Annotated in this window: 230 protein-coding genes, 3 tRNA genes and 4 pseudogenes (2 of these 237 only partly in view); 116 read left to right on the forward strand and 121 right to left on the reverse strand. The window is 67.4% G+C overall.

The features are described 5' to 3' along the window. Together G9C83_RS06805 and G9C83_RS06810 are read right to left on the reverse strand one after the other, a co-directional pair. Positions 1-431, reverse strand: partial view of a DMT family transporter gene (locus tag G9C83_RS06805; protein ID WP_167245343.1) — the 5' end (the start) only. It extends 499 nt beyond the left edge of the window; 431 of the gene's 930 nt are visible here — the first part of the coding sequence; it begins with the start codon at positions 429-431; its stop codon lies off the left edge, out of view. 98 nt (positions 432-529) lie between these two features. Then, positions 530-3763 (reverse strand): methyl-accepting chemotaxis protein, encoded by a 3234-nt coding sequence (locus G9C83_RS06810; RefSeq protein ID WP_167245344.1) that lies wholly within the window; start codon positions 3761-3763, stop codon positions 530-532. Positions 3764-4047: 284 nt separating this feature from the next. Between G9C83_RS06810 and kynU the strand changes: the two genes are divergently transcribed. Further along, complete coding sequence (gene kynU / locus G9C83_RS06815; RefSeq protein WP_167245345.1) at positions 4048-5319, forward strand: kynureninase; 1272 nt, start codon at positions 4048-4050, stop codon at positions 5317-5319. 3 nt (positions 5320-5322) lie between these two features. On the opposite strand, the gene G9C83_RS06820 is transcribed toward kynU, so the two are convergent. Together G9C83_RS06820 and G9C83_RS06825 are read right to left on the reverse strand one after the other, a co-directional pair. Continuing rightward, positions 5323-7716 carry a GAF domain-containing protein gene (locus G9C83_RS06820; RefSeq protein WP_167245346.1) on the reverse strand — a complete coding sequence of 798 codons (2394 nt, stop codon included), beginning with the start codon at positions 7714-7716 and terminating at the stop codon, positions 5323-5325. Beyond that, positions 7706-8311, reverse strand: coding sequence for a response regulator (locus tag G9C83_RS06825; RefSeq protein ID WP_167245347.1), 606 nt, complete (start codon positions 8309-8311; stop codon positions 7706-7708). Before G9C83_RS06825 ends, G9C83_RS06820 begins: the two co-directional genes overlap by 11 nt. A gap of 113 nt (positions 8312-8424) precedes the next feature. Between G9C83_RS06825 and G9C83_RS06830 the strand changes: the two genes are divergently transcribed. Both G9C83_RS06830 and G9C83_RS06835 read left to right on the forward strand, forming a co-directional pair. Next, entirely contained in the window at positions 8425-9132 is a 708-nt protein-coding gene (locus G9C83_RS06830) for a dolichyl-phosphate hexose transferase (protein WP_167245348.1), read from the forward strand. A gap of 74 nt (positions 9133-9206) precedes the next feature. Then, the gene (locus G9C83_RS06835; protein WP_167245349.1) at positions 9207-9524 is read left to right on the forward strand and encodes a hypothetical protein; all 318 of its coding nucleotides are present in this window, start codon (positions 9207-9209) and stop codon (positions 9522-9524) included. Here G9C83_RS06835 and G9C83_RS06840 read toward each other — a convergent pair. The 7 genes from G9C83_RS06840 to G9C83_RS06870 form a co-directional block, all read right to left on the reverse strand. After that, the gene (locus tag G9C83_RS06840) at positions 9521-11584 is read right to left on the reverse strand and encodes a glycosyltransferase family 39 protein (protein WP_347877781.1); all 2064 of its coding nucleotides are present in this window, start codon (positions 11582-11584) and stop codon (positions 9521-9523) included. The two genes, G9C83_RS06835 and G9C83_RS06840, sit on opposite strands and share 4 nt — an antisense overlap. Then, a complete protein-coding gene (locus G9C83_RS06845; protein WP_167245350.1) occupies positions 11563-12690 on the reverse strand; it encodes an ABC transporter ATP-binding protein in 1128 nt (375 codons plus the stop codon). The genes G9C83_RS06840 and G9C83_RS06845 overlap by 22 nt, the downstream gene beginning before the upstream one ends. Further along, on the reverse strand, positions 12683-14293 hold the full coding sequence (locus tag G9C83_RS06850; protein ID WP_167245351.1) for an iron ABC transporter permease: 1611 nt from the start codon (positions 14291-14293) through the stop codon (positions 12683-12685). The genes G9C83_RS06845 and G9C83_RS06850 overlap by 8 nt, the downstream gene beginning before the upstream one ends. Further along, a complete protein-coding gene (locus G9C83_RS06855; protein ID WP_167245352.1) occupies positions 14294-15451 on the reverse strand; it encodes an extracellular solute-binding protein in 1158 nt (385 codons plus the stop codon). A 50-nt stretch (positions 15452-15501) separates the two neighbouring features. Next, positions 15502-16650 carry an alpha-1 4-glucan-protein synthase gene (locus G9C83_RS06860; protein ID WP_167245353.1) on the reverse strand — a complete coding sequence of 383 codons (1149 nt, stop codon included), beginning with the start codon at positions 16648-16650 and terminating at the stop codon, positions 15502-15504. A 61-nt stretch (positions 16651-16711) separates the two neighbouring features. Further along, on the reverse strand, positions 16712-17419 hold the full coding sequence (locus G9C83_RS06865; RefSeq protein ID WP_167245354.1) for a hypothetical protein: 708 nt from the start codon (positions 17417-17419) through the stop codon (positions 16712-16714). Further along, positions 17416-18924, reverse strand: a complete 1509-nt coding sequence (locus G9C83_RS06870) for a protein kinase (protein ID WP_167245355.1) — start codon at positions 18922-18924, stop codon at positions 17416-17418. Before G9C83_RS06870 ends, G9C83_RS06865 begins: the two co-directional genes overlap by 4 nt. 170 nt (positions 18925-19094) lie before the next feature. Between G9C83_RS06870 and G9C83_RS06875 the strand changes: the two genes are divergently transcribed. Next, the gene (locus G9C83_RS06875; protein ID WP_167245356.1) at positions 19095-19367 is read left to right on the forward strand and encodes an MOFRL family protein; all 273 of its coding nucleotides are present in this window, start codon (positions 19095-19097) and stop codon (positions 19365-19367) included. On the opposite strand, the gene G9C83_RS06880 is transcribed toward G9C83_RS06875, so the two are convergent. After that, positions 19368-19706: a hypothetical protein gene (locus G9C83_RS06880; protein WP_208288432.1), complete on the reverse strand. Its 339-nt coding sequence runs from the start codon at positions 19704-19706 to the stop codon at positions 19368-19370. 295 nt (positions 19707-20001) lie between these two features. Here G9C83_RS06880 and G9C83_RS06885 point away from each other — a divergent pair, with 295 nt between their 5' ends. From G9C83_RS06885 to G9C83_RS06895, 3 genes are read left to right on the forward strand one after another with little or no spacing between them, the layout of a single operon-like run. Further along, a complete protein-coding gene (locus tag G9C83_RS06885) occupies positions 20002-21048 on the forward strand; it encodes an ATP-binding protein (RefSeq protein WP_167245357.1) in 1047 nt (348 codons plus the stop codon). Positions 21049-21082: 34 nt separating this feature from the next. After that, a complete protein-coding gene (locus G9C83_RS06890) occupies positions 21083-22234 on the forward strand; it encodes a thiolase family protein (protein WP_167245358.1) in 1152 nt (383 codons plus the stop codon). Continuing rightward, a complete protein-coding gene (locus G9C83_RS06895; RefSeq protein ID WP_167245359.1) occupies positions 22231-22596 on the forward strand; it encodes an OB-fold domain-containing protein in 366 nt (121 codons plus the stop codon). Before G9C83_RS06890 ends, G9C83_RS06895 begins: the two co-directional genes overlap by 4 nt. Here the strand turns inward: G9C83_RS06895 and G9C83_RS06900 are convergent. The 3 genes from G9C83_RS06900 to G9C83_RS06910 all read right to left on the reverse strand — a co-directional run bounded on the left by G9C83_RS06900 (position 22593) and on the right by G9C83_RS06910 (position 25251). Next, positions 22593-22793 (reverse strand): hypothetical protein, encoded by a 201-nt coding sequence (locus G9C83_RS06900; RefSeq protein ID WP_167245360.1) that lies wholly within the window; start codon positions 22791-22793, stop codon positions 22593-22595. The two genes, G9C83_RS06895 and G9C83_RS06900, sit on opposite strands and share 4 nt — an antisense overlap. A 114-nt stretch (positions 22794-22907) precedes the next feature. Further along, entirely contained in the window at positions 22908-24101 is a 1194-nt protein-coding gene (locus tag G9C83_RS06905; RefSeq protein WP_167245361.1) for a GNAT family N-acetyltransferase, read from the reverse strand. Between the two features lie 49 nt (positions 24102-24150). After that, positions 24151-25251, reverse strand: coding sequence for an NADH:flavin oxidoreductase/NADH oxidase (locus G9C83_RS06910; protein WP_167245362.1), 1101 nt, complete (start codon positions 25249-25251; stop codon positions 24151-24153). A gap of 132 nt (positions 25252-25383) precedes the next feature. On the opposite strand from G9C83_RS06910, the gene G9C83_RS06915 reads away from it, so the two are divergent. Further along, on the forward strand, positions 25384-26055 hold the full coding sequence (locus tag G9C83_RS06915) for a hypothetical protein (RefSeq protein WP_167245363.1): 672 nt from the start codon (positions 25384-25386) through the stop codon (positions 26053-26055). On the opposite strand, the gene G9C83_RS16030 is transcribed toward G9C83_RS06915, so the two are convergent. The 4 genes from G9C83_RS16030 to G9C83_RS06935 all read right to left on the reverse strand — a co-directional run bounded on the left by G9C83_RS16030 (position 26052) and on the right by G9C83_RS06935 (position 29051). Beyond that, positions 26052-26336, reverse strand: coding sequence for a hypothetical protein (locus G9C83_RS16030; protein WP_243837912.1), 285 nt, complete (start codon positions 26334-26336; stop codon positions 26052-26054). The two genes, G9C83_RS06915 and G9C83_RS16030, sit on opposite strands and share 4 nt — an antisense overlap. A 49-nt stretch (positions 26337-26385) precedes the next feature. After that, positions 26386-27027 carry a nitroreductase family protein gene (locus G9C83_RS06925; RefSeq protein WP_167245364.1) on the reverse strand — a complete coding sequence of 214 codons (642 nt, stop codon included), beginning with the start codon at positions 27025-27027 and terminating at the stop codon, positions 26386-26388. Between the two features lie 149 nt (positions 27028-27176). Next, entirely contained in the window at positions 27177-27533 is a 357-nt protein-coding gene (locus tag G9C83_RS06930) for a DsrE family protein (RefSeq protein WP_167245365.1), read from the reverse strand. 81 nt (positions 27534-27614) lie between these two features. Continuing rightward, positions 27615-29051: a dihydrolipoyl dehydrogenase gene (locus G9C83_RS06935; protein WP_167245366.1), complete on the reverse strand. Its 1437-nt coding sequence runs from the start codon at positions 29049-29051 to the stop codon at positions 27615-27617. Between the two features lie 99 nt (positions 29052-29150). Between G9C83_RS06935 and G9C83_RS06940 the strand changes: the two genes are divergently transcribed. Beyond that, the gene (locus G9C83_RS06940; RefSeq protein WP_167245367.1) at positions 29151-29834 is read left to right on the forward strand and encodes a haloacid dehalogenase type II; all 684 of its coding nucleotides are present in this window, start codon (positions 29151-29153) and stop codon (positions 29832-29834) included. 79 nt (positions 29835-29913) lie between these two features. Continuing rightward, positions 29914-30780, forward strand: coding sequence for a transcription initiation factor IIB family protein (locus G9C83_RS06945; RefSeq protein WP_167245368.1), 867 nt, complete (start codon positions 29914-29916; stop codon positions 30778-30780). 51 nt (positions 30781-30831) lie between these two features. Here G9C83_RS06945 and G9C83_RS06950 read toward each other — a convergent pair whose 3' ends face one another. After that, the gene (locus G9C83_RS06950; protein ID WP_167245369.1) at positions 30832-31608 is read right to left on the reverse strand and encodes a nitrilase-related carbon-nitrogen hydrolase; all 777 of its coding nucleotides are present in this window, start codon (positions 31606-31608) and stop codon (positions 30832-30834) included. Between the two features lie 96 nt (positions 31609-31704). On the opposite strand from G9C83_RS06950, the gene G9C83_RS06955 reads away from it, so the two are divergent. Further along, on the forward strand, positions 31705-33150 hold the full coding sequence (locus tag G9C83_RS06955; protein ID WP_167245370.1) for an aldehyde dehydrogenase family protein: 1446 nt from the start codon (positions 31705-31707) through the stop codon (positions 33148-33150). Positions 33151-33174: 24 nt separating this feature from the next. Here G9C83_RS06955 and G9C83_RS06960 read toward each other — a convergent pair. Beyond that, a pseudogene (locus G9C83_RS06960) lies at positions 33175-33438 on the reverse strand (ZIP family metal transporter); the annotation flags it as partial. 221 nt (positions 33439-33659) lie between these two features. Here G9C83_RS06960 and G9C83_RS06965 point away from each other — a divergent pair. The 3 genes from G9C83_RS06965 to G9C83_RS06975 all read left to right on the forward strand — a co-directional run bounded on the left by G9C83_RS06965 (position 33660) and on the right by G9C83_RS06975 (position 37186). Beyond that, the gene (locus G9C83_RS06965) at positions 33660-33965 is read left to right on the forward strand and encodes a MazG-like family protein (protein ID WP_167245699.1); all 306 of its coding nucleotides are present in this window, start codon (positions 33660-33662) and stop codon (positions 33963-33965) included. A 66-nt stretch (positions 33966-34031) separates the two neighbouring features. Further along, on the forward strand, positions 34032-36128 hold the full coding sequence (locus G9C83_RS06970) for an acetate--CoA ligase (protein ID WP_167245371.1): 2097 nt from the start codon (positions 34032-34034) through the stop codon (positions 36126-36128). Beyond that, positions 36125-37186: a phosphotransacetylase family protein gene (locus tag G9C83_RS06975; protein ID WP_167245372.1), complete on the forward strand. Its 1062-nt coding sequence runs from the start codon at positions 36125-36127 to the stop codon at positions 37184-37186. The genes G9C83_RS06970 and G9C83_RS06975 overlap by 4 nt, the downstream gene beginning before the upstream one ends. Here the strand turns inward: G9C83_RS06975 and G9C83_RS06980 are convergent. Next, on the reverse strand, positions 37183-37578 hold the full coding sequence (locus G9C83_RS06980; protein WP_167245373.1) for a chemotaxis protein CheW: 396 nt from the start codon (positions 37576-37578) through the stop codon (positions 37183-37185). The genes G9C83_RS06975 and G9C83_RS06980 overlap by 4 nt on opposite strands. A gap of 158 nt (positions 37579-37736) precedes the next feature. Between G9C83_RS06980 and G9C83_RS06985 the strand changes: the two genes are divergently transcribed. Both G9C83_RS06985 and G9C83_RS06990 read left to right on the forward strand, forming a co-directional pair. Further along, a complete protein-coding gene (locus G9C83_RS06985; protein WP_167245374.1) occupies positions 37737-38078 on the forward strand; it encodes a helix-turn-helix domain-containing protein in 342 nt (113 codons plus the stop codon). Positions 38079-38169: 91 nt separating this feature from the next. Then, positions 38170-38469 carry a hypothetical protein gene (locus G9C83_RS06990; protein WP_167245375.1) on the forward strand — a complete coding sequence of 100 codons (300 nt, stop codon included), beginning with the start codon at positions 38170-38172 and terminating at the stop codon, positions 38467-38469. Positions 38470-38497: 28 nt separating this feature from the next. On the opposite strand, the gene G9C83_RS06995 is transcribed toward G9C83_RS06990, so the two are convergent. The 10 genes from G9C83_RS06995 to G9C83_RS07040 form a co-directional block, all read right to left on the reverse strand. Beyond that, positions 38498-39442 (reverse strand): MinD/ParA family protein, encoded by a 945-nt coding sequence (locus G9C83_RS06995; RefSeq protein ID WP_167245376.1) that lies wholly within the window; start codon positions 39440-39442, stop codon positions 38498-38500. Positions 39443-39487: 45 nt separating this feature from the next. After that, positions 39488-41227 carry an archaellar assembly protein FlaJ gene (flaJ, locus tag G9C83_RS07000; RefSeq protein ID WP_167245377.1) on the reverse strand — a complete coding sequence of 580 codons (1740 nt, stop codon included), beginning with the start codon at positions 41225-41227 and terminating at the stop codon, positions 39488-39490. Between the two features lies 1 nt (position 41228). Further along, positions 41229-43118: a type II/IV secretion system ATPase subunit gene (locus G9C83_RS07005; RefSeq protein WP_167245378.1), complete on the reverse strand. Its 1890-nt coding sequence runs from the start codon at positions 43116-43118 to the stop codon at positions 41229-41231. 15 nt (positions 43119-43133) lie between these two features. Continuing rightward, the gene (locus G9C83_RS07010) at positions 43134-43892 is read right to left on the reverse strand and encodes an ATPase domain-containing protein (protein WP_167245379.1); all 759 of its coding nucleotides are present in this window, start codon (positions 43890-43892) and stop codon (positions 43134-43136) included. Further along, positions 43889-44341 (reverse strand): flagellar protein G, encoded by a 453-nt coding sequence (locus G9C83_RS07015; RefSeq protein ID WP_167245380.1) that lies wholly within the window; start codon positions 44339-44341, stop codon positions 43889-43891. The genes G9C83_RS07010 and G9C83_RS07015 overlap by 4 nt, the downstream gene beginning before the upstream one ends. Continuing rightward, the gene (locus tag G9C83_RS07020; RefSeq protein ID WP_167245381.1) at positions 44342-44791 is read right to left on the reverse strand and encodes a fla cluster protein FlaF; all 450 of its coding nucleotides are present in this window, start codon (positions 44789-44791) and stop codon (positions 44342-44344) included. Continuing rightward, on the reverse strand, positions 44775-46235 hold the full coding sequence (locus tag G9C83_RS07025) for a FlaD/FlaE family flagellar protein (protein ID WP_167245382.1): 1461 nt from the start codon (positions 46233-46235) through the stop codon (positions 44775-44777). The genes G9C83_RS07020 and G9C83_RS07025 overlap by 17 nt, the downstream gene beginning before the upstream one ends. Positions 46236-46406: 171 nt before the next feature. Then, positions 46407-46877, reverse strand: a complete 471-nt coding sequence (locus G9C83_RS07030) for a FlaD/FlaE family flagellar protein (RefSeq protein WP_167245383.1) — start codon at positions 46875-46877, stop codon at positions 46407-46409. Continuing rightward, complete coding sequence (locus G9C83_RS07035; RefSeq protein ID WP_167245384.1) at positions 46874-48766, reverse strand: methyl-accepting chemotaxis protein; 1893 nt, start codon at positions 48764-48766, stop codon at positions 46874-46876. The genes G9C83_RS07030 and G9C83_RS07035 overlap by 4 nt, the downstream gene beginning before the upstream one ends. A gap of 88 nt (positions 48767-48854) precedes the next feature. Then, positions 48855-49088, reverse strand: coding sequence for a flagella cluster protein (locus tag G9C83_RS07040; protein WP_167245385.1), 234 nt, complete (start codon positions 49086-49088; stop codon positions 48855-48857). Between the two features lie 156 nt (positions 49089-49244). Between G9C83_RS07040 and G9C83_RS16140 the strand changes: the two genes are divergently transcribed. Further along, positions 49245-50003 (forward strand): archaellin/type IV pilin N-terminal domain-containing protein, encoded by a 759-nt coding sequence (locus G9C83_RS16140; protein WP_167245386.1) that lies wholly within the window; start codon positions 49245-49247, stop codon positions 50001-50003. Between the two features lie 9 nt (positions 50004-50012). Beyond that, entirely contained in the window at positions 50013-50837 is an 825-nt protein-coding gene (locus G9C83_RS07050; protein ID WP_167245387.1) for an archaellin/type IV pilin N-terminal domain-containing protein, read from the forward strand. 78 nt (positions 50838-50915) lie between these two features. Here G9C83_RS07050 and G9C83_RS07055 read toward each other — a convergent pair whose 3' ends face one another. Continuing rightward, entirely contained in the window at positions 50916-51581 is a 666-nt protein-coding gene (locus tag G9C83_RS07055; protein WP_167245388.1) for a hypothetical protein, read from the reverse strand. Positions 51582-51720: 139 nt separating this feature from the next. Between G9C83_RS07055 and G9C83_RS07060 the strand changes: the two genes are divergently transcribed. After that, positions 51721-52941 (forward strand): HEAT repeat domain-containing protein, encoded by a 1221-nt coding sequence (locus G9C83_RS07060; RefSeq protein WP_347877782.1) that lies wholly within the window; start codon positions 51721-51723, stop codon positions 52939-52941. Between the two features lie 176 nt (positions 52942-53117). After that, complete coding sequence (gene cheF1, locus G9C83_RS07065) at positions 53118-53987, forward strand: chemotaxis protein CheF1 (protein WP_167245390.1); 870 nt, start codon at positions 53118-53120, stop codon at positions 53985-53987. A gap of 39 nt (positions 53988-54026) precedes the next feature. On the opposite strand, the gene G9C83_RS07070 is transcribed toward cheF1, so the two are convergent. The 10 genes from G9C83_RS07070 to G9C83_RS07115 all read right to left on the reverse strand — a co-directional run bounded on the left by G9C83_RS07070 (position 54027) and on the right by G9C83_RS07115 (position 62744). Then, on the reverse strand, positions 54027-54890 hold the full coding sequence (locus G9C83_RS07070; protein ID WP_167245391.1) for a CheF family chemotaxis protein: 864 nt from the start codon (positions 54888-54890) through the stop codon (positions 54027-54029). A gap of 63 nt (positions 54891-54953) precedes the next feature. Continuing rightward, the gene (locus G9C83_RS07075; RefSeq protein WP_167245392.1) at positions 54954-55757 is read right to left on the reverse strand and encodes a protein-glutamate O-methyltransferase CheR; all 804 of its coding nucleotides are present in this window, start codon (positions 55755-55757) and stop codon (positions 54954-54956) included. After that, positions 55754-56230, reverse strand: a complete 477-nt coding sequence (locus G9C83_RS07080) for a chemotaxis protein CheD (RefSeq protein WP_167245393.1) — start codon at positions 56228-56230, stop codon at positions 55754-55756. The genes G9C83_RS07075 and G9C83_RS07080 overlap by 4 nt, the downstream gene beginning before the upstream one ends. After that, positions 56227-57399, reverse strand: coding sequence for a chemotaxis protein CheC (locus G9C83_RS07085; RefSeq protein WP_167245394.1), 1173 nt, complete (start codon positions 57397-57399; stop codon positions 56227-56229). The genes G9C83_RS07080 and G9C83_RS07085 overlap by 4 nt, the downstream gene beginning before the upstream one ends. After that, positions 57399-57986: a chemotaxis protein CheC gene (locus G9C83_RS07090; protein WP_167245395.1), complete on the reverse strand. Its 588-nt coding sequence runs from the start codon at positions 57984-57986 to the stop codon at positions 57399-57401. The genes G9C83_RS07085 and G9C83_RS07090 overlap by 1 nt, the downstream gene beginning before the upstream one ends. Before the next feature lie 2 nt (positions 57987-57988). Next, entirely contained in the window at positions 57989-60070 is a 2082-nt protein-coding gene (gene cheA / locus G9C83_RS07095) for a chemotaxis protein CheA (RefSeq protein ID WP_167245396.1), read from the reverse strand. After that, complete coding sequence (locus tag G9C83_RS07100; RefSeq protein WP_167245397.1) at positions 60071-61114, reverse strand: chemotaxis protein CheB; 1044 nt, start codon at positions 61112-61114, stop codon at positions 60071-60073. It abuts the gene before it with no gap. Beyond that, complete coding sequence (gene cheY / locus G9C83_RS07105) at positions 61111-61473, reverse strand: chemotaxis protein CheY (protein WP_167245398.1); 363 nt, start codon at positions 61471-61473, stop codon at positions 61111-61113. Before cheY ends, G9C83_RS07100 begins: the two co-directional genes overlap by 4 nt. A gap of 47 nt (positions 61474-61520) precedes the next feature. Beyond that, positions 61521-62063, reverse strand: coding sequence for a chemotaxis protein CheW (locus G9C83_RS07110; protein ID WP_243837913.1), 543 nt, complete (start codon positions 62061-62063; stop codon positions 61521-61523). Positions 62064-62129: 66 nt separating this feature from the next. After that, on the reverse strand, positions 62130-62744 hold the full coding sequence (locus tag G9C83_RS07115) for a hypothetical protein (protein WP_167245399.1): 615 nt from the start codon (positions 62742-62744) through the stop codon (positions 62130-62132). Positions 62745-62840: 96 nt separating this feature from the next. Between G9C83_RS07115 and G9C83_RS07120 the strand changes: the two genes are divergently transcribed. After that, positions 62841-63743, forward strand: a complete 903-nt coding sequence (locus G9C83_RS07120) for a hypothetical protein (RefSeq protein ID WP_167245400.1) — start codon at positions 62841-62843, stop codon at positions 63741-63743. Here G9C83_RS07120 and G9C83_RS07125 read toward each other — a convergent pair. Next, positions 63730-66030: a DEAD/DEAH box helicase gene (locus tag G9C83_RS07125; protein ID WP_167245401.1), complete on the reverse strand. Its 2301-nt coding sequence runs from the start codon at positions 66028-66030 to the stop codon at positions 63730-63732. The two genes, G9C83_RS07120 and G9C83_RS07125, sit on opposite strands and share 14 nt — an antisense overlap. A 105-nt stretch (positions 66031-66135) precedes the next feature. Between G9C83_RS07125 and G9C83_RS07130 the strand changes: the two genes are divergently transcribed. From G9C83_RS07130 to G9C83_RS07140, 3 genes and pseudogenes are all read left to right on the forward strand, one after another. Continuing rightward, positions 66136-67233 (forward strand): pyridoxal phosphate-dependent aminotransferase, encoded by a 1098-nt coding sequence (locus G9C83_RS07130; RefSeq protein WP_167245402.1) that lies wholly within the window; start codon positions 66136-66138, stop codon positions 67231-67233. 66 nt (positions 67234-67299) lie between these two features. Beyond that, entirely contained in the window at positions 67300-67590 is a 291-nt protein-coding gene (locus G9C83_RS07135; protein ID WP_167245403.1) for a PRC-barrel domain-containing protein, read from the forward strand. A gap of 87 nt (positions 67591-67677) precedes the next feature. Continuing rightward, positions 67678-68019, forward strand: a pseudogene (locus G9C83_RS07140) (AEC family transporter); the annotation flags it as partial. 12 nt (positions 68020-68031) lie between these two features. Here the strand turns inward: G9C83_RS07140 and G9C83_RS07145 are convergent. After that, complete coding sequence (locus G9C83_RS07145; RefSeq protein WP_167245404.1) at positions 68032-69489, reverse strand: DHH family phosphoesterase; 1458 nt, start codon at positions 69487-69489, stop codon at positions 68032-68034. Between the two features lie 211 nt (positions 69490-69700). Between G9C83_RS07145 and G9C83_RS07150 the strand changes: the two genes are divergently transcribed. Together G9C83_RS07150 and G9C83_RS07155 are read left to right on the forward strand one after the other, a co-directional pair. Further along, positions 69701-69774: transfer RNA gene (locus G9C83_RS07150), tRNA-Lys, on the forward strand. A gap of 242 nt (positions 69775-70016) precedes the next feature. Continuing rightward, on the forward strand, positions 70017-70550 hold the full coding sequence (locus G9C83_RS07155; protein WP_167245405.1) for a hypothetical protein: 534 nt from the start codon (positions 70017-70019) through the stop codon (positions 70548-70550). Between the two features lie 218 nt (positions 70551-70768). On the opposite strand, the gene G9C83_RS07160 is transcribed toward G9C83_RS07155, so the two are convergent. Continuing rightward, positions 70769-71788 (reverse strand): site-specific integrase, encoded by a 1020-nt coding sequence (locus tag G9C83_RS07160; RefSeq protein ID WP_167245406.1) that lies wholly within the window; start codon positions 71786-71788, stop codon positions 70769-70771. A 356-nt stretch (positions 71789-72144) separates the two neighbouring features. Here G9C83_RS07160 and G9C83_RS07165 point away from each other — a divergent pair, with 356 nt between their 5' ends. From G9C83_RS07165 to G9C83_RS16145, 3 genes are all read left to right on the forward strand, one after another. Then, complete coding sequence (locus G9C83_RS07165) at positions 72145-72735, forward strand: response regulator (protein ID WP_167245407.1); 591 nt, start codon at positions 72145-72147, stop codon at positions 72733-72735. Positions 72736-72819: 84 nt separating this feature from the next. Beyond that, the gene (locus G9C83_RS07170) at positions 72820-73239 is read left to right on the forward strand and encodes a universal stress protein (protein ID WP_167245408.1); all 420 of its coding nucleotides are present in this window, start codon (positions 72820-72822) and stop codon (positions 73237-73239) included. Positions 73240-73293: 54 nt separating this feature from the next. Continuing rightward, entirely contained in the window at positions 73294-73416 is a 123-nt protein-coding gene (locus tag G9C83_RS16145) for a hypothetical protein (protein ID WP_279587137.1), read from the forward strand. A gap of 16 nt (positions 73417-73432) precedes the next feature. Here the strand turns inward: G9C83_RS16145 and guaB are convergent, their stop codons facing one another. After that, positions 73433-74932 carry an IMP dehydrogenase gene (gene guaB / locus G9C83_RS07175; RefSeq protein ID WP_167245409.1) on the reverse strand — a complete coding sequence of 500 codons (1500 nt, stop codon included), beginning with the start codon at positions 74930-74932 and terminating at the stop codon, positions 73433-73435. 308 nt (positions 74933-75240) lie between these two features. On the opposite strand from guaB, the gene G9C83_RS07180 reads away from it, so the two are divergent. The 3 genes from G9C83_RS07180 to G9C83_RS07190 are packed head-to-tail and all read left to right on the forward strand — an operon-like array spanning position 75241 to position 76587. Next, on the forward strand, positions 75241-75432 hold the full coding sequence (locus G9C83_RS07180) for a hypothetical protein (protein ID WP_167245410.1): 192 nt from the start codon (positions 75241-75243) through the stop codon (positions 75430-75432). A 3-nt stretch (positions 75433-75435) separates the two neighbouring features. Next, entirely contained in the window at positions 75436-76317 is an 882-nt protein-coding gene (locus G9C83_RS07185; protein ID WP_167245411.1) for a DUF5794 domain-containing protein, read from the forward strand. Between the two features lie 45 nt (positions 76318-76362). Further along, complete coding sequence (locus tag G9C83_RS07190; RefSeq protein ID WP_167245412.1) at positions 76363-76587, forward strand: DUF5795 family protein; 225 nt, start codon at positions 76363-76365, stop codon at positions 76585-76587. Here G9C83_RS07190 and G9C83_RS07195 read toward each other — a convergent pair. After that, positions 76584-76790 (reverse strand): hypothetical protein, encoded by a 207-nt coding sequence (locus tag G9C83_RS07195; RefSeq protein WP_167245413.1) that lies wholly within the window; start codon positions 76788-76790, stop codon positions 76584-76586. The genes G9C83_RS07190 and G9C83_RS07195 overlap by 4 nt on opposite strands. A gap of 146 nt (positions 76791-76936) precedes the next feature. On the opposite strand from G9C83_RS07195, the gene G9C83_RS07200 reads away from it, so the two are divergent. From G9C83_RS07200 to G9C83_RS15930, 11 genes are all read left to right on the forward strand, one after another. Further along, a tRNA-Trp gene (locus tag G9C83_RS07200) sits at positions 76937-77113 on the forward strand. Between the two features lie 93 nt (positions 77114-77206). After that, a complete protein-coding gene (locus G9C83_RS07205) occupies positions 77207-77446 on the forward strand; it encodes a hypothetical protein (protein WP_167245414.1) in 240 nt (79 codons plus the stop codon). A 331-nt stretch (positions 77447-77777) separates the two neighbouring features. Then, on the forward strand, positions 77778-78092 hold the full coding sequence (locus G9C83_RS07210) for a hypothetical protein (protein ID WP_167245415.1): 315 nt from the start codon (positions 77778-77780) through the stop codon (positions 78090-78092). After that, positions 78089-80008, forward strand: a complete 1920-nt coding sequence (locus G9C83_RS07215; RefSeq protein ID WP_167245416.1) for a hypothetical protein — start codon at positions 78089-78091, stop codon at positions 80006-80008. The genes G9C83_RS07210 and G9C83_RS07215 overlap by 4 nt, the downstream gene beginning before the upstream one ends. A 642-nt stretch (positions 80009-80650) precedes the next feature. Further along, the gene (locus tag G9C83_RS07220; RefSeq protein WP_167245417.1) at positions 80651-81826 is read left to right on the forward strand and encodes a Fic family protein; all 1176 of its coding nucleotides are present in this window, start codon (positions 80651-80653) and stop codon (positions 81824-81826) included. A 451-nt stretch (positions 81827-82277) separates the two neighbouring features. Then, positions 82278-83021 carry a hypothetical protein gene (locus G9C83_RS07225; protein ID WP_167245418.1) on the forward strand — a complete coding sequence of 248 codons (744 nt, stop codon included), beginning with the start codon at positions 82278-82280 and terminating at the stop codon, positions 83019-83021. Beyond that, complete coding sequence (locus G9C83_RS07230; RefSeq protein WP_167245419.1) at positions 83021-83872, forward strand: metallophosphoesterase; 852 nt, start codon at positions 83021-83023, stop codon at positions 83870-83872. Before G9C83_RS07225 ends, G9C83_RS07230 begins: the two co-directional genes overlap by 1 nt. 1223 nt (positions 83873-85095) lie before the next feature. After that, a complete protein-coding gene (locus tag G9C83_RS07235) occupies positions 85096-85932 on the forward strand; it encodes a hypothetical protein (RefSeq protein ID WP_167245420.1) in 837 nt (278 codons plus the stop codon). Positions 85933-86358: 426 nt separating this feature from the next. Next, positions 86359-87411, forward strand: coding sequence for a S66 peptidase family protein (locus tag G9C83_RS07240; protein ID WP_167245701.1), 1053 nt, complete (start codon positions 86359-86361; stop codon positions 87409-87411). A gap of 723 nt (positions 87412-88134) precedes the next feature. Further along, positions 88135-88380: a hypothetical protein gene (locus tag G9C83_RS07245; RefSeq protein WP_243837915.1), complete on the forward strand. Its 246-nt coding sequence runs from the start codon at positions 88135-88137 to the stop codon at positions 88378-88380. Between the two features lie 176 nt (positions 88381-88556). Next, complete coding sequence (locus G9C83_RS15930) at positions 88557-89171, forward strand: hypothetical protein (RefSeq protein ID WP_208288439.1); 615 nt, start codon at positions 88557-88559, stop codon at positions 89169-89171. A gap of 76 nt (positions 89172-89247) precedes the next feature. Here G9C83_RS15930 and G9C83_RS07255 read toward each other — a convergent pair whose 3' ends face one another. Beyond that, on the reverse strand, positions 89248-89478 hold the full coding sequence (locus G9C83_RS07255) for a hypothetical protein (protein ID WP_167244082.1): 231 nt from the start codon (positions 89476-89478) through the stop codon (positions 89248-89250). A 248-nt stretch (positions 89479-89726) separates the two neighbouring features. On the opposite strand from G9C83_RS07255, the gene G9C83_RS07260 reads away from it, so the two are divergent. The 3 genes from G9C83_RS07260 (at position 89727) to G9C83_RS07270 (ending at position 91609) form a co-directional block, all read left to right on the forward strand. Beyond that, a complete protein-coding gene (locus tag G9C83_RS07260; protein WP_167245421.1) occupies positions 89727-90113 on the forward strand; it encodes a hypothetical protein in 387 nt (128 codons plus the stop codon). Between the two features lie 53 nt (positions 90114-90166). Continuing rightward, the gene (locus G9C83_RS07265) at positions 90167-91240 is read left to right on the forward strand and encodes a site-specific integrase (protein ID WP_167245422.1); all 1074 of its coding nucleotides are present in this window, start codon (positions 90167-90169) and stop codon (positions 91238-91240) included. A 159-nt stretch (positions 91241-91399) separates the two neighbouring features. Beyond that, positions 91400-91609 (forward strand): hypothetical protein, encoded by a 210-nt coding sequence (locus G9C83_RS07270; RefSeq protein ID WP_167245423.1) that lies wholly within the window; start codon positions 91400-91402, stop codon positions 91607-91609. Between the two features lie 59 nt (positions 91610-91668). Here the strand turns inward: G9C83_RS07270 and G9C83_RS07275 are convergent, their stop codons facing one another. Next, on the reverse strand, positions 91669-94812 hold the full coding sequence (locus G9C83_RS07275; protein WP_167245424.1) for a hypothetical protein: 3144 nt from the start codon (positions 94810-94812) through the stop codon (positions 91669-91671). A 325-nt stretch (positions 94813-95137) separates the two neighbouring features. Here G9C83_RS07275 and G9C83_RS07280 point away from each other — a divergent pair, with 325 nt between their 5' ends. Then, on the forward strand, positions 95138-96622 hold the full coding sequence (locus G9C83_RS07280; protein WP_167245425.1) for a lamin tail domain-containing protein: 1485 nt from the start codon (positions 95138-95140) through the stop codon (positions 96620-96622). Continuing rightward, positions 96622-96918 (forward strand): DUF3006 domain-containing protein, encoded by a 297-nt coding sequence (locus G9C83_RS07285; RefSeq protein WP_167245426.1) that lies wholly within the window; start codon positions 96622-96624, stop codon positions 96916-96918. Before G9C83_RS07280 ends, G9C83_RS07285 begins: the two co-directional genes overlap by 1 nt. Before the next feature lie 34 nt (positions 96919-96952). Here the strand turns inward: G9C83_RS07285 and G9C83_RS07290 are convergent, their stop codons facing one another. Continuing rightward, positions 96953-97495 carry a SprT-like domain-containing protein gene (locus G9C83_RS07290; protein ID WP_167245427.1) on the reverse strand — a complete coding sequence of 181 codons (543 nt, stop codon included), beginning with the start codon at positions 97493-97495 and terminating at the stop codon, positions 96953-96955. Between the two features lie 189 nt (positions 97496-97684). Here G9C83_RS07290 and G9C83_RS07295 point away from each other — a divergent pair, with 189 nt between their 5' ends. The 4 genes from G9C83_RS07295 (at position 97685) to dinB (ending at position 100821) form a co-directional block, all read left to right on the forward strand. Continuing rightward, positions 97685-98098, forward strand: coding sequence for a hypothetical protein (locus G9C83_RS07295; RefSeq protein WP_167245428.1), 414 nt, complete (start codon positions 97685-97687; stop codon positions 98096-98098). Continuing rightward, positions 98091-98687 (forward strand): hypothetical protein, encoded by a 597-nt coding sequence (locus tag G9C83_RS07300; protein ID WP_167245429.1) that lies wholly within the window; start codon positions 98091-98093, stop codon positions 98685-98687. The genes G9C83_RS07295 and G9C83_RS07300 overlap by 8 nt, the downstream gene beginning before the upstream one ends. 82 nt (positions 98688-98769) lie before the next feature. Further along, positions 98770-99537, forward strand: a complete 768-nt coding sequence (locus G9C83_RS07305) for a GTP cyclohydrolase III (RefSeq protein ID WP_167245430.1) — start codon at positions 98770-98772, stop codon at positions 99535-99537. A 45-nt stretch (positions 99538-99582) separates the two neighbouring features. Further along, complete coding sequence (dinB, locus tag G9C83_RS07310) at positions 99583-100821, forward strand: DNA polymerase IV (protein WP_167245431.1); 1239 nt, start codon at positions 99583-99585, stop codon at positions 100819-100821. A 22-nt stretch (positions 100822-100843) separates the two neighbouring features. On the opposite strand, the gene tpiA is transcribed toward dinB, so the two are convergent. Genes tpiA through hisC form a run of 5 tightly spaced genes read right to left on the reverse strand, consistent with a single transcriptional unit; the run spans position 100844 to position 104316 of the window. Next, positions 100844-101491 carry a triose-phosphate isomerase gene (gene tpiA, locus G9C83_RS07315; RefSeq protein WP_167245432.1) on the reverse strand — a complete coding sequence of 216 codons (648 nt, stop codon included), beginning with the start codon at positions 101489-101491 and terminating at the stop codon, positions 100844-100846. A gap of 39 nt (positions 101492-101530) precedes the next feature. Beyond that, entirely contained in the window at positions 101531-102073 is a 543-nt protein-coding gene (locus G9C83_RS07320; RefSeq protein ID WP_167245433.1) for a multiprotein bridging factor aMBF1, read from the reverse strand. 44 nt (positions 102074-102117) lie between these two features. Next, entirely contained in the window at positions 102118-102717 is a 600-nt protein-coding gene (locus G9C83_RS07325) for a CDP-alcohol phosphatidyltransferase family protein (RefSeq protein ID WP_167245434.1), read from the reverse strand. Further along, positions 102714-103220 (reverse strand): adenylate kinase family protein, encoded by a 507-nt coding sequence (locus tag G9C83_RS07330; RefSeq protein ID WP_167245435.1) that lies wholly within the window; start codon positions 103218-103220, stop codon positions 102714-102716. The genes G9C83_RS07325 and G9C83_RS07330 overlap by 4 nt, the downstream gene beginning before the upstream one ends. 22 nt (positions 103221-103242) lie before the next feature. Then, positions 103243-104316, reverse strand: coding sequence for a histidinol-phosphate transaminase (hisC, locus tag G9C83_RS07335; protein WP_167245436.1), 1074 nt, complete (start codon positions 104314-104316; stop codon positions 103243-103245). Positions 104317-104413: 97 nt separating this feature from the next. On the opposite strand from hisC, the gene G9C83_RS07340 reads away from it, so the two are divergent. Further along, entirely contained in the window at positions 104414-104839 is a 426-nt protein-coding gene (locus G9C83_RS07340; protein ID WP_167245437.1) for a hypothetical protein, read from the forward strand. Between the two features lie 82 nt (positions 104840-104921). After that, the gene (locus tag G9C83_RS07345) at positions 104922-105344 is read left to right on the forward strand and encodes a Rieske 2Fe-2S domain-containing protein (protein ID WP_167245438.1); all 423 of its coding nucleotides are present in this window, start codon (positions 104922-104924) and stop codon (positions 105342-105344) included. Positions 105345-105350: 6 nt separating this feature from the next. Here the strand turns inward: G9C83_RS07345 and G9C83_RS07350 are convergent, their stop codons facing one another. Beyond that, positions 105351-105746 (reverse strand): DoxX family protein, encoded by a 396-nt coding sequence (locus G9C83_RS07350; RefSeq protein WP_167245439.1) that lies wholly within the window; start codon positions 105744-105746, stop codon positions 105351-105353. Between the two features lie 115 nt (positions 105747-105861). Here G9C83_RS07350 and proC point away from each other — a divergent pair, with 115 nt between their 5' ends. From proC to G9C83_RS07365, 3 genes are read left to right on the forward strand one after another with little or no spacing between them, the layout of a single operon-like run. After that, positions 105862-106638, forward strand: coding sequence for a pyrroline-5-carboxylate reductase (proC, locus tag G9C83_RS07355; protein ID WP_167245440.1), 777 nt, complete (start codon positions 105862-105864; stop codon positions 106636-106638). Beyond that, entirely contained in the window at positions 106631-107479 is an 849-nt protein-coding gene (gene proB, locus G9C83_RS07360) for a glutamate 5-kinase (protein WP_167245441.1), read from the forward strand. Before proC ends, proB begins: the two co-directional genes overlap by 8 nt. Continuing rightward, positions 107472-108806, forward strand: a complete 1335-nt coding sequence (locus G9C83_RS07365; protein ID WP_167245442.1) for a glutamate-5-semialdehyde dehydrogenase — start codon at positions 107472-107474, stop codon at positions 108804-108806. Before proB ends, G9C83_RS07365 begins: the two co-directional genes overlap by 8 nt. Positions 108807-109016: 210 nt before the next feature. On the opposite strand, the gene G9C83_RS07370 is transcribed toward G9C83_RS07365, so the two are convergent. Continuing rightward, a complete protein-coding gene (locus G9C83_RS07370; RefSeq protein WP_167245443.1) occupies positions 109017-110441 on the reverse strand; it encodes an FAD-binding oxidoreductase in 1425 nt (474 codons plus the stop codon). A 213-nt stretch (positions 110442-110654) separates the two neighbouring features. Between G9C83_RS07370 and G9C83_RS07375 the strand changes: the two genes are divergently transcribed. After that, positions 110655-111545 carry a hypothetical protein gene (locus tag G9C83_RS07375; protein WP_167245444.1) on the forward strand — a complete coding sequence of 297 codons (891 nt, stop codon included), beginning with the start codon at positions 110655-110657 and terminating at the stop codon, positions 111543-111545. Between the two features lie 125 nt (positions 111546-111670). On the opposite strand, the gene G9C83_RS07380 is transcribed toward G9C83_RS07375, so the two are convergent. The 8 genes from G9C83_RS07380 to G9C83_RS07415 all read right to left on the reverse strand — a co-directional run bounded on the left by G9C83_RS07380 (position 111671) and on the right by G9C83_RS07415 (position 117509). Next, positions 111671-111910, reverse strand: coding sequence for a hypothetical protein (locus G9C83_RS07380; protein ID WP_167245445.1), 240 nt, complete (start codon positions 111908-111910; stop codon positions 111671-111673). Between the two features lie 95 nt (positions 111911-112005). Then, positions 112006-113601 (reverse strand): GMC family oxidoreductase, encoded by a 1596-nt coding sequence (locus G9C83_RS07385; protein ID WP_167245446.1) that lies wholly within the window; start codon positions 113599-113601, stop codon positions 112006-112008. Continuing rightward, a complete protein-coding gene (locus G9C83_RS07390; RefSeq protein ID WP_167245447.1) occupies positions 113601-114131 on the reverse strand; it encodes a gluconate 2-dehydrogenase subunit 3 family protein in 531 nt (176 codons plus the stop codon). Before G9C83_RS07390 ends, G9C83_RS07385 begins: the two co-directional genes overlap by 1 nt. Before the next feature lie 44 nt (positions 114132-114175). After that, a complete protein-coding gene (locus tag G9C83_RS07395; protein WP_167245448.1) occupies positions 114176-114904 on the reverse strand; it encodes a fumarylacetoacetate hydrolase family protein in 729 nt (242 codons plus the stop codon). A 59-nt stretch (positions 114905-114963) separates the two neighbouring features. Beyond that, positions 114964-115692, reverse strand: coding sequence for a DICT sensory domain-containing protein (locus tag G9C83_RS07400; RefSeq protein ID WP_167245449.1), 729 nt, complete (start codon positions 115690-115692; stop codon positions 114964-114966). A 7-nt stretch (positions 115693-115699) separates the two neighbouring features. After that, on the reverse strand, positions 115700-116068 hold the full coding sequence (locus G9C83_RS07405; protein WP_167245450.1) for a hypothetical protein: 369 nt from the start codon (positions 116066-116068) through the stop codon (positions 115700-115702). A 175-nt stretch (positions 116069-116243) separates the two neighbouring features. Further along, the gene (locus G9C83_RS07410) at positions 116244-117227 is read right to left on the reverse strand and encodes an aldo/keto reductase (protein WP_167245451.1); all 984 of its coding nucleotides are present in this window, start codon (positions 117225-117227) and stop codon (positions 116244-116246) included. 57 nt (positions 117228-117284) lie between these two features. Next, positions 117285-117509, reverse strand: a complete 225-nt coding sequence (locus tag G9C83_RS07415; RefSeq protein ID WP_167245452.1) for a hypothetical protein — start codon at positions 117507-117509, stop codon at positions 117285-117287. Positions 117510-117590: 81 nt separating this feature from the next. Here G9C83_RS07415 and G9C83_RS07420 point away from each other — a divergent pair, with 81 nt between their 5' ends. The 3 genes from G9C83_RS07420 (at position 117591) to G9C83_RS07430 (ending at position 119364) form a co-directional block, all read left to right on the forward strand. Continuing rightward, entirely contained in the window at positions 117591-118313 is a 723-nt protein-coding gene (locus G9C83_RS07420; RefSeq protein WP_167245453.1) for a metal-dependent hydrolase, read from the forward strand. Positions 118314-118436: 123 nt separating this feature from the next. Next, the gene (locus G9C83_RS07425) at positions 118437-118832 is read left to right on the forward strand and encodes an OsmC family protein (RefSeq protein WP_167245454.1); all 396 of its coding nucleotides are present in this window, start codon (positions 118437-118439) and stop codon (positions 118830-118832) included. Between the two features lie 85 nt (positions 118833-118917). Further along, complete coding sequence (locus G9C83_RS07430) at positions 118918-119364, forward strand: DUF5799 family protein (RefSeq protein WP_167245455.1); 447 nt, start codon at positions 118918-118920, stop codon at positions 119362-119364. On the opposite strand, the gene G9C83_RS07435 is transcribed toward G9C83_RS07430, so the two are convergent. Then, entirely contained in the window at positions 119361-119507 is a 147-nt protein-coding gene (locus tag G9C83_RS07435; RefSeq protein WP_167245456.1) for a hypothetical protein, read from the reverse strand. The genes G9C83_RS07430 and G9C83_RS07435 overlap by 4 nt on opposite strands. Positions 119508-119583: 76 nt before the next feature. Here G9C83_RS07435 and G9C83_RS07440 point away from each other — a divergent pair, with 76 nt between their 5' ends. After that, positions 119584-119877 (forward strand): DUF5779 family protein, encoded by a 294-nt coding sequence (locus G9C83_RS07440; protein WP_167245457.1) that lies wholly within the window; start codon positions 119584-119586, stop codon positions 119875-119877. A 157-nt stretch (positions 119878-120034) separates the two neighbouring features. Here G9C83_RS07440 and G9C83_RS07445 read toward each other — a convergent pair whose 3' ends face one another. Continuing rightward, complete coding sequence (locus G9C83_RS07445) at positions 120035-120385, reverse strand: hypothetical protein (RefSeq protein WP_167245458.1); 351 nt, start codon at positions 120383-120385, stop codon at positions 120035-120037. Between the two features lie 55 nt (positions 120386-120440). After that, positions 120441-121124, reverse strand: a complete 684-nt coding sequence (locus tag G9C83_RS07450; RefSeq protein WP_167245459.1) for a VOC family protein — start codon at positions 121122-121124, stop codon at positions 120441-120443. A gap of 69 nt (positions 121125-121193) precedes the next feature. Here G9C83_RS07450 and G9C83_RS07455 point away from each other — a divergent pair, with 69 nt between their 5' ends. Continuing rightward, on the forward strand, positions 121194-121856 hold the full coding sequence (locus G9C83_RS07455) for a hypothetical protein (protein ID WP_167245460.1): 663 nt from the start codon (positions 121194-121196) through the stop codon (positions 121854-121856). A gap of 1 nt (position 121857) precedes the next feature. Here the strand turns inward: G9C83_RS07455 and aglJ are convergent, their stop codons facing one another. Further along, a complete protein-coding gene (aglJ, locus tag G9C83_RS07460; RefSeq protein ID WP_167245461.1) occupies positions 121858-122775 on the reverse strand; it encodes an S-layer glycoprotein N-glycosyltransferase AglJ in 918 nt (305 codons plus the stop codon). 89 nt (positions 122776-122864) lie between these two features. On the opposite strand from aglJ, the gene G9C83_RS07465 reads away from it, so the two are divergent. Further along, positions 122865-124007 (forward strand): glycosyltransferase, encoded by a 1143-nt coding sequence (locus G9C83_RS07465; protein WP_167245462.1) that lies wholly within the window; start codon positions 122865-122867, stop codon positions 124005-124007. Between the two features lie 163 nt (positions 124008-124170). Here G9C83_RS07465 and rfbB read toward each other — a convergent pair whose 3' ends face one another. Beyond that, a complete protein-coding gene (gene rfbB / locus G9C83_RS07470) occupies positions 124171-125094 on the reverse strand; it encodes a dTDP-glucose 4,6-dehydratase (protein ID WP_167245463.1) in 924 nt (307 codons plus the stop codon). Positions 125095-125148: 54 nt separating this feature from the next. Here rfbB and rfbD point away from each other — a divergent pair, with 54 nt between their 5' ends. Further along, complete coding sequence (rfbD, locus tag G9C83_RS07475; RefSeq protein WP_167245464.1) at positions 125149-126051, forward strand: dTDP-4-dehydrorhamnose reductase; 903 nt, start codon at positions 125149-125151, stop codon at positions 126049-126051. Positions 126052-126057: 6 nt separating this feature from the next. Here rfbD and G9C83_RS07480 read toward each other — a convergent pair whose 3' ends face one another. Genes G9C83_RS07480 through G9C83_RS07495 form a run of 4 tightly spaced genes read right to left on the reverse strand, consistent with a single transcriptional unit; the run spans position 126058 to position 128834 of the window. Continuing rightward, positions 126058-126240, reverse strand: a complete 183-nt coding sequence (locus tag G9C83_RS07480; protein WP_167245465.1) for a hypothetical protein — start codon at positions 126238-126240, stop codon at positions 126058-126060. A 2-nt stretch (positions 126241-126242) separates the two neighbouring features. Next, positions 126243-127316, reverse strand: coding sequence for a glucose-1-phosphate thymidylyltransferase (locus G9C83_RS07485; protein ID WP_167245466.1), 1074 nt, complete (start codon positions 127314-127316; stop codon positions 126243-126245). 3 nt (positions 127317-127319) lie between these two features. Continuing rightward, positions 127320-127784: a dTDP-4-dehydrorhamnose 3,5-epimerase family protein gene (locus G9C83_RS07490; protein WP_167245467.1), complete on the reverse strand. Its 465-nt coding sequence runs from the start codon at positions 127782-127784 to the stop codon at positions 127320-127322. A 39-nt stretch (positions 127785-127823) separates the two neighbouring features. Next, on the reverse strand, positions 127824-128834 hold the full coding sequence (locus G9C83_RS07495) for a glycosyltransferase (protein ID WP_167245468.1): 1011 nt from the start codon (positions 128832-128834) through the stop codon (positions 127824-127826). 84 nt (positions 128835-128918) lie between these two features. Here G9C83_RS07495 and G9C83_RS07500 point away from each other — a divergent pair, with 84 nt between their 5' ends. From G9C83_RS07500 to G9C83_RS07515, 4 genes are read left to right on the forward strand one after another with little or no spacing between them, the layout of a single operon-like run. Then, complete coding sequence (locus G9C83_RS07500; protein WP_167245469.1) at positions 128919-129722, forward strand: hypothetical protein; 804 nt, start codon at positions 128919-128921, stop codon at positions 129720-129722. 14 nt (positions 129723-129736) lie between these two features. Then, positions 129737-130690 carry a glycosyltransferase gene (locus G9C83_RS07505; RefSeq protein ID WP_167245470.1) on the forward strand — a complete coding sequence of 318 codons (954 nt, stop codon included), beginning with the start codon at positions 129737-129739 and terminating at the stop codon, positions 130688-130690. Continuing rightward, a complete protein-coding gene (locus tag G9C83_RS07510) occupies positions 130680-131663 on the forward strand; it encodes a hypothetical protein (protein ID WP_167245471.1) in 984 nt (327 codons plus the stop codon). The genes G9C83_RS07505 and G9C83_RS07510 overlap by 11 nt, the downstream gene beginning before the upstream one ends. Continuing rightward, a complete protein-coding gene (locus G9C83_RS07515; RefSeq protein WP_167245472.1) occupies positions 131660-133093 on the forward strand; it encodes an oligosaccharide flippase family protein in 1434 nt (477 codons plus the stop codon). Before G9C83_RS07510 ends, G9C83_RS07515 begins: the two co-directional genes overlap by 4 nt. A gap of 39 nt (positions 133094-133132) precedes the next feature. Here G9C83_RS07515 and G9C83_RS07520 read toward each other — a convergent pair whose 3' ends face one another. Genes G9C83_RS07520 through G9C83_RS07530 form a run of 3 tightly spaced genes read right to left on the reverse strand, consistent with a single transcriptional unit; the run spans position 133133 to position 136551 of the window. Next, complete coding sequence (locus G9C83_RS07520; RefSeq protein ID WP_167245473.1) at positions 133133-134488, reverse strand: sulfatase-like hydrolase/transferase; 1356 nt, start codon at positions 134486-134488, stop codon at positions 133133-133135. Continuing rightward, positions 134481-135497 (reverse strand): glycosyltransferase family 4 protein, encoded by a 1017-nt coding sequence (locus G9C83_RS07525; RefSeq protein ID WP_167245474.1) that lies wholly within the window; start codon positions 135495-135497, stop codon positions 134481-134483. Before G9C83_RS07525 ends, G9C83_RS07520 begins: the two co-directional genes overlap by 8 nt. 28 nt (positions 135498-135525) lie before the next feature. Then, positions 135526-136551 carry a glycosyltransferase gene (locus tag G9C83_RS07530; protein ID WP_167245475.1) on the reverse strand — a complete coding sequence of 342 codons (1026 nt, stop codon included), beginning with the start codon at positions 136549-136551 and terminating at the stop codon, positions 135526-135528. A gap of 106 nt (positions 136552-136657) precedes the next feature. On the opposite strand from G9C83_RS07530, the gene G9C83_RS07535 reads away from it, so the two are divergent. The 3 genes from G9C83_RS07535 to G9C83_RS07545 are packed head-to-tail and all read left to right on the forward strand — an operon-like array spanning position 136658 to position 141188. Then, entirely contained in the window at positions 136658-139849 is a 3192-nt protein-coding gene (locus G9C83_RS07535; RefSeq protein ID WP_167245476.1) for an oligosaccharyl transferase, archaeosortase A system-associated, read from the forward strand. Beyond that, positions 139849-140784, forward strand: a complete 936-nt coding sequence (locus tag G9C83_RS07540) for a DUF368 domain-containing protein (protein ID WP_167245477.1) — start codon at positions 139849-139851, stop codon at positions 140782-140784. Before G9C83_RS07535 ends, G9C83_RS07540 begins: the two co-directional genes overlap by 1 nt. Positions 140785-140843: 59 nt before the next feature. Beyond that, on the forward strand, positions 140844-141188 hold the full coding sequence (locus tag G9C83_RS07545; protein ID WP_167245478.1) for a hypothetical protein: 345 nt from the start codon (positions 140844-140846) through the stop codon (positions 141186-141188). A gap of 103 nt (positions 141189-141291) precedes the next feature. Here the strand turns inward: G9C83_RS07545 and G9C83_RS07550 are convergent. From G9C83_RS07550 to G9C83_RS07570, 5 genes and pseudogenes are all read right to left on the reverse strand, one after another. Beyond that, positions 141292-141645, reverse strand: a pseudogene (locus tag G9C83_RS07550) (MarR family transcriptional regulator); the annotation flags it as partial. A 25-nt stretch (positions 141646-141670) separates the two neighbouring features. Then, positions 141671-142393: an NRDE family protein gene (locus tag G9C83_RS07555; protein ID WP_167245480.1), complete on the reverse strand. Its 723-nt coding sequence runs from the start codon at positions 142391-142393 to the stop codon at positions 141671-141673. Positions 142394-142418: 25 nt separating this feature from the next. After that, entirely contained in the window at positions 142419-143885 is a 1467-nt protein-coding gene (gene menE / locus G9C83_RS07560) for an o-succinylbenzoate--CoA ligase (RefSeq protein WP_167245481.1), read from the reverse strand. Beyond that, positions 143878-144879: an enolase C-terminal domain-like protein gene (locus tag G9C83_RS07565; protein ID WP_167245482.1), complete on the reverse strand. Its 1002-nt coding sequence runs from the start codon at positions 144877-144879 to the stop codon at positions 143878-143880. The genes menE and G9C83_RS07565 overlap by 8 nt, the downstream gene beginning before the upstream one ends. Further along, positions 144876-145808, reverse strand: a complete 933-nt coding sequence (locus G9C83_RS07570) for a 1,4-dihydroxy-2-naphthoate polyprenyltransferase (protein WP_167245483.1) — start codon at positions 145806-145808, stop codon at positions 144876-144878. Before G9C83_RS07570 ends, G9C83_RS07565 begins: the two co-directional genes overlap by 4 nt. 127 nt (positions 145809-145935) lie before the next feature. Here G9C83_RS07570 and G9C83_RS07575 point away from each other — a divergent pair, with 127 nt between their 5' ends. Next, on the forward strand, positions 145936-147600 hold the full coding sequence (locus G9C83_RS07575) for a histidine kinase N-terminal 7TM domain-containing protein (protein WP_167245484.1): 1665 nt from the start codon (positions 145936-145938) through the stop codon (positions 147598-147600). Here the strand turns inward: G9C83_RS07575 and G9C83_RS07580 are convergent, their stop codons facing one another. Next, the gene (locus G9C83_RS07580) at positions 147601-149205 is read right to left on the reverse strand and encodes a BCCT family transporter (protein ID WP_167245485.1); all 1605 of its coding nucleotides are present in this window, start codon (positions 149203-149205) and stop codon (positions 147601-147603) included. 241 nt (positions 149206-149446) lie between these two features. Here G9C83_RS07580 and G9C83_RS07585 point away from each other — a divergent pair, with 241 nt between their 5' ends. Then, the gene (locus tag G9C83_RS07585; protein WP_167245486.1) at positions 149447-150658 is read left to right on the forward strand and encodes a HAMP domain-containing sensor histidine kinase; all 1212 of its coding nucleotides are present in this window, start codon (positions 149447-149449) and stop codon (positions 150656-150658) included. Between the two features lie 282 nt (positions 150659-150940). After that, positions 150941-151759: a hypothetical protein gene (locus G9C83_RS07590; protein WP_167245487.1), complete on the forward strand. Its 819-nt coding sequence runs from the start codon at positions 150941-150943 to the stop codon at positions 151757-151759. A gap of 104 nt (positions 151760-151863) precedes the next feature. Here the strand turns inward: G9C83_RS07590 and G9C83_RS07595 are convergent, their stop codons facing one another. From G9C83_RS07595 to G9C83_RS07615, 5 genes are read right to left on the reverse strand one after another with little or no spacing between them, the layout of a single operon-like run. Continuing rightward, positions 151864-152778, reverse strand: coding sequence for a 1,4-dihydroxy-2-naphthoyl-CoA synthase (locus G9C83_RS07595; protein WP_167245488.1), 915 nt, complete (start codon positions 152776-152778; stop codon positions 151864-151866). 36 nt (positions 152779-152814) lie between these two features. Then, complete coding sequence (locus G9C83_RS07600) at positions 152815-153195, reverse strand: hypothetical protein (protein ID WP_167245489.1); 381 nt, start codon at positions 153193-153195, stop codon at positions 152815-152817. Between the two features lie 26 nt (positions 153196-153221). Continuing rightward, positions 153222-154970 carry a 2-succinyl-5-enolpyruvyl-6-hydroxy-3-cyclohexene-1-carboxylic-acid synthase gene (gene menD, locus G9C83_RS07605; protein ID WP_167245490.1) on the reverse strand — a complete coding sequence of 583 codons (1749 nt, stop codon included), beginning with the start codon at positions 154968-154970 and terminating at the stop codon, positions 153222-153224. Then, positions 154967-156295 carry an isochorismate synthase gene (locus tag G9C83_RS07610; RefSeq protein ID WP_167245491.1) on the reverse strand — a complete coding sequence of 443 codons (1329 nt, stop codon included), beginning with the start codon at positions 156293-156295 and terminating at the stop codon, positions 154967-154969. The genes menD and G9C83_RS07610 overlap by 4 nt, the downstream gene beginning before the upstream one ends. 56 nt (positions 156296-156351) lie before the next feature. Further along, on the reverse strand, positions 156352-156948 hold the full coding sequence (locus G9C83_RS07615) for a sulfite oxidase-like oxidoreductase (RefSeq protein WP_167245492.1): 597 nt from the start codon (positions 156946-156948) through the stop codon (positions 156352-156354). Between the two features lie 159 nt (positions 156949-157107). Here G9C83_RS07615 and G9C83_RS07620 point away from each other — a divergent pair, with 159 nt between their 5' ends. The 3 genes from G9C83_RS07620 to G9C83_RS07630 all read left to right on the forward strand — a co-directional run bounded on the left by G9C83_RS07620 (position 157108) and on the right by G9C83_RS07630 (position 159922). Next, on the forward strand, positions 157108-157326 hold the full coding sequence (locus G9C83_RS07620; protein ID WP_167245493.1) for a cell surface protein: 219 nt from the start codon (positions 157108-157110) through the stop codon (positions 157324-157326). A 120-nt stretch (positions 157327-157446) separates the two neighbouring features. Further along, positions 157447-157725: a UPF0058 family protein gene (locus tag G9C83_RS07625; protein ID WP_167245494.1), complete on the forward strand. Its 279-nt coding sequence runs from the start codon at positions 157447-157449 to the stop codon at positions 157723-157725. Positions 157726-157825: 100 nt separating this feature from the next. Continuing rightward, the gene (locus G9C83_RS07630) at positions 157826-159922 is read left to right on the forward strand and encodes a hypothetical protein (RefSeq protein ID WP_167245495.1); all 2097 of its coding nucleotides are present in this window, start codon (positions 157826-157828) and stop codon (positions 159920-159922) included. Positions 159923-159940: 18 nt separating this feature from the next. Here the strand turns inward: G9C83_RS07630 and G9C83_RS07635 are convergent, their stop codons facing one another. Beyond that, entirely contained in the window at positions 159941-160243 is a 303-nt protein-coding gene (locus tag G9C83_RS07635; protein WP_167245496.1) for a hypothetical protein, read from the reverse strand. A 237-nt stretch (positions 160244-160480) separates the two neighbouring features. Here G9C83_RS07635 and G9C83_RS07640 point away from each other — a divergent pair, with 237 nt between their 5' ends. From G9C83_RS07640 to G9C83_RS07650, 3 genes are read left to right on the forward strand one after another with little or no spacing between them, the layout of a single operon-like run. Beyond that, a complete protein-coding gene (locus G9C83_RS07640; protein WP_167245497.1) occupies positions 160481-161806 on the forward strand; it encodes an adenylosuccinate synthase in 1326 nt (441 codons plus the stop codon). A 48-nt stretch (positions 161807-161854) separates the two neighbouring features. Beyond that, a complete protein-coding gene (locus G9C83_RS07645) occupies positions 161855-162049 on the forward strand; it encodes a methytransferase partner Trm112 (protein WP_167245498.1) in 195 nt (64 codons plus the stop codon). A gap of 41 nt (positions 162050-162090) precedes the next feature. Then, positions 162091-162651, forward strand: coding sequence for a hypothetical protein (locus G9C83_RS07650; RefSeq protein ID WP_167245499.1), 561 nt, complete (start codon positions 162091-162093; stop codon positions 162649-162651). Positions 162652-162657: 6 nt separating this feature from the next. Here G9C83_RS07650 and G9C83_RS07655 read toward each other — a convergent pair whose 3' ends face one another. Continuing rightward, entirely contained in the window at positions 162658-163737 is a 1080-nt protein-coding gene (locus tag G9C83_RS07655; RefSeq protein WP_167245500.1) for a DR2241 family protein, read from the reverse strand. Next, on the reverse strand, positions 163737-164618 hold the full coding sequence (locus G9C83_RS07660) for a CbiX/SirB N-terminal domain-containing protein (RefSeq protein ID WP_167245501.1): 882 nt from the start codon (positions 164616-164618) through the stop codon (positions 163737-163739). Before G9C83_RS07660 ends, G9C83_RS07655 begins: the two co-directional genes overlap by 1 nt. A gap of 114 nt (positions 164619-164732) precedes the next feature. Here G9C83_RS07660 and G9C83_RS07665 point away from each other — a divergent pair, with 114 nt between their 5' ends. Next, positions 164733-165899, forward strand: a complete 1167-nt coding sequence (locus G9C83_RS07665) for a DUF4367 domain-containing protein (protein ID WP_167245502.1) — start codon at positions 164733-164735, stop codon at positions 165897-165899. Here G9C83_RS07665 and G9C83_RS07670 read toward each other — a convergent pair whose 3' ends face one another. Together G9C83_RS07670 and G9C83_RS07675 are read right to left on the reverse strand one after the other, a co-directional pair. After that, positions 165900-166202 (reverse strand): hypothetical protein, encoded by a 303-nt coding sequence (locus tag G9C83_RS07670; protein WP_167245503.1) that lies wholly within the window; start codon positions 166200-166202, stop codon positions 165900-165902. Next, the gene (locus G9C83_RS07675; protein WP_167245504.1) at positions 166202-166546 is read right to left on the reverse strand and encodes a winged helix-turn-helix domain-containing protein; all 345 of its coding nucleotides are present in this window, start codon (positions 166544-166546) and stop codon (positions 166202-166204) included. Before G9C83_RS07675 ends, G9C83_RS07670 begins: the two co-directional genes overlap by 1 nt. An 87-nt stretch (positions 166547-166633) precedes the next feature. Between G9C83_RS07675 and G9C83_RS07680 the strand changes: the two genes are divergently transcribed. The 6 genes from G9C83_RS07680 to G9C83_RS07705 all read left to right on the forward strand — a co-directional run bounded on the left by G9C83_RS07680 (position 166634) and on the right by G9C83_RS07705 (position 171696). Further along, positions 166634-167110, forward strand: a complete 477-nt coding sequence (locus G9C83_RS07680) for a hypothetical protein (RefSeq protein WP_167245505.1) — start codon at positions 166634-166636, stop codon at positions 167108-167110. A gap of 60 nt (positions 167111-167170) precedes the next feature. Then, on the forward strand, positions 167171-168652 hold the full coding sequence (gene cysS / locus G9C83_RS07685) for a cysteine--tRNA ligase (RefSeq protein WP_167245506.1): 1482 nt from the start codon (positions 167171-167173) through the stop codon (positions 168650-168652). A 78-nt stretch (positions 168653-168730) separates the two neighbouring features. Next, the gene (locus tag G9C83_RS07690) at positions 168731-169363 is read left to right on the forward strand and encodes a DUF6517 family protein (protein ID WP_167245507.1); all 633 of its coding nucleotides are present in this window, start codon (positions 168731-168733) and stop codon (positions 169361-169363) included. A 217-nt stretch (positions 169364-169580) separates the two neighbouring features. Beyond that, positions 169581-169727, forward strand: a complete 147-nt coding sequence (locus G9C83_RS07695; protein WP_167245508.1) for a rubrerythrin-like domain-containing protein — start codon at positions 169581-169583, stop codon at positions 169725-169727. Between the two features lie 72 nt (positions 169728-169799). Continuing rightward, entirely contained in the window at positions 169800-171302 is a 1503-nt protein-coding gene (locus G9C83_RS07700) for an HVO_2922 family protein (protein ID WP_167245509.1), read from the forward strand. Positions 171303-171378: 76 nt separating this feature from the next. After that, a complete protein-coding gene (locus tag G9C83_RS07705; protein WP_167245510.1) occupies positions 171379-171696 on the forward strand; it encodes a cupin domain-containing protein in 318 nt (105 codons plus the stop codon). Here the strand turns inward: G9C83_RS07705 and G9C83_RS07710 are convergent. From G9C83_RS07710 to G9C83_RS07735, 6 genes are all read right to left on the reverse strand, one after another. Further along, positions 171693-172928, reverse strand: a complete 1236-nt coding sequence (locus G9C83_RS07710) for a tripartite tricarboxylate transporter permease (RefSeq protein WP_167245511.1) — start codon at positions 172926-172928, stop codon at positions 171693-171695. The two genes, G9C83_RS07705 and G9C83_RS07710, sit on opposite strands and share 4 nt — an antisense overlap. A gap of 119 nt (positions 172929-173047) precedes the next feature. After that, positions 173048-173389: a 50S ribosomal protein P1 gene (gene rpl12p, locus G9C83_RS07715; protein WP_167245512.1), complete on the reverse strand. Its 342-nt coding sequence runs from the start codon at positions 173387-173389 to the stop codon at positions 173048-173050. Between the two features lie 2 nt (positions 173390-173391). Beyond that, positions 173392-174438: a 50S ribosomal protein L10 gene (locus G9C83_RS07720; protein ID WP_167245513.1), complete on the reverse strand. Its 1047-nt coding sequence runs from the start codon at positions 174436-174438 to the stop codon at positions 173392-173394. Position 174439: 1 nt separating this feature from the next. Continuing rightward, on the reverse strand, positions 174440-175078 hold the full coding sequence (locus G9C83_RS07725; RefSeq protein ID WP_167245514.1) for a 50S ribosomal protein L1: 639 nt from the start codon (positions 175076-175078) through the stop codon (positions 174440-174442). Between the two features lie 216 nt (positions 175079-175294). Further along, positions 175295-175786, reverse strand: a complete 492-nt coding sequence (locus G9C83_RS07730; RefSeq protein ID WP_167245515.1) for a 50S ribosomal protein L11 — start codon at positions 175784-175786, stop codon at positions 175295-175297. Between the two features lie 95 nt (positions 175787-175881). Further along, positions 175882-177447: an AarF/UbiB family protein gene (locus G9C83_RS07735; RefSeq protein ID WP_167245516.1), complete on the reverse strand. Its 1566-nt coding sequence runs from the start codon at positions 177445-177447 to the stop codon at positions 175882-175884. Between the two features lie 160 nt (positions 177448-177607). Here G9C83_RS07735 and G9C83_RS07740 point away from each other — a divergent pair, with 160 nt between their 5' ends. Further along, positions 177608-178294, forward strand: a complete 687-nt coding sequence (locus G9C83_RS07740; protein WP_167245517.1) for a hypothetical protein — start codon at positions 177608-177610, stop codon at positions 178292-178294. Positions 178295-178376: 82 nt separating this feature from the next. Here the strand turns inward: G9C83_RS07740 and G9C83_RS07745 are convergent, their stop codons facing one another. Further along, the gene (locus G9C83_RS07745) at positions 178377-178577 is read right to left on the reverse strand and encodes a hypothetical protein (RefSeq protein ID WP_167245518.1); all 201 of its coding nucleotides are present in this window, start codon (positions 178575-178577) and stop codon (positions 178377-178379) included. A 101-nt stretch (positions 178578-178678) separates the two neighbouring features. Here G9C83_RS07745 and G9C83_RS07750 point away from each other — a divergent pair, with 101 nt between their 5' ends. Genes G9C83_RS07750 through G9C83_RS07765 form a run of 4 tightly spaced genes read left to right on the forward strand, consistent with a single transcriptional unit; the run spans position 178679 to position 181520 of the window. Then, entirely contained in the window at positions 178679-179791 is a 1113-nt protein-coding gene (locus G9C83_RS07750) for a GTP-binding protein (RefSeq protein ID WP_167245519.1), read from the forward strand. Between the two features lies 1 nt (position 179792). Continuing rightward, entirely contained in the window at positions 179793-180215 is a 423-nt protein-coding gene (locus G9C83_RS07755) for a TIGR04206 family protein (protein ID WP_167245520.1), read from the forward strand. Positions 180216-180269: 54 nt separating this feature from the next. Continuing rightward, entirely contained in the window at positions 180270-181055 is a 786-nt protein-coding gene (locus G9C83_RS07760; RefSeq protein ID WP_167245521.1) for a VOC family protein, read from the forward strand. A gap of 60 nt (positions 181056-181115) precedes the next feature. Continuing rightward, a complete protein-coding gene (locus G9C83_RS07765) occupies positions 181116-181520 on the forward strand; it encodes a TrmO family methyltransferase (RefSeq protein WP_167245522.1) in 405 nt (134 codons plus the stop codon). Here the strand turns inward: G9C83_RS07765 and dph5 are convergent. Next, the gene (gene dph5, locus G9C83_RS07770) at positions 181517-182314 is read right to left on the reverse strand and encodes a diphthine synthase (RefSeq protein ID WP_167245523.1); all 798 of its coding nucleotides are present in this window, start codon (positions 182312-182314) and stop codon (positions 181517-181519) included. The two genes, G9C83_RS07765 and dph5, sit on opposite strands and share 4 nt — an antisense overlap. 82 nt (positions 182315-182396) lie before the next feature. On the opposite strand from dph5, the gene G9C83_RS07775 reads away from it, so the two are divergent. Continuing rightward, positions 182397-183380 carry a class I SAM-dependent methyltransferase family protein gene (locus G9C83_RS07775; protein ID WP_167245524.1) on the forward strand — a complete coding sequence of 328 codons (984 nt, stop codon included), beginning with the start codon at positions 182397-182399 and terminating at the stop codon, positions 183378-183380. 108 nt (positions 183381-183488) lie between these two features. Next, positions 183489-183562, forward strand: a tRNA-Thr gene (locus tag G9C83_RS07780). An 84-nt stretch (positions 183563-183646) separates the two neighbouring features. On the opposite strand, the gene G9C83_RS07785 is transcribed toward G9C83_RS07780, so the two are convergent. The 7 genes and pseudogenes from G9C83_RS07785 to btuC form a co-directional block, all read right to left on the reverse strand. Continuing rightward, positions 183647-184666: a hypothetical protein gene (locus G9C83_RS07785; protein ID WP_167245525.1), complete on the reverse strand. Its 1020-nt coding sequence runs from the start codon at positions 184664-184666 to the stop codon at positions 183647-183649. A gap of 301 nt (positions 184667-184967) precedes the next feature. Next, positions 184968-185081 (reverse strand): annotated as a pseudogene (locus G9C83_RS16265) (molybdenum cofactor biosysynthesis protein); the annotation flags it as partial. 59 nt (positions 185082-185140) lie between these two features. Next, positions 185141-186604 carry an HTTM domain-containing protein gene (locus tag G9C83_RS07790; protein WP_347877783.1) on the reverse strand — a complete coding sequence of 488 codons (1464 nt, stop codon included), beginning with the start codon at positions 186602-186604 and terminating at the stop codon, positions 185141-185143. Between the two features lie 46 nt (positions 186605-186650). After that, on the reverse strand, positions 186651-187196 hold the full coding sequence (locus G9C83_RS07795; RefSeq protein WP_167245526.1) for a thermonuclease family protein: 546 nt from the start codon (positions 187194-187196) through the stop codon (positions 186651-186653). Positions 187197-187229: 33 nt separating this feature from the next. Further along, entirely contained in the window at positions 187230-189239 is a 2010-nt protein-coding gene (locus tag G9C83_RS07800; RefSeq protein WP_167245527.1) for a PGF-CTERM sorting domain-containing protein, read from the reverse strand. Positions 189240-189297: 58 nt separating this feature from the next. Then, complete coding sequence (locus G9C83_RS07805; RefSeq protein WP_167245528.1) at positions 189298-190497, reverse strand: heme ABC transporter ATP-binding protein; 1200 nt, start codon at positions 190495-190497, stop codon at positions 189298-189300. Next, positions 190494-191597: a vitamin B12 ABC transporter permease BtuC gene (gene btuC, locus G9C83_RS07810; RefSeq protein ID WP_167245529.1), complete on the reverse strand. Its 1104-nt coding sequence runs from the start codon at positions 191595-191597 to the stop codon at positions 190494-190496. The genes G9C83_RS07805 and btuC overlap by 4 nt, the downstream gene beginning before the upstream one ends. A gap of 58 nt (positions 191598-191655) precedes the next feature. Between btuC and G9C83_RS07815 the strand changes: the two genes are divergently transcribed. The 4 genes from G9C83_RS07815 to G9C83_RS07830 all read left to right on the forward strand — a co-directional run bounded on the left by G9C83_RS07815 (position 191656) and on the right by G9C83_RS07830 (position 194502). Beyond that, positions 191656-192795: a PGF-CTERM-anchored ABC transporter substrate-binding protein gene (locus G9C83_RS07815; RefSeq protein WP_167245530.1), complete on the forward strand. Its 1140-nt coding sequence runs from the start codon at positions 191656-191658 to the stop codon at positions 192793-192795. Between the two features lie 195 nt (positions 192796-192990). Then, positions 192991-193272 (forward strand): signal recognition particle subunit SRP19, encoded by a 282-nt coding sequence (gene srp19 / locus G9C83_RS07820; RefSeq protein ID WP_167245531.1) that lies wholly within the window; start codon positions 192991-192993, stop codon positions 193270-193272. Further along, positions 193272-193499, forward strand: a complete 228-nt coding sequence (locus G9C83_RS07825) for a Gar1/Naf1 family protein (RefSeq protein WP_167245532.1) — start codon at positions 193272-193274, stop codon at positions 193497-193499. Before srp19 ends, G9C83_RS07825 begins: the two co-directional genes overlap by 1 nt. Positions 193500-193542: 43 nt before the next feature. Next, positions 193543-194502 carry a presenilin family intramembrane aspartyl protease PSH gene (locus G9C83_RS07830; RefSeq protein ID WP_167245533.1) on the forward strand — a complete coding sequence of 320 codons (960 nt, stop codon included), beginning with the start codon at positions 193543-193545 and terminating at the stop codon, positions 194500-194502. Positions 194503-194620: 118 nt separating this feature from the next. Here G9C83_RS07830 and G9C83_RS07835 read toward each other — a convergent pair whose 3' ends face one another. Next, a complete protein-coding gene (locus tag G9C83_RS07835; RefSeq protein WP_167245534.1) occupies positions 194621-195619 on the reverse strand; it encodes an ornithine cyclodeaminase family protein in 999 nt (332 codons plus the stop codon). 40 nt (positions 195620-195659) lie between these two features. Then, the gene (locus G9C83_RS07840; protein ID WP_167245535.1) at positions 195660-195872 is read right to left on the reverse strand and encodes a hypothetical protein; all 213 of its coding nucleotides are present in this window, start codon (positions 195870-195872) and stop codon (positions 195660-195662) included. Between the two features lie 144 nt (positions 195873-196016). Here G9C83_RS07840 and G9C83_RS07845 point away from each other — a divergent pair, with 144 nt between their 5' ends. After that, the gene (locus G9C83_RS07845) at positions 196017-197246 is read left to right on the forward strand and encodes an MFS transporter (protein WP_167245704.1); all 1230 of its coding nucleotides are present in this window, start codon (positions 196017-196019) and stop codon (positions 197244-197246) included. Here the strand turns inward: G9C83_RS07845 and G9C83_RS07850 are convergent. Further along, complete coding sequence (locus tag G9C83_RS07850) at positions 197236-197634, reverse strand: DUF3054 domain-containing protein (RefSeq protein WP_167245536.1); 399 nt, start codon at positions 197632-197634, stop codon at positions 197236-197238. The genes G9C83_RS07845 and G9C83_RS07850 overlap by 11 nt on opposite strands. A gap of 24 nt (positions 197635-197658) precedes the next feature. Next, positions 197659-198252 carry a methyltransferase domain-containing protein gene (locus G9C83_RS07855; RefSeq protein ID WP_167245537.1) on the reverse strand — a complete coding sequence of 198 codons (594 nt, stop codon included), beginning with the start codon at positions 198250-198252 and terminating at the stop codon, positions 197659-197661. A gap of 59 nt (positions 198253-198311) precedes the next feature. On the opposite strand from G9C83_RS07855, the gene G9C83_RS07860 reads away from it, so the two are divergent. From G9C83_RS07860 to G9C83_RS07875, 4 genes are read left to right on the forward strand one after another with little or no spacing between them, the layout of a single operon-like run. Continuing rightward, a complete protein-coding gene (locus G9C83_RS07860; RefSeq protein WP_167245538.1) occupies positions 198312-198899 on the forward strand; it encodes a GNAT family N-acetyltransferase in 588 nt (195 codons plus the stop codon). A 34-nt stretch (positions 198900-198933) separates the two neighbouring features. Continuing rightward, on the forward strand, positions 198934-199917 hold the full coding sequence (gene fen / locus G9C83_RS07865; RefSeq protein ID WP_167245539.1) for a flap endonuclease-1: 984 nt from the start codon (positions 198934-198936) through the stop codon (positions 199915-199917). Between the two features lie 45 nt (positions 199918-199962). Next, entirely contained in the window at positions 199963-200217 is a 255-nt protein-coding gene (locus tag G9C83_RS07870; RefSeq protein ID WP_347877789.1) for a BolA family protein, read from the forward strand. 52 nt (positions 200218-200269) lie between these two features. Beyond that, positions 200270-201538, forward strand: a complete 1269-nt coding sequence (locus tag G9C83_RS07875) for an AGE family epimerase/isomerase (RefSeq protein WP_167245541.1) — start codon at positions 200270-200272, stop codon at positions 201536-201538. Here G9C83_RS07875 and G9C83_RS07880 read toward each other — a convergent pair. The 5 genes from G9C83_RS07880 to G9C83_RS07900 are packed head-to-tail and all read right to left on the reverse strand — an operon-like array spanning position 201533 to position 206686. After that, a complete protein-coding gene (locus G9C83_RS07880) occupies positions 201533-202210 on the reverse strand; it encodes a DUF4013 domain-containing protein (RefSeq protein ID WP_167245542.1) in 678 nt (225 codons plus the stop codon). The two genes, G9C83_RS07875 and G9C83_RS07880, sit on opposite strands and share 6 nt — an antisense overlap. A 48-nt stretch (positions 202211-202258) precedes the next feature. Beyond that, positions 202259-203404, reverse strand: coding sequence for an ABC transporter ATP-binding protein (locus G9C83_RS07885; protein ID WP_167245543.1), 1146 nt, complete (start codon positions 203402-203404; stop codon positions 202259-202261). A gap of 1 nt (position 203405) precedes the next feature. Next, entirely contained in the window at positions 203406-204281 is an 876-nt protein-coding gene (locus G9C83_RS07890) for a carbohydrate ABC transporter permease (protein ID WP_167245544.1), read from the reverse strand. Continuing rightward, positions 204281-205324, reverse strand: a complete 1044-nt coding sequence (locus G9C83_RS07895; RefSeq protein ID WP_167245545.1) for a sugar ABC transporter permease — start codon at positions 205322-205324, stop codon at positions 204281-204283. The genes G9C83_RS07890 and G9C83_RS07895 overlap by 1 nt, the downstream gene beginning before the upstream one ends. Before the next feature lie 9 nt (positions 205325-205333). After that, positions 205334-206686 (reverse strand): ABC transporter substrate-binding protein, encoded by a 1353-nt coding sequence (locus G9C83_RS07900; protein ID WP_167245546.1) that lies wholly within the window; start codon positions 206684-206686, stop codon positions 205334-205336. 165 nt (positions 206687-206851) lie between these two features. Between G9C83_RS07900 and G9C83_RS07905 the strand changes: the two genes are divergently transcribed. From G9C83_RS07905 to gatE, 4 genes are all read left to right on the forward strand, one after another. Next, entirely contained in the window at positions 206852-208261 is a 1410-nt protein-coding gene (locus G9C83_RS07905; protein ID WP_167245547.1) for a class II fumarate hydratase, read from the forward strand. 61 nt (positions 208262-208322) lie between these two features. After that, positions 208323-208808, forward strand: a complete 486-nt coding sequence (locus G9C83_RS07910) for a PH domain-containing protein (RefSeq protein ID WP_167245548.1) — start codon at positions 208323-208325, stop codon at positions 208806-208808. After that, on the forward strand, positions 208805-210280 hold the full coding sequence (locus G9C83_RS07915) for a PH domain-containing protein (RefSeq protein ID WP_167245549.1): 1476 nt from the start codon (positions 208805-208807) through the stop codon (positions 210278-210280). Before G9C83_RS07910 ends, G9C83_RS07915 begins: the two co-directional genes overlap by 4 nt. A gap of 36 nt (positions 210281-210316) precedes the next feature. After that, positions 210317-212185 carry a Glu-tRNA(Gln) amidotransferase subunit GatE gene (gene gatE, locus G9C83_RS07920; RefSeq protein ID WP_167245550.1) on the forward strand — a complete coding sequence of 623 codons (1869 nt, stop codon included), beginning with the start codon at positions 210317-210319 and terminating at the stop codon, positions 212183-212185. Here gatE and G9C83_RS07925 read toward each other — a convergent pair whose 3' ends face one another. Beyond that, the gene (locus tag G9C83_RS07925) at positions 212186-212671 is read right to left on the reverse strand and encodes an Lrp/AsnC family transcriptional regulator (RefSeq protein ID WP_167245551.1); all 486 of its coding nucleotides are present in this window, start codon (positions 212669-212671) and stop codon (positions 212186-212188) included. A 169-nt stretch (positions 212672-212840) separates the two neighbouring features. On the opposite strand from G9C83_RS07925, the gene G9C83_RS07930 reads away from it, so the two are divergent. The 4 genes from G9C83_RS07930 to G9C83_RS07945 all read left to right on the forward strand — a co-directional run bounded on the left by G9C83_RS07930 (position 212841) and on the right by G9C83_RS07945 (position 215693). Further along, complete coding sequence (locus G9C83_RS07930) at positions 212841-213773, forward strand: DMT family transporter (protein WP_167245552.1); 933 nt, start codon at positions 212841-212843, stop codon at positions 213771-213773. Between the two features lie 48 nt (positions 213774-213821). Beyond that, on the forward strand, positions 213822-214274 hold the full coding sequence (locus G9C83_RS07935; protein ID WP_167245553.1) for a MaoC family dehydratase: 453 nt from the start codon (positions 213822-213824) through the stop codon (positions 214272-214274). A 156-nt stretch (positions 214275-214430) separates the two neighbouring features. Beyond that, on the forward strand, positions 214431-215039 hold the full coding sequence (locus tag G9C83_RS07940; RefSeq protein WP_167245554.1) for an AAA family ATPase: 609 nt from the start codon (positions 214431-214433) through the stop codon (positions 215037-215039). A 27-nt stretch (positions 215040-215066) separates the two neighbouring features. Beyond that, positions 215067-215693 carry a transcriptional regulator gene (locus G9C83_RS07945; RefSeq protein WP_167245555.1) on the forward strand — a complete coding sequence of 209 codons (627 nt, stop codon included), beginning with the start codon at positions 215067-215069 and terminating at the stop codon, positions 215691-215693. Positions 215694-215741: 48 nt separating this feature from the next. Here the strand turns inward: G9C83_RS07945 and G9C83_RS07950 are convergent, their stop codons facing one another. Next, positions 215742-216665, reverse strand: coding sequence for a peptidylprolyl isomerase (locus tag G9C83_RS07950; RefSeq protein ID WP_167245556.1), 924 nt, complete (start codon positions 216663-216665; stop codon positions 215742-215744). Between the two features lie 210 nt (positions 216666-216875). On the opposite strand from G9C83_RS07950, the gene cyaB reads away from it, so the two are divergent. From cyaB to G9C83_RS07970, 4 genes are all read left to right on the forward strand, one after another. Next, the gene (gene cyaB / locus G9C83_RS07955) at positions 216876-217493 is read left to right on the forward strand and encodes a class IV adenylate cyclase (protein WP_167245557.1); all 618 of its coding nucleotides are present in this window, start codon (positions 216876-216878) and stop codon (positions 217491-217493) included. A 78-nt stretch (positions 217494-217571) separates the two neighbouring features. After that, complete coding sequence (locus G9C83_RS07960) at positions 217572-218792, forward strand: methionine adenosyltransferase (protein ID WP_167245558.1); 1221 nt, start codon at positions 217572-217574, stop codon at positions 218790-218792. A gap of 385 nt (positions 218793-219177) precedes the next feature. Continuing rightward, positions 219178-220356, forward strand: a complete 1179-nt coding sequence (locus tag G9C83_RS07965; protein ID WP_167245559.1) for a tRNA sulfurtransferase — start codon at positions 219178-219180, stop codon at positions 220354-220356. Then, complete coding sequence (locus tag G9C83_RS07970; RefSeq protein WP_167245560.1) at positions 220353-220805, forward strand: DUF5804 family protein; 453 nt, start codon at positions 220353-220355, stop codon at positions 220803-220805. Before G9C83_RS07965 ends, G9C83_RS07970 begins: the two co-directional genes overlap by 4 nt. Here G9C83_RS07970 and G9C83_RS07975 read toward each other — a convergent pair whose 3' ends face one another. Continuing rightward, positions 220806-221048, reverse strand: partial view of a PLP-dependent cysteine synthase family protein gene (locus G9C83_RS07975; protein WP_167245561.1) — the end only. 759 nt of this gene lie beyond the right edge of the window; the window shows 243 of its 1002 coding nt (coding positions 760-1002); its start codon lies beyond the right edge, outside the window; the stop codon is at positions 220806-220808.

Genomic DNA, 221048 nt, shown 5'->3' on the forward strand with positions numbered 1-221048 from the left:
GGGTCGGGATCGGCGATGACGACGACGCCCGCGAACCCGAGCGCGACCCCGAGCGCGGTCGCGGCGGTGAACTCCTCGTCGGTGGAGACCAGACGCGTGAGCGCGGGCGTCACGACGGGGACGAGCCCCAGGAGAACGGCCGCGACGCCGCCCGTGACGTAGCGCTGGCCGGCGAAGAGGAGCGCGTGGTGGGCGCCGATGATGAGCGCGCCGCCGACGAGCACGTAGACGTAGTCGTCGCGGGTGTGCGGTCGGAACTCGGTTCCCGAGGCGAGGACGGCGGCGAACAGCAGCGCGGCGGCGACGTCGAAGCGCACCGCGGCGAACGGCACCGCGGGGAGGTCCGCGAGGCCGACGTCCGTCGCCATGAACGCCGTCCCCCAGACCGCGCACAGCAGCAGGAAGCGGCCGGCCGTCCGGTAGCGACTCATTCACGATAGGGTCGCCGCCCGACCGTGAAATGTGCGTCGAACCGGCTCGGTTCTCCGCGCGGCTCGCCGCGCTCGCGGAAAAACAGGAGACGGCGCGGTCAGTCGTCGGCCGGGTCGGGGCCCGCGTTCCCGCCGTCGGTCGCCGCCCCGCGGTCGCCCGCGTCGAAATCGAACTCCTGCTCGGACGGCTCGTAGCTCTGGCCCGCCGTCCCGGCGTCGTCGGCGACGTCGAACTGCGCGACGAGCGACTGCAGGGCCTTCGCGGACTGGGAGACGTCCTGGATGTTCGTCGTCACCTCGTCGATGGCGGCGGTCTGTTCCTCGGTCGCCGCGGAGACGTTGCTCGCCTCGGCGGCGGACTCCTCGCTCACGCTGGAGACCTCGTCGACCATCGCGACGACCTCCTCCGTGGAGACCGCCTGGTCCTCGGTCGCGTCCGAGATCTCCTCGACGCCGCGACCGGCGTCGGTGACCGCCTCGGCGATGTCGTCGAACATCTCGATGGCCTCGGCGATGGTATCCGAGCCGGTCTCGACGCGGTGTTGCATCGACTGCATGTCTTCGACGGTCTCGTCGGTGCTGGACTGGACGTCCTCGATGAGCGCCTCCACCTCGTCGGTGGCGTCGCCGGCCTCCGCGGCCAGCGTCTTGATCTCGTCCGCGACGACCGCGAAGCCCTCACCGGCTTCGCCGGCGCGCGCCGCCTCGATGGACGCGTTCAACGCGAGCAGGTTCGTCTGCTCGGCGATGTCCGTGATGAGCCCGACGATCTCGTTGATCTCCTCGATGCGTGAGTCGAGGCGCTCGACCTGCTCGACGGCCTCGTCGGCCTCGGACTCGATGGCGGAAATCTCGTCGGTGGCGTCCGCGGCGTGGTCGCGGCCGCGGTCCGCAAGCTCGACGGCCTCGTTGGCCGTCGCGACGACGTCCTCCGAGGAGGAGGCGACCTCCTCGATGGTCGCCGAGAGGTCGTTCATCTCGTGGGAGACCGACTGCAGCTGTTCGGTCTGCTGGTCGGCGCCGCTGGCGATCTGCTCGACGGCCTGGGCGGTCTCCTGGCTCGCCGTCTTGATCTCCTCGGCGCTCGCGGCGGTCTCGTCGCTCAGCTCCGCGAACTTCCCGGCGACCTCGCGGACCTCGGCGAGGCTGGCTTCGAGCTCCTCGACGCCGGCCTCGAGGTCGGTCATCACGTCGCCGTACTGGCCGGGCAAGTCGGTGTCGATGTCCTGGTCGAGGTCGCCGTCGCGGAGCTGGCGGCTGACCTCGCCGAGCTGGTCGAAGCTCCCGGAGAGCTGCTGGACGCCCGCGTCGAGGTCCGCGAGCACCGCGCCGTACTCGCCGGGGAGGTCGGTGTCGACGTCGCTGTCGAGGTCGCCCTCGCGAATCCGTCGGCTGGTCCCGCGAATCTCGTCGAAGCCGACCTGCAGGCGGCTGATGCCGCCGTCGAGCTCGGTCATGATGGCGCCGAACTCGCCGGGGAGGTCGGTGTCGACGTCCTGGTCGAGGTCGCCCCGTTCGAGGCCCGTACTGACGTCCCGCAGCTCGGCGACCTGTTGGCGGAGGTTCCGCCGCATGTCGTCGAACGCGTCGACGAGTTCGCCGATCTCGTCGTCCGGCGCGTCGATGTCCGTGCCGCCGTCGAACTGCCCCTGCGACAGCGACGTGGCCTCGTCGCGAACCGCTTCGATGGGCCGCGAGAAGTACCGCGAGGCGTAGTACCCGAGCGCCACGACGCCGACGATGACCACGCCGAAGAGCAACAGCAGGAGGTTGCGTGCGTCCGTGGTGCGGTCGTTCAGCGCCTGTGCGAGGGCGTCCGCCGGCCCCGTCACGTCGGTCTCCGGGACGGTCCCGACGAGCGCGAACTGCTTGTCCCCGAACTGCAGGGGTGCGTACGCGGCGTAGTAGCGCTCGGTCCCGTCCCCGGTCGTGCGCTCGAACGTCCGCATGCCGGACTCTCCGGCGAGAATCGTGTCCGCGGCGTCGCCGGCGAGCGTGCCGCCGTACGACTCGCTCGTGATGGACGCGCCGGACTCGACGACCGACTCGTCGGGATGGCTGAGGACGGTGCCGTCCCCGTCGACGATGCTCAGGTGGCCGGAGTCGCCGACCGTGATGCCGGTCGCGATGTCCGAGATGATGCCGTAGTCGAAGCGCAGCGACACCACGCCCGCGAACTCGCCGTCGTAGAACACCGGCGTGGCGACGTACACCACCTGCTCGCCGTCGACGGTCTGCACGTCGCTGACGTGGATTTCGCCGTTCCCGAGGGACTCGGTGTCCGCGTACCAGTCGGTGTCCGCGTAGGACGTGTCCCCGACCGTCTCCGTGGCGACCGTCCCGTCGGCGGTCCGGTGGGCGCGCACGACGCCGCCGCCGGTGTCGTCGGTCAGCACGACCTCGTCGTACGCGGGTCGCTCCTCGTCGCCCACGGTGACGGTGCGGCTCTCCATGTAGCTCTTGAACGAGTCCCGGATGCCGTCGCGGGCGTCCTCGACGGCGCTGGTCTGGAGCTCGTAGTAGTAGACGTTCGGCGCGAGCACCCAGTCGAAGTCCTCGTGGTACGTGTACGCGATGAACTTCTGCTCGACGGGGTTGCCCTCCTGTGTCGTGTCCTCCCAGCCGTACTCCGCGATGCCCCACTCCTCGCCGTGCCGGACGGCGTCGTCGGACTCGACGGTCGACTCGATGTCGTCGAACACCGTCAGGCCAGCGTCCTCGCGGAGGCTGTAGCCGTCTTCGAGGCTGTGGTGGGCGACGATGCGCGAGTCGAGGTCGGTCACGTACGCGTAGCCGGTGTCGCCGATGTACCCCGGCTGCAGCGACTCCGACAGCGTCCCGCTGGGCTGCGTGAAGTCACCGTCCGTGCCGAACAGCCGCTGTTCGACCTGGTCCTTGACGGCCCGCTGTTCGGTCGCGCTGAGGTCGCTCCACGCCTGCCCGCCGTGCTCCTGGTCGAGAATTTGCTGTTTGGTGGTCTCGACGGTGGCGTGCATCTGGAGGGCGACGTGGCCGACCTGCCGCTGGCTCTGCTCCCTGATGAGCTCCATCTCCCCGGCGTTGGCGGCCTCGTAGTTCTGGACGGGCGTCGACTCCGACAGCGACCGGGCGTCGACTTTCCGCACGCTCAGGATGTTCTGGAACTCGCTCTGCCGGGATTGGATCGTCCCGTTGAGCTCCCCCGTGATCTGGTCTTCGAGCTGCGCCGTGCTCTCGTCCTGGGCGTACGAGCCGACTGACTCCATGTTCTGGAGGCCGGCGACCCCGACGACCGACACGGGGATCAGCGAGATCGCCAGGCAGAGCGCGATGAGCTTCGTCCGAATCTTCATGGCGATCCACGCTCGCCGGTCGTCGAGAGTACCGTGTCCACCGCCGCCGGCCGTCTCCCGGCCCTCCTCGCAGTATCTGCGCTCTCTGTACCGAATCGACCTCTGACGCTAGCCATGCCCCCCGCGACACTAGACCCGGTAGTTAAACCTTCCGTGGGGTTCTTACCTACGATAATCACGAGGTTACATTTTCGACACGAACGGCGTCGAAGTGGGCGCTACACCGTCGAACCACCGCCGCGCGCCGACAGAACGTACATGGGCCTCCGCGCGGATGGCGAGACATGGACGAGTTCGACGCGTCGCGGTCCGCCGCCCGGATGCGCGACGCCGAATCCCCGCTGACGGGACTCCGCGAGCGCTTCTCCGTGCCCGAGGACACCGTCTACATGGACGGGAACAGCCTCGGCGTCCACGGTCAGGACGCCGCGGCCGCGCTGGAGCGAGCCGTCGACCAGTGGAAGGAGTACGGCGTCGAGGGGTGGACGGAGGCGGACCCGCCGTGGTTCGACTACGGCGAGCGCCTCGGCGACAGGCTCGCGGACGTCGTCGGCGCGAAGCCCGCGGAGTGCGTCGCCGCGAACGCCACGACGGTGAACATCCACGCGCTCGTCGGCGCGTTCCTCGACGCCGCCGACGGCACCCGGGTGGTCGTCAACGAACTCGACTTCCCGACCGACCACTACGCGATTCGCTCCCGGCTTCGAGTGCGGGGCCTCGACCCCGACGAGCACCTCGTCGTCGTCGAGAGCGACGACGGACGAACCATCGAGGCGGACGCCGTCGCCGAAGCGGTCGACGACGACACCGCCGTCGTGTTCATGCCCTCGGTGCTCTACCGGAGCGGCCAACTGCTCGACGTCGAAGCGATCACGGAGATCGCCCACGAGTACGACGCCTACGCGGGGTTCGACCTCGCGCACTCCGTCGGCGTCGTCGACCACGACCTCCACTTCGACGGCGTCGACTTCGCGGTGTGGTGCAGCTACAAGTACCTCAACGCCGGCCCGGGCGCGATCGGCGGGCTCTACGTCCGCGAGGACCACTTCGACCTCCCGCCCGCGATGGCGGGCTGGTGGGGGAACGCCGACGACACGCAGTTCGACCTCGCGCCGGAGTTCGAGCCCGCCCGGGGCGCCGCCGCGTTCCAGATCGGGACCGTGCCCGTGTTCGCCGCGGCGCCGCTGTTCGGCGCGCTCGACGTCACCGAGGCCGCGGGCGTCGGCGAACTCCGCGCCCACTCGCTGGCCCTCACGCGCTACCTCGTCAGCCTCGTGGACGAACGCCTCCCCGAGTGTACGATCGGGACGCCCCGGGAGGGCGAACGCCGCGGCGGCTACGTCGCCGTCGAGCACCCCGACGCCGGAAAACTCAGCCGCGCGCTCCGCGACCGCGGCGTCGTCGTCGACTTCCGCCCGCCGAACGTCGTCCGCGTCGCGCCCTCCCCGTACTACGTCGGCTTCGAGGACGTCTGGCTCGCCGTCGACGAGATTCGCGAGATCCTCGACGCGAACGCCCACCTCGCGTACGGCGAGGACGGCGAACAGGTGACGTGACGACTACGTCCGGAACTCGAAGCGCGCGCCGCCGTCCGCGCTCTCCGTGACGCCAGCCGTCCAGCCGTGCGCTTCCGCGATGCTCTTGACGATCGCGAGCCCGAACCCGGTGCCGTCATCGTTCCGCGTCTCGCCGTACTCGAAGACGTGCTCGCGGCGGTCCTCGGGGATGCCGCGGCCGTCGTCCTCGACGTAGAACCCCGTGCCGTCGTCGAGGCGGCCGACCGTGACGGTCACGTCGCGGCCTCCGTGCTCGACTGCGTCCCCGGAACGCTGCGCGTTCCGGCCGGCTGTCGAACCGTGTTCGACAGCATCCCGCCTCGAAGGCTCGGCAAGGTCCGTGGAGCCGTGCTCCACGGCGTTCCGGAAGAGGTTCTCCAGCAGCGAACCGAAGCGCGCGGGGTCGGCGTCGAGCGTGACGTCGCCGGCGACGTCGAGGTCCGCGCCCGCAGTGTCGACGTTCCGCCACGCGTCCTCGGCGGCCTCCGACAGCGCGAACTCGCGGACGTCTTCGATGCTGCGGCCGTGGCGCGCGAGCGCGAGCACGCTCTCGATGATCTCGTGCATGCGGTCCAGGGACTCGTCCATGCGCTCGAAGTACTCGTCGTCGCCGGTCTGTTCGGCGAGTTCGAGGTAGCCGCGCGCGACGTTCAGCGGGTTGCGGAGGTCGTGGCTGACGATGCTCGCGAACTCCTCCAGGCGGTCGTTCTGGCGTTCGAGCTCGCGCTCGTGTTCCTTCCGGTCGGTGATGTCCGTGTACATCGCGTAGCCGTGGATGTTCGGCTCGTCGAGGCGGAAGGGGACGACGTCCAGCAGGAAGTCCCGCGGGCCGTCCGCGGTCTCGCGGCGCACCTCGACGTTGATGTTCTGGCCGTCGACGAGCTTCTGGTTGTACTCGTCGGCCTCGTCCTGCTGGCCGGGCGACGTGATGTAGTCGTCGATGTTCTCGCCGACGAGTTCGTCCTCGCTGTACCCGAACACCTCCTCGAAGGCGGGGTTGACGGCCCGCACGATCGGTTCCTCGTCCTGCAGGGAGAAGCTCGCCGTGGGGCTCGGGACGTTCTCGAACAGCGCCGCGAGGCGGCTGTGCTCGCGGCGCAGGTCCGCCTCGCGGCGGCGCAGCTGGCGGACGCGCTCGGCGCGGTCGAGGGCGGCCTCGGCGTTCGTCGCGAGCACGCGAACGAGGTCGTGGTCGGTCTGGTCGAGGCGCCCGGGCTCGGTCGCCGCGACGAGCAGGACGCCGTGGTCGCCGAGCGGGTGGATTATCTCCTCGCGGATGGCCGTCTCGGTGTTGTGGACGTTCGGCTCGCCGGGGACGTCCGTGTACATCCGCGTCTCGCCGGACTCGTAGGCCTCCCAGGCGAGACTCGACCCGGGTTCGAAGACCGGCGGGTCGTCGCCGGAGACGGGGTCGGAGATCGACGCCGGACGGAGCTCGTCGGCGTCGTCGGCGGCGTAGAACACGCCGACGTACGGGAGCCCGAGGCGGTCGCTGGCGGCTTCCGCGATGACTGCGGCGATGTCGTCCGGGTCGTCCTCGACGAGCATGCGCCGCGTGGCGTCGTGGAGCCCGGTGAGCGTGTGCTCGCGGTGGCGTTGCTCGGTGACGTCGCTGACAACCGCGAACGCGTCCGGGCCGTCGTTGCGGAGGAACTCCTTGACGGTGATCTCGAAGACGCGGTCGTCGTCCGGGAACCGGGTCTCGAAGGTCTTCGCGCCGGTCGACGGCGAGAACTGCTCGGCGTCCGCCTCGAAGCAGTCGCTCAGGGACTCGCCGCGCAGCGCGTCTTCGGCGGCGCCGACGACGTCTTCGGCGGCGTCGTTGACGAGCCGCACTTCGCTGTCGCCGTCGACGGTGACGTCGTAGAGGACGAGCGCGTCGTCGTTCTGCTCGAACAGCTCCCGGAAGCGGGCTTCGCTCTCGCGGACCTCGCGCTCCGAGCGGATCCGTTGGACCGCCTGGAACGCGTGGGACGCGAGCAGCTCCGCGAGTTCGACGTCGTCGTCGTCGAAGCCGCCGGGCTCGTCTATCCCCGCCTGGAAGACGCCGATGTCGCCGATGGGGACGCTGACGACCGACCGCGGCGCTCCCGGCGGGGGGTCCTCGACGCGCGGGTCGGCCTCGACGTCCTCGACGAGCTTGGGTTCGCCCGTGTGGTAGGTGTCGCCGGCAATTCCCTCGTCGATGGGGATGCCGTCGACGCTCGGCGGGCGGCCGCTCCACGAGCGCACGGAGAGCACGCCGTCCGTCTCGGTCTCGACGACCGCCGACGAGAAGTCGAAGGCGACCTCGGCGGCGCCGGCCATCGCGTCGTAGACGTCGTCGACGTCGTCCGCGCGCGCCACCTCGGTGGCGTACGAGAGGAGTTCGCTGCGGTGGTCGCGCTCACCCGTCATCGGGATCCTCGGCGGAGAACTGGCGGAACAGCACCTCGTAGTCGTCCTCGTCGAAGTCCTCGACGACGTCGTCGAGGCGGCCGCGGAGGGCCGCGAGCCGGGCTTCGAGCGCTTCGAATTCCTCGGCGTCCGTGACCGACGGGTCGTTGGACTCCGAGAGCAGCGCGTGCTTGCGCGCGGCGGCGAAGTACGCCTGGACGGCCTCGTCGTACGCCGAGCGCCGCAGCAGCCGGTCGACGGTTTCGCGGAGGGTCTCGCGGTCGACGGGCTTGCGGAGGTAGTCGTCGAACCCGAGGTCGACGATGTCGAGTTCGGGCTCGACCGCGGTCACCATCGCGACGCGGCAGTCGAGTTCGCGGTCGCGGATCGCTTCGAGGACGTCGTCGCCGGAGACGCCGGGCATCTGGCGGTCGAGCAACACGACGTCGACGGTCTCGTCGAGGGCGTCGAGAGCGGCGTCCCCGTCGTAAGCGGTCTCGACGGCGTACCTGTCGCGGAGCCAGATGGCGTAGAGGTCGGCCAGCCCTTCCTCGTCGTCGACGACGAGCACCGTCGCTTCGCCGTCCCCCTCCTCGTCCGTGGCTTCACCTGTCATTGTTTCCGCGCACCAGCGGGTCTGGCGGACGTTCGGAGTGTACCTATTTATCACTTGTTGGTGGTCCGCGTTTTTGGTAAGCCTAAAATAGGGCGGCGGCGTAGCCGACAGCGATGACCGACACGGACGCGCCGTACACGCTCGACGACGTCACCGTCGTCATGGGCACGTACAACGAGGAGACCGCGATCGGCACAGTCCTCGACGACATCGACGACGTCACGGACGGCCGCGCGGACGTCGTCTGCGTCGACAGCTCCGACGACCGCACGCCGGAAATCGCGCGCGAGCACGGGGCTCGCGTGGTCAGGCAGGAGCCGCTCGGCTACGGGGTCGCCGTCCGCTCGGCGCTGTACGAGGCCGACACGGACGTCGTCGTCACGACCGACTGCGACGACACGTACCCGATGGAGCGCATCCCGGACTTCCTCGAGTACGTCAACGAGGGGTACGACGTCGTCAGCGGCGACCGCCTCTACTGGGGCGCCGACGAGATGCCCGCCGTCAACCGCTTCGGGAACGCCGCGTTCGCCGCCGTCGCGTCCCTGCTCGTCGGCGAGCGCCTCCACGACACCACCACCGGGATGCGAGCGTACCGCCGGGACGTCATCGAGGCCATCGACTGGACGCGCAACACCGGCCTCTCCGCGGAGCTCCTGATTCGCCCGGTCTGCCGGGACTACGACGTCGTCGAGGTCCCCATCGAGTACGACGACCGCCTCGGCGAGACGAAACTCGACCCCCTGGAGGGCGGCGCCGAAATACTGGGCTCGATTCTGACGGTCTGCGCGGAGGAGCGACTCCGTCGCGTGCTCCCCTGACTGTACCGATTTCAGCAGTGAACGTTCGACGCGCTGGGGCGAGAGTATAAGACAGCTGGCTGCGTAGCCGTATCATGGCTCGGATTTCTGAAACTATCGGGGCGGCGGGGAGCGAGCGGGGCGGCGCGGAGCGGGCGTACGCGGTCGTCGACCGCCACGTCGGTACGTGGCTGCCGGTGGCGTGGAAGATCGCCGTCTTCTACGCCGCGTGGATCGGGTCCGCGCTCGTCGCGCGCTCGCTGGTGGCTTCCCCGGAAGCGCTCGCGCTCGTCGCCGTCGCCTACTGGTTCGGCCTGCTGTTCGCCGGCGTCACGGTCGTCGCTGGCGGTCTCATCGTACTGACGGGCCTCCTCGACCAGCACCGACTCACCGCGCGGCAGGCGAAGTACTAGCTCTCCGTTCTCACCGACGCGTTCAGGGCGGCGCCCTCCGGCCCCACGCCGGGCACGTACGCGGCGCCGCCGCCGCACGTCCGCAGGTCCGTGCAGAGCTCTCGGTACGGCGTCAGCGTCCGGTACTCGCCGTCCGCTCGCTCGACGGGGAACCGGACGCGGTAGGCGAACCCCGCGCCGTAGCCGCCGTCGACGTGCGCGTCGAGCGCGACGCTCGCCCCGTCTTCGACGGGGACCGACGCGTTCTCCCCGCCGGCGGAGAGTCGCGCGCGGCCGTCGGAGACTGCGAGGTCGACGTCCGCGCGGGTCGCGTTCCCCGGCGCGAGCGTGACGTATGCCTCCTCGCCGTCCGCCGAGAGCGTGAGCGTCACCGTCTGCGTCCACGACGGGAGGCCCAGTTGCGCGTTCACCGCTACGGACTCGCCGGACGCGACGCGCACGCGCTGGAGGTGGGGGTCGACGGGGTCGCCGCCGTACGGCGACCACGACCCGCGGTAGACGTACCGGTAGTGGTCGCGGTCCGGGTACTCGGCGGCGACGTCGAGCGGCCGCTCGTCGAGCGCGTAGACGGTGCGGCCGTCGAATCCCGGGTCGTTGCGCAGCGGCTGGAACGGGTGGTTCAGCCAGTCGCCGTACGGGTCCGGGAGGAAGACCACGGCGTTCGCGGGGGGCGCGGGCTCGAACGGCTCGTAGGCGGCCTCGTAGTGCTCGGTGAGCGCTGCGTTGTCCCGCACCTGCTCGCTGGTCGCCGAGGCTGCGGCGCCGCCGAGGACGGCGCTCGCGACGAGCGCGACGGCGAGCACGACCGGGACCGCCCGACTCGCCGTGAGCCGGCTGGCTGCGGCGTCCCGGAGCCAGTCGAAGGCGGCGAGGAGGCCCGCGGCGGCGAACGCGCTCGCGGGCACGAGTAGGTCGAAGTGGTAGTACGGGCCGAGCGTCGTAATCAGGCCGTTCGGGTCTTCGACGTCCCCGAGGACGTTGAAGTTCCCCCAGAAGTAGACGTTCCCCGCGACGACGGCGACGGCGACGCCCGCGAGCACGGCCTGCTGCCACGTCCAGCCGCGGCGCTGGGTCGCGAGCGCGCCGACCGCCGCCACGGGGACGCCGAGCGCGCCGAACGGCGCCCACTCGGACACGAACTGTTCGACGACGGCCGCGTTCGCGCGCAGCGCGAGCTCCGGCGTGTACCGGATTTCGTGGTTCAGTATCCGCCGCCGGCCGAACCCGAGGCCGTCCAGCGGCGCGAACGCCTCGTAGGGGAACAGCAGCGGGTCGCCCGTGACGACGGCGTTGTACGCGAGCGTGACGCCGACGCCGCAGAGTCCGAGCGCGGCGGTCGCGGTGCGTCGCCGGAAGACCGAACCGAGGCGGCGCTCCTCGAGCGGCTCCCGGAGCGTCCAGACGGCGTGGAGGATGAACGGCGTCGCGAACAGGACCGCGGTGTACGGCCGCGAGAAGAACGCGAGACCGACGGCGACACCGGCGACGGCCGCCCAGCGGGCGCTCCCGGTGCGCTCCGCGCGGAAGTACGCGAGCGCGAACGCGAGGTTCAGCATCGTCGTGGGCGCGTACGGGAGGAAGACCGCGGACTGCACGAGGAACAGCGGCGAGCACAGCAGCGCGACCCCCGCGAGCACGCCCGTTCGGTGGTCGAAGGCCTCGCGGACGACGCCGTACAGCAGCGCGACGTTGGCGGCGGCGACCGCCGGAAGCGCGTACCGGTAGGCGCCCGCGACCTCGCCGAGCGCGTAGATCGCGGCCGTGACGGGCGCGTACTTCGGATAGAGGCCGCGCTCGGAGTCGACGAAGAACCACGGGCGGAACGAGCCTTCGACGGGCGGGTGCAGGAACAGTCGGCCGTCGAGGAGCATTGCGGCCTGCTGGAGGTAGACGGCCTCGTCGTGGTTCGTGGAGTGGTACGGGAACACCGTCACCGAGAGCGCGTACGCGAGCGCCGCCGCGGCGACCGCGAGCAGCGCGGGCGCGAGAAGCCGCCTGTCGCGAGCGGCAGCGACCAGTCGGGGCGCGCGGCCGCCGGTCATCCCTGTTTGGGGTACCACGCCAGCGAGTGGTCGGAGACGAGGTCGACGGTGACCGGTTCGCCGACGGCCATGTCCTCGGCGTGGTTGTGCAGGCAGCGCACGACGTCGCCGTTGTCCAGTTCGACGTGGTAGATGAACGACGGGCCGGTGTACTGGCGGCGGACGATGGTGCCGTTGGCGCCGGCCTCGTTGGCGGGGACCGCGCGGAGGTCGTCCGGGCGCACGAGCACGTCCACCATCGCGCCAGCGTAGCCGTCCGAGAGCCCCTTCAGGAGCGTGCGGTCGTAGCTCCCGATGGACGTGTCCACGGTGTCGCTGCCGACGCGCGCGGAGAGGAACCCGGCCTGCCCGAGGAAGGAGGCGACGAACCGCGACTCGGGGTGCTCGAACACCGCCTCGGGGTCGCCGACCTGTTCGAGGCGGCCGTCGTTCAGCACCGCGACGCGGTCCGAGATGGACAGCGCCTCCTCCTGGTCGTGGGTGACGGAGACGGCGGTGACGCCGGCCTCCTTGAGGATGCGCCGGACCTCCTCGCGCATCTCCACGCGCAGGCGGACGTCCAGATTCGAGAACGGCTCGTCGAGCAGCAGGATATCGGGCTCGGGCGCGAGGCTGCGCGCGAGCGCGACGCGCTGCTGCTGGCCGCCCGAGAGCTGGTCGGGCGCGCGGTCGCCCATCCCCGGCATGTCCACGAGTTCGAGGAGTTCGTCGACGCGAGCGTCGGTCGCGTCCTCGTCGCGGTCGGTGAGTCCGAACGCGACGTTCTCCCGGACGGAGAGGTGGGGAAACAGCGCGAAGTCCTGGAAGACGATGCCGACGCCGCGGTCCTCCGCTTCCACGAACGTCGACGGCCCGGCGACCTCGTCGCCGGCCAGCGTGATGACGCCCTCGCTGGGGCGTTCGAGCCCGGCGAGCATCCGCAGCGTCGTGGTCTTCCCGCAGCCCGACGGTCCCAGGAGCGTGAGGAGTTCGCCGTCGCGGACGGACAGCGAGAGGTCGGTCACCGCAGTCTCGGCGCCGTAGCGCTTGGTCACGCCGTCGAGTTCGAGGACGGCGTCGGCCGGGCTGTCGGGGTCGGCGTCGGGCCCGGCCGCGGCGTCCGAAGTGAGTTCGCTGTCAGCCATTGTATCGTTCCTGTGCGAGGATGACGACCATCGAGAGCGCTGACACGCCCACGAGCACGAGCGCGGGGATCGCGGCCGCGCCGTACGAGCCGGCTCCTCTGACGAGCCAGATGTAGGACACCAGGGTTTCAAAGCCTATCGGACTCAGCAGCAGCGTCGCCGGCAGCTCCTTCATCGACGTGAGGAACACGAGCGCGGCGCCCGCGGCGACGCCGGGCGCGATGAGCGGCAGCGTCACCTTCCGGAACGCGCCGAACGGCGACCGGCCGAGCGTGCGCGCGGCCTCCGTGAGCTTCGGGTCGACCTGGAGGACCGACGACCGCACGGTGCCGACCGCTTGCGGGAGGAAGCGCACGACGTACGCGAACACGAGCAGCGGCACGGTCTTGTACAGCGACTGGGCGAACTCCGTGGAGAGGTACAGCAGCGCGATCCCGATGACGACGCCCGGCACGGCGTACCCGACGTACGTGAGGCGGTCGGTGAGCGTCGAGAACAGGGACGTCGAGCGCGCGGCGTACCCCGCGACGGGCAGCGCCATCAGTGTGGCGGCGACCGCGGCGGCGACGGCGACCTTCAGGGAGTTCCACGCCACGCCGGGGTCGAACTCGAAGACGGCCTCGCCGGCGTCCGCGAACCACCACGCGAGCACGCCCAGGGGCACGCCCAGCGAGAGCACGGCGACGGCCGCGCAGAACGCGAGCGCGGGCACCTTCCACGCGCCGAGGGTGATGCGGCCGGGCTGGCGGGAGCCCCGGGAGACGTACGACGCGCTGGTGTTGCCGCCGATGCGGGACTCCAGGGCGAGCACGACTGCGACGACGGCGAGCAGCTGCAGGGAGAGCAAGGCGGGGTAGCCCTCTGGGACGCCGAGACTGCGCTGGGCGACGTAGATCTGCTGGGTGAACACCTGGTAGCGCATGATGGAGGGCGTCCCGAAGTCCGAGAGCGCGTACAGCGCGGCGAGCAGCGCGCCAGCGGTGACGCCGGGCAGAATCTGGGGGACGGTGACGCGCTTGAACGCCGCCCACCGCGAGTGGTTGAGCGTGCGCGCGGCCTCCACCAGCGTGCCGTCGAACGACAGCAGCGCGGCCCGCGTCGTGAGGAAGACGTACGGGTAGGTGAACAGAACGAGGACGAGCGCGGTGCCGTGGAGTCCGTAGATGGCGGGGATGCGTTCGACGCCGACGACGGCGAGCGCGTCCGCGAGGTCGCCCTGCGGGCCGAACGCGGAGACGAACGTGAACGCGCCGATGTAGCTCGGGACGACCAGCGGGAGCGCCGCGACGACCGTCCAGAAGCGCCGCCCCGGGAGGTCCGTCTGGACGGTGAGCACGGCCAGCGGCACGCCGACGAGCACGCAGCCGAGCGTCACCCAGAACACGAGCACGAGGCTGTTGACGAGCACGTCGACGCTGCTTGTCTGCGTGACCAGCCCCACGAGGTGGCCGAGCCCGTAGTTGGAGGCGCGGACGAGCAGCGCGACGAGCGGCAGGGAGACGAGCGCCGCGACTGCGGCCGCGAGTACGGCGAGCGAGAACCCCGGCTCCTCGTCGCCGACGACTGCGTCGCGGAGGCGGGCGAGTCGCTCGCTCGCGGCCATCTACGAGAGGATGCCGACGTCGCGGAGGAGTTCCAGCGTGGGCTGGACGTCCGACAGCGCCTGGAGGTCCAGGTCCGGCGGGGAGAGCTCTTCGATGGTCGGGAGCGGGCCGACCGGCTCGACGCCCTCGATCATCGGGAACGCGAACCCGCGCGTGGCGAGGAACTCCTGGGCCTCCGCGGAGAGCAGGTGGCGGACGAACGACTCCGCGAGGTCCGGATTCTCGGCCCCGTCGAGGACGCTCGCGCCCGCGGTGTTGACGAGCGCGGCGGCGTCGTTCTCCGTGAACGCGAGGTCGATGGGCGCGTCGGGGCTGTCGGCGACCATCAGCATCGCGTAGTAGTGGTTACCGAAGCCGGCGCCGATCTCGCCGTTCGTGACGCTCTGCGCGACGCGGTACTCGCTGTCGTAGCGCGCGGGGTTCTGGTCGAGCATCGAGTTCAGCCACTCGCGGGTGCCGTCGTCGCCGCGGAGCTGGCGCATCGCGGTGACGAACCCGTGGAACGCGCCGTACGTGGGCGCCCAGCCCATATTGTCCGCGAACCGAGACTCGCTCGCGAACGCGTCGACGCTGGTGGGGAGGTCGGACTCGCCGAACTCGTTCGTGTTGTACGGAATCGCGCGCGAGCGACCGGCGAGGCCGACCCACTGGTCGGTCGCGAAGCGGTCGTCGGCGACCGCGGAGACGGTGTCGTCGGAGAGGTCGACGGTCGCGCCGTTCTCCGTGACGTACGCCAGCGAGCCGGCGTCGACCGACCAGAAGACGTCGGCCTGCGTGGTGCCGCTCTCGTACTCCTGGACGATGGAGTTCGCGAGCTGGGAGGACGGCTGGGTGTCCGTGGTCGGCTCGAAGTCCGGGTAGTACCGGGCGAGGAGGTCGACGAGGGTGGTGTAGCGGCCGCCCTCGCCGCCGCCGAGGTAGATAGAGAGCTCGCCTTCGAGGTCGGGGAGTTCTTCGATGGAGGTGCCGCCGGGCGCGGGCCGCCCGGAGACGAGCTCGCCGGAGCCGCGGAAGTCCGCGAGCGTCGGCTCGTCGTCGTCGCCGCTGCCGCTACCCCCGTCGCCGAGGATGCCCGTACAGCCGGCGAGAGCGGTCGTCGAAGCGACGCCAGCGGCCGCGAGGAACCGCCGGCGCGTCTGGCTGTGTCGCTGAGTCATATGTTGGATTAGGTTGGCCTAAATCACTTGTACCTACCGGTTCGGTCGCGTCAGTCGTCCGCGGGTGCGGCCGCCCGATGGGCCGCCAGCTCTCCGCAGCAGTCCACCCAGTCGAGCAGATACTCGCCGCACTCCGCGAGGAACGCGCCGTTGTTGTACTCCTCGTAGTCGCCGTCGACGAGGCGCTCGCCGACCGCGCGCGCGACCGCCGCGTACGACGCCGCCTCGGGGTCGACGGCGGCCACTTCCTCCCAGAAGTGCTCGTTCAGTTCGAGGCCCGCGACCTCGTTCGCGAGGTCGTCGAACGTCGACCGCGGCGCCTTGTTGTGCTCGCACAGCGGCGCGCCGTTGTAGATCTGGCCGCCCACCACGTCCGCCGCGCGCTTCAGGAGCACGCCGCTCCAGATGTCGTCGAAGCGGCCGACCTCCCACGCGTTGTCGTCCATCGGGAACTGGTAGAACGCGGGCACGACCTCGCGCCGGAACGCGAGGTTCATCGAGCACACCGTGAGGTAGTCGCCCTCCGCGGCGACGAAGTCCCGGTCGAAGTCCTCGAAGCCCGTGCGCGTCTGGGCCTGCCCCTGCAGGTCGCCGTCCATCAGGATGCGCACCGCGTCGAGGTCCGGGACGTTCGTCCAGAGCCCCTGCGAGGCGACCACGTGGTCGGTCTCTGTCGTCCCGGTCTCGATTTCCTCGTCCATCGCGGAGTACGGGTACCCGCGCGGGTAGAGGTCCGAGTCGGACTGGTAGAGGACGTTCACCCAGCGCTCGTCCGAGGACACTTCCTCGACTTCGCCCTCGTGGGCGAGGTTGTCGAGGTGCGTGCCGAAGAAGTCCCACTCGTCGTGGGGGAGCGTGTCGTCGTCGATGAACACGCCGTACTCGAAGTCGTTCGCCCACAGGTACAGCAGCCCGAACGACGTCTGCGCGTGACTGGCGGCGGGAATCAGGTGGTCGTACTCCTCGACGCCCTGCTCGGCGAACCACGCCTCGCGGTCGTCGCCGTCGAAGACGGCGCCGGCGACGCCCTCCTCGTCGAGCATCTCGCGCATCCCGTCGGTGTCACAGAAGTCCTCGGTGACGAGGACGACGAACAGCCGGTCGAGGTCGAAGCCGTGCTCGCGGGCGTTCTGGAAGTACGAGCGCATGCACTCGTACTCCCGGATCGTCGGGACGATCACGCAGACGTCTCGGGTCATGGGTTGCCCCACTCTATTTAGGGCGCCCTAAAAGGTGTGTCGATGTTTAGGCACTCCTAAACTACGAGAGGCCCGCGACCGACTGCTGGAGGCGCACGGTCGGCGGGACGAGCAGGCCGCCCAGCAGCACGAGGAACACGTGGAAGATGCCGTCCGCGACGGCGGCCGGCGCCACCAGCGCCAGCGCCTCCGCGACGGCCACCCCGGTCGCGCACACCAGCACGAGCAGGAGGTGGCGGCGCAGCGTGTCCAGCGCCGTGCCGTGAGCCAGCGACTCCAGGCGCTCGCTGAACGCCACGCCGTACGCCGCGAACGCGAGCGCGCCCAGTCCCTTCACCGTCGCCGCGACCGCCGGCTGGTCGATGAGCAACACGACCAGCCACTCCACGGCGACGACCGCCACGAACCCGAACTCGATGCGGCGCACGCGGGCCAGCGAGAGCGCGCGTTCCTCCTGGGAGGGCGCGAGCGCGCTGTTGTAGTACACCTCCCGCAGCGCGAACGTCAGGAACGCGATGGCCACCAGCAGTGAGACGTCCGCGAACGCCCGCACCACGGTGCCGCCGCCCGCGACCAGTGCGAGGCCGAGCGCGCCGAACGCCGCGAACGCCACCCCGAGGTACGTCAGGTACCCCCAGAAGTCGTCGTACCCCTCCAGGCGGTCGAACGCGAAGTTCCGGACCGCGTAGTACGTGAACGCCAGCGCGGTGACGACGACGGTGCCGTAGCCCGCGAACGCCACCGCCGACAGCGCGTCCGCCGAGGTCATCCGCTCACCCCGTCGAGGTCCGCCGCGAAGTCGTCGAACGCGCGCTGGAAGTCCAGCACCGTCGCGAACCGCACGCGCTTCTCCGGGGCCATCGCGCGCCGGAACAGCGCGTCCGCGGCTTCCGGGAGCGCGGGGTTCTGCTCGGACGCCGGAACCCGGGAGTCGCCGTCGCCGGGTGGCTCGCCCGTGAGCAGGAAGTACGCGAGCGCGCCCAATCCGTAGACGTCCGTCGCCTGGTCGAACCGGCCGTACGTCTCGGGGTCGCGGTGCTCGGGCGCCGCGAACCCCTCGGGAATCGGGGGCGTCTGGCGCGCGCTCGCGGCGTGCGCGAACCCCCAGTCGCCGAGCACGGGCGCGGCCCACGTCCGCGGGCCGGTCTCCACGAACCGCACCGCGTCCGGATAGATGCCGCCGTGCACGACACCCCGGGAGTGAGTGTAACTCACCGCGCGCGTGAGGCGGTCCACGTCCCAGACGGCCTCCGCGAGCGTCGGCGGCGCGCCGCGGCGGTCGAGCGTGTCGCCGTCGTCGTAGCGGGTCGCCAGCCAGCGCGCGCCGTACCCGAGCACGGTCACCACGTGGTCGTGGTCGTCCACGCTCGCCCACTGCTCGACGGCGTCCGCGAACGCCGCCGCGACCGCGCTCTCCTCGGCGTGTAGCCGCCGCACCGTCGCCAGCCCGTGTTCGAGGACGTCCTCGTCGACGTCCGCGCGGTAGTCCGTCGTGAGCAGGCCCTCGCGGAGCTTCAGGTCCGGCGCGAGGTCGCCCTCCGCGAGCGTCACGCCCGGCGGCTTCGGAACCTCCTCGGGCGGGCCGGCGTCCGGTTCGTCGTTCTCGACGTCGTCGGTCCTGACGGGCGCGTCCTCCCCGAAGGAGACGTAGACGGGCCGCGTGCGGTCGTCGTCGCCGTTCACCTCGACCACGCTGACGCCGTCCGGGAACAGCCCCGCGTACTCGGGGTGGGCGCGCACCACCATCGGGTAGCCGGCGTCCTCCGCGCGCTCCGCGATGGCCGCGGTCACCTCTCGGACGGCCTGCTTCGCGTACCGCTGGACGAGCGCGTCCCCGGACTGCGTGAGCGGCGCGATGGCGGACAGTCCGGAGGTCGCGCGCGCCGGGAAGGACTTCGTGACGCCCGCCACCGCGACGACGCCGTTCTGCTGGACGAGCGAGTCCTCCGCCCGCGTCAGGTCCACGAGCTCCGAGAACTGCACGGAGAGCGCGTCGGGCTGGCGCTCGGCGAGCTCCGCGAGCGCCCACGTCGCGCCCCGCCGCACCCAGAGGTCCGGGTCCTCGGTCGCGTCGAGCACGTCGTCGAGGACCGCGCGGACGCGCGTCGGCTCCGTGGTCGCGGCCTCCACGAGCCGCCACGCCGCGCCCGCCCGCTCGTCGGGGTCGTCGCTGTCGAGGCGCTCGGCGAGCTCGTCGACGCCGTCGGCGTCCACGGACTGCCGGAGCGCGGCGACCCGCTCCCCGTCGACCGGACCGTCGGTGTCCCGTTCCATGTCAGTCGTTACCCGCACACCTTCGCCGGCATGCGCTTGAAGGTTCGGCTTTCCCCAGCGGTTTTGGCGGCTCGCGCTCTCCGCGTCCGTATGGTGGACGTACGGGACCGCGACGCGCTCGCGAGCACGCCGGCCCGGGAGACGGCGCGTTCGAGGACGTCGATACGTACGTGCTCGCGGACGGCTCGACCGCGCTCGCCGCCGCCGGTCGCCTCCCCGACGGCGCGGCGTTCGCGTGCGTCGACACGGACGGCGTGAACGTCGCCAGCGAGTACGCCGGCGCAGTCGTGGATAGCGAGACGGTCGCCGACCCGGCCGCTGCCCGTGCGGCGCTCCGCGAGAACGACTCCGGTGGCTTCCTCGCCGGTCGGAACGCGTCGATTCGCGCCGGCGCGACGGGCACGAACGTCAACGACCTGCGCGTGCTGGTCGTCGAGGCGTAGCTACTGGTCGGCGAGCCACGACAGCGCTTCGTCGTTGCTCGCGAAAATCCGGTACTCGTAGTCGGGGTCGATGGCGTTCAACTGTTCCTCGATGCGTTCGTTGTCCATCTTCGCGATGGCGGAGTCGGCGTAGACGCCGGCCGCTGCGCGGACGCCGTTCTCGACGAGGTTCGGGACCCACGTCTCAGCGAGCCACCGCTTGTCCTCCTCGTCGTGCGCGGAGATTGCTTGGGTGTTCACGACGTACCGCTCGGCGCCGCGTTCGAGGACGGTGTCCGCCCACTCGCGGGCGATCTCCCGGAGGTCGTCCCCGGAGACGTACTCCTCGTACGTGAACACCGGAATGCCGTGTTCGTCGTCGACTTCGACAGTGTGCTCGTCGGTCTGCTGGAGTGTCTACATCGCTACCGGAACAGCTCAAATCGGTCACTTAAGAGTTGCCCGCCAGTTATTGCTCGCGATACCGCCGCGGTCTGAACGAACCCGCTTCCCGAATAGAGAACGGACAGGAAGAATCGATTTTGGCTGACGGAAGGACTCTTTCAATCTCGTACAGAAAACGTGCATACTGTAATAGGGAATTTTACCTGACAAGTGGAAAGTATGAAACGCCGTCGATTCGAACGGACGCCCGATGGAAGGACACGACTCGGACGCCCTCGAACGCGGCGGGGACGCCGCCCGGTTCCGGTACCTCTTCGAGAACGTGCAGGACGCGATCGTGGAGTTCGAGCTCCGAGACGAGGAGCCGTTCGTCGCGACGGTCAACGACTCGTTCTGCGAGCTGTTCGGCGCGGACCGCCAGGAAGTCCTGGGCGAGTCGCTGAACGACCTCATCGTCCCGAGCGAGTACGGCAGCGAGAGCAGCCGCTTCGACCAGCGCACGGCCGCCGGGAAGCCGAACTACGCCATCGTGGACCGCCGCACCGAAGACGGCCTGAAGACGCTGCTCTACCGCGGCATCCCGTACGACGGCGGCGACGGCGGGTTCGCGCTGTACACGGACCTCACGGACGAAATCCGCCAGGAGCGGGAGCTCGCCGTGCTCAACCGCGTGCTCCGGTACAACCTCTCCGAGGAGGTGGACGCGCTGCTCGAACACGCCGAGCGGCTCGCGGACGGCGTCGACGACCCCGCGCTCGCCGACGACGCCGCGGCGGTCCGGGAGCGGGCGCTCGCGCTCTACCGCACGAGCGAGGAGGCCAGGGACGTCGAGCGCGTGCTAGACGCCGACCCCGCCCTCGAACCCACAGACCTCGGCGACGTCGTAGACGGCGCGCTCGGCGACCTCCAGCTCGCCGAGTACGCGGACGTGCGCGTCGACGTCGGGGACGTCCCGCAGGTGCTCTCGGGAGGGCACCTCGACCGCGCCGTCGCGGCGCTCGTCGACAACGCGATTCGGTACGCGGACGCGCAGACGCCGGAAGTCAGGATAACCGCCGAGCGCACGGGCGAGACGGTCGCGCTGACGGTGAGCGACGACGGCCCGGGGCTCCCGGACGACGAGCGCCGCCTGCTCACGGGCGAGGTCGACGTGACGCCGCTGGACCACGGGAGCGGTCTCGGCCTCTGGCTGGTGCGCTGGATCGTCACCGCCTACGACGGCGCCGTCTCGTACACCGAGAACGACGGCGGCGGCAGCGACGTGACGCTGGCGCTCGCGGCGGCGCGGCGAACCTGAAAGCGTAAAGACCCCGCTCCGAGTTGGACGGGGTATGGACCGCGTAGCGATTATCGGTGCGTCGATGACGGAGTTCGGCGACCGCGACGCCTGGGTGCGGGAGTTGCTGGCGGAGGCCGGCGACGCCGCGCTGCGGGACGCGGGCGTCGACGGCGGCGACCTCGACCACCTCTACGTCTCGAACATGGCCAGCGGCGAGTTCGAGGGGCAGACCGGCGTCCCGAACGCGCTCGCCCACGACCTCGGCGCGCTCGGCGCGTACACCCAGCGCGTCGACCAGACGAGCGCCTCGGGCGGCGCGGGCATCTACGCCGCGTGGCAGTCTATCGCCTCGGGCGCGAGCGAGATGACGCTGCTCGTCGGCGGCGAGAAGATGACCCACAAGACAACGGGCGAAGCCACCGACGTCATCGCCAGCCTCACCCACCCCGTCGAGTACAAGCACGGCGTCACGCTCCCGAGTTTCGCCGGCCTCACGGCGCGCAAGTACCTCGACCAGTACGACGCGCCCCGGGAGAGCCTCGGGAAGGTCGCCGTGAAGAACCACCGCAACGGCGTCGACAACCCCCACGCGCAGTTCCGCAAGGAGGTCGACCTGGAGACGGTTCTCGACTCGCCGATCGTCGCGGACCCGCTGCGGCTGTACGACTTCTGCCCGATCACGGACGGCAGCGCTGCCCTCCTCTTCTGCCCGGAGTCCGTCGCCGAGCAGTACACCGACGACTACGTCGTCGTCTCCGGCATCGGCGGCGCGACGGACACTCACGTCGTCCACGAGCGCGAGGACCCGACGACGATGAACGGCGTCGTCGAATCCTCCGACATCGCCTACGAGATGGCCGACCGCGGCCCCGAGGACGTCGACTTCGCGGAGCTCCACGACATGTTCACCATCCTGGAGTTCCTCCAGAGCGAGGACCTCGGCTTCTTCGAGAAGGGCGAGGGCTGGAAGGCCGTCGAGGACGGCGTCACCGACCGCGACGGCGACCTCCCCGTCAACACGTCTGGGGGACTCAAGTCGAAGGGCCACCCGCTCGGCGCGAGCGGCGTCGCACAGGCGTACGAACTGTACGTGCAGTTGCTCGGTGACGCCGGCGACCGGCAGGTCGATGGGAGCGTCGGCCTCGCCTGCAACGTCGGCGGGTTCGGCAACTGCGTGACCACCACCATCCTCGAACAGCCATGAGCTTCGACGCACACCGCTGCCCGAACGGCCACGTCACGTACCCCGGACACACGCGCTGTCCGGAGTGCGGGGAGGAACAGACCGAGACCGTCGACCTCACCGACCGCACCGGAGCGGTCGTCACCTGGACGACCTCGCAGGCGACGCCGCCGGGCGTCCGGGAGCCGAACCACCTCGCCATCGTCGAGTTCGAAGTCGAGGGCGAGTCCGTGCGCGCGCTCGGCCAGCTCGCGACCGCCGACGGCGTCGAAATCGGCTCCGAGGTCGAACCCGTCTACGAGGAGGAGCTCCGGGACCCCGAGGCGGGCATCCGCGAGCCCGCGAGCCACGAGTGGGACGGCTACCGGTTCGAGCCGGTTTAGCTCCCGCCGGGCGTCACGTCGCTGACGACCGCGCCGAGCTTCTCGACGCCGCCGTCGACGAACGACCGCACGGAGCCCAGGATTTCGCCCACGAAGTCCGGCACGGGTTCGGGCAGGTCCGTCGGCGGACCGGCCTGCGCGACGTTGTTCGCGAAGTCGATACCGGCCGTCGACAGCACGTTTGCGAGTTCTATCATTGCACTCGTACCCGAGAGCCCCACGGATAAGGAGGGTGCAGTCGCTGACGCCTGGTTCTCTCGATTTCAGCCCAATTAGGCCCGATTAAGCGCGGGTTCGCGTCCCGAGTGCGCTCAGAACCCTTCGCGGAGGAACGTCGGCCGTTCCGGGAGCGCGTCCGCGAGGTTCGCGACTGCGGATTCGTCGCCGGTCAGGTCGCCGACCGCCGCGAGGTCGCGAGCGCTCCGGTAGCCGGCGGCGAGCTGTGAGAGCGTGCCGACGCCGAGCCTGACGTCCGCACTCCCGGAGTCCACGGCCTCGACCGTCGCCTCGCCGTCCGCGACGGCGAATCGGAACGCGCCGTCGTTCCAGTCCGCGAGCGGGTCGTCGACGTCGAGCACGAGGTCGATGGCGGCGTCCGCGGGGTAGGAGAGCGCTTCGAGCGCATCCGGGACGTCGACGAGTCGCACCATCGGGCAGAGGTGGAGTTCGGCGTCCACGTCGTCGGTGTCGGGCAGCAGGTCGAGCAGGTCCTCGTCCGGGTGCGTCCAGAGGTGGAGGGCGTCGACCTGGGAGTCGTGGTCGGCGAGGAACCGCAGGAGCGCGAGCCGGGCGTCGTGGTCGACGCACGCCCAGTCGCGCACGCGGAGCGCGGTCTCGTCGCCGTCCTCGAAGGTGTACGTGACCCACGCGGCGAGCTCGCCGTCGCGCTCGAAGCCGTACGCGTACGGGTCGTCGTCCCAGCCCGCGAACACGCGCTTGCGCCACCACTCCTCGGTGCGGTCCATCGTGAGCTCGTAGCGCTCGCCGTGGGCGTCGTGGACGGCGTCCGCGCGCTCCCAGTCGTCGGCAGTCAGTTCGACGAACTCGCCGTGGCCGTGGGCGGGCGCGAACGACAGCGCCGCGGGGTCGAGTTCGTGTTTCACGGCGCGCGTGCAGGTCGCCCAGCCGTACTGCGCGTAGAACGAGCGCTTGAACGGCCACAGCGCCGAGAGGTAGACGTCCTCGCTGCGGGAGTGTTCGAGGCTCCCGGCGAGCAGGTCGCGGACGTGGCCGCGGCGGCGGCGCTCGGGCGGGCTCGCGACCACGGAGAGGCCGTGGAGGTCGTGGACGTCCCCGCGGAGACGCGTGCGGAAGTCGATGTGCTTGCACGTGGTCAGGAGGTCGTCGCCGTCGTAGAGGCCGTAGCGGTCGCCGACCTGCCAGGGAGCGGGGACGTCGTCGGGGTCGAACTCCTCGACGGGGCCGGCGTCGGGCCGGAACGCGTACGTGACCAGCGTGTGGAAGGCCTCGCGGTCGCTTTCGGGGACGGACCGGAACTCGGGCATACCACCAGCACCGCGGGACGGCGGCTTGAAACTGACGGGACCGTGCGAGTTACTCGAACGCGCGGTGGTACTGGATGGGGACGTCGACGGCGTCCTCTCGGCCGAGTTCCTTCGCGGCGTGCAGCGGGAAGTAGGGGTCGCGGAGGAACTCGCGGCCGACGATGGCGAGGTCGGCGCGGTCGTTGCGGATGACGGCGTCGGCCTGTTCGGCGGACGTGATGCCGCCGACAGTGCCGACCTTGATGTCGGTGTCGCGGCCGTTCCGGATGTGTTCGGCGAACCGGAGCTGGTAGTTCGGACCGGTCCACTCGATGTCCTGGTCGGGGTGAATCCCGCCGGAGGAGACGTCGACGAGGTCGGCGCCGGCCTCGTAGAGGTCGTCCGCGAGGCGTGCGGACTGCTTGACGTCCCAGGAGTCGCGGTCGTCGAGCCAGTCGGTCGCGGAGATGCGCACGAAGACGGCCCTGTCCTCGCCCATCGCCTCGCGGACGGCTTCCGTGACCTCGCGGACGACGCGAGTACGGTTCTCGAAACTGCCGCCGTACTCGTCGTCGCGGTCGTTGGTCACCGGCGAGAGGAACTCGTGGAGGAGGTACCCGTGGGCCGCGTGGACCTCCGCGATTTCGAAGCCGGCCTCGCGGGAGCGCCGGGCGGCCTCGCGGAACGACTCGATTACCTCGTCGATGCCGTCGTCGTCGAGGGCTTCGGTCGCGGGCGGCTCCTGCTCGTAGGGCCACGGCTCGTCGGAGGGGCCGACGACCGTCCAGCCGCCCTCGTCGGGGTAGACCGGCTCGCTGCCCTCCCACGGCCGGGACTTCGAGGCCTTCCGGCCGGCGTGCGCGAGCTGGATGCCGGGGGTCGCGCCCTGGGACTTCACGAAGTCGACGACGGGTTCGAGCGCGTCGCGGTGCTCGTCGCTCCAGATGCCGAGGTCCTCGGGCGTGATGCGTCCGCGGGCCTCGACGGCGGTGGCCTCTGTCATCACGATGCCGGCGCCGCCGGTGGCCCGCGATCCGAGGTGGACGCGGTGCCAGTCGGTCGCGAGGCCGTCGCGGTCCTCGACGGAGTACTGGCACATCGGGGACACGACGAATCGGTTCCGGGCGGTCACGTCTCGCAACTCGAGCGGCGAGAAGACGTCGTCTGTCATTGCGTCGTCGTAGCGCCGCTGGTGGTTTAGCCGCGGTGAACGAGGGCCTGATTGCCGATTCCCCGAGTTGTTTTTCCCAACTCGAAACCTTCCAAATCTTTATTACTTCGGTCGGCGTGGATACGCGTATCGATGACAGACAGGTCCACGGCCGCCGGGTGGGTCGACGACCGCGCCACCTTCGCGGCCGCCCTCGACGACCTCAAGTCGACGGGGTGTCTGCTGCTCGTCCTCGAAGCCGGCGGCAGCGACGCCGGCGACGACGGCTGCCGGCGGCTGCTCGGCGACGACGCCGTCGACGAGCGCAAGCGCCTGTTCGTCCGCAGTCAGGCCGACCCCGATACCCCCGGCCCGTCGGCGGACGGCAGCAGCGAGCGCACGCTCGTCTACCAGTCTACGGGCCGGAGCGCCGGCGCGGCCCAGTCGGCGTCCTCGGGCTCGGCGACTACGGTCGTCGCGGGCGTGGACGCGCTGGAGGACGCCGCCGAGCGCGAAATCGAAGCCCTCGCACCGCTCGGCGGCTACGAGGACGGTCAGCTCCGCGTCTGCGTGGACGCGCTCGGCACGCTCCTCGAGGACGACGACCTGCTGTCCGTCCTGGAGTTCACGAAGACGCTGGGGGACGCGGCCCGCGAGCGCAGCGGCATCGCGCACGTCCACGTCGACCAGCACGTCGCCGGGATGGCGGTCGAGGCGCTGCTACCGCAGTTCGACGCCGTCGTCGAGGTCGGCGGCGACGAGGACGCCCGGCAGCGCTGGCACCTCCCCGACGAGTCGCTGTCGACGGCGTGGCTCGAACTCTAGTCCTCTAGTTCCGACTCCTCCTCGGCGGTTCCCGTCCCCGTCTGCTTCCCCGAGGGCGACTCTCCGTCTCCGGTCTCGTCGCCACCCTCGCTCTCTTCGGCGTGTGCTTCGTGGTCCTCGGCACCGCTCTCACTGGCGACTTCGACTTCGGCTTCCACTTCGATCTCGAGGCCGGGCGCTTCGAGTTCGGCCTCGAACTCGTCGTACTCGCCGGCTTCGACTTCGAGCTCCGCGCTGTCGACCTCGATTTCGACCTCCGCGTCGACGTACGTGTCGGGCATAGTCGAGAACACGGCGCGGAGGGAGGTAAACGACAGGGCCGACTGGACCTTAGAAGGACTCGCGGTGGAGGACTTCGGCGACGCCGCGGCGCGGCAGGCGCTCGGGCTCGTCGCCGCCGCTCGGGCCGACGGCGACGAGGACGACGGGCACCGTGTCCTCGGGGAGGTCGACGAACTCCGCGGCGGCCTCGAAGTCGAAGCCGGTCATCGGCGTCGCGGTGAGGCCGCGGGCGTGCGCGGACAGCAGGAGGTTCTGCGCGGCGAGGCCGGCGTTTCGCATCGCGTAGTCGCGGCCCGCGCGCTCGCTCTCGTAGCTGGCGACGGTCTGTTCCTTGAGTTCCTCGCCGGTCTCGGCGTCGAAGCGGCCGGCCTCGACCCACTCCTCGAAGACGCGGTCGGCGGTCTTCGGCTCGGTGTGGCCGGCGACGAGAATCGACGTGCCGGCCTCCCGGATGTGCTCCTGGCCGTACGCGATGTCGACGAGTTCGTCGAGGCGGTCGTCGTCCCGAATCGCGACGAACTCCCACGGCTGGAGGTTGTACGACGACGGCGCGAGCGTCGCGTCCTCGACGAGCGCTTCCAGCGTCTCGCCGTCGACGTCCGCGTCGGGGTCGAAGTTGTGCCCGGAGCGTCGGCTGTGGAGTGCGTCGATTACGGCGTCCGTGCTCGATCTCTGGTGTGCCTCTGACATCGGATTACTATACGTTACCCAGACCGAGGGGGTTGACGCTCCCAGCGCGTCCCGCCGATTGACGTGTGTGAGCGCGAGCCACTGAACTCGCGGTGTCGCGACTCGGGAGTGGAAAACGCGAGAGAGGGGACGGGGAGCGCGTGTCGCGCTTAGAACGTGATTATCTCGTAGTCGTCGTCGACGAGCGAGCGAATGGAGGGGTGGCCGTCGTGCTCGTCGAGCGTGACGACGCCGGCGTCCGCGACCGCGTCCTCGACGCCGAACGCGCCCGAACAGTAGTCGCAGGCGGAGGTGTCGTCCTTGACAGCCATGTAGAGGTCGTGGTAGTCGTGGTCCTCGTCCTCGAGCTCGGGGATCCACTGCGTGCCGGCGCCGTCGAAGATGAGTTCGAGGTCGTCCTCGTCGTTCTCCGCGAACTCCTTGGCGGCTTCGAGGCCGTTGGCGATGCGTCCGAGGTTCTCGTGTCCTTCAGTCCCTGCCAGAATTACGATGGCTGCTTTCGTCATTGCGTTCCACCCGACGGGCGCCGGCCGCAAAAGGTCACGCGAACGTGCCGGTAACGAAGTTACCGGCCCGTAATCCCCGACTCAGTGGTGGTGCTGGTGCTGGTGGTCGCCGCGGCTGAACTGCCCGGAGAACGCACGCTGGACGACCTCCGGCAGCGCGGGGTGGATGTGCACCGACTCCCGGATGTCCCGTGCGGACCCCGACCCGGCCTTCATCGCGACGACGACCTCCTGAATCAGCGTCGACGCGTCCGGGCCGACGATGTGGCAGCCGAGAATCTCGCCCTCCAGGTCGACGAGCACTTTCACGAAGCCCTCGGCGTGCATCGCGTCGCCGCGCGCGGTGTCCGCGAAGTCGTAGGTGTTCGTCGCGTACTCGCGGCCCGCCGCCCGCAGTTCGGCCTCGGTGGCGCCGACGCCCGCGACCTCCGGCGACGCGAACACCGCGAACGGCATCGCCGAGTAATCCACGGGCTCGCGTTCGCGCCCGAAGACGTTGCGCGCGACGGCCTGCGCCTCGTGGTTCGCGCTGTGCTTGAGGAGGTACTCGCCGACGATGTCGCCGAGCGCCCACACGTCCTCCACGTCGGTCTCGAGGTACTCGTCGGTCGCCACGAATCCCCGGGCGTCCGTCTGGACGCCGGTCGCGTCGAGGTTCAGCGTGTCCGTGTTCGGCGTCCTCCCTGCCGCCACGAGCAGCGCGTCCCCGGTCACGGACACCGACTCGCCGCTCTCGACGCGGCCGGGGTCGTCGCCGTACTCGTACTCGCGGGCCTCCAGCGTGACGTCGCCGCCGGACTGCGAGACGCTCGTCGCCTCGTAGCCGGTGTAGACGTCGAAGCGGTCGTCGTAGCGCTCCGTGAACGCCTCCGCGACCTCCTCGTCGGCGGCCGGCAGCAGGTGCGGACGGCGGCCGACGACGGTGACGTCGCTGCCGAACGTCCCGAAGAAGTGCCCGAGCTCCGCCGCGATGTAGCCGCCGCCCACGACGACGAGATGGTCGGGCGGGGTCTCGAGCTGGAGGGCCTCCCGGCTCGTGAGGTAGTCCACGTCGCCGATGCCGTCGATCGGCGGAATCGCGGGTCGCGTGCCCGCCGCGATCAGGGCGGTGTCGGCGCGAACCCGCGCGCCGTCGTCCTCGCCGCCGGAGATCTCGACCTCGTAGTCGTCCACGAAGCGCGCCTCTCCCTCGTACAGCGTGTGCCGGTCCGACGACCGCAGGCCGCGGCGAATCGAGTCCGCGTCCGCCTGCACGTCCTCGTTGACCTTCTCGACGATGTGCTGGAAGTCGACGTCGTTCACGTCCGCGTCGATGTCGAACTCGTCCGCGCGCTCGACGGTTTCGAGGACGTCGGCGTGGTACAACAGCAGCTTCGAGGGGATACAACCCCGGTTCAGGCACGTGCCGCCGAGCGGCCCCTTCTCGACGACCGCGACCGACTGGCCCTGATTCGCGGCCACGTTCGCGACGTCTAGCCCGGACCCCGAGCCGACGACGAGGAAGTCGACTTCGTCCATACCACACGTACGTCCGCCGAAGGGAAGAAACCGCACGTCGACCCGGCCCTCGCCGGTTGCCCCGAGAGTTATCGGCTCGCGGAACGACGGTGCGCGTAGATGAGCTTCGATGCCCAGCGCGTCACGACGGTGACCTTCGACTCGTACAGCACGCTCGTGGACGTCGACGCCGCCGAGCGCGCGCTCGCCGACAGAGTCGCGGACCCCGAACCCGTCTCGCGGCTGTGGCGATCGCGATCGCTGGCGTACACGTTCGTCGCGAACCAGATCGACGCCTACCAGCCGTTCTACGAGATGAACCGGGACGCCCTCCAGTACGCTCTCGACGCCCACGGCGCGGACGTCACCACGGAGGAGCGCGACGAGATTCTCGCCGTCTACCACGAGCTCGACGTCTTCGACGACGTCCGGGACGGGCTCGAAGCGCTCGTCGACGCTGGCTACGACTGCTACGTCGTCTCGAACGGGAACCCGGAGATGCTGGATTCGATGGTCGAGCACGCCGACATCGACGACCTCCTCGAGGACACGGTGAGCGCCGACGAGGTGGAGACGTTCAAGCCCGCCGCCGAGCTGTACCGACACGCTGCCGCCCGCACGGGGACCCCTATCGGCGAAATCGCGCACGTCACGGCGGGCTGGTTCGACGTGCTCGGCGCGAGCCACGCGGGCATGCAGAGCGTCTGGGTCGACCGGAAGTCCTCGCCGTGGGAGCCGTTCGGCGGCGACCCCGACCTGACGATCGGGGACTTCCACGAACTCGTCGACGTGCTGGCGGCCTAACCTGCAGACGGCGCGGTGGGTGGTATCCGCCTCAACCCCGAGCTATTTGTCCCCGCGTGACACACACCGGGACGATTAGATGACGACCGACGAGACGAGCGTCGAGCCACAGACAGTCGGCGACGCGCTCGACCGGATTCAGAACGCCGCGACGGCGCTCGGCGTCCCCGCCGAGACCACCGAGACCGCCGTCACCGTGTTCCGCCGGCACCGGGACGAGCGCGCCGCCCACGCCCACAACGTCGCGACGACCGCCGCGGCCTGTCTCTACGTCGCGTGCAAGGTCGAGCGCGTCCCTCGCACGGTCGACGAGTTCGTGGAGGCGACCGGCGTCGACCGCACGCAGCTCCTGCGGCGCGCGAAGGAGGTGACCAGCGAGCTCGGCATCGACCTCTCCGGGTTCGCGGACGCCTCCCAGTACGTCGACAGGTACGCCGGCGACCTCGGGCTCCCCGAGCGCATCGCCGACCGCGCTCGCGAGGTCGTCGACTGCTGCGAGGACGCCGGCATCGCGGGCGGGAAGTCCCCGAGCGGGTGGGCGGCCGCCGCCGTCTACAACGCCTGCGTGGAGGCGGACTTGGACGTCCGACAGGACACTCTCACCGAACTCGCCGACGTCACGCACGTCACCATCCGGAACCGCTACAAGGAGCAACGCGAGGTGCTGCGCGAACGGAACCCGCCGCCGGCGACTGCCATCGACGCGGTCGACTGGTACCGCGAGTACCTCCCGGCGTCGAACTACGTGGCGTCGACGGCCCGAGATCTGCTGCGGGCCGCCGAGCACCTCGACCTCGACGACGAGCCCGCTGCGTGGGCGGCCGCGGCGCTCCGAGTCGCCGGCGAGCGCGCGGGCGCGCCCATCGGGATGAAGGCGCTGAAGACGCCCGCAGGCTGCTCGTCGACGGACATTCACGAGCGTGCGAGCGAACTCGAAGCACTGTAGGCGGGACTGTTCTCGTGGGTTTCGCGTTCGCGGCGGAGCGGAGCCGTGGGCTCAGGCGTCCTTGGAGAGAACGGGGATGAACGCGCGCTGTTCGGCCAGCACGTCGGGGTCGAGGTCGGCCACGAGCGTGCGCTCGTCGCGGTTGAGCGCGGCGCTGACGGCGCCGTCCGGCCGCACGACCGCGGACTTCCCGGCGTAGTCGACGGCGCGGGCGTCCGGGAGGTCACGCCGGCCGGTGCGGCCACAGCCCACGACCCAGCGGACGCCGTCGAGCGCGCGGGCGCGCAGGAGGAGCCGCCAGTTCTCGCTGTGCTCGCCGGGCCACGCGCCGACGACGAAGAGGGCGTCGGCGCGATCGCGGGCGAACGCCGCGCTCACGTCCACGAAGTTGAGGTCGTAGCAGGTCACGAGCCCGGTCTCCCCGACTGGGGTCTCGACGGTCACGGCCTCGTCGCCGGCGGCGAGCACGTCGGCCTCGCCGCTCCAGAGGTTCCGCTTCCGGTAGTACGCGCGCTCACCGTCGCTGTCGACGTAGACGACGGTGTTGTAGTAGTCGTCGCCGGCGTCCTCGACGAACCCGGCGAGGAGACTCACGCCGTAGTCGGCGGCGGAGGCGGCGAGGCGGTCGAGTTCGTCGCCGTCGCGGGCGAGCGCGGCGTCGTAGACGCGGTCGTCGGCGACGAACCCCGTGAGCGCGTACTCGGGGAACAGCGCGACGTCCACGCGGGCGTCGAGGGCGGCGAGCCGTTCGCCGACGGTGGCGAGGTTGGCGGCCGGGTCGAGGTCCGCGACGTCGGTCTGACAGGCGGCGACGGTCGGTGTCGGCACGCCGCCGAGTCGGCGCGCAGCCGGCAAAAACCCGGCGGATGTGTTTTAATACGAATTTGAGTAAAGTCTTTACCCGGGGCGCGCCAACCTCGGAGTATGGAACGAGAGGCCATCCGTCGCCGGGAGCGACTGTACGCGGGCGGCGAGTGGGTCGCGGGGCCGGACACCTTCCCCGTGACCGACCTCGCCGACGGCGGCACGTTCGCGGAGGTCGCCGCGGCCGACGAGGCGGCCGCCGAGCGGGCGCTCGCCGCCGCGGAGGACGCGAAGGCGACTCTCCGAGAGACCACGATTCCGCAGCGCTGCGAGTGGCTGCAGGCCATCGCCGACGGCCTGCGCGACCGCAAGACCGAGCTCGCCGAGGTCATCGTCCGCGAGGCCGGCAAGCCCATCTCGTCGGCGCGCGGCGAGGTCGACGCCGCCGCCGAGCGCTTCGAGCGCGCGAAAGAGGAGATCCGTCACCTCAAGGGCGAGTACCGCGAGGGCACGACGAGCGGCCACGAGGGCTGGAAGGCCATCGTGAAACACGAGCCCGTCGGCGCGGTGCTCTGCATCACGCCGTACAACTACCCGCTCGCGACGACCGCGCTCCAGGTCGCGCCCGCGCTCGCCGCGGGCAACGCCGTCGTCCTCAAGCCCGCGAGCAAGACGCCCGTGAGTGCGGCCATCCTCGCGGAGATCGTCGACGAGGCCGGGCTGCCGGACGGCGCGTTCAACTTCGTGCCCGGGAAGGCCAGCGCCATCGGCGACAAGCTGGCGGGCGACGAGCGCGTGAACGCCATCGCGATGACCGGCTCCTCGGGCGCGGGCAAGCACGTCGCCTACGAGTCCGGGATGGTGAACCTCCACATGGAGCTCGGCGGGAACGCGCCCGCCGTCGTCTTCGAGGACGCCGACCTCGACGAGGCCGCGGCCGCGGCCGCGAAGGGGTCGCTGAAGTACGCCGGCCAGCGCTGCTCGGCGGTCTCGCGCGTGCTCGCTCACGACTCCGTCCACGACGACCTCGTCGAGCGCATCGACGCCGGGATGGACGACTGGGTGCAGGGCGACCTCTTCGACGAGGACACGGCTCTCGGCCCGCTCGTCAGCGAAGACCAGGCCGACTGGGTCGAGGAGCTGGTGGAGGACGCCGTCGACCGCGGCGCGACCGTCGTGCGCGGCGGCGACCGGTACGAGGAAGCCGAGGGCGTCCACGTCTTCGAGCCGACGCTGCTCGCCGACGTCCCCCAGGACGCCCGCATCGTCCACGAGGAGCAGTTCGGGCCCGTCTGCGCCGTGACGACGTTCGGTGACGACGACGAGGCGCTCGAAATCGCGAACCGCTCGGACCTCGCGCTCGACGCCTGCGTGTTCACGAGCGACTACGACCGCGCGCTCGAAATGGCCGAGCAGATCGACGCGGGCGCGGTCCGCGTCAACGGCGCCCCCTCCCACGGGCTCGGCGACATCCCGTTCGGCGGGAACGAGGACTCCGGCATCGGCCGCGAGGGCCTCGACGCCACCATCCGCGAGTTCGTCCGGAAGAAGTCCATCATTCTGTAGCGCGGCATCCGGCGGGGAACGTCCCTACGCGACGAGCAGCGGGAGCATCGCGACGACGCCCACGAGGAGGCCGGTGGCGAGTTCGCGGCGGCCGTCGTTCGGGAGCCGGCGGCCGACCTCGCGCGCTTCGGGGATGAACTCGGTGAGCACGAGGAAGACCATCGCGCCGCCGGCGAACCCGAAGCCCGCGGGGAGCAGCGAGCGCGCGATCTGGACGAACGCGAACGCCAGCACCGCGCCGATGGGTTGTGGAATGCTCGTGAACACGGCGACGCCGACGAGCGTCCAGCCCGAACCCGGACGGAGAGAGCACGATGCCGGAAGCGAGCCCCCAGAGGCCGCCGCGCCAGCGGTCGTCGACGTCGTCCACGAAGACGAACGCGAGCGCCCCCGTCAGTTCCATGCGCGGGACTACGAACGCTTGACGAACAGAATCTTACATTCCATAAACAATATTTCGGAAACTCTAAACCGGGCGAGTGAAGGTGCTCGCGGGCGCAGCCGCCGGCATGGACGAGCAAGCCCGCGTCGCCGCGTTCCTCGACGACAACGACATGCGCACGCCGCCCGCGTACCGCGTCCTCGACCTCGCCAGCGAGGTCGGTGAACTCGCGAAGAACGTCAACGAGTCCACCGAGTACGGCGCCGACGCCGCGGCCGCCGGCGTCGAGCGCGACGAGCTCGGGGACGCGCTGTTCTGCCTGCTCGCGCTCGCCGACGAGCTGGATTACGACGCGAGCGCCGCCCTGGCGGAGTCGCTGGCGAAGTACGAGGCGCGGTTGGCGGACTCCGGGACCGCGGGCTCCGGCGAGTAGCGGGTTCTCGCCGCACGGGAGTGGCGGACGCTTTTATGGCCCTGCTGGGCGTCTCTCCGAACGAAGATGGAAGACGACGCAAGCGGGCTGTTCGCGCCCGACAGAGTCGCCGTCGTCGGCGCGACCGACAGGGAGGGCGCCGTCGGCCGCGCCATCGTGACGAACCTCGCCGACTTCGACGGCGACGTCGTCGCCGTCAACCCCGGCCGCGACGAGGTGCTCGGGTACGACTGCTACCCGGACCTCCAGTCGGCCCCCGACGCCGACCTCGCCGTCGTCGTCGTGCCGCCGTCGGCGGTGGTCGACGCCGCCTGCGACGCTGGCGAGGCGGGCGTCCGGAACGTGGTGGTCATCACCGCGGGGTTCAGCGAGACCGGCAGCGAGGGCGCCGACCGCGAGCGCGAACTCGCGGCCGTCGCCGACGACTACGACCTCAACCTCGTCGGGCCGAACAGCCTCGGCGTGCTCTCCACGCCAACCGGACTGAACGCGACGTTCGGCCCGTCGAACGCGCTCCCCGGCTCGCTGTCGTTCATGAGCCAGTCGGGCGCGTTCATCACGGCCGTGCTGGACTGGGCGAACGACCAGGGAATCGGCTTCAAGGACGTGGTCAGCCTCGGCAACAAGGCCGTCATGGACGAGACGGACTTCCTCCGCCAGTGGCACGACGACCCCGAGACGAACGTCGTGCTCGGCTACCTGGAGGGCATCGAGGACGGCCGCGAGTTCATCGACACCGCCCGCGAGGTTACGAAGGACACCCCCGCTGTCGTCGTGAAGTCCGGCCGCACGGAGGCCGGCGCGCAGGCCGCGTCCTCGCACACGGGGACCATCGCGGGCAGCGAGGCCGCCTACGAGGCGGGCTTCGACCAGGCGGGCGTCGTCCGCGCGGAGAACGTCCAGGAGCTGTTCGACTTCGCGCGCGCCCTCGACGGCCTCCCGCTGCCGGACTCCGAGCGCGTCGCGGTCGTCACGAACGCCGGCGGCCCGGGCGTGATGGCGACCGACGCGGTCGGCGACGCCCGGCTCTCGATGGCGTCGTTCGACGACGACACGCTCGACGCGCTCTCGGAGACACTGCCGGACGCGGCGAACGTCTACAACCCCGTGGACGTGCTCGGGGACGCGGGCGTCGACCGGTTCGCGGAGGCCCTCGACACCGTGTTCGCGGCCGACGGTGTCGGCTGTGCGGTCGTCGTCGCCGCGCCGACCGCCGTGCTGGACTTCGAGGACCTCGCCGAGGTGCTCGCGGACAGGCAGGCCGAGCACGGCAAGCCCGTCGTGGCGTGCCTGATGGGCGGCGAGCGCACCGAGCGAGCGTCGGACGCGCTCGCCGAGGCGGGCATCCCGAACTACTTCGACCCGGCGCGCGCGGTCGGCAGCCTCGACGCGCTCGCCGTCCAGCGCGCCGTCGAGAACCGCGAGTACGAGGCGCCCGCGGAGTTCGACGTCGACCGCGAGCGCGCCCGCGAGATTCTCGACACCGCCGCCGAGCGCGACTCCCGCCGGCTCGGCGTCGAAGCGATGGACCTGCTGGACGCCTACGGCATCCCGACGCCCGAGGGCGAAGTCGTCGACGACCCCGCGGACGCCGTCTGGGTCGCCAACGACATCGAGGGCGACGTGGTGATGAAGATCGTCAGCCCGGACATCCTTCACAAGTCCGATATCGGCGGCGTCAAGGTCGGCGTCCCCGACGAGGACGTCCGGGACGCCTACGAGGACCTCGTGACGCGCGCGAAGAACTACCAGCCCGACGCCACCATCCTCGGCGTCCAGATTCAGGAGATGGTCGACACCGACGCCGGCACGGAGACGATTCTCGGCGTGAACCGCGACCCGCAGTTCGGGCCGCTCGTGCTGTTCGGGCTGGGCGGCATCTTCGTGGAGGTGCTGGAGGACACGAGCGTCCGCGTCGCGCCCGTCTCCGGGCGCGAGGCTGACGAGATGATCGACGACCTCGACTCCGCGCCGCTGCTCCGGGGCGCGCGCGGCCGCGAACCGGCCGACGAGGCAGCGATCACGGAGGCCGTCCAGCGGCTCAGTCAGCTCGTCACGGACTTCCCGGCGATACTGGAACTGGACGTCAACCCCCTGCTGGCGACCGGCGACGGCGTACAGGCGCTGGACGTGCGGCTCACGATCGACCCCGAGGAACTATGAACACGCTACTGGTCACATCCACCGAAGCAGGCACCGGCAAGACCGCGGTCGCGCTCGCGCTCGCGCGGCTCGCGAACGAACGCGGCGACGACGTCGGCTACATGAAGCCGAAGGGCACGCGGCTGGAGAGCAACGTCGGGAAGACCCTCGACGCCGACCCGATGCTCGCCCGCGAACTGCTCGACCTCGACGCCGAGATGCACGAGCTCGAACCCGTCGTCTACTCGCCGACGTTCGTCGAGGGCGCGATTCGCGGCCGCGAAGACCCCGAGGAGCTACGGACGCGCGTCCGTGAGGCCTTCGAGGGGCTCGCCGAGGGGAAGGACGCGATGGTCGTGGAGGGCGCCGACGACCTCGCGACCGGCGGCATCGTCGACCTCACGGACCCCGAGGTCGCCGAGCTGCTGGACGCCGACGTGGTCGTGCTCTCGCGGTACCGCGAGCCCGGGGACGTCGACGACGTGCTCGCGGCCGCTGACGCGCTCGGCGACCGCTGCGCGGGCGTCGTGTTCAACGCCGTCGCGGACGCCGACTACGACGACGTAGAGACGGACGTCGCGCCGTTCCTCGACGGCCGTGACGTCCCCGTGCTCGGCGTGGTCCCGCGGGACGCGGACCTCGCGGGCGTCACCGTCGCCGACCTCGCGAGCGAGCTCGGTGCGGACCTGCTCACGGAGGACGGCGTCGGCACCGACGGCCGCGTCGAGCGCTTCCTCGTCGGCGCGATGAGCGGCGAGGCCGCGCTCAGTCACTTCCGGCGGACGAAGGACGCCGCGGTCATCACGGGCGGCGACCGCGCGAACGTCCAGACCGCCGCCCTCGACTCGCCGGGCGTGACGTGTCTCGTGCTCACGGGCGGCCACCGGCCGTCGGGCGCGGTGCTCGGGAAAGCGGCGGAGGAAGGAGTTCCGGTGCTGTCGGTGCAGTCGGACACGCTGACGACCGTCGAGCGCGCCGAGAACCTCGTGCGCGGCGGTCGCGTGCGCGACGAGCGAACCGTCGACAGGATGCGAGAACTACTGCACGACCACGCGGACGTCGACGTGCTGCTCGACTAGACGAGGGCGTCCGGCTTCACCCAGACGACGAAGCGGTCGTCGCGCCGGACGACACCGCGCGTGCTCTCGGAGGCCGCCGACTCGTCGATCGCCTCCGGGTCGACGGACTCGACCTCGTGGACGTCGTCGACCAGCAGGCCCGTGCTCTCGTGCTCGGAGAGCACGACGATGCGCTTGCCGTTCGCCTCCCCGTTGATGCCGAGGCGTACGCGCGGGTCGACGACCGTCGTCGTCTCGCCGCGGAGGTCCACGACGCCGACGACGTGGGCGTCGGCGTTCGGAATCGGGGTGACGTCCTCGGTGGCGTCCACGATCTCGTCGACGTGCGCGATGTCGATGCAGTAGCGGTCCTCGCCCAGAGAGAACTCCAGCACGTCCGTCGCCGATGTCATACCGGCGACTCTGCCGCCGACCGAATTAAGCGTTGGGACTACGCCCCCGAGAAGTATTATCTAGTTAACGTCTTCTGCCGGCCGTTACCCGGCCCGCTCCGCCGTCTGTCACGACAACCCCGACACTCTTTTTTCTCTCCGCTGTCATCGTCCGCTCGATGGACCCGGTGGACGTGCTACGAGTACTCGGCAACAAGTACAACGCCGAGATCCTCGAAGCGACGCACGCCCCGAAGTCTGCCCAGGAGCTCAGCGAGGAACTCGACATCCCCATCGCGACGAGCTACCGACGCATCGAGGAACTGAGCGAGCACGACCTCCTCAAGCTGGAGGGCAAGGAGCTCTCCGACGAGGGCCGACGCACCAAGGTCTACCGCCGGCAGGTCGACGAGATCTCCGTGAAGTTCGGGGTCGACGAGACCGAGATCGAGACCACCGAACGCACCGAGGCGAAGAACGCCCTCGTCGACGTCTGGAGCGACCTGCGCTCGGAGCAGTAGCCGACCGCTCTGCGCGGATTCTCCGAGATAATAATTACGGGGACACCTTTATACGGAGACTGCGGGACGTGCGTACGAGCCACGCGAGACAATGGGCCCCATCGAAGCAATCTACCTCGTATTCAGCGCGACGCTCGCCGCCGCCGGCCTCAGCATGGTCGGGTTCGCGGTGCGCGCGTACCTCGACACCGGCCGGCACTCGATGATGCACCTCTCGGCGGGATTCGCGCTCGTCGTCGCCGCCGCCATCGGCACCACCGTCGTGGCGTTCGTCACGGACTTCGAGTACACGCGCACTCTGCTGACGGCGAACTACGTGGTCACGACCGCGGGCTACATCTTCGTCATGTACAGCATCGTCGCGCCCGAATCCGGGCGCCAGAAACCCTGAAAATCCACGGACTCCCGGCGGAACCCGTCTACGAGAACTTCGACTTCACGCGGTCGTACAGCTTCACGCGGCGCTCGGAGGCGTCGCCGTCCGCGTCCAGGCCGGCTTCCTCGATGAGGTCTTCGAGCGGAATCTCGTACACGGGGCCGTCGTCGGTGTCCTCCGCGGGCGTTCCCGGCTCTTCGGTCTCGCCGGTCGCGGGGTCGACCCACTCGAAGCCCGACGGCTCGGGCTCCGGGGGTTCCATCCCGACGCTGTCCGCGAGCTTCGCGGCGAGCCGGTCGTACGCACGGGCCGCGGGGCTGTCCGGTTTCAGCGCGACGACCGGTCGGCCCTTCCGCACCGCGAGCTTCACCGCCTCGTCGTGCGGGACGCTGACCGTCACCGCGTCGGTCGTCCCGAGCGCCGCCGCGATGCCCTCCACGTCGTCGAAGCCGCCGTCGCCCGTGCGCGTGAACACCGCGCCCACGACCGGCTTCTCCAGTTTCCCGACGAGCTTACCGGTCTTCGTGGCGTCGGTCAGCGACATCAGCTCCGCCGTCGTCACCAGCAGCACGCCGTCCGCGACGCTCATCGCCATCGCGATGTCGTAGCTCAGGCCCGCTCCCGCGTCCAGCAGCACCACGTCGTTGCGCGCGCGGAGGTACTCCACGACGCGGTGGAGGGACTTCGCGTCCGCCTCCGCGAACTGCTCTAAGTCCGTCGAACCGGGCACGAGCGTGAGGCCGTTCGTCTCGTAGGTGGCGTCGGCCGGCCCGGCGTTCCCCGAGAGCACGTCGTGGAGCGTGACGTCCGCGTCGACGCCGAGCAGGCTCGCGAGGTTCGCCATCCCGAGGTCGACGTCCACGACGGCCACGTCGAACCCGTCGTCGGCGAGCGCCACGCCGAGGTTCGCCGTGGTCGTCGACTTGCCGACGCCGCCCTTCCCGCTGGCGACGGCGAACACGTACCCGTCGCCTCCGGCCTCGTTCATCGTGCCGTTGGTAACATGCTACGGTACATAAGTGTGGCTCCCTCCTCAGACCGAGAGCAGCGATTCGACCAGCCCCAGCGTCAGCGACCCGATGACCGCCGAGATCCACGTCAGCACCACGAAGTGGAGGTACGCGTTGAGCTTGTGCCCGCCGTCGACGACGCGGATCATCAGCGACGACAGCACGGCGTTGACCAGCACGGTCAGCACCAGCAGGTACTCGATGAGCTGGATGTCGTACATGGCCGTGTTGATGAGGTCGTCGACGGGGAGCGCGGAGTTCGAGAAGTCCAGGCCGAGCCCCGAGATGACGTCGACGATGCCCAGCCCGATGAAGAACGCGAACGTCGCCGCCGCGCTGATACCGTACAGCACGCCCACCATCGTCGACGCGGACTGATTGCGGCGCTGGCGCAACTGCTGGACCTCGCCCATGTTCCCCGAGATGAGGTCACCGAGGTTCTTCGGATCGCCGCCCATCTCGCGGCCGATGAGGTACATCTCGCTGAACTTCTGGATCAGGTAGGAGTGGGCGTCCGCGGTGAAGTACCGCCACGCCCGCGAGGCGTCCAGCCGGAGGTTCAGGCGCTTGTAGAGGTCGTCGACGAGCTCCGTGAGCGCGCCGAAGTTCTTGTTCCGCAGCGTCTCCAACACCCGAGTGGTGGTCGTCTGGCGAGCCGTCTCGCTGGCGCCGAGCGCGCGGATGAAGTTCGTGAACGCGTCGTCGCGGTCCTTCACGCGCTCCTCTTCCCCACGTGCGACGAGCCCGGGGATGACGAGCGGCGTCGTCGGCACCGCTGCGTACATCGGTAGCGGCACGTCGTGGGGGTCGATGCGCGTCCAGCCGAGGAACACTGCGAGCACCCCGATTACGAGTACCAGCGACAGCCCGACGCCGATGCCGGTCGCGATGCGTAACCGCCACTCCGTCCACGTCGTCCGGTTCTCCGGGAAGTACCACAGCGGGTCGCTCGGCGCGACCGTGTAGATGGCGTACAGGAACCCGATCTGGATGAACGAGTACAGCACCACGACCGCGGACACCGTCATCGTCGGGTTCGTCCCGGAGAGAATCGGGAGCACAGTCGCGAACACGAGCGCGAACGTCACGGACAGCACCATCGACAGGTAGAGGTCCTTCATCACCTGGAGGTTCTCCAGCTGGCCCTCGTAGACGGTCGCGTAGTTCCGGATGATGGCGTTCTGCTCGGACGTCAGGTAGGACTCGAGGCTCTCCCCGGAGTTGATGGTGTACGCGAGCCGGTCGAGGAAGTCCGCGACGAGGTCGCTCGGCACCTTGTTCGCGCGCATCCGGCAGGCGTCGTCGAGGCTCTGGTTCCACGCGTCGATGAGCTGGACGATGCGGCGGGCCTCCTCGGCGAGCGGACCGTACTCGTGCTCGTCGCCGATGCGGCGGAACACCTCCACGCGGTCGATGTTCGTCGTCGACAGGATGGTCATGTGCGTGACGAACAGGTGGAACTTGTTCTCCATGCGCGTCCGCCGCTGGTCGCGCTTGATCTTCGGGTACAGCACCGCCGTGACGAACGCCAGCGACCCGAGCATCGGAACCGGCACCGCGACGAGCATCGGCAGGTCCACGACGAACACGGCCGCGATGGTCGCCGCGAGGAAGACGATGGACGGCACGACGACGAGGAGCGCGTACGTGAACGCCGGCATCGGCATCTGCCGGTAGGACTCGAGGACCGATTCGACCAGGTCACCGAGCTGGACGTCTTCGAGCGTCCCGGACGGCTCGGCTTCGACGTCCTCGGCCGCCATGCTAGAACCCGCGCGTGATGGTGAACGGGAGGCCCTCGATGCCGTCCCGCTGGAACGACTCGATGGTCTCGTTGAACTCGTGGTACCCCGTGAGGTCCTCCTGGATGATGCGTTCGATGACGTCCGCGCGGAAGTCCAGCTCGTCGTAGATCTCGCGAGTGTCGGCGTACCCCAGGAGGGTCGCGATCTGCTCCTCGAGCACGTAGGAGTTGTTCCGGCCCTGGAAGACGATCTCGTCCTCCACGGGGTCCCAGTAGAACGCCTGCCGCGTGACGACGCCGCCCATCTCCTTGGAGTACCCCTCGATCTCCTGGACGGACGTGACCCGGCGCAGCACGTCGTCGCCCTGCTTCACGCGGTTCTGGAACAGCGCCACGTCGGCGTTGTCCATGAACGTCTCCGGGACGTTGATGGGCTCCCCGGTGAAGCGCTGAATCATCGAGACGATGTCGCTGGCGTGGAACGTCAGCATCACGGGGTGGCCGGTCTGGGCCGCCTGGAACGCCATGCGGCCCTCCTCGCCACGCACCTCACCGACGATGATGTAGTCGGGACGGGAGCGCAGCGCGGCCGCGACCAGGTCGAACATGTCCACGTCCGCGGAGTTCTCGCCCTGGCCCTCGCGGGTGAGCAGCTGCTGCCAGGTGTCGTGGGGCGGCAGCACCTCCGCGGTGTCCTCCGCGGTGTAGATCTTCGAGTCCCGCGGGATGAACGACATGATGGCGTTCAGCGTCGTCGTCTTCCCGGACGCCGTCTCCCCGACCACGAACACCGTCTGCTCGTTCTCCAGGCAGAGCCAGAGGTACGCCGCCAGCTCCGGCGACAGCGTCCCCCAGTTCGTAATCTGGCCGACCGACAGCGGCACCTCGTCGCCCTGACGGATGGTCAGCGACGGCCCCTTCAGGGAGACGTCGTCGCTGTAGATGATGTTCACACGGGAGCCGTCCGGGAGCGTCGAGTCCACGATGGGGTCGGCGTCGGACACCGGGTCGCCGATGCGCTCGCCCATGTTCCGCAGCCAGCCGTCGAACTCGTCGGGCGTCCCGAAGTCCACCGTGGTCTCCAGCATCCCGAACGTGCCGTGGTCGACGTAGCAGTGGCTCGGGCCGATGACGTGAATGTCCTCGTTGTACGGGTCGCGCATCACCGGCTCCAGCGGTCCGAACCCGACGATGTCCCGGTTCAGCTGGTAGCGGATGTTCTCGTACGTCGACTGGGTGACGGGAATCCGGCCGAACCCGAACGCCTCCTCTAGGGCCTCGCGGACGACCGGGACGGCCTCGCGGAACTGCCGGGCGGCGTTCTGTGGCGCGCTCGCGACGCGACGCGCGCCAGCCTTCACCTGCTGGCCCGAGAGGTCCCCGGAGTCGAGGGACATCTGACCGCGCTCGTCGCTGACCATCCGGTCGGCGACCGCGGACGCGTCGAAGTTCCGCGCCAGCGACCCGAGGTTGTTCGGGAGCGTGCGAACGCGCTCGAAGACGCCGCCCTCGTCGTCGTCGTTGATGCGGACGGTCTCCTCTAAGAGCTCCTCGATGCGGTCGTCGTACTCCGCCTCCTCCTCGGGCGCCGGCTTGTTCACCGACTTCTCGAGGATGCGCTCCTGGACCTGACTGAACACCGCGGCCTCCGGCCCGGAGAGCTCCGGCTCGATGGTGTAGTACTTGGTGTCCTTCCCGAGGTCGCCGTACACGTGGCAGTAGATCGGGCCGCCGACGGGGTAGAGGACGTTCGGCTTGTTCGCTTCCCACTCGTCGGTCGGCTCGTCGATGAGCTCCGGGAACTCCCCCGTGAACTGCTTGAACCGCTGGAGGTACTCGCGCAGATGGGTGTTCCGACTCGCGGTCTCCCGCAACTCGTGCCCGATCTGACGGCTCCCGTGGTCTGCCATGGTGTGTGTCTCCTGCTACGCGACGCTCCGGCTCTCGATGACGATTCCGGTCCCGGACCGCACCGAGAACCCGATCGTGTCACCGACCTGCTCGCCCATCCCGGCGAACCGGCGCACCGCGATCGAGCGGCGGACGTCGTTGCCGACCTCCGCCATCTGTAGCTCGAAGTACACGTCCGCGATGGAGCGGAACGGACCGATCGCCTCCTCGTCTACCGTACTGGGGTCCACGGTCAAAACGATGACCTTTCCTTTCGAGACCAGATCCCTGAAGAACGAAATAATTTCCAGGGCCGCCTGGCGCTCGTCGTTCTGCCGGATGAGCGCCTCGAACTTCGGGTCGTTCCGGAGGATGGCGTCGAACGTGTCGATGATGACGACGTCCGCCTCCCACATCTTCTCGGCCTCCATCAGGCGCTTCAGCAACTGCATCCGGCTGCCCTCGTCTTCCGTGCCGCGGAGCGTACTCCCACCTGAGTCGACGTCCGCCTGGAAGAACAGGAGGTTCTCGTTCAGGAGGTGCTCCTCGACGTCGTAGCTCAGGGAGTGCATCTGGTCGATGAACCCCCGCACCGTCAGCTCCGTCGACACCAGCGTCACGGAGTGCTGTTCCTCGCAGAGGCCGTACGTGAGCCGCTGGCTCATCGCGGACTTCCCCGCGCCGTAGTCGCCCTCGATGAGAACGATGCTGCCGCCGGGAATCCCGCCGCCGAGTTCGTTGTTCAGCCGATCGTGTCCGTCCAGACCGAGCGAGTAGAGGTTTCGCGTGCTCATGATGTTCTGAACTCCAGCACTTCGCGGTCGCCGTTGACTATCACCACCACGCGGTGGTCGCCCGCAGTCAGGTTCCGCACGATCGTCACTTCCGCCACGTCGCCCGTCTGCCAGCTCTCGCCGCCGATGACGTTCGCGTCCGACGGCGTGGCGTACTGTCCGTCGACGAGCACGTCGAACGTGCCGGGCTGGGCCGCTAGCGTCTGCGACCCCGTGTTCTTCACCAGCAACGTGATCGTCTCGTTGTCGCTGTCGTAGATCGAGGACGGCGTCCCGGGGTCGTTGATGAGTTCGACGTCCGTCCGGATCTCCTGGCTGACGTCGACGCTCCTGTCGCCGAGCGCGCCGCTCAGCCGCTGGACGCCGTTGGTCATCGTCCCCGCGACGGACGCCGCCACGAGGATGCTCGCGATGAAGATGATGAGCGTCGACGACGAGACGCTCGCCATTCAGGCCACCTCCACGGCCTCGATATCCGTGACTCCGGAGCCCGTGACGACTTTCACGCGGTCGGGTTCGCTGTCCACGGCCACCGTGACGTTGTACGTCTCGCCGGGCAGCCACAGCGTCGTGTCCGACTTGCCCTCGACGTTCCAGTCGACGTAGCCGTCCCGCGGCTGGAACTCTCCGTCCACGAGGACGTCGGTGTCGTTCACGGACAGCGTCGTCGACCCCGTGTTGGTCACGTTCACGGCCACGTACTCGTTTCCGCTGGCGTTGTACTTCGCGTCGGTGACGTTCACGGCGGTGTTGCGCTGTTCGAGCATCTGCTCGCCGTGGCTGTCGTCGGCGTCCTGGACGCGCTCGTAGCCGTTGTACGCGGCCGAGTAGAGGATACCGACGCAGACGAACGCGGCAATGAACAGGATTGCCGCGGAGCCACTAACGCTGAATCCCATTCCTGTGGAGGTCGTCGAAGCGGTCGACGATGGCGCGCTCGATGTTCTCGCTCGCCAGCTCGTCGATGTAGTCCAGACTCTCGAGGTGGTCGTCCATCGTCAGCTCGGTCGTCCCGAACTCCTCGCGGTAGAGGTAGTCGGAGTCGGTCAGCCCCTCGAGGTAGTCGAAGAGGTGGTCCCGGACCGGCTCGCCGATCCAGCCGATGCGCTCGTAGTAGTTCAGCGTCCGGACCGTGTTCTTCGGCCCGAACTCCGAGAGCAGGTAGTCCAGCCACTCCAGGGCGACCACGTCCGCGAGGTAGCCCGTCGGCGGCTCCGCGAGGTGCGGCTCGTCGCCGCCCGACGCGAACCCGAGACCCGGCGCCGCCGGTGCCGCGCCCGAGGACTCGTCGACGCCAGTGGACTCCGCTTCCTCCTCTTCCTCGAACTCGAACCCGCCGTCCTCGTCTTCGGTTTCGACCACCGCCTCGTCGTCGGCGTCAGGTTCGTCGTCGTCGACTTCCAGGTCCGAGTCGTCGAACCCGAGGTCGGACTCGTCGGCGGAGACCTCCGGCGCGTCTGCGGGCTCGTCCTCGACGGCCTCCGCGGGCTCGCCGTCCTCGTCTCCGGCCCAGTCGGCGTCCCCGGACTCGTACTCCTCTTTGAGCTCCTCGAAGGACGTCCCGCCGCCCCCGCCGTCTTCGGCGTCGTCCTCGCCGTCGTCGAGGTCGCCGAACTCCTCGTCGTCGTCCTCCTCGAGGTCGCCGAAGTCGTCCATCCCGCCGTCGAGGTCGTCTCCTTCCTCGAAGCCACCCACGTCGTCTTCCTCCTCGAATTCGCCCATGCCGTCGTCGAGGTCGTCCGGCTCGTCGTCGAGGCCCTCGTCGAACGCGTCGTCTTCGAAGAAGTCGTCGGCGTCCGCGTCCGCGATGTCCGTGTCGAGGTCCTCCTCGGCAGCGGCCGCCTCGTCCTCACCCTCGTCGTCGTCGAAGAGGCCGAAGCTGTCGGCGCCCCCGCCGCCCATCGCGTCCGCGTTCACGTCGTCCACGAACGGGTTGACGCCGCGGGTCACCATCTCGTAGATCTCCAGGAGCTTCCGGACGTTCTCCTCGACGTCCTCGACGCTCTCGCTGATCTGTTCGTTCTCGCTGCGGACGGTGTTGGCTTTCGACGCGACGTTCGACACTTCCGTTTCGAGCTCTTCGATGCGGTGTTCGAGCTCGTTCACGGACGAGTCCGGGGCGCCCGCACCACCGCCCCCGCCACCGCCGTCCATGTCGTCGAAGGACCCGAACTCGTCGTCGAAGTCGTCGTCGAACTCCTCGTCGTCGACGCCGAACTCCTCGTCGCCGCCGGAGTCCCCCGACCCCTCCTCGTCGTCGTCGAGCCAACTGGCCATTCCGACGGCCAGCGCCCCGAGCTGCACGAAGACGAGCGCAGCCGGGGTGAGGTGGATAAACTTCATTCGGAGTGATACAGGTGCTCCGCACGTAATTAATGTTCTCCCCCAGTTCTCAAAACGATGAATTGGTAAACGACTCCCTACCAGCCGGCAGCGGACGTTAGCTGGCCGAAGGGCTGTCGAGGGAGACGGACACGGCAAACGTGACGGAACGTTGAGAACTATGTCGCCGCGTCACTCCATCGACGAGAGCCGCGCGATGAACACGAGGCTGAGCACGTGGTCGGCCATCTCGAAGTCCGAGTGCGCCTCCTCGTCGGCCGGCCCCGCGAACCCGCGGACGTGGTCGCGGAGCTCCTCCGCTGCGTCCTCGCCCACCCAGCCGATGGACTCGTAGTAGTCGACGGCGTCCAGCGAGCGCTTCACGCCGCCGCGCTCCAGCAGGAACTCCAGCCACTCGAACAGCGTGATCTCGGCGGCGTACTTCCCCGGCATCGACTCCAGGTACGGGCGCTGGAGGTTCTCCTCGCTCGCGCTCGAGTGCATAAAGAGCAGCTGCTTGAGCTGGCTCGACCGGATGGCCTCGTCGGCCGCCTGCTCGTGCTCGGTCAGTCGCGCTTTCAGCTCGCGGATGTTCTGGCCGTCGCCCTGGCGGGCGGCGCTCCGCAGCTCCTCGGGGTCGTACTCGCGTGGGTTCAGTGTCATTGCTCGGTCTCCTCGGTGAGCCGCTCGTCACTCGACGTCAGCTGGTCGACGCTGTCGTCCAGGTCGCGGACGGCCGCCGACTGCTCGTTGGTCGCGTCCACGATGCGCTGGGACGCGTCCGACGCCTGCTCTGCCTGGTCTTGGATCTCCTCGATGGTAACGATGACGTCTTCGACCGTGTTGGCCTGTTCGTCGTTCGCGCGCGCGACCTCCGTGATTCCCGTGGCGGCCTCGTCGACCGCGTCCGCGATCTCCTCGAGTGCGGTGAGCGCGTCGTCGATCTCGTCGCCCGCGCGGTAGATCTGTTCGTGGGACTCCTCGACGGCGACGACAGTCTCGTTGGCCTGCTGCTGGACCTCGTCGATGCTGCCCGCGATGCGTTCGGTGTGCTCGCGAGTCTCGTTGGCCAACTGCTTGACCTCGTCGGCGACGACCTCGAACCCGCTGCCCGCTTCGCCCGCGCGTGCGGCCTCGATGTTCGCGTTCAGCGCGAGCAGGTTCGTCTGGTCGGCGACCTCCGCGATGACGTCGACGACCTCCTCGATCTCGTCCATCTTCTCCTCGAGCTCGGAGACGCTGTCCACGAGGTCGTCGCTGATGTCGATGACCTCGTCGGTCGCCTGACTCGCGCCCTCGCTGGCGTCCAGACCGTTCTCCGCGGCGGTCTGGGCCTGCTCGGCGGCCGCGGCGACCTGGTCGGAGCTCGCCGCGACCTCCTGCATGCTCGCGGAGAAGTTCTGCATCTCGCTGGCCGCGTCCGAGAGCATCTCGTTCTGCTGACCGACCGTCTCCGCGATCTCGTTGGCGTCCTCGGTCGCGCGCCGAATCGACGCCGCCAGCTCCTGGGTCCGCCCGTCGACCTGGCCGACGAGCCGCTCGAACTCGTCGGCCATCTCGTTCAGGTCGTCGACAACGCCGAGCAGGCGCTCGTCGATGACGCCGTCCTGCTCGTAGGACGCGCGGCGTTCCAGGTGGCCGTTCGACAGCGCGTCGATGGTCGAGCTGAGCTCCGCGACGAGGTCCTCGACCGCTTCCGTCCGCCGAACGTCCTCGGTGCGGTCCTCGACGGTCTCCACGACGGCGACCAGTTCGTCCCCGTCGAAGATGGGGTTCGCCGAGAACCGGATCTCGCGCTCCTCCCCGTCCGCGGTCACCATCGTACTGCTGTCCACGTATCCGTCGCCGGACTCGGCGCGCTCGAGGCCGAACTCGACGTCCGCGCTCTCCGGCGCCTCGACGACCTTGTCCGCGAGCGTCTGGGCGCGCCGGCCGTCGGGGTAGAACCCCTCGCTGGCGTGGCTCATTCCGACGGCCTCCTCGGACGGACACTCCGTGAGGTCCGCGAGCGCGTCGTTCCACGCGACGACCTCGCCGTCGGCGTCGAGCATGAACACGGGAACGCCGACCCCGTCGAGCAGGTCGTCGTCCTCGACGTTCATCTCCGCCGTACCGTCGCCGAACGCCGCGACTCCCGCCGCGGCGTCCTCGACGACGGCGTCCAGGCCAGTCCGGAGTTCGCTCTCTGCCCGCTCAAGCGCCTGTTCGTCGACACCCTCCTCGCGCAGCCGGTCGAACACGGACCGGACGACGCCGTCGACGGCGGCGTCGTGCGCGGCGACGAACTCCGACGCGTCCACGTCTGCGGCCTCGTAGGCGGGGACGTACGTCTCCGTTTCCGGACCGGTCTCGTCGAGGAGCCCACCGAGGTGTTCGCGCGCGTCGTCCGGCAGAGCCGGGTCGAGGCGAGCTCCCTCGACCTCGTAGCCGTCTCGGACGGCCGCGACGTGTCTGTTCTGGCCGCCGAAGGAGAACTCGCCGGTGTCGGTGCCGCCGTCCGTCGCCGGCTGCTCCGACCCCCGGCCGAGCAGCTTTCGAAGCGTACCCAGCATTCGTGGCCGAAGACGAGCCAAGTAGCTATAAAAGGTTTCCCCCACGGTTACCAATTCGAATAATCGCGCCCGCTACACGTCGCGGCCGTCACGCGTGCGTGAGAACAACTAACCGCTCCGGCTCTCGAACGAGACAGACGTCCACCGACGCGCCCGGCGACAGCTGGCACGTGCGATCGCTGGTCGCCAGCGCCTCCGCGAACGGTTCGCCACAGACCGGGCACGCGACGTCGTCCCTGTTCTCGAACACGCGCTCGCCGCCCGTGTCCCGTAGCAGTTTCACGCGGTGCCTGACGGCCTCGAAGTCGAGTGTGTCGCCCATGCACGCGACCACGGTTCCCCCACGTTTAGCTCTTAGCGGTCGGTTACCGCGTTTTTCACGGCTGATAACCGGGGGCGTACCTTTTAGTATAGTTCCCGATTCGTTGCGGGTGAGCCCCAGAAACCCGTCCCGGGTGGGGGCAGAGAAACCAAACCAATGTTCGAATTCATCAACGACGAGGACGAGCGCGGTCAAGTGGGGATCGGGACGCTCATCGTGTTCATCGCGATGGTCCTGGTCGCCGCGATCGCCGCCGGCGTCCTCATCAACACCGCGGGTGTCCTCCAGACCCAAGCCGAGGACACCGGTGCAGACAGTACCGATCAGGTCGCGAACAACATCAACGTCATCGGCGCAGTCGGTGAAGTGAACGACGCCAGCGAGGCTACGTTCAACGACACGCGGGTCTACGAGATCCGGACGACGGTCCAGAAGTCGCCAGGCGCAGGTGACATCGACCTCTCGGGGCTGAGCATCCAGTACGTCGGCCCGAACGGGTTCGGTAACCTCGTCCACATCAGCGAGAAGAACACGTCTCAGGCGGACGTTTCGAACGTGTACTTCGTGCAGGCAATCACCGCGGAAACCGAGGAAGACACGGTGATGACCTCCGAGAGCGACCGCTACGAGATCGTCATCCCGACTGGCACTTACTGGAACAATAGTAGCAACACGATTCAGAACGCGACCCTCGACAACGGTGGCGTTGAGGTGGCCACGGGCGCCTACGAGAGTGGCGACGATATCGATGCCGACCCCTCCAGCGTCGACATCGACAACACGGACCTCGACCTCCTTCAGGAGAGCGACCGCGTCGAGCTGACCGTCACGACGGACTCCGGTTCGCAGCGCTACGTGAACCTCCGCGTCCCGTCCTCGCTCGTCGGTGACGAGGGCGGCACGGTCACGCTGTAAACTAGAACAATGTTCGAATTCATCAACGACGAGGACGAGCGCGGTCAAGTGGGGATCGGGACGCTCATCGTGTTCATCGCGATGGTCCTGGTCGCCGCGATCGCCGCCGGCGTCCTCATCAACACCGCGGGTGTCCTCCAGACGCAGGCCGAGGACACCGGACAGGACAGCACCGATCAGGTCGCGAACAACATCAACGTCATCGGCGCAGTCGGTGACATCTCCGAGACGGACGGCACCGCACCGCCGATCCTGAACACGACGGACCAGTCCAGCACCCAGAACTTCACGACCTTCGAGAACACGACCGACCAACCGAAGGCACACACCATCCGGCTCGCCGTCCAGAAGTCGCCGGGTGCCGCGGACATCGACCTCTCCGGGCTGAGCATCCAGTACGTCGGCGGGGACTCGTTCGCGAACCTCGTCCACGCCACGCAGGCTGACGCGCCCGTCGTGACGAACGTCAGCGACGAACTGGTCATCGAGGACGGGAACAACGGCGAAGCCGCCTACTTCGTCAGCAAGATCACCGCCGAGAGCGACGACACGGTGATGACCTCCGAGAGCGACCGCTACGAGATCGTCATCCCGCTCCAGCAGGCGTACAACACGAGCGCCGACTCGGCGACCAATGTCGATCAGGAAGACGTCGGTAGTTCCATCGACTCGCTGAACTCCGACGAAGGCTACGACAACAGCAAGCTCGGCCTCCTCGACGAGGGCGACGTCGCCGAGCTGACGATTACGACGGAGTCCGGTTCGCAGCGCTACGCGAACCTCCAGGTTCCTGACTCGCTCGTCGGCGACGAAGGCAGCACGGTCCAGCTGTAATCGGCTCCACTCGGCTTTCCACTTTTTTCGCGTGCGTCAGGTCGAACAGCGATAGCGACAGCAGAACAGACCGGAACGCTACTCGGAGGTGTCAGTCGGCGACGCCGTCGTGGTGTTATCCGCCGTCTCGTTTTCGAGCGCTTCGTCGGTGTAGCCGCTCGCGAACACGGTGTTGAGGAGTTCGGTGCCGTCCCACTCGCCGCCGTTGTACTTCTCGACCCACTCGCGGCGCACGAGGTAGCCGTCGGGTTGCTCGGCGGCCTCGTTGGGGTTCTCGATGTGGGCGTGGACGACGTCGGCTTCGTCGCCGTCCTGGGCGACGTACTCGGCGTACATGCGCGCCATCTGGCCGACCTCTCGGACGTGCTGGCGCTGGGGCGGAACGTCCTCGACTTCCTCAGTTCGCGAGCGATACGAGATCTCGACGGCAGCGGCGTCGGGAGAGTAGACGAACTCCGTGACGTCGAGGCGCGCGTTCTCCGCGCCGCTGTTCTCGAGGATGTAGTGGAACTCGCCGAGCGTCGCCGTCCCGTCTTCGTTGGGTTCCGTCGGTTCGACAGTCCGCGTCTGGTTCGGGTCCGAGTCGCCGAGTACGGCGTAGCTAATGCCGAGGACGGAGCCGAGGCCGATACCGGCTGCACCGACAACCATCGTCCGCCGGGAGACGTCGAGCGGGCCTGTGTCGTCCCCTCCGGACTCGGAGTTCGGTGGGCTACTGGGCGTCACACCGTCGTCTTCGCTCATGGCGGCGCCTATGCGACCGGTGTATTTGTCGCTTGGGTCCTCGTGTTAGGAGGACGGACAGTCTCGTAGGGCTCGGGAGGAGGGCGTGGCGCACAGGCACCAACACCGACTTATGCGTTCTCTCCGTAGCGCCGCGATAGTGCCATCGCTGTACGGGCTCGAACGCTCCGGTGACGTCGAGAAGCTCGTCGAACTGCTCCGGGAGAGCGAGAAGGAGACGGTTCGGCGCCGCGCAGCGGAGATTCTCGGGAACCTCGACGACCCGGGCTCGGAGGGGCTGGACGCGCTCGTGGAGGCGATGAGCGACGAGGACGCGGGAGTCCGTGCGGCGGCTATCGACGCGCTCACGCAACAGGAGGCCGTCGAGGCCCTGATGAAGGGGCTGGGCCAGTCGGTCCCGGAGACGGGAGCGACGTGGGCGCAGGCGGAGGCGTTCGTGGAGAGCCTCACCGCGGACACCGTGGAGTTGCGAATGGCGTCGGCGAACGTACTCGGGCTGCTCGCCGTGGAGGACTCGGCGAAGCCGCTGGCTCAGCGCCTGCAGTCGGAACCGCATCCGGAGGTACGGGCGCGGATTGCTCGCGCGCTCGGCCGCATCGGGGAACCGTCCGTCGCGGGCGTACTCGTGAAGTGTCTCGAAGGGCAGCCGCTCGGCGTGCGCCGTGAGGCCGCGGAGGCGCTCGGCCGGCTGAACGGAAACACGGCGCTGCGCGGCCTGCTACAGGTCGTCGACGACGACAGCGAGGAGATGCGGCGGACGGCGGTGAGCTCGCTGGGGCAGTTCGAGACCGCCGAACCCGTGGACGCGCTGGTCGAGCGGCTGGGCGACGAGAGCGACCTGGTGCGGCGGGCGGCGGTGTTCTCGCTCATCGAGATTCTGTCGAACGTGCCGCCGGACCGCAGCCACGAGCTCCGGGAGACCATCGTCGACCGGATGGCGGCCCGCAGCGACCCGTCTATCGTGGCGTCGCTCGTAGAGATCATCGAGGAGGGCACGCAGATTCACCAGCGCCGGAACGCGGTCTGGATGCTGGGGCGCGTCGCGGGCGCGAAGTCGACGAAGATGGAGGCCGTGGAGGCGCTCCGGGAGGTACTCGGCGAGGACGACGACCTCATCTCGCAGTTCGCGGCGACGGGGCTGGCAGAGATCGGCGGCCGGATGGTGGAGACGGCGCTGCTGGAGGTCGTCGAGACCGACGAGTACGGCGAGGACGCGGTCGCGATGGCGGCGTTCGCGCTCGGGAAGGTCGGGGGGGAGCGTTCGCGAAAGCGCCTTGAGAAGCTCGTCGACGAGACGGAGAACGCGGAGGTCCGGCGGCGGGCGTTCTCGGCGATATCGAAGCTCGGCGGGCACTCCTGACGGGTCGACGTCTGCAGTCGACCCGTGCTTCGTGTGGCGGTTTCAATTCCGAGAATCGCACGCAAAACGTTATATGCGGCAGTTGAATAACTACGCCAAGCAATGAGTACGGACGGGTCGGGCCGGCACGCGAACGACGGGGCTGGGGCGCGCGCACGTCCACTCGCGGGAGAGGAATGAGCGAGTCCGAGTACAAGATCGCCGACGGCGCCGGCAAGTTCCTGCAGGCGGTCAAGGAGGGCCGGCGGATGAAGGACGCGGAGTGGACGAACGGCCGCATCCTCCTCTCGAACAAGCGCATCGTGCTCGCGGGCAACGACGGGAAGCGCAGCCTCCCGCTGTCGGAGGTGTCGAGTCTGAGCGGCCGATACGACGTCAACCAGACCGTCGCGCAGGTCAGCGACTACGTCTCCCTGCAGATGAGCTCCGAGAGCGTGGTGCTGGTGTCGATGGGCGAGAACACCGAGCAGTTCGAGACGAAGCTCTACGGCGCCCTGCTCGACCAGACGGAGCTCCTGGTGAAACACCCGGCGGTGAAAGGCGGCGTCGTGCAGGACGGGTCCTTCGAGCGCGCGCGCATCAAGGTAGACGACGAGCAGTTGAGCGTCGCGCTGCAGAGCGGGTCGTTCGTCTCCGTGGACCTCGACGACGTGGGGTCGGCGGAGGCCGCCTCCCTAGACGTGCAGGGCGAGCAGAGCCCCGTGCTCAAAGTCGAGCACACCGTCGAGGACACGAGCGTGCAGACGTACTTCTCCAGTGACTCGCACACGTGCTCGATTCTGGAGTCGCTGCTGACGAAGGAGGCCCAGAAGAGTCAGGGCTCCGTGGACCTCTCGGAGACGGAGAAGCGCGTGCTGATGGCGCTGTACTCTGGCGTGTCGTCGTTCGAGATTCCGGACTTCCTCGGGATGGACGTCGACGAGGTCGAGAGCATCTTCGAGCGACTCATCGAGGTCGACGTCCTCGAGGAGGTGCGCAAGCGCCGCGAGGTGACGATGAAGACCCGCGGGCGGAACATCGCGAGCGAGGCTATCAACGAGGAGTAGCGCGCGGTTCCGGTTTTGCGGCGCAGCGCCGCCCAGCAGTTACATGTTGACGTCTTCGATGTGCTCGCTGACGGCGGCGCGGCCCATCGACGTGAGGTAGGTTCCGTCGTCGTCGCGGACGAGATCCTTGTCGATGAGGTCGTTGAGGAACATCGTGAGCCGGCTGGCGTCGACGCCGAGCACAGTCGCGAGGTTGGCGTCCGGGCCGCTGGAGTAGATGGCGACGAGCGCCTCGATCTCGTCGCTGGTGAGTTCGACGTCGGCGAGCTCCTGCTTGAGCTGGGTGTAGCGGAGGCGGATGAAGCGCCCGAGGAGGTTCATCTTCCGGCCGGAGTCGAGGGCCAGCTCGGTCGTGACGGGGCCGGTGTCGCCCATGTGGCGGACGGAGAGCATCGAGCGCGTACTGCCGCGGAGTTCGCGCTCGACGCGCTCGAAGTGCGTGACCGTCGAGACGTCGAGTTCGGCGGCGACGTCGCCGCGCAGCTCGACGGTGCCGGGGGAGACGAAGAGGCCGCCCGACTCGAACGGCTGGTCGGTGACGCGGCCGCCGCGGCGCGCGGGGTGTTTGGCGTACACCTTCGACCCGTTCAGCAGGCCCTTGAAGACGAGGATGACGAACCGTTCGACGGTGTCACCGGCGCCCTCGACGACGGCGACGCGGCGGTCGCCGTCGCGCTCGTAGGCGATGGTGACGGTGTCGTCGAAGAACGCCGCGAGGTCGCCGGGCGCGGTCTCGTGCTGGACGTCGAAGACGCCGCCGAGGGGGATGGTCACTTGCTCGCTCTCCGCGGCGAGCACGATGCGGCGCTTGCTCATCACGACGCGGCCGCGCACGGGTTCGGCGTGCGTGGCCGTGTCGGGGATGAACGACGTGACGAAGTCCGCGATGGCTGATTCCGACATGGCCCCTCGTGTTAGGGGTAGTTGGTCAGTCAGGTAGAATAAGCGTTTCTTCTCGTCGCACCGTCACGCTTCGTCGAGCCGGCGGTAGATGCGGATGCGGGGGTCGGCGGCCTCGAAGCGCTCCTTGACGCCGCTCGGGAGCGTCTCCGTCTGGCCGAGCACGAGGTGGCCGCCGGGGCGCAGGGACGCGCTGACGGTGTCGAGGATGGGGCGCTTGTACTGCTTGTCGATGTAGATGCAGACGTTCCGACAGCAGACCAGGTCGAAGCCCGACTTGGGGTCGTCGGTGATGAGGTCGTGGCGCTCGAAGGTCACGAGGTCCTTGACGTGGTCGGCGACGACGAACCCGCGGTCGCCGCGCTCCTCGACGTACTCCATGGGGTCGTCGAGGAAGTCCAGCTGGTCGCGGATGTCGGCGGTGCGCGTGCTCTCGTAGTACCCCTGACGGGCGCGGTCGAGGGCGTCCTCGTCGATGTCGGTCGCGAGGATGTCGACGTCCCGCGGCGGGAGGCCGGCGTCGAGCGCGAGCATCGCGAGCGAGTAGGGCTCGCGGCCGTCCGCGCACGCGGCCGACCAGATGGACACCGACGGGCGCTCGCCGTCGGTGTCGACGAGCACGTCTTCGAGCGCGGCCCAGACCTTGTTGTCGCGGAAGAACTGCGTGACGTTGACGCTGAGCGTGTCGAGGAGGGCCGCGCGCTCGTCTTCGTCCTCGCGGAGCACGTCCAGGTATTCGGCGTACGTGTCGGTGTCTCGACGGCGCATCCGCGCGGATACCCGGCGGTCGAGGTAGGCGTCGTCGTAGTAGCTGGTGGCGAACGTCGTCTCGCGCTCGACGAACTCGAGGAGGTCTTCGAACTCTGTCAAATCACGTCCACCCCGTCTACGCGGTCTATCCGTACGTCGCCGCTGGCGGGGGAAAAGGTCACCGAACGCCCGGTGCTGCCGCCGGTCTCGGACGCGAGCAGCGGAATGTCGGCTTCGTCGAGCGCTCGCTCGGCGGCCGCGACGTTCCGGTCGCCGATGGCGTCCCCGACGGAGATGTCGAGCATCGCGGAGCCGCCGACGAGCTTCGCGGCGACGCTGTCGGGGTCGGCGCCGCGGCGGTACATCGCCGCGAGCATGTCGTCGAGCCCGGAGTCGACGTACTTCGCGGGCGTCTCCGCGGGCGACGGCGCGGCGGGCAACATCGCGTGCAGCAGCCCGCCGACCGCGGCGTCTTCGTCGTAGACCGCGACCGCGACGCAGGAGCCGAGGCCGCTCGTGACGAGCGTGTCGTCGGCGTCCGTGACCCGCCAGTCGGCGACGCTGACGCGGGCCTTCCGCGTCTCGCTGCTCACGACCCCTCACCCTCCGTGTCGTACTCCGGCGGGAACTCGGGGTCGGCGTCGCTCGCGGAGAGCTCGGTCGCGATCTCGGCGACTGTGTCGGCGTCCTCCGGACTGGGGAACGCACAAACCCGGCACGTCAAGTCGTCGCTGAGCGCGACGGTGGCGTCCACGACGGCGACGGCGTCGGCGTGCCGGCCGTACGCGGCCGCGACCGTGTCGAGGACCGCGCGACCGTCGTCGTGGACGTGCGACGGCGTGGAGACGTCGATGGTAGCGTCGAGGGCGTTCGCCCAGCCGTCGAGGACGCCGCTGGCGGTGACGTTCCCGAGTTCCGCGACGGCGCTCTCCGCGAGCGCCGGGTCGGGGTCGCTCTCGGGGACGAGCGCGTCCGCGACCGCGCCGGACTCGTCCTCGTCGAACAGCACCGCGAGCACGGTTCGGACGGGGCCGTCGCTCTCGAAGACCGCGCCCTCGTAGGCGGCGTCGTCGAGCAGCGACGGGACGTCCTGGACGGGCACGAAGTCGAAGTGGGACTCCACGGCGTCCGGGTCGATGCCGGTCATCGCGGCGAGGTGGTCGGCGACGGCGTCGGCGCTGTGCGCGGTCAGTTGGGCGTACGCGGCGAGCGCGTCCGGGGACAGCGAGCCGTCGTCCCCGAGGTAGTCGACGAACTCGTCGGGCGCGGGCAGCACGGCGAACCGGCAGGCGCCGTCGACGCCCGCGAGGCCGATGTGGCTCTCGAAGACGAACGCGGCGCCGTCGGCGACTGCGACGTCACCGACGAGCGAGTCGTCGCCGTCGACGTGCTCCGGCGGTCGGATGTCGATGGTCTCGTCGGCCTGTTCCGCCCAGCCGTCGACGAACCCGCTGGTGAGGATGTTCGCGACTTCGGGGAGCGCGTCGCCGCCGAGGCCGGTCTCCTCGGCGACCCTGGCGGCGAACGGCTCGTCGAAGGAGACGAGCGCGCGCCCGGCGAGCGCGCCGTCGAACGGCACCGCGATACGGGTGGCGGCGCCCCCCAGGAACGCCGCGAGACCGTCCGCGTCGACGAGCGTGGTCCGCGAAATGTCGCAGTGCGCGGGGACGCCGGTCAGCGTCTCGAGGGCGTCCGCGGCGCGCCGACCGCCTTCCGCGCCCGTCCGGCTGAACGACGCCAGCGAGTCGAGGTCGACGCGCATCAGATGCTGTTGATCATCGAGACGAACTCCTCGATGTCCGGGAACGAGTAGATCTTCGCCTCGACGTCCGCGTCGGGCGCCGACAGCGTGGCGTCGAACACCATCGCGATCTCGTGCTCGCCGGGGTCGACGCAGTGCGCGACGATGTCGTCGCCCGAGGCCCGGAAGAGGTTCGGCGTGGAGATGTCGATGGTGCGGCCGAGGACGTTCGCCCAGCCGTCGATGAACCCGCTGGTCATGATGTTGCCGACCTCGCGGATCGCGGAGCGTTCCATGTCGCTGTACGCGCCGCCGTCGCTCTCGATGCCGCCCATCATCGTGGAGGCGACGCGGCGCGCGCTCGCGTCGTCGAACAGCACGAGCACGGAGCCGTAGGGCTTCTCGGTCAGCGGGACGTTCACGCCGACCTGCTTCTGGTTGCCGAGGTGGGCGCCGAGGTCCTCGACGTCGAGGACGTTGATCTTCGTGATCTCCATCTCGGTGTCGACGCCGGTGAGCTGGCTGAGGTTGTCCGCGACCGTCGAGGCGCCCTCGCGGGCGAGTTCGTTCACCGTCTGCAGCCGCCGGATGTCTATCATCGTGCTCATGGTTAGAGGGTCGACACGTCCAGGATGGTCACCACGTCGCCCTCCCCGAGGACCGCCGCGCCGGAGAGGCCCGGAATCCCGGAGAGGATGCCCTCGAAGGGCTTGACGACGACTTCCTCCTGGCCGCGGACGTCGTCGCAGTGGACCGCCACCTGTCGCTCGGTGTCGCGGATGCGGACGAGCATCCCGTCGTCCTCGCGGGTCTCGCCGGGGACGTTCAGCGCGTCGCCGAGGCGCACGAGCGGGTAGACCGTCTCGTCGTACGTGATGACTTCCTCGCCGTCGACGGACTTCACCTGCTTCATCCGCGAGATCTCGTCGACGGTCTTGATGGGGATACCGTACTCCTCGCCGCCGCTCTCCACGAACAGCACCTTCACGATGGCGACCGTCACCGGCAGCGTCATCGTGAACGTCGTCCCCTCGCCGGGGACGCTGGAGACGGAGACGGAGCCGTCGAGCCGCGAGACCGTGTCGCGGACGACGTCCATCCCGACGCCGCGCCCGGAGACGTCGGTCACCTCGTCGTTCGTGGAGAACCCCGGGTGGAAGACGAGGTCCTCGACCTCCGCGTCGGTGAGTTCGTCGACTTCCTCGCGGGACTTGACCCCCTTCTCGACGGCCTTCTCGCGGACGCGCTCGCGGTCGATGCCGCCGCCGTCGTCGCGCACCTCGATGATGACCTGGTCGCGGTGGCGCTCCGCGGACAGCGTCACCGTCCCCTCGGGGTCTTTCCCGTTGGCCTCCCGCACTTCGGGCGGCTCGATGCCGTGGTCGACGGCGTTCCGCAGCAGGTGCATCAGCGGGTCGCTGATCTCCGTGAGGATGGTGCGGTCGAGCTCGACGTCGTCGCCCTCCACGACGAACTCGATGTCCTTGTCCTGCTCCCGCGCGAGGTCCCGTACCAGCCGCGGGAACTTCCCGACGATCTTCTTCATCGGGACCAGCCGCATGTCCATCACGGTGTCCTGGAGGCTCCCGGAGATCTTGTCGAGCTCGTCGAGTTCGTCGGCGACCTGCCGGTCGCCGCTCTCCATCCCGCGACGGAGCTTGATGCGGGTGGTCACGAGCTGTTCGACGAGCCCGTGGAGCTCGTCGAGCTGGTCGACGTCCACGCGGACGGACTGAATCTCCGTGTCCGTCGAGGCGACCGCGTCGCTGCCACCCTCGGCTTCATCGGCGCCGTCTCCGGCGTCCTCGTCCGCGTCGTCGCTCGGCTCCGACTCCGCACGCTCGGCGCTCGCTTCGGTCTCGCCGGCTCCCACTTCGGCCAACGCCTCCACGTCGACGTCTTCGGCCGCCAGTTCGTCCGCCGGCCCGTCGGCGCCGCCAGTGCTGTCCGCGAGCTCCGTGACCGTGGCGTCGGTGAGCTTCGGGAAGCCGTGGACGGTCGCGGCGACGTCGTCGACGTCGCTGCCGACGACGAGGTCGAAGCCGTCCTCGTACTCGCCGTCGTTGATGGCGTCCACGCCGGGGTCGGCGCCCAGCAGGTCGAACGACTCCTGGGCGGCCTCCAGCACGAACATGCCGTCGACGCCCTTCATCTGGGAGTCGCCCATGTCGACCTCCACGAGGAAGACCCGGCCGTCGACGCTCTCGACGGTGTCTCGGTCCACGATGGCGAACGGGTCCGCGTCCGGTTCGTCCTCGCCGCCGGGCTGGGCCGCCGCCTCGTCGGCGTCCGCCGTCTCCTCGCCGGACTCGTCACCGGCTTCGTCGAGGACCGCGCGCACGGACTCGACGGTGTCCGAGACGTCCCGTTCGACCTCGCCGCTCGCCTCGATCTCGTCGAGGCACGCCTCGATCTCGTCGACGCCCTCGAAGATGCGGTCCATCCGGTCGCCCGTCACCGCGAGGTCGCCCTGGCGCATCGCGTCCAGGAGGTCCTCGACGGCGTGGGCGAGGTCGCTGGCGTCCTCGAAGCCCATCGCGCCGAAGTTCCCCTTCAGCGTGTGGGCGGTCCGGAAGATGGCGTCCATCGCCTCCTCGTTGCCGGGGTCGGACTCCAGCTCCAGCAGCGCGTTGTTCAGGTTGGTTACGTGTTCTTCGCCCTCGCGTACGAACGCTTCCAGGTAGTCGTCCATTCAGGAACTCCTCCGTATCGAATCAGTGATCGCTTCGGTCAGCCGGTCCGCGGGCAGCACGTCGTCGACGCAGCCGGTCTCGATGGCGCGGTCGGGGATGCCGAACACCGCGCTCGTCGCCTCGTCCTGCGCGAACGTCGCGCCGCCCGCTCCCTTCACGGCGCGGATGCCCTCCGCGCCGTCCGTCCCCATCCCCGTCAACACGACCGCGACGAGCGGGTCGGTGACGCGCTCGGCCGCGGACTCCATCGTCACGTCGATGGCGGGCCGCACGCTGTGGCGGCGCTCGCTCTGGTCGAGGCGCACCCGGAGCCGGCCGTTCGAGTACCCCGACACCTGCATGTGGTAGTCGCCGCGCGCGACGAGGCCCTCGCCGCCGCTGATGCGGTCGCCGTCGTCGGCCTCCTTGATGTCGTACTCGCTGGTCTGGTCGAGGCGCTTGGCGAACCGCGACGTGAACTGGTCGGGCATGTGCTGGACGACGAGCACGCGGAAGTCCGCCTCCCGCGGGAGCGCGCCGAGAATCGACTCCACGACGTTCGGCCCGCCCGTCGACGCTCCGACGAGCAGCGTCGGGTGGTCGACGTACTCCGCGTCCGTCGTCGGCGCGGTGGTCGGCGCGGTCTGCTCGACGTCGTTGCCCGCTTCCGGGTCCGCGGCGGCGACCCGTTCGACGGTGGCCACCAGCTCCTCGCTGTGGCCGGAGAGCTCCGTCGAGATGGTGCCACCGGGCTTCGCGAACGCGTCGACCGCGCCCTTCTCCATCGCTTCCAGCGTCGCGTCGGCGCCCTCGGTGGTCAACGCGGACAGCATCAGAATCGGCGTCGGGTGGCGGTCCGTGATGGCCTCGACGGCCTCGATGCCGTTCATCTCCGGCATCTCGACGTCCATCGTCACCACGTCCGGGTCGATGGATTCGACCTTCTTGACGGCCTGCTTGCCGTTGGCCGCGGTGTCCACGACGTCGACGCCGCCGTCCTCGAGGATGTCGCTGATGATGGTCCGCATGAAGTGCGAGTCGTCGACCACCAGCGCCGTCGTCATGCCGCCAACACGTCGGAGATGGCGTCCATCACGCTGGGCTTCTGGAACGGCTTCGTGATGTAGCCGTCCGCGCCAGCCTTCACGGCCTTCTTCATCTTCTCCTCCTGTCCGATGCTCGTACACATGATGATGTGAGCGCTCGGGTCGTGGTCCTTGATCTCCGAGGTCGCCTCGATGCCGTCACGGATCGGCATCACGATGTCCATCATCACGAGGTCGGGGTCGTACTCCTTGTACATCTCCACGGCTTCGACCCCGTTCTCTGCCTCGTCCGCGATCTCGAACTCCTCTTCGAGAATTTCGCGGAGCAAATTCCGCATAAACTCCGAGTCGTCCACCAGTAGGACCTGCTTCGCCATGCCTCCCTCGTTTGGGGAAGGGGCTAATAAACCCTCCTCACCGATTATCAGTGCTGATTGTCGCCGTTCTCGTCGTCTGCGACGGCGTCGATGAGCCGGTCGATGTCCAGCCACAGCACGAGGTCGACGTCGGCGTCCTCGATGTCCTCGTCCTCCTCGAGCTCCTCGTTGAGCTTCCGGATGACGCCCTTCACGAGGTCGCGCTCGACGGCCGCGGTGCCGATGCGGTCGAGGTCGTCGCCGGTGTCGACCTGCAGGTCGGCGTACTCGGAGACCTCCGTGACCTCCGCGACCCGCAGGCCGATCTTCTGCTTGTCGTCGGCGCGGTCGAGCACGAGGATGTTGTCCGAGGCGAGGTCGCCCTCGATGGCGAGGAACTCCCGCGGGTCGACGATCGCGGTGGTCTCCCCGCGGAGGTCCATCACGCCCTCGACGGCTTCGGGCGCCCGCGGCACCCGGGTCACTTGCTTCGACTCGACGATGCTGTCGACGGCGTCGATGTCGATGGCGCACACCTCGTTGCCGAGTTGGAACTCGACGACGTGGGCGGCCGTCTCGACTGCTCGGTCGCCGCCCTCCAGATTCATCATGCCCGTGAGACGGACGACCACCGATAAAACCCTTTCGCGGCGGTTATCAACGCGGAAAACTCGGCGCTATCGGCGCTTCGGGAAGACCAGACCGTCCTCCTCGGAGACCGTCTCCACGAGGTCCCGAATCGAGTCGTCGGGCCCGAGGTCGTGGGCTTCGAGGTACGCGACGAGACGCGCGGTCGGGTAGCGCGCCTGCACGCTGGACTCCGAGAGGAGGATGCCGAGCGCCTCGTCGACGGGCGTGCCGGCGGCGACCTGCTGGGCGTACCAGACGAGCAGGCCGTCGAACGCCGCGCCGATGTCGTCGGTCGCGAGCTGCTGGTGGTTGATGGAGTCCTCGGATTTGGCCGCGATGCGGTAGGCGTACTCGGCGTCGTGCTCGGCGAGCTCGTCGCCGAGCCACCGCTTCACGTCCCGGCCGGTGACCTCGCCCGCGCTGTCGTCGCTCCCGCCCGCCTCCTCGGCATCGTCCTCGTCGTCGGGCGACTCGTCGGCGTCCGCCCGTCCGTCGTCCTCGGACGGCTCCACCTCGCCGTCCTCGGGCGGGTTCGGCGGACCGTCGGGACCGATGACGTACCGGTCGTCCCCGATGGAGGCCACCTCCTCGCGGGCCTCGATGTCGAGCTCCTCGGGGGAGAGGACGGGTTCGTCGGCGTCCGGGTCGCCGGATGGGGCCATGCACGGGCGTTGGCCGCCGCCGGTCTAAAGTCTATCGCGGGTACCGGGCCCGGGCGGTCACCCACCTTTTTCGCGCGACGCGTCGAAGCTCCGGGCATGTCGTGGTACGCCGTCGAGTCGCTGGACGACGCGCTGGCGGAGACGCAGGCGCTGTTGCTCCCGTTCGACGCCGACACGTGGCTCCGGCTGGCGGTCGTCGCGATGCTGGCGGGCCTGTCGCCGCCGCAGACGCCCGCGGTCTCCTGGGAAGTCCCGCCGCAGGCGGTCACCGAGTACGCCGACGTGGTGACCGACCCCGCGTTCGTCGCGGCCGCGCTCGCGGTCGCCACGGCGGCCGTCGGCGTCGGCATCCTGTTCGCGGCCGTCGGCGCCGTCATGGAGTTCGTGCTCGTGGACGCGCTGCGGTCGCGACACGTCCGCGTGCTCGGGCCGTTCCGCGACCGGCTCGGCCCCGGCCTCCGGGTGTTCGTGCTCCGCGCCGCGGTCACGCTGGCCGTGCTGCTCGCGGGCGCGGGCGTCGCCGCTCCGGTGTTCCTCGCGCTGACGACGGGGACGGCGCTGCCGCTGCTCGCGGGCGTCGTGACCGTCCCGCTGCTGTTCGCCGTCGCCGCGTCCGGCGCGCTCGTCGCGGAGTTCACGACGGCGTTCGTCGTGCCGCTGATGGCCGAGTACGGCGTGGGCGTGTTCGAGGGCTGGCGGCGCTTCTGGCCGACGCTGCGCGCGGAGTGGCGGCAGTTCGCGGCGTACGTCCTCGTGAAACTCGTGTTGCTGTTCGGCGCCGGCATCGTGTTCAGCCTCGCTGGCGCGATCATCGTCGCGCCCGCCGGCCTCGTGCTGTTCGCGGGGACGGTCACGCCCGTTGCTGCCGTCGCGGTCGCGGTCGCGGCGCTGGTCGGCATCGTCGTCCTCGCCGCGGCGAGCGTCCCCGTGGTCAGCTACCTCCGGTACCACTCGCTGTGCACGCTCGACGCCTCCCCCGCACCGTTCACGCTCCGGTGAGCGCGGCCAGCAGGTCGATCGCGAGCTCCTTGTCGAGCGGGTCGTTGGCGTTCCCGCACTGCGGGGACTGCACGCACGCCGGGCAGCCGTCCGCGCAGTCACAGGATTCCAGCATCGCGAGCGTTCGCTCCGCGAGCCCCGCGACCGCGTCGAAGCCGGCGCGCGCGAGCCCCACGCCGCCCGGATAGCCGTCGTAGATGAAGATGGTCGGGCGCCCCGTGTGCGGGTGGACGGGCGTCGAGAGCCCGCCGATATCCCCGCGGTCGCAGAGCAGTTCGGTCGGGAACATCGAAATCATCGCGTGCTCGGCGGCGTGAATCGCGCCCGGGAGGTCGCCCCCGGCGCGCAGGTCGGCCTCGACGTCCGGCGGCACCGTGTAGTAGAGTGCGCGCGTCTCCAGGGTCTGCTCGGGGAGGTCCAGACTAACGGTGGCCTCCGTCTCGCCGCGCTTGGCGTTCCGGCGCTCGTAGCCCGTGACTTGCTCGGTGAGCGTGACGTCCGCGAACCGCACCGACACGTCCTCGCGGGCGAACGGCGCGCGCTCCTCGCGGTCCGCCCGTACGTCCATGTCCTTGTCCGTGAGCACGCGCGTGTAGTGGTCGGCGTACGTCGGCTGGAGGTCTGCGACCTCGTTGTGGAGGTCGAGGTCCACGACCTCGTAGCGCTGGCCCTGGTGGTGGTAGATGGCGCCCGGGTGGGCGTCCCGGAGTGCGTCCGAGAACTCCATCGACGCGATGGTGTCGCCGGAGGGGTCGAGCAGCCGGACTTCGCGGTCGTCGATAGAGCGCAGGCTCATCTCGTGCTGGGGGCTGCCGTCGCCAGCGTACGTCCACCGCGTCCCCTCCCGGGTGTCGCGGCGTTCGAGCACGCCCCGCTCTTCCAGTGTCTCCACGCGCTCGTCGAACCGCGGGAAGTACGCTTCGTCGTCGGGCGACAGCCAGTTCTCCCGCGCGGCAGACGCGAGGTGCGGGTCGAGCAGGTGCTCGTTCGCGGGGTCGACGATGGCGTTCTCGGGGTCCCCCTCGAACAGCTCCTCGGGGTGGTGCATGACGTACTGGTCGAGCTGGTCCTCGCCAGCGATTAGCACGACAGCCGCGGGGTCGGTGCCGCGGCCGGCGCGCCCCGCGCGCTGGAACGTGTTCATGCGCGTCCCCGGGTAGCCGTCCAGCAGCACGGCGTCGAGGCCGCCGACGTCCACGCCGAGTTCGAGCGCGCTCGTGCTCCAGACGCCGCGCAGGCCGCCGTCGTGGAGGCCGGCTTCGAGGCTCCGCCGGCGGTCGTCCGTGAGCGCCGCCTGGTACGCGGCAATCTCGTTCGCGAGGGCGTGCTCGCCGCGCTCGCGGAGGTCGTCAGCAGTGCCCGTGGCGTTGCGCTCGGCGCCCTGTCGGGAGCGCGTGAACGCCAGCGTCTGGTGGCCGCGCGTCACGAGGTCCGCCATCAGCCGCCGCGTCTCGACGTGCGAAGACCGGCGCCGGCCCTCGCCGCCGGCCTCCTCGGGGGGATTCCACAGCAGCCAGTGCCGCGGGCCGCGCTCGCTCGCGTCGTCGTCCACGAGCGCGAACCCGGTCTCGGGTTTGCCGGTCACGCGCGCGGCGTGCTCGACGGGGTTGCCGATGGTCGCCGAGCAGCAGACGAACTCGGGGTCCGCGTCGAATCGCTCGCACACACGACGCAAGCGGCGCAGCACGTGCGCGACGTGCCCGCCGAAGACGCCGCGGTACTCGTGGACCTCGTCTATCACGACCGTCTCCAACCCCGAGAAGAACCACTCCCAGAGCCGGTGGCCGTGGGGCAGCAGCGCGTAGTGCAGCATCTCGGGGTTCGTCAGCAGGACGGTCGGCCGGCGGTCCCGCACCGCCTGCTTCTCCGAGCGGGAGAGCCGGCCGGTGTACGTGTCCACCTGCACGCGACTGCCGAACCCGAGGTCGCTCGCGAGGTTCGAGAGCGTCTCCTCCTGGTCGGCGACGAGCGCGTTCTGCGGCGCGACGTACAGCGTGCGGCCGCCGTGGTCCATCGCGCGCTCGAACGCCGGCACCGTGTACGCCAAACTCTTCCCGCTGGCCGTCTCCGTCGCGATTACGACGTCGTCGCCGTCCCGGACTGCTTCGACGGCGTCGGCCTGGTGGTCGTAGAGCGCGTCGATGCCGCGGCCCGCGAGCGCCGACGACAGGCGGGATTCGAGGTCGACGTCCCGGGTGCGCGCCTCCCGCCCGGGGAGCGTGCGCTCGTCGACGATTTGGCCGTCGTAGTGCGGGCGGTCGCGCAGCCAGTCGGCGAGGTCGTCCACGCGTGCGGGTCGGAGCCGCGGCGCCTAACGGTTTCCGGTGGCCGCCGCGCCTGCCGGCGAGCGCGAGCGGTAACTACTTTCCCGCGCGAGGCCGGAGTCTCGGGCATGTTCCCGCGGCTCGACTACCTCGAGTGGATCTCCGGCCGGCCCGAGGTCGCGCTGTACGACCTCGCGTCCAGCGACCTGCGCGGCGACCGCGGCCACGAGCCCGAGGCCGTGCCCGGGCCGCTGGAGGGCCTCGACGACCCGCCGAAGGGCGCGACGGTGGAGACGCAGATCGCGGGCGCGTACGGCGTCCACCCCGACCAGGTGCTGGTGACCGCCGGCGCGACGCTCGCCAACGTCGTCGCCACCGCGACCGCGCTCGGCCTCGACCCCGACGAAGACAGCGACGAGAAACAGCGCGTGCTGGTCGAGAAACCGGCCTACGAGCCGCTCGTTGAGACCCCGGCGGCGCTCGGCGCGGAGGTCGACCGGTTCCTGCGCGGCGACGTCTACCGGCTGGACGTCGAGCGCGTGGAGAACGCGCTCACGGAGCAGACCGAGCTTGTCACCGTGACGAACCGTCACAACCCCAGCGGCTCGCTGACCGAACGCGAGACGCTCGCGGACCTCGCGAACGTCGCCAGCGACGCCGGCGCGCGCCTGCTCGTCGACGAAGTGTACGCGCCGTACGTCACCGAGGAGCGCGACGGCCCGTTCGGCGGGCCGACCGCTGCCGGACTCGATAATACCGTCGTCACGAACTCGCTGACGAAGTTCCACGGGCTCGGCGACCTCCGCATCGGGTGGCTGGTCGCGGACCGCGAGTTCGTCGAGCGCGCGCGCTCGGTCTCCCACCACTTCCACGGGGCCGCGGGCACGTCCCGCGCGCTCGCCCGCCGCGCGCTCCACAACGAGGCGCACCTCGCGGAGCGCTCGCGCACGCTGCTCGCGGAGAACACCGAGCTCCTGGAGTCGTTCCTCGCCGAGCGCGACGACGTCGACGGGTTCGTCGCCGACGGCTCGACGTTTGCGTTCCTCGACCCCGCGAACGCCGGCGGCGACGAACTCGTGGAGGCTGCGTGGGACGAGGGCGTGCTCGTCGTGCCCGGTCGGTTCTTCGACGACGAGGAGCGCGTCCGCGTGAGCCTCGGACGGAATCCCAGCGAGGTCGCGTCCGCGCTCGACGCGCTCCGCGGGGTACTCGACGGCTTCCAGTAGGCGCGTCTGACATCCGCGGGACGCGAGCCTCGAAGACTTAAGGTGGCCCGCCACAATCACCGGGACATGGAACCCGGACCAGACGAAATCACCTCGCTCGTCGGCCGCGAGGTTTACTCGAACAACGGCGTCTTCGTCGGGGAAGTCGAAGACGTCCGCCTGAACCTCGACGCGGAAGTGGTCAACGGCCTCGCGCTCAGCGAACTCAACTCCCAGCTGTTCTCCAGCACCGAGACCGGGAAGAAGGGCGTCATCATCCCGTACCGTTGGGTGCGCGCGGTCGGCGACGTCGTCCTCATCAACGACGTCGTCGAGCGCTACGAGAACCCCGACGAGGACGCGGAAGTCGCGGTCTGAGGCAGCGCGCTCGAACTAGTCCCCGAATTCCTTCTCACGCCGTCCCGAGCCGAACAGCGTAAGGCAGCGTGTCGGCTCCGCGGAGACATGGAAGTCGTCGGCCGACTGCTCGCGCTGCTCGCGCTGCTGTGCGTCGGCGCGTCGCTGGAACTCGACTCGCCGACCGCGGACGTCCGTGCGACCAGCGCGGTCGTCGCACTCAAGGCCGGACTGATGCCCGTGCTCGCGTGGGCGACGTTCGCCGTGCTCGCGGTGGACACGGCGACGTTCACGGCCGCCGTCGTGATGCTCGGGACGCCGACCGCGGTGTCGACGTACGTGTTCGCGACCGAACTCGGCGGTGACGGGGCGTTCGCGTCCCGCAACGTCTTCCTCACGACGCTCGCGTCGGTCGCGACGCTGTTCGTGCTCATCAGAGCCGTCGGCTGACCGCGGGAGAACTCAGCTGCCGTTCGAGCCGCCGGAACTCTCGGACTCGACGCCCATCGCGTCGAAGAGCTTCTGCGTGACCGCTTCCTCCGTGAGCGACAGCAGCGTCTCGCGGTTCTCCTCGGTGGCCTCGATGCCCGTGAAGATGCCGAGCGGAATCTCCGCCGAGGCCTGCGTGGAGTGGCCGGCGGACTCGCCGATGTTCTCGAAGGCGTCGGCGAGCACGCGCCCGATGTTCAGCCGGATGTCCTTCGAGCGCGCTGCGAGGTAGATGGTGTCCTCGACGATACCGAACACCGCCGTCGTCGTGATGCCCTCGAGATTCAGTAGCTGGGAGGCCGCTTGCGATAACGCGTCCCGGTCGCTGATGAACCCCGCGTTCGAGACGAGGTGGCTGCCCTGGACCTCGCGGTTCGCGATGGCCTCCGCGAGCACGTCCAGGGTCTCCGGGCTCATGTTCGGCGACTCCACCTGTTCGAGGGTGTCGTGGTCCGCGAACGGGTAGAGGTACGCCGCCGCCGTCAGGTCCGCTGGCGTCGTGTCCCGGCGGAAGTCCAGCGTCTCCGCGCGAATCCCGTACAGCAGGGCTGTCGCGACCTCCTGGCTGACGGACAGGTCGAACTCCTGGATGTACTTCGTGAGGATGGTCGACGTCGCGGAGACGTTCGGCCGCACGTCCGCGAACTCCGCGTCGAACTGCTCGTCGACCTCGTAGTGGTCGAGGAAGATGTCGACCTCGCGGTCGAGCGTGACGTCGCCCGCCTTCGCCGGGTCGACGAGCGCGACCGTGTCGTAGTCGTCGATGTCCACGTCCCCGAACGGCGTCAGCTCGATGTCGAGGAGATTGACGAACGCGCGGTTCTCTTGGTGGCCGATGTCCCCGAAGTAGAGGATGTCCGCTGCCACGCCGAGGTGGTCGGCGATGGCGTCCAGCGCGGCCGCCGCCGCGATGGAGTCCGGGTCGGGGTTGTCGTGCGTGACGATCGCCAGCCGGTCCTCCGTGCCCTGGATGACGTCCGCGAGCTGTCGGGCCTTGTACTCCAGCTCGCCGGACTCGAGCGCTCGCAGCGCCGCGTCCGCGATGACCGACGAGGGGTTGATGACGACGTCCGCGCCGAGCTCCGTGAGCTCGTCGCTGGTCACGGGGTCGCTCGCGCGCACGACGACGAACTGCTCGCTGTTCCGCCCGCGGATGTTCGCCACCGCCGCCTCGTTGGCCTCGACGTCAGACGCCATGATGAGGACGACGTCCCGGTCCGCGACCAGACCCGCGACCTCCTCGTCGCGGATGTCCGCGACCTGCGCGTTCAGGTCCTGGTCCCGCAGCGCCTCCACGCGGGACTCGTCGCGGTCCACGATGAGGACGTCCTTCCCCCGTTCGACCAGCTCCTCGGCGACGGCGTGCCCGACGCTCCCGCACCCGAGAATGGCGTACGTAGACATCGAGGAGATGGTTGCCCGGCTGCTCATGATGTACCCGGATACCGGAGCCCGTCACTTAACCCTCCCGACCTGTCGTCGACGACGGGAATACCCGGCGTTCGGCGTGCTGCGGTCCGACTTTCGACTGGCCCGCTGTGCGTGGCGTCGACTGCCGCGGGAGTGAACCGTGCGACGGTGCTCCGGTCCCGTCCCGAATCAGAACGTATTTGAGTTCCACCGCCAAACGGTGGAATGCGTTGGGCCGGTAGCTCAGTTTGGCAGAGCGACGGACTCTTAATCCGTCGGTCGCGTGTTCAAATCGCGCCCGGCCCGCTGAAATTCTTATCGAGTAATATTGGCGAGAAGAGGCCCTAATACCCAAGTATTCTCTTGGGGATTGGAGGGTGATTTGAACACCTATGGAAGCGGAACGGGCCGCCTTATCGAGGTCTACCGTGGCCGAGCCATTTTTACTGCCAGAATGGGGCCAGCCGTATGATGGAACACAGCCACACCGATTTTCACGGTAAGTGCAAGGAATAGATTGAAAGAATTAGCCCATTTATTCAGGGGATGTGATTCCCTCTTTCACAACTGTCGAATGGGCAATTATCGGCGGGGGTGTTGTTTCTTCAGCCACGTTAGTATTCGTCTTCTTAGATTTTTACTGGAGTCATATTGTAACGGAACGGTCAAACATTTCAATTCGTAAATCACTCTCCAGAGAATCCAATCATAATTCGACAGGAAGCAAAAGTAGAATTTATAGTCCGTGCACACTTGCTAATGAAGGGAAACGCTCCGGGGTTGTTCGAGCGAAGAATGCCCGTCTACGGTTTGAACCGTCCGGTACAGAATTCACTTGGGAGGAGATGGAAGAATTGGAGTCAAACCAGACTCCATATATGAAAATTCAGGGATTAGACAATAACTCTGTACCCGCTGATTCCACGGTGGAAGCGAGTGTTAGGTTTGGCACTCGCTCCATCGAGCGTTTGAATTCTTTGATGGAGAGTCAAGAGTCGATTATGATTAGTGGTGTGATAGATGTAGAAGATAATCAGGGCCACTACCAAATTGATTATGCTGATAAGATAGAACTGGGTTGATTCGCAAATACACTGAGTAGGTGATTCACGCACTTGGTGGAGAAGATATGTCTATTGATGATAGTTCTATGACGACTCCCTCCTCCTATACGTAGCAGTCGTAATCCGCTGCCGGCCTTATCGGTGTCCCAGATTAGAAAAATTCGACTTGGGTGGTTCCCCTCTACCGTTGTCGTCTCTTCAGGAGGCTCCTCACGGAATCCCACAGACAGGGGGTGCTACAGGTCTTTCATAAATTCCTCCCGACGAGCAAGCGCGTCAGCATCTTCTGGCTCGTCGTAGTGTGACTTGATAATTTCTGGAGAGGCATTCACGCGGTCGCTGAGATGCTCGACCGGCCAACCGTTGTTTCGATGGTAGGTGATTGATGCACTTCGAATCGCGTGAGGGAAGTAGTTGAACGGACAGCCGGCGGCGGGCGAGCTTCCCGCGTACTCACACTCATCGGGGTCACGGTCGTCAGGACAGGGTTCCCCATATTCGCAGGGGCGAGTCATCTGATACACCCAGTTGCGAATCGCGGTTCGAGAGACCCGACCGTAGTTAGTCGAAATCAGGGGCTGTCGGTCGTTGTCGTCCGTCGCGTCAATTCGGTTGTCGGCGAGGTAGTCGTCTAACAGGCGACCCATTCCCTCAGATAGGTTCACTGCTCGCTCGCCGCTGTGTTTGTTTTTCAGGGGCGTTCCGGAGGATTCCCGGTGCTTGACCTTGATATAGCTCTTCTGAGGGTAGTAGTCCTCCACGTCGAGTCCGTGAATCTCGCCGAGTCGCATCGCTGTGTGCCACATCAATTCGAGCGCTGTGTGGCGGTTGCTCGCGTACTCGTACTTCCGAAGGTAGTGGAGAGCCGCCAATATCTCGTCAGTATCGACATCCTTCCGACGAGCCTTCTCCTTCTTGCTGATGGACGGCACCAAGACCTTCTCGTGGAGGCCTTCCGGCACCGCGTCAATCTTCTCGCAAAACCGGATGAACACACGGAGCGTGGACATCTGGGTCCGTTGGCTCACTCGATTCAAGTCGCCCTCCTTGGTCCGCCACGTCTTGTATCGGTGGACCTTCCTGCCGTCGAGGTCGTTCAGATTGTCCAATCCAACTTCGTCACACCAGCGGACGAAGTGTTGAAGCCTGATTCGGTGAGCGTTGAGCGTGTTCTCACTGTACTCTGCGTCCTTCTCATCGAGGTACCAATCGAACGCGTCTTCTGGCTCGATTGGTTCGAGGGAGCGGTCGTTCATAGTTGGCATAACCCGAAGAAGGAGGGGACTACTTCACGCGAGCGAAGCGAGCGCGGTCGCGTGTCTCAAATCGCGCCCGGCCCGCTTCTCTCTGACAACGGCACTCTATCAGTCTCACGTCCGTTTCTGTCCGAACTAACTTCCGAACGTCTGTCGAACACTCGAACGATTCCGCGGAGTGGCACCCGGTCGCGACGCGGTTCGGCGACGGCGAGTTCCACCTGTTCGCGTTCTGCTGTGACGACTGTCACAGCGCGTGGCTCGCCGAGTGACCGGGTTCGACCTACCCGCGAGGCGGAAGTTGTCGAAACTGGTTAACGTGGTGACGGCGTTGGACCGGGTAGCAGACGCCGCACATGGACACTCAGGACTCCCCCGTCGTGCTCGTCGTGGACGACGAACGCGACCTCGCCGACCTCTTCACAGCGTGGCTGTCCAGCGACTACGACGTCGAGACCGTCTACAGCGGACAGGACGCGCTCGGCGCGCTCGACGACGCCGTCGACGTCGTGTTGCTCGACCGCCGCATGCCCGACCTCTCGGGGGACGCGGTGCTCGCGGAGGTCCGCGAGCGCGGCCTCGACTGCCGGGTGGCGATGGTGACCGCCGTCGATCCGGACTTCGACATCGTCGAGATGGGGTTCGACGACTACGTCACCAAGCCGGTCTCCAGCGAGGAGCTCCACGAGCTCGTCGAGCGATTACTCGCGCGCAAGCAGCACGACTCGGCCGTCCAGCGGTACTTCCAGCTGGTGTCGAAGCGCGCCGCCCTGGACGCCCAGCACGGCGCGGACGCCGGCGACGACCCGAAGTACGAGGCGCTGGAGGCCGAGATCGAGTCCCTGGAGGCGGAGGTCGACTCGCTCACCGAGGAGTTCAGTGAGGACGACTTCGCGGCACAGCTCCACCGCATCGGCCAGGACGCTGCCGCCGAAGACGACGGCTGAGGGCGCGACCACCCGAGTCGGTGCAGACGCCAGGTCTCGGGAACTGCGGGTGGTTTTAAGCCCCCGACGGGCGTCGTGCCGAACATGTACCGCGTGCTGGTGCCGGTCGACGACAACGTAGAACGCGCGCTCTCGCAGGCCCGCTACGTCGCGAGCCTGCCGGAGGCGGCGGAGAACGTCGAAGCGATCGTACTGTTCGTGTTCACTGGCGACAACGGCGACCTCCCGGAGGACGTCCAGCAGTTCAAGTCCGCGAGCCGCATCCAGTCCGTGCGGCGCGCCCAGGAGTTCCTCGAGGACGCCGGCGTCACCGTCCAGGTCCGGGACGACTCCGGGGACACCACCGACGACATCCTCGCAGACGCCGAGGAGTACGACGTCGACGCCATCGTGCTCGGCGGCCGGAAGCGCTCGCCCGCCGGGAAGGCCATCTTCGGCAGCGTCACCCAGTCGGTCATCCTGAACAGCGACCGCCCCGTGGTCGTCACGGGCGAGGACGCCTGAAGCGGACACTCGCGACCGTAACGAATTTTTCCCGAGGCGCCGAATCGGCCACACATGGCGCTGGAAACGTACGAGTGCCAGAGCTGTGGCGACGAGTTCAAAGCGTTCGAGGACTCGGTGGCCGCGGACGACGGCTACTGCAGTCCGCGCTGCGAGACCGAAGGGAAAGGACTCTGAGCGGTCGGCGAACCCCTTACTCGTTCTGCGGGCTGTAGTTCGGCGCCTCGTCCGTGATCATCACGTCGTGGGGGTGGCCCTCGGTCTGGCCGGCCGAGGAGACGCGGACGAACTCGGCGTCGGCCTTGAACTCGGGGATGGTCTCGGCGCCGACGTACCCCATGCCGGACTGGATGCCGCCGACGAGCTGGTGGAGCTCCTGGGCGAGCGGGCCCTTGTACGGCGTGGCGGCCTCGACGCCCTCGGGGACGAACTCCTCGTCCTCGTCTTCGTCCTTGAGGTAGCGGTCGCCGCCGCCGGACTGCATCGCGCCGACCGAGCCCATGCCGCGGTACTGCTTGTACTTCTTGCCGTTCATCGTGATGACGCGACCGGGGGCCTCGTCGGTCCCCGCGAAGTAGGAGCCGAGCATGACGGCGTCGGCGCCCGCGGCGATAGCCTTCGCGGCGTCGCCGGAGTACCGGATGCCGCCGTCCGCGATGACGGGGACGTTCTCGGGGTCGGCGACGTCCGCGACTTCGGAGATGGCCGTAATCTGGGGCATGCCGGCGCCCGTGACGACGCGCGTCGTGCAGATGGAACCGGGGCCGATGCCGACCTTGATGCCGTCCGCGAAGTCGACGATGGCCTCGGCGGCCTCGCGGGTGCCGACGTTCCCGACGACGACGTCCGCGTCGACGGTCTCGCTGATCTCCCGGGCGGACTCGATGACGTTCTCGTTGTGGGCGTGCGCGCAGTCGATGAACAGCACGTCCGCGTCAGCGTCGTCGGCGGCGGTCGCGCGGTCGGTCTCGAACGGCCCGACGGCGACGCCGACGCGGAGGCGTCCCTGCTCGTCTCGGGCGGCGTTCTCGTGCTCGCGGCGCTCGAGGATGCCCTGCATCGTGACGAGGCCCACGAGGCGGTCGTCGGCGTCGACGAGCGGCACGCGCTCGATCTTGTGCTCGTACATGAGCTCGAGCGCGTCGCGCGCGGTGACGTCCTCGCTGGCGGTGATGACCTCGTCGGTCATCGCCTCGCGGACGGTGTCGGACTCGCCGACTTCGAGGTACGGGCGGATGTCCGTCCCGGAGATGATGCCGAGGACTTCGTCGTCGTCGTCGACGACGGGCGCGCCGGAGACGCCCTCGTAGCTCATCATCTCGTCGACCTCGCTGACGGTCTGGCCGGGGCGCGCGGTGACGACGTTCTCGCGGCTGATGACGAGTTCGTCGGCCTGCTTGACGCGCTCGACCTCGGCGGCGGTCTCCTCGACGTCCATGTTGCGGTGGAGGACGCCGAGGCCGCCCTCGCGGGCCATCGCGATGGCGAGGTCGGACTCCGTGACGGTGTCCATCGCCGCGGAGAGAATCGGGGTGTTCAGCGAGACGTTCGTGGAGACCCTGGTGGAGACGTCGGCGTCGTCGGGCTCGACGCGGCTCTCTGCGGGTCGCAGGAGCACGTCGTCGAAGGTCAGCGCTTCCGGAACGCGGAGCTTCTCGGAGAACCGGCCGTTCGTCGAGGAATCGTTCGCCATGTAAACCGTCGCTGGGCGCGCGGCAAAAACGTTCCGAGATTGGGCGAACGTGCGCCAACGACTATCGTGGGCCAACGTAGTGAACACGTTCGTGTAACGCTCGCGGACAGACATCTGACAATTGTGTAGCCGACGTGGAATGCAGCGACGAACGTCAGACTCTCTGACGAGCAGCCGCCGAATTCTCGACTAACGTCTACCTCCGCCGACGGACAGTAGTTGTGTACTTAAACAGCGGTTGCGGACCCACACCACATGTGGTCGCATCTCACGCAATCTTTATGCGTGCGTCCCTAATGGTTGTACATATGGACTCCATCAGTCCCGTCGCAGTGCGTACCGCCGGTAACCACACCGTCGACGAGAGCGCACGCACATTTTTCGGCAAGCTGATGGAGACATTCGCCTTCTGGCTCGGAACGGCGGCGCCCGCCACCACGACGGCCCAGGCGCCCCGGTATCGCCGCTCCAGCCACACCTCGTCCAGACAGGCCCCGTAGTTCATGAGTAGCTCACGCCACCCCGTCGCCCTCCGCCTAGAGCAACGCGTAGGCGGCGACACTCGGCTGCTCGCTACCGTCATGCTGCTCCCGCTCGTGGACGGCATCTTCGCCGCCCTTGTGCTCGCGGGCGGCCTGGACACCTACGTCGGCATCGCCCAGATCGGGCTGCTCGTCTTCGGCGGCAGCGCGACGCTCGCGGTCATCCTCGCGGAGATGGACGACGACCCGCGCTCGCAGGCCGCGACCGTGCTCGTCGTCGGCATCCCGCTGATGCTCGTCGCCGCCGCCGAGGCCGCGCTCGCGCCCGCCATCGAGACGGTCGTCGACATCCCGACGTTCGAGCGCTTCGCCGCGCTCGTCATCCTCGCCATCGCCGCGAAGACCGCCAGCTCCACCATCGGCGACTACCTGCCGTCGCCCGGCATCATCATCGGGCTCGGATTCGTCGCGAGCGTCCAGCCCGCCGGCGCCGAACTCGTGCTCGCCGCCGACCCCGTGCTGATGCTGCGCGCCGCCGCCGCCGGCGGCGTCGCCGTCGCGTTCGCGCTCGCCGTCGTGGCGCTCCAGCCGTACCTCCGCGAAGTCGTGGACATCGACCGCTTCCGCTTCGGGAGCGCGGTCGCGCTCGGCACGCTCGCGCTGTCCATCTTCGGGCTCGTCCCGTCGCAGTCGCCGCTCGTCGTCTTCGGCGTCGCCGGCCTGCTCGCGTTCGACCCCGAAGCCGGCGCCGACACGGCGCCCGCACCCGCGCCCGCCGTCGACGACGGCCCCGGCGGCGAACAGCCCGCCACGCCCGACGGCGGCAACGACCCCGACGACGACGAAGCCGCCTACGGCTACCCCGGCGAGGACGGCGCCGAAGAGCGCGCGCCCTGGCTGTAAGCCCGCGAGGAGAAGCCTTTAGCCGCCCGCTGCCCTCCCACAAGTATGTCCGACAACCGCGTCGTCGAAGGCCGCATGGTCACCCCGAAGAAGCTCGCGGCGCTCGTCGAGGGCGAGTCCGTGATGGACGCCGAACCCATCGAGGACGCCGACCGCGACTGCCCCGACTGTGGCGGCGACGTCCTCTCCGTCGGCTACATGCCCTCGGTGACGGAGTTCGTCACCGGCTACAAGTGCCAGGACTGCGAGTGGAGCGAGCGCGACGACTAGGCCGTCCACCGCACGTCCTCGACGTCGTCGCCGCTCGCGAGTACGTGCCCGACGACCTCTCCGTCCTCGTAGTCCGCGACGTCCACGCGCTCGTAGGCCTCCGCGACGATCTCCCGCAGGTCCGCGTCGAAGGCCTCCGCCTCCTCGACGCCCACACGCTTCTTCCCGGCGATCTCCCGCACCACGATGGGGTACTCGGTCATACCCCGGCGTTCGCTCCTCGCCCGGAAATGCCAATCGCTACGCGCGAACCTCGTCGCCGCGGTCCGAGCTCGGTTGGCTTCTCGGGGTCGCCGGAGCCGCCGAATCGAAACGCACTTAGGACAAATCACCGTACGGAGGAACGCGAGGGGCTGTGGCCAAGCCAGGCATGGCGACTGACTCCAGAGGCCACGCGCCCGGGACGAAATTCCAGACTGGTATACCGAGCGGCCGACTGATCATCGGTCCGCGACGACGACCCTCTGGAGTTCCGAGGCGCACCGGAGATATCAGTCGATCGGGGGTTCAAATCCCTCCGGCCCCATACTGCAAAAAAGTACTTCGGAAGCCCTTGCCGGCTTCCACTTACCTCACGTAAACTCGACCAGCCTTCGGTCCATTCTTCGAGGTGGTCGCCTTGACTGGCGGCCGCGAGTTCGTCCCTGCGTCCGAGTTGCAGACTGACGGCGGCCCGCAGGTTCGCCGCCAGGACTACTGGGAGACGATTGCCGAGGACGCGCCTGAAGCCGACGAGTGCCGCGTCTGCGGCGCCGACGGACCCGACTGCCGGCGCGTCCGCCTTCCCGACCGCAACCTCGAGAAAATCGCTCTCTGCGCCGCCTGCCGCGCCCTATGGGGTGACGCCGATGCCGAGTGACGGTGAGCACAGTCTTTCCGGACCCGACTGCTCCCGCTGCGGCTCCTCGTACGCCGGCGCGGTCGTCGACGGGAAAGTCCTCTGCGGTGACTGCGCGCGCGAACTGGAGGGATCGCAGTGACCGACGAATCTGCGGAGAGTCGCCGAGGATGTAATCAGTCCCGTGTTGATTATGTCTCTGCCGAGGAGGTCGCGGCGTCCAAGCGGCTACACCAGTCTGGCTTAGTCCTTGACTTATTCGGCGACTTCGACGGACGTTCGCGGATAGCTGTTGACCGAGAGACAGCGCGGTCCCTTCGGGACCAACTCGATAGTATTCTGGAGGTCGACGATGAGTGAGGACGTCGACCACGAGAGTGGCCGCGCTATCGCTCGCTTCCACGAGTATAGCGAGTGGCTCACTCCGACAGCGCGCGAGGACTTCCGGCGGACGGAGATTGTCGGCCTCACACGCGCGGAACGTGCCGACGAGCGCGACGTCGAGCCGGCGACCGTCTCGGCGAACATCAGGACGGTAAAGGACCGCCTTCGAGAGATTGCCGAAGACCGTGGCGAGCCCGAACTCTCGACTGGCAGCGGTGAGGACTACGGCCATCGCACCTACTGCTACGGTGTCGAAGTCGACACAGAGGAGGGGTCGAAATGAGTCGGCCGGACACCGGGAGTTCGCCGCCGGCTGCTCGTAACCCCTACGAGGGAGTTGACCTCGAGCGCAACGAGGGCATCACGACGACCGCGAGAGAACTTCCCGGCGGCGCGCGACACGGCGGCGGTGGCAAGTTCGTCCTCGACGACGTCGACCGCGACGCCGACAGCCTCCGCGGGAAGTTCGACGTCGGCGACGGCCGTCAGCTACCTGACGGCAGCGCCTACCAGCACGCCCGCGCCGCGTGGTATGCACACGAAGATGATACCGTCACCCCGCCCGACTCCAGCACCGAGTACGCCGTCCTCACGCGCTCCTATCAGCATCCCGCTGAAGACGAGCCCGACGAGTACGCTGTCACCCTCACCTCCTCGCGCTGGAAGGCCGGCGCCGGCCAGGGTAACGACTACACGCCGTGGTACAGCTACGACCTCACCGTCCAGCCTCTCGAAGAGGACGGTAGCATCGCGTGGGACCGTACGCCGCCGCGCTCGCTGTCGTTGAAGCTGGAGCCACAGTACGACGAGCTCGTGCATCCCGATGGCGACAACTTCCGGCTCCCCCACGGCGAGGGCACGCTCGTCCGCGTCCAGACCACATGGGTCGACCAGACCGAAGAGTTACTTCAGCGCGCCGCTCACCTGCTCGGCCACACCCTGAACTACGGCGTCCAGCAGAGCGACGTCGTCTCTGACTCGGCTGCCTTCTCGAAAGCCGAGGTCCATCACCGCGTGACCGAAGACGTCGACGACGACCTCGCGCTGACGATTCGCCAGAGCGCCGAACTGCTCGCGAGCCACGACGCCGACGTCGAAACCCGTGGCGTCCACGAGGATTCGCGCTGGCTCAAGTCCAAGATTCGCACCGAGGACTGGAACCAACTCGGCTTCCCCGACCTCGACGCGCCCATCCTCATCAAGCTCTACTACCCCGACGACCCCGGCCACGTCGAGTACCCGCTCAACCAGCCAAAGCTCGAGGTCGCCCTCGACGGGAAGGAAACCGTCGTCGATGACGAGACCGGCCGCACGGTCGAGCAGATGATTCCGTGGGACCGCTGGGACGAAGTGATGGCCGCCCTCGACGAGATTCTGCTCTCGCACCTGGAGTGGGCTGACGTCTCCGCGGCGGATCTCATCGCCGACGACTACAGCGACGGAGCACAGAACCCACGCACGCGCTGGCGGCATCCTGAAGGCCGCCGCTACTGGCTGCGCAAGCACTACGAGAGCCTCGTCCCCGCGCTCTACCGCGAAGCGACGCGGACGCGCACCGACCTCGTGCTCGACATCCTCGACGTCGTTCGGCGCCGCGGCGAGGTCACCTACGAGGACCTCGTTACGGAGACCGGGGCGGCAAAGCGGACGATTCGCGAGCACGTCCGCCGGCTCGATGAAGAGGTTGGCGGTGACGACCCCGGTCTGTTGTCGCGCAGTCGCGGCGCGAAGACGTTGGTGGCGTACTCCAGTCGGTTCCTGGAAGACCTCGGCGCCGACGCCATCGACTCGATTCAGGCCGACCGTGAGGAACTCACGGAGGACCGCGCAGAGCGCGCTGACGACCGCGTCCGCCAGCACCTCGAAGACCTCGGGCTCGCACCGGAGGACGCCGAACGCCTGCTCGATGCGGTCAGCGAAACGCGCGTGTACGACCGCGAGGACCTACGCACGGTTGACGCGCTTGACGACCTTCGCGAGCTCGTCGACGACCTTGGCGTTACGGTCGACCTCGAGGCCAGTAAGGACAGCTCCCCGAGCGAGAAGGAGGGGAGTGAGTGCGCGGACAGCGAGGAGTGGGTTGCGTTCACGGCGCTCGCGATGGACGGGGAGACGCTCGGGTTCGCGCTCGATGACGGCGCTATCGACGGCGACGACGTGCGGATACGGACTGACCCGTACCCGAGAATAGCGGACTGACCGGCGACTAACGGCCGCGTTCGCCGGTTCGTAGTGGCGACACTCGCGTTCATTCCTTGTTTTCGCGGCGTTTCTATGCGTTTCCAAATCTTGTACTCTCGTTGGCGGCGGTTCGGCCTGTGCTCCACTTTCATGTAGGTGTAAACGTCGCCTGCTAGATTCTATTCGGTTCTGTTTGCGAGAAAATTTAGGCCATCGAGCGTGCCTCGGCGCCGCCAACACGGCCGCAGACAGCGGCTCGCGGCGTCTCGGGCGGCACCCGGGGCGGCCGCCACCCCTCAGCCATAGTGCCCCTAAGGGGGTATGGGTAAAACGGGCCGGCGCAAAACGCGCCGGCCCTTCCGCAACCTCCTCCGCAACGATACCGGCCGCGTAGATGCCGTACATACGCTCTACGCGTTGGTTGGTGCTGGACGCTACTCCGGCCGATTACGCTGCCGAACCTCGTTAGTCACCCCATCAAATCCGGTGGTGAAGTGAGGAAACTATCCAAGTGGACCAGCAATTCGATTCCATCGGTCGGTTTCGTCCAGAAGTATCGGTATGCGTATTCTATATGCATTCAACAGGGGATTACGGAGTAATCTCATGCATACAGGCCCCATAGATTCATGAACTTCGGGTTATAGAAGTCAAGTATACATGCAGCCGGCTGAGTTAGATGCTGACGCTCCCGGTGACCTCGTCTCATACGGCCGCGAGTCATACTACAAGCCAGAACCCCTCCCACCTTCCCAGGACCTCGCACTCGGCGACGACTTCTACGAGACGCTTGCCGACGCGACGTTCTGGCTCGGCAAACTCAGCGGTGTCAGCCTCGAACTCGACTTCCCGCCAGTCCTCTACACCTCTCTGCTCCGCAAGGAAGCTATGGAATCCGCCGAAATCGAGGGGGCCGACATCGACTACGACGCCCTGTACAGTCTCGAAACCCGCACGTTCGACGAAGGTCGAGAGGAGCCAAGCGAAACCACTGCAGCTGCCGAAACCAAGGACACCCGTGAGGTCCTCAACTATGAAACTGCGGTCAAGGAGGGCATCGACGCGCTCGATGACGGCAAGGAGTTGAACGTCGAGTTGCTCCATGACCTCCACGAAACCCTACTCACTGGCGTGCCGGACGATCGCGTCGACACTGACACTATCGGCGCGTACAAGACGAAACCGAACTACCTCGGTGAATTCCTGCCGGCTGCGCCGGGCGCTGTCGAGGACTTGATGGATGGGCTGTTCACCTACTATCGGACTGGCGGCAGCTACCACCCGCTCGTGGACATCGCGCTGTTCCACTATCAGTTCGAAACGATCCACCCATATGGCGACGGCAACGGTCGGCTCGGCCGGCTCCTCATCACACTCCAATTGTACGACGCCGATCTCCTCGAACGTCCCAACCTCTACCTGAGCGAGTACTTCAACCGCAACAAGACCTCGTACGTCGAGCGGATGGAGGGTGTCCGGTTCCACGGTGAGTGGGAAGCCTGGCTCTCCTTTTTCATCGAAGGAATCGCACGGCAAGCCCACGAATCTGTGGAGAGAACGCTTGCGCTCGCCGACCTTCGTCGCGAATACGAAGAGGAGTACGGTGGGAAATCGTACACCAAGAACCAGCTCGCGGTGAAGCTCTTCGAGCAGCCCTACGTCACGAGCAAGACTGTCCAACGGTTATTCGATGTCGAGCAATCTACAGCCTCGCGGGCCATCAACGACCTCGTCGACGAAGGCGTCCTCGAGGAGGTCTCCCGCCACGGCCGGAACAAAGAATATCGCGCTCGCGAAGTCTTCGAGATTCTCGAGCAGCCACCACAGACGTACTAGCGAGGAACCGAAGGTCCGAGGGGTTGAGCATCCACTCGGCACAGGAGAATTCACCGAAATGTAAACGAACCTGCGTTAGGGGTGTTTCAAGGGGACAAAACCAAAACACGCAGCACACCTTAGCACAGCGCAGCAGAAACCAACCTAGACGAGGAGATCGCTCAGTTCTCTCGGTGAGACAGATGCAAAGTCGTACTGTTCCTTATTAGCAGGATTGAACGCCAGATTAACCCTGCCTAGCAAACTTTGGGCGGCTCAAGATAATCGCGTTCCTATGGGTAGTTTTAGAGATAACTCAGCGCAGTATCTCGGACCGTTTCAACTCCGCTGATAACCATATTGAAGATTCGAGTAAATACACGCAAACACTCTGCTATTTTTACCTCAGTATAGATAACGATATTACATATTTGATAGAAAATTTTTAATGTGGTTTCTCCGATTAGAGTGTATGGTGAATGATAACAGACCACCTGAAGAGGATCAAGGATTTGGCCCTTCGATTTCTCGACGAGCAGCACTCACACTCCTCGGGTTAGGGGCGCTCGGTAGCGTGGCATCCGGTGAGACCACTGCTAGCGCGGAAGAGGTAGACACGACCGGAATGTCCGAAGAGCTAGCCCAGGACGAAGATGTACGAGCGTTCATCGACGAGGTGTTACCGGGTGACAAGTTCGGGAAAATCGAAATCGGCGAGTACCAGCATGCGCTCCAACAGTCGGGGACGAGAACGCCATCCTGGATGATTCAGCCGGTGAATCAGGATGTTCGCATCACGAACACGTCCTACGAAGAGGTCGGGTCCGGCATCGGCTACGGAGTGATTCCATTCCCGCCCGGTAAGGTCCCGATTCTCAGACTCGTCGCTCACGTCGACGCCAAGCCAGACGCGGAAACAAGCCTGCGAGTCTCCATCGCGAATAGGGAAGCGTATTCGCCGCCAGGCGTGGATGGAACGAGAATACTAGAGGATGATCCAGTCCGTCAGACGCTCATGGAGGTAACTGCACAGGGGCAAACCCAGGTGTTTGACGAACTCTATCTCACCGATATCGAAGACGTCGTAACCGGATTAGGGAACGGCCACCCGCTGCCGAGTCATACTCTCCTGTTCGAAGCGAAAACCAACTCGCCTTCCGGACAGGTCACGCTCGGTAGCGAAACGACTGTTGCGCTCGAACTGGAGGCCCTCTAATGGTCCGAATTGGATGGCTCTCGGACAGTCACATCGACCCAACGAGTAGTGCAGGCGCCGACGAGAAGTTACCACAGGACATTGCGTCCCTGTTCGACACGTACGGGGTACAGGACCTGTTCTTCAATGGAGACGCAGTGTTCAAGGCATCCGCTTTCAACGAGGGTGGTTACGCACACTCAACCCCAGAGTTCTACGATCAGTTCTGGGAGTTCGTCGACCAGAGTGGACATGGAGAGAAGGTGATCTGTACACCCGGTAACCACGACGTTCCACTCCAGTACTTTGTCGAGTCCGACGATCGGGCTCGGCTTCGTTACAAGAAGACGTACGACGACGAGGGCGTGACAGTCCTCATGATGAACACTGTCGGGCCGGGCGCAGTGAGTGGGTCACAGGAGGCTGGCTACGGTTGGACGAACGGATACGTCCCCTATCGAGATCTCCAATGGCTTGACGAACAACTGGACGAGGCAGGAGATAACGCGAAGGTAGTCTACTTCCACCATCACGCTTGGCTAACGCCAGACGATCCCCTCGCTTCTGCTCCGACAGACACGCAAAGTATCGATCAACTCTACTGGGTCTGCCGCAACTATCGTGCTATCCACGACATCCTCAGCTCCTACGATAAGGTTGTCTGTCCACAGGGACACACAGCGCAGTTCGCTGAAGAAGGGTCGTCGAACGTTGACGGTGTGGAGTACCTCTACAAAAAACACTACTACAACGTGCGAGACGGCGGCGTGACCACCTACGCGTATATCGACGTTAGTCCTAATCGGTGTACCGTAACGACAGTCGATCACGATACCGACAAGGAAACAACTATTCTGGATACAAAATTCTAAGATAGGATTACTGAGTTGCGGTACGAATATCGCATTCTAAACTGAGCGAAATCATACACCAAGAACCAGCTCGCGGTGAAGCTCTTCGAGCAGCCACAGACGTACTAACAAGTGGAACTGGGGGATAAAGAGGTGAGCCTCCGTATGAGAGAACTATCCGCCAGCCTTCTGCGAAATTCTTAGCAGACCGAATGCAACCCTATGTTAACGCAGCCCAAGATTTTATGTGGATTACTGACAGTCGTTCTGTACGAAGTTAAGATTCGCAAATGGTGATCGACGAACTGCTCCCGGCTGCACTCGAGGACGAATTTCGGGGTGAGGCCCGGCTACCGAGTTCCATCATTAGCCAACTCGGTACTCCTCGAGAACTCAGCCCAATAGCGTGGGAACCAGAACTTTCCTCTGGCTGGCCTCCTCCCAATCGTTGCTAACAGTTCGTTACTAGTAGGCCAACCCATTGGCTCGATGGCTGTTCTACCCGGAACAGGGAATCCTTGACCGGTAGGGCGGTTGAATAGACCCCCGCCCCGTACGCCCTCTCGTCAAATCCCGGTGGGCTGCGCTCGAATCTCTGAGATGACGGCTCGCACCAAGAGTCGTTGATATCGTAGGGGTTCACAGCCACACCAACCTCCGGCCCAGAGGGCAACATCGGGAAAACACCCATCCAACCGAGCAAACGCGACTCGTCGGAACCTTCGGAAGAGAGCGTCCCAGCCAAAATCATCGCCGCAATCTACCAGCGGCTAAAATCTCTCTCCACTAATGAGAGACTTCTGTTCAAGCTACTCGTCGTCGCGATAGTATTCAGCCATGATGGGACAGTTCAGTTCCGTAGCCGCATCATGATAATCGCAGCATGCTTAGCTATAATTGATAGCTTAGGCTCGTAGAAGGTCGTCATCGGCTGATACGATTTCTCCGAGATGTACACACCTTAGTTCGGTCGGGTAGCTAAGGCCTCCAATCCAAAACACGCCGCGCATCTCAGCACGGCGTAGCCGAAAAGAGGGGGCACAAGGGTGGGTGGACGCATTCGGCAAGGGCGAAGGGTCTGTGGCGTGTCGCCGAAGATCGACCTACCGGACAGTTGCTCCGACGAGTAGAGAATTCTATATATCAACTCTTGTCGCCATTGTGCTCGGGTTTCCTAATCCACTTGAAGAGCTTTCGTCGGTAAGGAATACGACCATCCTCCTGGTTGTCGACTGATTGGAGGTATGTCCAGATTCAATTCAATTCCAGAGATCGGCGATGAGAGTAGTTACAAAACCTACGTTGTGGGCTTTCTATTCATTCTCCTAATCGTAGTTGTTATCGGCGCTATTGGGAGTGGAGTCAGTGCCCCAGAAGCAGTAAATCAAGTAGATGCCGCTATGACAATCATGTCCGCGGCACCCGCCACCACAACTGCAGCATATACAACTGAGGTATCGGCAGCAACGGCAGCGCAGTCAGCGACACCGACAACTTCAGCAACAGGGACGAATGCTGAATCTGCAGAGAACGGGACATCCTATTCCTTCAACGGAAGTGGAACCGATGTCACAGACTCGTTCACGACAGAAGGCGGACTCGTTGTCATCGATGCTCAGCATACTGGAGGAGAGTCAAACTTTCAGATTCAGGCTGTCTCCAGTAACGGGACTGAAGAGTATATCGTGAACGCAATCGGCGAATACAATGGTACTGTCGCCCTCCACATGCCTTCCGGCGAGTGGCAGCTTGATGTTACCGCCGATGGTGACTGGAATACTAACGTTACGCAGCCTCGGTACAACGAAGAAGACATCGAGAACCTACCGGCAAGCGCAGAAGACCAGCACGCAGCTTTCTACGGGCCCTTTGAATTTGAGGGGGCGACTGAAGTTACGTTCGAGATCGAGAACGATGCCCATGCAGCCGTCTGGCTAGCACGTATGAACGGTGAGAAAGTCGAGCTCCTCCATAACGAGATTGGGCCGTATGAAGGAACATCACTCGTCAGCCAACAAGGAGTCGGCTTGATTGTCATTGAGGCAGGATCTGCAGATTGGCGTATCGAAATCGGCGGCTGACGTATTCTCACTCTTTGCAATCGCCTAACGTGGGTTTCGTGGGGTTTCACGTCGAGAGAACCCGATTCCCGAATATGCACAAAAGCAACTGAAGTCCACCCTGACGCACTAAATTCCTCAGCAATCTCAGTGAAACAGGTGCGAAGTAGGATTGCGAACGTACCACCGAATCTTCTGCTAAATTCCGTTGATGGACTCTGTATCCTGCTGAATATATTTCTCATATCTTGTACTCACCCGTGTTCTGTGGTGAGACCTGCTGTGTGAATCTGGATTGCGTCTTTTCGACTTCAATTCGTGCGGTTACGATGGGATAGTTTCCACGAACTTCACACTCATGCTTGTCCCGCCAGTCTCCCGGCCCTCTGGACACCATGGCGCATGGCTGAAAAAGAAATATTTGACACCTCCCAAAAGACAGCAGTTGTGCCTGAATTCCTTACCCCACCTCCCGTCGAACCCGGTGATCAGGTCGCGGTTGTCGCACCGGCATCAAACGCACCCGAGTCTGCGCGGTTCATTTATGAACTCGGTCTTGAACGAATGCGCGAGGTTTTCGACCTTGACCCGGTTGAGTATCCGACCGCGACCACCGACCCGGAGTGGCTTGCGGACAATCCAGAAGCACGCGCCGAAGAGGTTATGAACGCTTTCCGCGACCCGGATATCTCAGCCGTAATCGCTAATATCGGAGGCCACGACCAGATCACAATCCTCCCGTATCTCGATGGGGACGTACTCCGCGAACACCCGACGAGATTCTACGGTTACTCAGACAACACGAATCTGGCCCTGTTTCTCTGGAATCACGGGATTGTTTCGTACTACGGTGGATCGACACTGCTTGAATACGCGATGGATGGCGAGATGTTTGACTACACTGAAGAGTACCTACGGCGTGCCCTCTTCGAGGATTCCATCGGTGAGTGGACCGAAGCAGAGGTTTTTACTGATGAGGCCGGTGACTGGGAAGATCCAGAGTCAGTCAAAACCACGCGTGAGATCGAACAATCAGATGGCCGAATCTGGCGTGGTGGGGAAGAGACTGTCTCAGGTCGAATCTGGGGCGGCTGCTATGCAGTCCTCGTTGAGCAGTTCCTCGCCGAGCGTTACCTACCTGAGCCCGACGCACTGAACGGCACTGTTCTTGCGTTAGAGACGAGCGAACTAATCCCTGACCCGGCTGTCGTCGGTGCGAACCTCCGGGCACTCGGCGAACGCGGTCTTCTCGAACGATTCGACGGTGTGCTTGTCGGACGCGCCGCCGCACGCTCACACGCTGAAGAAAACCCACCGGAATGGCGAGTGGGGTATCGAGAGCGCCAGCGCGACACAATTGCTGATGTCCTCGAAACGTACAATCCGAACGCACCCATTGTCTTTGATTGCGAGTTCGGGCACACGTATCCGACGTGCCCCATTCCAATCGGCGGTGAGGTGGAAATAGATCCCTCAACCAAATCCATTCGCCTCCCTTGATTTCACGGCAGGTTAGAACCCTGTCGGCCACTCGTCTGCTAACAGTGGGGTTCGATAGCTAATAGACGCGAGATGACAACAGAGGATAGGTGCCAGATAGATTCGCTATATCCAGCAGGGACTAATGGCATCGTTCGGATAAATCAATCCTCACTTCGGTAACCGCTTTTTCTATACTTAGCAATCAGGCGGGCTATCGGAGAATACTGTACCTTTCACATCTGCTGAAACCGCCTTTGTAGGTGTGTGTGATCTGATTTCCCTAGTATTGGAGGGAGAATGTTTATCGTTCTGATTGTGCGAGTGAGAGATGCGAATCCCCGTTGATGCGGCCAGGGTGATTCGCAGTGCCGGACGGGATTCCCGTTCGGCGGTCGCACCAGAGGAACGGTTGTGTGACACTTGAGGGCACAACTCCCCCTCATTCCCCCTCTCTGTGCTCTCACTTCGCGCGAAGCTACCCAAGTAACGGATATTGAGTAGTACAGCGCTGTACTTAGCAGTAGTTCTCTACGAGATTCCGTGGGGTCTCACGTCGAGAGAATCCGATTCCAGAATATGCACACGAGCTCGCAAACCTCGTGTGCACATCCCGGCGCCAATCCTCTGAACGGGCAGCCGTGAGCGTACCGACTACCTCGAAGTTCGCGAAATCCGGGTGAAATCACCCTTCGAGTCACTCCAGATGAATAGGTTAAGCCAGGTCGTGTGTACGAGACCAATATGCGAATCCGGACCGACGGCGACTACGCACACCGCCTCGACGCCATCGAATCAGCTATGGACGCCCTCGACGAGAACACCAAAACTGCCGCGGTCATCGCGGCTTGCGAACACGCCCGCCAAGACCGGAAAGCGAAAGCACGCGCGCTCGCCCATCCCGACATGACCCCAGAGCTTGCTGAGGTACTGAGCATGCCGACGTTGCAGCTCCACTACGAGATTCAGACCGCCGTCGACGTCGACTGATCGAACTCGCTACGTGGCACTCAGACCGTGAGCGCCCATTCGATAAGTACGAATCAACGCGGTATACGTGGACTTAGGAGCTACCAAGTAGTCGTCAAGAGAGGCATGCTGAATAGAGAGTGAATTCAGCGGCGTGTCCGGAATCGATTTCTAAACAGGCGATTCAATGAGGAGCCATGGTTGATGATCCGACAATCCCTCTCGGTGATATTCGACAAGAGGACCCCGGTAGCGACCGGCAGGCGGCATTCAAGAGAGGCTGGACGGCTGCTGTTAAAGATCTCGGCGATAGCGATAATACGTCGAAGTATGGAGAGGGTCCCCCGCCAGAGGAACTCACATGGGATAATCTCGGCTACCGCTTAGGGAGTCTATTCGGTGAGACAGACGATGACCTGCGACAGGAACTCTTCGAGTGGTGCGTAAAAAAGCAGAATCGTGAACTGCAAAGACGTGAACCATCACAGGGACACGAACAAGCTAGAACGTCAAGCACGGAACGACTAGAGGCGTCGGCGTTCGGGATTGGTTGTGAGTATTGCCCCCACGCTATTCAGTCGGTGACTATCCCTGAAGAAGCAGCTGAGAAACTACAAGACAGAACCATTCCCCCAACTCATGTTGAGATAGAGTGTCCCAAATGCGAGAACGATTTCTATTATACCCAGGACCGCTGGTATTTCGCATCAGATGATAAGGGAGTGTTTTCGGTGCCAGAACGCGAGACACGGAAGACATCGCCGGGCGAGAATGTATACGTCCCGAAAGAAGAAGTAGTGAAAGTAGAATAAGGATGAATTCCTGACATACTTCTATTATTGGTGGTCTCTTTGTATAATACGTCTTCGCGCTTCAATCCGTCTCAGCTTAGACAACAGGCTCTTCCGTAGAGTCGGGTGAGTCACTCCAGAGCGGTCCACCAGCATCCTCCGGAATTGTCCCGAGCGGCGCTAGGCCGGCATCTTCTGGCGTGTGGTCGTTGAAGAAGTGCCGCCACCGTGGTTCACGGTGCGAGAACTCGTGCCCGCACAGCGGGCACTCAACGATTCGATTTTGCACCCGCCCGCACTTCTCGTACTCGTAGAACTCCAGGGTCACGCCATACCACCCATATCCGGGCCGCCAGCAGTTCCTGGAGCTGCCTCAGGGAGGTCGACAGTGCCAGTAAACGAGCAGTCCGATTCAGGACACTCCAGGCGTAGGCCAGTGACTCCCTCAACGCGCGGCCCCTGAAACAGTCCGGAGGCGATGTTCCGCTCACACTCCGGACACGCCACCGTCTCCAACTCGCGAGGGCGCTAGCGGCGGGCGCAGTCCCGGCAAACCTGCCGGCCCGGAGTCACTACTTGCCGGGAGACAAGCCTGTAGTCCTCGGCGTCGACGTCGGCTCGCGGACCACCACACGCAGGGAGTGCGTCACCCCGCGCGGCCGGGACCGGCGCCGGCAGGTGGAACACCTCAGTGTGGCCCGCGCGCTGGACAACCACCCAGGACGGCTCTGGCTCCAGAATCTCCACATGGTCGACCGCGTACACGCCGTCTTTCTCGAGGCGGTTTGCAGCATCCAGAACGTGGACGGCGGCCTCCTCGTGGTCAGGATACCTCACGAGAACAAGCGCGACGGTCGCGGCATCGGGTTCTGTCCCGCGGTGACTCTGCATCCGCACGGCCCGTTTTTCCCGGCGTTCGGTATCGTCATCAGCGACGGAGACCTCGGCAACGTCGGTGACTAGCCACGTCCGCCCGTCACGGTTGACTACGACGACGTCGCCGCGGAGGTGGAGGGATGACGTCGAACGCTGATGACTCGCGGGCGTCCAGCGAGCGCCAGCGCGACCTCACGCCGACCGAGGCCGCCGAGCGATTCGTCGCGAAGCGCCGGAACAAGAACACCGACAAGACCGTTCGGAGCTACGAGAACCGCCTCCGGCAGTTCGTCCGCTGGGCGCACGAGCGCGACGACGTGGACGTCATGCGCGACCTCGACGGCTGGATTATCGACGAGTACGAGCGCTTCCTCGACGAGCGCGGTGACGCCCCCGCGACGGTGAAGGGGAAGTTCGTCGCACTGAAGGAGCTCGTGAAGTACTGCGCTCGCCTCGACGTCGTCGACGACAGCCTCCCGGAGAAGGTCGAGCTGCCGAACCTCTCGAAGGACGAGCAGACCAGCGACAAGCGCCTCGAAGCCGAGGATGCGCGCCGACTCATCGAGCACTACCGCGAGAGCACGCGGGACTACGGGACGGCCCAGCACGTCCTCCTGGAGTTACTCTGGCACATCGGCGGCCGCATCTCCTGCTTTCGCGCGCTCGACCTCGGTGACTACGACGCCGAGGAGCGCGTGCTTCGCTTCCGGCACCGCCCGCCCACGCGCCTGAAGGACGGCAGCGAACACGAGCGCAACGTCGCGCTCCCGGAGCCGATTGCGGACGCGCTGAACTTCTACATCGAGCGTGAGCGGTACGCGAAGCGCGACGACAACGGTCGGACGCCACTCCTCACGACGAAGTTCGGGCGCCCCGCGGAGTCGACGTTCCAGACGTGGGCGTATCAGGCGACCCAGCCGTGCGTGGCGGTCGCCTGTCCCCACAACCGGCGTCGGGAGCGCTGCGAATACACGGAGAAGACGCACGCGAGCAAGTGCCCGTCGAGCCGCGCGCCCCACGCGATTCGGACCGGCAGTATCACGTGGCAGTTGAACCGCGGGCTCAGCTACGTGAAGGTTGCCGAGCGGGTCGCGTCCAGCCCGGAGACGATTCGCCGGTACTACGACAAGGCGGACCTTGACGACGAGCTCGCGCGCCGCCGGCCGGAGACGGACGACCTCGACCTCCTCAACGCAACGGAGGTGGCGGACTGATGCGGCCGACCGGTGAGGGCGGCGTCAGGGTATCCACAGAAGTCGGGTGCCACGCCCTCCGGCCCCATACTGTAAAAAGTACTTCGGAAGCTCTTGCCAGCTTCCACTTACTTCAGGTAAACTCCACCAGCCACCCGTCTGTTCTCCGGGGTGGTTGGCGTGAGTCTCCGCGTTCGCACCTACGAGCGCAGCGAACGCTTCGTCACGCTCACGCACTGTCCCGCCTGCGAGTACCCGTTCGACACCGACGAGCGCCGCTGGAAACACTTCCTTCAGGACCACGACCCGGAGGACTTCGGTCTCGACCCGCTCGGCGTCGTCGACGACTGCCACAACAAGCTACTGTTCGGAGGTGGTCGCTTTGACTGACGGCATCCGCGAATTTGTGGGGATGGTTCGGAGCTCTACAACCCCGAAAACACCGGCTGTTAGGTACTGCGGAACGCGAGTACAGCACCTGTCACGAGTAACGTCAGCAGCACACCGAAGCCAGGCGCACTCCCGCCAGAGGACCCGGCAGATGTTGGTTGGGTGGTAGTCGTACCGCCAGAGTCACTCGTTGTTGCGATCGACGTGGTCGAATTCGATGTTGTCGTCGTTGTCGTCGTAGTCGTCGTTGTCGTCGTAGTCGTCGTCTGTTCGGTTGTGTTGTTAGTGTCGTTGGTATCGTTGGTGTCGTTGGTATCGTTGGTGTCGTTGGTATCGTTGGTGTCGTCCGTGGTGTCCGTCGTATCCTTTGCGATGCTGACGGTCCCCGAGGAGTAGTGCATTTGTACGGACACTCGGAGACCGCCCTCCACCTCTTCGATGGTGTACTGGGTTTCGCCGCTGTCCGCAGTGTAGTCGACAGTCAGTTCAGACGGGTCGCTGACGTTCCACGCGTCCAGGAGGTCGTCCGGTAGTTTCGCTGTGTAGTGGCCCTGGTTCACGTTGCCGTCCGAGGTAAAGTGGGGACCGGCGACCGCCACTTCGATGCGCGGCTCGGAATCATCCGTCTCCGGAATGTACACGGGCTGGCGAAACTTCTGTGCGTCCGTCGAGACGGTCAACCCGTCAAGGACCTCTGGTTTGACGTCGTACTCGGTGTTGTTCCCGTTCCCGATGACCATCCACGCGCCAGCGTCGATGGTGAAGTCGGCGGTGTCGTTCTGTGTTCCCCAGTTCTCAATGCTGTTTGCATTCTTCTTGAAATTCAACTGGGAGGGACGCAGTAGGATAGACGCCTTCGTCTTGGTCGCACTGACGTTCTCCGTCGTCCACGTCGTCTCGTTACCCGTATTCAGGAGCACGCGCGGCTCGTAGTCCTGAAGCGTCACGTTCACGCGGAACTGGGTCGTCTCGTCGGCGCCGATACGGCCGAGGTCGTAGCGCTGGGACGGTGTCTGCAACATCGCGTAGATGCCGCCGCCGTAGGCGTTGTACCGTGCCTCGACTTCCGGCATCTCGGTCGTTTTCGTGCCGTTGGCGTACGTGACTGTTGTGTCCGTGACGATCGGGTCAATGACAGAGACGTTGTACGTCTCGCCATCCACCGTGACGGTGTGCTGGCCCGTGGAGTCGAAGCTGGTCTGGAACCAGACGAACTCGGACTGGCCGGGTTCGACACCCGCACGCATCGTCGTGTGGCTGGCGCCGTCAACCTCGACGTCGTAGGTGCGCACCGCCGCTGCGTCACCGTCGTTAGTCACGCGCATCGGTACGAACACTCTGTCGCCGACTACCGCCGTCGAGGGTATGTTATCGTCGTGAAGGGTGATGTTGGCGGTGCCAGCGGTGTCATTCAGAACGTAGACGCGAACGCTCTTCGTGTTCGCCCAGACGTAGTGGGCGCCCGTCTCCGAGAAGGTCCCGGACCGATTGATGGTCGTCGTCTCGCCGGGTGAGAGCGAAATTTCGGTGTAGTCGCTTCCGTTGAGTTCCGTGTTCACCAAGGTAGTCGCGGACTCACTCGTCGGATTCGTGTACGTCGCGTTCACCCAGACGGTTTCGCCAGGCGCAACGCCGTCCTGTACCTCGATGTTCTCCGTCTGAATGCGCGGCTGCACTCGCAGCTCGTCGAGTGAGACATTGTTGAGTGTCACGCGGCTACGGCTCTCGACGCTGCTGTCGAAACTCGCATTGAACGTCACCGTCGTCGAATTGCCCGGGTCCAGCGTGGCACTCGTCGAGGCGACGGCCCGGCCCCAGCGAGTGACGGACACCGGGAAGGTCCCCGAGGAATTCCCCGTGTTGACCACTGTAGCGGTGACCGTCACGTTTTCGCCAACGTACGTCTCGTTCGTTGAGAGGTCGTAACTCTCGACGCCGATGGGGTTGCTCACCACCGGACTGGTTACCGTGCTGTTCTGGACCTCGATCTCGTGGGTGCCGGCAGTCGGGAACGTGGTCGGGACGGTGACGTTCGTGGCTTCGCTCGCGTTCAGGGATACCGACGTGTTTCCGTACACAGAGAACCCGGTCCGATCCGTGACTTTCACCGGGAACGTTCCATTGACGCTGGCGGTGTTGACGACTTCGACCGTCGCGTTGACCGGAGTTCCGACCGCGACGCTGTCGTTCGCGAAGGAGACAGACGTCGCGTTCACGGGGTTCGTCACATCTACCTGCCCGATGCTGCTGCCACTGACGTAGAATTCACCAGTGCCGGTACGCGTCGCTGGAACTGTCAACTGAACGGTGGTGTTGTTACCCGGGTCGAGCGTCACTCCTTGAGAGTCAGTTTCACCCATGAAACTCCCGTAGAGCCGCCGGTTGTCATTCTCTGGACCGAGGTTTTCGACAGTCAGGTTCGCGGTGACGTTCTCGTTGACGTACGTGTCTGTCGTCGAAAGGCCCGAGGACACGACCTGGAGCGATGGTTCGACATCGATTGACTCGGTCGATCCATCGTTGACCGCGCGGTAATACGTACCCTTGTTACTAAAGGACGTGTTGACGCTGGCGTTGATAGTCGAGTTCGCAGGCACCGACACCGTCTTCGCGGACTCTGCCCACCTGCTTTTATCGTACAGGGCGATTGTGAAGTTCTCGGATGCGTCCGTGGGATTGTTCAGGGTCGCGGTAGCATTGATCTGCTCGTTCGTGTAAAACGGCCCGTCCTCGACGTCGGTGTTCTGGACGGTCACCGGAGTCTCCACTGTGAGATTGTTCGTCGTTCTCGCTTTAGTATCGGTGTCCCCGTCGGCCGTCTGTCTGAGGGCCGCGGTCAGTGTGTGATTACCGCCGCTAATCTGGTCGGCTGGGACGGTGAAATTCAGCGTCCCGTTCTGGGACGTGATACTTCCATTGAATAGGGAACCGCCGGTCCTTGCGTAGTAGTTAGGACCACCGATGCTGATATTGTAGTTTGCCGGATCGGCGTTGTCCGGGAGTTGGTACGACACTTCGATCGTCGAGTCGGTAGAACTGTTAATCGTCGCATCCGGGAGGTGGACGCCTGGTGTAGACGCCACCTCATCGGTTGTGCTCTGTCCCCCGCTCGTTGTCTTCGCGACTGCGACGGGTGCGAGCACCGCCGACAGCACGAGGATCAACGATAAACTTACTGAGAGTATCCGTCGCTGGTCTGCCATCGGTCAGTTGGTTTCAATTTTCACTAAAAGTAGTTGCGACCCAATTTTCACCGCCGATAACGTGATGCAGGCAATAATCACTCAACATAACCTCGTAATTTACTGTATTCTATAGGTATAGAGGATATTATAGTTATCTAGTAGGTTAGAATATAATACCGGTCTACACTAGCGCTTCCGAACCGGAGGGCGACGGCTCTCACTGCTACCGGAGCCCCAGGAGCCCTCCGCGGAAGTTCACAACCGGGGAACTCCCCATTCACTTCTACGATCGCCCCAGAATGGGGCCACTAAGCCCATTTGACTGCGCTACGTCAGAGGCGCTATGGCTCGACGGCGCGCACTCGGCGTCCTCGCGGTGGCAGTTCTCGTCCTGCTGGCTGGGTGTAGCGGCGCCGTCAGCGACGCGCCGGCGGCGACGGACCAGGGCTCGGCCACGACTGAAGCCGCCAATACGACGACGACAGAGGCGACGACCACTGCCGCGGAAACCCCGAACGGAACGCTCTCGGTGCACTTCATCAACGTCGGGCAGGGCTCCAGCATCCTCGTGGTCGGCCCGGAGAACGAGACGATGCTGATCGACACGGGCGACTGGTCGGACGACGGCGAGATCGTGCTCGACTACCTCCGGGCGCACGACGTAGAGCGCCTGGACTACCTCGTGACGTCCCACGCGGACGCCGACCACATCGGCGGCCACGAGGCGGTCATCGACTACTTCGAGACGGCGGGCGACGGCGTCGGCGCGGCCTACGACCCGGGTATCGCGTCGAGTTCGCAGACGTACGAGGAGTACCTCGACGCCGTAGAGGGGCACGACGTGCCGCTGTTCCAGACGCGCGCGGGAGACGAGATTCCGCTGGAGAACGCGAGCGTGGACGTGCTGGCGCCGCCCGAGGACCGCCTCGCGGGCGGCGACCGCAACGAGAACAGCGTCGTCCTCCGCGTCGAGTTCGGGCAGTCGACGTTCTTGCTGCCGGGCGACGGCGAGGCGGCGAGCGAGCGGTACCTCGCCGAGGAGTACGGCGCGGGGCTGAACGCCACGGTGTTGAGCGCGGGCCACCACGGCAGTCAGTCCAGTTCGACCGCGGAGTTCCTCGACGTCGCGGCCCCGAAGGTCGCCGTGATTTCGAGCGCGTACGACTCCCAGTACGGCCACCCGCACGAGGACGTCCTCCAGCGGTTCGGGGAGCGCTCGATTCGGACGTACTGGACGGCGACGCACGGGAACGTTGAACTGGCGAGCAACGGCTCCGCGGTGACGGTCGCGACCCAGCGCGACGCGCCGACGGACCCGCTGGACCTCCGCGACGGCGACCCGATAGAGCCGGGGAGCGGTGACGACGTCGAAGTCCGTACTGTCGTCCCCGCGAGCGGAACGGCGACGGCGCCGGACGGCGGGACGACGATCGAGCCTTCCACCACGGACACCGCGACCACGGAGTCGACGACCACGGCTACGACGACCGGCGAAGCCGGCGGTCTGGCCGTCGCGGAGATTCACGCCGACGCGGCGGGCAACGACAACGAGAATCTGAACGACGAGTACGTCGTCTTCGAGAACACCGGCAGCGAGGCCCTGGACCTCGGCGGCTGGACGGTCAGCGACGAGGCGGACCACACGTACACGTTCCCGAGCGGGTTCACGCTCGACGCGGGCGACCAGGTCACCCTGCACACGGGGAGCGGCGAGGATTCGGCGACAGACCTCTACTGGGGGTCGGGGAGCGCGGTGTGGAACAACGCCGGTGACACTATCGTCGTCGAGACCGACACCGGAACCACAGTCGTCGAGGAATCCTACTGATGATACCTAACGGCACCTACACGGCGGTCGTGGACCGCTTCGAGGGCGACCTCGCGGTCCTCCTGCTGGAAGCGGACGGCGAGACGGTCGCCGAGCGCGTGCTCGACCGGGAGCGACTCCCGGAAGCGGGCCGGCACGTCGACGCGATTCTCACCGTCGAACTGGACGACGGCGACGTAGCGAGCCTCGAATACGAGCCGGAGGAGACAGAGTCCCGGGCGGAGAACGCGCAGCGCCGGTTCGACGAACTGTCGCGACGGCCGCCGTCTCGCGGCGACGAGTCGGACTCGGAGTAGCGCGCGTGGCTCTCGTTGGCCCGCTCGTACGTCGTCAGTCGCCGCTCCCTGTGACTTCACGCGAGTACAGCGTTCCGCCGCAGCCGCCGCAGCGGTACGTCTCCGGGTTCTCGACGAGCTTCGACTCCCGGTAGCGCGGCAGCTCGCTGTCGCAGTCCTCGCAGACCACCCACCAGTTCGGCTCGGCGAACCGCTCGCAGGTGACCGACGTCTGGAGTTCGCTCGCCCACTCGCGGAACGCGTCGCCGTGGCTGGCGTCCCCGGCCTCGTTCAGGAGGTGGACGTGAATCAGCTCGTGGCGCACCACTTCCGCGGTCGCGCCCCAGCCGTGCTCCTGGAAGTACTCCCACGTCAGCGAGACGGTCTCCGGGTGCTCGCCCCGGTACTTGACGGCGCCCGCGCGGCGCTTCGCGCGCTTGCTCACCTCCCAGTCGAGGGCGCTGACGTCCACGGTGAGGTCGTAGCTGTCGACGACGTCGCGGGCGTACACCTTCGCGACCGCCAGGAGCTCCGCGGTTGAGGCGTCCGCGTCGACCGCGTAGAACTCCGTGTCCAGGCCTGACGGTTCCGCGGTCATCGGTGTCACTTGGGAGTGGATTCACTCCGAAGAACAGTAGCGTTACGGTTCAGCCGCCGGCGGCATACGCGACGACTGCGGCGCAAAATGCGGTGGTTGGCGACCGTGCGGCCGTCAGTCCTCGGTGGAGATGGTGCGGCTCCGCCGGCGTCCCGAACGTCTTTTGGTCCGGTGTGGCTGACGTGTGGTATGCTCGAACTCAGCCGCGCACCGACCTCCTCGGAGTTCGACGCCCGCGAGGTCGGCGACGCGATCTCCGGCGCGGCAGGCGACGGTCTGCGCGCGTTCGTCGAATACGACGAGCGGGACTACAGCCTGTTGTACGTCCGGGAGGACGTCGTCGAAGACCTCGGCGGCGAGACGGCGTTCGAAGATCTCGCGGACGAGCTGCACTCGGACTACCGCCTGGACTTCACGCAGCAGGAGCTCTACGAGGAGATATACGGCACGCTCGGGAACGTCAGGGCGTTCGTCGTGGTGCTGGACAGCGCGACTGTGCTACGACTGGTCGGCGACGCGGAGGGGCTGTACGTCTCACTCGACCCGTCGGTGTCGATTCAAGCGGTGCTGGACGCGGCCGAGGACGTGGTCGACGATGAGTGACGCGTCGACCGGCCTGGTCGACGATCTCGCGGACGCGTCGAACATCCTCGTGATGGAGGACGGGGACGCGTCGGTGCACGAACGAGTCCACGAGACCCTGCTCTCGGACCTCCACGACGAGGCCGCGGACGTGTTCGTGGCGACGTTCTCGCAGCCGGGCCCGTGGCTGGACGCCTGGGCGGACCACATCTCCATCGAGACGGCCCACCTGGGTCTCGTCCACCTGACGGAGGGCGACACGAGAGAGGGGTACCGGAACGGTGCGTACGTGCGCGGCGTCCATCCGGGCGACCTGACCGGCCTCGGGATGGCCGTCAGCGACTTCTTCGACGGCGTGTCCTCGCGCTCCAGTCCGACGGCGGTGTGTTTCGACTCGCTGAGCGAGCTGACGGCGTACAACGACGTCCGCAAACTGTTCCGGTTCCTGCGCGTCGTCACTCAGCAGATCAACCGGGCGGAGGCGGTCGGTCACTTCCACCTGAATCCGGTCGCGCACGACTCGCAGTCGCTGGCCCGCCTCCGGCCTCCCTTCGACGTCGAAGTCGAGTGCTCGGAGGCGAGCGGCGTCTCGGTGTCGCGCACGCACTGAGCTCCCCACGGCCCCGCCACGGAACATATTTGGAACGCAATCCACAACCGATATACCGGCGGGGTGCCGAGTTCCGGTACCCGTGACGAACACGCAGGTCACTCTCGTGCAACTCGACAACTACGGCCCGTGGACCGTGACGCCGTCGCCGCGGCGGGAGGTCGACCTCCAGACGATGCAGTCCCGCCTCTACGCTGACCTCTCGCAGGCGTTCGGCATGCGCGACGGCTACGTCTTCTTCACGCGCTTCGACAACATGATCGCGGTGAGCAACGGGCTAGACTTGGAGGACCACGCGCGAATCCAGGAGTCCATCCGGAACCGCTACCCGGTCACCGTCAGCCTCTCCATCGGCGCCGGGTCGTCGCCCGCGGACGCGCTCGTCGACGCCACCGCCGCGCTCCAGGAGCAGGGCAGCGCACAGGACGCCGACCGCCGCGAGGCGCTGCTCGGCCAGCCCATCGACGAGGCCGAACGCACCGACGACGACGTCCAGATCGCGCACTTCGACGTCGTCGACGCCACCGGCACGTACACCGACGAACTCGACGCGTACTCGTCGTTCGTCCACATCGAGCAGGGGTACGCCGCTCTGATGCGGCACATGCACGACGCCCACGACGCGCTCTCCTTCTTCGTCGGCGGCGACAACATCATCGCGGTCTGCCCCGACCTCTCGCCAGCGGAGTACGAGGAAGCCATCGACTACGTCCACGACACCGCCGGCGTCGACGTCCGCGTCGGCGTCGGGCACGGCGTCTCGCCGCACGACGCCGGCATGGGCGCCAAGCACGCCCTCGAGGACGCCCGCGAGCGCGAGACGGACGTCGAAGTCCTCCCCGAGCCCTGACCCGCACCGGCCGTTTTTTGCTCGTCGACCCCTGACCACCGAGTGATGGTCGACGGCGAGCGACTCCCCGGGGCGCCAGACCGCGCGGAGCGCATCGTCCTGCACGTCGACATGGACTGCTTCTACGCCTCCTGCGAGCGCATGCGGGAGCCCGAACTCCGCGGCGAGCCTGTGGTCGTCGGCATGGGCTACGAGCCGGGTGAGACCGTCGGCGCGGTCGCGACCGCGAGCTACGAGGCCCGCGAGTACGGCGTCGAGAGCGCGCAGGCCATCGGCGCCGCCTTAGAGAACCTCCCGCGGAGAGCCGAGAATCCCGGCGACCCGGACGCGGGCTACTACCGGCCCGTGGACCTCGACTTCTACCAGGAGGTCGGCAGCGACGTCAAGGACATCCTGTACGACCTCGGGGACACCGTCCGCGAGGTGAGCATCGACGAGGCGTACCTCGACGTCACCGAGCGCACCGCGTGGGACGTCGCCGAGGGGTTCGCGCGCCACGTCAAACAGCGCATCGCCCGGGAGGTCGGCGTGCCCGCCAGCGTCGGCGTCGCGCCCGACATGAGCACCGCGAAGCTCGCCAGCGACCACGACAAGCCCGACGGCCTCGTGGTCGTCGAACCCGACGACGTCCGCGAGTTCCTCGCGCCCATCGACGTCGCGGACGTCCACGGTATCGGGCCGGTTCGGGCGCGAGAACTCCGCGAGATGGACATCGAGACGGCGGGCGACCTCGCGAGCGCCGACCCCTACGAGCTCGCGGACCGCTTCGGCGACCGCGGCCGCGACCTCTACCGGCGCGCCCGCGGCGAGGACAACCGCCCCGTCGAGCCCCGCGGGAAGCCCAAGAGCCTCTCCCGGGAGTCCGCCTTCGACGGCGCGACCGACGACTTCGAGCGCGTCCGCGAACAGGTCGCCACGCTCGCCGAAGCCGTCGCGGACCGCGCCACCCGGAAGAACGCCTTCTACCGCACCATCGGCGTGAAGGTCGTCACGCCGCCCTACGACGTCCACACGCGCGCCGAGTCCCTGCCCGGTCCCGTCGACGACCCCGCCCTCGTCGACGACCGCACGCAGGACCTCCTCGGCGAGTTCGAGGGCGAGTCCGTCCGGAAGGTCGGGGTGCGCGTCTCGAACCTCGACTTCTCGGAGCGCGAGCAGACGAACCTCGACGGCTTCGGAGGCGACGAGAGCGCGGACGGTGGTGGACGTGACCCGACTCGAGGCGGTCGAGGCACGAACGAGCGGCAGAACAGCGGACAGGTGTCCCTGGAGGACTTCGAGTGAGCGGGCAACCGAGGAGACAGCGCTACGCGAGCGGCGCGACGAGGTCCTCGAGCGCTTCTCTGGGGTCGTCGGCTTTCGCGACGCCGCTGGCGAGCAGCACGCCGGTCGCGCCGAGTTCGCGGGCGGCTTCGAGGTCCTCGCCCGTGGAGATGCCGGCGCCGCAGTAGACGTCGACGCTCGGGTCGACGGACTCGGCGGCGGCGACCGCGTCCTCCACGACGTCCGGGTCGGCCTGCGAGACCGGCGTCCCGGTGCCGATGAGCGCCGGGGGTTCGACGGCGACGGCGTCCGGCCCGAGCGCCGCGGCGGCGGCGACCTGCTCGGGGTTGTTCGCGCAGACCACGGTGTCGAGGCCGACGCGCTCGGCGGCGTCGAGGCTGCCGTCGATGTCCGCGAGCTTCCGGCGGTGCTCGCTGTGATTGAGCAGCGTGCCGACCGCGCCGTTGTCCGCGACGGATTCGGCGAGCACGCTGCCCGTGTGGCTGCCGTGCTCGACGGGGCTGACGTGCTGGGCGTACGTCGTCGCGCCCGTCTCCGCGACGCGCGCGAGGTCCGCGGCCTGCGGCGCGACGGCGACGGTAGCCTCTGTCTCTTCGGCGACCTCCGCGGCGGCCTCCCCGATTTCGACCGGGTCGCAGGGGTAGGCCTTCAGATTGACGAGTACGAACACGTCCGCAACGCCGTTCTCGCGGGCGAAAAAACTGTAGGTTTAGCTGCCGTCGCCCTTCCGCTTGACCTTGTCGCCGAGCGTCAGCCCCGCGCTGTCGCTCTCCGAGGACCACTCCGTGTCGTCGGCTTCGCCGCCGGACTCCGTCAGCGTGATGCCGAGCTTGCGTTCGAGCTTCTCGCGGACGTCGTCGCTCGGGAGGCTGTCCCCGCGTTCGAGCTTGCGGATGACGCTCGCCTTCTCGTTGAGGTCGTCCGCGAGTTCCTCCTGGCTGAGGCCCTCGCTCTCCCGGGCGTTCCGGATGCGGGTGTCGTAGTCGCCGACCAGTTCCTCCATCTCGTCGAACATGTCCCGGCGGCGCCGGCCGCCCGACGAGCCGCCGCTCGCCGACGAGCCCGAGGAGCCAGAGGAACCGGAGGAGCTGGACGAGGACGTCGAGTACTTCGTGCTGGTGGACGAGGAGGAGTCGGTCTGGACTTCCGTGCCGAAGTCGGCGCAGTCGTCGCAGACGTCGATTTCGGCCCCCTCGATCTTGACGGTCTTCGGGGACGCGACCTCCTTGCCACACATCTCGCACTGAGCCATACCGTGGGGTAGCCGTGGCCGACGCTTAAATGGCACGCCGGGCGTCAGGCGAGCTGGCGCCACGCCGAGACGAACCGCTGGACGGCGGTGAGGTGGCCGACGACCGCGAACAGCGCGAGCAGCCACGCGACCAGCGAGAACCCCGCGACTGCCGGAACGAACACGGAGAGCCCGCCGGTGATGCCGACGAGCGCGAGGCGGTCCGCGCGCCCGAGCAGGCCGCCGTACACGCGGTCGAGGCCGACCGCCTCCGCCTGCGTGCCGAGGTAGGACGTGAGCAGGACGCCCGTAACAGCCGCCAGCCCGAGGTCGTACCGCCCGATGCCGGCTGCGAGCCCGGCGACGATGACCACGTCGGCGTACCGGTCGAGGACGTGGTCGAGCAGGTCGCCGGCTTCGGAGTCCGTGCCGAGCTCCCGCGCGACCGCGCCGTCGAGCAGGTCCAGCCAGCCGTTCACCACGACGCAGAGCGCGCCGACGGCGTACATCAGTGGGGTCGCGACGTAGAACGCGGCCGCCGCGCCGACCGCGAAGACGAACGCGACGACGCTGATGACGTCCGGCGTCGCGCCGACCCGCGTCGCTGCGCGCACCCACGGCCGCAGCAGCCGGTTCGCGAGGTCGCGGTACGAGTCCAGCGTCATAGGTACTCGGTGAAGTCCACGTCGCCCGCCGAGGGTTCGCGTTCGCCCGCGAGCACCGCCTGAATTGCGTCCGCGACCTCGTCGGGGCTGCGGTCGGTCGCGTCGACTTCGTAGACGCTCTCGCGGCCGTGTCGCTGCACGGCCTCCGAGAGCACGACGTCCAGCGCCTCGCTCTCGGCGTTCTCCTCGGCCTTCGCCGCGGGCTCGCCGCGCTCGACGAGGCGTCGCTCCAGTTCGCCGGGCGCACACCGCAACACGACGACGCGGTCGGCGTCCAGGTGGTGCGCGAGGTGCGACTCCACGAGCACGTCGTCGCGGCCGTCCAGCCAGTCGCGGATGGCGTCGAGGTCCGCGACCTTGCTGTCCCGGGCCTCGTCGACCTCCGTGTAGAGGCCCTCCTCGCCGATGACGTCGTTCAGGTGGACGACGTCCATGTTCGCGTCGAGGCGCTCGACGGCGGTCGTCTTCCCCGTGCCCGGGGTCCCCGTGACGGCGACTCTCATCGCAGTCCCTCCGCGCTCCGGGTCACTCCGCGAGCACCTCGTTCAGCACGTCGACGGCGCGCTCGGTCTCCTCGCGCGTGCCGCACGTGACGCGGACGTGCTCGGGCAGCCCGAAGCTCGAACAGTCCCGAATTAGCACGCCCTCGCGCTTGGCGGCCTCCGCGACCTCGGTCGCGTCGCCGACGTCCGCGAGCACGAAGTTCCCGTGGCTCTCGTAGGTCGGCGCGTCCAGCTCGTCGTAGATATGCTGGCGGGACCACTCGACGCTCTCGACTGACTTCTCGACGTGCTCGTCGTCGTCCAGCGCGGCGAGGCCGGCGCGGCACGCGATGGCGCTCGCGGCGAACGGCGTCTGCACGCGAGCGTACGCGTCCGCCCACTCCGGCGGCGCGACTGCGTAGCCGAGCCGGATGCCCGCGAGCCCGTACGCCTTCGAGAACGTCCGCAGCACCGCGACGTCGTCGCGCTCGTCCAGTAGCGAGACCGCCGAGGGCGCGTCCGTGAATTCGCCGTACGCCTCGTCGACGACGACGAGCGCGTCCTCGCCCGTCTCGTCGGCGACCTCTTCGACGGCGTCCAGCGTGAATCGGTCGCCGGTGGGGTTGTGCGGGCTCGTGAGGTAGACGACGCGCTCGCCGTCGTACGCTTCGAGCACGCTGTCGGCGGTGAGCGCGAAGCCGTCCTCGGTGCGCACGTCGTACTCGGCGACCTCCCCGTGGTGGAAGCGCGCGCTCATCCCGTAGTACGTGAACCCGGGTGTGGGGACGAGCACGCGGTCGCCAGGCGCGAGCATCGCCCGCGCGAGGTAGTCGAGCGCACCGTCGCCGCCGTTCGCCAGCCACACCTGCTCGTCGCCGACGTCCCACTTCTCGGCGAGCGCGGCGGTGAGGTCGGCGTGGACGGCCTTCGGGTAGCGGTGGACCTCCGGCGCGGTCTCGCGGATGGCGGCCTCGGCCTTCGGACTCGGGCCGTGGGGGTTCTCGTTCGAGGAGAGTTTGACGAACTCCGCGGGGTCGCGCCCGAGCTCGCGCGCGACCTCCTCGATACCCCGACCGGCCCGGTACTCGACGTGGTCGGAGAGGTCCCGTGGTTCCATGCCCGAGGAGAGTGGCGGGCGCGCCTTAAGACTGCCTTCACGGAACCGCCCGCCGGGACCCCGGCGTTTTACGACGACGGCGTCACAACTCGCGGGCATGACAGCAACCGAGACGGTCGTCTACACGCTGCACCTGTTGTTCGCCGGCCTCTGGACCGGGAGCGTCCTGTTCGCCGCCGCGACGCTGCCCGGCGTCGCCGGCAGTCTCTCCGCGAGCGCCCGTGACTCGTTCGTCGGCACGCTCCGGAACGTCTCCCGCGCCAGCGCCCTGCTCCTGTTCCTCACCGGCGGCTACATGCTCACGCTCGCCGGCTACACCGAGGGCGGCGCGCTCACCGGCACGGGCCGCGGCCACCTCGTCATCACGATGCTCGTGCTCTGGTTCGCGCTCGCCGGCCTCACCGAGGTCTCGGCCAGCAAACTCGAGGACGCCGAGGACGCCTCGTCGTTCCTCTACGGCGCCGCCGCGGTCGCCCTCCTCCTGCTCGTCGACGCCGGCCTGCTGCTCACCGGCGGCGTCTGAGGACGGTTCTTTCTGCGCTTTCGTGGCTCCTCGAATCGCCCCGACCGGGAGAGTTAACGGCGTCGCTCCCGGGGTGTGGCACATGGGGAGTCGCTATCGCGTGACGAGCGTCGACGCCGTCCACGAGGAGGGCGGGTCGGTGTTCACGGTGCGGGACGAGCACGGCGACGACGAGGAAGTGCTGCTGGTGCCCTGCGAGGACGGCGTGGAGGCGTGGGTGAACCGCTGCACGCACGAGGCCCAGCGCCTCTACCGCGAGGGCGTCGGCGCAGTCGTGCGCAACGACGAGGTGGTCTGCCCGAAGCACGGGTCGATGTTCGACACGTGCAGCGGCTACTGCGACAACGGCGAGGCCGCGGACACGACGCTCGTCGACGTAGACGTCACGGTCGAGGACGGCCAAGTGTACCTCACGGACGACGACGTGCGGTACCTCCACGACGGCACGAGCAGCGACGACGACGGGGACGACGGCCCGGATTCGACGTCCCACCTCCAGTTCTGAGAACGGTCAGTCGCCGGACCGATACGCTTCCCGCAGGAAGACGAGTACGCCGCCGAGCATCGCGAGATTCCCGAAGAACGCGAGGCGTTCGCCGCTCTTGTCGTCCTCGTCGGCGTTCCAGAAGTCGTGCATCGTCGCGGTGACGACCGTCAGGAACGTCGCGGCCGCGCCGGTTGCGACGCGAGGGACCCGCCAGAGCGCGATGCCGAGCCCCGCGAACACCATCGTCCCCGAGGCGAGCGGCGCCATGATATCGGGCATCGGCACGCCCGCTGACTCGGCGTACTCGACGCTGTCCTCCACGTCTCGGAAGTCCTCGGAGGCCTGCAGCGCCAGCCCGAGGCCGAGCGCGACGCGACCGAGCGTGGAGAGCGAACGGTCGTCTGCTGTCTCGTCTGCCATGTGCGACAGTTCGACTCGCCGTCACAAAAACGTACGTGGGTGGGGCTGGGAACGGTTGGCTATTCGTGTCGGAAGCGCAGTTGGTATGTCCCCCAATCCCTTCAGTGGGGGTAAGATGAAACACGTCAGCGTCATCGGCTGCGGCAACATGGGTGGCGCCTTCGTGAAGGGACTCGCGAAGGCCGGCGGCTACAGCGTGACGGCAATCGACCTCGACCCCGACGCGCTCGAACGAGTGGCGGACGCCGCCGACGAGACCAGCGAGGACAGCGCGGCGGCGCGGGACGCGGACGTCGTCGTGCTCGCGGTGAAGCCGGACATCGTCGACCTCGTCCTCGACGACGTGGATCTGCGCCCCGAGCAGACCCTGATCACGCTCGCGGCGGGCGTCCCCCGGCAGTACGTCGCGGACCGGACGGACGCGAGCGTCGTGCGCGTGATGCCGAACGTCGCCGCGGAGACCAACAACATGGCCGCGGCGGCGACCAGCGAGGGGTTCACGGACGAGGTCGGCGGGATTCTCGACGACCTCGGCGAGTACGTCGTCATCGACGAGTCGCTGATGGACATCGCGACGGCGGTCAACGGCAGCGGCCCGGCGTTCGCGTTCTACCTCATCGGCGCGATGGCGGAGGCCGGCGTCGAGGGCGGCCTCGAACACGACCAGGCCGAGCGGCTCGCCGCGCAGACGTTCAAGGGCGCCGCGGAGACGGTGCTGCGGGACGAGCGCAGCGTCGAGGAGCTCGTCGACGCGGTCTGCTCGCCGAACGGCACGACCATCGAGGGGATGGAGGTGCTGTGGGACAGCGACGCCGACGAGGCCGTTCAGGGGGCCGTCGGTGCGGCCGAGCGGCGCTCCCGAGAGCTCGCCGAGGAGTTCGAGGATGAGTGAGCAAGTGCAGGCGCGGGCGGCCGACGAGGACGCCGTCGAGGCGGCCCGCCGGCGCGCCGCGGACGCCGACCTCGTCGTCGTGAAGGCGGGGACGAACTCGCTGACCGACGACGACTCGCGGCTCGACCGCGAGAAGCTCGACAAGCTCGTCGACGACATCATGGACCTCCGCGAGCGCGGCAAGGACGTCCTGCTGGTGTCCTCGGGGTCCATCGGCGCCGGGTCCGGTCGAATCGGGAAGGACGGCGACACCATCGAGGAGACGCAGGCGCTGTCGACGGTCGGGCAGAGCCTCTTGATGGCACAGTACACCGAGAGCTTCGAGCGCTACGACCAGAAGATCGCCCAACTGCTGCTGACCGAGCACGACCTCGACAACCCCGAGCGGTTCACGAACCTCCAGAACACGGTGCGGACGCTGCTCGACTGGGGCATCGTCCCGGTCATCAACGAGAACGACGCGGTCGCCACCGAGGAGGTCCGCATCGGCGACAACGACATGCTGTCGTCGTCGGTCGCAATCGGCGTGGACGCGGACCTGCTGGTGACGCTGACGGACGTCGGCGGCGTCTACACGGGGAACCCGAAACACGACGACGACGCCGAGCGCATCGAGGCGGTCGCACAGAACTACGACGAGGTCCAGCAGCTCATCACCGACACCGCGGAGGCGAAGTTCGGCGGCATCCGCACGAAGGTCGAGCGCGCGCGGGCGGCCGCCGAGCACGACATCCCCGCCATCATCGCGCGGTCGACGGAGCCGTCGGTCCTCGAGAAGATCGCCACGGCCAAGCCCGTCGGGACGTTATTCGTTCCCGTGAACGGTGACAGCGATGAGTGACGACACCGAGACGCAGGTCGCGCAGGCGCAGCGCGCCGCCCTCGACCTGGCGAACGTCGACGAGGCGACGCGCAACGACGCGCTGCACGCGATTGCGGACGCGATTCGCGCGCGCAGCGACGAGATCCTCGCGGCCAACGACGAGGACGTGGAGGCCGCCGAGGAGATGCTCGCGGAGGGCGAGTACACCCAGGCGCTCGTCGACCGCCTCAAACTCGACGAGGCGAAACTGGAGAGCATCGCGGAGATGGTCGAGTCCGTCGCGGGTCAGGACGACCCGCTCGGGGAGACCCTGGAAGCCCGCGAACTCGACGACGACCTCGAACTGTACAAGGTCGCGGTGCCCATCGGCGTGGTCGCGACGGTGTTCGAGTCGCGGCCGGACGCGCTCGTCCAGATCTCCGCGCTCGCGCTGAAGTCGGGGAACGCCGTCCTGCTGAAGGGCGGCAGCGAGGCCAGCGAGTCCAACCGCGTGCTCCACGACATCATCCGGGAGGCGACCGCGGACGTGGCCGTACCCGACGGGTGGTCGCAGCTCATCGAAGCCCGCGAGGACGTCGACCGCGTGCTGGAGATGGACGACGCCGTCGACCTCGTGATGCCGCGTGGCTCCTCGGCGTTCGTGAGCTACGTCCAGGACAACACCCAGATTCCCGTGCTCGGGCACACGGAGGGCGTCTGCCACGTCTACGTCGACGAGGACGCGGACCTCGACATGGCCGAGGACGTCGCGTTCGACGCGAAAGTCCAGTACCCCGCCGTGTGTAACGCCGTGGAGACGCTGCTCGTCAGCGAAGTCGTCGCCGATGACTTCCTCCCGGGGATGGTCGAGCGCTACGAGGACGCGGGCGTCGAACTGCGCGGCGACGACGCCACCCGCGACATCGTCGACGTCGACCCCGCCACGGAGGAGGACTGGGAGACGGAGTACGGCGACCTCGAACTCTCCATCAAGGTCGTCGAGGACGTCTACGACGCCGTCGACCACGTCAACGCGCACGGCTCGAAGCACACCGAGTCCATCGTCACCGAGGACGACGACACGGCCGCGGTGTTCATGCAGGGTATCGACGCCGCGAGCGTCTTCCACAACGCGTCGACGCGGTTCGCGGACGGCTACCGCTACGGGCTCGGCGCCGAGGTCGGCATCTCGACGGGGAAGATTCACGCCCGCGGCCCGGTCGGGCTCGCGGGCCTGACGACGTACAAGTACTACCTGGAGGGCGACGGCCAGCTCGTCGCGACGTACAGCGGCGAGGACGCCGCACCGTTCAGCCACGAGGACTTCGACGCCGCGTGGAATCCGGGCCGGCTCAGCGACGAGTAGCAGGTGCTGCGAGCGCGGCTTCTTCGTGCAGAATCAGTCTGAAACTGGAACAGCGGGGTCAGTCAGCAGCGATTCGAACTCACGAGGAAGGGGAGAGTCAGCATCTGACACGGGTAGTGTCCACGCGTTCGCAGAACCGCACACCGGCCCACTCGACGATTGTTCGGGGTATTTGGGCTGTGTCCTCTCGACCAGTGAGAAAAAGAGGGGTCAGGCGTCGTTCGGGTCGACGTTCACGTTCTGCTGGAATACGTTCTCCGGGTCGTACCGGTTCTTGACCGCCGCGAGCCGGTCGTAGCTGGGTCCGTAGACCTGTTCCGACCAGTCTTCCCAGTCCTGCTCTTCGACGCCAGTGAACCCGGCGTAGGCGCCCTCACCGCCCAGGCTGCGTAATCTCCGCTCGGTTTCACGCGCCCACTCGAGATTCGGCGCGGTTGCCAGCTCCTCCCAGTTCCCCTCTATCGTCACCATGTACCGCTTGTCGTCCCACGGGTACGCTGCACCCGCCCCGTGGCCGATGTTCCCGCCGAGCGGCCAGACACCAATCGCGTCCATCGTCGTTGGTGCGGCCTCCATCTGCTCGGTGATGACGTCGTGGACGTCGTCGGTCAGCTCGTCGAAGAGGACCGACCGGTGGGTGTACTTCCGGCCCCACGGGTACAGCTGTTTGCCGAGGTCGTGCAGCATCTCGTAGGGCATCTTGTCGCTCATGTCGATGAGCGGGTCGGCAACATCACGGAGCGGCGCGATCACGTCCTCGCCGTCGTCGTGGTCGCCGAGATACGCGCCGAGGATGCCGACGGCGGGCGTGCCGGCGATGTCGTCGGGGATCGGCGGCAGGTTCGGCACCTCGCCACGGATGAGAATCGACGTGAATTCCGCTGGCGCGTCTTCGACCACCTCGCGGTGCGTCTGGAGTGCGTCTTCGGTGGCGTCGGCGGGGTAGTAGACGCCGAGCGCCTGCACCACGGGCCCGACCTCGTAGAGGTCGAATTCGAAGTTGGTGACGACACCGAAGTTGCCGCCGCCGCCACGGACAGCCCAGAACAGGTCTTCGTGCTGGTCCGGGGAAGCGGTCCGGACTTCGCCGTCGGGCGTCACGATCTCGACGCTGCGGAGCGCGTCGATGCCGAGGCCGTTCTTGCGGCGCATCCAGCCGATGCCACCACTGAGCGTCGAACCCGGGATGCCGACGTCACCGGCACTGCCGGTGGGCGGTGCGAGGCCGTACTCCTGTGTTTCGGCGAGGACGTCTTCGGCGCGGGTGCCGGGTTCGACGGTCGCGACCTGCTGGTCCGGGTCGACGTCGACCCGGTCCATGTCCGAGAGGTCGACGACGAGGCCCTGGTTGACGAGGGCGCTGCCGGTCTGGTGGTGTGCGCCGCCTCGGATAGCTAGCTCGAGGTCGTTACGGCGAGCGAACTGGATAGCAGTAGCGACGTCGGTGGCGTTTCGGACGCGGGAGATGACGGCGGGGTATTTGTTGACGAGGCCGTTCCAGACGTTTCGTGCGTCCGTGTATGTGTCGTCGTCGTCGGGGAGGACGAGGTTACCGTCGAGCGTCGCGGCGAACTCCTCGACGTCCTGCTCGGCGAGCTCTGCAACTGTTCCCAGCGGATGCTTTTCCGCCGACATGTATCAATCAATCCACTAGTAGGTATCCAAAAATGTTTTCTATCAAATCGAGAGACGGGACGACGAGCTACCCGAATATTACATTATTACAGTGGCGAAATGTATTCGCCGATCTGTCTCGCGACCTCTAAGCCGGGAGATATCATTACGGCCCCGCGAATTTATGTAAGAATTAGTTACTTTCAATACTTCCAACTCTATTCGTCCGGGTGGATGCACGACGAAAATCGTCGCACCTTCCTGAAGAGCGTTGGCGCAGCCACAATCGGGAGTATCGCACTCACCGGAGCCACCAGTGCAACCCCGGGGAAGGGAACCGGGCGTGGAAACGGCCGTGGCAGCGGCTTCCCGCCGAAGGGAATCACCGAGTGGGGGGATTCCATCGAGCTAGGCAACGGCGATATCTCGACGTTCTCCACGGTCACGCCATCGGGGAAGCCGAAGTACGTCGGCATTCACTTCGCCGACGGCACGCTCGACGACCTCCCGTACGCCGAGGACTTCGAGAGCGGGGACGTCGAAGGCCGGCAGATTCACGGTGTCTGGTCGAAGCCGTTCAACCTCGACTTCCCGGCGAACACGCCCGACCCGATTAGCTACGCCGGTTGCGGGTGGAACCCGGGCGGCCACACGCCGATTGGCGTCTACGACAAGCCGCACTTCGACGTCCACTACCACTTCTACGAACCGGACGTCGTCCGTCAGATCGGGCCGGGCGTCATCGAAGATCTGCCCGACGAGAAGACGCCGGACGGCTATCGGCTCATCGAAGGCGGGGCAGTCATTCCCGCGATGGGCGCACACCTCGCCCCCGAAGACGCCCCCGAATTCGACGACCGAGACGACGCGAGCGAGTGGGAGGAGACGCTGATCTGGGGTGTTGCCGACGCGGACGGAGACGGCGAGTACGAGAACAACTACGTCGAGCCGATGATCACGCTGGACTACTTCCGGAACCACCTCGACGGCGTCGAGAAACAGGACATCGCCCAGCCCGACGTCTACCCCAAGGACGGGCACTACCCGACGACGTACACGGTGCGTGACCTCGGCGATGGCGGCTACGCTGTCCTGTTAGAGGACTTCGAAGAACAGTCGGCCTGATTCCCGCACCACGGTTCGGCTCACGAATCGGAACTCCCGCTCGGGGTCGTCCGACCGGTTTTCCGGCTACCGAGAGGGCGTTGACGCCGAGCGTTTGTTCCACCGCGGCAGCGACTGCTGGAGGTCTAGCCGGCCGTCTCGGCCGGCTGGAGCGCCAGGGAGTCCCAGCGGACGCCGCGGTAGGCGGCGACGCCGCGCTGGACGCCGAGGACGGCGACCGTGGTCGCGGCGACGGTGGCCGCGGTGCGGGGGGCGGACGCCGCGGCGACCGCGGCGAGCGTGACGGCGACGACCAGCGCCGCGGCCGCGACAGTCGTTCGGATGCTGTGCGAGGCGGCCGGGGCGTGTGAGATACCTGGTCTCATCACAGATAGACGGTGGGCCCCGCCCACTATAAGGGTAATCTGAACTACATTTCTGTAAGCGAGTTTGCTGAAATTCGCTTCTGTACGACCCCGGACTACAGGCGCTCGGCGACGTGGTCGGCGGCCTTCAGCGCGAGCGCGGCGATCGTGAGTGTGGGGTTCATCGCGCCGCCCGTCGGGAAGACGCTCGACGACGGGATCGTGAGATTCGCGAGGTCGTGCGTCCGCAGTTGGGGGTTCACGACGCTCGTCTCGGGGTCGTCGCCCATCCGCGTCGTGCCCATGTGGTGGAACGCCGGCCCCGTCGCGCCCGGGCCGACCGTCCACTGAACGTCCGCGCCGAGTTCGTTCAGGATTTCGTGCTGAATCTCGTTCGCTCGTTCGATAGCGCGGCGCGTGTAGCCGTCCAGCGACCACACGACGTCCGGCACGGGGTTGCCGTGGTCGTCGGTGCGTTCGGGGTGGAGGCGGATCTGGTTCTCCTCTCGCGGGCGCTGCTCGACGAGCGCGCCGACCGCGACGTGCGTGCCGTAGCCGTCGCGGATGCGGTCGAGCATCGCGTCCCCCCAGTCGTCGCCCGTGAGCGCCATCTCCACCGGTGACGGCCCGGCGTAGTTGAGGAACTCTAGCTTGATGGCGCCCCGCTCGTCGTCCTCGCGGTCGTAGAACTGGTGGCTCTCGGTGGTGTTGAACCCGACGTGGTTCTGGCGCGTGGGCTCGTCGAGCGTGCCGCCGGCGCCCGCGAACAGGTGGTCCATGAAGTACCGGCCGACGAGCCCCGAGGAGTTCGCGAGGCCGTCGGGGTACTGCTCGGACTCGGAGAGCAAGAGCAAGCGCGGATTCTCGATGCCGCCCGCCGCGAGCACGAACTCGCGGGCCTCCTGACGGTGCTCGCTGCCGTCCGGCGTGGCGTAGACGGCCGCCGTCACGCGCTCGCCCGCGTCGTCGTGTTCGAGGCGCTGGACGGGCGCGCGGTCGATAACGCGGGCGCCCCGCTCCTCGGCGCGCGCGACGTGAACCGTCGCGTCGTACTTCGCGCCCGACGGACACACCGGCTGGCAGGTGCCGTAGCCGACGCAGGCGCTCCGGTCGTTCCGGGCCTCCGAGAGTCGCGCGTTCGGCACGGAGTGAGTCGTCACGCCGACATCCTCGCAGGCCGCCGCGAACAGCGAGTCCGAGTAGCTCGGCGGGAAGGCGGGCAGCGGGTGGGGCTGCTCGCGCGGCGGCGCGAACGGGTTGTCGCTCGCGCCAGCGACGCCCAGCTCCTGCTCGGCGTCGGCGTAGTACGGCCGCAGGTCGTCGTAGCTAATCGGCCAGTCGGCGCCCACGCCCGTCTCGGACTCCAGCCGGAAGTCCTGCTCGTGGAGGCGCATCACCATCCCCTGCCAGTGGAGCGTCGACCCCCCGACGCCCTTCACGCGCGCCGCGTTCAGCGGGTAGTGGCGGTCGCCCGTCGACGCGTACGCGTCACGCTCACCGCCCATCTCCCAGACGGAGTTCGGGCCGTGCGCGGGCCGAATCGAGCGCTCCATGCGCTGCTCGCGCTCGTCGTCCTCGAAGCGCGGGCCGGCTTCGAGGACGACCACCTCGTAGCCCTCGGCGGCCAACCTATCAGCGACGAGGCCGCCCGCGGGGCCGGCGCCCACGACGCAGACGTCCGCGCGCTCTGCGGGCCGGCGGTTCGCTCCCATCACCGTGGCCCCCGCTGGTAGCTCGCTGTCCCGCCGGGGTGGCCCTGCGGGTTCTCGATGCCCGCGAGCTCGCCGCCGGTCGGCGTGGAGAACAGCGCGTACAGCAGTTCGTTCACGAGGTAGTACCGGACGCGCTCGGCTTCGTCGCCGTCCGGGACGGGGTCGGAGATGTCGGCTTCCATCCCGGAGAGCGTCTCCTCGCGGGTCGCTTCATCCAGGGCGGCGAAGTCGGCGTCGTGCCAGTGGCGGGTGTACTCGTCGAGCGCGTCGACGGCGTCCGCGACGCCCGCCGCGTACTCGGGACGGTCCGCGAAGCGTCCGGCGCTGTACTCGCGGACGAACGAGTCGACGCCCTCGACCTCGCTCGGGTAGACGACGCCCGCGACGGCGACCAGCGTCGCTACCTCGTGGTCGCCGACGGGTCCGTCGTCGTTCTCGTTCTCGGAGAGCGCGAGCGCGCCCGCGCCGGCAGCACCGGCCGCGCCCGCGGCGGCGAGCGCGGCGAGCGTGTCGCGTCGCGTGAGTTCCATCCGGCCGCGTCTTAGGCCGGCCTAATCTTCAGCGTTGTCCTTCGTCACTCGCGCTCGACGTCGTGGGAGAGCGTGCCGACGCCCTCGACCTCGACCTCGACGCTGTCGCCGTCCTCCAGCTCGTTCACGCCCTCCGGCGTGCCCGTGATGATGACGTCGCCCGGTTCGAGGGTCATGTACTCCGTAATCTCGGCGATCAGCTCGGGGACGGAGAAGATGAAGTGCTCGATGGACGAGGACTGCCGCGTCTCGCCGTTCACGCGCAGTTCGACGCTCGCGTCCTCGGGCACCTCGTCGGGCGTCGCGAGCACCGGGCCGAGCGGGCACGCGCCGTCGAAGGCCTTCCCGCGCACCCAGTTCTGCTCCTCGGACTGGTCGGTGCGGTTCGAGACGTCGTCGGCGGCCGTGTAGCCCGCGACCACGTCGAAGGCCTCTTCCTCGTCGACGTTCCGACACTGCTCGCCGATGACCACCGCGACCTCCGCCTCGTGCTCGATGTAGTTGTCGCCCGGCAGCGTCACGGTGTCGCCGTCGCCGGCGACGGCGTTCGGCGGCTTCAGGAACAGCAGCGGACGGTCCGGGATCTCTGAGTTGCGCTCCTCTGCGTGCGCGGCGTAGTTCCGGCCGACGCAGACGATCTTCGACGGCTCCGCCGGCGGCAGCACCTCGACGTCGTCGACGTCGTAGGTCCGTCCGCCGAACGAGACGGTGCCGTCCTCGTACTCGCCGCGTCGTACTGCCCCTGCCGGGTCGCGGAAACGCATCCAGTGCATGCTCGCGGCTTCCCGCGGTGGCCGCCTAAGCGTTCCGGGTGCGGCAAACCCCCGCCGCCCTACGCGTCGTACTCCTCGCGCAGGTACGAACAGAGCTCGTCGACGCGCTCGGGGTCGTCAGTCCAGAAGCCGAAGTAGCCGCCCGCGCGCTCCTCGGCGACCAGCGCGCACTTGTACATGTCCCCGCCCTGGCCGCCGTCGAAGGCGACGAACCAGTACCGGCCGATTTCGGGCTCCTCGGAGCGGACGACCGAGACCGCGTCGTCCAGCGCGGGCGAGTCCCGCCCTCGGAGGAACACCCTGACGTCGAGACTGGATTCGTCGGCGAGGCGGTTGTAGACCGACGTCTGCGCGGCGAGCGCGGCCGGCCGCTGGAAGCCGGCGTACAGCCCGCCGGTACCGACCCGCCACGCGCGCTCCTCGAACTCCCGGGTGACGGCGAGCAGCTGGCGGCGCTCGAAAGCGGTGAACAGCGTCTTGTCGAAGAAGTCCAGCAGCTCGGCGAGGTTGACCTCTGACTGGGCGAGCTCCCACGGCGGGTGGATTTCCGGCGAGGCGAGTTCCGCCAGGCGGCCGACGCCGAGTGCGCCGAGGAACTCGCCGCGGGGGCCGCGGACCACGACGAACCCCTCGGAGTCGCGGGTGGGGCTGTCCCGCCGCGTGACGTCGACGTGCCGCGTCGAGAACTGCTCGCGGAGGTCCGCGACGACCGCGTCGTCGTCGCTGTGCACTTCGAGGGTCTTCCGCTGGGCCTCGACCCCGTCGAGGAGGTCGCCGAGCGACTGCATCGGCGGCTCAGTCCGCGCGCTCCAGAAGCGCCCACACCGCGTCCGGGACGTCCGCCTCTCTGACGGTGTGGTCGGTGGAGTCGTACTCGACGAACCCGCAGGCGTCGAGCGCCGGGAGCGTCTCGTGGTGGAGCGCGACCACGTTCGCCCGGTGCCGGCTCGGGCCGGCGATCGAGCCCGTCGCGGCGGCCTCCGAGCCGGTCACTACGTCGCCGAGGTCCGACAGCGTCGTCGGCGAGTGGTCGGCGAGATATCGGAGCGCCACGCGCGCCTGCGGGTCGGCGAGCGCTCGAATCTCGCGCTTAGAGAGCCGGTCGAGGGCGCCGAACCGGGCCTGCCCGGATTCGGTTTCACCCAGCTGTTCCCCGTCGTCCATGGCCGGTCTTACATGGTCGACCCGTAAGAACCTGACTCTCCGCCCGCTCGTTCTGTACGTCCCCGCAGTTCCATCCCCAGCGTCGCGTCGAATGCTCGAACGCCCAGCGATTCGGTGCCGAACCACACGTCCAGCAATTCTGCTGCGGACTGGCTGCGGTTCTCCCGCCCGGCGCCTACCAGCGGTGGTGGACGTGCTCCTCGACGTACTTCTCGTAGACGTCGCGGGCGGCGCCGTGGGCCTTGTGTTCGAGCGGGCGGGCGTTCGACGCGGCGACGTTGCTCCGGATGTGCTCGGGCGTCGTCGACCCGGGAATGACGGTGGAGACGGCGTCGAAGTCGAGGATCCAGCGGAGCGCGAACTGCGGCAGCGAGAGCGGCTCGGGGACGTACTCGCGGAGCTCGTCGACGGCCGCGACGCCGGGTTCGAGCGGAACGCCCGCGAACGTCTCGCCGACGTCGAAGGCCTCGCCGTCGCGGTTGAAGTTCCGGTGGTCGTTCTCCGGGAACTCGGTGTCCTCGTCGATGGCGCCGGTGAGCAGGCCGGAGGCCAGCGGTACGCGCACGATGACGCCGACGTTCTCGCGGGCGGCCGCGTCGAGGAAGCGCTCGGCGGGCCGCTGGCGGAGCGGGTTGAAGATGAGCTGGACGGTCTCGACGCCCGGGTACTCGATGGCCTTCATCCCCTCCTCGACCTTCTCGACGCTGACGCCGTAGTGGTCGATTTTGCCGGCGCTCCGCAGGTCCGCGAGCGCGTCGAACGTCTCCGGCTGGTAGTACGTCTCCGTCGGCGGGCAGTGCAGCTGGAGGAGGTCCAGGGAGTCGACGCCGAGGTTCTCCCGGGAGCGGTCGACGAACCGTTCGAGGTTCTCGCGGGTGTAGCGGTCGGCCTCGTGGGGGTTGAGGCGGCGGCCCGCCTTCGTCGCGACGACGGGGTCCTCCTCTCGGTCTTCCAGTACTTCGCGGATGAGGCGCTCGCTGCGGCCGTCGCCGTAGACGTCCGCGGTGTCCAGGAAGTTCACGCCCGCGTCCAGCGCGGCGCGCACGGCGTCCTTGCCCTCCTCCTCGCCGACGTCGCCCCACTCGCCGCCGATCTCCCACGTGCCGAGGCTCACTTCGCTGACGTCGAAGCCGGTCGAGCCGAGTCGTCGCTGCTTCATACCGGGAGTCGAACCCGGACGCACCTAACGGTGTGGGAAGGCCGCGAGGCCGGCCGGTTAGTCGAGATTCGGCGCGAGCAGCGCCACTCCCGCGACGAACGCCGGGAGGCCCACCAGCAACGCGGACGCGTACGCCAGCTGGACGAAGACGCCGGGCGTGTCGAAACTGGCCGCGACGACGAGCGTCAGCAGTGTCAGCTGGGCGAGTACGAGTGCGAGCAGGCCGTCGCGGTTGCTCGCTACGGAGGACTCGGGGGAAGGTTCGTGAGCGGCGCCGTCCATGCTGGCTCCCGCGTAGCGCTCTCGGAAGTATTCTCTGGGCCGGTAGCTTTTATGTGTAATTCGCGAGTAGTTCCACTCGCTATGGAACTCACCTGGCACGGCCACTCCACGTGGCGCGTCGACGTCGGCGAGACGACGCTGCTCATCGACCCGTTCTTCGACAACCCGAAGACCGACACCGACCCGAACGAGCTCGACCCCGACCACGTGCTGCTCACGCACGGGCACGCCGACCACATCGGCCACGTCGGCGAATTCCTGGACACGCACACGGTCGCGACGCCCGAACTCGCGGGCTACGTCGCCGACGAGTACGGCGTCGAGCACACCACGGGGATGAACCTCGGCGGCACCGTCGAGCTCGGCGACGCGTACGTCTCGATGGTGCGCGCCGACCACACGAACGGCCTCGAGACCGACTACGAGTACTCCGCCGGCACGCCCGCCGGGTACGTGATTTCGGACACGAAGCCGACGCAGGTCGCCGACGAGGAGTCGGAGACGTTCTACCACGCCGGCGACACCAGCCTCCACACGGAGATGCGGGACGTCATCGCGACGTACCTCGAACCCGACGCCGTCGCCGTCCCCGCTGGCGACCACTTCACGATGGGGCCGTGGCAGGCCGCCGTCGCCGTCGACTGGCTCGACGCCGACGTCGCGTTCCCGATGCACTACGACACGTTCCCGCCCATCGAGATCGACACCGACGACTTCGTCCGCGAGGTCGAAGCCACCGGCAGCCAGGCCGAGCCCTACGTCATCGACGGCGACGAGACGTTCGACATCTCCGAGGGCTACTGACGACATCGCGGAACGGCCAGTTTCCGGCCATCCGCGAGGCGTGCCGTGCGCGCTCGACGGCCCCCGTGAGCCCTGCTGAAAGAACAACGCTTACGGCGCGGGCGAGCGACGTATCGGAACGCAATGACTATCGAAGTTACCAGTACGTCCGAGGAAGGCTACGTCACGCGGTCGCGCGTCGGCGACTTCGAACTGACCATCGACGCCACCGACGAGGAGGGCCCGAACCCGAACGCGACGCTGCTCGCGGACTACGCGTCCTGCTTCATCCCGGCGTTCCGCGTCGGCGGCCAGAAGGAGGGCTTCGACGACCTCGGCCGAATCGACATCGACGTCGAGGGCGACATCGACGACGAGGACGACCTCGAAGCGATTCGCTTCCACATCCTCGTCGAGGCGGACCTCGACGACGACGAGCTCGACGCCGTCATCGAGCGCGCAGAGGACATCTGCCACGTCCACAGCGCGCTCCGCGAGGGCCTCCACGCCGAGATCACGGGCGAGACCGGCGCCTTCTAAGCGGCGCGACCGCGCGGACGACACCGCGACTGTCCACGTTTCTTTCGTCGTAGCATACAAGCACGCCGACTGCGTAGCCGCCAGCATGGCCAACGACTGGCAGGACATGGTGGTCGGCGCGCGCATGACTGTCGACCACGAGTTCTCCGAGCGGGTTCGCGGGTCGTCGCTGTCGAACTCCCAGTGGGGGCTCGTGATGACTGCGGTCGACCTCGAAATCGAGGACGCCGACGACCCCGAGGCGGCTCGCATCGTCGCGAACACGTCGAAACTAGAGCACGTCCTCCCGGAGATGGAGAACGCCGGCAGCCAGCCCGCGCTCGGCGGCGGCCGGCAGCCGAGCGAGAACAGCGGCGGGGGCGTCGTCGGCGGTATCAAGGACGCGCTCGGCCTCGGCAGCGAAGACGACGGCAACGAAGAGCTCGAACAGGAGTCCGTGCAGCTCGCCGAGGAGTACGCGGAAGCGCTCCAGGACCACCTCGAGTCCGAGGGGAAGTGGGACGAGGTGCGGCGCGCGGCGGTCGGCGACTAGCCGTCCCCGGAGTGGAACAGCGTGAGCTCCTCGGCCTCGTAGATGTTGAGGAGCTCCTCGACGAGCTCGTCGTAGGACTCGTCGTCCGTCCGGAGCGCATCCAGCCGCTCGACGGTCTCCTCGCTGAGTTGGACTTCCGGCATACTCGAAGCGACGGCCGCCGCCGGCTTAAACCCACGGGCGGGAAGGTTTTTGCCCCGTGACTCCCACGCTCCGAGTATGTCTGACGGGTTCAATCTCGACCTGCGGAACGCCGAGGAGGAAATCGACGTCCCCGAATCCTTCGAGGGCGACGTCGTCCTCGGCGTCCTCGACGGCACCACGCCCGACGACGAGTGGCTCGCGGAAGTCGACGCCGGGAACGTCCTCCTGCTCGCCGTCGAGGGCGACCTGAACGAACTCGCCGCCGGGTTCGCCGGCGACGTCAAGGACGCCGGCGGCACGCTCATGCACTTCCGGGAGTTTCTCGTCGTCGCGCCGCCCGGCACCGGCGTGGACGCCGACCGGCTGTAGGACAGCGAGAATGGAATAGAACAGCGTACAGCGCGGCTACCAGGTCAGTCCTTCGTAGACGATGCCGTCGCGGCGGTCGATGGCGCGCCGCCCGTCGACGACGACGAGCGTCTGCATCGCGTCGAACGCCGCGTCGAGGGCGGTGATTACTCGGAGTTCACGCCCGTCCCTCGTAGATGGCGTCCGCGGACGTCCCGTTCCGGTTGAACGAGGTGACGGTCGCGCGGACGACGTCGCCCTTCGAGACGCTCTCCGGGACGTCCTCCGTGAACAGCACGAACCCCTCGACTTTCCCGACCGCGACGCGCTCGCCGGAGTGGTGTTCGGTGAACTCCGTGACGCCGAACTCGTAGGTCTCGCCCATATCCACGGGCGCGTCCCGCTGCTGGGCCTCGTCGTGCGCGCGCTTCGACGCCGCCTTCTCCGAGGATCGTCGCCGCCACAGCACCAGTGCGACCAGCACCAGCAGGGCGCCAGCGGCGCCGCCGAAGACTACCGGATTATTCATAGTCGTCCCCTCGAAGCGGACCGCCTACAAACCACCGACTCCCGGATTCCCGGCGTCACGGCTCGGTGAACGTCAGGTAGTGGCCGTCGGGGTCGCGGACGCGTACGCCGCCGTCGATGTCCGAGACGCGACACGCGCGGTCGGCGACCGCGTCCGCTGCTGCTGCTGGCGATTGCGCGGCGAGCGTGAGGTCTGCGTGGACGGCGCCGCGGGCGTCCGCGATGCCGAGCTGTGGCTCCCAGAGTTCGAGGTCGACGGGGCCGCCGAGGCGGACGCGCTCGCGGTCGCCGCCGCGGTCCGTCACCGCGAACCCGAGGTCGCGGTAGAACGCCTCCGCTCGCTCCAGGTCTTCGACTTCGAGGACGACCTCGAAGACGCCCGTGAGCGCGCCGTCGCCGTCCGGACCGCCGGTGCCGATTTCCACGCAGTGGCCGTCCGGGTCGTCGAAGTAGATCGACTGCGCGCTCCCGAAGTCGAACTCCACGAGGTCGAAGTTATCGCCGAGGCGGTCCCGCCACGCGTCGTACTCGTCGAGTGTCGTCGAGAACGCGTAGTGGACGTGGACGCCGCCCCGCGGGACTGTCGACGGCTCGCGGAACACGAGTGTCGTGTCGCCGACCTCGTAGACCGCCTCGTGGTCGCGGCGTTTACCATCCAAGCCGAGATACTGCTCGTAGAACGCCGCCGCGCGGTCGAGAGAGCGGACTTCCAGCGCGAGCGAGTCCAGCGCGGAGAGCATACCGCGTCGTTCGCCGGCCACGTGCAAAGGCCTACCCCGTTTTTGGTGCTGGTCGCCGTAGGTGGTCGTATGCCGATGAAAGTCACCGGCCGCGCCGCCGACTACCGAGAGATAGACAGGTTCGACGACGGCGTCGGCTGGATCGCCCACCCCGACGAGAAGATGCAGCGCGCGAGCCACGCCATCCGCACGGGAGACGACGATGTCTGGATCGTCGACCCCGTGGACGCCGACGGCGTCGACGACCTGTTCGAGGAGTTCGGAGACGTCCAGGGCGTCGTCGTGCTGATGGACCGCCACGCGCGGGCCGCCGCCGCGGTTGCAGAGCGCCACGACGTCCCGATTCACGTGCCGTCGTTCGTCGACCCCGGCATCGACGCGCGCACGCTCCCGGTGACCGACGAGCTCCCCGGCACGGACTTCGAAGTCGTGCGCGTCCTCGACCTGCCGGGCTGGGACGAAGCCGCGCTCTACGACGGCGAGACGCTCGTCCTCGGTGACGTGCTCGGCACCGCGGACTACTTCACCGTCGACGACGAGCGCATCGGCGTTCACCCGATGCTGCGCGTGAAGCCGCCGCAGGCGCTCGAACAGTTCCGCCCCGAGCGTATCCTCGTCGGTCACGGCGACGGCGTGATGTACGAGGCGACCGACGCGCTCCGGGACGCGCTCGACGGCGCACGCCGGCGCGCGCCGAAAGCGTGGCTGGACGCCGTGCGGTCGATGTTCTGAACTAGTCGTCGTCGAGCTGGTCGATGCGGCGGCGCTGCTCGCGGTGGAGGGTGACCACGAGGTCCGAGAGCACGCCGAACATCGCCAGCTGGACGCCCAGCAGGACGAGGACGCCCGCGACCATCGTCAATGCCTCGTGGGAGATTCCCTTCGCAAACCAGTCGTAGCCGACGTACGCCGCGAGTACGGCGCCCGAAATCCCGGAGACGGCGCCGACGCTGCCGAAGTAGAACATCGGGTTCGACGTCTTCGCGAGGCTGTACAGCGTGAGGATGATGCGCCCGCCGTCCGAAATCGGGTGGAGGTTCGTCTCCGAGCCCTCCGGTCGCGCGCGGTACGTGGTAGGGACGACCGCGACGGGAATGTTGTGGCGCGCACACTCCACGGCCATTTCGGTCTCGATGCCGAACCCCTCCGCCGAGAGGAACATCTTCTCGAAGGAGTCTCGGGTGAACGCGCGGTACCCGGAGAGGATGTCGCCGTAGTCCTCGCCGTGGATGCGGTGGAACGCCGCGTTGATGAGGCGGTTCCCCACCTGATTGAGCTTCGTCATCGCGCCCGGCTGCATGTCCGCCGTTCGGTCGCCCACGACGTGCTCGGCGTTTCCGGAGACGAGCGGGTCGAGGAGGCGGGGGGCCTGTTCGGGTGGATTCGTGGCGTCGCCGTCGAGCAGGAGAACGTACTCGTGGTCGATGTGCTCGACGCCCTGGCGGACCGCTTGACCCTTTCCGGTGCCGGACTGTTCGATGACTTCCGCGTCGTGGTCTTCGGCGATGTCTGCGGTGTCGTCCTCGGAGTGGCCGTCGACGACGAGTACGTGGCCGATGCCGACGTCGTAGAGGCCGTCTATCACGTCCGCGATCGTGGCGGCCTCGTTGCGCGTCGGCACGAGCGCGCACACGTCCTCGTAGTCGGTCATTAGATTTGGGTGGACGGCCGGGGCGCAAAAACGTATTCCTTTCGCGGATTGCCGGAGGGGTTATACCACGACGCGTGCAACGCCGCAGTATGAACGTGCTTGCGGCGGCCGCGCTCGCGCTCCTCGCGGTGACGGCCGCGCCCTACGTCGGCTATCTCGCGCTCTACGCGTGGATTCGGCCGTCGGGGTCGCCGGCAGACAAGCAGGACTGGGAGCCATCGGTCAGCATCGTGCTCCCGACGTACAACGAGGAGAAGATCGTCGAGACGAAACTCGACGACGTCCTCGAACTCGACTACCCGATGGAGAAAGTGGAGCTAGTGGTCGTCGACTCCTCGACGGACGACACGCGAGAGATCATCCGCGACTACTTCGGGGACTTGGACGCTCCTGAGCTGGTGTTGCTGGAGGAGGACGAGCGCCGCGGGCTCGCGCCCGCGCTCAACGACGCCTACGAGGCGGCGTCCAACGAGATGGTCGTGAAGACCGACTGCGACTCGAAGCTCCCGCCGGACGTCCTCCGTGAGGCCGCCGCGAACCTCGCAGACGACGACGTTGCTGCAGTGACCGGACGAAACGTAGAAGTCTTGGGTGGCAGCGAAGTTGAGTCCGGGTATCGCGGCGTGCAGTCGCACATCCAGCAGTTGGAGTCGCACCTCGACTCGACGCTCATCTTCCACGGGCCGTTCTCCGCGTTCGAGAACGACGCGCTGTTGCCGATCGACCCGAACTCGCTGGCCGATGATACGGAGCTGGCGTTGAAGATTCGGCGGCAGGGCGGCCGCGTAATCTTCGACCCCACCGTGCAGTACATGGAAGCCAGCTTCTCGGACTTCGTGAAGCGCCGCAAGCAGAAAGATCGGCGAGGAATGGGGCTGATTCGGCTGTTGGTTCAGCACCGGGACGCGCTGGGGAAGTACGGGAACTACGGCAAGGTCGTGCTCCCGTTCAACTGGTGGTTCATGATCGTCTCGCCGTGGCTGCTGGCCGCGACGCTCGTCGTCGGGACTGTTGGGGCGGTGTCGGTGTTCGGTGTGGGTGGGCTGGTGTTGCCCGCTGCAGTTGCGGCGTTCGCGTACCTCGGGCAGAAAGACGTGCTCGGACCAGTGCAGGCGCTGTACTCGATTTTCGACACGCAGGTGTCGTTGCTGCGGGCGAGCGTGGAGTTGCTGGTCGGGGATTCGGACGGGACGTGGGACGTGGATGCCGAGTTGCGGGAGGAATTCGAGTGAAGGTTCGATCTGTTACATATATATTGAACGCTATTGATTGGGTTTCCAGTAGAAATTCCTTCCTATCGTAGTATGGTATGTGCGTGGCCTTTTCATATGGACAGAGTACGATAACCCCTCCCAGATACGTGATATTTTATCTGGAAGATATGGGGGTTTAGAACTAGTTGAGATAGTACTCGATGGTCCGTTCCAAGCCTTCATCGAAAGAGGTGGTCGGCTCCCAGCCGAGGGACTCGATTTTGCCGGTATCTAGTGCGTATCGTTGGTCGTGGCCGGGGCGATCCTCCACGAACTCGATAAGGTCTTCCGAAGCGGCGACTTCCTCGATAATACGCTCAGCAACTCCCTTATTCTCAAACTCGTTGCCACTCCCAATATTATAGACCTCTCCGTCCTGTCCCTTCTCGAGTGCGGTCAGAATTGCTCGGCAATTATCCTTGACGTAAATCCACTCACGAACGTTCGTTCCGTCACCGTACAACGGGAGCGACTTCCCTTCGGCAGCGCGAGTGGTGAACTTTGGAATTAACTTCTCCTCGTGCTGTCGAGGTCCGTAGTTGTTAGAGGAACGTGTAATAACGACTGGAATGTCGTGCGTCGTATAGTAGCTCTTCGCGAGCAAGTCCGCGCTGGCCTTAGTCGCAGCGTAGGGATTTCGGGGATTCAACGGGTCCCCCTCGTCAAACACGCCCTCAGCCGTCTCACCGTATACTTCATCGGTCGAGACCTGGAGAAAACGGTCGATACCGGCTTCCAGTACCGCGTCAAGAAGCACCTGCGTCCCGCGAATGTTCGTCTCGACAAACGGACCTGCACCATTAATGGAGCGGTCAACGTGTGACTCTGCGGCAAAATTCAGGACCACATCCGCGTCGGCAACGAGATCGGAAACGAGCCCCTCGTCACTAATGTTCCCCTCAACGAATTCGTGACGGGGATGGTCAAGAACACCCTCAAGGTTGTCGAGCGAGCCCGCATATGTGAGCGCGTCGAGTGTCGTCACTTCGTGATCGGTCTCCCGCAAGACGAGTCGAACAAAGTTCGATCCGATGAAGCCAGCGCCACCGGTAACGAGTAATTGCATATCTACATATCCGGATGGCCACGTTAATTGCCTTTCGTCGCCCACTCCTTGAGTATGCAACTCCTGGTCACCGGTGCAGGCGGCCTCCTCGGGAGCAATATTGTTTCGACAGCCGTTCAGGCTGGCCACGACGTCCTTGGAACTTATCACACAGATAAACCCGACCTGATGGCTCCGCACCGGCGGCTTGATATCACCCACCACGAAACGTTTCGCAAGCTGGTGAACGAATCTGCTCCCGATGTCGTGGTGAACTGTGCCGCAATGACGGACGTGGATAGCTGCGAATCTAAACCGACCCACGCCGAAAAGGTGAACGGACAGGCACCGGGGAATATAGCAGCTATATGTGCCGAACGAAATATCGCATTCGTTCAAGTCTCAACCGATTACGTATTCGACGGCAAGCGCGAGACGAAGTATAGAGAAGACATCACTCCGAATCCAATACAGACATACGGTCAGACGAAACTCACCGGGGAACGCCGCGTTTTCGAGTGTCATCCTTCGGCACTCATCATTCGGCTCTCATTCGTCTACGGCGTCCATGAGGATACCAGCGATCTCGAAGGATTCCCCGCTTGGGTTGTATCGCGACTCGGCACTGGAGAAGAAGTCCCGCTATTTGTCGATCAACATATTACTCCTACTCGAGCAGGGCAGGCTGCAGAGACGATTCTCACACTCGTCTCTGATGATGCCGCTGGAACCTATCATATCGCATGTAGCGAGTGCGTCACCCCCTATAAGTTCGGCGAGGGAATTTGTAACCAGCTCGATATAGATACTTCACTGCTGATGGAGTCGACAACAGCCGATGTCTCCCGTTCTGCTTCTCGTCCGACACACACTTGCCTCGATGTCGACCGAGTCGAGGCACGACTCGGTCGTCCGCAACCGGATCTCGCGGAGGATCTCCAAGCGATTCGTTCCTCGCTGGAAGCGGGCGTCAGGTAATCAGCCCTAATCTATCCGGTACTGCTCACGGTGCTCTAAGAAATACTCTTGTTCGTCCTCCGAAAGGTCCTCAAACCGGAGAATCTCTTCGCAGTTCAGGCCGGGGCACTTCATTACGCGGCGTTTTTCCAGTTCGTTCGCTGCCTCGATAGTTCCACAGTTCGGACAGGTGAGGGTAATAATGCGCATGGTTAAAGCTTGAGATTGGAATTCTCACCGATAGTCAGGCGCCGTCCCTCAGGGAGAAGCCCCTCCGAGCTGCTGATTGTTGCTCCGCGTCCTACGAGACTGTCGACAATTTTCCCATTCGTGGTCACCTCTGAATCGCCAATAACGACACTGTTCTCGATATGCACGTTTTTGATGGTCGTGTTTGGTCCGATCGAAGTGTACGGTCCGACATAGGCTCCTCCCATGACGGTGGATCCTGAAGCGATGGAAATTGGACCGCGAACCACGGCTCCATCCTCGATGACCGCGTCGTCCGCTAGGTCAATATGGCCCGACACTTCTGCGCCGTCCTCTATTTCCCCGTCGCGGCTCCCAGGTCGCTCATCGAGCGCCAGGCGATTGGCATCGAGGATATCCGCTGGTTTGCCTGTATCTTTCCACCACCCTTCAACGACGTGAGAGTCTATTTGATGGCCGCTATCGAGAAGCGACTGGATGGCATCCGTGATTTCGAGTTCCCCCCGCCAGGATGGCTCCAACTCCTCGATAGCAGCGAAAACTTCGTTAGAAAACACGTACACACCGATGAGCGCGAGGTCAGTTGGTGGCTGATCCGGCTTTTCGATAAGTTGGACGACGTTTCCACCATCGTCAACGTCGGCGATACCGAACTGAGTCGGATTTTCGACATGCTGGAGCGCAATACCGGCGCCGTAGTCGCCTGCTTGGAAGCTTTCGACGAGGTCCTCGATGCCCTGGTTGAGAATATTGTCTCCCAAATACATCACGAAATCGTCATCGCCGACAAAGTCTCGAGCGCAGCCAGCGGCGTGTGCGAGCCCTAATGGTTCACCTTGGACGATGTACGTGATATCGACGCCGAAGCGAGACCCGTTACCCAAATATTCCTGAATTTCGTCGCGCCCCTTGTTCCCGAGAATAATCGCGATTTCGGTAATTCCTGCCTCTTTCAGGTCCTCAATACCGTACTGAAGCACCGGCTTGTTTGCGACGGGCACGAGCTGCTTCGGTCCCGTGTGGGTGATAGGGCGTAGACGCGTCCCAGTTCCACCAGACAATAGCACTCCTTTCATGAACTATTCGTGGGGTTCCGCGTGCCAGTCAAAAGGTATTTCGTCTGAGTCGTGGGGAATCCGCTCTTCGTCGGGCTCATCATAGTCATACAGCTTCGAGGGGAAGTTGAGGAGGAATGCTGGCTCGTCGCCGATGGCCTTGAAACCGTGCCAGCAATCGCCGGGGATGCGAACGGCTACCTGATTATGCTCGCCGACGACCAACGTGTTTAGTTCACCTTGTGTCGGTGAGTCCTCGCGGTCGTCGTAGATTCCGATTTTGATACGGCCTTTCGGACAGACGAAATGGTCAATCTGACCTTCCATATGGCGATGCCACGCGCGCACGATGCCTGGGTAGGTCATTGAGTAGTAAGACATGGCCGGTTCCGGCTCGTAAAGGTCCCAGTCCTCCCGGAAGACCTCGACTAAGTGACCGCGCTCGTCAGCGTTGACCTGGAGTTCGCGGGTTTCGACGCCTTCAATCATAATTAGGTATTATTCTGTTTTGCTGTTAAGGATTTGTACTCAACCACGATACCAGTCAGAAAAGTTATCACGTAATGCAAGTATCTTTCGTCCCAAGGATAAGTCCCCCGTTACCATATCTAGGGCACTTAAGATAAGGAGAAGGTGAGGCCTTAAACCAATCTCATCGGGCAAAGACGTGTTATAGCCAAAAGTCCTCAAGATATATTCAATCACTTGGCGTTCCTTTTCTTCTTGATAGAGACCCCAAGCCCGTCTGAAATTCTGCCTTCGGCATACTTGGGTTATGTATTCCGAACTTACTCCAGGATAATAAATTGACATTTTCTGGGCAATATACAACACTTCATTGTACTCTAAGTGATGGTTAGACGAAAAGTTGGAGTCGTGAGTCCTCTTTTTTGCTAAGGCAGACTCAATATGTTCGAATTCAGCAATTTCAGCAGCTCGAAGCCAGAAGTCATAATCGCCCGCTAATTGAAGCAACTTATCAAAGCCACCCAATCGCTCCCAACAAGACTTTCTGACGGTTGCATTGGTCATGCTCCTTATGAAATTGTGGCTGAGAAGAAGTTGTTGGATCAATTGGTCTCCCGAAGGTTCAGAATCTGGAAGGGGAATGTCACGTATTCTTTTCCCAGAAGAGTCAATTCCTTTGAGGTCAGAATAGACCACATCAGCACATTCTTTTTCGTGGCGTCTTTTATGCTCTAGGAGTTTTCCCTCCCCCCATTCATCATCTTGATCTAAAAAAGCAAGGTACCTACCATCTGAAGTGTCCACTGCGTCATTAAGATTCTGTGCGATACCAACGTTGTAGTCCTGACTAATTAGGATATCTGGCTCAACTGAATGCTGTGAAATAATATCTAAAGTTGCATCATCACTATAATCATCGGAAATTATGAGCTCATAGTCATTGAAATTTTGTTGTTCGATACTGTCCAGAGCACTTTTTATGAACTGTTCGCCGTTAAATGTTGGCAAGATTATTGAGAAAGTTGGGTCCGCTTCTTTTTGCATATCTATAAACCCTGACCACATTGACATCCAGAACGTGCATAAGTGCTCCGGAATGATTCTGGCAAAACAAGAAAGAAACACTCAAAACCTAGGGCCATTATTTTCACACTAATGGAAGAAAACACCGAATTCGTCTACTCCCTCTCTAGTCAACCCTATCCAAACCACATGGTGAAAGATGCAGTACGGTCAATCATGTCGTTAAAAAATTGGGTTAGCCCCGGACAAATTACAGTATATTACACACCTCCGAGGAACGAGCATGATCTAAATGCTCTCCGTGAATTAGAGGTGAATATTGAACTCGTTGAGAACGAGGTAGAACCCTTCTCATTAAATATTTTAGGTAAGTCAACCCCATATGGGGAGATGTGGCATCTATGTAAGTCGGATGCCGACACCGTCGTTTGGTTAGATAATGATACTATAGTGACCCGAAACATTTGGGAGGTTATTGAAGGTAATTATGACTTTAAAGCTCGGTCCGAGGAAGACAAATCTACTGATCCAGGGTGGTATGAAATGTTCGAAAAATTTGACCGGAAACCCATGGATTGGCGGTTTAATGCTGGTTTTCTAGTATTCAAGAACGGCATCCATAAAGAAATAAAAGAGGAGTGGAAGATTCTCATGGAATCGGATTTGGGGTATTACAACGCACCCACAATGCAAGATGCACATGCCCTAGCCCTGTGTGTATCAAAATTTAGATGTGAGAAAATGTCTCCTGAAGAGCACATAATGGAATGGGGAGACAAACCGAAGCCCAACGGATATGTTTACCATTACATTACGGGCTATGATGCTAAAACTCAGATCAGAAATGCCGTTCGAAGACGTATTCCTGAACCTTTGAAGAAAAAAATCAGAAAGTGGAAATCTCAGGGAACCCCCTCAATGTTTTCTCATAAATAATGGAAACCCCTGTCATGCTATACCTGAAACCCCATCACGCACACCGCTCCATGGGGGAGTCAATTGGAGCCGATTTTGTGGAATTAGAACGTGGAAATCCCCTCAAAAGAATTGTTGCAGCGAAGAATCTTGATCTGGATAACAAGCCGATAATCACAGAAGGCGGTAAACCACTTTTTCAAGCAGTTTGGATGAAATTCTTCGGGAATTGCGGTCCGATTATTCACCTTGCGGCGGACGAGACGCTCCCCAATATATTCGATAAATATCCGCATTATAAACATCACGAACGCTTCATCCACTATTTAGAACATAAATATGTAGACGGAGTGATTGGGATCTCAGACAAAATTTGTGAAAGTGCGAGGCGGTTAGGGATATGTAATGTTCAAAAGACATATCCATTTACTGAGGAGTGGAAGTTTGAAAAGCTTACAGATACGACCCCAAATCTGGACTCTGACAAGATTTTGGTTGTCGGGCATAATTCAGACAAAAATAACCTCCAAACCTTAGAGGAAATAGCCAAGTCCTGCTCCTCAGAGGTGTCTATCGACGTTATCGGTGGTGGGACTGAAACGCTTGATAGTGAACACGTTCAGGGTCACGGATTCATAGGGGATGAAGATAGGTTCGTGCAATTCTTTTCGAATGCGAGCTGTTTTCTCTTTCCGGCGGTCTCTCAGATGTTCGGCGTTGTCGTTCTCGAGGCTATGCATGCTGGCCTCCCTCCCATAGTTACCGAGGATGTCGGAGCCAAAGAGGTGTTGTCGCCCGTGGACGATAGACTGATAGCCAAAACCACTCCAGAAGATCTCGCACGGAGTATCGACTGGTATATGAGCCTCCCCCGATCTCAGAAGAAATCATTATCCGGTCAGGTCCGAACGGTCTCTAAGGAGCATTCACCAATGGAAGGGATTAAGCGGTTTGAGAAGTCCTACGAGAACGTAATCAATGACCTTTAGCGATTTTCTTGAGGAAGCCCGGACAGATTACGAAAAATACGGGTTCGAGTCGTTCAAATTTACTGCCCAGGAATTATTCCACGGCCTTCTGAGTCGAGGCGGGTATTGGGTCAATTATGGCGATAACTTCTATGACTACGAGTGGGATTTGCTAATTCTCCTTGATGCTTGTAGGTGGGACTTGATGGAGGAGGTCGTAGACGAATATGACTTTGTAGAGGCTCACGATAATTTCATGGGTCACTCCTCACATTCCCGGGAATGGCTCCATAAAACATTCATGCAGAATGATAACAGTGGGGTTGGGAAATTACAGGTCTGGAAAGAAATTATGCAGGATCCAGACAATATTGACATTTTTAAAGAGCACTACAGTATGAAGGAGACCGAGGAGATTGATGAAACGGCCTATATTACCTGGAATTTCTTTGCGGAAATGCTGGATGGGGACCAATTCGATGAATATGTTCCGGTCGGTAGAGCAAAGTGGGGTGACGGAACCGGGATTCTTGATCCCCGAGAAATTACTGACAGAACTATTGAGGTAATGAGGGAACATTCTCCGGAAAGAACGATTGCTCACTATATGCAACCTCATACCCCGTTACGGAAGGAGGCGGAACCAGACGTTTCTGGGAGCGTCTGGGAACGAATTCAGCGAGGAGAGAAGGATTACGACGAGGCGTGGTCGGAATACAAAGATAATCTGCGGTGGGTCATGGATGACGTGGAGCTTCTTCTAGAAAACGTTGACGCAGAAACGGTCGTAATTTCCGCTGACCACGGAAACGTTATTGGGGAATGGGGATGTTACGGTCATCGTCCATATGCCCCGATTCCCGCAGTGAAGCGGGTTCCGTGGATCGAAGCTACTGCGAACGACGAAGGAACTTACGAGCCTGAAATAGACGATAAAGAGGAGGCGAATCAGGAGGAAATAGAGGACAGACTTGAAGCCCTCGGGTATAAATGAGTGCTGGTAATCTCAGCTTGGGGCTGGAGGCTGCCAAAGCTTTCTCCGCAAACCTGATTCAGGCTATTGTTGGATTTGCAGGGACTGTAATCTTTGCGCGGGTTCTTGGTCCGACATCATTCGGTGGTTACTACTTTCTCCTCTCAATCATTTTCCTGATTAATCGCCCTATCTGGGGTTTTGGGAGTGCTGCGAAGAAACGGTTTTCAGAAAAGAATGCCCCGAGGGGTGAGATTGTATCGGCAATCACTGTCATCAATTTCATATTGATAGCAATTACCGGGACAGTCCTTTTATTAACCAATACTATTAAATCTCAATCAAACGTTCCTTCCGCGGAGTTAGTCTTCCTCACGATTCTGGGGAGCATCATCTTCTTCTTCCCCTTCCAGATGCTGATTGGAGCGAAGGGAATGCCAGGGCGTTCGACTTGGCTCGACACACTCCGTTCAGTACTCACGTTGCCTCTCCAGCTATTGTTTGTTATTTCGGGATTTGGTGCAGCGGGGATGGGATATGGTCTAGCTAGTGCAACACTCCTTACAATTCCTGTCACGTACTATACTGTTGGTACGAAGCCGACGTTACCGACCCGCGAGACGTTCGCCTCCCTGTGGGAGTTCGCGCGATACAGCATTCCGGGAGCCTTCGTCGGCAAAGCCTACGACCGATTCGACATCCTCCTCCTGGGAACCATTCTCACCACGGGTGTTGCCGGCCACTACGAGGTCGCGAACAAGCTCACCGTCCCAGCACTGTTCCTCTCGGGTGCGATTACCTCAGGACTCATGCCGAAGGTGTCGAACCTCCAGAGTAAATCGGAGGACCCCACCACGGATATCTCGAACGCGCTGTCCTTCGCGAGCCTCCTCGCAATTCCTATCTTCTTCGGTTCGCTTGCCCTCTCGCAGAAACTGGTTGTGACCGCGTACGGCGCGGACTACGCTATGGCTGCGCCGTACTTGGTGGGTCTCGCGTTCTACAAAGTAATCTCGTCACAGACGTCGGTCCACCGCTCAACGCTCTCTGGTCTCGACCTTCCAAGAATCAACCTGAAGTTCTCGACGCTTGCGTTACTCGTAAACGTGGTCCTCGGGGTTGCCCTTGTCTTCGTTATCGGGGGCATCGGCGTGGTCATCGCGACTATCATAGCCGAAGCAGTGCAGTACTTCGGAGCGATGTACACCGTCAAACGGGAGCTTCCAGCCGTCGAGATCTTTCCAACGACTTTCCTCCAGCAGGTAGGTGCTGGAGTTGCGATGCTTTTCGCGCTTTATGGTCTCCGAGGTCTCTTTGTTCTCGACTCATTATACTCTGTAGGGCTCATTGTCGGATGTGGAGCGGCGGTGTACGGTACTGTGCTTCTGGTAGTGAGTCCCCAACTCCGAGTTACCCTAATGGGTGTTTACGGAGACGTAGCAGGAAAATAGCCGAGCGGCTAGTTTCACGGAGGGAACAACTAACGTGGGTTACTCGATGTATCCCAATTCACGAAGCCGTTCCTCTGTATTTTCATCGAGGTTGTCGTCCCCGCTCCCCACAGCCTCTAGTTCCGCACGCAACTGTTCCATCAGCGCCTCTTCCAGTTCGACCGGATGCTCTCCCCACCGATTCTCGAGTTCCATCGGGTCATTCGGCCGGTAGTACGCCTCCCAGCTTTCCTCCGGGAAGTTCTTCGCGCCCCAGTCACCTTCGGGATGGTAGAGAACTTTCCACTCCTCTCCGACGGCCGCAGCCATCCGCTCACCGGCTTCCATCACGTTCTGGACGGTGACTGTATCGCGATCAGCTCGTTCATCAAATAGTAGAGACGGCCGACCTCCGGGACGCTCCTCCGAACCTGCTAGGTCGAGAATCGTACTCCCGAGGTTGAGAAGCGACGTCGGCCCGTGGACGCGACCGGTCTCGCCGACGTTCTCCATTACCATAGGAACGCGCGTGACTGTGTCGTACATGAGTGGACGATGCCCGTAGTTTGCGTGTTCGCCGAACTCGTCACCGTGATCGCTATGTACGATTAACGGTTCGTCGCCGTAGCCTTCCACGGCAAGTTTCTCCCGTAGTTGATCGACGAACGCATCCGCGTACCGAATCGTGTTGTCGTAGGCATTCACGATAGAGGGTCGTCGTTCGCCGACGAGTCCGCGGTACCGGCGCATCGCGTAGTTCAACGCGTACGTCGAACGGATACCAGGCTGGTCCCACTCCTGATATTCAGGTGGGGGGTAGTAGGGATGGTGGGTGTCGATCAGCAGTACCCAAAGGAAGAATGGCTCCGGCGCATCCTCGACGAACTCGGCGATGTCGTCCCACATCTTCTCCCAGTGGGGCGGCTTCTTCCCGGCAGCCGTTCGCTTGAGGTCGACAGCGAAGTTCGCCATGTCTACCTTCTGGAGCGCCTCGTAGATGCGCTTCTTCCAGCCGGAGTCGGTGCTGTCGTCCTCGTCCCACATGTGGTCCTCGTAGACGTCCCAGCCGCGGTCCCAGCCGAACGAGGAGCTCACGAGCGCGTTGAAGTGGAAACCACCCGTATAGTACCCCTCGTTTTGAAGGTACTCTTGGAGGAGTTTCCGGTCCGCATTTGCCTCCCGCCAGTGTTGGGGGTTCGGGTACTCCATGCTTCCGCTGGCGTGCTTGCCGGAGAACATTCCGGTGAAACTCGCTGGCGTCCCGACAGCCGGCACTTGCGGGTCGTCGAACACCAGGCCGTCCTCGGCCATCGCGCTGAGCGTCGGCGTCGTCTCCCGGTCGTACCCGTACAGCGGCAAGTGGTCTGCACGGACGCTGTCCCACGAAACCAGAACGATGTTTTGTTTTTCAGTCATTTGTGGTGGTGTCGTATCCCAGGTCGGCGAGGAGGTTTCTCAGCTGGAACGCAAACAAGTCCAGTCCCGTCTCCTCGTCGAACCCAGAGCCGTAGTTTGCTGCACGACGACCGAGCTCAGCGCGCCGCTCCTGTGGGAGCGAGAAGTACCAGTCGATGGCGTCCGCCACGTCCACCGATGTCGGGTCCGCAAGGAGGCGCCCGTTCACGCCCCGTACGAGCGTAGCCGTGCCGACACCCGGCGTTGTGACGACAGGTAGGCCCGCGCAGAGTCCCTCTAGGGTCGCCACTGGGAACGCTCCGACTGGCGCTGGGAATACCATCAGCGCCGCGGACTCGAACAGTTCGACGAGCCGCTGTTCGCTCACGAACCCGTGGGTCGTTATCTGGTCCGTTTCGCTGATCTCCGTCGTGTCGGGACCGACGAAGTCAACAGTCACGTCGGCGTCGACTCGCGGCATCGCGTCCACGAGGATGTCCTGTCCGTTCTTCTCTCGGTACTTCCCGACACAGAGTATCCGAGTTCCATCGAGCGATGAATCGAGTTCGCGAAGTAGCGAGTACCGATTGGCTTCGATGAACGGGTGCGTTACTCGAACTGGGCCGTCAGTGAATCGTTCGGCAATGGTGGCGATGCGCTCACTCACCGCAAGTGTACCATCGACGAACCGTTGCGCGAATCGATGCGTGAACCGACTCGTTCGACTACGACTCGGCAGCGGGTCGACGATGTCGTGGTACGTCGAATCAGCACCGAGTGCGATCACCGGCCCCGACGTTCCCAGCGCCTTCAGGACGGTGCCTTCGGCGAGTGGAACGCCTCCTTCGAGAATGACCGGCCGGTCACCGAAATCATGGCTTCGGCCTGCGAGAATCCGGTCAATCGGGCTGCCAGTCTGACACTGTACCATCTCGGCGCCCACGCACTCCGCCATCTTCTCGTGGACTGGATGGGGGTCGTAGTATAGGAAGACTGGCTCTGGTTGTATTTCGAAGTCCGATCGGACCATTCGACGGCCTAGCTCTGGCAAGGAATCGTTAAAAGTACACCGTTTCGACGAACTCGCGCAAGTCCGCGCGGAACCGCTCCGTACTGTAGTCATATGAACGGTTCCGGAGCACTTGTCGGTCCCAGTCTCCCCGAAGCACGTCCTGGATTCCGGTCACGACGGCTTCGGGTGTCGGTTCGACTAGGACGCCAGTGTCCTCGTCAACCTGATTGTTCGTGTTCGGTTCGTCAACACCCACCACCGGCGTGCCTGCGGCCATGTATTCGATTGGCGTGATGCCAAAATCCTCTCGCTCCGCCAAGAAAACTCCTGCAGCGCTTTCCTCAATAGTTGACCTGAGGGTCTGGTCGTCGACGTACCCGAGGATGTCGACGTTCGACGGAGCGGTCCGTTCGATTTCCTCGCGCAGCGGGCCGTCGCCGACCAGCTTGAGTGTACAGTCCGGTAGTTCTTGCATCGCGTTGACAGCCACACGCGGGCGCTTTCGGTCTTCAAGTCGGCCGACCATCACGAGCTGTGACTCGACTCGTTCGGTGTCCGACGAGAATTGCTCCACGTCCACCGGTGGTGGAATTACACGGTCGACGCCTTGACCGTACTGCCGGAAGACGCGGGTAGACGTGAGCTCGCTGTTCGCGATCAGGTGTGGGATTGCGGACGTTTCGATCCGGTCAACTATCTTGACGAGATAGGAGAACAGGCCGCCAGTGAACCACAGTGATGCCAGCGGCGGATGGTGGAGGTAGTGGACGTGGAGTTGGTCATCGTACGGCTGGAAGAATTTCGTGGCCGGACCACTCGATAGCACGAGATCGTATTCTCGCAGGTCGAGGTTGAGAATCGACCGGGCAGTCCTGATATCGTTGAGCGTGCCGCTCCGTGATGTTTTCCGGAGAAGCGTAACCTCGTTTGGAACCCGAGTTTCCCACCAACTCCAGTCCTTTCCGGAGAATCCGATGTAGAGGTCCGCGTCGAGGGCGTGAGCAGCCTCCGTGACGACGTTCACCGCACCGCCCGGGTGGATGGTTCCGTCGTGAACTACCGCAGTCTCCATTGATTCCGGTATCTACCTCGGGTACTGCTAAAACCATCGATGTTGGCGGTTACCCAGTTCCACAACTTCACAAGGCTTATTCGCCCGCTGTCAGTCCCTACCACCAATGAGCGAGACGAACGAGGCATCGAGGGATTCCTCCACGACGCCCGATTCAGCCCTCGACGCTCTCGAAAACTGGTACCACGTACCCGTGCTGGGCGCTGTCCTCGCGTTCATGTTCTGGGTGCGCGTGCAGGCGTGGGAGAACTTCACGCAGAACGGCGAAGTGTACTTCTCCGGGAACGACGCGTACTACCACTTCCGGCAGGTTATGTACACGGTCCAGAACTGGCCGTCGACGATGCCATACGATATTTGGACCGGGTTCCCAACCGGAGTGGGCGTCGGTCAGTTCGGGACGCTGTTCGACCAAATCGTCGCGACAGTCGCACTTCTCGTCGGGCTCGGCAGCCCCTCCCAAGAGACCGTCTCGATGACACTGCTGTTCGCTCCGCCGGTCTTCGCCGCACTACTCACGATTCCGACGTACCTCATCGGGAAGCGTCTGGGCGGCCGGCTCGGCGGCGTCTTCGCCGCAGTCATTCTCGGACTCCTTCCAGGTTACTTCCTCTCGCGGAGCCTCGTCGGCGCTGCGGACCACAACGGCGCGGAGCCGCTGTTCCAGGCGTTCGCAGTCCTCGCGACGATGGTCGCGCTCGCCGTCGCGGAACGCGAGAAACCCGTCTACGAGCAGTTCCTCGACCGTGACGTCGCAGGCCTCCGCCGTGTCGTCGGCTGGAGCGTCCTCGCCGGCGCCGCCACCGCGGCCTACATGTGGGTGTGGCCGCCCGGCATCCTGCTGGTCGGCATCTTCGGCGTGTTCTACCTCGTGAAGCTGACAAGCGACTACTACAGCGGCACGAGCCCAGACCACGTTGCCGTCGTCGGCGCCGTCAGCTCGGTGACAACCGGCCTCCTGATGCTGGTGCCGCTGTCGACGCTCTCCTTCTCTCCGTCCCAGTTCTCTATCCTCCAGCCGCTGTTCTCGATCGCAGTCGGTGTCGGCGCGGTGTTCCTGGCGTGGCTCGCCCGCGAGTGGGACAACCGTGAACTCGACGCCACTACGTACCCGCTCGCAGTGTTGGGTATCCTCGTCGTCGCGCTCGGTGTGACGACGGTCGTGCTCCCCAACTTCTGGGGGATGCTCCAGTCGAATCTCCTGCGCTTCGTCGGCTTCAGTGCCGGCGCAGCGACCCGCACCATCGGCGAGGCGCAGCCGTTCCTTTCGCGGACGGGCCGCTACGGCCTGGGAATGTTCGGCGTCATCTTCCTCGAGTACGGACTCGCGTTCTTCACGGCGCTCCTCGGCGCGGCGTGGATTCTCCTCCGACCGCACTTCCGCAGCGGCAACCCGCGACGCATCGGCGGTGCGGCGGCCGCAGTCCTCGTGGTCGGTCTCGTGTTCGCGGTGCCGGGCATCGGTGACGCGGTCGGCACGCTCTTCGGCGTGGACGGCCAGCTCGGCTCGCTCGCCATCGTCGGCGTCACGCTGCTCGCGGTCACGGTGACCGGCGAGTACGACGCGGAGAAACTGCTCGTGGTCGTCTGGGGTGCGTTCATCGCCTCGGCGGCGTTCACGCAGGTGCGGTTCAACTACTACCTCGTCGTGCCGGTCGTCGTGCTGAACGCGTACGTGCTCAAAGTCGTGCTCGGCTTCGTGAGCCTCGACAAGCCGGCCTCCCAGGTCGAGGACGTCGACTGGTACCAGGTCGGCACGGTCGTCGCGGTCGTCCTGCTGGTGCTCGTCCCCATTGCGGCACCCGTAGCTGCGTCCGCGACCGGCGGCGGCGCCAGCCCGGTTCGACTGACGAACAACCAGGGCCAGCAGGTGCCCCTGCAGTCGGCGACGACAGTCGGCGCGTCGAACGGTCCCGGCGCGGTGACAGTGTGGGACGACGCGATGGAGTGGATGGACGAGAACACGCCCGACCAGGGTACCTACGGCGGCGCGGACAACGCCGACCAGATGGAGTACTACGGGACGTACAGCCAGACCGACGACTACGACTACCCCGAGGGTGCGTACGGCGTGATGTCGTGGTGGGACTACGGCCACTGGATGACCGTCGAGGGCCACACCATCCCGGTCGCGAACCCGTTCCAGCAGCACGCGAGTGAGGCCGCGAACTTCCTGCTCGCGCAGAACGAGACGGAGGCCGCGAACGCGCTCGAAGTCGTCAACGAGGACGACGCGAAGACGCGCTACGTCGCGGTGGATTCCCAGATGGTCTCGCCCCAGGAGAAGTTCAGCGCGCCGACGGTCTTCTACGACGGCCCGCGAGATCTCACCTACCGTGACTACGTCACGCAGACGTACGCCGGCCAGTTCTCCGACGGGCAGCTCCAGCGGCAGCCCCAGCCCTACTTCCAGCTCCGGGAGCAGCCGTACTACGAGTCGCTGATGGTGCGGCTCTACCAGTACCACGGCAGCGCGAAGCAGCCCGACCCGCTGGTCGTCGACTGGGAGTCCGACCCCGGCGCGCCGGTCTTCGACGCGAGCCAGCAGAGCCCGTTCCGGCAGTTCGACACGCTGAGTGAGGCCGAAGCGTACGTGGCGAACGACTCCACGTCCCAGATCGGTGGGTACGGGCGCAGCCCGCCGGAGTACGTCGACGCCCTCCAGCACTACCGGCTCATCGGGTCGAGCGACGACACCGGCGTGAAGCTCTTCGAGCGCGTCGAGGGCGCGACCGTCGAGGGCACCGGGCCCGCGAACACGACGGTGACCGCGTCGGTCACGCTGAACATGACCGACCTCTCGCAGGGCGGGCAGACGCCGCAGTTCACGTACACGCAGCGCGCCGAGACCGGGCCGGACGGCGAGTTCACGATGACGCTCCCGTACTCGACGACCGGCTACGACGAGTACGGCCCCGAGAACGGCTACACGAACACGTCCGTCCGCGGCGCGGGCCCCTACGAGTTCACGACGGGGCCGACGACCTCGGAGGACCTGACGACCGTCGAGTGGAACGCGACTGCCGACGTCACCGAGGGACAGGTCCTCGGCACTGAGGAGACCACGACCGAGGTCGACCTGGAGCGCCACGTCGTCGACCGCCCGGAAGGCGCGGAGCAGAACGACACGAGCAACGAGACGCAGTCGCTGGCGTCGCCGGACGCGGTGACGACCGAGACGTCCACTGCGTCCGCGGACTCGGGTAGCGCGCCGGTCGACGCGCAGTCGCCGTTCGGCGCGGCCGCAGCGCTCGCGGCGCCAGCGGTCGTCGGCGCGCTCGCCCGCCGGTACGCCTGATGGCGGGACGCGACTGGCTGGCGGTCTACCTGAAGGGCGCGGCGATGGGCGCCGCCGACGCCGTCCCCGGCGTCTCCGGTGGGACGATCGCGCTCATCACGGGCATCTACGAACGCCTCGTCGGCGCCATCGCGGCGCTCGACCCGGTGGACGCGCTCGGCCTGCTCGCACTCGTGCCGAAACTCGGCAGCCGTGACGCCCGCGAGGAGTTCGCGGAGACGCTCGTCCGGATGGACGTGCCGTTCCTCGCACTGCTCGGATTCGGCGTCGTGACCGCGGTCGTCACGGTCGCGAACCTCGTCCACGTCGCCATCGCGGACTTCCCGGGCGTGACGTTCGCGTTCTTCTTCGGGCTCATCGCGGCGTCGGTCGTCGTGCTGCTCAGTGAGGTGTCCGTCGACACGCCCCGCCGAATCGCGGCCGGCGTCGTCGGGTTCGTGCTCGCGTTCGTCCTGAGCGGGCAGGCCCAGTCCGGCGCGCTCCCCGAGGTCCTCCCCGTGGTCTTCCTCGCGGGCGCCGTCGCCATCTGCGCGATGGTGCTGCCGGGCGTCTCGGGGTCGCTGCTGCTGTTGACGTTCGGGATGTACGACACGATGACGTCGGCGGTCAGCGACGTCACGAGCGCCGCGCTCGACGGCGACGTCGCCGCGAGCGTAGAGCCGTTGACGACGCTCGTGGTGTTCACGGGGGGCGCGGTCGTCGGCGTGCTGTCGTTCGCGCGCGTCGTCGAGTGGGCGCTCGAACACTACCGCGCGGCGACGCTGACGTTCCTCGTCGCGCTCATGGCGGGCGCGCTGCGGGCGCCGGCCATCCAGATCACCGACGCGACCCCCGAGTGGACTGCGACCCGGGCGGGCGTCCTGCTCGCCTCCGCGGTCGTCGGCGCGGCGGCCGTGCTCGTCATCGACGCGACGACGGACGACCTCGACTACTGACGGCGACAGCTCCCGCCGGAGTGCGTAGCGTTTTCCTCACGGCCGCCGAACACGCAGGCGTGACTCCGTTCGACGACGAGACCGTCGCGCACGTGGCCGCCGGCAGTGGCGTCGCCACGGAGGCGCTGCGCGAGGCGGCCGAGGACGTCCAGGCGACCATCGGAGACTACCCCGGGCTGACGGTGGACGGCCTCGTCTACGAGTGGCGCCAGGCGTTCCGCGACGACCCGCTGGTCGAGCGGCGGCCGGACGCGTGGGTGCTCTCGGTCCCCGAGCGCGTCTGGGTCGACGTCTGCGAGCGCGCGGAAATCAGCGAGGAAACGGCGGCCGCGCTCGCGGCGCTGTACGCGACGGAGGTCGAGGGGGAACGAGACGGCGTACCGCTGGTCCTGCTGCGAGAGTAATCAGAGACGGCGGTCGTCGCGGCTAGAAGTCCCGTCCTGGACCCGGCCCGGGACCGCCCTCGGGCTCGGGTTCGGGCTCCGGTTCCGGCTCGGGGTCGAAGTCGTCCTCGTACGCGAGGTTCATAATCCACTGCGAGAAGGCGTCGCTCTGCGCGTCGACTTCCTCCTCGCCGACGAACGGCGACAGCATCTGCCCGGCCATCAGCAGCGAGAAGTCGAGGTCGCGCTCCTTGATGACGGGCGTGATGAGGTAGGTGGTGTTGCCGTTGTGGACGCTCTCCTCGCGCTCCACGAACCCCTTCTCCTCGAGTTTCGACGCGATGCGGCTCCCCTTCCGCGAGGAGACGTCGAGTTCCTTCCAGAACTCGCTCTGGTGGATGCCCCGGGTCTCGCGGACGAGCTCCAGCGCGCTTCGCTCGTCCTCCGAGAGGTCCGCCTCGGTGACTTCGGCGCTCATGTACGAACAACCGGGTGCGCGCGGTTTAAAGTTGACCGTCTCCTCGTTGCTCGCCGCGGGGGAGGGCTGCGTCCACGTCCCGGTACTCGGTTTCGCACGGCGGGCCGTCCGCGAACTCGTAGCGCACGCCGCCGTCCGCGCGGACCGTCACGAGCGACGACGAGCGCGTGCCGAAGCCGTCGCGGTGGACACACGCGTCGGTCTCGTGGTCGGCGAGCGCCTCGCGCGCGGCGTCACGCCACGCCGCGGCGCTGTCGTGACCACGCAGCGCGTCCCGAATCGCAGTCGACTTCTCCGTTCCGTCGTCGAAGCCGGCGTTCACGACGACGTGCGTTCCGGGGTCGAAGGCGTGCGTCCGCAGCACGCCGTCCCACTCGACGAGCACGCACTCGTTCTCGTCGGCGACGACGAGGTTGAACCCCGCGTACGCGCGGTCGGCGACCTCGCGCTCGACGACCTCGATAGCGTCGTCGGCGCTCCCCGCGGCGAGCGCGTCGGTGACGAGGAGGCCGCGCGAGCGCTCGCCTTCGAGGTCGACGCGGCGGTTCGTCACGCCGACGAACACGCGGTGCTCGTTCACGCCGATCCACGTCCCGCCCGCGTCTTCGTCTCTCGGCATCAGTACCTCGGGATTCGCGCCGCGGACGGCGGGCGGCGAGGACGGTCTGCCGACGGCTTCGTCGCGGTTCGCCCCGACCACGAGCGGCGCCTCGTCGAACGCCTGCCACGCGAATGCCAGCGTACACACGCCCCGGGCTACGGCGCGCCGCCACTTAGTTCTCGCCGGCGAGCTCGTCCCGGACGGCCTCGCGGTCGACGGTCCCGGAGGCAGTTCGAGGTAGCTCGTCGGCGAACGCGACGGTCCGCGGGTGCTTGTAGCCCGCGAGGCGGTCCTCGCAGAACGCGCGGAGGTCCTCGGCGGTCACGCCGTCGCTCTCTCGGACGACGAGCGCAGCGACGCGCTCGCCCCACTCCTCGTCCGGGAGGCCGACGACCGCGGCGTCCGCGACGCCCGGGTGGTCGCGGAGCGCGTCGGTGACCTCCTCGGGGTGGACGTTCTCGCCGCCCGTGACGATCTGGTCGGTCTGCCGGCCGCCGACGTGGAGGAAGCCATCGGCGTCCACGAACCCGAAGTCGCCCGTGCGGAGGCCGTGCTCGCAGAACCGCTCCCCGTTCGCGTCCGCGGAGAGGTAGCCGGGCGTGACCGTCGGCCCGGAGACGACGAGTTCGCCGGTCTCGCCCCGAGACAGCACCTCGCCGTCGTCGCCGAGGACGGTCACGTCCGTGCCGAGCAGCGGCCGGCCGACGCTGTCGGGCCGGTCGGCGGCCTCCGTCGCGTGCAGCGTCGCGACCTGCGAGGTGGTCTCGGTCATCCCGAACGTCGGGCAGACCGGAACGCCGGCGTCGAGCGCGCGCTCCACGAGTTCGGGCGGCGTGGGCGCGCCGCCGACGAGCGCGAAACGCAGACTGTCTGGGAGTCCGCCGGCATCGAGCAGCCGGGTGAGCATCGTCGGGACGAGGGAGACGCCCGTGCAGTCGTAGTCGGCGAGCGCCGCGCGCGTCTCGTCGGCGTCGAACCCGCGCGCGAGCACCGCAGTCGTCCCGTAGAGCGCCGAGCGAAGGACGACCGACAGCCCGCCCATGTGGTACAGCGACAGCGGGCAGAGCCAGCGGTCCCCGGGGAGCACGCCGAGGCGGAACGCGCTCGCGACGGCGCTCGCGGCGAAGTTCGCGTACGTCAGCCGGACGGCCTTCGGGTCGCCCGTGGTCCCCGAGGTGAACATCACGGCACGCGTGTCCGTCCACGACAGGTCCGCGGGCTCGACGGCCTCCGGCGAGTGCGCGGCGAATCGCTCGACGTCACTCGAAGCGTCGACGCTCACCGCCGGCACGGGGAGCGCTCGGGCAGCGTCCTCGGTGTCGCTCTCGCAGACGACGAGCGCGGGGCCGACGCGCTCGGCCTGCGCGCGGAGTTCGGGACCGGCGAGCCTGGCGTTCAGCGGCACGAGCACGGCGCCGAGGCGGGCACACGCGAACACCAGCCGGACGAACGCGGGGCGGTTCTCCATCAACACCGCGACGCGGTCGCCACCTCGGACGCCACACGCGGCGAGCCGTCCCGCGGTCTCCTCGACGTCAGCGTCGAGCTCGCGGAACGTCCACGACGAGCCAGTGGCGGCGTCGACGAGCGCGGTCCCGCCGGGATTGCTCCGTGCCTGGAGCGCGACGGCGTCACGCATCCGCGTCCACCTCCGCGGGGTCGACCCCGTGACCGGGCGCATCGGGCACGCGAATCCGGCCGCTCACGACGGGCGCGGGGTCGGGTGCGAGGTCGTCGGCGAGCCTGTCGGCCGTCGCGATCCCGCACGCCGACACGTCGGGAATCGCGGCAGCGAGGTGGACGGCGGCCGTGCGAGCGACGACCGCGTCGACCGTCGTCGTCACGACGGGGTCGACGCCCACATCGCGGGCTTCGCGAGCGGCGGTGAGCGCGCGGTCGACGCCCCCGAGCGCCATCGGTTTCAGAATCACGTAATCCGCGGCGCCGAGGGCGTCTGCGAGCGCGTGCTCGGTCAGCGACTCGTCGAGTGCGAGGCCGACGTCGCCGCCCCGGAGTTCGGCGTGGCCCGCGAGGTCTGGGGCCGGCAGCGGCTGTTCGACGTACTCGACGCCGAGGTCGGCGAACGCGTCGAAGGCGTCGGTGGCCTGTTCGCGCGTCCACGCGCCGTTCGCGTCTGTGCGGAGGGTCACGTCGGTCGCGTCCCAGACTGCGCGCAGGCGCTCGACGTCCGCTTCGACGGAGCGCGCGCCGACTTTCACTTTCACCGTCTCGAACCCGCGCTCCGCGGCCGCTCGCGCCTCGTCGGCGGTCTGCTCCGGTGAGCCGTCGCCGACAGTAGCGTTCACCGGGACGGAGCCGGCGGGGTCGTCGGCGAGGTAGCGGGCGAGCGAGGCGTCCGCGTCGCGGGCCTCCGAGTCGAGTTTCGCGAGCGAGACGGCGTGTCTGGCCGCCGGCGCGTCCTCGCAGGCGGATAGGGCGGCGTTCCAGTCCGCCGCTTCGTCGGCGACTTCGAGTGCTCGCTCGCACTCGTCCAGTGACTCGGTCCAGCCCGGGAGCGGGGTCGCTTCGCCGACACCACTGTTGCGAGCGAAGACGAACCCGCGGCGCTCGTCGATGGCGCCGCGGGCGGTCTCCAGCGGCCGCGCGAGCGGGAGCGCGAAGCGCCGGATCATGCGGCGAGGCCGACGCCGAACAGGAGCGCGTACAGCGCGAGCAACTGTCCGGTGCGCGTGAGCGCGGGGTTGAGCGCGTCGCCGTCCGTCCGCGTGAAGATGGTCTTCGTGACGCTCGCGGCGAGCGGGAGCGAGAGGTACGGCAGGAACACCGCGGGGCTGCCGTTACGAGCGAAGAACCAGACGGGGACGGCGTACGCGAGCACGAGCAGCGCGGCGAACTGGACGCGGGAGAACGTGTAGCCGAACCGCACGGCGAGCGTGCGCTTGCCCGTGGTGGCGTCCTCGTCGCGGTCGCGGACGTTGTTCACGACGAGGATGTTCGTCGCGATAGCCGCGATGGGGAGGCTCGCGACGAACGAGACGAGCGTCACCGAGCCCTCGGGGATGCCGACCGGGACGCCGGCGACGAAGCTCGCGGCCTGCACGTAGTACGCGCCGGTGACGGCGACGACGCCGAAGAAGACGAACACGAAGAGGTCGCCGAGGCCGTGGTAGCCAAGGGGGTACGGGCCGCCGGTGTACGCGATGCCGGACGCGACGCTCACGAGACCGACGACGAGGATGGGGACGCCGCCCACCCAGACGAGGTACGTGCCGACGAGGATGGCGGCGGCGAACGTGAGGTACATCGCGCGCTTGACCTCGCCGGGTTCGATGAGCCCGCCCGCCGTGACGCGCGTGAACCCCTCGCGGTCCTCGGTGTCGGCGCCCTGCACGGCGTCGTAGTAGTCGTTCGCGAAGTTCGTACCGATCTGGATGAGCGCCGCGCCGACGAACGCGGCGAACGCGGGCAGCGGCGCGAACACGCCGTCGCGGACCGCCAGCCCGACTGCGACCAGGATGGGGGCGGCCGCGACCGGGAGCGTGTGCGGGCGCGCGGCGATGAGCCACGCCTCCCGCCGGGAGACGTCAGCCGTGTCGGTCATGTCCCGGGGTTGGGCGAGCGCTCCCATAGCGGTGGCGGTCCCGGCCGTTCCGTGCGGAGGGCCCCGGTTATCACGTTAGATACCGCGAGCCTCACGTATAAGTCTCCGAAGCGTCGTGGTCGGGTAGATGACGCTACCTAGTGGGTCGGTTTTCGCGGTGTACGTCGCCGCGTTCGGCGCCGCGGTGCTCGGCTGCGCTATCGCGTTCCGGCGCGCGCTCCGGGTCGCGGACGCGGACACGCGGCGCGGGCTCGCGGGCGTAGTGGCGGGTAGCGGCGGGTGGGCGCTGTTCGAGCTCGGCTTCCTCGTCGCGCCGTCGCGGCTCCTGAAGTACGTCGCGTACGACCTCAGCCTCGTCGTCGGGCTGTCGACGGTGGGCGCGTGGCTGTACTTCTGCTCGGCGTACACGGGGCGGTCGTTCCACCGCAACCCCACGTACCGCCGGGCGGCCGTCGGCGCGTACGTCGGCATCGTCGCGGTGAAGCTCACGAACCACGTCCACGGGCTCTACTTCACGACGACGGCCGTCCAGTCGCCGTTCCCGCACCTCGCGGTCCAGCACGGCACCATCCACTGGGTCGTCGCGGGGCTGTCGTACGCGCTCGTGGCGGTCGGCTTCTTCATGCTGTTCGAGCTGTTCCTCGAAGCGGACTACGACACGCGCCCGCTCGGCGCGCTCGTCGCGCTGACCGCGCTCCCCGTGCTCTTCGACATCGTCGGGTTCGCGTCGCCGCTGCTCGTCGACGTCAACTACGAGCCGCTCGGCGTCGCGGCGTTCGCCATCGGCGTCCTGTACGTCCACGAGGAGGCGTTCCTCGCCGTCCAGCTCACCGACGGCGTCGACGACGCGGTCGTCTATCTGGACGACGCCGACAGAATCCGGGGGTACAACGGCCGCGCCCGCGAGCTGTTCGACGCCCTCGACGGCGCGAAGGGCGGCCGGTTCGCGGACGTCCTCCCCGAAGTCGAGGCGGCGCTGGGCGACGAGCACTCGGTCGTCGAGCGCGCGGTGGACGGCGAGACGCGGTACTTCCTCGCGACGGCCACGTCGTTCTCGCTCGGGCAGTCGGACATCGGCCGGATGGTCGTGTTCAGCGACGTCACCGACACCGAGCGCAAGCGCCGCGAGCTCGAACGCCAGAACGAGCAGCTGGAGGGGTTCGCGGCCGCCATCCGCCACGAGCTGCTGAACACGCTCCAGATCGTCGACGGCCGCGTCACGGTCGCGGGCAACGCGCTCGACAGCGGGAACGTGGAGACGGCCCGCGACTCGCTGCGGACGGCCTCGGAGACCGCCGACCGGATGGCCGAGGTCGTCGACGACCTCTCCGTGCTCGCGCGCCACGGGAAGACGCTCGACGGCGCCGAGCGCGTTGATTTCGGTGTCGTCGTCGACGGCGCGTGGACGGACGCCGACGTGGACGACCTGACGCTGTCCGTCGACGGCGAGGGGACCGTCGTCGCGAACCCGGCTCGGCTCCGCGAACTGCTGGCGAGCGCGTTCGAGTTCGCGGCGCACAACGGCGCCAGCGAGGTCACCGTCGAGCGCGGCGACGAGTGGTTCGCGGTCGCCGGCGACGGCCGGCCGCCCGGAGACGCGGACTCGGAGCAGTACTTCGAGTACGGGAGCGCCGTCCCGGACGCCGAGGCCGGCATTCTGCTGCCGAACGTGCGGATGCTCGCGGCCGTCCACGGCTGGTCGGCGGGTCTCGACGAAGAGTACGAGAACGGCGTGCGCGTCGTCGTCTCCGGGACCGACAGCGTCGTCGCGCCCGCAGAGTCGCCCGCGTAGTCAGTCGTCGTCGGCGGGCTGGATGTCGCTGTCGCGGTCCTGCTCGGAGAGCAGCGACTCGGGGTCGACGTCGACGCGGTCGTGGCCGCGGGCGTAGTCGCGGGCGGCGACGTAGCTCGCGTAGACGACCGCCACGAGGAACAGCGTGAACGGGAGCGCGAGTATCGGGGACAGCGCCTCGATGGCCTGGAAGCTCTGCAGTTCGAGAGACATCATCCCGAAGCCGGCGAGCAGCGCGCCCCACCACGCGCGGTTGCGGGCGTTGGGGTTCTCGTCGCCCAGCGTGATGGCGGAGATCATGAACACCGCCGAGTCCAGGGACGTGATGATGTAGCCAGCGATGACGAGCACGAACAGCACCGCCAGCAGCGTGCCGTACGGCGTGATGTTCAGCGCGGTCGCGATGGCGGCGGGGATGCCGTCGGCGGCCCACGCCTCGCTGACCGGGCCGACGTAGCTGGGGGAGAGCACCCAGCCCCCGATGATGAGGTGTTGAATCCAGGAGAGGAACGCGGGCGCGACGACGAGCACGACGAACATCTCGCGGATGGTCCGGCCCTTCGAGACGCGGGCGACGAAGCTCCCGACGAAGATGCTCCACGCGGCCCACCACGCCCACCAGAACCCGGTCCAGTTGGCGGCCCAGTTGCCCGCGGACATCGGGTCCGTGTACAGCATCAGCCGTGTGAGGTTGCCGAGCCAGACGCCCGTGGCGTCGAGACCGAGCTCGAACATGAACAGGGTCGGCCCGACGGCGACCAGCAGCGCCATCGCGGCGACGATGAACACCATCGTCGCGCGGGCGGCGTTCCGGATGCCCTTCCGGAGGCCGAGCCAGACGTCCGTGAGGAAGACGGCGCCGATGAGCGCGAAGATGCCGTACGTGAGCGCGCGGGCTTCGAGCCCGAAGACGCCGCCGAGGATGGCGGCCATCGTCTGCGAACTGAACCCGAGCGTGGTGGCGATGCCGCCGATGCTCGCGACGATAGCGGCGAGGTCGACGGTCCAGTGGAAGCCCGGGTAGGAGTCGGGGTCGACGATGCCCGACAGCATCGAGGAGACCTTGTACTGGCCGACGCCCTGCGTGTAGACGATGATGCCGAACGCGAGCGCGACGGGCAGGTACCACATCGCCAGCCCGGGGAACGCCTCGTGGACGAACATGAACGCGAGGGCGAGCGACTCGATGGACGCGCCCTCGACGGGGTAGGGCTTAGGCGGCGGGTTCTGGACGATGGAGATGGGTTCGCCGACCCCCCAGATGAGGATGGAGGCGCCGAACCCGACGGTGAACACCATCGAGAGCCACGAGAACGTGTCGAACTCGGGCTCGGCGTCCGGGCCGCCGATGCGGAGGCGGCCGTACCGGGAGAACGTCACGCCGAGCACGAGCAACAGCAACACGAACCCGAGGAGGATGAACCACCAGCCGAAGTACGTGAGCACCCAGTCGAAGGCGCCGTTCAGTATCGACGTGAGCGCGCTCGGGCGTGCGAACCCGAACGCGGCCAGCGCCACCATCGCGGCCATCGTCACGCCGAACAGCGCGCGCTCGGGCCACGTCGCGTCGTCCAGACCGAGGAGGTACCAGAAGCGTCCAGTCATGAGAACGGTGCAGTCGTCACAGCGTCGGCTCCGCAGCTATCGTGTGCGCGATGCCGAGCACCGCCGCTCGGCCGTCGAAGCACTGCTCCGTACATCTTGCCTGCGCTCAGCGGTGGGCTACGGAAAAATTCGTCGTCTCGGCCGGCAACCGAAACCCTCAGCGCGTCCGTTCGTCGCTCGCGTTCCCGGGTCGTGGAGACGAACCGGGAATTTATGATACGGGCCGCTCGTTTCTGACGGAATGACAGCGCTGTCGCTGCGCTCGCGCCGCTCGGTTCCCGACCTGCTGCGCGCGCTGAGCGGTGCGCTAGTGCTGGTCGTCGTCTGCGAGGTCGCCGTGCGGATCTGGGCCGGCAGCCTGACGAACACGACTGCGACGGTTTTCGCGGGCGAGTTCGTCGTTGGCGTGCTGACGACCGTGCCGTTCGTCGCCGGTGTCGCGTACGCCGGCGGCTGGCTCGAACGCAGCGCCGTCGAGGAGAGCCGCTACGAGCGCGTGTGGCGGTGGACCATCGCCGGCACCGCCGCGTTCTTCCTCCTGAACGTCGCGCTGATGGCGGTCCTGCCGGTCGCGTCGGCGCTGCTGGCCGTCGGGTGGCTGCGGTGGGCGGTCGCCGTGGGAGCGGGCGTCGGCGTCGTCGTCGGCGTGACCGAGGCGCGCGCCATCCAGCAGGCGACGGCGGCCGAGCGAAGCGCCGTCCGCGCCGAACACCTCGAAGTCCAGCGGGACTTGCTGGACTACCTCAACAGCCTGCTGCGCCACGAGGTGCTGAACGCGTCGAACGTCATCTCCGGCTACGCGGAACTGCTGCGCGACGAACACGACCCGGGCACGCCCGGGTACGAGTACAGCGAGACGATACACCGCAAGAGCGAGGAAGTGACCCGGGTCGTCCAGGACGTCCGCGTGCTGTTGCACGCGACCGAGGAGCGCACGGACTTCGAGCGCGTGGACGCCGCCGAGGTCGTCCGCGAGGAAGCCGCGAAGCTCTCGGACCTCGATCGCGGTGTCGTCGTCGAGACGGACCTCCCGGACGCCGCGTACGTCCACGCGGACGCCCTGCTCCCGCGCGTGTTCGGGAACGTGCTCGCGAACGCGGTCGAACACAACGACAGCGACACGCCGCACGTCGAGATTCGTGGGCGAGTGGACGACGACTCGGTCACCGTCGAGGTAGCCGACGACGGCCCGGGCGTCCCCGACGACGAGGTGGCGACGCTGTTCGAGCGGCCGTCACGCCGCGCCGCGGACCACGGCCTCGGCCTCTACCTCGTCAAACGGCTCCTCGACCACTACTGCGGTGACATCGAGCTCGTGGAGACGGGGCCGGACGGCTCGACGTTCCGCATCGTGCTCCCCCGGGAGCCCCCAGTCGAGACTACGGGCTCGCCGTTCGTCGACCCGACCGGCGACCAGCGCACCGATTCCGCGGTGGCGGGCGACGGGCGATGAGGCTTCGACACTGGCCGTGGAGAAGTCGGTCGCCGGCCCTCGCTACTGCTGGCACGGTGGGGCTGTCGTCACCACCCACTGCAGACGAGTAAGTGACAGTTAGGCGTTCGCCAGGCGCGGAAAAGACCGGTCTAGTCGATTCCAGTCCCGCGAATATCGCGCCGGTCGACGGATCGGCCGGTAGGCGGCATCCAGCGGAAACAAAGCCAGTGCTACTCGCACAACTATCTAGGCGCCTTTTCCGGCTCGCAGTCGAACTGATACTCGCGGGTGTTCCGACTTATGACCCGAAACAACCAGTCAGCGGAGAATCTCGCGAGCTCGCGTCGTTCAGTACTCAGAGCCGGCGGTGCAGCGACCGTCGCTTCCCTGCTCGGGCTCTCGGGGAGCGCGGTGGCCCAGGAGGGCGACGGCAACGGTGGCGGCAGCCAGGACGGCATGGACGCGTGGATGTTCAACGACGAAGCGCGGCCGGACACCGTCTTCCGCGTCAAGTCGCCGGAGCTGGAGGACCAGCCGGCTCTCCAGGGCGACTCCGGAGCCCCCCTGGAGAACGCCTCCGTGCGGATCGTCGAGTACTTCAACACCAACGAGGAGGTCATCCTCTTCGTTCCCGACGGCGTGCAGGTCGAGGAGGGGGAACTCTACCAGCTGAACGAGAACCTCCAGTTCGTCGACGGCGGTAGCGCCGAGGGGATCGTCCAAGTTCAGTTCCAGCCGCTCGGCGACGAGGAGTTCCCGTTCGACCTCGTGGACGACGACGACATCGAGATCCTCGAAGAGGGCGGCGAGGGCGCCATCCGTCCGCGGAACTTCTCGGGCGGGTCGATCTTCCGGGTCACGTCCGGCCCCCAGGGGTGGGTGCCCGAGGACATCGACGAGAGCGGCATGTTCACCGACTACAACACCAGGCACGCCGAGTACCTCGGGACCGACGACGAGTTCCTCTTCTTCCCGCAGGCGGACGCCGAAGTGGAGACTGACGCCCTCTACACGGTTCAGAGCGAGTGGGAACTGCTGGACCCTGTCGGGAACCTCACCGCCGTCGAGTTCAATCGCGTGAACGAGGACAGCATCCCGGTCGACGACGAGTACCTGTAGTCGCCCCGCTCCGGGGACACTCGAACCGCCACTGACGAACGACCGATCCCTCTCCTCTCATTTTCCGTCGCCGAAGCACGACCACAGCGGTCGGTGCCGCGCGGTCAGTAGTACCAGGGGTAGTCCGAGAAGTCCGGGTCGCGGCCCTCCATGAACGCCTCCCGGCCCTCCTTCGCCTCGTCGGTCATGTAGCCGAGGCGGGTGGCCTCACCCGCGAACACCTGCTGGTCGACGAGGCCGTCGTCGGCCATGTTGAACGCGTACTTCAGCATCCGGACCGCAGTCGGGGACTTCGACGACACCTCGTCGGCCCACTCCAGCGCGACGTCCTCCAGGTCGTCGTGGGCGACGACCTCGTTGACCATCCCCATGTCTGCGGCTTCCTCGGCGGAGTACGTCTTCCCGCGGAAGAAGACCTCTCGGGCCTTCTTCTGGCCGACCTGCTTGGCGAGGTACGCCGACCCGAACCCCGCGTCGAAGGAGGCGACGTCGGGGTCGGTCTGGAGGAACTTCGCGTGCTCGCCGCTCGCGAGCGTCATGTCGCAGACGACGTGCAGCGAGTGCCCGCCGCCGACCGCCCAGCCCGGGACCACGGCGATGACGGGCTTGGGCATGAAGCGAATCGCGCGCTGCACTTCGAGGATGTGGAGGCGGCCCGCCTTCGCCTTCCGCACCGTCTCGTCCTCCTCGGTGGCGGCCTCGTCGTCGCCGCGGTACTCGTAGCCCGAATCGCCGCGCACGGACTGGTCGCCGCCGGAGCAGAACGCCCAGCCGCCGTCCTTCTCGCTCGGGCCGTTCCCCGTGAGGAGCACGCAGCCGACGTCCGTCTGGCGCTTCGCGTGGTCGAGCGCCTCGTGGAGCTCGTCGACGGTGCCCGGGCGGAACGCGTTCCGCACCTCGGGGCGGTCGAACGCGATGCGGACCGCGTCGACGTCCGTCCCGCGGTGGTAGGTGATGTCCTCGAAGTCGCAGTCCGCGACCGGCTCCCAGCGGTCGGCGTCGAAGATGTCCGAGACCATACCGGAGAACGGGCGCGGACGGCGCAAAAAGGTTCCTTACTCGGCGGGCTCGCCGTCTCGTCCGGCGGCTCCGTCGCCGTCGTCGAGCGCCTGCTCGGGGATGATAGCGGGCGGCGTGGCGTCGAACGGGCCGTCCTCGTCGGTGACCCACAGCGTGAGGTAGACGACACAGGCCGCGACGACCGCCGTCGGGAACTGGAGCGTGAACACGCCGTAGACGACGCACGCGCCCATCGTCACCGCGGCGACGGTCTCGCGGTTCGTCCCACCCGCGTAGAGGAGGACGGCGACTACCCCGCAGGCGACTGCGAACCCGAAACCGACGATGATTTCGTTGGCGATAGCACCGACGTACAGCAGTCCGAGCACGCCGACGAGGACGGCGAGCGCGGCGAGTTGCGTCGTCGTGGAGGGCATCGCCCGGACCTGCTCGGAGGAGCGCCTTAGTCGTTTAGGTCGTCGGCGACGGCGGCTTCCAGGCGCTCGCGCTCCCGGTGGCTGGCCTCGCCGTCCGTCGCGACTTCGACGACCTGCGTGCCGCCGCTGCCGACGGACTCCCGGTAGGCGTTCCGGAAGTCGTCGAGCGTGTCCACACGCGCGAATTCGAAGCCGTAGACGTCCCCGAGCGGCTCGAAGTCGAGGCCGTGTGGCGTCACGAACTGCTCGGTGAACGGCGGCTCGAACTCCTCGATGGGGAGCATGTGGAAGATGCCGCCGCCGTCGTTGTTCACGACGACGACGGTGGCGTCCACCTCGCAGCGGTCGAGCGCGAGCAGGCCGTTCGAGTCGTGGTAGTACGCGAGGTCGCCCGTGAGCACCACGAGCGGGTCGTCCGTGGCGCTGCCCGCGCCCAATCCCGTCGACGTGATGCCGTCGATGCCGGACGCGCCGCGGTTTCCGAGCACGGTCAGCTCCGCCTCCCGCGGCCGCGCGAACCTGTCGAGGTCCCGGACCGGCATGCTGTTCGAGACCATGATCGTGGCGGAGTCCGGCGCGTCGTGGGCCGCCGCGGCGACCACGTCGCCCTCCAGCAGCGCGTCGCGTTCGACGCGGTCGACGGCGTCCCAGTAGTCGGCTTCGAGAGAGCTGACTCGGTCTGCCCAGTCGCCCGCGGAGCGGTTCACGCGCTCGGCGAGTGCGTAAGCGGTCTCGGTCGGGTCGGCCACGACGAGGTCCGACGCCGCGAACGTCGCCTCTCGCCACCCGCCTGCGGGGTCGACGAGGAACTGGCGGGCGCCGCTGTCACGGAGGTAGTTCCGCAGCGGCTTCGACGTCGGCGACGCGCCGAAGCGCACGACGACGTCCGGCGCCGGCACGTCGGCAGCGAGGAAGCCGTCGTAGCCGCCGACCACCGAGGTGTCGGGGACGTGCTCACCGAACCGAACGTCCGAGAGCGGGTCCGCGAATACCGGGAAGCCGGTCGCGTCGGCCAGTTCTGCGGCCGCGTCCGCGGTCAGCCCGTGGGCGTCGTCCGGGCCGGCCACGACGAGGCCGCGGTCAGCCGACTCCACGGCGCCCGCGAGCGCGTCGAGCGTCGCGGCGTCGGGGGCTGTGGGGTTCTGGTGGACGGAGACGTAGGGACCGTCGCGGCCCTCCGCAGCGAGCGGGAAGCCGTCCGCGAAGTTCTCGGGCACGTCGCCCGGCACCTCGACGGGTTCGAGGGGCTTCGCGAACGGGACGTTGAGGTGGACGGGTCCCGGGTTCGCGCCCGTCGTCTCGCCGATTGCGCGGCAGACCGACGTCCGAAGCGACCGGAGCTTCCGGTCGTCGGCCTCGGGTTCGGGAAGCTCTCGGAAGTGACGGACGGCGTCGCCGTAGAGCTTCGTCTGGTCGACGGTCTGGTTCGCGCCCGAGTCACGGAGCTCCGGCGGGCGGTCCGCCGTGAGGACGAGCAGCGGGTCCCGCGCCTGGTTGGCCTCCATCACTGCGGGGTGGAAGTTCGCCGTCGCGGTGCCGGACGTCGAGACCACGGGCGTCGGCTCGCCAGTGCGCTTCCCGCGGCCGAGCGCGAAGAACGCCGCCGAGCGCTCGTCGAGGTGCGAGAACACCCGTACGTCGTCGTGTTCGGCGAGCGCGACGGTCAGCGGCGTCGAGCGGCTCCCCGGGCAGACGCAGACGGCGTCGACGCCCGCGCGGACGAGCTCCTCGACGATAGCGCGCGCCCACAGCGCGTTCCGGTTCGGCGCGGTCATCGGCGGAGCTCGTCGAGAATCGGCTGGTACTTGAGCTGGACCTCCTCGTACTCCTCGCCGGGGTCGCTGTCCGCGACGATGCCGTTGCCCGCGAACATCGTCACCGAGCGGTCGCGGGCGACCGCCGAGCGCAGCGCGACCGCGAACGTGCCGTCGCCGTCGGCGTCGAACCAGCCGACGGGCGCGGCGTACCAGCCGCGGTCGAACGTCTCCGTCTCCCGAATCACGTCCAGGGCGGCCTCCGGCGGCAGTCCGCCGACGGCCGGCGTCGGGTGGAGCGCCTCGGCGACGTCGAGCACGTGCGTGTCGGCGCCGACGTCGGCCTCGATGGGCGTGCTCAGGTGCTGGATGTTCGAGAGCTTGCGGACGCTGCGCTCGCCCACGGAAACGTCGCCGAACGCGGCGACGCTGTCGGCGACGGTGTCCGTGACGAGGCGCTGCTCGTGGCGGAGCTTCTCGCTGTTCCGGAGCTCCGCGGCGAGGTCGGCGTCCGCCTCGGGCGTGTCACCGCGGCCGACCGAGCCCGCGAGTCCGACCGTCTCCACGCTCCCGTCCTGGAGCGTCACGAGGCGCTCGGGCGTCGCGCCGAGGAACGCGGCGTCGCCGATCGGCTCCACGAGGAAGCGGAAACACGACGGGTACGACTGGCGCAGCCGCTCCAGCAGGTCGCGGGGGTCGAGGTCGCCGTCGAGGTCCGCGCGCAGCGCGGTCGCCAGTACGACTTTCCGCAGGTCGCCGGCCTCGATGCGCTCGACGGCGTGCTCGACCTGCTCGCGCCACGACGCTTCGTCGCTGGTCGGCGTGGTCGCCTCGACGCCCGGACGCGGACCGCTGGGCCGCATCGCTGGTAACGACTCCACTTGCTCGCGGGCGTCGTCGAGGGCGGCGTCGACGGCTTCGGGGTCGACGGCCTCGCCCGCTCGCGTCACCGTCAGCCACGTCTCCTCGCCCGCGCTCGCCAGCTGGACTTCCGGGAGCACGAACTGCGCGGCCGGGAACCCCGCCCACGTGCCCTCGGCCGTGTGGTCGTCGTGGAACGCGAACCCGCCGAGCAGTCGGGGGCGGGCGACCGCGGGGCCGTCGTGGTCGCGGTCGTCGAACAGCGCCGTCGCCCACTCGCGCACGTCGCCGAAGCGGTCGCTGCCGGCCGCCGTCACCGTCGCGGCGGCGCCACAGCCGGACAGCTCCAGGCCGTCCGGGTCCGCCCAGTGGATGCGGGGCGCGTCCCGGGCCGCGAGGAACGCCCGATAGGAGACGTCTGCCACCCGGCAGCTCCTGCTCACGGCCGCCCCGCGGGCGGCCGCTTCGCCGGACAGAGAACTCATTGGTCGTGGTTCAGGACGCTGCGACTAATAGCCTGTTCCTTCGGCGGCGCCGGCCCCTAGCTGTACCGGTCCTCGGCCCACGGGTCGGCGGTGTTCGAGTAGCCGCGCTTCTCCCAGTAGCCGCGCTCCGGCTCCGTGAGGAACTCCACGCCGTCGACCCACTTCGCGCCCTTGTACGCGTACTTGTGGGGCGTGACGACGCGCAGCGGGCCGCCGTGCTCGGCCGGCAGGTCATCGCCGTCGAACGCCCACGTGAACAGGACCTCGTCGCGCATGCAGTCCTCCAGGGGGAGGTTGGTCGTGTACCCGTCGAGCGCGTGGAACATCACCGTCGTCACGTCGCCGTGGACGCCCGCGAGCTCCGCGAGGTGGGGGAACGTGACGCCAGTGAACTCGCAGTCGAACTTCGACCAGCCGGTGACGCAGTGGAAGTCCTGGCGCTGCGTGACGCTGTCGAGGCCGCGGAACTCCTCGTAGGAGAGCGAGAGCTCCTCGTCGACGGCGCCCGTGACCGTGAACGTCCAGTCCTCGCGGTCCCACTTCGGCGTGCCGCCCTTCGACAGCACGGGGAACTTCGAGGTCTCGCGCTGGCCGGGCGGCAGCCGGTCGTCGCCGAACTCCTCGTAGAGGTCCGTGACGTCCTCGACACTCATGGACCGCAGTAGGCGTCGCGGCCACGTATTCCTACCGACTCGGGCCGAGGCGGCCGGTTTCGGGAATTCAGCCGAGGGAGGGGCTGATTCGCAGGGACGGCCGCGGGCCCGCCCCCCGTCAGGCTTAAGAACAGTGGCGGCGAAGCCCCGGCCAGAACAATGCCCCAGATAGAAGTCAACATCCCGGACCAGATCGAGATGCAGATCGCACAGCTCGTCGAACAGGGGGAGTTCGTCAGCCAGGAGGAGGCCGTCGAGCAGCTGCTGTCCTCGGGCATCCGCGCGTACAAGACCAGCGGCCCGAGCGACGAGGAGGACGGCGCGGGCCTGGAGAGCGAGGGCGGCATGATGGGCCACGAAGACGAGTACGTCTTCTGATTCGGCGCCGCTCGCGGATGGCTCGTTCGTCTCCCCCTTCTCCCGCGTCGCTCGCGCGGCGCGCGTGGTACGCAGTCGCGGACAACGCTTAAACCCCCGAATTCCCTATCTCGACCAACCATGCACAAGGACGAGCTCCTCGACCTCCACGAACAGATGGTCCAGATCAAAGACCAGTTCCTCCAGTTCGACAACGTCGACGACGACGCCTTCGCGGCGTACGAGGAACTCGAGGTCGAGCCCTCTCACGTCCACAAGTCCAAGAGCGAGCACAAGCACGCCGTCTTCCTGCTCGGGAACGCGCTCGCGGCCGCGATGAGCGAGGACGAGTTCTCGAACGCCGGCCGGCTCAGCAAGCGGATGCAGGAGCTCGCGGACGACGCTTCGAGCAAGCTGTAACTGTACTCGGTCGACGTCGTCGGCTCGTCTGACAGAACGGTTGCGTAGCGGCTCGTCCGCCCCGGAAAGTCTTATACGCGCTCCTTGCGTTCCACTGAGTATGCAGGCACACACGGTCGAGCGGGTGGAGTCCTGGGACTCCCGACCGTTCTCGGGTGGCTTCCGCGAGCTCCAGGACCTCGCGGACGGGGAGTTCTCGGGAGCGGTCGTCGCCGACGACACGTGGTTGTTCATGTTGAACGGCCGCGTCATCGGCGTCTTCGAGGGCGACGTCGCGGACTTCGGGGACGCCTCCGGGACCGTCTACGAGGCCCCCCACCCCAGTCTCGCGCTGCTGTTCTCGATGCAGGAGCGCGGCGGCGAGACGCAGGCGAAGTACTACACGAACGACACGCCGCTGTCGGAGGCCGCGCAGACGCTCGAGGACGCGAACTTCACGGGCTACATCGAGCTCTCCGAGAACGTCCTCTCCGGGGACTACTACGTGGTCTACTACGGCGGGCGCTCGATGAGCGCGGCGTTCGTCGGCGCCAGCGAGGAACTCGTCACGGGCGACGAGGCGTTCGAGCGGGCCGACGACGAGGTCGGCCTCTACGAGGTGAAGAAGTCCCCAGTGAACGTCACGAGCCTCCCGACCCCGGAAGGCGACGGGGACGACGGCGCGGACGCCGCGGCCGGAGCCGGGGCCGTGGGTGGGGCGACCGCCAGCGAGGAGCCGGCAGAACCCGACGCGGACGAGCGTGAGCCGGAGCCACAGGCCGAGGACAGCGAGCCGGCAGCGACGGACGACGAGCCGACGACCGAACCGAGAGACCGCGCGACTACGCAATCCCCGTCACCGACGGAACCCGTGGACGCGGCCGCGGAGCGTGAGTCGTCCGAGTCCGCGGCCGACAGCGCCGACGCGTCGGCGAGCGCGGGAGCGGCGTCGAAATCACAGCCGAACACGTCGGAGCCGGAACCGGACGCTCCCGAGTCGCAGCCGGATGCACGAGCGCAGCGCGAAGGGAGCGCGGCCGAGAACGGAGCCGAAGCGGACGCGCCGCAGCCGGGCGACGAGGGCGTCTTCGACCAGGAGGAGGAGTGGCGGAACGCGAAGTCCGTGCCGACGCTCGACCCCGAGAAGAGCGAGTCCACGGACGGCGGCGCGACCAAATCCCAGCCCTCGCAGTCCGAGCGCTCGCAGCCCGCTCCGTCCAAGCGGTCCACGCAGTCGTCGAGCAACGTGAGCAAGGGCGGGTCCGGCGGGAAGCGCCGGTCGACCGTCGAGAAGCTCAAGCGCGCGGTCAAGCAGCGCGACGCGAAGCTGGAGGAGGCTGCCGAGCGAATCGACAGCCTCGAAGGCGAACGCGCGGACCTCCGCGAGCGCGTGGAGACACTGGAGGCCGAGCGCGACGAACTCCGGGAGCGCGCGAACGAGCTCGAAGCGGAACTGGAGGCGGCCGAGGCCGCGGGCGGCGATGAAGAGCCGGCACCGCAGAACGACCTCGCGCCAGCTGCGGCGCTGTCCGGGACGAACCTCTTCGTGCGGTACGGGTCGAAGGGCAAGCCGACGCTGGACGACCTCGGGCCGGAGACGGACCTCGAAGCCGTCAACGAGAACCTCCGCATCGACCACCACACGCAGTTCGAGGCGGCGGACGCGACCGTCGACGGCGAGGGCTACGAGTCGTTCCTCGAGTCGTCGGCGTCCTACCGCTTCGTCTCGTGGGCGGTCCGGGAGCTCCCGTTCGAGATTCGGGACGCCGGCCACGCGGACGGCCTCGGGGAGCTCTACGACGCGCTGCCGGACGTCGACCGCGCGGAGCTCGACGGCACGGTCGAGATGGAAACCGAGGAAGGGGCGACGTCGCGGACGTTCGACGTGGTGCTCCGCGACCGGATGGGCGAGCCGCTGGTCGTCGCGGAGCTGAACGCCGAACGCGAGCCCGTCACGGGCGAGGAGATGGACGCGCTCGTCGACGCCGCCACGGCCGTCCGGGAGGGCGTCGACGAGCTCAGCGCTGCGATGTACGTGACGGCGTCGTTCTTCGAGCCGGCGGCCCTGGAGACGGCCAACGAGGAGACGGGCGGCGGCGGCTTCCTCAGCCGTAACGACAGGGAGAGTTACGTGAGAGTCGGCCGGAAGTCCGGCTACCACCTCTGTCTCGTCGAGGACAGGAACGACGCGTTCCACCTCACCGTCCCGGAACTGTAAGCGGGACGAGTCGGTACGTTACTCGGCTTCGGCGGCGGCGTCGATCTTCATCGCTTCCATCTTGTCGACGAGGTTGTCGACCTTCTCGTCGAGCTCGCCGACGAACTCGCTGGTGCGCTCGGTCGTGATCGCTCCCTGCGAGGACGGCTCGATGAGGTTCTCCTCCTCGAGGACGCGCAGCGAGTACCGGACCTTGTGGTGGGGGTAGCCGGTCTCGTTGGACATCTTCACGATGCCGATGGGTTCGTTCTCGATGACCATGCGGAGGACCTGCAGATGGCGCTCCAGCATATCGACTTCCTTCTCAAGCCGGTCTATCATGGCATTTGTTAACTTGTCTTGGCGGGCTTTTAAATGTTGTCGTAGAAGTCGGCCGCACGGCGACACCGTCTGCTTCTCATTGAGAACAGTTAACGCTTGCGTCCAGGGCGCCAGCGGCCCCCACACTGGTCGTTCGTCCAACTGAGGGTGGTACTCGCGACCGACCTATGCGAATTCGTGTACATATCGGGCGACGAGACCGTAACCGGTTTGACGACGCTGGTGGAAGCCACGGGTATGACCGTCACCATCGTCGGGTCGCAACTCGGCGACGAAGGCAAGGGCGGCGTCGTCGACCTGTTCGGCGACGCGGCCGACGTCGTCGTCCGGTACCAGGGCGGGGACAACGCAGGCCACACCGTCGTCGTCGGCGGCGACGAGTACAAGCTCTCGCTGGTCCCATCCGGAGCCGTCCGCGGGAAGACCGGCGTGCTCGGGAACGGCTGCGTCGTCAACCCCGAGACGCTGTTCGAGGAGATCGACGCGCTCCGCGAGCGCGGCCTCGACCCGGACGTCCGCGTCGCCCGACGCGCCCACGTCATCTTGCCGTACCACCGCGTGCTCGACGGCATCGAGGAGGAGGCCAAGTCCGACTCCGACCTCGACGCCGGCACCACGGGACGGGGCATCGGCCCCACGTACGAGGACAAGGCCGGCCGCCGCGGCGTCCGCATCGGCGACCTGCTCGACCCCGAGGTGCTCCGCGAGCGCCTGGAGTACGCCGTCCCGCAGAAGCGCGCGCTCTACGAGGACGTCTACGGCGGCGACGCCGGCGAGGAGTTCGACGTCGACGCGCTGTTCGAGCAGTACCGCGCGTTCGGCGAGCGCATCGCCGAGGAGGGCATGGACGTCAACGCCGGCGACTACCTCGCCGACCGCATCGACGACGGCGACAGCGTGATGCTGGAGGGCGCGCAGGGCACCAGCCTCGACATCGACCACGGCGTCTACCCCTACGTCACGTCCTCGAACCCGACAGCGGGCTACGCCGCCACCGGCACCGGCCTCGGACCCACGACGGTCGGCCAGGGCGAGGTCGTCGGCGTCGTGAAGGCGTACCTCTCCCGCGTCGGCACCGGCCCGCTCCCCACCGAGCTCACGGGCGACGACGAGGACCTCGCGGAGTACATCCGCGAGGAGGGCGGCGAGTACGGCACTGTCACCGGCCGCCCGCGCCGCGTCGGCTGGCTCGACCTCCCGATGCTCCGCCACGCCTCGCGCGCGAACGGCTTCACCGGCCTCGCCATCAACCACCTCGACGTGCTCGCCGGCCTCGACGAGGTGAAAGTCGGCCACGCCTACGAGCTCGACGGCGAGACCGTCTACTCGATGCCCGCGACGACCGAGCGCTGGGGCGACTGCGAGCCCGTCTTCGAGAGCTTCGACGGCTGGCCGGAGTTCGACCCCGAGGAGGTCGCCGCCGAGGGCTACGACGCGCTCCCCGCGGAGGCCCGCGAGTACGTCGAGTACGTCGAGGACGAACTCGAGACGCCCGCGTACGCGCTCGGCGTCGGCCCCGGCCGCGAGGAGACCGTCGTCCAGCAGAACCCCTTCGAGCAGTAACGCCGGGCAACCCGCACGCTTTTTGCCCGCGCCGTCCTCGGTCCGCGCATGAAAGAAGACCTCGTGGACATCGTCTGCTGCCCGCTGGACAAACACGACCTCGAACTCGACGCCGCGGAGCGCGAGGACGGCGAAATCCTCGCCGGGACGCTGACGTGCACGGAGTGCGGCGAGACGTACCCCATCGAAGACGGCATCCCGAACCTCCTGCCGCCGGACATGCGCGAGGAAGCGCCGGCCTGACCTCGGGAAGCTTTTTCTAACCCCGCGACAATCCATCGGTCGTGCCCGAACGGCTGTCCGTCCACCTCAACCGCGATCACCCGCGAGACCTGCAGCCGGAAGCGGCGTCGCTGGAGACGGACCGGTCGTTCGTCCTCGTGTTCGAGAACCACGGCGGCCCGATTCACGTCCACCTCCAGCTTGACGACGCGCTCGCCGCGGTCGCGGACGTCGCCGCGACCCAGGTGTACGTCGACGAGGGCCAGACCCGCGGCGTCGAAGTCGCGATACGGCCCGACCACCCGCCGGCGAAGGGCTACGTCGAGCTGTCGACGGGCTACGGCGCCGAGCAGGCGCGCGTGAACGTCACGGTGACCGACGAGCGCAAGGACGGCGGGCCGGACGTCGCCGTCGACGAGTCGCTCACCGAGAAGACCACCCCCGAGCCCGACGAGGAGTCGCTGGCGCTCGCGGACGTCGCGCTCCCGGCGGCCGCCGCGGTCGCCGCGGTCGCGTTCGCGCTCGCCATCGCGCTCGCCGGCTCCGACGCGCTCGCCGTGGCCGTCGGCGCGCTCGCGGTGCTCGGCGGCGTCGGCGTCGCGGGATACGTGCTGAGAACGTAGGAACCGCTACTCGTGGTCCTCGGGGTACGTCGGCGTCCCCGAGAGGCCGTGCTCGTCCATGCGCTTCGCGCGCAGGAAGCGCGCGCGGTAGCGGTTCGCGCCCTCGTTGACGTCCGCTTCGCGTATCTCGTCCGTGCGGCCGTCGGCGACCGCGTCGACGATGTCCTCGACCTGTTCTTTCTCCGCGGGCGTGAGCTCGAACGTGTACTCCCGTGTCTCCTCGCGTTCGAGCGTCGTGAACTTCCGGGCCGCGGCGATGAACAGCGAGCACGGCTCCCGGCACGGGAACTCGCCGTCGCCGCGCGGCACGTCGAGTTCCTCGTCCTCGCTTCGGTCCCACTCGCGGCGCTTCAGGCACTGGGAGTCCACGCAGCAGGCCTCCGCGGCCCACTCGAGGGCTTCGTCGTCGAGCTGTTCGACGATGCTGTAGATGCCGGACTGGCGGCCCGCGACCTCGCTCCAGTGGTCGACGTCGAGGTCGCCCTCGCGCTCGCGGTGCCAGTTCGACACCGTCGCCGGGTAGATGTAGTCGACCGTCTGCACGAGGGCGGAACCGTCCAAGTCGACGAACGCCCAGCCGTGCGGGAGCGTCGGCGCGGTCGAGAGCGGTCGGTAGCGCCCCTCGTCGTCGTGTTTCACGAGGTGGCGCGCTTCGAGGGGATCCGTGTACGCGTCTACGTCGTCACCGACGTCGTCCTCGTGGCGGACCTCGTAGCGCCGGCTGCCGCCCTCGCTGAGCACTGCCGTGACTGCGAGCTCTCCCCACGAGCGTGTGTGGCCGCCCCGGAGCTCGTCGTATCGCTCGGGGACCGACAGGTCGTCGGCGGCTTCGAGCCACCGCAGGAACGCCCGTCGCGGCGTGTCGCGGCCCTCGACGACGCGCTCCCAGTAGTACCAGTTCGTCGCGTACGGGTCGTCGGCGCGCTCGCGCAGGCCGTCCTCGTCGACCGTGGCCTGCCCGTCGGGAGTCTCCCAGCGGTAGCCGTCATCTACGCGCTCGACGACGAGGCCGTCGAAGTCGATGCCGTCGTCGGCGGCGTCGACGAGCGCCGCCTCGACGGCGTCGAGGTGGCTGGTCGCCGCCATCAGTCCCCCGCGCTCTCGACGGTCGTGCCGCCGGTCTCCTCTCGCACTCGCTCGATCGCGTCCGCGACGTCCGCGCCCGCGTCGGCGGCGCGTTCGAGAACGACGTCCGCGACCAGCGGCTCCGTCCCCACGGCGCCCGAGTACCAGATACGGTGGCCGTCGACCTCGCTGGGCACGTCGTAGCCCGTGCGGTAGTCGTCGGTCAGGCCCATGTCCTCGGGGATGTCCTCCTGCGTGTGGAAGCCGTCCGCGACGAACAGCGGCACGACGACGACGTCCTCCGCCTCGAAGAAGTCGGTGACGTCGTCGACTTCGGGGTCCTCGTCCATGAAGACGGCCTTCACCTCCTCGAAGCGCCCCGAGTCGCCGATGCGGTCGGCGTGGTAGTGGATGGCCTTCGCGGAGTTCTCGTTGCGCTCCGTGCCGTGGCCGACGACCGCGAGCCCGAACCCGTCCCCGACGTCCGGGTCGTCGGTGACGGACTTCGCGCGCTGGACGATGACGTCGCTCATCGAGTCGTGGGTGCCGACCGGCCCGCAGTAGTGGACCGTCTTGTCGACGTCCTCGGCGCGCACGGTGACGTGGTCGGCGTCAGTGCCGTCCGAATCCCAGTCCTCGGGGTCCCAGTCGTCGAGGCGGAGCTCGCGGGGGATGACCTGTTCGGTGAAGTAGCCCTCGGAGATGAACAGCGGGACGACGAACACCTCCTCGGACTCCAGAGTGCGCAGCACTTCCCGGAACGACGGTTCCTCCTTCCAGAACGCCTCCCGGACCTCGTCGAAGGCGCCGGAGGCGCGGATGGTATCGGCGTGGGAGAACGCCGGGTCCGAGGAACCCGGGTTGAGGTGCGAACCGTGGCCGACGATGACCAGCGCTTGCATGGCCGGGAGTTAGGAGGAGACGCCCTTAGGAACTTCGCAACCGGCGGCTCGGGTGCGCAGGTAGGGGAGAGTTTCGCCTCCTTTATTTTCTAGTAGGAGAACCGTCAGGTACGAATGGAGCGCTCCACGCTGGTCACCGCGGCCGTCGCCGCCCTCCTCGTGACGAGCGGCTGCGCCGGCATCGACGCCCTCGCCGGCGACGCGGAGTCCCCGCCCGACGACGACGTCGTGCGGCGGTTCGCGTCCCTGGAGACTGTCGAGGCGTCCCAGGTGACCAGCGTCGACGCCGGTGACGGCGTCAACGAGACGCGCGCCCACGTCCGTATCGACCTCACTGGCGACCGGTACCGGCAGTACCAGCGCGTCGTTTCACCGGAGTCGCGGGCGGGCGACGTCACGGTCTTCAACGAGACGGGCTCGATGCTGTACGACGCCGACGAGAACACGGTTACGCGCGTCCCGTGGACCCGCAGGAACGCCGAGTGGAATCAGTCGGCGTACCTCGCGCGCATCGTCGAGGCCGCCCGCGAGGACGAAGTCGCAGAGCCCTCGGACGGCGTCTCGCCGCTCCCCGTCGTCCCGGCGACCGGGACGGGGCCGTCGATTCCCGAGAACGCCATCGAGGGCTTCGAGGTGGAGTACCTCGGAACGGAGACCGTCGCCGACCGGACCGCGTACGGCTTCGAACTGACCGCCGTCTCGGAGGCCGCGCTCACCGGGAACCAGACGCTGTGGCTGGACAGCGAGTACTACTACCCGCTGAAGACGTCCCGGAAGTTCGACTACGGGAACCGCACCATCGAGACGACCGCGCGGCTGACGAACGTCACGTTCAACGGCGGCCTCCCCGAGGACGCCTTCGAGTTCGACGCCCCGGAGAACGCGACGGTGGAGACGCTGAACGTCTCCTCGGAGACGTTCGACTCCCCGAGCGCGCTCCGGGAGCGCGCGAACTTCACGGTGCCCGAGCCCGAGGTCCCCGAGGGCTACGAGTTCGACCAGGCGCAGTTCCTCGGCGGGAACACCACGCGAGCGAGCCTCGAGTACGTCGACGGCGACGGCGAGCGCCTCACCGTCACCAAGATGGCGTACGTGTCGAACACCTCGAACGGCCTCTCCGGGGAGGCCGTCACCGTCGCCGGCCAGGAGGGCGAGTACGTCACCACCTCGCGGGCGAAGCTGGTGCTGTGGTCCTGTGGAGACACGCGGTACTCGGTGGTCGCGACAGACCTCGACGAGGAAGCCGTCCTCGACGTGGCGGAGTCCGTCGGCTGCGGGTAGCTACGACGGCCGGCGGTACAGCGAGTACGCGATACAGAGCAGACCCGCGAGCTGGAGCATCCGAACGACCAGCCGGAACGGCGACTCGAGGCTCGCGTCGACGTAGCCGTACCGCAGCAGCGCGGTGCCGACGAACGTGGCCGTGTACGTCACCGCGGTCAGGAGGATGAGCCCCGCGGAGAGGTACTGCATCGCGGTGCTCTGGTGGCGCCGGAAGCCGCGGTAGGCGTGGTAGCCGATGAACAGGCCGACCGCCGTCGAGGCGAACGACGCGGCGACGTTGACGATGTAGAGCGCGTCCATCACAGTCCCTCCCACATTCTGGTGAAGCGGTCGGCGACGTCCTCGCTCTCGCACTCGACCTCGGAGGTGTACTCGCCGTCGTCGAGTTCGAGCGTGAACCGGCGGAACGTCGCGCGGTACACGCGGTGGTGGTTGCCGTCCGACCGGACGTTGATGGACTCCTCGAGTAGCTCGTGGTCGGTGAGGTCGTCGATTCGCCGATACACCGTCGCCGTCGACGCGTCACAGGCCTCGCTCAGTTGGCTGGCGGACATGGGTTCCGTGCTCGCCGCTGCGAGGATGTCGCGGGCGTGCTCGTCGTCGAGCAACGAGAGCACCGACGTCGGGTCGCTGTCCTCGCTCACGTCGACGCGTACTCGCCACGGGGGTTTAAAGCAGGGGTGTCCTCGCAGTCGCTGAAACTTATGCTCCCACGGGGCCGTTCTCCACGCATGACACAGGCGGCGGCGACGCGAGCGGCGGTCGACGACCACCCGTTCCTGCGGCGGGCGTTGCGCGCGGGCGTCGTCAACCACGCGGCGGCCGCGCGCTTCCTCGACGTGGACGGCGACGAGGACGCGGTCGCGGCGGCGATTCGGCGCTACAGCGAGGATCTCCCCGAGTACGAGGCCGCCGGGCGGGACGCCCACGTCTCCATGGAGTCGGGGCTCGGCGCGAGCGACGACGGCCTGCTGGTCGTCGGCGGCGAGGGGTTCGCGCCCGGCGAGGGCGACCTGACGGCGCTGCTCGCGAGCGGCGACGTCGACACGCGCACGCTCGCCGCCGCGCTCGAACGGTTACACGCCGATGGCGTCGAACCGGTGGCCGCGGGCGTCGCCGACGAGTCGCTCGCGGTGGTCGTCGAGCGCCGGGACGGCGCGGACGCGCTCCGCGTCGTCGAGGACGCCCTCGACGGCGTGCCCGCCTGACGGCGTCACGTGCCGTCGGTTCCGACGCTTTGAAACGCTGGCGCCCGTACGTTCGGCCGTATGACTCTCTACGTGTCGAACACCCGCTCCGGCGAGCGGGAGGTCTTCGAGCCCCACGACCCCGAGGACGTCCTCGTGTACACGTGCGGGCTCACCGTCTCCGACGACTCCCACCTCGGTCACGCTCGCCTGTGGGTGCAGTCGGACGTGATGTCCCGGTGGCTCTCCCACGTCGGCTACGACGTCCGTCACGTCCAGAACTTCACGGACGTCAACGAGAAGATCGTCGCGCGCACCGGCGAGGACGGCCTCGGCGACACCGAGGCGACGGTCGCCCGCCACTACATCGACTCCGTCATCGAGGACATGCGCGACCTCAACCTCGAACGGGCGGAGGTGTACCCGCGGGTCTCCGAGCACGTCCCCGAGATCATCGACCTCGTGGAGACGCTCGTCGAGGAGGGGTACGCCTACGAGTCGAACGGCTCGGTCTACTTCGACGTCACGTCCTTCGAGGACTACGGGAAACTCTCCGGCCAGCAGGTCGACGAGGTCGAAGCCCAGGGCCCCGAGTCCGAGCAGTCCGAGAAGCGCCACCCCGCGGACTTCGCGCTCTGGAAGGCGGGCGCCGTCGCCCCCGAGGACGCCAACCAGCACCGCAGCGACGACCTGCCGCCGCTCGAAGAGCCCGCGGGCCAGACGTGGGAGTCGCCGTGGAGCGAGGGGCGGCCGGGCTGGCACATCGAGTGCTCGGCGATGAGCACGACTCACCTCGACGACCACATCGACGTCCACGTCGGCGGACAGGACCTCGTCTTCCCCCACCACGAGAACGAGGTCGCGCAGAGCGAGGCCGCGGCGGGCGGCCCGTTCGCGAAGTACTGGCTGCACGTCCGCCTGCTGGAGACGGAGGGCGAGAAGATGAGCTCCAGCCTGGGGAACTTCTTCACGACGAAGAACGCCATCGAGGAGTTCGGGCCGAACGTCGTCCGGATGTTCCTCGTCTCTACCTCCTACACGCAGCGCCAGACGTACTCCGAGGAGACCATCTCGGAGGCCGAGCAGCGCTGGGAGCGCCTCCAGCGGGCGTACGAGCGCGCGACCGACGCCGCGGACAGCCCGGACGCGTACGCGAAAGTCGCGGACGACGACCTCCGGCAGGCGGTTCGGGACGCCCGCGAGGGCTTCGAGTCCGCGATGAACGACGACTTCAACACGCGCGCGGCGGTGAGCGCGCTGCTCGAACTCGCCTCCAGCGTTCACAAGTACGTCGACGGCGCCGAGCGCTACGACTACCGCGCGCTCGTCGACGCGGTCGAACTCTTCGAGGAGTTCGGCGGCGACGTGCTCGGCTTCCAGTTCGGCACCGCCGACGGCGGGGACGCCGCGCTCGCCGACGACCTCGTCGAACTCGTCCTGGACATCCGAGAAGAAGCGCGGGACGCGGGCAACTACGAGCGCGCCGACCAGCTCCGCGACCGCCTCGAGTCGCTCGGCGTCACCGTCGAGGACACCGACGACGGAGCGACCTTCCGGCGCTGAATCCTCTGTAACCGCGGAGTTGAGCGTCTGACACGACGAGCCACCAAGCTTATTCCCGCCGGCTGGTTCCACTCGCCCATGCAACGACGAACGGTAGTCGCCGTCGCGGTCGCCGCCCTGCTCGCGACTAGCGGCTGTCTCGGTGTTCTCGGCGGCGACGGCGTGGAGGTCTCGGCCTCGCAGGCGACCGTCTCCGACAGCGCGCTCGAAGAGAGCGGCTACGAGGAAGTGAGCGTGAACGAGTCGGAGGTCACACGGGAGTTCTCCGCGGCCGGCCAGTCCCGGAACGTCACGGTGACGAACTGGGTGGCGATGTACGAGCGCACGGTCAGCGTGCCCCTCGTCGGCGAGCAGCGCGCCGCCGTCTTCGGCGCGTTCGCCAGTCCCGAGGTGGGCGTGCTCGGGCAGTCGTTCAACCCCATCAGCGACTACTCCGACCGCGAGCTCGCGGCGCTCGCCCAGCAGCAGTACGACGGCCTCAGCATCGGCGAGGCGGTCGGCACGCGGAACGCGACCGTCCTCGGCGAGTCCACGGAAGTCACGAAGTTCGACGGCACCGCCAGCATCGGCGGCCAGGAGGTCGACGTCTACGTCCACGTCACGAAAGTCAAGCACGACGGCGACTACGTGGTCGCCGTCGCCATCTACCCGCAGGCTCTCGACGGCGAGCAGGACCGCGTCGACACGCTCCTCGACGGCCTCGAACACTGACGCGCCGGCCGTGGCTCCCGCTTCTCGACGCGCTGTCGAAACGTGTGTCCAGATCGAGGAGTGGCGAGTCGCGGAGCGATTGTTAAATTCGACAATTTCGGATATAATTGGTCGTTCGTTTTCTAATATCTGGATACAGGTGTCGTTCTAGCACTATCTATGCCCTAAATCAGTATTATGGGCAGACTTACGGTAGCGTTCTTTGGTAACTAGGTACATGGTCCGAACTGACCCGTACACGCCCCCCGAGACGAACCGCTACGAGTGCACCAACTGCCTCGGGCGCTTCGAGAGCGAGCACCACCTCGTGAACTGCCCCGACTGCGGCGAAGCAGTCCGGAACGTGGCGGTCCCGCGGGAGTGACCGCGAGCTACGACTGGGTCATGGTTCTCGTTAGCAAGGCACTTTTTATAGCTGGTCTGCGTGGTGGCGGCCATGTCGACAACTGGCCGCGGCGGTGGCGTGACTGAGTTCTACGAGCGACAGATCGGGCGAGCCGAGACCGAAGACGAGGTCTACGGCTACCTCGTGTTCGTCGCCGGTCTGGTGCTCGGTATCGTCGGAATCCTGCTGTTCCTGCCCAGCGAGTCCGCCGGCTCGATGCGAGAGTACAGCGTCGCGCTCGGGGCGGCCGGGTTCGCGCTGCTCATCGCCGGCCCCGTCATCCGGCTGCCGCTGCGACGGACCGCGACGACGGCCGTCTACCTCGGGTTGTTGCTGTGCGCGGCCGCAATCGCGTGGTTCCTCGCGGTGTTCCCGAACCAGTGGCAGACCGCGAGCGGCCACCAGGGCGTCATCACGCTGTACGTCGCTGGCGTCGCCGTCATCGGCGCGGGTGCCGTGCTCGTGCCGCTGCTCACGTCCACCCGGTCGACGCAGGAGACCGCGGCCGCGCGAGCGGAGAGTCAGGAGCGCGAGCGCCGCGTCGGGGAAGTCGAGAGCGAGCTCGAAGCCGCCGAACGCGCCCGCGACGAGCTCGAAGGTGAGCTCGCGTCCGTCCGGTCGAGTCAGGCGCAGTTCGAGCTCTACGAGGACAAGGCCGGGCAGTACCGCTGGCGGCTCCGCCACCGCAACGGCAACGTCGTCGCGGACGGCGGACAGGGGTACACCCGGAAGCACAACGCCCAGAAGGGCATGCAGAGCGTGCGTCGGAACGCGCTCGGCGCGGCGGCGATCCACGCCGAACCCGCCGCCGTCGACGAGGAAGCGGACCTCGACGAGCTCCCGATGCTCTCCGAGGAACCCGAGGAGAGCCGGGCGACCTTCGAAGTGTTCGAGGACAGCGGCGGCGAGTACCGCTGGCGACTCGTCCACGACAACGGCAACGTGCTCGCGGACAGCGGCGAGGGCTACACGCGGCGCCGCGACGCCCGCCGCGCCGTCGAAGGCGTCCAGACCAACGTCGGGCCCGCGGAGTACCTCACGTTCGACCCGGCGTCGTTCGAAATCTACCGCGACGTCGCGGGCGAGTGGCGGTGGCGGCTCGTCCACGAGAACGGGAACATCCTCGCGGACAGCGGCGAAGGGTACACGCGACGCCGCGACGCCCGCCGCGCCGTCGACCGCCTGCAGGACCGCGTCGGGGACGCCGAGTTCGACGTCTACGAGGACGCCGCCGACGAGTACCGCTGGCGGCTCACCGCGGAGAACGGCAACGTCGTCGCGGACAGCGGCGAGGGCTACACGCGCCGCGACGAGGCCGAGAACGCCGTCGAGCGCCTCCGGGAGTACGCGCCGGACGCCGACGCGCTCGACGTCGGGTTCGCGGTGTTCGAGGTGTTCGAGGACAGCGGCGGCGAGTACCGCTGGCGGCTCCGCCACCGCAACGGGAACATCATCGCCGACGGCGGCGAGGGCTACAGTTCGCGGTCGAAGGCCCGCGCCGGCATCGAGAGCGTGAAGCGCAACGCCCCCGGTGCGGACGTCGGCAGCGAGTGACGGCAGGCCAGCCGACCGCTCTTTTGCGAACGTGTTCGGGCAATAGGTTTGGGTGCCCGTAGCGCGAAATGCGGACGTGACAGACGACACTCCAGCCGTCGAACTCGCGGACGTTGACGCGCTGACCGAGACGCCCCACGCCGAGGTGTTCGAGACGCGCGACCCCCGGACCGTCCGGCTCGCCCTCGACGAGGGCGAAGAAGTGGCCGCCCACCAGCACCCCGACTCGATGGTCGTCCTCTACGTGCTGTCGGGCGCCCTCGAACTCGGGCTCGGCGACGACACGTACGACCTCGACGCCGGTGACGGCGTCCGGTTCGACGGCGAGCAGGACGTCGCGCCGCGCGCCGTCGCGGACGCCGAGGCGCTGGTCGTGTTCGCGCCGAAGAGCTAGTTCAACGCGAGCGGCACGAGCAGCACAGCCATCAGGTGGACGCGGCGCGCGCCGAAGTACGGCGGAATCAGTCCGATTAGCGTCGCTACGAGGAGCAGCACGACGCCGATCTGTCCCGCGAACACCCACGCGAGCACCGCCAGCAGCCCGCAGACGCCGGCCGTGAGGCGGCGGTGGTCGACGCCGCGTACGAGTCGGAAGTACCGGTCGCCGAGCACGGGCACGAGGACGGCGCCCGCGCAGGCCGCGAGCGCGACGCTCGCGAGCAGCAGCGGCAGCGTCTTCGGTAATGCGGCGCGTTCGAACGCGACGAGTACGCCCGTGTGGGCGTTCCCGAGCGCGAGTAGCGCGTAGAGGGCGAACACCGTGTTCGCGGTGTTGACGCCGGAGAGCGCCGCGATGAACGCGCGGTCGCCGTCCGCGCGCGTCGCCTCGACGGCGAACACCGCGGCGATGGCGCCGGACATCCCGGGGACGTACGCGACTGCGGCGCCGGCGAGGCTGCCCGCGAACCCCGGACCCGCGACCGAGCGCGGGCCGCCGGCGACCGCTGGGTCGTCCTGCTCGGGGACGCCGGCGCCACGGAAGGCCTCGATGAGGACGGGCGTGCCGAACAGTCCGGCGAACAGCGGCGCGAGCACGTCCCCGGTCGGCATCACGCTATCGGGACGCATCGGGAGCGCGAGGACGCCGAGCGCGCCGCTCGCAGCGACCGCCAGAACGGCACCGAGACGCGAGCGTCGCGTCGGTTCGCGAGCGAGCAGGACGACGAGGAGCGCGACGACCACGACGGAGAGGTGCTCGTAGACGAGCGGCGCGACGACCGTCGCGGCCACAGTGACCGGGATTCCGAGTGCGAACGCGACGGCCACGGCGACGCCGCTGCCGAGCGCGGAGACGCGCAGCGCCTCCCGGCCGCGGCCGCCCATCACGAGCCGGTGGCCGGGGAGCGCGCTCACCGCCATTGCGGGGTCCGGAACGCCGAGCGCGAGCGTCGGCACGACGTCCAGGAACGAGTGTGTGACGCCGGCCGCGAGCATCGCGGCACCGACGAGCTGCGGCGGCCCTGGAACGCTGGGCGCGGCCGCAGCGAGCAGTAGCGCCAGCGAGTTCACGTGGAGGCCGGGGACGAGCCCCGAGCACGTCCCGAGGAAGACGCCGGCCGCAACTGCCGCCAGCGCCGCCGCTGACGAACCCGGAGCGACGAGCACGCGCACGCCGGCGACGTCCATCGCGGCGAGTTGGTCCCGCTCCCGTACTTCAAGCTACGGACGAACGCAGCGAGCGGGCGGCGAGCCGGCGGCTGTTCGGCGTTGCGCGCGAAAGAAAAACGGCTGGTCGTGGAACCGGATTACCCGAAGAGGTCGCCGAGGCCTTCGCCGCTGGCCTCCTCGTCCTCGTCGTCGCCGGCTTCCTCGGCTTCGTCGGCTTCGGCCTCTTCTTCGGCCTCGGCCTCCTCGTCCGCTTCCTCGGCTTCGTCGCCGCCAGCGGCGCCCGCGGCGGGCGCGGCCGGAGCGGCGGCAGCCTCGGCGACGGCCTCCTCGATGTCGACGTCCTCGAGGGCCGCGACGAGCGCCTTGACGCGGGACTCCTCGACGTCGACACCGGCGGCCTCGAGGACGCCGGTGATGTTCTCTTCGTTGATCTCTTCGCCAGACTCGTTCAGGATGAGTGCTGCGTAAACGTACTCCATTGTTATCCGAACATCTCCCCGAGGCCTTCGGCGCCGTCGCCTCCGTCTTCGTCGTCGTCGGAGTCGTCGGCGTCTGCCTCGGAATCAGTGGGTTGGTCGTCGCTCTGTTCGTCTTCGCTGTCCTCCTCGGGCTCCGCCGCCGCTGCGGCGGGCGCCTCGACGCCGCGGAGCTCCTCGGGGAGCGCCTCCTCGTCGTCGATCTGCGCGGCGAGCGCGCGCACCTGCGCGTCCGCCTTGCTGACGAGGTCGTCCGCGAGGTCCGGGCTCTCGATGGACGCCTGCAGGCCGAGGCTCTTCGCCTCGCCCTGGGCCTTCCGGATGAGGGTCGGCGCGGTCTGCGACGTCGGGTACTCCGCGTTCACGGAGAGGTTCCGTGCGGACGCGGCCGCGGACTGGATGTCCGCGCGGTACTCCTCGACGTCGATCTCGAGTTCCTCGGGCGTGAACAGGACGCCCTCGGAGTAGACGCCGCGGAGGTCCAGGCCGACTTCCTTCGGCTCGATGCCGAGCTCGGCGAGGACGTTCGCGACGTCCGTGGAGACGGTGTCTCCCTCCTCGACGACGACGGAGTCCTCCATCACCTTGATGGAGCCCTCCTGGATGCGCGCGTTCGCGCCGATCTGCTGGAGTTCGCCGACGAACGGACCCGGGTCGATGCCGGTGTCGCCCTCGGGGACGACGATGTCGTTCGGCGCGACCTCGCCAGCGTTGATGGGCGCGGGCGTCTTCGACTCCTCGAGCTGCTGGAAGAGCCCGAACGGGTTGTCGTTCGTGGCGACCAGGCCGACCTCGCCCGAGACGTACTGGGTGAGGTCTTCGAGGCCGTCGTCGACCTCTTCGAGCGCACGGACGAGCAGCGTGTTCCGGCTCATGCGGAGCGCGGCGCTGCCGTGCAGGCCGCGGCGCATGTCCTGGAGCTGGCGGCTCGGGATGCCCGTGACGCTCACGACGCCGACGCTGTCGTGGTTCTCGAGCAGGTCGACGAGCTCGTCGACTTCCTCGCGCTTCCACTCGGGGATGGTGTCTGTGGTGCGTTCCTCGGCGGACATCTCAAGCCACCTCCACGGCGGGCCCCATCGTCGTCTTCACGTAGACCGCGTCGACGTTGAGGGGACCCTTCTCGAGGTCCGCGTGCAGGCGGCGCAGGATCACGTCGATGTTGTCCGCGATGTCCTCGGCGGACATGTCCTCCGCGCCGACGCGCGTGTGGAACGTGCGCCGGTCGCGGCTGCGAAGCTGCACGGTGTTTTTCATTCGGTTGACTGTCTCGACGACGTCGTCGTCGGGCTGGAGCGGCGTCGGCATCTTGCCGCGCGGACCGAGCACTTGACCGAGCGCACCCGCGATGTCCTGCATCATGGATGCTTCGGCCACGAAGAAGTCCGTCGCGTCAGCGAGGTCCTTCGCGGCGTCGGTGTCGTCGGCGAGGTCGGCGACTTCGTCGCCACCGTAGACCTCGTCCGCGACTTCCTCGGCTCGAACTGCGGTCTCGCCCTCTGCGAAGACCACAATCTGTGTCTCCTGTCCGGTGCCCGACGGCAGTACGACGCCCTCGTCGACACGATTCGACGGGTCGTTGAGGTCGAGGTCGCGCAGATTGATCGCGAGGTCCACCGTCTCACGGAAATTCCGCTCTGGGGCCTCCTCGAGTGCGCGAGTTACGGCCTCTTCAATGTCGTTGTCTGCCATCTTTCACCTCCGTAGTGCATTGACCCTGTGAAGGTCGGATCTCCTACGGGTCAGTGAAACAGGCGAAGCCTGTCTCGCTTCGAGAGAGGGGCAACGCGTCCTTAAAACCGTCGAACCACGATTCCGGCGCGAGCGGCGCTGAGAGCGGTCGCTCCGCTAGGAATCGGGAACAGCGACGGCACGCGAGAACCACGAACCGAAGTCGAGAATTCCAGTTTACGCTGCCGCTTCTTCCGCACCCAGCACGTCGTCGTAGTCGCCGTCCGCGACGCGCTGCTTGAACGTCCGCGCGTCCTCGCCCTCGATGGTGACGCCCATGGAGGCGCAGGTGCCGGCGACCTCCTTGGCGGCGTTGCGCGTGTCGTACGCGAGGAGGTCGGGCTTCTTCTGCTCCGCGATGGTCTTCAGCTGCTCGATGGAGATGTCCGCGACGAAGTCCTCGTTGGGCTCGCCGGAACCGGTCTCGAAGCCGGCCTCGTCTTTCACGAGAGCGGCCGTCGGCGGGACGCCGACTTCGATGCTGAACGACCCGTCCTCCTCGTACTCGACGGTGACCGGCACTTCCGTGCCGTCGAACGCTTCGGTCTGGTCGTTGATCTCCTGTACGACGGCCTGCACGTCGACGGGCGTCGGTCCGAGTTCGGGACCGAGCGGCGGCCCGGGGTCGGCCTGACCGCCAGCCACGAGTACTTCGATCGTCTCAGCCATACCCGGACGAACCGTCGCCGCGGCTTTAAACATATTGATAGCAGATTCTCCGCAGGCGCGCGGACCGACGGCGGGACGCGGAAGCCGCCGGCAGATTACCGACGGCGGCCAGCGAGGTAGGCGAGCAGGAACACCGCCGCGAGGGCGAGCGCCGGCACCTCGTAGGGCCGGGCGTGGAGCGTGAACACCGACCCGGCGACGGTCAGTGCGCCAGCGAGGACCGCGTACCCGAGCGGCGGGTCGCGTGACTCCCCGCGGTCGGCCGGCTCCGTTCGAACCACGAGCTCGCCGCGTTCGAGCTGGCCGAGCGCCCGGTCGAACCGCGCGGGGACGCGCGTCAGTGCGGGCAACGACCGGCTGACGTCCCCCCAGACCTCTTCGACGACCGCCCCGAGTTCGCTCTCGATGAACCCCTCCTCGACGAGGAACGAGCGGACGGCCGCGAGGAAGTCGAACTCGGGGTCGAGCTGGCGGCAGACGCCCTCGCCGACGGTGCCGACCCGGACGAGCAGCATCACGTCCGGCGGAATGCGGAACGGGAACGCCCGCAGCGTCGACGTCAGCTCCGTGATGATCGCCCGCCAGGTGACCGCCGACCGGCCCTCCAGGTTCTCGATGACGAGTTCGAGGACGCGACGCACTTCGGCGCGGTCGACGCTCGCTTCGAGGACGTCGAGCGCGACGAGCGCGTCGACGAGCGCGTCGACATCGCGCCGCACCAGCGCGCGGTACAGGCCGACGATGTCCGCCTGCACGGACGGCGGGAGCCGCTCGCTCATCCCGAAGTCGTAGACGAGCAGCCGTCCCTCGTCCGTGACGGCGAGGTTCCCCGGGTGGGGGTCGGCGTGGAACACGCCGTCGACGAGCCCCATCTCCAGGTAGACCTTCGTGATGCGGGTCGCCATCTCGCGCGGGCCAACGTCGACGCCCTCGAACGCGTCGTCGTCGGTTATCTTCCGGCCGGTACGGTACTCCATGGCCAGCACGCGCTCGGACGAGAGGTCGTCGTAGACGCCGGGGATGGCGACGCGGTCGTCGTCCGCGAAGTTCTCCCCGATTTCGGCCATGATCGCTCGCTCCCGGTCGAAGTCGAGCTCCGCGAGGATGATCTCCTCGAAGTCGTCGGCTGCGTTCCGGACGGAGTACTGCTGGCGTTCCGGGAGGAAGACGCCGACGACCGGGAGCAGCCCGCGGATGACCCGGAGGTCCCGCTCGATGACGGGCTCGACGCCCGGCCGCCGGACTTTCAGCGCGATCCGCTCCCCGCCGTGGACGACGGTGTACACGAACGCGAGCGAGCCGCCGGCGACCGGCTCCAGCGTCGAGAGGTCGAGGTCGTCGCCGATCTCCTCGCGAAGGACCTCCTGCGGGTCGCCGCCGGTCCCCTCCGGAATCTGGTCCTGGAGCGTCCGGAACACGTCGGTGTACGTCGGCGGCACGATGTCGGGCCGCGTCGAGAGCACCTGTCCGACCTTGATGAACGCGGGACCGAGGTCCAGCATCGTGTCGCGCATGCGTTCGGCCCGCCGCCTGTGGGTCTCCTCGCCGACCTGCCGCGGCGGGCCGAACGCGAGGAACCGGCGCCGGTCGCGGAGGAACGCGACGGCGAACGGGAGGAACCGGACGACGACCGAGAGATATCGACGAACGAAGCCGCTCATCTCTCTTCTAGGCGGGACGGGGTTCGCTGGCGAGTCATACGCTCTCTTCGGACACGGGTCACATATACGTAGGTACGCCGAGGAGACGCGGCCGTGCCCCGACGCCCAAAGAGTCATGAATCGGTCCCGCGATGTCCCGCCAACCGGTGGCCCTCGACCAATGAACGGCGTCGCGGTCGGCGCGGTGGTCGCCCTCTTCGCCTCCCTCGTTGCGGTGCTCGCCCTCGCAGTTCGCCGCCAGAACGGCGCGGCCGTCGTCAACGCGGTCGTCTCGCTGGCCGTTGCGGCCGTCGCGGTCGCGGGCGCCGCCCAGTTCCGGCTCGGCGCGAGCGGGCTGGTCGTCCCGGAGCTCGCGCTGTGGGCGGCCGCGGCCGGTCTCCTGCACTCCGTCGGGATGCTCGGGCCGTACGACTCGGTCTGGTGGTGGGACCACCTCACGCACACCGTCTCCGCGGCGCTCCTCGCGGCGCTCGTGTACGCTGGTGTCTCGGTCGCCGCGGGCGACGCGTGGTCGTCGGCCGCGGTCGCCGCCGCGACCGTCGCCTACACCGCGGTCGGGGGCGTGTTCTGGGAGGTCGTCGAACTCGTCGCGCGCGCTCTCGGCGAGCGGTACGACATCGAGCCCGTGCTGGTCCACTACGGGTGGCGGGACACCGCCTACGACCTCCTGTTCGACGTCGTCGGCGCCGTGGCCGTGGTCGTCCTCGACGTCCGGGTGTTCGTCCCGCTCGCCGCCGACGCCCCGGCGACGACGCGGCTCGTCCTCGTCGTGACGGTCGTCGTCCTCCTCGGAGTGTCGGTGCTGGCGGGCGCGCTCCTCGTCGTTCGTTCCGTGGAGCCAGCGTAGGACAGTTTCTCGGCGGGACGTGGAGAGCGAGCACGCGGCCCCGTCGAAACGGCCCGGGGTCCGGTGTCGGGCGCGATTCAGTTCAGGGGACGTTCACGCCCTGCCGCGCGAGGTAGTCGCCGACCTCCTTGATGACGACGGGGCTGCCGATGATGCGGACGACGCCGTCCTGTTCGAGGAAGCTGACGGTGAACTCCTCTTCGATGTCCTCGCGGACGCCCTCCAGCGTCGACGCGGGGAGCACGATCTGCGTGCTGTCGCGCAGCCTGGAGGGGTCGGGCATCACCGGTGACTCTCTTGAGACGGAGTATGAACGTGTCGAAACCAATCCCGGTCGGGCGTGAGGGAAAGCGCTTAACGGCGGCACCAGCCTATCCCACGCTAATGGGTCTGGAGGAGGAAATCGAATCGCTCGAAGAAGAAATCTCGGAAACGCCGTACAACAAGTCGACGGAGGCCCACATCGGCCGGCTGAAGGCGAAGCTCGCGGAGAAGAAGGAGAAGCTGGAGGCCCAGCAGTCCGGCGGCAGCGGCGGCGGGGGCTACGCCGTCGAGCAGCACGGCGACGCGACGGTGGCGCTCGTCGGGTTCCCCTCCGTGGGGAAGTCCTCGCTCATCAACGCGATGACGAACGCGGACAGCGAGGTCGGCTCCTACGAGTTCACCACCCTCAACGTCAACCCCGGCATGCTGGAGTACCGCGGCGCGAACATCCAGCTACTGGACGTGCCGGGGCTCATCGAGGGCGCGGCGGGCGGCCGCGGCGGCGGCAAGGAGATTCTCTCGGTGATCCGGGCCGCGGACCTGGTCATCTTCATGCTGTCCGCGTTCGAGATCGAGCAGTACGAGCGCCTCGCCGAGGAGCTCTACAACGTGAACATCCGCGTGGACGAGGAGCCCCCGTCGGTGACCGTCCGCCGGAAGGGCAAGGACGGCATCGACGTCAACACCTCCGGCGACCTCGACCTCGACCACGACACAGTCAAGGAGATTCTGCGCGAGCGCGGGTTCATCAACGCCGACGTCACCATCCGCGGGAACCCCTCCGTGGACGAACTCATCGACGGCGTGATGGACAACCGCGTCTACATGCCGTCGCTGGTCGCGGTGAACAAGGTCGACCTCATCGAGCCGTCGTACGCGGAGACGATGAAGGCGGACCTCCGCGAGCAGGGCATCGACCCCGAGGAGGCCATCTTCATCTCCGCTGAGGAGGAGAAAGGGCTCGACTCGCTCAAGGAGCAGATGTGGGAGGACCTCGGCCTCATCCGCGTCTACATGGACAAGCCCGGCCGCGGCGTCGACTACGAGGAGCCGCTCATCGTCCGCGAGGGCGACACCGTCGACGACGCCCTCCAGAAGCTCGGCGGCACGCTCGACGAGCGCTTCCGGTTCGCGCGCGTCACCGGGCCGTCGGCGAAACACGACGAACAGCAGGTCGGCCGCGACCACGTCCTCGAAGACGAGGACGTCATGCGCGTCGTCGCGCGGCGGTAGCGTGGCCGCTTCGTCACGTCGGCTCGCGGCGGTGCTGCTCGCGGGACTACTCCCGTGGGTCGTCGTCACGTTCGACGGCGGCTGGTACGCGGTCTTCTCGGTCGGCTTCCTCCACCTCGACCCGTTCTCGTTCACGTCGCTCCCGGAGTACGTCTCCCGCGTCGCGAGCGTTCCGCCCCGACTGACCGCGTGGCCGACGGCGACGCTGCTGTACGCGGCGGCGCTCGCGACAGCCGTCTTCGACCACGTCTCTGATCTCGACTCGCGCGTGCCCGCCGGCCTGCTCTTCCTCGCGGGCGTCGACGTGGGGCTGCTCGCGCTCTCGCTGTCCCGTCAGCCCACGATTCTCGCGATTCCCGTGGGCGCGCTCTGGCTGTGGGTGGCCGTCTGGGTTGGGTACGGCGACGACCTGCTGGGGGAGTGAACGATCGGTTCCGCGTTCGGTACGCTTTTCGACGCGCCAACCCATCCCCCTGACATGAGCGAATTCGTACTCGACCACGTGATGATGCGCGTCGGCGACCTCGACGAATCCCTGGACTGGTACCAGTCGCACCTCGATTACGTCGAATACGGCCGCTGGGAGGCGGACACGTTCACCATCGTCTACCTCGGCCCCGAGGACGTCCACGAGGAGGGCGCGCTCCTCGAGCTCACGCACAACCACGACACCGACGAGTACGACCTCGGTGACGCGTGGGGCCACATCGCCGTGCGCGTCGAGGACGTCTACGACGCCTACGAGGAACTCATGGACGAGGGCGTCGAGGACTACCGCGACCCGGACTCCTGCGGCGGGTCGTACGCGTTCGTGAAGGACCCGGACGGCCACGAGGTCGAAATCGTCGAGCGCGACCACGGCGCGAAGTGGAGCCTCGACCACACGATGGTGCGCGTCGCGGACGCCGACGAGCACCTCGGCTTCTGGACGCGGAAGTTCGAGTACGAGCACACGGGCCGCTGGGAGGCCGACACGTTCGCGAACTACTTCGTGAAGCCCGAGGGGAGCGCCGAGGAGGCGATGGCCGTCGAGCTCACGTACAACTACGACGGCCGCTCGTACGAGTTCGGCGACGCGTGGGGCCACCTCGCGGTGCGCACGGCCGACCTCGTGGGCGACTGGGAGACGCTGATGGAACGCGAGGCCGAAGACTACCGCGACCCCGAGTCCTGCGACTTCGACTACGCGTTCACGGAGGACCCGGACGGCCACGAGATAGAGATTCTGAACCCCGCAGAGTCGCCGGTCGACCGCGAGGACTGACGTTCCCGCGACGCGGGTCCGTGCCCGCCCGTTTTTCTCCGCTCGCTCGGTAGCGTCGGTATGGAGTGTGAGCCAATCGGTCGCGTCGAGACGCCGTTCGCGTCCCGCGACGACGCGCCCCGGCAGGGGTTTCTCGGCGACGCCTCGGGCACCGTCTACGTCGACGAACAGTACCGCGCGGGGCTGGCGGGTCTCGAGGCCGGCCACTCCGTGCTCGTCGTCTGGTGGGCCGACGACGCCGACCGCTCCGTGCTGCGGGTTCGCGACGGCGACCGCGGCGTGTTCACGACGCGCTCGCCCGCCCGACCGAACCCGGTCTGCGTGACGACCTGCGACGTGCTCGACGCGGACCCCGAGGCGGGGACGCTGGACGTCGACGGCGTCGACATGGTCGACGGCAGTCCCGTCACCGACCTCAAGTACGTCATCGAGGGCGTCGGCGAGGGCGCGCCGCCCGAGAACTAGTCGCGGTACTCGTCCAGTACGTCCGCGGGCGCGTCCGCGAGCCCCGCGAGCGCATCTGCCTCCACGTGGTGGAGGTCCCCCGGGACCACGAGCAGGTGCAGCGGGTCGCCGAAGTCCACCTCGGCGAGCGCGCCGAGGCGGTCCGCGCGCACCCTCGCATCCGGTGCGCCGGCGCGCGCGACGACGACGCCGAGCGCGTCCGCGTCCCAGTGTTCGGCGAGCAGGCCGGCGGCGTGGCTCGCGGTCATGTACTCGTCGCCGTCGACGCGCGGGTGGTCGACTTTGATGTCGAGATAGCAGAGCGTGTGCAGGCCGCGCTCGCGGTTCGCTTCGACCGTTTCGACGACCGAACTCGGCACGCCGTCGGCGCCGTGCGCCCACTCGAACGGCAGCGTCGTCGCCTTCCCGAAGCGGTAGTTCTGGAGGCCCGTGAGACTCGACGCCGCGGACTCGGCGGTCGGCGCGTGAATCACGCGCGTGTCGACGCCGCGCTCCTCGGCGCGCAGCCGGAGGTCGACGTGGGTCGTCGAAATCATCGTGTCCCCGGCGGTGAGGAAGACCGCGTCGCCGGACTCGGCGGCCGACAGAATCGGCTCGGGGTCCTGTTCGACGCCCGCGCGGTCCCGAACCTCGATGTCGGTGCCGTGGTAGGCTTCGAGGTCGGCAACGTCCGCGCCGACGAGCTTGCTGGTGTAGAACTCCGCGAACGCGCGGTCGGCGTCGGCGACGGCGTCGGCGCCCGCGACGGTGACCGAGCGCTCGTCGTAGAGGCCGAGCCCGACGAACGTGAGCATACGCCCCGTAGCCCCCGGGCCGCCCTATGGGTTTCGAGACGAGAGCGACACGGGTAAGGCCGCGCCCGCCCGACTCCCGGCCATGCCAGTGCCGTGCGTCCGCGTCCCCACCGAGGACGGCGAAGCCACGCGCCGCAGACTCGCGGACGACGACCTCGTCGTCGACGAGTACGCCATCACGGCCAGCGACGGCGACCTCTACATCCCCGTCAGCGACCCCGAAGCGGTCCCTGAAGGCCTCGACGTCGAGGACTTCGACGCGCCCGAGCGCGAGACGCCGACGACGCCCGCCGAACTGCTCGGCTTCGAGCCGACGTACGAGCGCCTCGGCGACGTCGTCATCCTCGACGAGGACGACCCGGAGCGCGCCCGCGAGATCGCCGCGGCGGTGATGGAGTCGGACGTCCGCGCGGAGACGGTCGTCAACCGCGCGTCGAAGATCAAGGGCACCGAGAGAACCCGCGACTGGGACGTCGTCGCCGGCGAGAGCACGGAGACGGTTCACACGGAGTACGGCTGCGAGTTCGAACTCGACCTCGCCGAGGTGTACTTCTCGCCGCGGCTCGCGACCGAGCGCCACCGCGTCGTCGAACAGGTCGAAGACGGCGAACACGCCTTCGACATGTTCGCGGGCGTCGGCCCCTACGCCGTTCCGATGGCGAAAGCCGGCGCGGAGGTCGTCGCGACCGACATCAACGAGACGGCAATCGAGTACCTCCGGCGGAACGCCGAGCGAAATGACGTGAGCGAGCGCGTGACGGCTATCGCGGGTGACGTCCGGGAGACCGCTGAGGACTACGAGGACTGGGCGGACCGCATCGTGATGAACCTCCCGCACACCGCCGACGAGTTCCTCGACACCGCCGTCGCGCTCGCGGGCGACGACTGCGTGATTCACTTCTACGACATCCAGCACGAGGACGACCTCTACGACCCCGGTGAGGCCGCTATCCGCGAGGCCGCCGAGCCCGAGTACGAGGTCACGGTCGAGAACGAGCGCACGGTACGGTCGTACGCGCCCCACGAACTCAACGTCGTCGTGGACGCCCGCCTCACGCGCCGGTGATTCGCAAGGCTTATTTCTCGAATCCGGCTACGGAGTAGTGCACGCGTAGTGCCGGTGTCCTACCGGGCGCAACGAGGTAGGGTGCGGCGCGCGAGTGACGCGAAGCGCGCCGGTATAGCTCAGACTGGTAGAGCGATTCCTTCGTAAGGAATAGGCCGAGGGTTCAAATCCCTCTACCGGCTTACTTCTGCGACGACCGTCGCTTCGGGCGAGTTCGATACTGGCTCGTTCACCCAACCGTTTCGTCGGTCGTCCCACCGAACTGGTCACGACTTGATGACGAACGGCCCGGCGCCGGCGGTTCGTCTGGCAACCGTCGCCACCCGGAGCATGTACGAGGTCAGCACGATGAACGGGGCCAGCGCAATCACCAGCGAGAGGGCCACGAACGTCAGCAGCGGCGGGAGCCCCAACATCCAGATGTCCGGCAGTAGGTGAGCGTTGATCGCGAGAATCGTCGACGCCGTCACCACGATCGCCGGTAGCGAGACGAGCAGGAGCGTCCGCGAGAGCTCTGAGATCTCGAGCGTGTAGTACAGCGTTTTGAAGTACTCCCGTCCGGTGGCGAACAGCTCCAGCGCTTCGATCAAATTCTCGAAATGGTCGGTTCCCGTCTCGGAGAGGTCGTTTCCGTACCGCGAGGTGATCTCCCGGGACCGGTTCACCATCGGGCCGTAATCCGTTTCGAGCCCGAGCCACAGGACGCCGAACTTGCCGCCACTCCCCTCAGTGATCGAGTGTTCGAGGCGCTCAGTGGTTTCGGTGATCTGAGAGACGTACTCCTTCAACTCCTCGGCGAACTCTTCGTCGGTCTCCTCGACCTCGGCCAACAGCTCGTTGGCCTCCCTTCGGATCGTGTTGGCCATCGCGTTGAGGAAACTGTGCGGCTCCGTCGGGGTCACCTTATTACTCGTGATTTGGCCGAGCCGGTGTCGGAAGTCCATCATCCCCTCGATGCGGTCCTCCTGCGTGTCGACGTGGGTGATATCGTAGGAGAGGACGATGGAGTTGATCGAGACGACGATCGACACCAGTAGAATGATTCCGCTCAGGAGGCTGTTGAGTATCGTTTGGACGGCCTGGGTTTCGGTGAGGAGCTGACTCATCTCGAAGGTCCACAGTGATCCGAGAGCGATGATCGAGAGGAACGTCAGTGTCAGGAGCGCCCCGGTGACGGCGTGGCGGTGCCCTTCGAGCAGCAGCCATCGGACCAAGTCGAACCCGTGGTCGTCGGTCGGGACGGGAAACCAGCTCCGCCAACTCCCGAAGTAGTTAGAGAGAGACATCAAGTAGTACGACGTGATCGGCAGCGCGGCCCTGTTCGAACGCCCTCGAAGCGGACGACTTCGAACGCCCTCGACTTGCTGTGGCCGTTGCTGCTGGAGTTGCTACAGCCAGCGAGTCCGGCCGCGAAGCTAGCCTCCGCTAGCGTGAGGTCGTAGCGGCGACGCATACACCACTAGTCGGGCGAATTATACTAAGTCGTATGCGTGAGTTGGCTCTCGAGTGGTTACCACATAATTCCGGCCCCGACTTCGACGTCTGCCCGCGGTCGGCTTCGTCGGCCCACTCGGAGAACCACGCTTCCGCGCGCTCGGGGTCGTCGGCGAGCGTGTCGCCGCCAAGGTTCTCGGCGGCGTCGACGTCGATGCCGTCCAGCCCCTTCACGGGGGAGACGCGCAGCCGTTCGACTCGTGGCATCACGGTGAGAGACGCACGGGTGATTCGGTGTTCGTCCGAATCCGTCCGCGTGCCGCGGTCTACGCCGAGCAGCTGACGTTCGCCAGCGTGACGCGGTCGGTCGGCGGCGGGTCGTCGCTGCGCACGTCCTGTTCGACCACGAACACCGACACGGACCGCAGTTCGTCCTCGCTCCGCTCGTTCCAGCGCGTGCAGAGGTAGCCGGCGAACGCGTCGGGGACCGACTGGTCGTCGGCGCTCCGGACGTTCGCGACGTACTTCCGCCAGCGCGAGCTCGGGTAGCTCCCCGCGACGTCGGGCGGCTCCGACCACTGGACGGGGCCGCCGTGGAACGCGTCCACACTGCCGCCCGAGTCGAGTCGGCCGGGCGCGACGACCCAGTAGTCGGTGCCGACGGGCGTCGGTGCGAACATCGACCACCGCGGCTCCGGCTGGCCGTCGACGGGGCCGGCCTCCGGCACGTCCACGGCGCCGACCGTCGCGGCGTTCCAGACGAGCAACCCCGCGAGGAGCACGGCGAGCAGCGCCGGGGCGACGCGGTTCTTCCACCGCACTACGACGGCGGGTAGCGCCGGCAGCGCGAGAACTGGGAGCGCGTGCTCGACCCTGTGTGCGTACTCGGAGAGGGGGAACGTGCGGAGGGCGGGGACCGCTCGCCAGCCGGGCAGTCGGTCCCAGACCTTCGCCGGGAGGAACGGCAGCAGCGCCGCGATCGAGACGAGCGGGAACACCGCGAGCTGCATCGAGACCAGCATGCCGGCGTGCATCGCGGCGAACAGCGCGGCGAAGCCCGCGCGCAGCCACCCGGTCGAGACCACGAGGAACACGGACGCCGTCAGCATCGCGAGCCACAGCCGGTCGAACGCGACGACCACGGCCGGGTACTCCGAGAGCATCTCGCCGAGCAGGACCGTGAACATGTCGAGTTCGAGGACCTGTCTGACCGCCTCGCCGGACAGCCAGAGCTCCCCGCGGAGCTTCAGGACGGCGTTGACGGTGTACACGACGACCACCTGGAGGAGCAGCCCGGCCGTCGCGACGCCGAGCACGCGCTCTCTCGCATCGCTGTCGCTCCGGAGCGCGTCCACCGACCACCGTTCGCCCAGCGGGGCGAAGATGGCCCAGAGGAACAGCATCCGGAGGAGCGTGTCGCCGCTGTTCAGCACGAGCGGGTTCCGGTAGTGCAGCGACCCGACCAGCAGTCCCGTCGCGAGGGTCGCGAGCGTCGTCCGGTAGCCCGCGAGCATCGCCAGCGCGGCCGCCGCAGTCGCGAGGAAGAGCAGGGCCTGCACCCACGCCGCGCCGGAGAGCGCGTGCACGGAGAGTCGGGCGAGCGAGCCGTACTGCTCGACGAGTAGCGACCGCGGGTAGACGCCGGCGTCCGTGTAGAACGCGGCGAGGTAGCGCGTGCGCAGCGCGAGGTCCACGAGCACGATGCCCGCCAGCGCCACCCGGAGGGCTGCGAGCGCCCGCGCGTCGACGCCGAGCCGGCGCGCGACGGCGGCGCGGAGACGTCCCGTCACGTCCCCGACTGCCGGCCCGCGGAGAATAAGCCTTCCGTGGCCGGGGTCAGCTCGCGCACGCCCAGAGCCCGGTCTCGTCGCCCCGCGCCCGCTGCTCGACGGCGGCGTAGTCGTCGCGCTGCGTGAACTCGCTGTCGTAGAGGCGGGCGTACCCCTCGGAGAGCAGCGCGCGGTTGAACGACTGGTTCTCGACGTAGATGTACGCGAGCAGCCGGTCGTAGCCGCCGCGGCGGTCGCTCTCCGCGTCGAAACGCACCGTCACGTCCTCGCCGGCGAGCCTGTCGGCGGCGTACTCGCTGGCGCGCTCGCCCCACGTCCGCAGACAAGAGCGACCGACCTCGGTGTCCGGGACGCCCTCGAACTCGCCGGGCGTCACGTCCGCGTGGGTCTCGGGGGTGTCCACGCCCAGCAGTCGGATTCGGTCCTCGCTCCCGTCTGCGAATCGCACGTCCACGGTGTCGCCGTCCACGACGTGGACGACGGTGGCGTTCCGGCTGTCCGCGCGTTCCCGATTGCCAGTCAGTGGCCCCGCACAGCCCGCGGTGGCGAGGAGCGCGACGACCGCGAGCGCGGCGAGTGCGCGTCGGTTCACGGGTGGACCTCTCGCTCCATCGTGTTTAAACTGTCAGGCGTCGCGGCCGGCGCGACTGGCGAGCACTGCGGCCAGCAGCACGGCGACGAGCGCGATCGGGACGCCGAAGCCGGGGATGCCCAAGCCCGTTTCGTTCTCGCCGACTCCGACGGTCACGGACTGGTCGCCCGCGGCAATCGTGTACTGGCCGGCGTCAGCGAGCGTCACCGTCACAGTCCGAGTCGTGGACTCGCCGGGCGCGAGCGCGGCGTCGACGGTCGCGACCTCCTCGCCGTCGACGGTGACTGCGACGGGGCCCGTCGCGGGCACGTCGTTCGGGTTCGACAGCGTCACGGTGGCTTCCACGGAACCCCCCGGTCGGACGCTAGACTCGTTCACAGTGAGGTCGCTGACGGAGACGTTCGCGGGCTCGCGGACGTCGAGTCCCACGGTGGTCCGTCCTCCGGTCACGTTGTACGTCCCGGCGGCGCCGACCTCCTCGCGGAGCGCGACCTCCGCGGACTCCCCGGGTTCGAGCTCGCCGCGGGCCTCCGAGAGCACGCCGCCCTCGAATCCGACAGTGGCGACGTACTCGCCGGTCTGGCCGCCCTCGTTGGTGACAGAGCCGACGACGGTCACCGTCTCGCCGACGTACAGCGTCGGCGGACGCGCGAACGTCTCGTTGCGGAACGGCCCCGAGACGCGGTACTCGCGGACCTCGAACGCCACGCGCGCGGGCTCCGTGCCGAACGCCTCGGCGTGCTCGCCGCGCGTCCACATCTCCGGGGTCTCCCGGGTGTTCGTGTACTGGTTCGCGAGCTCTTCGACCTCCGGCGAGGAGACGTCGAGGACGGCTTCCAGGAACATCGCGCTCGTCACGGGGTCGGCGAGCTGGTTCAGCCGGTAGAGGACGTCCGACATCGTCTCGGTGCTGTCCGTCGCGAGACGCACCTGGCGGTCGATCTCTCCCCAGACGAGGGGGCCCTTCACGTAGTTCGCGCCGGAGGGCCACGTCCCCGGCTGAGAGAGGACGGCGTCCCGCCACGGGCTGCGCTCGCCGTACGAGAGGTGCGTCTCGAACGCGCCGAAGGTCACGTAGTCGGTGCGCAGGCTCAGCAGCGACGCGTAGTACTCCGCGGCGGCCTCCATCGTCCACCGGCCGCTCTCCGCGGTGCGGTAGTCCTGTCTGGTGTGGACGTACTCGTGGAACCAGACGTTGCTCGCCCTGTCGAGGCGCGCGTCCGCGACCACCCACGCGTCGCTGCCGCCGTACTCGACGCCGCGCACGCCCCAGTCCGCGTCCGTCGGCGCGGCGGCGAACCACACGTCGTCGTCGCGCGCGCCGACGTGGAGTTTCCCGGACGCGGCGTCGAGCGCGTCCAGGACCGCCTCCGGTGACGCCGCCAGCGAGGCGTGCTCGGGGACCGCGAGCGTGAACGTCTGACCGTTGGCGGTGCGCGTGTGTTCCTCGACGGGACCGAGGTACGCGATTTCGCCGCCCGTCGACCCCTGGCCGGCGATCGTGACGTCCTCGGCGATGGTCACCTCACCCCCGCTCGACCGGTAGCTCCACCGGCTTCGGAGCTGCGGCACGGTGACGAGCGCCCACTCGCCGACGTCCACGAACGAGTAGTCGCCGTCGACCTCGCCCCCGGGACTACGCGGTCCCGTGGCGGTCTGGTTCGCGGGCAGCGTGAACGCGATTGACGCGGGGTCGGTCGTGCCGTCCCACTCGTAGCCGTCGGGCGTCTGCGTGAACGAGTCGGAGTCGACGTTCCGGGCGTCGGCGGGGACGTTCACGCGCAGCGACGTCACCGAGTCCGGGACGTCGTACGTGGCGGTGACGCCGATGGCGCCCGGTTCGTCGGGCGTGAGGCGGAGTTCGATGTCCTTCCGAATCGTCGCGGACTGCGCGCTCCCGGCGGCGAGTGTACGCTCCGAGGCAGTCACGCTGGTCTCCGCGGGAGCGTCCGCGTCCGCAGTCACGGGCGCCTGTACGGCGGCAGCGCCCGCGACCTGTGTCGCGAGGAGGACCACGACGGTGGCGACAGCGACACGTCTCATAGCTGGGCCTGCGAGTGCAACGTACAAAGGGAACTCGGCCGCGGCACGCGCCGCGGACTCACCCGCCGTCGGCGACCGCGAACGCCTCCGTCTGCGCGTCGAGCGCCGCGAGCGCGGCCGCCAGCGCGTCCAGTTCCACTCGCGCGCCGCTAGCGGGTCGCGCGCCTTCGCCGACGACGACTGTCGCGTCGGCGACACCCCGGAGTCGCTCGTTGACGCCCAGCGAGGCCGCTGCATCTGGAACGACGACGGCGTCCGCGTCGGCGACGAGCTCGCGTGCGCGAGCGACGGCGTCCTCGCCGGGCGTCGCGAACGGCGGGACAGTGACGGCGTCGACGCCGAACCGCGTGGCCGTCTCCTCGTCGACCGAGCCCTCCGCGACGGGCCCGACCGTGACCGTCGCGTCGGTGTCGGCGAGGGCCCGCAAAACGGGCGTCGCCGCGTCCCCGCCGCCGAGCACGTGGACGCGCTCGTCGAGGCCGCCCTCGGCGTCCGGGAGCGGCGTCACTGTTGGCTCGCCGGTCGCGGGGTCGGTGCCGACCGCGACGCGTGCGTCGAACGCTTCCCGCACCTGTTCGGGCGTGAGGACGTCCGCCGGGCGGCCGGAGTCGAGCACGCGGCCGTCAGCGACGAGCACGAGTTCGTCGCAGTACCGCGCCGCCAGGTCGAGGTCGTGGATGGCGGCGACGACGGTGCGGTCGGCGTCGTCGGCGAGCCCCCGAACGAGTTCGAGCGTGCGCACCTGGTGGTTGACGTCGAGGCTCGCGGTCGGCTCGTCCAGCAGGAGGACGGGCGCCTGCTGGGCGAGCGCGCGCGCCAGCAGCACGCGCTGCTTCTCGCCGCCCGAGAGCGACGTGACGTCGCGGTCGGCGAACTGTGCGACCTCCGCGCGCTCCATCGCGTGCTCGACCGCGTCCGGGTCCGGGTCGGCGCCGAACCGCGGGACGTGGGCGTGCCGGCCCATCTCGACGGTCTCGCGGACGCTGAAGTCGAAGCCGAGGCTCGTGTCCTGCGGGACGCTCGCGATGCGGCGGCTCGCCGCCTTCGACGGGAGCTCGTGGACGGCCTCGTCGTCGACGAGCACGGTCCCCGAGACGGGTTCGACGACGCCGTTCATCGCGCGCAGCAGCGTCGACTTCCCCGCGCCGTTCGGCCCGACGACGCCCACGAGGCGGCCGTCCCCGACGGTTGCGCTCACGGCGTCCAGAATCTGCGTGCCGCCGAGCTCCACGTCCACGTCGCGGACGTCGAGGGTCACAGCGCGTGCACCTCCCGGTTGCGGAGCAGGTAGAGGAAGAACGGCGCGCCGACGAACGCCGTCACGATGCCCACGGGGAGTTCGGCGGGGCCGGCGCGCGCGAACGTGTCCGCGGCGACGAGGAACGCGCCGCCCGCGAACGCCGACGTCGGGAGGAGGACGCGGTGGTCGGGCCCGACGAGCAGGCGCATCACGTGCGGGACGACGAGCCCGACGAACCCGATGACGCCCGCGACCGAGACGGCGGCGGCGGTGACGACGCTGGACACCGCGAGCAGCACGCGCTTCGTGCGCTCGACTTCCACGCCGAGCGTGTGGGCGTCCTCCTCGCCCGCGAGCAGGACGTTCAGGTCGCGGGCGTACGCCAGCAGCACGACGCTGCCCACGAGGACGACGGGGAGCGTGAGCTCCACGTCCGACCAGTTGGCGAGGTGGAGGTGGCCCATCAGCCAGTACATCGCCTCGCGGATGCTGTCCCCGGAGTGGACGATGACGTAGGAGGTAATCGCACCGAGGAACGTCTGGACGGCGACCCCGGCGAGCAGCAGCGTCGCGACGGGCGTGCGGCCGCCCTCCGTGGCGAGCAGGTAGACGCCGAACGCGGCGACGAGCGCGCCCGCGAACGCCGAGACCTGGATGCCGAACGGGAGGAACAGCGGGAACGCGATGGCGGTGACCGCGCCGACCGCGGCGCCCGAGGAGACGCCGATGATGGAGGGGTCGGCCATCGGGTTCCGGAAGAACCCCTGCATCACGGTGCCGGCGACGGCGAGCGCGGCGCCGACGACCGCGCCGAGCACGATTCGGGGGAGCCGGATTTCGCCGACGATGAGCTGCTGCTGGTCGGGGACCGCGAAGTCGAGCGGGGAGGAGTAGACGAGGTCCACGGTGAGCCACGGGAGGTCGCCGACCGCGGGCACGGCGACGGACGTGACGTAGAACGTCGCTGCCGTGGGGACCGCGAAGGCGTCCAGCGCCGCGAGCGCGACCCGGTCGAGGGGAATCCGGACCGGACCGATGGTGGCGCTGGTGAGCATGACGGCGACGAGCGCGAGGAACGTGCCGGCGGTCCACGCGCTCGCCCGGGTGTAGGCTCGCATCTGAACAACCGTAGTTTCTTTAGGCAAATACTTATTGCGTTAACTCCCTCCTCCGCACATGCGACAGGCCACAATCGTACTTGGTGTAGTCCTACTGCTGTTGTCCGCTGTGGCGCCGGCGGCCGGGGTCGCCGCGCCCGCGAGCGACGCGGCGGCGAGCGCGGACGCGCAGGAACCGGACTGCGAGTTCCCGACCACGCAGAGCGACGCTACCGACTACGACGTCACCGTCGAGGAAGAACCCGAGCGCGTCGTCACGCTCAATCCGAGCGCCGCACAGACCATGTGGGAGATCGGCGCCAGCGACAAAGTCGTCGGCGTCTCCCAGTTCGCCGACTTCCTCGACGGTGCCCAAGACCGCGAGGTCGTGACCTCCGGCTACCCGTCCTCCGTCGACGTCGAGCAGGTCATCAGCCTCGACCCCGACCTCGTGCTCGCGCCGAACACCATCAACAACGAGACGGTGGCCCAACTCCGGGACGCCAACCTCACCGTCTACCGCTTCGAGAAGGCGACGTCCATCGAGGACATCTACCAGAAGACCCAGGTCATCGGCCGGCTGTCCGGCGAGTGCGAGGGCGCCGAGTCGACGGTCACCGAGATGCGTGACGAGGTCGAGACCGTCGAAGCCGCCGTCGAGGGCGAAGACGAGCCGACCGTCCTCTACGACATGGGCGACCGCTACACGGCCGGCCCGAACACCTTCATCGGCCAGGTCATCGACCGCGCCGGCGGCGACAACATCGCCGCGAACGCGAACTCCTCGATGCTCTACCCGCAGCTCTCCGCGGAGTTCATCGTCGAGCAGGACCCCGAATTCCTCGTCGTGAGCGCGCAGCCCGACCAGCTCGGCAACGAGAGCGAGACGTACGTCGCCGAGGACTCGGTTCTCCGGAACACCACCGCCTTCGAGGAGGGGAACGTCGTCGTCGTCGACACCAACCACATCAGCCAGCCCGCGCCCCGCGTCGTCGAACCGATGACGCAGTTGGCGCAGGCGTTCCACCCGGACGCGTACGCCGAAGCGAACACCACGACCCGGGCCACTACGCAGGAGACGACCGCGGCACCGACCACGACTGCGGGTGACACCACGACCGACGGCGAATCCAGCGGTACCACCGTCCCCGGCTTCGGAATCCCGGTCGCGCTCGTCGCCGTTCTCGGCGCCGCCCTACTCTCGCGCCGCCGGCTGTAACGGCTGAGACGCTCCGTTTCTTTTTCGTTGCACGCGGCTCACGGGTCGCTTCGCTCCCCGCTCGCGTTAACGTGGCCTCCCTTCGGTCGGCCACGCGGCTCACGGGTCGCTCCCCTCCCCGTTCGCACAAGCGTGCTCTCCCGCGGTCGAGCACGCGTCCGATACCGTTTAAGGCCCCGAACCGCTACCGGGAGTATGGTCGAGAACGTCATCTGGCCCGCGTACTTCGACGCGACGCTGTCGCGTCGCGAGGGCCGCCGCGTCCCCGAGTCTCTCTCCGTCGACGAACCGACGGTCGACGAGGTCGCGACCGCCGTCCAGCAGGTCGGCTACGACGCCGTCGTCGAACGCGACGTCGCGTACCCGCGTCGCCCCTGGGAGGACTCCGGGCGCGTGCTCGTGCAGGGTGCCGACGACGCCGGAAAGTCTGACCTCCTGCAGGCCGTCGGCGCCTACGTGACGGCGCTGCGCGAATAATGGAGCGCGCCGGCGACGTCGTCCGCACCGCACAGAACGTCGCAGTCGTGCGCTGCGAGAGCGACGGCCACCCCGACATCGGGGACAGCGTCGTCGACCAGAACCTCGACGAGGTCGGGCGCGTCGTCGACGTCTTCGGACCAGTCGAGCGCCCGTACCTCTCGGTGACGCCGAACGGCGGCGTCCACCTCCCGTCGCTGGTCGGGCAGACGCTGTACGTCCGGTGACGGAGTCGCAAGGTCAAAGCCGGGGCGGGACGACGCCCCGGCTATGAAGGACTCGCTGCGCGGCGTCCCGGTCGTCCTCGGCGTCGTCGCGCTGTTCCTCGTCGTGCAGTTCGGCACGCTCGCGCTCCTCGAACCGTTCGAGAGCGCCGGCCTCCAGTCCACGGAGAACCCACAGGACCCCACGAACAGCATCCTCTACGTCGGCCTGCTGCTGGTGGCGACGGCCGGAATCCTGCTGGTCATCAAGTACGACCAGCAGTGGGTGCTGCGCGCGTTCATCCTGTTCACGAGCGGCTTCATCGCGTCGTACGTCTTCGCGGTCGTGTTGCCCGCCGTCGACGTCGGTGGCGTGAACGCCGCCGCGTACGCGCCGGCCGCGGCGCTCGTCGCGGCGCTGTACTTCTACCCCGAGTGGTGGGTCGTCGACGCCGCGGGCGTCATCCTCGGGATGGGCGCGGCGGCGCTGTTCGGCATCAGCTTCGGGGTGCTCCCCGCGCTCGTGCTGCTGTCGGCGCTGGCGGTCTACGACGCCATCAGCGTCTACGGCACCGAGCACATGCTCACGCTCGCGTCCGGCGTGATGGAGCTCCGGCTCCCCATCGTGCTCGTGGTGCCGGCGACGCGCGGCTACTCGTTCCTCGAGGAGGCCGAAGAGACCGCGGCGGCCGCCGAGGACGACGAGATGGAGGACACAGAAGGCGAGGAGGGCGAACGCGGCGCGTACTTCATCGGACTGGGCGACGCCGTGATGCCGACGATTCTCGTCGCGAGCGCGGCGCACTTCCTCGACACCCCGCCGGTGTTCGGCGTGGAGCTGGCGGCGCTGACCGCAATCGTCGGGACGCTCCTCGGGCTGGTGGTCCTGATGCGGATGGTGTTCGCGGGCCGCGCGCACGCCGGGCTGCCGCTGCTGAACGGCGGCGCCATCGCGGGCTACCTCGTGGGGGCGCTCGCGGCGGGCATCCCGCTCGTGGAGGCGCTCGGACTCGCGCCGTACCTCTGAGGGCGAACAGGCGGCGAATCGAGTCGCGGAGCGGGCCGCCGCGCTCCCGCGAGACCGCTCCGCGCGAGTCGTCAGGTCACGGGACGGCGTGGTCCCGCTCTCGTACTTGAAGGTTCGGCTACTCGCCGGTGAGCGCCTCGCTCGCGGGCGCGAACTCGAGTTCGGTGCCGAGCCCCCGTTCTTCTGCGCGCTCGTAGAGCATGTGCGCGGCAGCGGCCGTCTCGATGCCGGTGCCGCCGCTGTCGAAGACGGTGACGTCGTCGGGCGACCGGCGGCCGGGCGCGTTCCCGGCGACGACGTCGCCGAGTTCCGCGTGGACGTGGGCCTCCGTGACGGCGCCCTCGTCGAGGGCGTTGATGAACGAGCCGGCGTCCTGCGTGACGCGCTCGCGGAGGTCGGGGACGTAGACCGCGCGCTCGATGGTCGCCGCCTCCAGTTCGTGCTTCCCCGGGTGGTACTGACCCATCGCGGTGACGTGCGCGCCGTCCGCGAGGTCGTCGTCGTCGAAGACGGGTTCGCTGGCGTTCGTCGCGGTGACGACGACGTCCGCACCCGCGACGGCGTCGCCGCTGGAGTCGACCGCTTCGACCGCGGCGTCGAGGTGGTCGTCCACGTCGTCGGCGAACGCCTCGCGGTTGGCTTCCGTGGGCGAGTACACGCGCACAGTCTCGAAGTCGCGGACGGTCGCGGTGGCGCGGAGCTGGCCGCGGGCCTGCGCGCCGCTCCCGATGACCGCGAGCGTGCTGGCGTCCTCGCGAGCGAGCGCGTCGACGCCGACGGCGCCAGTCGCGCCGGTTTTGAACGGGTTCATGCGCGCGCCGTCGAGGACGGCGAGCGGCTCGCCCGTGTCGGCGTCGAACAGCGGCGTGACGAACCACGCGTCGGCGTCCTCGAACCCCGCGCTGTACATGTATCCGCCCATCGCGCCCGTCTCGGGGAGGACTGCGGCGTAGGCGGTGAACATGCCGGGCGGCGACTCGTTGAGGAGCTTCGTCCGGGGTTTCGCGGGCGCGCCCTCGCCGCGCTGGCGGTACGCGTCGCGGACGGCGTCGACGTAGTCGGCCGGGTCGGCGAGCCCCGCGACGTCGTCGTCGGAGAGGAACAGTGTCTCGGTCACGGCCGGAAGTTCGGCGGGCGCGAAGAAAAGACCCGGGGAGTCAGTCCGCGGACTCGTAGCTGGCGTCGGCGCGCTGGTCGGGGACGTCCGTGGGGTCGTTGACGAACAGCCCGTGGGCGGTCAGCGCGAGCGCGGCGAGACCGCCCGCGGTGAGCGCCAGGGTGGGGCCGATGCCGGCGGCGTAGAGGCCGCCAGCGAGCCCGACGAGGGCGAGGGGAACGGCGGCGAGGAGGGCGTCGTAGTAGCCGGCCATAGCTAGATGATATATTCACACGCACCCACATAATAGTTTGGTGGTGGTTCTGAATATAATCTCTGTAAGTTATGAGCCGGGCCGTCGTGTCTGCCGGAGGCCACACGTCTATAACGCTGTCAGTCCACCCTCTAAGTGACTACCGTGAACCGGAACGACCGCTCTATCGTCGGGCTCGTGGCGCTCGCGCACGCCATGGTCCACACGTACGAACTCTCTATCCCTATCCTCATCCCGCTGTGGCTGGAGGCGTTCCCGGTCGGGTCGGGCACGATCGGCCTCGTCGTCGGCGCAGGGTACGCGCTGTTCGGCCTCGGCGCGCTCCCGGGCGGCATCCTCTCGGACACCGTCGGGTCGCGGCGGCTCATCGCGGGCTGCCTGTTCGGCATGGCCGCGTCGTTCCTCCTGCTGTCGGCCGCGCCGTCCATCGCAATCGTCGCGCTCGCGCTCGTCTGCTGGGGCATCGCCGCCAGCGTCTACCACCCGTCCGGGCTGTCGCTCATCTCCACGGGCGTCGAGGAGCGCGGGAACGCGTTCGCGTACCACGGCATCGCCGGCAACGTCGGCACGGCGCTCGGTCCGCTCGCGGTCGCCGTGCTGTTGCTGTTCGCGGACTGGCGGGTCGTCACGGCGCTCCTCGCCGTGCCGGCCGTGATCGCAGGCGTGGTCGCCCTCCGCGTGCGCTTCGACGAGCGCGCCGCCGTCACCGCCACCGACGGCGGCGACTCGAAGGCCAGCGTCGGCATCTCCTCGGTCGGCGAGTTCCTCTCGGAGTCGAAACTGCTGTTCGTCGGGCCGTTCGTCGCCGTCTTCGTGCTCGTCATGCTGAGCGGGCTCTACTACCGCGGCATCCTCACGTTCCTCCCGGACCTGCTCTCCGAGATGCCCGCGTTCGCGCCCGTCGAGTTCGCCGGCCGCGAGATGGAGCCGTACCGCTACGCGTACTCCGGGCTGCTGATGGTGGGCGTGCTCGGCCAGTACGCCGGCGGGAAGCTCACCGAGCGCTTCCGCACGGAGCGCGCCATCGCCGCCGTGTTCACCGCGCTCGCGGCGCTCGCGCTCGTCTTCCTCCCGGCCGCGAACGCCGGCCTCGCCCCGCTACTCGTGGTCGGCGCGCTGCTCGGGTTCACGCTGTTCGTCATCCAGCCGCTGTACCAGGCGACCGTCGCGCTGTACACGCCTTCGGGGACGCGCGGGCTCTCCTACGGCTACACGTACCTCGGCGTGTTCGGCGTCGGGTCCGCGGGCTCGGCGCTCGCCGGCTCCATCCTCGAGTACTCGACGGTCACCGTGCTGTTCGGCGTGCTCGCCGCACTGGCGTTCGCTGGCGCCGTCGTCGCGGCCGTGCTCACGTCGCGCCAGCCTACCCCCTGAAGTCGACGACGACGAGCGTCGCGAACCGCGCGACGACGAGCGCGACCGTGCCAACGGCGAGCGCCACGAGGAAGAACTGCGGGTCGGCGTTCCCCGGGAAGAACGGCGTCCCGCGCATCAGCTGCGCGAGGAAGTCCGCGCCGAGCCAGGACGCGACGGCGTACAGCAGCGCCGCGCGGGTCGATTCCAGGACGCGGGTGTCGTAGCCCCCGGCGAACGGCGCGACGACGATCCAGCCGACGACGAACGGCAGCAGTACGCCGGCGTACCGCTGGGCGGTCAGCGACCCGTGGGAGAGCGTGCCCGCGAGCACGAACGCGGAGATGGCGAGCAGGTCACCCGGCAGGAATCGGACGACTGCGCGCGGGTCGGCGTCGTAGAGTTCCATACGCGGGGCGTTCGCAGCGGGGGATTAAGGCGGTCCCGGTTCGACGCCGACGACGGTTGACGCGAACCCGCGTTCGAGGACGGTCGCGTCCAGTCCCGCGCGCTCCATTCTCGCGGCGAGGTCGTCCGGCGCGTCGAACGCGGACTGGAAGCGGATCGCGTGCTCCGCCGCGACGAGCAGCCGGCCGCGCAGCGTCTCCGGGTCGAAGTCCCGCACGACGAGCACGCCGCCGGGACGCAGCACGCGCGCGGCTTCCGCGAGCGCGCCGTCCCGGTCGGGGAAGTGGTGGAGCGCGTCCACGACGGTGACCGCGTCGACGCTGTCGTCGCGGAACGGGAGGCCGGCGGCGTCGCCCTGGACGACCGGAAGCCCGCTCTCGCGCGCTTCCTTGAGCATCTCCGCGCTCGCGTCGACGACCGTCACGTCCCGGCCCGCGACCTCTCTGGTGTCCTCGGCGAGCGCGCGAGCCGCCCGCCCCGTGCCGCCGCCGACGTCCAGCACGCGTTTCACTGGTCGCTCGGCGGCCGCCAGCCCCGCCGCGAGGTCGCCGCGGTCCGCGGCTGGCATCCCGAGGTCGTAGAATCGCGCGAACCGCTCGAAGTACCGAACGTCGTGCATACCCGGACGTACGACCCGGAGGCACGCAACTCTTTGCCCGCGGCGTCCTACCGGCGGGCGTGCAGTACGCGGTACTCGGCGACCCCCAGGACGGCCCGACGCTCCGGCTGGACTGGCGGGCGTTCAGCTACGCCGGGAAGTTCGTGATGTCGAACACCGGGAAAGCCGTGGCTTACGAGGGGGAACCGCTGGCCGAGCGCGAGGACTGGCCGCCGGACGCCCGCGACGCGGACGGTTCTGTGGAAGACGTCGTCGGCGCCGTCTCGTTCAACGACGACCGGACGGACGCCGAAACCGCGTGGCTGCGGTACGTCACCGTCCGACAGAACCGCCGCGGCGACGGAATCGGCGCGCGCCTCTGCGCGTTCGCGGCCGAACACCTGCTCGCGGACCGCGAGCGCGTGCGAATCGCGGTGAACAACCCCTTCGCGTACGAGGCCCTCCACAAGGCCGGGTTCGGGTTCACCGGCGAGGAGACCGGTATCGCCGAACTGGTGCTTGAGCGGCCCCGTTCGGACCGTGGCGCGCGCTACCAGGACGGCCTCGACGTCTACCGCCAACGTGACCTCTCCGAGGCGGAAGCGGCGTTCCTCGAACGGAAGCTAGGTGGCGGGCCGCCCGCCGTGCTTCCCGGCGTCGATAGCTGAACCGTTAAGCCCCGGGGACGCCTACCGGCGGGTGATGGGTAACGCGGACCTCCGCCAGCTCGCGGTCATCGAGGAGGTCCCCTTCGCGGAGCTACAGGGGGACGTGGTGGCCGTCGACGCGCACAACTGGCTGTACAAGTACCTCACGACGACCGTCCAGTGGACCCGCGAGGACGTCTACACGACCAGCGACGGCACCGAGGTCGCGAACCTCGTGGGCATCGTGCAGGGGCTCCCGAAGTTCTTCGAACACGATCTGACCCCCGTGTTCGTCTGGGACGGCGGCGTCACCGAGCTCAAGGACGACGAAGTGGAGGCGCGCCGCGAGCAGCGCGAGCGCTACGAGGAGCAACTGGAGGAGGCCCGCGAGGCCGGCGACGGCATCGAAGCCGCGCGGCTGGAAGCCCGCACCCAGCGGCTCACCGACACCATCCACGAGACGTCCCGCGAGCTGTTCGACCTGCTCGGCGTCCCGCAGATCGAGGCGCCCGCGGAGGGCGAGGCGCAGGCCGCGTACATGGCGCGCGTCGACGGCGACGTCGACTACGCGGGCAGCGACGACTACGACTGCCTGCTGCTCGGGTCGCCGCTGACGCTCCGCCAGCTCACGAGCAAGGGCGACCCCGAGCGCATGGACTTCGAGGCGACCCTGGAGAAACACGACCTGACCTGGGAGCAGCTCGTCGACGTCGGCATCCTCTGCGGCACCGACTTCAACGACGGCCTCACCGGGTTCGGACCGAAGACCGCGCTGAAAGCCGTCCGCGAGCACGGCGACCTCTGGGGCGTCCTCGACGCCGAGGGCGAGCACGTCGAGTTCGCCGACCGCATCCGCGGGCTGTTCTTGAACCCGGACGTGACCGACGACTACGACCTCGACCTCGACCGCTCGCCGGACGTCGACGCCGCCCGCGAGTACGTCACCGAAGAGTGGGGGGTCGACGCCGACGAACTGGAGCGCGGCTTCTCCCGCATCGAGGACGGCGCCGCGCAGACCGGCCTCGACCAGTGGACCTGATACCGCGGGCTTTTCTCGTCGGCTCACCCAACGAGGGGTATGGACCTGACGTTCGCGGACATCGAAGCCATCATCGAGGAGGAGATTCCGGACGCCGAGGCGACGGTCACGCGGATGCGCGGCGAGCACGACGACGACCACCTCGCCGCCACCGTCGTCTCGCCCGCGTTCGAGGGCGAGCGCCTCGTCCAGCAGCACGAGTTCGTCTACGACGCCCTCGACGAGCACATGACCGAGGAGATTCACGCGCTGGAGCTGTCGACGTACACGCCCGAGGAGTACGCCGAGCGGTCGGAGTGAGCGGACGGATGCGAAGGAATTAGTGGGGCGTCGTCGAATCTCTGACTCGGATATGAGTACTGGTTCTGACGAGCTCGCCGCCGAGTACGTCCCGAAGCTCCGGCGGAACCTCGAAGACGTCGTCCTCGACTTCTGGCTGCCGCGGTGTCTCGACGAGGACCACGGCGGCTACCTCCTGAGCTACGACGCCGAGGGTGAGTTCGCGGGCAACGACCACAAGATGATCGTGACGCAGTCCCGGATGGTGTGGCTGTTCTCGCGGCTCTCCCGGTCCGACGTCGTCGACGCCGACTACATCGAGGAGGCCGAACTGGGCTACGAGTTCCTGCGCGACGAGATGCGCGACGACGAACACGGCGGCTACTACTGGGAGGTCGACCGCTCGGGCGAGGTGCTGAAGCCCCGCAAACACCTCTACGGCCAGTCGTTCGCCCTCTACGGGCTCTCGGAGTACTACCGCGCGACCGGCGACGAGGAGGCCCGCGAGCTCGCCGTCGACCTCTTCGAGACCATCGACGACGCCGGGAAGGACCACGAGAACGGCGGCTACCGGGAGTACTTCGAGGCCGACTGGGAGCAGGTCACGGAGGGGACGACGTACCTCGCGAACATCGAGCCGGACTGGTCGCCCAAAGAGTCCGGCGAGTCGGTGCTGGACCCGACGCTGAAGCTGATGAACACCCACCTCCACCTGCTGGAGGCGTTCACCACCTTCCACCGCGCGACCGGCCACGACACCGCCCGCGAGCGCCTCCACGAACTCCTGGACGTGCTCACGAACACCGTCGTCCGCAAGGACTTGACGGCGTGCACGGACAAGTACGACCCCGACTGGACGCCGCGGCTGGACGACGAGGACTTCCGCGTCGTCTCCTACGGCCACGACCTCGAATCGGTCTGGCTGACGATAGAGGCCGCGGACGCCCTGGACGTCTCCACGCGGCTGTTCACGGACCTCTACGAGGAGCTGTTCGAGTTCTCCCTCGCCCACGGCTACGACGACGACCGCGGCGGCTTCTACTTCTTCGGCCCGCTCGACGGCGACGCCACGAACCGCATCAAGGCGTGGTGGGTGCAGGCCGAGTGCATGACCGCCGCGCTCCGGATGTACGAGCACACGGGCGACGAGACGTACCGCGACGTGTTCGCGGAGACCTACGACTTCGTCGAGGACTACCACGTCGACGACGAGCACGGCGAGTGGCACTCCGGGGTCGACGACGACCTGAACCCGGTCGGCCGGAAGGGCGCGATGTACAAGGGCGCGTACCACAACGGCCGCGCGCTCCTGGAGTGCATCGAGACCCTGGAATCCCTATAAGTCGCCGGCGACGTCCGGGAGCGCGCGACTGACGCCGCGCGCCCAGAACGCCACCGCGACCAGTTCCGCGTAGAACGCCACGAAGAACCCGACCGCGATTGCGGTGGTGAAGCCCGCGACGACGAGCAGCAGGCCGCCCGCGACGAGGCCGACGGTGACGTCGTAGAAGTACGCGGCGTGGGTCGCCGCGCGCGTCAGCACGTCCACGTCGACGGCGCCCCGGAGCTGACCGGTCGCGAGGTAGTTCGCGAGCGCAGCGGGCAGCAGGTAGAAGAACGCCACCGCGAGCAGCAGCGACGTCGTCGACCCGAGCACGAACCCCACGGACGTGCCGATGGTCACGTCTCCCGGGGACAGCGAGAGCTGCGAGACGCCCGCGACGGTCACGACTAACACCACGGCCGCGGGCAGCAGGAACGCCGCAACGACGGTGGCGCCGCCGACGCCCGTCCGGACGATGCGGCGGACGTCAGCGAACGCCGGCAGAACGTCGTAGCGGTCGTCGCTGCCTCGGCTCGCGGTCTCGCCGAACACGACGAGGAGGTAGCCGAGCGCGACGACCAGCGGCACGACGGGGACGTAGACGCTCAAGAGGTGGAGGCCGCCGCCGGCGAGTAGCGCGTCGACGCGTCGCTCGCCGCGGAACGGGTACGAGAGGGGCGCCGGAACCATCCTGTTCGGTCGAATCCACCGGGAACGCAAGTGCGTTCCGGGACGCCGCTACAGGACGGGCTCGACGTCCTCGGCGGTGTCCAGCGAGCGGTTCAGCACCGCCTCGCCGGAGCGCGCGTCGAAGAAGTGAATCGCCTCCGGCGGGAACAGCGCGGTCACGGTGTCGCCCGCCTCGACGCGGCGCAGGCCCTCGATGGTCGCGGTGAACGTCTCGGGCTGCTCGTAGTCCGCGTCGAAGGTCATGTGGACGTAGTTCTCGTCGCCCTTCGGCTCGACGACGTCGACGGTGACCTCGTAGGCGTGGGCCTCGTCGGCGTCGCCGCCGACCTCGATGTCCTCGGGGCGGACGCCGAAGACGATGCGGTCGTGGCCGCCGACGGCGTCGAGGTGGCGCTCGGAGAGCGCGTACTCGAACTGGTCGGCGACGAACCGGCCGTCCTCGACGCGGCCCTCGAAGGTGTTCATCGAGGGTTCGCCGATGAACCCCGCGACGAAGAGGTTCGCGGGCTCGTGGTAGCACTCCAGCGGCGTGCCGACCTGCTGGAGCTCGCCGTCGTCGAGGATGGCGATGCGGTCGCCCATCGTCATCGCCTCCGTCTGGTCGTGCGTGACGTAGACGGTGGTGACGCCGAGGTCCTCCTGGAGGCGCTGGAGCTCCGTGCGCATCTGCGCGCGGAGCTTCGCGTCGAGGTTCGCGAGCGGCTCGTCCATCAGGAACGCCGCGGGGTTGCGGACGATCGCGCGCCCGAGCGCGACCCGCTGCTGCTGGCCGCCCGAGAGCTCGCCGGGCTTGCGGTCCAGGAGGTCCGCGATGCCCATCATCTCGGCGGCCTCCGTGACGCGCTCGTCGATCTCGGCGTCCGAGAGGTCCGTCGACTCCTCGAGGCCGAACGCCATGTTGCCGCGCACCGTCATGTGCGGGTACAGCGCGTACGACTGGAACACCATCGCGGTGTTGCGCTCCTGGGGGCGCTTGTCGTTGATGGCCTCGTCGCCGAGGCGGATCTCGCCGTCGGTGATGGTCTCGAGGCCCGCGATGGTCCGCAGGGTCGTCGATTTGCCGCAGCCGGACGGCCCGACGAGCACGAGGAATTCGCCGTCCTCGATGTCGATGGACACGTCGTCGACTGCGACGATTTCGTCGCCTCCGTCGTCGAACGTCTTCGTGATGTGGTCGAGTGTTAGTTCTGCCATGTTAGGCACCTCCGCCGGCGACTCCCTCGGCGAACTGCTCGCCGAAGAAGATGTACACGAGTAGGGTGGGCAGCGCCGTGATGAACGCGCCCGCCATCTGTAGGTTGTACTGGCTCACCATCGACCCCTGGAGCGAGGTCAACGAGATCGTCACCACGTCGTTGCTCGGGTTCTGGACGAGCACGAGCGCGAACAGCAGGTCGTTCCAGATGTTCGTGAACTGGTAGATGAGCGCCACCGCGAACATCGGAATCGACAGCGGCAACACGATTCGCGTGTAGATCCTCCGGATCGTCGCGCCGTCCAGCCGCGCGGCCTCCAGCATCGAGTCGTCCAGCGACTGGTAGTGCGCGCGGAACAAAAGCGTCGTGATGGGGATGCCGTACGCGGTGTGGGTGACCGCGAGCGCGAGCAGCCCCGAGTGGTTCGCGACCGGCGGCAGCCACGAGAAGACGCTCGCCGGGTCGACGATGGCCCAGAACCGCGACAGCGGCACGAGCACGGACTGGTACGGGATGAAGATGCCCGCGATGAGCAACACCAGCACGAACGCCTGTCCGCGCCACTTCGTGTTCGTCAGGCCGTACGCGACGAGGCTGCCGAACGTCGCCGACAGCAGCGTCGCCGGGACCGTGAACAGGATGCTGTTCACGAGCCCGCTGCGGAGCCGGTCGAACGCCTGCCCCCACGCGTCGAGTGTGAACGTCGACGCTCCCGGCGGGGCGATGGGCGACGTCTCGAAGAACCCGGTCTGGGTCTTGAACGCCGTCATGATCGCGCTCTCTAGCGGCGACAGGTAGAACGCCACGAGCGCGAGCAGCGCCGCGTACAGGCCGATGCGGTTCCACGGGAGACTCGAGGAGCGGTTGGCAGCCATCAGAGTTCACCTCGCTTGAACTGCAGGTAGAGGTACGGCGCGATGACGCCGAGCGCGAGCGCGAACAGGATCATCGCGATCGCGGAGCCGTACGCCCAGTTGGTCGTGCCGAACGACTCCCGGTACATCATCATCGCGAGGATGTCCGCGGACGGCCCCGGACGCGTGCCGAACATCACGTAGAGGAAGTCGAACGCCTTCAGCGCGAACACCATCAGCACGACGGCGGCGCTGGTCGTCGACGCGCGCAGCTGCGGGATGATGGTCCGCCGGTACATCGTCACGAGGCTCGCGCCGTCGACCTTCGCGGCCTCGTACTGTTCGGTCGGAATCGCGCGCAGCCCCGCGAGGTAGACGACCATCGCGTAGCCGCTGAACTGCCAAACCAAGGCGAACATCACCGCGAACAGCTTGAACTGCGGGTCGCTGATCCACTGCTGGGTGAACCCGCCGAGCCCGACCAGGCGCATCCCCTCGTTTATCAGCCCGGTAGTGGGGTTGTACATCCACGCCCAGAAGATGGCGGTCACGACGAACGACAGGCTCATCGGCAGCAGGTAGATGGTGCGGAACGTGTTCTCGAAGCGGATGTCGCGGTCGACGAGGATCGCCAGCAGCAGGCCGACGACGAGCGCCGCCACGGTGAACACGATCAGCAGGACGAACGTGTTCCGGAGCGCCCAGTACTCCTGGGGCCCGGAGAGCAGCCCGCCCTGGAACACGGCCTCGAAGAACCGCGTGTACATATCGAAGTCGAAGGAGTCGTACGTCGGCGTTCTGAGGCCCTGCCAGTCCGTCAGGGAGATGAGGAAGTTCCAGCCGATGGCGCCGTAGACGAACAGCCCGACGAGCAGGCCCGCGGGCAGCCAGAACGGCAGCGACTGCACGAACTCGCTGCCGAGCAGTCGGCCGGCCCGCGACTGCGAGTCCGTCGACGCGGCGTCGCCGGTCGCCGTGCCGCCGTCTGTACGGACGGCGGGCTGGTCGGCGTCCGAGTCGTCTTCGTCGTCCGCACCGAGCAACCGAAAAATTCGTGAACGCATTTCCGGGGTCTAGAACGCGTTCGTGAGCCCGTCGTACGCGCTGTCGACGTTCCAACTGCCGTTGAACGACGAGAACACGCCCTCGACGTTGCTCTTGACTTCCGGGGTGACGCCCGTGCCGTGCGCGATAGACGGCGGCTGCGCGTCGGAGTTGTTGAAGTCCTCGCGCTGCGTCGTGAGGAACGGCCCGAACTCGTCGTTCGGCACGTCCGTGCGGGGCGGGATCGAGCCCTTCACGGGGTTGAATCGCTCCTGGCCGTCGACGGAGCCGCAGTAGCTCAGCCACTTCTCGGTGGCTTCCGGGGACGGGTTCGACGTCGGCATCACGAACGAGTCCGTGACGACGTGGTAGACGCCCTCGGTGCCCGGGAACGGCACGTAGTCCCAGTCGGACTCGTACTCGAAGTCCTCGGCGGCCTGGTACTGGCCGGCCGCCCAGTCGCCCTGGTGGAGGAACGCGGCGTTCCCCTGGATGACGCCGTTGTTCGCCTGGTCCCACGCGACGGAGCCGGCGTCGTCGTTGAAGTACTCGCTGTAGTCGGCGACCAGCTGGAGCGACTCGCGGACGGCGTCCTCGTTGGCCGAGACGTTCCCGTCGATGACGTCGTTGTACGTGTCGACGCCCGCGACGCCGATGAGGACGCTCTCCCAGAGCTGGAGCGTCGACCACGGGGCCTGCGTCTGGTGGGCCATCGGCGTGGCGTCGGTCTCCGAGTCGATGGTCTGCATCGCTTCGAGGACCGCGGACGGCGAGTCGATGGACGCGGGGTCGACGCCGGCGTCCTCGAGGACGGAGACGTTGTAGAAGAGGTTGTTGAGGCGGTGGATGTTCAGCGGCACCGCGACGTAGTCGCCGGCCGGCTGGGACATCTGCTTGACGCCGTCGAGGTAGGCGTCGCGCATCTCCTCGTCCCAGACGCTGTCACCGATGTCCTCGAGGACTTCGGACTCCGTGTACGTGTTCAGCGCCTTCCCCGGCCAGATCTGGAACGTGCTCGGCGGGTTCTCGTTCAGGATGCGGCTCTGGATCTCGGTGTCAAGGGCGCTCCCGGCGCCGCCGGGCGCGGGGTTGTTGTTGACCGTGACCTCGGGGTACTCCTCCTCGAAGCCCTCGACGAGGGCGTTGAGGGCTTGCTCCTCCCCGCCGGCCGTCCACCAGTGGACGATCTCGAGTTCCTGACCGTCCGACGACGACGTGGTACCGTCGCCGCTGGCCGTCGTGCCGCCGTCGCTGTCGCCGTCACCGCTGCCGTCGCCGTCGCCGCCGGCACAGCCGGCCACCAGGATGGCGCCACCGGCGGCGCCACCGGCTTTCAGGTACTGTCGCCGCGTCAGACTGTCGTTGTTGGTGTCAGATGTCATGATTGGAACCGTGTGCGAAACCTACTCAGAGGATTACCAGCGCCGCACTTAATTGTTACTGATATTTAATCCAGAATCGAGTAAAGGTGTCTCTGGTAGCCGGACGCTACCGGCCGGGCGACCGATTCGGTGGGTTTTACGCGCCCCCACTTCGATGCTTCGAGTATGGGAGACGACTACCGAACCGAACAGGACAGCCTCGGCGAGATCCAGGTGCCCGCGGACGCCTACTGGGGCGCACAGACCCAGCGCGCCGTCGAGAACTTCCCGATTTCCGACGCTACGTTCGGGCGGCGCTTCGTGCGCGCGCTCGGCGTCGTCAAGAAAGCCGCCGCCCAAGCCAACAACGACCTCGGCCTCGTCGACGACGAGAAGGCCGACGCCATCGTCGAGGCCGCCGACGAAGTCATCGCCGGCGAGCACGACGACCAGTTCCCGGTGGACGTCTTCCAGACCGGCAGCGGGACGTCCTCGAACATGAACGCCAACGAGGTCATCGCGAACCGCGCCGCCGAGATTCTCGGCGAAGACGTCGGTAACCGCGTCGTCCACCCGAACGACCACGTCAACTACGGCCAGTCCAGCAACGACGTCATCCCGACCGCGATGCACGTCGCCGCCCTCGAAGCCGTCGAGAAGGACGTCGAGCCCGCGCTCGAAACGCTCCGCGACGCCCTCGACGAGAAGGCCGAAGAGTTCGACGGCGTCGTCAAGACCGGCCGCACCCACCTCCAGGACGCCACGCCCGTCCGCCTTGGCCAGGAGTTCGGCGGCTACCGCACCCAGGTCGAGAAGGGCATCCAGCGCGTGCGCGACGTGAAGAGCCGCCTCTCGGAGCTCGCGCTCGGCGGCACCGCGGTCGGCACCGGCCTCAACACTCACCCCGAGTTCCCGGAGAAGGCCGCGTCGTACATCTCCGAGGAGACCGGCGTCGCCTTCCGCGAGGCCGACGACCACTTCGAGGCGCAGGCCGCCCACGACGCGATGAACGAAGCCCACGGCGCGCTCCGGACGGTCGCGGGCTCGCTGAACAAGATCGCCAACGACCTCCGGCTGCTCGCCTCCGGCCCGCGCAACGGCCTCGGCGAAATCGAGCAGCCCGAGAACCAGCCCGGCTCCTCCATCATGCCGGGGAAGATCAACCCCGTCGTCGCGGAAGCCGTCAATCAGGTCCACAAGCAGGTCGTCGGCAACGACGCCGCCGTGAACGCGGGCGCCGTCGAGGGCCAGCTCGACCTCAACCTCTACAAGCCCGTCATCGCGTACAACTTCCTCGAATCAGCGGACATCCTCTCGAACGCGAGCGTGGCGTTCGCCGAGAAGTTCGTCGCGAAGCTCGAAGCCAACGAGGCTCACTGCGAGGAGCAGGTCGAGCGCTCGATGGCGCTGGCGACCGCGCTCAACCCCGCAATCGGCTACGACAAGGCCAGCGAGGTCGCGAAGGCCGCCCTCAAGGAGGGCAAGTCGGTCAAGGAGGTCGTCGTCGAGAAGGGGTACCTCAGCGAGGACGAAGCCGAGGACGCCCTCGACCCCGAGAAGATGACCCACCGCGGCATCCTCTCCGGCGACGACTGACGCTCTCGCGTCCGGCGACGCCCCGCCCACCTTCTTGTACCAGGGTTTCGATGACTGAGGCATGGAACGTCTCGACTCTCGCGTGCGCGTCATCTGGCTCTTCCGCGTGCTCGTCGGTGCTGCTTTCGTCGGCGGCATCGCCGCCGTCCTGACCGGTTTCCTCGACCGGATTTCGCTCTCCCCGACGCTCGCCGGCGGCGGCGTGTTCGCCGTTCTCCTCGTGCTCGGCACTATCCACGTCGTCCTCCGGTACCGCGCGTGGGCGTTCGAAGTCCGTGAGGACACGCTCTACATCGAGCGCGGCGTGCTCGTGAACGTCCGCACGGTCGTGCCGTTCGTACGCGTCCAGCACGTCGACTCCCGGCAGGGGCCGCTCCAGCGGCTGCTCGGCCTCGGGAGCGTCGTCGTCTACACCGCGGGCTCGCGGGGCGCGGACGTCGCGATTCCCGGGCTGGTCGCGGGGCGCGCCGACGACGTCCAGGAGTCGCTGCGGCGGCTCGCAATCGAGAGCGAACCCGAGACCGGCGACGCCGGGGATGCGGTGTGAAGCTCCACCCGCTGTCGATCCCCCTCCGCGTCGTCTCGCGCGCGGTCGGTCTCGCGTGGGTGTTCATCTTCGGTGGGTTCGCGCTCGCGGGCGGCGACCCCGTGGTGGTCAGCGCGGTCGTCGTGCTCGCGGTGGTCGCGCTCGCCGCCGTCACCGCCTACGAGGTGGCGTACTACCGGCGCTTCGAGTACGTGCTCACCGAGGACAGCCTCGACATCGGCTCCGGCGTGTTCTCCCGGCGGGAGCGCGAGATTCCGCTGCGGCGCGTCCAGAACGTCGACGTCACGCGGTCGTTCGTCGCGCGCCTGCTCGGCATCGCGGTCGTCGACGTCGAGACCGCGGGCGGCGGCGGCACCGAGGCGAACCTCCGGTTCGTCGGCCGCGAGGAAGGCAACCGCCTCCAGGAGGAGATCCGGGAGAAGCGCGCCGCGCTCCAGCGCGAGGGGCGGACGGAAACCGGCGAATCGACCGAGGGCGAGGCCGCCGGGGTGGAGGGCGAGACGCTGTTCGAGCTCTCGGACCGCGACCTGCTGCTGTACGGCGCGCTCTCTTTCGACCCGCGGCTGGCGTCGGGCGTCGTCGCGTTCGCGCCGTTCGTCGCGCCGCTGCTCGGCGACCGCGTCACCATCTCGGGGCTCGGATTCGCCGTGCTCGCCGCGTTCGCGGTCGTCGCGTTCGTCGCGCTCTGGGCTGCCTCGGCCGCCGCGCGCATCGTCCAGTTCTACGGGTTCCGGCTGCGGCGCGTCGGCGACGACCTGCGCTACGAGCGCGGCCTGCTCTCGCGGCGCGACGGCACCATCCCGCTGTCGAAGCTCCAGACGGTCGCCGTCGAGGAGAACCTCCTGATGCGCCGGTTCGGGTTCGCGTCGCTGGCCGTCGAGACCGCGGGCTACGCCCCCGGCAGCACGCCCAGCGGCGGCTCGGAAGCCGCCATCCCTATCGCGCCGCGCGAGGACGTGCTGTCGCTCGCGCGCACGCTCGAACCGTTCCACGACTTCGAGGTCGCGAAGCCGCCCGAGCGAGCCCGGAAGCGGTACGTCCGCCGGTACCTCATCGTCGGGCTCGCGGTGCTCGGCGCGGGCGCGCTCGTGAACGCGCTCCTCGTGGACATCCCGTGGTACGGCGCGGTCGTCGTGCTCCCGCTGGCGTGGCCGGCCGCGCGGCTCGCGCACCGCCACCGCGGCTACGAGCTCGGCCCGGACCACGCCGTCACGCGCGCGGGGTTCTGGAACCGCAGCACGCGCATCGTGCCGTACCGCCGCGTCCAGACGGTCATCCAGCGCCAGACCGTCTTCCAGAAGCGCTGGAGCCTCTCGACGGTCATCTTCGACACCGCGGGGTCGCGCTCGATCTCCGCGGGCGACGCGTCGGCGCTCGACCGGGACGCCGAGCAGGCCGACGCCATCGCCGCGGACGTCCAGGAGCGCGTGCTCGACGTCGTCTACGAGGGCGAGCGCGAGCACCGAGACTGAACGGTTTTTTACCGTTCGCCCGCACACCTCCACGTAATGACCGAGTTCGACTACGACGAGCTGGGGCTCGTCGCCGGGCTGGAGATCCACCAGCAGCTGGACACGGCGACGAAGCTGTTCTGCGAGTGCCCGACGGAGCTCCGGGAGCCCGAGGCGGCCGAGCGGTCGTTCACGCGCTACCTCCACCCGACGCGCTCGGAGCTCGGGGAGATCGACGAGGCCGCCCTCGAGGAGAGCAGGGTCGAACGCGAGTTCGAGTACCTCGCGTACGACACGACGTGTCTGGTCGAGGAGGACGACGAGCCGCCCCATCGCCTCGACGGGGAGGCGCTGGACGCGGCGCTGGAGATCACGCAGCTGCTGGACATGGAGCCGGTCGACCGCGCGCACGTGATGCGGAAGGTCGTCATCGACGGGTCGAACACGTCGGGGTTCCAGCGGTCGACGCTGATCGCTCACGACGGCGAGATCGAGACCAGCGAGGGCCCCGTGGGCATCGAGGACCTGATGCTCGAGGAGGAGTCCGCCCAGCGCGTCGAGGAGCGCGAGGGCGGCGTGCAGTTCTCGCTGGACCGCCTCGGCATCCCGCTGGTGGAGATCGGCACGGACCCGGACATCTCGACGCCCGAGCAGGCCCGGGAGGCCGCCGAGCGCATCGGCATGCTGCTGCGCTCGACGGGGAAAGTCAAGCGCGGGCTCGGGACGATTCGCCAGGACGTCAACGTCTCCATCGCGGACGGCGCGCGCGTGGAGATGAAGGGCGTCCAGAGCCTCGACGACATCGACGACCTCGTGCGCGAGGAGGTCCGCCGGCAGGTCGAGCTCGTCGACATCGCCGAGGAGCTCCAGAGCAGGGACGCGAACGTCGGCGAGACGCAGGACGTCACGGACGTCTTCGCGGACACTGACTCCGGCGTCATTCGGGGCGCACTCGACGCAGATGGCGTCGTGCACGCGGTGCCGCTGTACGGCTTCGACGGGCTGGTCGGCCGCGAGCTCCAGGACGACCGCCGGCTCGGCACGGAGTTCTCCGACCACGCGAAGCGCCACGGCGCGGGCGGCATCTTCCACACGGACGAGCTCCCGGCGTACGGCGTCACCGACGAGGAGGTCGAAGCGCTCCGCGAGGCGGTCGGCGCGGGCGACGAGGACGCTGTCGCCATCGTCGCGGACGAGCCCGGGGTCGCGGTCGGCGCCATCGACGCGGTCGCCGAGCGCGCCCGCACCGCAATCGAGGGCGTCCCGGAAGAGACCCGCGGCGCGAACGACGACGGGACCTCGGAGTACCTGCGCCCGCTGCCGGGCGCGGCGCGGATGTACCCCGAGACGGACGTGCCACCGGTCGACCCCGACCCGTCGGAGGTCGAGACACCCGAACTTCTGACGGAGAAGACCGAGCGCTACCGGGACGACTTCGGCCTCGACGCGGGACTCGCCGAGCAGGTGGCGTACGGACGTCGCTGGCCGCTGTTCGAGGAGACGGTCGAGGCGGGCGTGGACGCCACGCTGGCCGCGCAGACGCTGGAGTCGACCGTTACTGAGCTACGCCGCGACGACGTGCCCGTCGAGAACCTCGCCGACGACCACTTCCGCGGCGTGCTCGATCTGGTCGCCGAGGGCGAACTCGCGCAGGAGGGCGTCCCCGAACTGCTGGCGGCGCTCGCCGAACGGCCCGACCGCGAGGCCGGCGAGCTCGCCGAGGAGCTCGGACTCGGCTCCGCGGGCGAGGACGAGGTCCGCGAGGCGGTCGTGGACGTCGTCGAGCGGAACAGCGAGCAGGTCGAAGAAGAGGGCATGGGCGCGTTCTCCGGCCTGATGGGCGAGTGCATGGGCGCGCTCCGCGGGAAGGCGGACGGCGACCTCGTCAGCGAGGTGCTGCGCGAGGAGATCCAGAAGCGCGCCTAACTACTCGTCCGCCAGCTCTTCGAGCAGCGTCTCCAGGTCGTAGCTCTGGAGCGGGCGGGCGGTGTCCTTCTGCCGGGCGATGACGAACGTGGAGTTCGTGCGGTCGACCTCGGGGATGGCCTCGAAGTCCGAGATGAGCCGCTCGACGTCGTCGGAGTGCGGGAGCCGTGCGAGCACCATGAAGTCCGTCTCCCCCATCGTGAAGAACGTCTGCGTGACGCCCTCGACGTCGCTGATCTTCTCGCCGACGTCCTCGTAGCTGCCCTCGTAGGACGTGAGGACTTCGAGGACGACGGTGACGCCGAGGCCGAGTTCGTCGAGGTCGAGGTCGTAGAGGTCGTTCTCGACGACGCCCTGTTCGCGGAGGTTGTTCAGCCGGTAGTGGATCGTGGAGACGGGGATGTCGGTTTCCTCGTGGAGTTCCTCCGGGCTCCCGGTGCCCAGGTCCGAGATGGCCTTCAGGAGGCGCACGTCGCGTTCGTCCATGCGTCACAGCATCGACGGTGGCGAGGATAAGCCTGTGGGAGTCGGCTACAACGTCTCCGCGAGAAAATTGTCTGCGACACCAATGAAAGAACGTTATATTGTTCTCCAATCCAGTGGCAGCAGATTCTTTGAAGAAAACTCTAATATATCTCTGGCTGTTTGTAGAAATATGAGCTACCGACGCCCCCGGTTGGGCGTTTCCCCCGCGGCCGTGATGTTCCTCGCGCTCGCCGCCATCTGGGGGACCTCGTTCCCAGCCATCGAAATCGGGCTGCACACCGTCCCAGCCCTGTCGTTCGCCGCCATCAGGTACAGCGCCGCCGGCCTCATCATCCTCGGGTACGCCGCCCACGTCACCGACCGCTGGCGGCCCCGCGGCACCGAGGAGTGGCTGGCCGTCAGCGTCGCCGGCCTCCTCGTCATCGCCGTCTACCACGGCCTCCTCTACCTCGGGGAGCTCCGCGTCTCCGGCGCCATCGCCGCCATCGTCGTCAGCCTCTCGCCCGTCCTCACCGCCGGGCTGGCGAGCGTCCTCCTCGACACCGACGTCGACCTCGTCGAGGGGCTCGGCCTGCTCGCCGGGTTCGCGGGCGTCTTCATCGTCGCCTCCCCGGGCGGCGGCGGCACCGACCTGCTCGGCGTCGCGCTCGTCTTCGGCGGCGCCGTCGCGTTCGCGCTCGGCGCCGTCCTCGCGCGCCCGCTGTCGACGGACCTCCCGGTCGAGACGATGGAGGCGTGGGCGATGCTGCTCGGCTCCGGCGTGCTCTGGATCGGCGCGGGCGCCCGCGGCGAGTCCCTCGTCGGCGTCGAGTGGACGCTCCCCGCGCTCGCCAGCCTCGCGTACCTCACACTCGTCGCGGGCTGTCTCGGCTTCCTGCTGTACTTCGAGCTGCTCGACCGCATCGGCGCCGCCGAGCTCCACCTCGTCGGCTACCTCGAGCCCGTCGTCGCCGCGCTGATGGCGTGGGCGCTGCTCGGGCAGGTCGTCGGCTCGCAGGCGCTGGCCGGCTTCGCCGCCATCTTCCTCGGGTTCGCGCTGCTCGAACGCGACGTCCTCTTCGAGGCCGCCGTCACCACCGCCGACGCCGTCCGCTCCCACTAGGCGGGACCGTCCCCTACAGTTAACGCGGTCCGTTTCGAACCCCTCGACGTGACCGTCTACTTCGAAGATCTCGACGAGGGCGACGTCCTGGAGTTCGGGACGTACGACGTCACCGAGGCCGAAATCGTGGAGTTCGCCGAGCGGTACGACCCGCAGTGGTTCCACACCCAGCCCGAGCGCGCTCGCGAGGAGTCGCACTTCGGCGACCTCGCGGCCTCCGGCTGGCACACCGCCGCGATGGCGATGCGGCTCGTCGTCGACGGCCACTACAGCGAAGCCGCCGGGCTCGGCGCGCTCGGCATCGAACGCCTGCGCTGGCCGAACCCCACGGTGCCCGGCGACTCGCTGTCCGTCACCGTCGAGATCGTCGAGACCCGACGCTCCGAGAGCGACCCCAGCCGCGGGCTCGTCACCCTCGACCACGTCGTCACGAACCAGGACGGCGAAGTCAAACTGGAGATGTGTCCCACCGTGATGTACGCCTGCCGGAACGTCGAGTGAGACCGCATCCGGGCGAGGATAGCTACAATAGGCTGAATAGCTTCCTCTCACCGAACGGTCCTCCGCCGCCAGCGGCGCGGACGTCTCGGGGAGTCTGGCCGAGACGCGACGACGACGCCCCGACGTTCAAGTGAGAAGACGCGACCACTCCGTCGCGTGCTGGCAGTCGTCGGCGGGAAGGGGGGCAGCGGGAAGACCACCACCGCGCTCGGGGTCGCGGGCGCGCTCGTCGAGCGGCGGCGCCGACCGCTCGTCGTGGACTGCGACCTCGACGCGCCGAACCTCCACCTGCGCGCGGGCGTCCCGCGGGACCCGGGCGTGGACGCCGCCGAAGCCGGGGCCCCCAGCCACGAGTCGCCCGTCGTGCCCGGTGCGGACGTGCTCCCCGCGGGGAGTGCGGACGGCGACGACCTCGACCGCGCGCTCGCCTCGCTGCCCGAGCATCGGCCGGTACTGCTCGACTGCCCCGCGGGCGCCAGTGAGGCCGCCGTGCGTCCGCTGCGCGCGGCCGACGCCTGCCTCGTCGTCGCGACCGACAGCCGCGAGGGCGTCGAGGACGCGGTCAAGACGACGGCGATGGCGCGCGCCGTGAACACGCCAGTGCGGGCGGTCGCCGTCTCGCAGTCGCCGAGGGTCCCCGACGGCCTCGCGGACGCGACTGTCGCGGACGTAATCCCGGTTCCAGCGGCCGGTTCCCCGCTCAGCGCCCGCGAGACGTCCGCTGCGTACGCGACGCTCGCCGGCTACGCGGAGCCCAATACTTAACCTCCGTCCGGCCCCAACGGTGGACGCATGCGCGAGCGGCTCTCCACGGGGGTGGACGTCCTCGACCGGGAACTCGGCGGCGGGGTTCCGGCCGGGACGGTGGTGGCCTACGAGGCCCCGCCGGCGAGTCAGGGAGAGCTGCTGCTGTACGAACTCACGCGCCCGCGGCCCACGCTGTACCTCACCACGAACCGCACCGAGCAGGCCGTCCGCGACGCGTTCGAGGCGACCGACGCCCCGACCGGCGACCCGGAAGTCGGCTACATCCCGGGCGCGGACGCCATCGAGAACGCGCGCCGCGCGTTCCGCAGCGTCCCCCCGGAGTCGACCGTCATCATCGACCCCGCGGACGCTCTCGAACGAGCGGACCGCGGGCGCTACGAGAACTTCCTCAACGAGCTCGGCAACCACATGCGGAACGTCGGCGGCATCGCCGTCCTCCACTGTCTCCACACCGACGACGACCCCGGCCTCCGCGGCACCACCGAGCACATGGCTGACGTCGTGTTCCGGCTGCGCGTCGAGGAGGACAACGACGAACTGGAGACGCGGCTGACCGTCCCGAAGTTCCGCGGCGGGAGCGCGCTCGACTCCTCGATAAAGCTGAACCTGGGCGAGCGCGTGCAGGTCGACACCAGCCGCGACATCGCGTAGCACGAGGCCGAGCGGCCGGGTCGTCGCTACGAACCGCGAGAACCGAGCTTACTCCTCGTCGACGTCGAGCTCTTCGACGATCTCCTCGGCGTCGACGTCGGCGTCTTCGAGGGCGTCCTCGACGTCGCCGAGGTCCTCACCGCCCATACCGCCCATGCCGCCGCCCATCATGCCGGGCATGCCAGCGGGCTGGCCGTCGATGATCTCCTGGACGATGACGCGGTCGATCTCCAGCATGTCGATGATCTGGTTGAGGATCTGGTCCTTGCCCATCATCCACTGCTGGTTGAACTGGAGCTGCGGGGACTGCTCGATGTAGAGCGTCTCCTTCTCGACGGTCTCCGCGGTGGTCTCCGTCTCGCCGTCCTCGCCCTCCTCGGTGACTTCCTCCTCGACCTCGTCGGTCTCGAGGTGCATGTCGAGTTCCGCGTCGAAGTACATCTTCAGGAGGCCGCGGGCCTTCTCGACGGTGTCCTCGACCTCGTCGAGAATCTCGTACTCGTACTCGACGTCCTCGCCGGCGAGCGGGTGGTTGAAGTCGACGCGCGCGCGGCCGCCGATGACGGCCTCGACGTGGCCGTGCTCGCCCTCGATGTCGACGTGAGCGCCCGGATAGCGGTCGTCCTCGGGAATCTTGTTCGCGGAGATCGTGCGAACCTCCTCGTCGTCGTACTCCCCGAACGCCTGCTCGACGACGACCTCGCCGGTGTCGCCGACCTCCTTGCCGACGAGGTCGTCCTCGACGTCCTCGAAGATGTGGCCCTCACCGATGACGATGGTGCGCGGGGAGAAGTCCTGCTCGTCGGTGTCGACGCCCTCCTCCTCGGCGACCTCCTCGTCGGTCGTGTCGACGAGTTCACCGCTGTCGACCGTGTAGGCGGTGTAGGCGAGTTCGACGAAGTCGCCCTCCTGGAGTCCGCCCTGTTCTGCCTCGGATTCGTCGGCCGTCTCGGCCTCACTTTCGTCGCTCATACCAGTACGCACTCCCGTTCCACCCTTAAGAATCACGTTTCGCCGACGCGAGCGGCGGCGAGGCTGGTGCGGTCACCGATTCTCCGTTAAGGACACGAGGGCGTCGTGTCCGGTGAGACGAATCGCTTCGAAGTGGAACGCGTCCGGCCGTACTCCCATCGAGTGGTGGGAAGCGCGACGTTTTTCCGGGGCGGCCGCGAGCACTCGGCCATGTACGAAGTGGAAGTGAAGGTGCCTGCGAGCCACGACGCCGTCCGCGCGGCGCTCGCGGACGCCGGCGCCGAGCCTGCGGGCACGGTCGCGCAGGCGGACACGTACTTCGACGCGCCACACCGCGAGTTCGCGGAGACCGACGAGGCGCTGCGCGTGCGTCGCGTCGCGAACGCTGCCGAGTCCTTCGAGCGAGACCCGGGCGAGAATCTCGGAACAGCTATCGACGCGGTGCTGGACGGCGAGTACCGCGCTGACGGAGAGTCCCGAGTGACGTACAAGGGCCCGCTGCTGGAGGCCGAGTCGAAGACCCGCGAGGAGTTCGAGACGAGCGTCGCCAGCGGCGCCGAGATGCGGGACATCCTCGACCGGCTCGGGTTCGCGCCCGCTGCCACGGTACGCAAGCTCCGCGAGACCCACCACGTGGACGGGTTCGAGGTGCTGCTCGACGCCGTCGAGGACGTCGGCGAGTACGTCGAAGTGGAGACCGAAGTCGAGACGGACGCGGACGTCGAGGCCGCGCGCGAGGACGCGTACGCTCTCCTCCGGGAACTCGGCCTCGACCCCGCGGACCAGATTCGCACCTCCTACCTCGGGCTCAAGCTCGACGGCGCCTGACGGTATGCGCGTAGAGCATATTCTCTCTCCCCGTTCTTTTCGCAAGTTATAGAAGCGGAGGCGGGCAACACTTGCGCAATGACCGAGCGGAACATCCAAGTGCAGTCTCTCGACCGCGGCGCGGTCGAGGACGAGGAAGTCGAAATCGTCGAGCGAAAAGGGCTCGGCCACCCGGACTCCATCTGCGACGGCATCGCCGAACACGTCTGCGAGCGGCTCGCCCGCGAGTACCTCGACCGCGTCGGCGAAGTCCTCCACTTCAACACCGACGAGACCCAGCTCGTCGCCGGCACCGCCGCGCCAGCGTTCGGTGGCGGCGAAGTCATCGACCCCATCTACATCCTCGTCGTCGGACGTGCGACCAGCCACTACGTCGCCGACGACGGCACCGAGTACAACGTCCCCGTCGAATCCATCGCGCTCGACGCAGCCCGCGACTACCTCCGCGAGAACTTCCCGAACCTCGACCTCGAAACCGACGTCATCGTCGACGTCAAACTCGGCGAAGGCTCTGGCGACCTCCAGGAAGTGTTCGTCGAGGACGGCCCCGCCGTCCCGATGGCCAACGACACCAGCTTCGGGGTCGGCCACGCCCCCCTCACGGAGACCGAGCAGGTCGTCTACGAGACCGAACAGTCCCTCAACGGCGACTACGGCGACGCCCACCCCGCCATCGGCGAGGACGTCAAAGTCATGGGGAAACGCGAGGGCGACCACATCGACATCACCGTCGCCGCCGCGCTCGTCGACGCCTACGTCGACGACCTCGAGGACTACAAGGCCGAAGTCGCGGGCGTCCGCGAGCACGTCCACGACCTCGCCACCGACCTCACCGACCGCGACGTCACCGTCCACGTCAACACCGCCGACGACTACGGCGCCGGCTCCATCTACCTCACCACCACGGGTACGAGCGCCGAACAGGGCGACGACGGCAGCGTCGGCCGCGGCAACCGCGCCAACGGCCTCATCACCCCGAACCGCTCGATGAGCATGGAAGCCACCTCCGGGAAGAACCCCGTCAACCACATCGGGAAGATCTACAACCTCGTCTCCACCGAAATCGCCGAGAGCATCGTCGACGACGTCGACGGTATCCGCGACCTCCGCGTCCGCCTACTCTCCCAGATCGGCCGCCCCATCGACCAGCCCCACGTCGCCGACGTCCACGTTGTCACCGAAGACGGCCTCGACGTCGCCGACGTCGAGCTCGACATTCAGGCCATCGTCGACGACGAACTCGCCGCCATCACAGACATCACCCAGCGCGTCATCGACGGCAAACTCGATACCTTCTAAACGACCTTTTGCGCTGCGCGAGCGGCCTTCGGCCGCTCGCTCGGCAAAAGCTCGGCCAAAAGCACTCCTTCTTCGCTCCACTGCGTTCCGCTCAGTCGTCGGCCTGCGCTCACTCGCTTCGCTCGTTCGCGCAGCGAACCGCTCGCCTCGGGCTCGTTCGAGCCACTCGGCTCGCGGATGCCAGTCCTTCGGCTGCGTAGGTTCAAGTACCAGAACGGAACCAACCATGCGCGTGACTTGACGACTGGCGCGAGTCCGGCCGAGACGGGAGCGCGGCGAGCCGGCTCGCACTGCGGAGCCGCCTGCTCGAATCCACCCCGGTCTGCGAGTGTTCCAGCCGCCGGCAGGCGATAGGTGTTTACTGTCGGGTCGGTTTGCTTCGACCATGTTACCGCCCGGTGCGGACGCCGTCGTCGTCCGGCACGGCGACGTCGGCGTGAAGTCGAGTTCGGTGCAGGCCGACATGGAGCGCCGGCTCCGCGACAACCTCGAAGCCATCCTCGACGACCGCGGGATTCCGGGCGACGTCGAACGCGAGTGGGGGCGACTGCTCGTCCGGACGCCCGAGCCCGACGCTGCCGCCGACGCCGCCGCGGACACGTTCGGCGTCGTGTCCGCGAGCCCCGCGGTCTCCGTGCCCGCCGAGATGCGGTCGATTCGCGGTGCGCTCGCGCTGACCGCCCGCGAGTGCTACGACGGCGGGGCGTACGCCGTCGACGCCCGCCGCGTCGGTGACCACGAGTTCACCAGCCACGACGTCAACCGCCTGGGCGGCGACGCGGTCTGGTACGCCGTCGAAGGCGACGTCCGCCCCGAGGTCGACCTCGACGACCCCGACGTCACGTTCTTCGTCGAGGTCCGCGACGACGAGGCGTTCGTCTTCGTGGAGAAGCGCGACGGCGCGGGCGGCCTGCCGCTGGGCAGCCAGAAGCCGCTGGTCGCGCTCGTCTCCGGCGGCATCGACTCCCCGGTCGCGGCGTGGGAGGCGATGAAGCGCGGGTCGCCGGTCGTGCCGCTGTACCTCGACCTCGGGCCGTACGGCGGCCCCGACCACCGCGCCCGCGCCGAGGAGACCGCGCGGCGGCTGTCGGCGTACGCGCCGAACTACGACCTCCGGCTGCGCGTCGCGCCCGCCGGCGACGCGGTCGCGCGCCTCGGCGAGGAAGTCGGTCGCACGCGGATGCTCTCCTACCGCCGGTTCATGTACCGGGTCGCCGAACGTCTCGCCGAGCGCGTCGGCGCGGTCGGCGTCGTCACCGGCGAGTCTCTCGGCCAGAAGTCCAGCCAAACAGCGGGGAACTTCGCGGTCGTCGACCGCGTGACCGACCTTCCGATTCACCGGCCGCTGTTCGCGCTCGACAAACAGGAGATAGTCGCTCGCGCCCGCGACATCGGGACGTACCGGGACTCCACGCTCGACGTCGGCTGCGACCGGCTGGCACCGAGCCAGCCGTTGACGTCGGCGTCGATGGAGAGCGTGCTCGCCGACGAGCCCGACGACCTCTTCGAGTGGGCGCGCGAGGCCGCCGACGCCGTCGAGGTCGCTGGGGAGGTGCCGGCGTGACCCGCGTCTGCATCGTCGGCAGCGACGGCGTCGACCTCCGCACGGACCTGTTCTCGTACGAGACCGCGCGCCAGGCGCTCGCGACCTACGACATCCAGTCGCCGTACGAGAACACGGTCGCCGTCGACACCGTGAGCCTCGGCGCTGCGGTGTCGCTGCTGAACGACCTGAACTGGTATCTCGTTCGGCTCGCCGAGGAGGCGTTCGTCCTCGAACCGTCCGTGGCCGACGACGAGTGGCTCTCCCGGGACCTCGCGGCGGCGGTGCGGGACGGTGACGTGCGCGCGGCCGAGACGGACGCGCGCCTGAAAGTCTACGGCGTCGAGGACGGCGCGCTCGTCGAGCCGATGTATGTCACGCGCGTACAGGGCGAGCGCCCGGACTACGACCTCCGGGACGTCGAGGAGACGGTCGTCGTGCGCGTGACCGACGAGGAGTTCGAGGCGTAGTCAGGCGTCGAAGACGCCCGCCGAGAGGTAGCGCTCGCCGGAGTCCGGGAACACCGTGACGACCAGCGGGCAGTCGTCGTACTCCGGCGACCCGCCGTCCGCGAGCGCGTCCTCGTCGAGGCCGGCGTCCGCGAGGTCGGCCGCATCGAACTCCACGTCCGGGCAGTTCAGCCCGGGTTCGGCGATGCGTTCGGCGACGCGCTCGGCGGCGATGGCGGCGGCGCCGCTGGACTGCCCGACGAG

Origin of the sequence: Halobacterium sp. R2-5 (assembly GCF_011734195.1) — an archaeon.
Lineage (GTDB): Archaea > Halobacteriota > Halobacteria > Halobacteriales > Halobacteriaceae > Halobacterium.

Coding starts and splice junctions, on each gene's coding strand:
- G9C83_RS07565 (WP_167245482.1), bottom strand. CDS start 144,879: ATGATCCGGCGCTTCGCGCTCCCGCTCGCGCGGCCGCTGGAGACCGCC.
- G9C83_RS07500 (WP_167245469.1), top strand. CDS start 128,919: ATGGAAGAAAACACCGAATTCGTCTACTCCCTCTCTAGTCAACCCTAT.
- cheF1 (WP_167245390.1), top strand. CDS start 53,118: ATGAGCGAGTCCGAGTACAAGATCGCCGACGGCGCCGGCAAGTTCCTG.
- G9C83_RS07750 (WP_167245519.1), top strand. CDS start 178,679: ATGGGTCTGGAGGAGGAAATCGAATCGCTCGAAGAAGAAATCTCGGAA.
- G9C83_RS07230 (WP_167245419.1), top strand. CDS start 83,021: ATGGTCCGAATTGGATGGCTCTCGGACAGTCACATCGACCCAACGAGT.
- G9C83_RS07410 (WP_167245451.1), bottom strand. CDS start 117,227: ATGAAGCAGCGACGACTCGGCTCGACCGGCTTCGACGTCAGCGAAGTG.
- G9C83_RS07620 (WP_167245493.1), top strand. CDS start 157,108: ATGCCCCAGATAGAAGTCAACATCCCGGACCAGATCGAGATGCAGATC.
- G9C83_RS06845 (WP_167245350.1), bottom strand. CDS start 12,690: ATGGCTGACAGCGAACTCACTTCGGACGCCGCGGCCGGGCCCGACGCC.
- G9C83_RS06830 (WP_167245348.1), top strand. CDS start 8,425: ATGACCGACACGGACGCGCCGTACACGCTCGACGACGTCACCGTCGTC.
- cheA (WP_167245396.1), bottom strand. CDS start 60,070: ATGGACGACTACCTGGAAGCGTTCGTACGCGAGGGCGAAGAACACGTA.
- G9C83_RS07655 (WP_167245500.1), bottom strand. CDS start 163,737: ATGGCGGCGACCAGCCACCTCGACGCCGTCGAGGCGGCGCTCGTCGAC.
- G9C83_RS07235 (WP_167245420.1), top strand. CDS start 85,096: ATGTCCAGATTCAATTCAATTCCAGAGATCGGCGATGAGAGTAGTTAC.
- G9C83_RS07515 (WP_167245472.1), top strand. CDS start 131,660: ATGAGTGCTGGTAATCTCAGCTTGGGGCTGGAGGCTGCCAAAGCTTTC.
- G9C83_RS06940 (WP_167245367.1), top strand. CDS start 29,151: ATGAGCTTCGATGCCCAGCGCGTCACGACGGTGACCTTCGACTCGTAC.
- G9C83_RS07700 (WP_167245509.1), top strand. CDS start 169,800: ATGTCGACAACTGGCCGCGGCGGTGGCGTGACTGAGTTCTACGAGCGA.
- proB (WP_167245441.1), top strand. CDS start 106,631: ATGAGTGAGCAAGTGCAGGCGCGGGCGGCCGACGAGGACGCCGTCGAG.
- G9C83_RS07590 (WP_167245487.1), top strand. CDS start 150,941: ATGACCCGAAACAACCAGTCAGCGGAGAATCTCGCGAGCTCGCGTCGT.
- G9C83_RS06885 (WP_167245357.1), top strand. CDS start 20,002: ATGGAAGGACACGACTCGGACGCCCTCGAACGCGGCGGGGACGCCGCC.
- G9C83_RS07625 (WP_167245494.1), top strand. CDS start 157,447: ATGCACAAGGACGAGCTCCTCGACCTCCACGAACAGATGGTCCAGATC.
- G9C83_RS07275 (WP_167245424.1), bottom strand. CDS start 94,812: ATGGCAGACCAGCGACGGATACTCTCAGTAAGTTTATCGTTGATCCTC.
- G9C83_RS07265 (WP_167245422.1), top strand. CDS start 90,167: ATGACGTCGAACGCTGATGACTCGCGGGCGTCCAGCGAGCGCCAGCGC.
- G9C83_RS07210 (WP_167245415.1), top strand. CDS start 77,778: ATGAGTGAGGACGTCGACCACGAGAGTGGCCGCGCTATCGCTCGCTTC.
- G9C83_RS07895 (WP_167245545.1), bottom strand. CDS start 205,324: ATGCGTTCACGAATTTTTCGGTTGCTCGGTGCGGACGACGAAGACGAC.
- kynU (WP_167245345.1), top strand. CDS start 4,048: ATGGACGAGTTCGACGCGTCGCGGTCCGCCGCCCGGATGCGCGACGCC.
- G9C83_RS07130 (WP_167245402.1), top strand. CDS start 66,136: ATGTTCCCGCGGCTCGACTACCTCGAGTGGATCTCCGGCCGGCCCGAG.
- G9C83_RS06825 (WP_167245347.1), bottom strand. CDS start 8,311: ATGACAGGTGAAGCCACGGACGAGGAGGGGGACGGCGAAGCGACGGTG.
- G9C83_RS06925 (WP_167245364.1), bottom strand. CDS start 27,027: ATGTCAGAGGCACACCAGAGATCGAGCACGGACGCCGTAATCGACGCA.
- proC (WP_167245440.1), top strand. CDS start 105,862: ATGAAACACGTCAGCGTCATCGGCTGCGGCAACATGGGTGGCGCCTTC.
- cysS (WP_167245506.1), top strand. CDS start 167,171: ATGACTCTCTACGTGTCGAACACCCGCTCCGGCGAGCGGGAGGTCTTC.
- G9C83_RS07505 (WP_167245470.1), top strand. CDS start 129,737: ATGCTATACCTGAAACCCCATCACGCACACCGCTCCATGGGGGAGTCA.
- G9C83_RS07465 (WP_167245462.1), top strand. CDS start 122,865: ATGAACGTGCTTGCGGCGGCCGCGCTCGCGCTCCTCGCGGTGACGGCC.
- G9C83_RS07615 (WP_167245492.1), bottom strand. CDS start 156,948: ATGAGTGTCGAGGACGTCACGGACCTCTACGAGGAGTTCGGCGACGAC.
- G9C83_RS06910 (WP_167245362.1), bottom strand. CDS start 25,251: ATGACAGACGACGTCTTCTCGCCGCTCGAGTTGCGAGACGTGACCGCC.
- G9C83_RS07085 (WP_167245394.1), bottom strand. CDS start 57,399: ATGCGCGTCGACCTCGACTCGCTGGCGTCGTTCAGCCGGACGGGCGCG.
- G9C83_RS07225 (WP_167245418.1), top strand. CDS start 82,278: ATGGTGAATGATAACAGACCACCTGAAGAGGATCAAGGATTTGGCCCT.
- G9C83_RS07735 (WP_167245516.1), bottom strand. CDS start 177,447: ATGAGCGGCTTCGTTCGTCGATATCTCTCGGTCGTCGTCCGGTTCCTC.
- G9C83_RS06905 (WP_167245361.1), bottom strand. CDS start 24,101: ATGCCCGAGTTCCGGTCCGTCCCCGAAAGCGACCGCGAGGCCTTCCAC.
- G9C83_RS07420 (WP_167245453.1), top strand. CDS start 117,591: ATGGAACTCACCTGGCACGGCCACTCCACGTGGCGCGTCGACGTCGGC.
- rfbD (WP_167245464.1), top strand. CDS start 125,149: ATGCAACTCCTGGTCACCGGTGCAGGCGGCCTCCTCGGGAGCAATATT.
- G9C83_RS07510 (WP_167245471.1), top strand. CDS start 130,680: ATGACCTTTAGCGATTTTCTTGAGGAAGCCCGGACAGATTACGAAAAA.
- menD (WP_167245490.1), bottom strand. CDS start 154,970: ATGACCGCGCCGAACCGGAACGCGCTGTGGGCGCGCGCTATCGTCGAG.
- G9C83_RS06965 (WP_167245699.1), top strand. CDS start 33,660: ATGGACGAGCAAGCCCGCGTCGCCGCGTTCCTCGACGACAACGACATG.
- G9C83_RS06955 (WP_167245370.1), top strand. CDS start 31,705: ATGGAACGAGAGGCCATCCGTCGCCGGGAGCGACTGTACGCGGGCGGC.
- G9C83_RS07430 (WP_167245455.1), top strand. CDS start 118,918: ATGGCCAACGACTGGCAGGACATGGTGGTCGGCGCGCGCATGACTGTC.
- cyaB (WP_167245557.1), top strand. CDS start 216,876: ATGTACGAAGTGGAAGTGAAGGTGCCTGCGAGCCACGACGCCGTCCGC.
- G9C83_RS07450 (WP_167245459.1), bottom strand. CDS start 121,124: ATGCTCTCCGCGCTGGACTCGCTCGCGCTGGAAGTCCGCTCTCTCGAC.
- G9C83_RS07800 (WP_167245527.1), bottom strand. CDS start 189,239: ATGAGACGTGTCGCTGTCGCCACCGTCGTGGTCCTCCTCGCGACACAG.
- G9C83_RS07525 (WP_167245474.1), bottom strand. CDS start 135,497: ATGGTCCGATCGGACTTCGAAATACAACCAGAGCCAGTCTTCCTATAC.
- G9C83_RS07425 (WP_167245454.1), top strand. CDS start 118,437: ATGACTATCGAAGTTACCAGTACGTCCGAGGAAGGCTACGTCACGCGG.
- G9C83_RS07415 (WP_167245452.1), bottom strand. CDS start 117,509: ATGGACGGCGCCGCTCACGAACCTTCCCCCGAGTCCTCCGTAGCGAGC.
- G9C83_RS07340 (WP_167245437.1), top strand. CDS start 104,414: ATGACAGCAACCGAGACGGTCGTCTACACGCTGCACCTGTTGTTCGCC.
- G9C83_RS07890 (WP_167245544.1), bottom strand. CDS start 204,281: ATGGCTGCCAACCGCTCCTCGAGTCTCCCGTGGAACCGCATCGGCCTG.
- G9C83_RS07855 (WP_167245537.1), bottom strand. CDS start 198,252: ATGCACGACGTTCGGTACTTCGAGCGGTTCGCGCGATTCTACGACCTC.
- G9C83_RS07440 (WP_167245457.1), top strand. CDS start 119,584: ATGTCTGACGGGTTCAATCTCGACCTGCGGAACGCCGAGGAGGAAATC.
- G9C83_RS06975 (WP_167245372.1), top strand. CDS start 36,125: ATGAACACGCTACTGGTCACATCCACCGAAGCAGGCACCGGCAAGACC.
- G9C83_RS07185 (WP_167245411.1), top strand. CDS start 75,436: ATGAGTAGCTCACGCCACCCCGTCGCCCTCCGCCTAGAGCAACGCGTA.
- G9C83_RS07840 (WP_167245535.1), bottom strand. CDS start 195,872: ATGGCCGGCTACTACGACGCCCTCCTCGCCGCCGTTCCCCTCGCCCTC.
- G9C83_RS07160 (WP_167245406.1), bottom strand. CDS start 71,788: ATGAACGACCGCTCCCTCGAACCAATCGAGCCAGAAGACGCGTTCGAT.
- G9C83_RS07640 (WP_167245497.1), top strand. CDS start 160,481: ATGACCGTCACCATCGTCGGGTCGCAACTCGGCGACGAAGGCAAGGGC.
- G9C83_RS07070 (WP_167245391.1), bottom strand. CDS start 54,890: ATGTCGGAATCAGCCATCGCGGACTTCGTCACGTCGTTCATCCCCGAC.
- G9C83_RS07660 (WP_167245501.1), bottom strand. CDS start 164,618: ATGCAAGCGCTGGTCATCGTCGGCCACGGTTCGCACCTCAACCCGGGT.
- G9C83_RS07665 (WP_167245502.1), top strand. CDS start 164,733: ATGGAGCGCTCCACGCTGGTCACCGCGGCCGTCGCCGCCCTCCTCGTG.
- btuC (WP_167245529.1), bottom strand. CDS start 191,597: ATGCGAGCCTACACCCGGGCGAGCGCGTGGACCGCCGGCACGTTCCTC.
- G9C83_RS06835 (WP_167245349.1), top strand. CDS start 9,207: ATGGCTCGGATTTCTGAAACTATCGGGGCGGCGGGGAGCGAGCGGGGC.
- srp19 (WP_167245531.1), top strand. CDS start 192,991: ATGGTCGAGAACGTCATCTGGCCCGCGTACTTCGACGCGACGCTGTCG.
- G9C83_RS07170 (WP_167245408.1), top strand. CDS start 72,820: ATGTACCGCGTGCTGGTGCCGGTCGACGACAACGTAGAACGCGCGCTC.
- G9C83_RS06930 (WP_167245365.1), bottom strand. CDS start 27,533: ATGACGAAAGCAGCCATCGTAATTCTGGCAGGGACTGAAGGACACGAG.
- G9C83_RS07135 (WP_167245403.1), top strand. CDS start 67,300: ATGGAACCCGGACCAGACGAAATCACCTCGCTCGTCGGCCGCGAGGTT.
- aglJ (WP_167245461.1), bottom strand. CDS start 122,775: ATGACCGACTACGAGGACGTGTGCGCGCTCGTGCCGACGCGCAACGAG.
- G9C83_RS07020 (WP_167245381.1), bottom strand. CDS start 44,791: ATGGGATTCAGCGTTAGTGGCTCCGCGGCAATCCTGTTCATTGCCGCG.
- G9C83_RS07050 (WP_167245387.1), top strand. CDS start 50,013: ATGTTCGAATTCATCAACGACGAGGACGAGCGCGGTCAAGTGGGGATC.
- G9C83_RS07345 (WP_167245438.1), top strand. CDS start 104,922: ATGGGGAGTCGCTATCGCGTGACGAGCGTCGACGCCGTCCACGAGGAG.
- G9C83_RS07485 (WP_167245466.1), bottom strand. CDS start 127,316: ATGAAAGGAGTGCTATTGTCTGGTGGAACTGGGACGCGTCTACGCCCT.
- G9C83_RS06895 (WP_167245359.1), top strand. CDS start 22,231: ATGAGCTTCGACGCACACCGCTGCCCGAACGGCCACGTCACGTACCCC.
- rfbB (WP_167245463.1), bottom strand. CDS start 125,094: ATGCAATTACTCGTTACCGGTGGCGCTGGCTTCATCGGATCGAACTTT.
- G9C83_RS07280 (WP_167245425.1), top strand. CDS start 95,138: ATGGCTCGACGGCGCGCACTCGGCGTCCTCGCGGTGGCAGTTCTCGTC.
- G9C83_RS07540 (WP_167245477.1), top strand. CDS start 139,849: ATGGCGGGACGCGACTGGCTGGCGGTCTACCTGAAGGGCGCGGCGATG.
- G9C83_RS07830 (WP_167245533.1), top strand. CDS start 193,543: ATGAAGGACTCGCTGCGCGGCGTCCCGGTCGTCCTCGGCGTCGTCGCG.
- G9C83_RS07530 (WP_167245475.1), bottom strand. CDS start 136,551: ATGGAGACTGCGGTAGTTCACGACGGAACCATCCACCCGGGCGGTGCG.
- G9C83_RS07745 (WP_167245518.1), bottom strand. CDS start 178,577: ATGCCCGACCCCTCCAGGCTGCGCGACAGCACGCAGATCGTGCTCCCC.
- G9C83_RS16145 (WP_279587137.1), top strand. CDS start 73,294: ATGGCGCTGGAAACGTACGAGTGCCAGAGCTGTGGCGACGAGTTCAAA.
- G9C83_RS07010 (WP_167245379.1), bottom strand. CDS start 43,892: ATGAGCACGCGAAACCTCTACTCGCTCGGTCTGGACGGACACGATCGG.
- G9C83_RS07015 (WP_167245380.1), bottom strand. CDS start 44,341: ATGGCGAGCGTCTCGTCGTCGACGCTCATCATCTTCATCGCGAGCATC.
- G9C83_RS07850 (WP_167245536.1), bottom strand. CDS start 197,634: ATGGAACTCTACGACGCCGACCCGCGCGCAGTCGTCCGATTCCTGCCG.
- G9C83_RS16140 (WP_167245386.1), top strand. CDS start 49,245: ATGTTCGAATTCATCAACGACGAGGACGAGCGCGGTCAAGTGGGGATC.
- G9C83_RS07330 (WP_167245435.1), bottom strand. CDS start 103,220: ATGAGAGTCGCCGTCACGGGGACCCCGGGCACGGGGAAGACGACCGCC.
- G9C83_RS06990 (WP_167245375.1), top strand. CDS start 38,170: ATGGGCCCCATCGAAGCAATCTACCTCGTATTCAGCGCGACGCTCGCC.
- G9C83_RS07825 (WP_167245532.1), top strand. CDS start 193,272: ATGGAGCGCGCCGGCGACGTCGTCCGCACCGCACAGAACGTCGCAGTC.
- G9C83_RS07325 (WP_167245434.1), bottom strand. CDS start 102,717: ATGACGCTGGACTCGTACCGCGACCTCGCGAACCGGCTGCTGCGGCCG.
- hisC (WP_167245436.1), bottom strand. CDS start 104,316: ATGGAACCACGGGACCTCTCCGACCACGTCGAGTACCGGGCCGGTCGG.
- G9C83_RS06980 (WP_167245373.1), bottom strand. CDS start 37,578: ATGACATCGGCGACGGACGTGCTGGAGTTCTCTCTGGGCGAGGACCGC.
- G9C83_RS07880 (WP_167245542.1), bottom strand. CDS start 202,210: ATGGTTCCGGCGCCCCTCTCGTACCCGTTCCGCGGCGAGCGACGCGTC.
- G9C83_RS07930 (WP_167245552.1), top strand. CDS start 212,841: ATGAGCTACCGACGCCCCCGGTTGGGCGTTTCCCCCGCGGCCGTGATG.
- G9C83_RS07610 (WP_167245491.1), bottom strand. CDS start 156,295: ATGAGTTCTCTGTCCGGCGAAGCGGCCGCCCGCGGGGCGGCCGTGAGC.
- dph5 (WP_167245523.1), bottom strand. CDS start 182,314: ATGCTCACGTTCGTCGGGCTCGGCCTCTACGACGAGCGCTCGGTCACC.
- G9C83_RS07575 (WP_167245484.1), top strand. CDS start 145,936: ATGACGCTACCTAGTGGGTCGGTTTTCGCGGTGTACGTCGCCGCGTTC.
- G9C83_RS06890 (WP_167245358.1), top strand. CDS start 21,083: ATGGACCGCGTAGCGATTATCGGTGCGTCGATGACGGAGTTCGGCGAC.
- G9C83_RS07320 (WP_167245433.1), bottom strand. CDS start 102,073: ATGGCTCAGTGCGAGATGTGTGGCAAGGAGGTCGCGTCCCCGAAGACC.
- G9C83_RS07245 (WP_243837915.1), top strand. CDS start 88,135: ATGCGAATCCGGACCGACGGCGACTACGCACACCGCCTCGACGCCATC.
- G9C83_RS06900 (WP_167245360.1), bottom strand. CDS start 22,793: ATGATAGAACTCGCAAACGTGCTGTCGACGGCCGGTATCGACTTCGCG.
- G9C83_RS07815 (WP_167245530.1), top strand. CDS start 191,656: ATGCGACAGGCCACAATCGTACTTGGTGTAGTCCTACTGCTGTTGTCC.
- G9C83_RS07110 (WP_243837913.1), bottom strand. CDS start 62,063: ATGATGAATCTGGAGGGCGGCGACCGAGCAGTCGAGACGGCCGCCCAC.
- gatE (WP_167245550.1), top strand. CDS start 210,317: ATGACCGAGTTCGACTACGACGAGCTGGGGCTCGTCGCCGGGCTGGAG.
- G9C83_RS06850 (WP_167245351.1), bottom strand. CDS start 14,293: ATGGCCGCGAGCGAGCGACTCGCCCGCCTCCGCGACGCAGTCGTCGGC.
- G9C83_RS07445 (WP_167245458.1), bottom strand. CDS start 120,385: ATGAATAATCCGGTAGTCTTCGGCGGCGCCGCTGGCGCCCTGCTGGTG.
- G9C83_RS07370 (WP_167245443.1), bottom strand. CDS start 110,441: ATGTCGGCGGAAAAGCATCCGCTGGGAACAGTTGCAGAGCTCGCCGAG.
- G9C83_RS07695 (WP_167245508.1), top strand. CDS start 169,581: ATGGTCCGAACTGACCCGTACACGCCCCCCGAGACGAACCGCTACGAG.
- fen (WP_167245539.1), top strand. CDS start 198,934: ATGGGTAACGCGGACCTCCGCCAGCTCGCGGTCATCGAGGAGGTCCCC.
- G9C83_RS07040 (WP_167245385.1), bottom strand. CDS start 49,088: ATGGGCGACACACTCGACTTCGAGGCCGTCAGGCACCGCGTGAAACTG.
- G9C83_RS07350 (WP_167245439.1), bottom strand. CDS start 105,746: ATGGCAGACGAGACAGCAGACGACCGTTCGCTCTCCACGCTCGGTCGC.
- flaJ (WP_167245377.1), bottom strand. CDS start 41,227: ATGGCGGCCGAGGACGTCGAAGCCGAGCCGTCCGGGACGCTCGAAGAC.
- G9C83_RS07670 (WP_167245503.1), bottom strand. CDS start 166,202: ATGGACGCGCTCTACATCGTCAACGTCGCCGCGTCGTTCGCCTCGACG.
- G9C83_RS06865 (WP_167245354.1), bottom strand. CDS start 17,419: ATGACCTCGGCGGACGCGCTGTCGGCGGTGGCGTTCGCGGGCTACGGC.
- G9C83_RS07100 (WP_167245397.1), bottom strand. CDS start 61,114: ATGACGACGGCGCTGGTGGTCGACGACTCGCACTTCATGCGGACCATC.
- G9C83_RS07925 (WP_167245551.1), bottom strand. CDS start 212,671: ATGGACGAACGCGACGTGCGCCTCCTGAAGGCCATCTCGGACCTGGGC.
- G9C83_RS07455 (WP_167245460.1), top strand. CDS start 121,194: ATGCCGATGAAAGTCACCGGCCGCGCCGCCGACTACCGAGAGATAGAC.
- G9C83_RS07710 (WP_167245511.1), bottom strand. CDS start 172,928: ATGGACGTCGCCGGCGTGCGCGTGCTCGTCGCTCCGGGTTCGTCAGCG.
- G9C83_RS06995 (WP_167245376.1), bottom strand. CDS start 39,442: ATGAACGAGGCCGGAGGCGACGGGTACGTGTTCGCCGTCGCCAGCGGG.
- G9C83_RS07765 (WP_167245522.1), top strand. CDS start 181,116: ATGGAGTGTGAGCCAATCGGTCGCGTCGAGACGCCGTTCGCGTCCCGC.
- G9C83_RS07720 (WP_167245513.1), bottom strand. CDS start 174,438: ATGTCCGCCGAGGAACGCACCACAGACACCATCCCCGAGTGGAAGCGC.
- G9C83_RS07385 (WP_167245446.1), bottom strand. CDS start 113,601: ATGGGAGCGAACCGCCGGCCCGCAGAGCGCGCGGACGTCTGCGTCGTG.
- G9C83_RS07220 (WP_167245417.1), top strand. CDS start 80,651: ATGCAGCCGGCTGAGTTAGATGCTGACGCTCCCGGTGACCTCGTCTCA.
- G9C83_RS07295 (WP_167245428.1), top strand. CDS start 97,685: ATGCTCGAACTCAGCCGCGCACCGACCTCCTCGGAGTTCGACGCCCGC.
- G9C83_RS07905 (WP_167245547.1), top strand. CDS start 206,852: ATGGGAGACGACTACCGAACCGAACAGGACAGCCTCGGCGAGATCCAG.
- G9C83_RS07595 (WP_167245488.1), bottom strand. CDS start 152,778: ATGGTCTCGGACATCTTCGACGCCGACCGCTGGGAGCCGGTCGCGGAC.
- G9C83_RS07035 (WP_167245384.1), bottom strand. CDS start 48,766: ATGCTGGGTACGCTTCGAAAGCTGCTCGGCCGGGGGTCGGAGCAGCCG.
- G9C83_RS07520 (WP_167245473.1), bottom strand. CDS start 134,488: ATGACTGAAAAACAAAACATCGTTCTGGTTTCGTGGGACAGCGTCCGT.
- G9C83_RS06810 (WP_167245344.1), bottom strand. CDS start 3,763: ATGAAGATTCGGACGAAGCTCATCGCGCTCTGCCTGGCGATCTCGCTG.
- G9C83_RS07600 (WP_167245489.1), bottom strand. CDS start 153,195: ATGCCCTCCACGACGACGCAACTCGCCGCGCTCGCCGTCCTCGTCGGC.
- G9C83_RS07950 (WP_167245556.1), bottom strand. CDS start 216,665: ATGAGCGACGAAAGTGAGGCCGAGACGGCCGACGAATCCGAGGCAGAA.
- G9C83_RS16030 (WP_243837912.1), bottom strand. CDS start 26,336: ATGCCCGACACGTACGTCGACGCGGAGGTCGAAATCGAGGTCGACAGC.
- G9C83_RS07875 (WP_167245541.1), top strand. CDS start 200,270: ATGAGTACTGGTTCTGACGAGCTCGCCGCCGAGTACGTCCCGAAGCTC.
- G9C83_RS07725 (WP_167245514.1), bottom strand. CDS start 175,078: ATGGCAGACAACGACATTGAAGAGGCCGTAACTCGCGCACTCGAGGAG.
- guaB (WP_167245409.1), bottom strand. CDS start 74,932: ATGGCGAACGATTCCTCGACGAACGGCCGGTTCTCCGAGAAGCTCCGC.
- G9C83_RS07785 (WP_167245525.1), bottom strand. CDS start 184,666: ATGTCTCTCTCTAACTACTTCGGGAGTTGGCGGAGCTGGTTTCCCGTC.
- G9C83_RS07630 (WP_167245495.1), top strand. CDS start 157,826: ATGCAGGCACACACGGTCGAGCGGGTGGAGTCCTGGGACTCCCGACCG.
- G9C83_RS07195 (WP_167245413.1), bottom strand. CDS start 76,790: ATGACCGAGTACCCCATCGTGGTGCGGGAGATCGCCGGGAAGAAGCGT.
- G9C83_RS07775 (WP_167245524.1), top strand. CDS start 182,397: ATGCCAGTGCCGTGCGTCCGCGTCCCCACCGAGGACGGCGAAGCCACG.
- menE (WP_167245481.1), bottom strand. CDS start 143,885: ATGCGTGACGCCGTCGCGCTCCAGGCACGGAGCAATCCCGGCGGGACC.
- G9C83_RS07405 (WP_167245450.1), bottom strand. CDS start 116,068: ATGGACGACGGGGAACAGCTGGGTGAAACCGAATCCGGGCAGGCCCGG.
- G9C83_RS07380 (WP_167245445.1), bottom strand. CDS start 111,910: ATGAGACCAGGTATCTCACACGCCCCGGCCGCCTCGCACAGCATCCGA.
- G9C83_RS07965 (WP_167245559.1), top strand. CDS start 219,178: ATGTTACCGCCCGGTGCGGACGCCGTCGTCGTCCGGCACGGCGACGTC.
- G9C83_RS06870 (WP_167245355.1), bottom strand. CDS start 18,924: ATGGAACGGGACACCGACGGTCCGGTCGACGGGGAGCGGGTCGCCGCG.
- G9C83_RS07480 (WP_167245465.1), bottom strand. CDS start 126,240: ATGCGCATTATTACCCTCACCTGTCCGAACTGTGGAACTATCGAGGCA.
- G9C83_RS07375 (WP_167245444.1), top strand. CDS start 110,655: ATGCACGACGAAAATCGTCGCACCTTCCTGAAGAGCGTTGGCGCAGCC.
- G9C83_RS07390 (WP_167245447.1), bottom strand. CDS start 114,131: ATGGAACTCACGCGACGCGACACGCTCGCCGCGCTCGCCGCCGCGGGC.
- G9C83_RS07030 (WP_167245383.1), bottom strand. CDS start 46,877: ATGACACTGAACCCACGCGAGTACGACCCCGAGGAGCTGCGGAGCGCC.
- G9C83_RS06855 (WP_167245352.1), bottom strand. CDS start 15,451: ATGACTCAGCGACACAGCCAGACGCGCCGGCGGTTCCTCGCGGCCGCT.
- G9C83_RS07495 (WP_167245468.1), bottom strand. CDS start 128,834: ATGTCAATGTGGTCAGGGTTTATAGATATGCAAAAAGAAGCGGACCCA.
- G9C83_RS06915 (WP_167245363.1), top strand. CDS start 25,384: ATGACAGACAGGTCCACGGCCGCCGGGTGGGTCGACGACCGCGCCACC.
- G9C83_RS07005 (WP_167245378.1), bottom strand. CDS start 43,118: ATGGCAGACCACGGGAGCCGTCAGATCGGGCACGAGTTGCGGGAGACC.
- G9C83_RS07190 (WP_167245412.1), top strand. CDS start 76,363: ATGTCCGACAACCGCGTCGTCGAAGGCCGCATGGTCACCCCGAAGAAG.
- G9C83_RS06985 (WP_167245374.1), top strand. CDS start 37,737: ATGGACCCGGTGGACGTGCTACGAGTACTCGGCAACAAGTACAACGCC.
- G9C83_RS07165 (WP_167245407.1), top strand. CDS start 72,145: ATGGACACTCAGGACTCCCCCGTCGTGCTCGTCGTGGACGACGAACGC.
- G9C83_RS07535 (WP_167245476.1), top strand. CDS start 136,658: ATGAGCGAGACGAACGAGGCATCGAGGGATTCCTCCACGACGCCCGAT.
- G9C83_RS07365 (WP_167245442.1), top strand. CDS start 107,472: ATGAGTGACGACACCGAGACGCAGGTCGCGCAGGCGCAGCGCGCCGCC.
- cheY (WP_167245398.1), bottom strand. CDS start 61,473: ATGGCGAAGCAGGTCCTACTGGTGGACGACTCGGAGTTTATGCGGAAT.
- G9C83_RS07885 (WP_167245543.1), bottom strand. CDS start 203,404: ATGGCAGAACTAACACTCGACCACATCACGAAGACGTTCGACGACGGA.
- G9C83_RS07285 (WP_167245426.1), top strand. CDS start 96,622: ATGATACCTAACGGCACCTACACGGCGGTCGTGGACCGCTTCGAGGGC.
- G9C83_RS07090 (WP_167245395.1), bottom strand. CDS start 57,986: ATGAGCACGATGATAGACATCCGGCGGCTGCAGACGGTGAACGAACTC.
- G9C83_RS06945 (WP_167245368.1), top strand. CDS start 29,914: ATGACGACCGACGAGACGAGCGTCGAGCCACAGACAGTCGGCGACGCG.
- G9C83_RS07740 (WP_167245517.1), top strand. CDS start 177,608: ATGAACGGCGTCGCGGTCGGCGCGGTGGTCGCCCTCTTCGCCTCCCTC.
- G9C83_RS07300 (WP_167245429.1), top strand. CDS start 98,091: ATGAGTGACGCGTCGACCGGCCTGGTCGACGATCTCGCGGACGCGTCG.
- G9C83_RS07395 (WP_167245448.1), bottom strand. CDS start 114,904: ATGCACTGGATGCGTTTCCGCGACCCGGCAGGGGCAGTACGACGCGGC.
- G9C83_RS07025 (WP_167245382.1), bottom strand. CDS start 46,235: ATGAAGTTTATCCACCTCACCCCGGCTGCGCTCGTCTTCGTGCAGCTC.
- G9C83_RS07400 (WP_167245449.1), bottom strand. CDS start 115,692: ATGCAGTCGCTCGGCGACCTCCTCGACGGGGTCGAGGCCCAGCGGAAG.
- G9C83_RS07960 (WP_167245558.1), top strand. CDS start 217,572: ATGACCGAGCGGAACATCCAAGTGCAGTCTCTCGACCGCGGCGCGGTC.
- G9C83_RS07115 (WP_167245399.1), bottom strand. CDS start 62,744: ATGGCCCCATCCGGCGACCCGGACGCCGACGAACCCGTCCTCTCCCCC.
- G9C83_RS07145 (WP_167245404.1), bottom strand. CDS start 69,489: ATGAGCAGCCGGGCAACCATCTCCTCGATGTCTACGTACGCCATTCTC.
- rpl12p (WP_167245512.1), bottom strand. CDS start 173,389: ATGGAGTACGTTTACGCAGCACTCATCCTGAACGAGTCTGGCGAAGAG.
- G9C83_RS07910 (WP_167245548.1), top strand. CDS start 208,323: ATGGAACGTCTCGACTCTCGCGTGCGCGTCATCTGGCTCTTCCGCGTG.
- G9C83_RS07290 (WP_167245427.1), bottom strand. CDS start 97,495: ATGACCGCGGAACCGTCAGGCCTGGACACGGAGTTCTACGCGGTCGAC.
- G9C83_RS07680 (WP_167245505.1), top strand. CDS start 166,634: ATGACACAGGCGGCGGCGACGCGAGCGGCGGTCGACGACCACCCGTTC.
- G9C83_RS07945 (WP_167245555.1), top strand. CDS start 215,067: ATGCGCGAGCGGCTCTCCACGGGGGTGGACGTCCTCGACCGGGAACTC.
- G9C83_RS07055 (WP_167245388.1), bottom strand. CDS start 51,581: ATGAGCGAAGACGACGGTGTGACGCCCAGTAGCCCACCGAACTCCGAG.
- G9C83_RS07690 (WP_167245507.1), top strand. CDS start 168,731: ATGCAACGACGAACGGTAGTCGCCGTCGCGGTCGCCGCCCTGCTCGCG.
- G9C83_RS07435 (WP_167245456.1), bottom strand. CDS start 119,507: ATGCCGGAAGTCCAACTCAGCGAGGAGACCGTCGAGCGGCTGGATGCG.
- G9C83_RS07570 (WP_167245483.1), bottom strand. CDS start 145,808: ATGACCGACACGGCTGACGTCTCCCGGCGGGAGGCGTGGCTCATCGCC.
- G9C83_RS07730 (WP_167245515.1), bottom strand. CDS start 175,786: ATGGCTGAGACGATCGAAGTACTCGTGGCTGGCGGTCAGGCCGACCCC.
- G9C83_RS07635 (WP_167245496.1), bottom strand. CDS start 160,243: ATGATAGACCGGCTTGAGAAGGAAGTCGATATGCTGGAGCGCCATCTG.
- G9C83_RS06970 (WP_167245371.1), top strand. CDS start 34,032: ATGGAAGACGACGCAAGCGGGCTGTTCGCGCCCGACAGAGTCGCCGTC.
- G9C83_RS15930 (WP_208288439.1), top strand. CDS start 88,557: ATGGTTGATGATCCGACAATCCCTCTCGGTGATATTCGACAAGAGGAC.
- G9C83_RS06935 (WP_167245366.1), bottom strand. CDS start 29,051: ATGGACGAAGTCGACTTCCTCGTCGTCGGCTCGGGGTCCGGGCTAGAC.
- G9C83_RS07180 (WP_167245410.1), top strand. CDS start 75,241: ATGGACTCCATCAGTCCCGTCGCAGTGCGTACCGCCGGTAACCACACC.
- G9C83_RS07580 (WP_167245485.1), bottom strand. CDS start 149,205: ATGACTGGACGCTTCTGGTACCTCCTCGGTCTGGACGACGCGACGTGG.
- G9C83_RS07120 (WP_167245400.1), top strand. CDS start 62,841: ATGTCGTGGTACGCCGTCGAGTCGCTGGACGACGCGCTGGCGGAGACG.
- G9C83_RS07900 (WP_167245546.1), bottom strand. CDS start 206,686: ATGACATCTGACACCAACAACGACAGTCTGACGCGGCGACAGTACCTG.
- G9C83_RS07645 (WP_167245498.1), top strand. CDS start 161,855: ATGAAAGAAGACCTCGTGGACATCGTCTGCTGCCCGCTGGACAAACAC.
- dinB (WP_167245431.1), top strand. CDS start 99,583: ATGGTCGACGGCGAGCGACTCCCCGGGGCGCCAGACCGCGCGGAGCGC.
- G9C83_RS07215 (WP_167245416.1), top strand. CDS start 78,089: ATGAGTCGGCCGGACACCGGGAGTTCGCCGCCGGCTGCTCGTAACCCC.
- G9C83_RS07585 (WP_167245486.1), top strand. CDS start 149,447: ATGACAGCGCTGTCGCTGCGCTCGCGCCGCTCGGTTCCCGACCTGCTG.
- G9C83_RS07490 (WP_167245467.1), bottom strand. CDS start 127,784: ATGATTGAAGGCGTCGAAACCCGCGAACTCCAGGTCAACGCTGACGAG.
- G9C83_RS06860 (WP_167245353.1), bottom strand. CDS start 16,650: ATGACCCGAGACGTCTGCGTGATCGTCCCGACGATCCGGGAGTACGAG.
- G9C83_RS07760 (WP_167245521.1), top strand. CDS start 180,270: ATGAGCGAATTCGTACTCGACCACGTGATGATGCGCGTCGGCGACCTC.
- G9C83_RS06820 (WP_167245346.1), bottom strand. CDS start 7,716: ATGACGGGTGAGCGCGACCACCGCAGCGAACTCCTCTCGTACGCCACC.